Source organism: Pseudomonas sp. Irchel 3A18, assembly GCF_900187465.1.
GTDB lineage: Bacteria > Pseudomonadota > Gammaproteobacteria > Pseudomonadales > Pseudomonadaceae > Aquipseudomonas > Aquipseudomonas cichorii.
Genome location: NZ_FYDI01000005.1, coordinates 288,045 through 518,730, shown reverse-complemented (window position 1 = coordinate 518,730; position 230,686 = coordinate 288,045). Strand labels below are relative to the sequence as shown.

The 230,686-nt window shown below is 58.8% G+C and carries 194 protein-coding genes, 1 tRNA gene, 1 pseudogene and 1 riboswitch (2 of these 197 only partly in view); of the genes and pseudogenes, 84 read left to right on the top strand and 112 right to left on the bottom strand.

Translation table 11 applies throughout. The features are described from left to right. Window positions 1–3,563 carry the 5' portion of an AvrE-family type 3 secretion system effector gene (locus CKW23_RS13160; RefSeq protein ID WP_159918423.1) on the bottom strand. It extends 1,924 nt beyond the left edge of the window, so only the first 3,563 of its 5,487 coding nucleotides appear in the window; the start codon lies at window positions 3,561–3,563; its stop codon lies off the left edge, out of view. 407 nt (window positions 3,564–3,970) lie between these two features. Between CKW23_RS13160 and CKW23_RS13155 the strand changes: the two genes are divergently transcribed. The 8 genes from CKW23_RS13155 to CKW23_RS13120 all read left to right on the top strand — a co-directional run bounded on the left by CKW23_RS13155 (window position 3,971) and on the right by CKW23_RS13120 (window position 14,130). After that, window positions 3,971–4,717, top strand: coding sequence for a YkgJ family cysteine cluster protein (locus CKW23_RS13155; RefSeq protein WP_095067699.1), 747 nt, complete (start codon window positions 3,971–3,973; stop codon window positions 4,715–4,717). A 127-nt stretch (window positions 4,718–4,844) separates the two neighbouring features. After that, entirely contained in the window at window positions 4,845–5,747 is a 903-nt protein-coding gene (locus CKW23_RS13150) for a pirin family protein (protein WP_095067698.1), read from the top strand. Window positions 5,748–5,801: 54 nt separating this feature from the next. Then, on the top strand, window positions 5,802–6,413 hold the full coding sequence (locus CKW23_RS13145) for an FMN-dependent NADH-azoreductase (RefSeq protein WP_025259543.1): 612 nt from the start codon (window positions 5,802–5,804) through the stop codon (window positions 6,411–6,413). Window positions 6,414–6,669: 256 nt separating this feature from the next. Continuing rightward, on the top strand, window positions 6,670–7,872 hold the full coding sequence (locus tag CKW23_RS13140) for an efflux RND transporter periplasmic adaptor subunit (RefSeq protein WP_025259544.1): 1,203 nt from the start codon (window positions 6,670–6,672) through the stop codon (window positions 7,870–7,872). Next, the gene (locus tag CKW23_RS13135; protein WP_095067697.1) at window positions 7,869–10,952 is read left to right on the top strand and encodes an efflux RND transporter permease subunit; all 3,084 of its coding nucleotides are present in this window, start codon (window positions 7,869–7,871) and stop codon (window positions 10,950–10,952) included. Before CKW23_RS13140 ends, CKW23_RS13135 begins: the two co-directional genes overlap by 4 nt. Before the next feature lie 198 nt (window positions 10,953–11,150). Continuing rightward, on the top strand, window positions 11,151–11,936 hold the full coding sequence (locus tag CKW23_RS13130) for a MipA/OmpV family protein (RefSeq protein WP_038399790.1): 786 nt from the start codon (window positions 11,151–11,153) through the stop codon (window positions 11,934–11,936). A 98-nt stretch (window positions 11,937–12,034) separates the two neighbouring features. Then, window positions 12,035–12,748, top strand: a complete 714-nt coding sequence (locus CKW23_RS13125) for a response regulator transcription factor (RefSeq protein ID WP_038399792.1) — start codon at window positions 12,035–12,037, stop codon at window positions 12,746–12,748. Then, window positions 12,745–14,130: a HAMP domain-containing sensor histidine kinase gene (locus tag CKW23_RS13120; protein ID WP_025259548.1), complete on the top strand. Its 1,386-nt coding sequence runs from the start codon at window positions 12,745–12,747 to the stop codon at window positions 14,128–14,130. Before CKW23_RS13125 ends, CKW23_RS13120 begins: the two co-directional genes overlap by 4 nt. An 11-nt stretch (window positions 14,131–14,141) precedes the next feature. Here CKW23_RS13120 and CKW23_RS13115 read toward each other — a convergent pair whose 3' ends face one another. The 23 genes from CKW23_RS13115 to sctW all read right to left on the bottom strand — a co-directional run bounded on the left by CKW23_RS13115 (window position 14,142) and on the right by sctW (window position 36,352). Beyond that, the gene (locus CKW23_RS13115) at window positions 14,142–14,798 is read right to left on the bottom strand and encodes an HAD family phosphatase (protein ID WP_025259549.1); all 657 of its coding nucleotides are present in this window, start codon (window positions 14,796–14,798) and stop codon (window positions 14,142–14,144) included. Window positions 14,799–14,804: 6 nt separating this feature from the next. Continuing rightward, window positions 14,805–15,992: a sugar MFS transporter gene (locus tag CKW23_RS13110; RefSeq protein ID WP_236249377.1), complete on the bottom strand. Its 1,188-nt coding sequence runs from the start codon at window positions 15,990–15,992 to the stop codon at window positions 14,805–14,807. Next, window positions 15,989–16,903 (bottom strand): ABC transporter substrate-binding protein, encoded by a 915-nt coding sequence (locus CKW23_RS13105; protein WP_095067695.1) that lies wholly within the window; start codon window positions 16,901–16,903, stop codon window positions 15,989–15,991. The genes CKW23_RS13110 and CKW23_RS13105 overlap by 4 nt, the downstream gene beginning before the upstream one ends. 8 nt (window positions 16,904–16,911) lie before the next feature. Then, window positions 16,912–17,508, bottom strand: a complete 597-nt coding sequence (gene nudK, locus CKW23_RS13100; RefSeq protein WP_025259552.1) for a GDP-mannose pyrophosphatase NudK — start codon at window positions 17,506–17,508, stop codon at window positions 16,912–16,914. Further along, the gene (gene mtnP, locus CKW23_RS13095) at window positions 17,505–18,413 is read right to left on the bottom strand and encodes an S-methyl-5'-thioadenosine phosphorylase (RefSeq protein WP_025259553.1); all 909 of its coding nucleotides are present in this window, start codon (window positions 18,411–18,413) and stop codon (window positions 17,505–17,507) included. The genes nudK and mtnP overlap by 4 nt, the downstream gene beginning before the upstream one ends. Then, the gene (locus CKW23_RS13090; RefSeq protein ID WP_025259554.1) at window positions 18,410–19,522 is read right to left on the bottom strand and encodes a fatty acid desaturase; all 1,113 of its coding nucleotides are present in this window, start codon (window positions 19,520–19,522) and stop codon (window positions 18,410–18,412) included. The genes mtnP and CKW23_RS13090 overlap by 4 nt, the downstream gene beginning before the upstream one ends. Before the next feature lie 2 nt (window positions 19,523–19,524). Beyond that, the gene (locus CKW23_RS13085; RefSeq protein WP_025259555.1) at window positions 19,525–20,223 is read right to left on the bottom strand and encodes an HAD family hydrolase; all 699 of its coding nucleotides are present in this window, start codon (window positions 20,221–20,223) and stop codon (window positions 19,525–19,527) included. Then, entirely contained in the window at window positions 20,220–21,590 is a 1,371-nt protein-coding gene (locus CKW23_RS13080; RefSeq protein ID WP_025259556.1) for an NAD(P)/FAD-dependent oxidoreductase, read from the bottom strand. Before CKW23_RS13080 ends, CKW23_RS13085 begins: the two co-directional genes overlap by 4 nt. After that, window positions 21,571–22,659, bottom strand: a complete 1,089-nt coding sequence (locus CKW23_RS13075) for a DegT/DnrJ/EryC1/StrS family aminotransferase (protein WP_095067694.1) — start codon at window positions 22,657–22,659, stop codon at window positions 21,571–21,573. The genes CKW23_RS13080 and CKW23_RS13075 overlap by 20 nt, the downstream gene beginning before the upstream one ends. Beyond that, window positions 22,656–23,168 carry an NUDIX hydrolase gene (locus tag CKW23_RS13070; RefSeq protein WP_025259558.1) on the bottom strand — a complete coding sequence of 171 codons (513 nt, stop codon included), beginning with the start codon at window positions 23,166–23,168 and terminating at the stop codon, window positions 22,656–22,658. Before CKW23_RS13070 ends, CKW23_RS13075 begins: the two co-directional genes overlap by 4 nt. Next, window positions 23,169–24,290, bottom strand: coding sequence for a DegT/DnrJ/EryC1/StrS aminotransferase family protein (locus CKW23_RS13065; RefSeq protein WP_095067693.1), 1,122 nt, complete (start codon window positions 24,288–24,290; stop codon window positions 23,169–23,171). It abuts the gene before it with no gap. Window positions 24,291–24,323: 33 nt separating this feature from the next. Next, window positions 24,324–25,334, bottom strand: coding sequence for a Gfo/Idh/MocA family protein (locus CKW23_RS13060; RefSeq protein ID WP_025259560.1), 1,011 nt, complete (start codon window positions 25,332–25,334; stop codon window positions 24,324–24,326). 663 nt (window positions 25,335–25,997) lie between these two features. Further along, window positions 25,998–27,083 (bottom strand): type III secretion system export apparatus subunit SctU, encoded by a 1,086-nt coding sequence (gene sctU, locus CKW23_RS13055; RefSeq protein WP_095067692.1) that lies wholly within the window; start codon window positions 27,081–27,083, stop codon window positions 25,998–26,000. Between the two features lie 24 nt (window positions 27,084–27,107). After that, window positions 27,108–27,905 carry a type III secretion system export apparatus subunit SctT gene (gene sctT, locus CKW23_RS13050; protein ID WP_025259562.1) on the bottom strand — a complete coding sequence of 266 codons (798 nt, stop codon included), beginning with the start codon at window positions 27,903–27,905 and terminating at the stop codon, window positions 27,108–27,110. 1 nt (window position 27,906) lies between these two features. Further along, the gene (gene sctS, locus CKW23_RS13045; protein ID WP_025259563.1) at window positions 27,907–28,167 is read right to left on the bottom strand and encodes a type III secretion system export apparatus subunit SctS; all 261 of its coding nucleotides are present in this window, start codon (window positions 28,165–28,167) and stop codon (window positions 27,907–27,909) included. A gap of 14 nt (window positions 28,168–28,181) precedes the next feature. After that, window positions 28,182–28,835: a type III secretion system export apparatus subunit SctR gene (gene sctR / locus CKW23_RS13040; RefSeq protein ID WP_025259564.1), complete on the bottom strand. Its 654-nt coding sequence runs from the start codon at window positions 28,833–28,835 to the stop codon at window positions 28,182–28,184. Further along, window positions 28,832–29,896 (bottom strand): type III secretion system cytoplasmic ring protein SctQ, encoded by a 1,065-nt coding sequence (gene sctQ, locus CKW23_RS13035; protein ID WP_095067691.1) that lies wholly within the window; start codon window positions 29,894–29,896, stop codon window positions 28,832–28,834. The genes sctR and sctQ overlap by 4 nt, the downstream gene beginning before the upstream one ends. 1 nt (window position 29,897) lies before the next feature. Then, window positions 29,898–30,461 (bottom strand): type III secretion system HrpP C-terminal domain-containing protein, encoded by a 564-nt coding sequence (locus tag CKW23_RS13030; RefSeq protein WP_025259566.1) that lies wholly within the window; start codon window positions 30,459–30,461, stop codon window positions 29,898–29,900. Then, window positions 30,458–30,922 (bottom strand): hypothetical protein, encoded by a 465-nt coding sequence (locus CKW23_RS13025; RefSeq protein ID WP_025259567.1) that lies wholly within the window; start codon window positions 30,920–30,922, stop codon window positions 30,458–30,460. The genes CKW23_RS13030 and CKW23_RS13025 overlap by 4 nt, the downstream gene beginning before the upstream one ends. Next, window positions 30,909–32,252 carry a FliI/YscN family ATPase gene (locus CKW23_RS13020; RefSeq protein WP_200985986.1) on the bottom strand — a complete coding sequence of 448 codons (1,344 nt, stop codon included), beginning with the start codon at window positions 32,250–32,252 and terminating at the stop codon, window positions 30,909–30,911. The genes CKW23_RS13025 and CKW23_RS13020 overlap by 14 nt, the downstream gene beginning before the upstream one ends. An 11-nt stretch (window positions 32,253–32,263) precedes the next feature. Next, the gene (locus tag CKW23_RS13015) at window positions 32,264–33,250 is read right to left on the bottom strand and encodes an FHA domain-containing protein (RefSeq protein ID WP_025259569.1); all 987 of its coding nucleotides are present in this window, start codon (window positions 33,248–33,250) and stop codon (window positions 32,264–32,266) included. 10 nt (window positions 33,251–33,260) lie between these two features. Continuing rightward, a complete protein-coding gene (gene sctV / locus CKW23_RS13010) occupies window positions 33,261–35,366 on the bottom strand; it encodes a type III secretion system export apparatus subunit SctV (RefSeq protein WP_025259570.1) in 2,106 nt (701 codons plus the stop codon). Then, a complete protein-coding gene (gene sctW, locus CKW23_RS13005; RefSeq protein ID WP_236249376.1) occupies window positions 35,363–36,352 on the bottom strand; it encodes a type III secretion system gatekeeper subunit SctW in 990 nt (329 codons plus the stop codon). The genes sctV and sctW overlap by 4 nt, the downstream gene beginning before the upstream one ends. A gap of 390 nt (window positions 36,353–36,742) precedes the next feature. On the opposite strand from sctW, the gene CKW23_RS13000 reads away from it, so the two are divergent. Both CKW23_RS13000 and CKW23_RS12995 read left to right on the top strand, forming a co-directional pair. After that, on the top strand, window positions 36,743–37,297 hold the full coding sequence (locus CKW23_RS13000; RefSeq protein WP_025259572.1) for an RNA polymerase sigma factor: 555 nt from the start codon (window positions 36,743–36,745) through the stop codon (window positions 37,295–37,297). Then, window positions 37,297–37,878 (top strand): GNAT family N-acetyltransferase, encoded by a 582-nt coding sequence (locus CKW23_RS12995; protein ID WP_025259573.1) that lies wholly within the window; start codon window positions 37,297–37,299, stop codon window positions 37,876–37,878. Before CKW23_RS13000 ends, CKW23_RS12995 begins: the two co-directional genes overlap by 1 nt. Before the next feature lie 205 nt (window positions 37,879–38,083). Here the strand turns inward: CKW23_RS12995 and CKW23_RS12990 are convergent, their stop codons facing one another. Both CKW23_RS12990 and CKW23_RS12985 read right to left on the bottom strand, forming a co-directional pair. Continuing rightward, complete coding sequence (locus CKW23_RS12990; protein WP_025259574.1) at window positions 38,084–39,667, bottom strand: aldehyde dehydrogenase (NADP(+)); 1,584 nt, start codon at window positions 39,665–39,667, stop codon at window positions 38,084–38,086. A gap of 159 nt (window positions 39,668–39,826) precedes the next feature. After that, the gene (locus CKW23_RS12985) at window positions 39,827–40,705 is read right to left on the bottom strand and encodes a LysR family transcriptional regulator (RefSeq protein ID WP_095067689.1); all 879 of its coding nucleotides are present in this window, start codon (window positions 40,703–40,705) and stop codon (window positions 39,827–39,829) included. Window positions 40,706–40,811: 106 nt separating this feature from the next. Here CKW23_RS12985 and CKW23_RS12980 point away from each other — a divergent pair, with 106 nt between their 5' ends. The 6 genes from CKW23_RS12980 to CKW23_RS12955 all read left to right on the top strand — a co-directional run bounded on the left by CKW23_RS12980 (window position 40,812) and on the right by CKW23_RS12955 (window position 46,249). Next, window positions 40,812–41,351, top strand: a complete 540-nt coding sequence (locus CKW23_RS12980; RefSeq protein WP_095067688.1) for a GNAT family N-acetyltransferase — start codon at window positions 40,812–40,814, stop codon at window positions 41,349–41,351. 6 nt (window positions 41,352–41,357) lie between these two features. Continuing rightward, the gene (locus tag CKW23_RS12975) at window positions 41,358–42,524 is read left to right on the top strand and encodes an MFS transporter (protein WP_095067687.1); all 1,167 of its coding nucleotides are present in this window, start codon (window positions 41,358–41,360) and stop codon (window positions 42,522–42,524) included. Between the two features lie 153 nt (window positions 42,525–42,677). Continuing rightward, window positions 42,678–43,751: an ABC transporter substrate-binding protein gene (locus tag CKW23_RS12970; RefSeq protein ID WP_095067686.1), complete on the top strand. Its 1,074-nt coding sequence runs from the start codon at window positions 42,678–42,680 to the stop codon at window positions 43,749–43,751. Then, entirely contained in the window at window positions 43,738–44,736 is a 999-nt protein-coding gene (locus tag CKW23_RS12965) for an ABC transporter permease (protein WP_095067685.1), read from the top strand. Before CKW23_RS12970 ends, CKW23_RS12965 begins: the two co-directional genes overlap by 14 nt. After that, entirely contained in the window at window positions 44,730–45,524 is a 795-nt protein-coding gene (locus CKW23_RS12960; protein ID WP_095067684.1) for an ABC transporter ATP-binding protein, read from the top strand. The genes CKW23_RS12965 and CKW23_RS12960 overlap by 7 nt, the downstream gene beginning before the upstream one ends. An 80-nt stretch (window positions 45,525–45,604) precedes the next feature. Then, window positions 45,605–46,249 carry a TetR/AcrR family transcriptional regulator gene (locus CKW23_RS12955; protein WP_025259581.1) on the top strand — a complete coding sequence of 215 codons (645 nt, stop codon included), beginning with the start codon at window positions 45,605–45,607 and terminating at the stop codon, window positions 46,247–46,249. 122 nt (window positions 46,250–46,371) lie between these two features. On the opposite strand, the gene CKW23_RS12950 is transcribed toward CKW23_RS12955, so the two are convergent. Next, entirely contained in the window at window positions 46,372–49,113 is a 2,742-nt protein-coding gene (locus CKW23_RS12950) for a glycoside hydrolase family 3 protein (protein WP_025259582.1), read from the bottom strand. A gap of 492 nt (window positions 49,114–49,605) precedes the next feature. Here CKW23_RS12950 and CKW23_RS12945 point away from each other — a divergent pair, with 492 nt between their 5' ends. From CKW23_RS12945 to CKW23_RS12885, 13 genes are all read left to right on the top strand, one after another. Then, window positions 49,606–49,824, top strand: a complete 219-nt coding sequence (locus tag CKW23_RS12945; RefSeq protein ID WP_025259583.1) for a hypothetical protein — start codon at window positions 49,606–49,608, stop codon at window positions 49,822–49,824. A gap of 86 nt (window positions 49,825–49,910) precedes the next feature. Next, window positions 49,911–51,635: a type II secretion system ATPase GspE gene (gspE, locus tag CKW23_RS12940; RefSeq protein ID WP_177434639.1), complete on the top strand. Its 1,725-nt coding sequence runs from the start codon at window positions 49,911–49,913 to the stop codon at window positions 51,633–51,635. Next, window positions 51,632–52,834, top strand: coding sequence for a type II secretion system inner membrane protein GspF (gspF, locus tag CKW23_RS12935; protein WP_025259585.1), 1,203 nt, complete (start codon window positions 51,632–51,634; stop codon window positions 52,832–52,834). Before gspE ends, gspF begins: the two co-directional genes overlap by 4 nt. A gap of 24 nt (window positions 52,835–52,858) precedes the next feature. Further along, window positions 52,859–53,290 (top strand): type II secretion system major pseudopilin GspG, encoded by a 432-nt coding sequence (gspG, locus tag CKW23_RS12930; RefSeq protein WP_025259586.1) that lies wholly within the window; start codon window positions 52,859–52,861, stop codon window positions 53,288–53,290. 9 nt (window positions 53,291–53,299) lie between these two features. Beyond that, window positions 53,300–53,737 carry a GspH/FimT family pseudopilin gene (locus CKW23_RS12925; protein WP_025259587.1) on the top strand — a complete coding sequence of 146 codons (438 nt, stop codon included), beginning with the start codon at window positions 53,300–53,302 and terminating at the stop codon, window positions 53,735–53,737. Continuing rightward, window positions 53,734–54,105, top strand: a complete 372-nt coding sequence (locus CKW23_RS12920; RefSeq protein ID WP_025259588.1) for a type II secretion system protein — start codon at window positions 53,734–53,736, stop codon at window positions 54,103–54,105. The genes CKW23_RS12925 and CKW23_RS12920 overlap by 4 nt, the downstream gene beginning before the upstream one ends. Then, window positions 54,102–54,734, top strand: a complete 633-nt coding sequence (locus tag CKW23_RS12915) for a prepilin-type N-terminal cleavage/methylation domain-containing protein (RefSeq protein ID WP_095067682.1) — start codon at window positions 54,102–54,104, stop codon at window positions 54,732–54,734. Before CKW23_RS12920 ends, CKW23_RS12915 begins: the two co-directional genes overlap by 4 nt. Further along, complete coding sequence (locus CKW23_RS12910) at window positions 54,731–55,465, top strand: hypothetical protein (RefSeq protein WP_025259590.1); 735 nt, start codon at window positions 54,731–54,733, stop codon at window positions 55,463–55,465. Before CKW23_RS12915 ends, CKW23_RS12910 begins: the two co-directional genes overlap by 4 nt. Next, window positions 55,462–56,517 carry a type II secretion system protein GspL gene (locus tag CKW23_RS12905; RefSeq protein ID WP_025259591.1) on the top strand — a complete coding sequence of 352 codons (1,056 nt, stop codon included), beginning with the start codon at window positions 55,462–55,464 and terminating at the stop codon, window positions 56,515–56,517. Before CKW23_RS12910 ends, CKW23_RS12905 begins: the two co-directional genes overlap by 4 nt. Further along, complete coding sequence (gene gspM, locus CKW23_RS12900; RefSeq protein WP_025259592.1) at window positions 56,492–57,103, top strand: type II secretion system protein GspM; 612 nt, start codon at window positions 56,492–56,494, stop codon at window positions 57,101–57,103. The genes CKW23_RS12905 and gspM overlap by 26 nt, the downstream gene beginning before the upstream one ends. Next, a complete protein-coding gene (locus CKW23_RS12895) occupies window positions 57,100–57,630 on the top strand; it encodes a general secretion pathway protein GspN (protein WP_095067681.1) in 531 nt (176 codons plus the stop codon). Before gspM ends, CKW23_RS12895 begins: the two co-directional genes overlap by 4 nt. After that, entirely contained in the window at window positions 57,630–59,930 is a 2,301-nt protein-coding gene (gene gspD / locus CKW23_RS12890; protein ID WP_095067680.1) for a type II secretion system secretin GspD, read from the top strand. Before CKW23_RS12895 ends, gspD begins: the two co-directional genes overlap by 1 nt. Window positions 59,931–60,004: 74 nt before the next feature. Beyond that, complete coding sequence (locus tag CKW23_RS12885) at window positions 60,005–60,721, top strand: alpha/beta hydrolase (protein WP_095067679.1); 717 nt, start codon at window positions 60,005–60,007, stop codon at window positions 60,719–60,721. Window positions 60,722–60,795: 74 nt separating this feature from the next. Here CKW23_RS12885 and CKW23_RS12880 read toward each other — a convergent pair whose 3' ends face one another. Beyond that, a complete protein-coding gene (locus CKW23_RS12880) occupies window positions 60,796–61,944 on the bottom strand; it encodes an MFS transporter (RefSeq protein ID WP_177434641.1) in 1,149 nt (382 codons plus the stop codon). A gap of 458 nt (window positions 61,945–62,402) precedes the next feature. Here CKW23_RS12880 and CKW23_RS12875 point away from each other — a divergent pair, with 458 nt between their 5' ends. The 8 genes from CKW23_RS12875 to CKW23_RS12840 all read left to right on the top strand — a co-directional run bounded on the left by CKW23_RS12875 (window position 62,403) and on the right by CKW23_RS12840 (window position 71,372). Then, the gene (locus CKW23_RS12875; RefSeq protein WP_081741924.1) at window positions 62,403–62,771 is read left to right on the top strand and encodes a 2Fe-2S iron-sulfur cluster-binding protein; all 369 of its coding nucleotides are present in this window, start codon (window positions 62,403–62,405) and stop codon (window positions 62,769–62,771) included. Beyond that, window positions 62,768–63,451 carry a hypothetical protein gene (locus CKW23_RS12870; protein WP_074568840.1) on the top strand — a complete coding sequence of 228 codons (684 nt, stop codon included), beginning with the start codon at window positions 62,768–62,770 and terminating at the stop codon, window positions 63,449–63,451. Before CKW23_RS12875 ends, CKW23_RS12870 begins: the two co-directional genes overlap by 4 nt. A gap of 2 nt (window positions 63,452–63,453) precedes the next feature. Beyond that, complete coding sequence (locus tag CKW23_RS12865) at window positions 63,454–64,752, top strand: DUF6531 domain-containing protein (RefSeq protein ID WP_025259598.1); 1,299 nt, start codon at window positions 63,454–63,456, stop codon at window positions 64,750–64,752. Window positions 64,753–64,851: 99 nt separating this feature from the next. Next, window positions 64,852–67,518, top strand: coding sequence for an RHS repeat-associated core domain-containing protein (locus CKW23_RS12860; RefSeq protein WP_081741925.1), 2,667 nt, complete (start codon window positions 64,852–64,854; stop codon window positions 67,516–67,518). Window positions 67,519–67,530: 12 nt separating this feature from the next. Continuing rightward, window positions 67,531–67,938, top strand: a complete 408-nt coding sequence (locus CKW23_RS12855) for a hypothetical protein (protein ID WP_025259600.1) — start codon at window positions 67,531–67,533, stop codon at window positions 67,936–67,938. 467 nt (window positions 67,939–68,405) lie between these two features. Continuing rightward, window positions 68,406–69,137: a GntR family transcriptional regulator gene (locus CKW23_RS12850; RefSeq protein ID WP_177434638.1), complete on the top strand. Its 732-nt coding sequence runs from the start codon at window positions 68,406–68,408 to the stop codon at window positions 69,135–69,137. Between the two features lie 37 nt (window positions 69,138–69,174). Beyond that, window positions 69,175–70,470 (top strand): MFS transporter, encoded by a 1,296-nt coding sequence (locus tag CKW23_RS12845; RefSeq protein WP_256590450.1) that lies wholly within the window; start codon window positions 69,175–69,177, stop codon window positions 70,468–70,470. 56 nt (window positions 70,471–70,526) lie between these two features. After that, window positions 70,527–71,372: an amidohydrolase gene (locus tag CKW23_RS12840; protein ID WP_025259603.1), complete on the top strand. Its 846-nt coding sequence runs from the start codon at window positions 70,527–70,529 to the stop codon at window positions 71,370–71,372. 8 nt (window positions 71,373–71,380) lie between these two features. Here CKW23_RS12840 and CKW23_RS12835 read toward each other — a convergent pair whose 3' ends face one another. The 8 genes from CKW23_RS12835 to pncA all read right to left on the bottom strand — a co-directional run bounded on the left by CKW23_RS12835 (window position 71,381) and on the right by pncA (window position 81,972). After that, on the bottom strand, window positions 71,381–74,422 hold the full coding sequence (locus tag CKW23_RS12835) for an efflux RND transporter permease subunit (RefSeq protein WP_025259604.1): 3,042 nt from the start codon (window positions 74,420–74,422) through the stop codon (window positions 71,381–71,383). Then, window positions 74,419–75,510: an efflux RND transporter periplasmic adaptor subunit gene (locus CKW23_RS12830; protein WP_025259605.1), complete on the bottom strand. Its 1,092-nt coding sequence runs from the start codon at window positions 75,508–75,510 to the stop codon at window positions 74,419–74,421. The genes CKW23_RS12835 and CKW23_RS12830 overlap by 4 nt, the downstream gene beginning before the upstream one ends. Next, window positions 75,507–76,706, bottom strand: a complete 1,200-nt coding sequence (locus CKW23_RS12825) for an efflux RND transporter periplasmic adaptor subunit (RefSeq protein WP_095067717.1) — start codon at window positions 76,704–76,706, stop codon at window positions 75,507–75,509. Before CKW23_RS12825 ends, CKW23_RS12830 begins: the two co-directional genes overlap by 4 nt. A 65-nt stretch (window positions 76,707–76,771) precedes the next feature. Further along, on the bottom strand, window positions 76,772–77,641 hold the full coding sequence (locus tag CKW23_RS12820) for an alpha/beta fold hydrolase (RefSeq protein WP_095067675.1): 870 nt from the start codon (window positions 77,639–77,641) through the stop codon (window positions 76,772–76,774). Window positions 77,642–78,135: 494 nt separating this feature from the next. Next, window positions 78,136–79,533 (bottom strand): HAMP domain-containing sensor histidine kinase, encoded by a 1,398-nt coding sequence (locus tag CKW23_RS12815; protein WP_095067674.1) that lies wholly within the window; start codon window positions 79,531–79,533, stop codon window positions 78,136–78,138. Further along, complete coding sequence (locus tag CKW23_RS12810; RefSeq protein WP_095067673.1) at window positions 79,511–80,194, bottom strand: response regulator transcription factor; 684 nt, start codon at window positions 80,192–80,194, stop codon at window positions 79,511–79,513. The genes CKW23_RS12815 and CKW23_RS12810 overlap by 23 nt, the downstream gene beginning before the upstream one ends. Window positions 80,195–80,304: 110 nt before the next feature. After that, complete coding sequence (locus CKW23_RS12805) at window positions 80,305–81,219, bottom strand: formate/nitrite transporter family protein (RefSeq protein ID WP_025259609.1); 915 nt, start codon at window positions 81,217–81,219, stop codon at window positions 80,305–80,307. An 87-nt stretch (window positions 81,220–81,306) separates the two neighbouring features. After that, on the bottom strand, window positions 81,307–81,972 hold the full coding sequence (gene pncA, locus CKW23_RS12800; RefSeq protein WP_025259610.1) for a bifunctional nicotinamidase/pyrazinamidase: 666 nt from the start codon (window positions 81,970–81,972) through the stop codon (window positions 81,307–81,309). A 195-nt stretch (window positions 81,973–82,167) separates the two neighbouring features. Between pncA and CKW23_RS12795 the strand changes: the two genes are divergently transcribed. Continuing rightward, complete coding sequence (locus tag CKW23_RS12795; protein WP_095067672.1) at window positions 82,168–84,294, top strand: TonB-dependent siderophore receptor; 2,127 nt, start codon at window positions 82,168–82,170, stop codon at window positions 84,292–84,294. A gap of 45 nt (window positions 84,295–84,339) precedes the next feature. On the opposite strand, the gene CKW23_RS12790 is transcribed toward CKW23_RS12795, so the two are convergent. From CKW23_RS12790 to CKW23_RS12775, 4 genes are all read right to left on the bottom strand, one after another. Continuing rightward, a complete protein-coding gene (locus tag CKW23_RS12790) occupies window positions 84,340–85,296 on the bottom strand; it encodes a D-2-hydroxyacid dehydrogenase family protein (RefSeq protein ID WP_025259612.1) in 957 nt (318 codons plus the stop codon). Between the two features lie 31 nt (window positions 85,297–85,327). Beyond that, window positions 85,328–85,981: a DUF1345 domain-containing protein gene (locus CKW23_RS12785; RefSeq protein WP_025259613.1), complete on the bottom strand. Its 654-nt coding sequence runs from the start codon at window positions 85,979–85,981 to the stop codon at window positions 85,328–85,330. Window positions 85,982–86,107: 126 nt separating this feature from the next. Further along, complete coding sequence (gene gudD, locus CKW23_RS12780) at window positions 86,108–87,445, bottom strand: glucarate dehydratase (RefSeq protein ID WP_025259614.1); 1,338 nt, start codon at window positions 87,443–87,445, stop codon at window positions 86,108–86,110. Window positions 87,446–87,479: 34 nt separating this feature from the next. After that, complete coding sequence (locus tag CKW23_RS12775) at window positions 87,480–88,805, bottom strand: MFS transporter (RefSeq protein ID WP_025259615.1); 1,326 nt, start codon at window positions 88,803–88,805, stop codon at window positions 87,480–87,482. Window positions 88,806–89,307: 502 nt separating this feature from the next. On the opposite strand from CKW23_RS12775, the gene CKW23_RS12770 reads away from it, so the two are divergent. The 3 genes from CKW23_RS12770 (at window position 89,308) to CKW23_RS12760 (ending at window position 92,545) form a co-directional block, all read left to right on the top strand. After that, complete coding sequence (locus tag CKW23_RS12770) at window positions 89,308–90,018, top strand: FadR/GntR family transcriptional regulator (RefSeq protein ID WP_025259616.1); 711 nt, start codon at window positions 89,308–89,310, stop codon at window positions 90,016–90,018. Between the two features lie 187 nt (window positions 90,019–90,205). Beyond that, window positions 90,206–91,297 carry a sugar diacid recognition domain-containing protein gene (locus CKW23_RS12765; protein ID WP_025259617.1) on the top strand — a complete coding sequence of 364 codons (1,092 nt, stop codon included), beginning with the start codon at window positions 90,206–90,208 and terminating at the stop codon, window positions 91,295–91,297. 111 nt (window positions 91,298–91,408) lie between these two features. After that, window positions 91,409–92,545, top strand: coding sequence for a glycerate kinase (locus tag CKW23_RS12760; RefSeq protein WP_025259618.1), 1,137 nt, complete (start codon window positions 91,409–91,411; stop codon window positions 92,543–92,545). On the opposite strand, the gene CKW23_RS12755 is transcribed toward CKW23_RS12760, so the two are convergent. After that, the gene (locus CKW23_RS12755) at window positions 92,546–93,556 is read right to left on the bottom strand and encodes a LacI family DNA-binding transcriptional regulator (RefSeq protein WP_025259619.1); all 1,011 of its coding nucleotides are present in this window, start codon (window positions 93,554–93,556) and stop codon (window positions 92,546–92,548) included. Between the two features lie 188 nt (window positions 93,557–93,744). Between CKW23_RS12755 and CKW23_RS12750 the strand changes: the two genes are divergently transcribed. The 6 genes from CKW23_RS12750 (at window position 93,745) to CKW23_RS12725 (ending at window position 101,352) form a co-directional block, all read left to right on the top strand. After that, window positions 93,745–94,923 carry a Gfo/Idh/MocA family protein gene (locus CKW23_RS12750; RefSeq protein ID WP_095067671.1) on the top strand — a complete coding sequence of 393 codons (1,179 nt, stop codon included), beginning with the start codon at window positions 93,745–93,747 and terminating at the stop codon, window positions 94,921–94,923. Next, a complete protein-coding gene (locus CKW23_RS12745) occupies window positions 94,920–95,993 on the top strand; it encodes a sugar phosphate isomerase/epimerase (RefSeq protein ID WP_038399795.1) in 1,074 nt (357 codons plus the stop codon). The genes CKW23_RS12750 and CKW23_RS12745 overlap by 4 nt, the downstream gene beginning before the upstream one ends. Window positions 95,994–96,049: 56 nt before the next feature. Then, a complete protein-coding gene (locus CKW23_RS12740) occupies window positions 96,050–97,285 on the top strand; it encodes an MFS transporter (protein WP_025259622.1) in 1,236 nt (411 codons plus the stop codon). Window positions 97,286–97,312: 27 nt separating this feature from the next. Then, window positions 97,313–98,182: a sugar phosphate isomerase/epimerase gene (locus tag CKW23_RS12735; protein ID WP_025259623.1), complete on the top strand. Its 870-nt coding sequence runs from the start codon at window positions 97,313–97,315 to the stop codon at window positions 98,180–98,182. Between the two features lie 189 nt (window positions 98,183–98,371). Then, complete coding sequence (locus CKW23_RS12730) at window positions 98,372–99,997, top strand: methyl-accepting chemotaxis protein (RefSeq protein ID WP_025259624.1); 1,626 nt, start codon at window positions 98,372–98,374, stop codon at window positions 99,995–99,997. Window positions 99,998–100,107: 110 nt separating this feature from the next. After that, window positions 100,108–101,352 carry an AGE family epimerase/isomerase gene (locus CKW23_RS12725; RefSeq protein WP_095067670.1) on the top strand — a complete coding sequence of 415 codons (1,245 nt, stop codon included), beginning with the start codon at window positions 100,108–100,110 and terminating at the stop codon, window positions 101,350–101,352. 6 nt (window positions 101,353–101,358) lie between these two features. Here CKW23_RS12725 and CKW23_RS12720 read toward each other — a convergent pair whose 3' ends face one another. Next, window positions 101,359–102,447: an AbrB family transcriptional regulator gene (locus tag CKW23_RS12720; protein ID WP_025259626.1), complete on the bottom strand. Its 1,089-nt coding sequence runs from the start codon at window positions 102,445–102,447 to the stop codon at window positions 101,359–101,361. A 120-nt stretch (window positions 102,448–102,567) separates the two neighbouring features. Between CKW23_RS12720 and CKW23_RS12715 the strand changes: the two genes are divergently transcribed. Both CKW23_RS12715 and CKW23_RS12710 read left to right on the top strand, forming a co-directional pair. Next, window positions 102,568–103,470 carry a LysR family transcriptional regulator gene (locus CKW23_RS12715; RefSeq protein ID WP_095067715.1) on the top strand — a complete coding sequence of 301 codons (903 nt, stop codon included), beginning with the start codon at window positions 102,568–102,570 and terminating at the stop codon, window positions 103,468–103,470. 95 nt (window positions 103,471–103,565) lie between these two features. Next, a complete protein-coding gene (locus CKW23_RS12710) occupies window positions 103,566–103,784 on the top strand; it encodes a hypothetical protein (protein WP_025259628.1) in 219 nt (72 codons plus the stop codon). 116 nt (window positions 103,785–103,900) lie between these two features. On the opposite strand, the gene CKW23_RS12705 is transcribed toward CKW23_RS12710, so the two are convergent. Then, window positions 103,901–104,398, bottom strand: a complete 498-nt coding sequence (locus CKW23_RS12705) for a nucleoside 2-deoxyribosyltransferase (RefSeq protein ID WP_025259629.1) — start codon at window positions 104,396–104,398, stop codon at window positions 103,901–103,903. Window positions 104,399–104,557: 159 nt separating this feature from the next. On the opposite strand from CKW23_RS12705, the gene CKW23_RS12700 reads away from it, so the two are divergent. Beyond that, entirely contained in the window at window positions 104,558–106,210 is a 1,653-nt protein-coding gene (locus tag CKW23_RS12700) for a VRR-NUC domain-containing protein (RefSeq protein ID WP_051427768.1), read from the top strand. Window positions 106,211–106,212: 2 nt separating this feature from the next. Here the strand turns inward: CKW23_RS12700 and CKW23_RS12695 are convergent, their stop codons facing one another. Continuing rightward, window positions 106,213–106,506: a hypothetical protein gene (locus CKW23_RS12695; protein WP_025259630.1), complete on the bottom strand. Its 294-nt coding sequence runs from the start codon at window positions 106,504–106,506 to the stop codon at window positions 106,213–106,215. A gap of 415 nt (window positions 106,507–106,921) precedes the next feature. Between CKW23_RS12695 and pstS the strand changes: the two genes are divergently transcribed. The 4 genes from pstS (at window position 106,922) to pstB (ending at window position 110,681) form a co-directional block, all read left to right on the top strand. Next, window positions 106,922–107,941 (top strand): phosphate ABC transporter substrate-binding protein PstS, encoded by a 1,020-nt coding sequence (pstS, locus tag CKW23_RS12690; protein ID WP_025259631.1) that lies wholly within the window; start codon window positions 106,922–106,924, stop codon window positions 107,939–107,941. Window positions 107,942–108,025: 84 nt separating this feature from the next. Then, window positions 108,026–109,021 carry a phosphate ABC transporter permease subunit PstC gene (gene pstC / locus CKW23_RS12685; RefSeq protein WP_025259632.1) on the top strand — a complete coding sequence of 332 codons (996 nt, stop codon included), beginning with the start codon at window positions 108,026–108,028 and terminating at the stop codon, window positions 109,019–109,021. After that, window positions 109,018–109,902, top strand: a complete 885-nt coding sequence (gene pstA, locus CKW23_RS12680; protein WP_025259633.1) for a phosphate ABC transporter permease PstA — start codon at window positions 109,018–109,020, stop codon at window positions 109,900–109,902. Before pstC ends, pstA begins: the two co-directional genes overlap by 4 nt. Beyond that, the gene (gene pstB, locus CKW23_RS12675) at window positions 109,902–110,681 is read left to right on the top strand and encodes a phosphate ABC transporter ATP-binding protein PstB (RefSeq protein WP_025259634.1); all 780 of its coding nucleotides are present in this window, start codon (window positions 109,902–109,904) and stop codon (window positions 110,679–110,681) included. Before pstA ends, pstB begins: the two co-directional genes overlap by 1 nt. On the opposite strand, the gene CKW23_RS12670 is transcribed toward pstB, so the two are convergent. Then, the gene (locus CKW23_RS12670) at window positions 110,662–111,609 is read right to left on the bottom strand and encodes a LysR family transcriptional regulator (protein WP_025259635.1); all 948 of its coding nucleotides are present in this window, start codon (window positions 111,607–111,609) and stop codon (window positions 110,662–110,664) included. The genes pstB and CKW23_RS12670 overlap by 20 nt on opposite strands. A 167-nt stretch (window positions 111,610–111,776) precedes the next feature. On the opposite strand from CKW23_RS12670, the gene CKW23_RS12665 reads away from it, so the two are divergent. Next, on the top strand, window positions 111,777–112,781 hold the full coding sequence (locus CKW23_RS12665) for an alpha/beta fold hydrolase (protein WP_025259636.1): 1,005 nt from the start codon (window positions 111,777–111,779) through the stop codon (window positions 112,779–112,781). Window positions 112,782–112,834: 53 nt separating this feature from the next. Here CKW23_RS12665 and CKW23_RS12660 read toward each other — a convergent pair whose 3' ends face one another. Next, complete coding sequence (locus tag CKW23_RS12660) at window positions 112,835–113,668, bottom strand: HDOD domain-containing protein (RefSeq protein WP_095067669.1); 834 nt, start codon at window positions 113,666–113,668, stop codon at window positions 112,835–112,837. A 524-nt stretch (window positions 113,669–114,192) separates the two neighbouring features. Here CKW23_RS12660 and CKW23_RS27255 point away from each other — a divergent pair. The 8 genes and pseudogenes from CKW23_RS27255 to CKW23_RS12620 all read left to right on the top strand — a co-directional run. Beyond that, window positions 114,193–115,227: pseudogene (locus tag CKW23_RS27255) on the top strand (cache domain-containing protein); the annotation flags it as partial. A 93-nt stretch (window positions 115,228–115,320) separates the two neighbouring features. Continuing rightward, window positions 115,321–116,085, top strand: coding sequence for a methyl-accepting chemotaxis protein (locus CKW23_RS27250; protein WP_371856567.1), 765 nt, complete (start codon window positions 115,321–115,323; stop codon window positions 116,083–116,085). A gap of 122 nt (window positions 116,086–116,207) precedes the next feature. Beyond that, the gene (gene phnN, locus CKW23_RS12650) at window positions 116,208–116,774 is read left to right on the top strand and encodes a phosphonate metabolism protein/1,5-bisphosphokinase (PRPP-forming) PhnN (protein ID WP_095067668.1); all 567 of its coding nucleotides are present in this window, start codon (window positions 116,208–116,210) and stop codon (window positions 116,772–116,774) included. A gap of 157 nt (window positions 116,775–116,931) precedes the next feature. Next, window positions 116,932–117,753: an alpha/beta fold hydrolase gene (locus CKW23_RS12645; RefSeq protein WP_025259640.1), complete on the top strand. Its 822-nt coding sequence runs from the start codon at window positions 116,932–116,934 to the stop codon at window positions 117,751–117,753. 614 nt (window positions 117,754–118,367) lie between these two features. Beyond that, window positions 118,368–119,663 (top strand): nitrate regulatory protein, encoded by a 1,296-nt coding sequence (locus CKW23_RS12635; RefSeq protein ID WP_025259641.1) that lies wholly within the window; start codon window positions 118,368–118,370, stop codon window positions 119,661–119,663. Between the two features lie 286 nt (window positions 119,664–119,949). Next, the gene (locus tag CKW23_RS12630; RefSeq protein WP_025259642.1) at window positions 119,950–121,284 is read left to right on the top strand and encodes a CmpA/NrtA family ABC transporter substrate-binding protein; all 1,335 of its coding nucleotides are present in this window, start codon (window positions 119,950–119,952) and stop codon (window positions 121,282–121,284) included. A gap of 27 nt (window positions 121,285–121,311) precedes the next feature. After that, window positions 121,312–122,187 (top strand): nitrate ABC transporter permease, encoded by an 876-nt coding sequence (ntrB, locus tag CKW23_RS12625; RefSeq protein ID WP_025259643.1) that lies wholly within the window; start codon window positions 121,312–121,314, stop codon window positions 122,185–122,187. 11 nt (window positions 122,188–122,198) lie between these two features. Further along, entirely contained in the window at window positions 122,199–123,008 is an 810-nt protein-coding gene (locus tag CKW23_RS12620; RefSeq protein WP_025259644.1) for an ABC transporter ATP-binding protein, read from the top strand. A 53-nt stretch (window positions 123,009–123,061) separates the two neighbouring features. On the opposite strand, the gene CKW23_RS12615 is transcribed toward CKW23_RS12620, so the two are convergent. The 9 genes from CKW23_RS12615 to CKW23_RS12575 all read right to left on the bottom strand — a co-directional run bounded on the left by CKW23_RS12615 (window position 123,062) and on the right by CKW23_RS12575 (window position 133,623). Then, a complete protein-coding gene (locus CKW23_RS12615) occupies window positions 123,062–123,961 on the bottom strand; it encodes an AEC family transporter (RefSeq protein WP_025259645.1) in 900 nt (299 codons plus the stop codon). A 60-nt stretch (window positions 123,962–124,021) separates the two neighbouring features. Continuing rightward, a complete protein-coding gene (locus CKW23_RS12610; RefSeq protein WP_025259646.1) occupies window positions 124,022–125,542 on the bottom strand; it encodes an amidase in 1,521 nt (506 codons plus the stop codon). Window positions 125,543–125,593: 51 nt separating this feature from the next. Next, window positions 125,594–126,766: a M20 family metallopeptidase gene (locus tag CKW23_RS12605; RefSeq protein ID WP_025259647.1), complete on the bottom strand. Its 1,173-nt coding sequence runs from the start codon at window positions 126,764–126,766 to the stop codon at window positions 125,594–125,596. Further along, window positions 126,763–128,190: a M20 family metallopeptidase gene (locus tag CKW23_RS12600; protein ID WP_025259648.1), complete on the bottom strand. Its 1,428-nt coding sequence runs from the start codon at window positions 128,188–128,190 to the stop codon at window positions 126,763–126,765. The genes CKW23_RS12605 and CKW23_RS12600 overlap by 4 nt, the downstream gene beginning before the upstream one ends. Next, entirely contained in the window at window positions 128,187–129,173 is a 987-nt protein-coding gene (locus CKW23_RS12595; protein WP_025259649.1) for an ABC transporter ATP-binding protein, read from the bottom strand. The genes CKW23_RS12600 and CKW23_RS12595 overlap by 4 nt, the downstream gene beginning before the upstream one ends. Beyond that, entirely contained in the window at window positions 129,170–130,171 is a 1,002-nt protein-coding gene (locus CKW23_RS12590; protein WP_025259650.1) for an ABC transporter ATP-binding protein, read from the bottom strand. The genes CKW23_RS12595 and CKW23_RS12590 overlap by 4 nt, the downstream gene beginning before the upstream one ends. Before the next feature lie 16 nt (window positions 130,172–130,187). After that, a complete protein-coding gene (locus CKW23_RS12585) occupies window positions 130,188–131,096 on the bottom strand; it encodes an ABC transporter permease (protein WP_025259651.1) in 909 nt (302 codons plus the stop codon). Window positions 131,097–131,104: 8 nt separating this feature from the next. After that, complete coding sequence (locus CKW23_RS12580; RefSeq protein WP_025259652.1) at window positions 131,105–132,022, bottom strand: ABC transporter permease; 918 nt, start codon at window positions 132,020–132,022, stop codon at window positions 131,105–131,107. 80 nt (window positions 132,023–132,102) lie between these two features. After that, on the bottom strand, window positions 132,103–133,623 hold the full coding sequence (locus CKW23_RS12575; RefSeq protein ID WP_025259653.1) for an ABC transporter substrate-binding protein: 1,521 nt from the start codon (window positions 133,621–133,623) through the stop codon (window positions 132,103–132,105). 187 nt (window positions 133,624–133,810) lie between these two features. Here CKW23_RS12575 and CKW23_RS12570 point away from each other — a divergent pair, with 187 nt between their 5' ends. From CKW23_RS12570 to CKW23_RS12555, 4 genes are all read left to right on the top strand, one after another. Continuing rightward, window positions 133,811–134,719 (top strand): LysR substrate-binding domain-containing protein, encoded by a 909-nt coding sequence (locus tag CKW23_RS12570; protein ID WP_025259654.1) that lies wholly within the window; start codon window positions 133,811–133,813, stop codon window positions 134,717–134,719. Window positions 134,720–134,865: 146 nt separating this feature from the next. After that, the gene (gene folE2 / locus CKW23_RS12565) at window positions 134,866–135,771 is read left to right on the top strand and encodes a GTP cyclohydrolase FolE2 (RefSeq protein ID WP_095067667.1); all 906 of its coding nucleotides are present in this window, start codon (window positions 134,866–134,868) and stop codon (window positions 135,769–135,771) included. Between the two features lie 11 nt (window positions 135,772–135,782). Further along, on the top strand, window positions 135,783–136,343 hold the full coding sequence (locus CKW23_RS12560; RefSeq protein WP_025259656.1) for a carbonate dehydratase: 561 nt from the start codon (window positions 135,783–135,785) through the stop codon (window positions 136,341–136,343). 127 nt (window positions 136,344–136,470) lie between these two features. Continuing rightward, on the top strand, window positions 136,471–137,637 hold the full coding sequence (locus CKW23_RS12555; RefSeq protein ID WP_095067666.1) for a DUF1624 domain-containing protein: 1,167 nt from the start codon (window positions 136,471–136,473) through the stop codon (window positions 137,635–137,637). Between the two features lie 233 nt (window positions 137,638–137,870). Here CKW23_RS12555 and CKW23_RS12550 read toward each other — a convergent pair whose 3' ends face one another. Together CKW23_RS12550 and CKW23_RS12545 are read right to left on the bottom strand one after the other, a co-directional pair. Next, window positions 137,871–138,599: a DUF4198 domain-containing protein gene (locus tag CKW23_RS12550; RefSeq protein WP_095067665.1), complete on the bottom strand. Its 729-nt coding sequence runs from the start codon at window positions 138,597–138,599 to the stop codon at window positions 137,871–137,873. A 20-nt stretch (window positions 138,600–138,619) separates the two neighbouring features. Then, a complete protein-coding gene (locus CKW23_RS12545) occupies window positions 138,620–140,731 on the bottom strand; it encodes a TonB-dependent siderophore receptor (RefSeq protein WP_095067664.1) in 2,112 nt (703 codons plus the stop codon). Between the two features lie 321 nt (window positions 140,732–141,052). Between CKW23_RS12545 and CKW23_RS12540 the strand changes: the two genes are divergently transcribed. Continuing rightward, entirely contained in the window at window positions 141,053–141,706 is a 654-nt protein-coding gene (locus CKW23_RS12540) for a hypothetical protein (RefSeq protein ID WP_143008681.1), read from the top strand. 79 nt (window positions 141,707–141,785) lie between these two features. On the opposite strand, the gene CKW23_RS12535 is transcribed toward CKW23_RS12540, so the two are convergent. Further along, a complete protein-coding gene (locus tag CKW23_RS12535) occupies window positions 141,786–143,282 on the bottom strand; it encodes an aspartate/glutamate racemase family protein (protein WP_025259661.1) in 1,497 nt (498 codons plus the stop codon). 11 nt (window positions 143,283–143,293) lie between these two features. Next, window positions 143,294–144,589, bottom strand: a complete 1,296-nt coding sequence (locus tag CKW23_RS12530; RefSeq protein WP_025259662.1) for a dicarboxylate/amino acid:cation symporter — start codon at window positions 144,587–144,589, stop codon at window positions 143,294–143,296. Between the two features lie 226 nt (window positions 144,590–144,815). Between CKW23_RS12530 and CKW23_RS12525 the strand changes: the two genes are divergently transcribed. Next, window positions 144,816–145,730 carry a LysR substrate-binding domain-containing protein gene (locus tag CKW23_RS12525; protein ID WP_025259663.1) on the top strand — a complete coding sequence of 305 codons (915 nt, stop codon included), beginning with the start codon at window positions 144,816–144,818 and terminating at the stop codon, window positions 145,728–145,730. A gap of 16 nt (window positions 145,731–145,746) precedes the next feature. Then, entirely contained in the window at window positions 145,747–146,061 is a 315-nt protein-coding gene (locus CKW23_RS26215; protein WP_143008680.1) for a hypothetical protein, read from the top strand. A 76-nt stretch (window positions 146,062–146,137) separates the two neighbouring features. Here CKW23_RS26215 and CKW23_RS12520 read toward each other — a convergent pair whose 3' ends face one another. From CKW23_RS12520 to nirB, 24 genes are all read right to left on the bottom strand, one after another. Beyond that, entirely contained in the window at window positions 146,138–146,728 is a 591-nt protein-coding gene (locus CKW23_RS12520; protein ID WP_025259664.1) for a biliverdin-producing heme oxygenase, read from the bottom strand. A gap of 85 nt (window positions 146,729–146,813) precedes the next feature. After that, window positions 146,814–148,937 carry an HlyD family efflux transporter periplasmic adaptor subunit gene (locus CKW23_RS12515; RefSeq protein WP_095067662.1) on the bottom strand — a complete coding sequence of 708 codons (2,124 nt, stop codon included), beginning with the start codon at window positions 148,935–148,937 and terminating at the stop codon, window positions 146,814–146,816. 3 nt (window positions 148,938–148,940) lie between these two features. Further along, a complete protein-coding gene (locus tag CKW23_RS12510) occupies window positions 148,941–150,275 on the bottom strand; it encodes an efflux RND transporter periplasmic adaptor subunit (protein WP_095067661.1) in 1,335 nt (444 codons plus the stop codon). Further along, on the bottom strand, window positions 150,272–151,036 hold the full coding sequence (locus CKW23_RS12505) for an efflux RND transporter periplasmic adaptor subunit (RefSeq protein ID WP_051427722.1): 765 nt from the start codon (window positions 151,034–151,036) through the stop codon (window positions 150,272–150,274). The genes CKW23_RS12510 and CKW23_RS12505 overlap by 4 nt, the downstream gene beginning before the upstream one ends. Continuing rightward, entirely contained in the window at window positions 151,026–152,723 is a 1,698-nt protein-coding gene (locus CKW23_RS12500; protein ID WP_200985976.1) for a TolC family protein, read from the bottom strand. Before CKW23_RS12500 ends, CKW23_RS12505 begins: the two co-directional genes overlap by 11 nt. Before the next feature lie 23 nt (window positions 152,724–152,746). Continuing rightward, window positions 152,747–158,365, bottom strand: a complete 5,619-nt coding sequence (locus CKW23_RS12495) for a beta-propeller fold lactonase family protein (protein WP_095067660.1) — start codon at window positions 158,363–158,365, stop codon at window positions 152,747–152,749. Between the two features lie 42 nt (window positions 158,366–158,407). Further along, the gene (locus tag CKW23_RS12490; protein WP_095067659.1) at window positions 158,408–159,934 is read right to left on the bottom strand and encodes a TadE/TadG family type IV pilus assembly protein; all 1,527 of its coding nucleotides are present in this window, start codon (window positions 159,932–159,934) and stop codon (window positions 158,408–158,410) included. Window positions 159,935–160,050: 116 nt separating this feature from the next. Beyond that, window positions 160,051–160,629: a TadE/TadG family type IV pilus assembly protein gene (locus CKW23_RS12485; protein WP_025259671.1), complete on the bottom strand. Its 579-nt coding sequence runs from the start codon at window positions 160,627–160,629 to the stop codon at window positions 160,051–160,053. Then, window positions 160,626–161,135, bottom strand: a complete 510-nt coding sequence (locus CKW23_RS12480; RefSeq protein WP_095067658.1) for a TadE/TadG family type IV pilus assembly protein — start codon at window positions 161,133–161,135, stop codon at window positions 160,626–160,628. The genes CKW23_RS12485 and CKW23_RS12480 overlap by 4 nt, the downstream gene beginning before the upstream one ends. Next, window positions 161,132–162,013, bottom strand: a complete 882-nt coding sequence (locus tag CKW23_RS12475) for a tetratricopeptide repeat protein (protein WP_159918422.1) — start codon at window positions 162,011–162,013, stop codon at window positions 161,132–161,134. The genes CKW23_RS12480 and CKW23_RS12475 overlap by 4 nt, the downstream gene beginning before the upstream one ends. A 26-nt stretch (window positions 162,014–162,039) precedes the next feature. Then, window positions 162,040–162,993, bottom strand: a complete 954-nt coding sequence (locus CKW23_RS12470) for a type II secretion system F family protein (RefSeq protein WP_025259674.1) — start codon at window positions 162,991–162,993, stop codon at window positions 162,040–162,042. Between the two features lie 28 nt (window positions 162,994–163,021). Next, window positions 163,022–164,002 carry a type II secretion system F family protein gene (locus tag CKW23_RS12465; protein ID WP_025259675.1) on the bottom strand — a complete coding sequence of 327 codons (981 nt, stop codon included), beginning with the start codon at window positions 164,000–164,002 and terminating at the stop codon, window positions 163,022–163,024. 11 nt (window positions 164,003–164,013) lie between these two features. After that, window positions 164,014–165,381 (bottom strand): CpaF family protein, encoded by a 1,368-nt coding sequence (locus CKW23_RS12460; protein ID WP_095067657.1) that lies wholly within the window; start codon window positions 165,379–165,381, stop codon window positions 164,014–164,016. A 16-nt stretch (window positions 165,382–165,397) separates the two neighbouring features. Further along, on the bottom strand, window positions 165,398–166,630 hold the full coding sequence (locus tag CKW23_RS12455; RefSeq protein ID WP_025259677.1) for a hypothetical protein: 1,233 nt from the start codon (window positions 166,628–166,630) through the stop codon (window positions 165,398–165,400). A gap of 10 nt (window positions 166,631–166,640) precedes the next feature. Further along, the gene (locus tag CKW23_RS12450; RefSeq protein WP_025259678.1) at window positions 166,641–167,306 is read right to left on the bottom strand and encodes a CpaD family pilus assembly lipoprotein; all 666 of its coding nucleotides are present in this window, start codon (window positions 167,304–167,306) and stop codon (window positions 166,641–166,643) included. A gap of 14 nt (window positions 167,307–167,320) precedes the next feature. Continuing rightward, a complete protein-coding gene (locus CKW23_RS12445) occupies window positions 167,321–168,838 on the bottom strand; it encodes a type II and III secretion system protein family protein (RefSeq protein ID WP_025259679.1) in 1,518 nt (505 codons plus the stop codon). 57 nt (window positions 168,839–168,895) lie between these two features. Continuing rightward, window positions 168,896–169,822 carry a Flp pilus assembly protein CpaB gene (gene cpaB / locus CKW23_RS12440; protein ID WP_095067656.1) on the bottom strand — a complete coding sequence of 309 codons (927 nt, stop codon included), beginning with the start codon at window positions 169,820–169,822 and terminating at the stop codon, window positions 168,896–168,898. A gap of 20 nt (window positions 169,823–169,842) precedes the next feature. Next, the gene (locus CKW23_RS12435) at window positions 169,843–170,400 is read right to left on the bottom strand and encodes a prepilin peptidase (RefSeq protein ID WP_025259681.1); all 558 of its coding nucleotides are present in this window, start codon (window positions 170,398–170,400) and stop codon (window positions 169,843–169,845) included. A gap of 24 nt (window positions 170,401–170,424) precedes the next feature. Further along, window positions 170,425–170,625 (bottom strand): Flp family type IVb pilin, encoded by a 201-nt coding sequence (locus CKW23_RS12430; protein ID WP_025259682.1) that lies wholly within the window; start codon window positions 170,623–170,625, stop codon window positions 170,425–170,427. A 133-nt stretch (window positions 170,626–170,758) separates the two neighbouring features. Then, window positions 170,759–172,150: a HAMP domain-containing sensor histidine kinase gene (locus CKW23_RS12425; protein ID WP_143008679.1), complete on the bottom strand. Its 1,392-nt coding sequence runs from the start codon at window positions 172,148–172,150 to the stop codon at window positions 170,759–170,761. Continuing rightward, the gene (locus CKW23_RS12420; protein WP_025259684.1) at window positions 172,125–172,790 is read right to left on the bottom strand and encodes a response regulator transcription factor; all 666 of its coding nucleotides are present in this window, start codon (window positions 172,788–172,790) and stop codon (window positions 172,125–172,127) included. Before CKW23_RS12420 ends, CKW23_RS12425 begins: the two co-directional genes overlap by 26 nt. Before the next feature lie 205 nt (window positions 172,791–172,995). Then, the gene (locus CKW23_RS12415; RefSeq protein ID WP_025259685.1) at window positions 172,996–174,954 is read right to left on the bottom strand and encodes a DNA topoisomerase III; all 1,959 of its coding nucleotides are present in this window, start codon (window positions 174,952–174,954) and stop codon (window positions 172,996–172,998) included. A gap of 119 nt (window positions 174,955–175,073) precedes the next feature. Further along, entirely contained in the window at window positions 175,074–175,460 is a 387-nt protein-coding gene (gene nirD, locus CKW23_RS12410) for a nitrite reductase small subunit NirD (protein ID WP_025259686.1), read from the bottom strand. After that, window positions 175,460–178,018: a nitrite reductase large subunit NirB gene (gene nirB / locus CKW23_RS12405; protein WP_025259687.1), complete on the bottom strand. Its 2,559-nt coding sequence runs from the start codon at window positions 178,016–178,018 to the stop codon at window positions 175,460–175,462. The genes nirD and nirB overlap by 1 nt, the downstream gene beginning before the upstream one ends. A 376-nt stretch (window positions 178,019–178,394) precedes the next feature. On the opposite strand from nirB, the gene CKW23_RS12400 reads away from it, so the two are divergent. Further along, window positions 178,395–178,889 (top strand): GNAT family N-acetyltransferase, encoded by a 495-nt coding sequence (locus tag CKW23_RS12400; RefSeq protein ID WP_025259688.1) that lies wholly within the window; start codon window positions 178,395–178,397, stop codon window positions 178,887–178,889. Window positions 178,890–178,896: 7 nt separating this feature from the next. Here the strand turns inward: CKW23_RS12400 and CKW23_RS12395 are convergent, their stop codons facing one another. Next, the gene (locus tag CKW23_RS12395) at window positions 178,897–179,964 is read right to left on the bottom strand and encodes an alkene reductase (RefSeq protein ID WP_025259689.1); all 1,068 of its coding nucleotides are present in this window, start codon (window positions 179,962–179,964) and stop codon (window positions 178,897–178,899) included. A 136-nt stretch (window positions 179,965–180,100) separates the two neighbouring features. Between CKW23_RS12395 and CKW23_RS12390 the strand changes: the two genes are divergently transcribed. Further along, complete coding sequence (locus tag CKW23_RS12390) at window positions 180,101–181,012, top strand: LysR family transcriptional regulator (RefSeq protein WP_095067655.1); 912 nt, start codon at window positions 180,101–180,103, stop codon at window positions 181,010–181,012. Here CKW23_RS12390 and CKW23_RS12385 read toward each other — a convergent pair. Then, window positions 180,969–181,910, bottom strand: a complete 942-nt coding sequence (locus tag CKW23_RS12385; protein WP_095067654.1) for a LysR family transcriptional regulator — start codon at window positions 181,908–181,910, stop codon at window positions 180,969–180,971. The genes CKW23_RS12390 and CKW23_RS12385 overlap by 44 nt on opposite strands. 98 nt (window positions 181,911–182,008) lie before the next feature. Between CKW23_RS12385 and CKW23_RS12380 the strand changes: the two genes are divergently transcribed. Further along, window positions 182,009–182,872, top strand: a complete 864-nt coding sequence (locus CKW23_RS12380) for an aldo/keto reductase family oxidoreductase (protein ID WP_095067653.1) — start codon at window positions 182,009–182,011, stop codon at window positions 182,870–182,872. A 77-nt stretch (window positions 182,873–182,949) separates the two neighbouring features. Here the strand turns inward: CKW23_RS12380 and CKW23_RS12375 are convergent, their stop codons facing one another. From CKW23_RS12375 to CKW23_RS12360, 4 genes are all read right to left on the bottom strand, one after another. After that, complete coding sequence (locus CKW23_RS12375) at window positions 182,950–184,203, bottom strand: OprD family porin (RefSeq protein ID WP_095067652.1); 1,254 nt, start codon at window positions 184,201–184,203, stop codon at window positions 182,950–182,952. 89 nt (window positions 184,204–184,292) lie between these two features. Next, window positions 184,293–185,597 (bottom strand): CitMHS family transporter, encoded by a 1,305-nt coding sequence (locus CKW23_RS12370; RefSeq protein ID WP_025259694.1) that lies wholly within the window; start codon window positions 185,595–185,597, stop codon window positions 184,293–184,295. A 117-nt stretch (window positions 185,598–185,714) separates the two neighbouring features. After that, complete coding sequence (locus CKW23_RS12365; protein WP_095067651.1) at window positions 185,715–187,025, bottom strand: dicarboxylate/amino acid:cation symporter; 1,311 nt, start codon at window positions 187,023–187,025, stop codon at window positions 185,715–185,717. 77 nt (window positions 187,026–187,102) lie between these two features. Beyond that, entirely contained in the window at window positions 187,103–188,185 is a 1,083-nt protein-coding gene (locus CKW23_RS12360; RefSeq protein ID WP_025259695.1) for a 4-oxalomesaconate tautomerase, read from the bottom strand. A gap of 168 nt (window positions 188,186–188,353) precedes the next feature. On the opposite strand from CKW23_RS12360, the gene CKW23_RS12355 reads away from it, so the two are divergent. Further along, on the top strand, window positions 188,354–189,244 hold the full coding sequence (locus CKW23_RS12355) for a LysR family transcriptional regulator (RefSeq protein ID WP_025259696.1): 891 nt from the start codon (window positions 188,354–188,356) through the stop codon (window positions 189,242–189,244). Here CKW23_RS12355 and CKW23_RS12350 read toward each other — a convergent pair. From CKW23_RS12350 to CKW23_RS12335, 4 genes are all read right to left on the bottom strand, one after another. Continuing rightward, window positions 189,238–190,029: an ABC transporter ATP-binding protein gene (locus tag CKW23_RS12350; protein WP_025259697.1), complete on the bottom strand. Its 792-nt coding sequence runs from the start codon at window positions 190,027–190,029 to the stop codon at window positions 189,238–189,240. The two genes, CKW23_RS12355 and CKW23_RS12350, sit on opposite strands and share 7 nt — an antisense overlap. Continuing rightward, the gene (locus CKW23_RS12345; protein WP_025259698.1) at window positions 190,026–191,048 is read right to left on the bottom strand and encodes an iron ABC transporter permease; all 1,023 of its coding nucleotides are present in this window, start codon (window positions 191,046–191,048) and stop codon (window positions 190,026–190,028) included. The genes CKW23_RS12350 and CKW23_RS12345 overlap by 4 nt, the downstream gene beginning before the upstream one ends. Beyond that, window positions 191,045–192,058 carry an ABC transporter substrate-binding protein gene (locus tag CKW23_RS12340; protein ID WP_095067650.1) on the bottom strand — a complete coding sequence of 338 codons (1,014 nt, stop codon included), beginning with the start codon at window positions 192,056–192,058 and terminating at the stop codon, window positions 191,045–191,047. Before CKW23_RS12340 ends, CKW23_RS12345 begins: the two co-directional genes overlap by 4 nt. Before the next feature lie 132 nt (window positions 192,059–192,190). Continuing rightward, a riboswitch (cobalamin riboswitch) is annotated at window positions 192,191–192,394 on the bottom strand. A gap of 19 nt (window positions 192,395–192,413) precedes the next feature. After that, window positions 192,414–193,130 (bottom strand): FadR/GntR family transcriptional regulator, encoded by a 717-nt coding sequence (locus CKW23_RS12335; protein WP_025259700.1) that lies wholly within the window; start codon window positions 193,128–193,130, stop codon window positions 192,414–192,416. 110 nt (window positions 193,131–193,240) lie between these two features. Here CKW23_RS12335 and CKW23_RS12330 point away from each other — a divergent pair, with 110 nt between their 5' ends. Next, complete coding sequence (locus tag CKW23_RS12330) at window positions 193,241–193,966, top strand: FadR/GntR family transcriptional regulator (protein WP_025259701.1); 726 nt, start codon at window positions 193,241–193,243, stop codon at window positions 193,964–193,966. Window positions 193,967–194,032: 66 nt separating this feature from the next. Here CKW23_RS12330 and CKW23_RS12325 read toward each other — a convergent pair whose 3' ends face one another. The 12 genes from CKW23_RS12325 to CKW23_RS12270 form a co-directional block, all read right to left on the bottom strand. Next, a complete protein-coding gene (locus CKW23_RS12325; RefSeq protein ID WP_025259702.1) occupies window positions 194,033–194,755 on the bottom strand; it encodes an oligogalacturonate-specific porin KdgM family protein in 723 nt (240 codons plus the stop codon). A 133-nt stretch (window positions 194,756–194,888) separates the two neighbouring features. Then, entirely contained in the window at window positions 194,889–195,653 is a 765-nt protein-coding gene (locus CKW23_RS12320; protein WP_095067649.1) for an ABC transporter ATP-binding protein, read from the bottom strand. A 10-nt stretch (window positions 195,654–195,663) separates the two neighbouring features. Beyond that, window positions 195,664–196,503 (bottom strand): ABC transporter ATP-binding protein, encoded by an 840-nt coding sequence (locus CKW23_RS12315; RefSeq protein WP_025259704.1) that lies wholly within the window; start codon window positions 196,501–196,503, stop codon window positions 195,664–195,666. A 19-nt stretch (window positions 196,504–196,522) separates the two neighbouring features. Next, window positions 196,523–197,428: an ABC transporter permease gene (locus CKW23_RS12310; protein WP_025259705.1), complete on the bottom strand. Its 906-nt coding sequence runs from the start codon at window positions 197,426–197,428 to the stop codon at window positions 196,523–196,525. Further along, entirely contained in the window at window positions 197,428–198,465 is a 1,038-nt protein-coding gene (locus CKW23_RS12305; RefSeq protein WP_025259706.1) for an ABC transporter permease, read from the bottom strand. Before CKW23_RS12305 ends, CKW23_RS12310 begins: the two co-directional genes overlap by 1 nt. Window positions 198,466–198,496: 31 nt before the next feature. Further along, window positions 198,497–200,119 (bottom strand): ABC transporter substrate-binding protein, encoded by a 1,623-nt coding sequence (locus tag CKW23_RS12300; RefSeq protein ID WP_095067648.1) that lies wholly within the window; start codon window positions 200,117–200,119, stop codon window positions 198,497–198,499. Window positions 200,120–200,195: 76 nt separating this feature from the next. Further along, window positions 200,196–201,350 (bottom strand): mandelate racemase family protein, encoded by a 1,155-nt coding sequence (locus tag CKW23_RS12295; protein ID WP_025259708.1) that lies wholly within the window; start codon window positions 201,348–201,350, stop codon window positions 200,196–200,198. Between the two features lie 365 nt (window positions 201,351–201,715). After that, window positions 201,716–203,401, bottom strand: a complete 1,686-nt coding sequence (locus CKW23_RS12290; RefSeq protein ID WP_095067647.1) for an ABC transporter ATP-binding protein/permease — start codon at window positions 203,399–203,401, stop codon at window positions 201,716–201,718. Continuing rightward, window positions 203,398–206,220, bottom strand: a complete 2,823-nt coding sequence (locus CKW23_RS12285; protein WP_095067646.1) for a pitrilysin family protein — start codon at window positions 206,218–206,220, stop codon at window positions 203,398–203,400. The genes CKW23_RS12290 and CKW23_RS12285 overlap by 4 nt, the downstream gene beginning before the upstream one ends. 46 nt (window positions 206,221–206,266) lie before the next feature. Next, window positions 206,267–209,101 carry a TonB-dependent receptor gene (locus CKW23_RS12280; RefSeq protein ID WP_095067645.1) on the bottom strand — a complete coding sequence of 945 codons (2,835 nt, stop codon included), beginning with the start codon at window positions 209,099–209,101 and terminating at the stop codon, window positions 206,267–206,269. 155 nt (window positions 209,102–209,256) lie between these two features. Next, window positions 209,257–210,294: an AraC family transcriptional regulator gene (locus CKW23_RS12275; RefSeq protein WP_025259712.1), complete on the bottom strand. Its 1,038-nt coding sequence runs from the start codon at window positions 210,292–210,294 to the stop codon at window positions 209,257–209,259. Between the two features lie 8 nt (window positions 210,295–210,302). After that, window positions 210,303–211,217: a GGDEF domain-containing protein gene (locus CKW23_RS12270; protein WP_095067644.1), complete on the bottom strand. Its 915-nt coding sequence runs from the start codon at window positions 211,215–211,217 to the stop codon at window positions 210,303–210,305. Window positions 211,218–211,551: 334 nt separating this feature from the next. Between CKW23_RS12270 and CKW23_RS12265 the strand changes: the two genes are divergently transcribed. The 5 genes from CKW23_RS12265 to CKW23_RS12245 all read left to right on the top strand — a co-directional run bounded on the left by CKW23_RS12265 (window position 211,552) and on the right by CKW23_RS12245 (window position 218,112). Then, window positions 211,552–214,068: a TonB-dependent receptor gene (locus CKW23_RS12265; RefSeq protein WP_095067643.1), complete on the top strand. Its 2,517-nt coding sequence runs from the start codon at window positions 211,552–211,554 to the stop codon at window positions 214,066–214,068. 61 nt (window positions 214,069–214,129) lie between these two features. Then, window positions 214,130–216,058: a phytase gene (locus tag CKW23_RS12260; protein ID WP_095067642.1), complete on the top strand. Its 1,929-nt coding sequence runs from the start codon at window positions 214,130–214,132 to the stop codon at window positions 216,056–216,058. Window positions 216,059–216,144: 86 nt separating this feature from the next. Then, window positions 216,145–216,855: a protein TolQ gene (gene tolQ, locus CKW23_RS12255; protein WP_025259715.1), complete on the top strand. Its 711-nt coding sequence runs from the start codon at window positions 216,145–216,147 to the stop codon at window positions 216,853–216,855. Window positions 216,856–216,865: 10 nt separating this feature from the next. After that, window positions 216,866–217,312, top strand: coding sequence for a protein TolR (gene tolR, locus CKW23_RS12250; protein WP_025259716.1), 447 nt, complete (start codon window positions 216,866–216,868; stop codon window positions 217,310–217,312). Further along, entirely contained in the window at window positions 217,309–218,112 is an 804-nt protein-coding gene (locus tag CKW23_RS12245) for an energy transducer TonB (protein WP_095067641.1), read from the top strand. The genes tolR and CKW23_RS12245 overlap by 4 nt, the downstream gene beginning before the upstream one ends. A 20-nt stretch (window positions 218,113–218,132) precedes the next feature. Here CKW23_RS12245 and CKW23_RS12240 read toward each other — a convergent pair whose 3' ends face one another. The 3 genes from CKW23_RS12240 to CKW23_RS12230 form a co-directional block, all read right to left on the bottom strand. Further along, window positions 218,133–219,170: a FecR family protein gene (locus CKW23_RS12240; protein ID WP_236249375.1), complete on the bottom strand. Its 1,038-nt coding sequence runs from the start codon at window positions 219,168–219,170 to the stop codon at window positions 218,133–218,135. 76 nt (window positions 219,171–219,246) lie between these two features. After that, on the bottom strand, window positions 219,247–219,726 hold the full coding sequence (locus CKW23_RS12235) for a sigma-70 family RNA polymerase sigma factor (RefSeq protein WP_177434636.1): 480 nt from the start codon (window positions 219,724–219,726) through the stop codon (window positions 219,247–219,249). A gap of 191 nt (window positions 219,727–219,917) precedes the next feature. Further along, the gene (locus tag CKW23_RS12230) at window positions 219,918–221,543 is read right to left on the bottom strand and encodes an NADP-dependent glyceraldehyde-3-phosphate dehydrogenase (protein ID WP_095067639.1); all 1,626 of its coding nucleotides are present in this window, start codon (window positions 221,541–221,543) and stop codon (window positions 219,918–219,920) included. 159 nt (window positions 221,544–221,702) lie between these two features. On the opposite strand from CKW23_RS12230, the gene CKW23_RS12225 reads away from it, so the two are divergent. Together CKW23_RS12225 and CKW23_RS12220 are read left to right on the top strand one after the other, a co-directional pair. Beyond that, a tRNA-Asn gene (locus tag CKW23_RS12225) sits at window positions 221,703–221,778 on the top strand. A gap of 582 nt (window positions 221,779–222,360) precedes the next feature. Then, a complete protein-coding gene (locus CKW23_RS12220; RefSeq protein WP_025259721.1) occupies window positions 222,361–223,662 on the top strand; it encodes an Nramp family divalent metal transporter in 1,302 nt (433 codons plus the stop codon). A gap of 137 nt (window positions 223,663–223,799) precedes the next feature. On the opposite strand, the gene CKW23_RS12215 is transcribed toward CKW23_RS12220, so the two are convergent. Beyond that, window positions 223,800–225,422: a methyl-accepting chemotaxis protein gene (locus CKW23_RS12215; RefSeq protein ID WP_025259722.1), complete on the bottom strand. Its 1,623-nt coding sequence runs from the start codon at window positions 225,420–225,422 to the stop codon at window positions 223,800–223,802. 704 nt (window positions 225,423–226,126) lie between these two features. On the opposite strand from CKW23_RS12215, the gene CKW23_RS12210 reads away from it, so the two are divergent. Further along, window positions 226,127–226,369 (top strand): hypothetical protein, encoded by a 243-nt coding sequence (locus CKW23_RS12210; protein WP_025259723.1) that lies wholly within the window; start codon window positions 226,127–226,129, stop codon window positions 226,367–226,369. A 79-nt stretch (window positions 226,370–226,448) separates the two neighbouring features. Here CKW23_RS12210 and CKW23_RS12205 read toward each other — a convergent pair whose 3' ends face one another. Next, a complete protein-coding gene (locus CKW23_RS12205; protein WP_025259724.1) occupies window positions 226,449–227,321 on the bottom strand; it encodes a LysR substrate-binding domain-containing protein in 873 nt (290 codons plus the stop codon). Between the two features lie 137 nt (window positions 227,322–227,458). Between CKW23_RS12205 and CKW23_RS12200 the strand changes: the two genes are divergently transcribed. Next, window positions 227,459–227,884, top strand: a complete 426-nt coding sequence (locus CKW23_RS12200) for a VOC family protein (RefSeq protein ID WP_025259725.1) — start codon at window positions 227,459–227,461, stop codon at window positions 227,882–227,884. Between the two features lie 92 nt (window positions 227,885–227,976). On the opposite strand, the gene mqo is transcribed toward CKW23_RS12200, so the two are convergent. Both mqo and CKW23_RS12190 read right to left on the bottom strand, forming a co-directional pair. Then, complete coding sequence (mqo, locus tag CKW23_RS12195; RefSeq protein WP_025259726.1) at window positions 227,977–229,614, bottom strand: malate dehydrogenase (quinone); 1,638 nt, start codon at window positions 229,612–229,614, stop codon at window positions 227,977–227,979. Window positions 229,615–230,408: 794 nt separating this feature from the next. After that, window positions 230,409–230,686 carry the 3' portion of an Lrp/AsnC family transcriptional regulator gene (locus tag CKW23_RS12190; RefSeq protein WP_025259727.1) on the bottom strand. The gene runs 217 nt beyond the window's last position, so 278 of the gene's 495 nt are visible here — the last part of the coding sequence; its start codon lies beyond the right edge, outside the window; it ends in the stop codon at window positions 230,409–230,411.

Here is a 230,686-nt window from a genome sequence, read left to right as displayed (position 1 = left end):
TTGTCGCGCAGATGGGTCAATTCGTGCTTGATGGCCTTTATCTGGGCATTCTTGTCGGGGCCATCAGGGAGTTTTTCAGCTTTGTCCAGCAGCTGTCCGACCTCATTGAGGGTCTTGATATCCAGAGCCAGGCGTGCCTTGGTCAGGGCATGTTCATCGTGGCCATGGCGACGCTTGCCCGCGGGGGTATCGGCATCCAGATGCTTCATTTTCAGGCCCATGCCCTGCAGGGACTTGAGCAATGCGCCGGTCGGGTTATCCGAGGACGGAGAGACTTTGTCCAGAGCACCCTGAGTCAGTGCCATCAGGTCATTCTTGGGTTCATTACGTTTTGGAGGCGCAGACTCCAGTTTACTCGCGGCTTTTTTCCCTTTTTCCGTGGGCTCTCCATGAAGGTTGAGCAGGCCTGCTTTTTCGCCCAGGGTCATGACCGCCTTGCGGCTGTGGTTTTCCAGCTCTTCGCGGAAAGACTCCAGGCTTTTGGTCAACTCCTTGCCTTCTTCACCGATATCCAGTTTGGCGATGCGAGTTTTCAGGTCGTGGCCGGCTTCCGGGGCCTTGCCTGGTGCCTGGCGGATTTCCTTCAAGTCATGAAACAAGGGGGACTGGGCATTGTAGACGTCTGCCAGACCGACCCGGCCATTGATCTTGTGGTCGAAATAGTTCACTACGTTCTTGGCCGGTCGTATTTCCAGATCGGGCTTGAAAACGTAAGCCTTGGTGAACTCTACCGTGCTGGATTTATTGCTTTGCTCTATACCGCTGCGGCCCAGCAGGTTGGAGGTATAGTTTAATGTGCCGACTCCGGGAATGCTCACCCTTGCCATGCTTTTGTCGAGTCGATTGAATATCGTGTTCAGTTCGTTCTGATCGGCAGGACGATGGTCAATGGTTTGCCATTTCTTGTCCTTGAGCTGATAGGCGCCGTTACCATTGGGGTCGTTTTTCAGCGAAACGCTGAGCGTGTTATCCACTTCTGTACGAATACTGGCTATCTCACTCCCGAAGCTGAGAGGGATTTTTTGCCATTTGGGCTCGCTGTCTGTTTTGGACTCCGATGCCTTGGGGCTTGAAGGTTTGTCCGCTGTTGCAGTGGAGGTTGAAGGTTTGTCCGCTGCTGCGGCGGATGTTGAAGGTTTGTCCGCTGCTGCGGCGGATGTTGAAGGTTTGTCCTCAGCCGCTGTGGAGGTCGAAGGCTGGGACTGCAATGGCGTATCCGTCGGTTTTTTCTGCCAGTCCTCGTTGAGCATGAAGAACAGATCGCCATTGCTGGTTGCAGCATGCACGCCATTGGCGTCCAGGGTCAGGTAGGCAACAGTGCCTTCCAGGCCATGGCGGGTCATTTCAGTTGGATCGCCTTCCTTGTGGTGGGCGGTCATGCGGCCTTTGTCATCAAGGGCCACGAACTGTTTGTCGTTGTACATGGCAAAGTCTTTGATCACGCGGTCCTCCAGGCCCGCGATGGCATCGCCCAGTTCGACCTTGGTAGAGCGTGGCGTATCTTTCAGGTTGTGGGTGTCGTTGAAGGTGCTCTTGCCGTAGTCGGGAGTCACTTTCAGCTCGTGAACCTTGCCGTCCTTGAGCACATAGGCATTGCCGTCGATGCCGCGTTTCAGCGCATCGATATCTTTGACGCCGGTGTCTTTCCAGGCCTGAGTGGTCGTATCCCATGCCTGGATACTGCCATCCACCAGGCCTACGCGACCGTTCCTGTGCAGGTCGTAGATGTTTTCCGAAGTCGGCTCGCTCTTTACAGGCAGGCCCTGGGTATTTTCCAGAACCTTCACGTCCGAGAGGTTCCAGCCGCTCTGGAGGCTGGAGGTCTTTTCATCCAGGGTATGGGAGTGGACCTGGCCGGCACCGTCCTTGACCAAGGCATGCATCTGCCCGTCATCACCACTCATGAAACCGGTGACCTGATGACGCGCTCCCAGCTTGCCATCTTCTGGCTGGTAGTTTTTCTCCGGCATGAGTTTCAGGACGCCATCATCGCTTTTAAGCTCGTTGCGCGAGGCGCTGTACAGCTTGCCTTCGGTATCGGCGACGAACAGGCGATCCTTGGTCAGGCCGATGCTGCTGGCTTCGGACTTGCCATCGTTGAGGTTGAGGGTGATATGCAGCTCTGGCACTTCCCCCATCTTGCCCAACTGCAGGGTCTGGGTGTCCTTGCCCGCCAGCATGGCCACGGTTCCGTCGGAGGCAACCGAATGTGCCGCCAGATCCTTGAGTTGGATTTCGGGTTTTTTATCGCTGGACAGATTGATCAGCGAGTCGCCGCTACGGGCATAGAGCTTGCCGTCACCTTCCGTTGAAAGGCTGCTGAATTTTTTGTCGCCTGTATCGGGAAGGGGGGACCACTTGGAAGTGTCCGACTTGAACTGATAAAGCTTTTCATCATGAAGGCGCAGCGTCTGGCCGCTGCTGTCCTGATGGGCTCCGCTCAAGTGGGCAATGTGCGCTTTGTCCGGCAGGGCTTGTGTGACCGTCGATTTCAGGCCTTCGAGGTTCATCGAGTTGCCCTGGCGTTGGAGCGTGACGCTGCCAGGTTTGCTACCTGACGGTACATCCAGCGATTTACTGCTGCGCAACAGGGTGAAGCCTGTTTCACTCTGCTGCATCTTGAGCAGGTGGCCCTTGGGTTCCAGCAGGACCTGATCGTTGCCTTTCCCCGTGTAATGATGGGCCAGGTAGGTTTTATCCTTTTTGCCAACGGTATCTTGAAGCAAGGTGTTCAGCGCCGGTGGGCTGAAGTTCTCGAAACTGGCCTTGCCTTTCTTGTCCAGAGTGACCGCGTTGCTATCGGGTCTGGGGAGGGACTCGCGGCCTTCGTTGAGGGCCCGGCCCAGGCCATCGCTGCCACTGAGTCTGGTATTCGATCTGCTTCTGGCCTGAGCTGCGTTCTGAAGCGCCTGCTCATCACGGGAAAGCTTCGGTGATCCGGTTTCGGTAATCTCCTGCTTAGATGATGTACCGGCCTCTTTCTGGATTGGCGTTTCTTTGGCTGACTCGCCTGCGCTGCTCTTGCCTTCGGCTTTATTCGATTTCGAGGATTCGGCTTTAGGTTTGCCCATCAAGGAGTTTTTCAGTGCGCTGTTGCGCAGTGGCCAACCCATCTCCTCTGTTTTCAGCACAACCGGGTCATTTTGTGCCAGAGGCATGGCTTCTGACTTGACGCTGCTTTCTGCGTTGCTTTCGGATTTCTTCGATTTCGAGGATTCTGCCCGGCTTTCTCCGCCCCCAGAGCGCCCCAATTTATCCGAACCGCGCAGGCTTGAGCCCGCCCCGCGCATACGCTGTGCTGTGGCTTGAGCGGCCTGATCGCTGGCGTCCTGATTCTGTATCTCGGACTGTCCGCTGCTCTGCACGCCGATCTTTGGCGTGGCCTGCAGGTCCTGAGTCACCGGGCCGGTTTTTGTGGTTGAGTGCTGACCCAGTTTGTCCAGTGAAGTGGCTGTGCGCTGTGTCGGTGGCTGGTTTTGCTGGTTGAGGCCTTGCGGGTTGTGGCCCGAGGACGTCGCGCCATGTATCTGGCTCGTGCCGGGTGTGTTGTTAAGCGGAATCATGAGCATTCTCCGTGTCATGGACTGACCGGAACAACCTCGCGATGGCTGTCCGGCCGTAAAGGAAGGTTTCCTTTGCCCTGAGTGGAAATGCCCTGTGACTTGGTTCCAGCATGGCGATGCCGTTTGCGGCTTTGCCTGGCTTATGGGACGAGAATGCTTCTCTTTGAAATACCCGGCTACAACTGTGTCGATATTGATACGTTCGGAAACTGTTATTTTCCCGCCATGACTGCACCAGCGCCATCCTATTGATGCTTGTGTATCGCAACTCAATACATTTGTTTACCCCTCACCCTGGCTGATCAGCAGCAGGTGAATGTCCGTGACCCTGTTTTTCAATCATTCGACCAGATTATGGGCGCCGAACCCGTTCGCCCCTGAAAAGACCTGTAGCTCCAGGATGGAATATGCAAAACACTGTAATTCGCTATAACTGCGTGGGCTGCGGGATCTGCTGCAAAGGCCGGCTCATACCCCTGACGCTGATCGAAGCCGAGCAATGGCTGGCCCGAGGTCATGATGTAGCGGTGGTGCTGGAAGCTTTCAACGAGCTGACCTGGCCAGCCGACTCAAGACAATATGCCCACGGCGCAGGCCGGTCGGTCGCGGTCAATAGTGATGACAGCAGCATCCGCGTTATCGCGGTGTTCGTTGCCAATGCACTCGACCAGTGCCCGAATCTGCGTGCGGATAACCTGTGCGGCATCTATGAAGAGCGCCCGCTGGTCTGTCGGATCTACCCTATGGAAATCAATCCGTTCATTGAGATGAGCAGTGACAACAAGATCTGTCCGCCTGAATCATGGGGCAGTGGTGACATCCTGTGTACAGACGGTGTCGCCAACCCCGAGCTTCAGGCGCTGGTCAATCAGTCCAGACAAGCCGATATCGTTGACGCGGCAACCAAGATAGCCGTGTGCGCGCAACTGGGCATCAAGGTCGCGAGCTGGAAGGAGAATGCATTCGCCGTCTATTTCCCGGAGCGTCTTAAGCTGATCGATGCGATACGCGACAGCAAGGAAGCCGCCGTGGATGACTGGACCGAGGGCTGGAAGGTACGGGTGGATGATTCAGAGCTGCGTGAGCGCCTGACTGCGCACCGGGTTCCGCTGGCCAGCAGTGACGCTGCCGATTATATCTTTCACAGGCTTTAACGCTTATTGCGTCAATAAATGGATGAATTCAATCCTATAAGTCCATCTTATCAATTAAATGAGTCGGCCATATCCTAGTGACAACAGGGCACATGCCCCAACCTCACACACAGGGCGTCGCTGACTCATGACTATTTCATCTTCCCTTAACCGCACTCATCACAGTATTCACGATCACCAGCACAGCTATTTACTGGCGGGTAATGACGAGCAGGCGCGTGCCATCGTCCATCGCACCCATGGCCGAGTGCATGGGCCTGTCACTCGCCTCGTGAGCCCGAGCGACCTTGGCCAGATCCTGAAGCCTTTCGTGTTTCTCGACATCTTCAGCACTCTGCCAAACGCCAGACCGCAAGGCTTCGGCATGCATCCTCATTCCGGCATTGCAACGCTGACCTTCATGGAGGCCGGTGAAGTGATCTACGAAGACACGACTGGCAAGAAGGGCGTTCTGCCCGCTGGCGGTGTCGAGTGGATGAGTGCCGGCAATGGCATCTGGCATTCGGGTACGCCGTTCAGTGAAAAGGCGATGCGTGGCTTCCAGTTGTGGGTCGCGTTGCCCGCCGCAGAAGAAAATGCGCCCCCTGAAAGTCATTACCTTGCCCCCGCGCAGATTCCCCGGGAAGGCCCGGCGCGAGTTCTGCTCGGTCGCTATGGCAATGCAGAAAGTACCATCCCGGCTCCTTCGGACATGACTTATCTCGCCGTGACGCTTAAAGACGGTGAGCGGTGGCGCTTCACTCCGCCATCGGGTCATACCGTGGCGTGGCTGGCGGTCAGTGAAGGGCGACTTGAGGCCGGTAGCGCTTTGGATACCGGCGAGCTGGTGGTGTTTGAAGAGTCAAACCAGGCCATCGATCTGGTCGCGCAGGGCACAACCTCTTTTGTACTGGGCTCGGCTGTGAAGCATCCCCACGAACTGGTGATGGGTCATTACTCGGTTCACACCAGCAGGGAAGCCCTTGCACAAGGTGAAGCCGAGATACAGCGCATCGGTGCTGCTCTGCGGCGCGACGGGCGACTGGGCTAACACCCTTCAGCATCATTTCAGAACGAATATTTCAGCCAAAGTAAGGAGTTACCCATGAACATTCTTCACCTCGATTCGAGCATCCTGGGCGCCCATTCGGTCAGCCGCGCACTGTCTACACAGATTGTCGCAAAACTGCAGAGTGAAACGCCGAATGCCGTCGTGACCTATCGGGACCTGGCAGCAACGCCGGTACCGCATCTGTCCGCCGCTTATCTCACGGCTCTACAAGCCACAGGCGTTGATCACTCGCCGGAGATACAACGCGACCTTGAGATTGGTGCGGCCACCTTGCAGGAGTTTCAGGCTGCCGACACCATCGTGATAGGTGTCGCGTTCTACAACTTCACCGTGCCTACACAACTCAAGGCCTGGATCGACCGGGTTCTTGTGGCAGGCCAGACCTTCCGCTACACGGAGCAAGGGCCTGAAGGACTGGCGGGTGGAAAACGTGTCATCCTGGCGGTCGCACGTGGCGGTAACTATGGACCAGACTCGCCGATTGCCAGTATGGAACATGGCGAAACCTACCTGCGCACCGCGCTCAACTTCATCGGCATCACCAACCCCGAGGTCATCCTGGCCGAGGGTGTTGCCTTCGGCCCCGATCAGCGTGCTGCTGCGATTAGCGCCGCCGAGCAGCGGATTGCCGAGCTTTCTGTCTGATTCCGTAATACCGTCCCTGTCGGGCCGACCAGACCAAATCCATCTCGCTTACTTCTCCTCCGTAGCCAATCCAGGCTGGCCGCAATGGCTACCTGGACTCGGCGCATACGCCCAGCTTGACGACATTGCTGCGACACGCCAGCGATACGATCTGACTCCTCAAAAAACGCAGGTAGCCCAGGGATGATTTCAGCCTTGGGCACCACCAGCGGTACTTCTTCTTCCCGATACTCCCCCCAACTTAGAACACACCCCTATGACAGTAAAAAACTGTGCGCCCAATACCAAATCAACAGACGAACACCAACGTAACCTGGCAATTGCGGCGCTGAGCCTGTTTGTCTTGCTGGTTGTCGGGGCTATTTTCTGGCAGGTGTTGTATCTGCGGGACGTTCCACCCTCAGAGCCGACCACTGATGCCCTGATAGCAATGACGGTTACCGATGCGCCCGTGCGGTTGGCTGAATGGCCGGTCCATTTGAATGCCTCCGGTGCAATTGAGCCATGGCAGGAGGCGGTTATCGGCGCACAGGTCAGTGGGGTTCGACTCACTGAGTTGCTTGTTGGCCCGGGGGATGTGGTGCGTCGAGGCCAAGTGTTGGCGCGATTTGAAACCGAGGCCTTGCGCGCCGATGTTGCGCAATTGCATGCGGCACTCAGGCAGTCGAAAGCTCTGGCTGTACAAGCGGTTGCCAATCGTGAGCGCGCACTCAAACTCAAGGAAGTGGGGGCCATGAGCGAGCAGGACATATCGAACTCGGTGACCGAGGCTGAAACAGCCTTGGCACAGGTTGAGTCCAGCCAGGCTCAAGTGACGTATCGGGAGTTACAGCTCAGGTATGCAACGGTTGTATCGCCCGATGATGGTGTGATCAGTACCCGCACTGCAACGATTGGCACAGTAGGCGCGGTCGGCGATGAGCTGTTTCGGCTCATACGCCAGAGTCGACTCGAATGGCGAGGTGAGCTTACCGCTGCGCAGGCAGGGCAGGTGGCTGCTGGCCAGATTGTGACGTTGGCGCTGCCAGATGGCCGGGGCGCGCAAGCAACGGTCAGGCAAATGGCACCCGCGTTGAACGCTCAAACGCGCCTCGCAATGGTGTATGCAGACATCATTTCGGGCAGCACAGCGCGAGCTGGCATGTACGTACAAGGGCGCATTTCAGTGACGCAGCAGAATGCGTTGGTGGTGCCCGCTGGCAGTGTCTTTATCCGCGATGGGCATAGCCATGTATTCAGGCTCGATACGCAACAAGGTGCTGCGAAGGTATCTCTTCAGGTCGTGAAGACTGGCCGCCGTCAGGCTCAGGATGTAGAGATTGTGCAGGGTTTGAGTGAGGGCGATCGTGTTGTGGTACAGGGCGCCGGTTTTGTGAATGATGGCGACAGCGTAAGGATTGTTCAGGCACCTGCGGTTGCGATTTCTGCTACGACAGTTGCAAACGGAGCAGAGAAATGAACCTGGCTACCTGGTCCATACGCAATCCGATCCCCTCTATTCTGCTGTTTGCACTGCTTATCCTGGCGGGCACATGGGGGCTGTGGACGTTACCGATTCAGGATATGCCCGATGTCGATATGCCGGTTGTTCGCATAGCGCTTTCGCAACCCGGTGCTGCACCTGCTCAGCTTGAAACCGAAGTGGCGCGTAAAATCGAAGACTCTCTGGCCACACTGGATAGAATCAAGCACATAAGAACCTTGATCACCGAGAGTTCCGTGAATATTTCGGTGGAATTCGAGCTGGGCAAGCCTCTTTCCGATGCATTGATGGAATCCAGGGATGCCGTTGATCGTGTTCGCTCCGACTTGCCTGACGATCTAATGGAGCCGCAGGTAAGCGCTGTGCGTGCGAGTAGTGAAGCTATTCAGACTTATGCCATCGCCATGCCAGCCATGAACGAAGAGGCTTTGTCATGGTTTGTGGATGACACGGTAGCCAAGGTGATATTGGGGGTAAAAGGTGTCGGTCGTTTCGAGCGTATCGGTGGTGTGATGCGGGAAGTACGGGTGACTCTGGACCCCGCTTTACTCATCGCCCACGCTGCGACTGTCGGCGAAGTCTCGCTTGCATTGAGCAACGCTCAGCAGCAAAGCTCAGGAGGGCGCGCCAGACTTGGTGGTGGCGAACAGGCGGTGCGGACTATTTCACTGGCCGGCCAGGCTTCCGAGTTGTCGGCATTGCCGATTGCGTTGTCGGACGGACGATCACTGCGACTGGATCAGTTGGCAACGGTCACTGATACGGTTGCCGAACGCAGTCAGATAGCACTGTTGGACGGGAAGCCTGTTGTCGGTTTCCGGATCTACCCATCCATGGGGCAGGACGTTACTCGAATCGCAGCCGGTGTAAAGACGGCGCTGGCCGGGTTGCAGCAAAAGCGTCCGGGCATGCAGAGCACTCTGGTCACTAACAGCGTTGATTACACGCAAGAGCAATTCGATGGCTCGCTGTTCATGCTCTACGAAGGGGCGTTATTGGCTGTGCTGGTGGTCTGGTTCTTCCTGCGGGACTGGCGAGCCATGTTGATAGCCGCTTCGGCACTGCCTTTGTCGATTCTTCCGACATTCGCTGCCATGGCGTGGTTTGGTTTTTCGCTTAACACGGTAAGCCTGTTGGCGCTGGCAGTCATAGTCGGCATCCTGGTGGACGATGCGATTGTGGAAGTCGAGAACATTGAACGCCATGCACGCATGGGCAAGCCTATGGAGCAAGCAACGGCTGATGCTGTTACCGAGATAGCGCTGGCGGTGATTGCTACCACAATGGCGCTTGTCGTCGTGTTTCTCCCCACCGCGATGATGGGCGGGGTGCCCGGCCTGTTCTTTCGAGAGTTTGGTTGGACCGCAGTGGTTGCGGTGCTGGCTTCGTTATTGGTAGCCCGGCTGATTACTCCGATGATGGCAGTCCGGTTTCTGAAACCGTATCCCCCTCGTGCGGATGAATCCGAAGGGGTGGATGGCCGCGTGATGCGCACCTATCTGCGTCTGGCCCATTGGTGCCTTATGCATCGCAAATCCACGCTGGCCCTGACATTTGCATTCATGGTCGGTTCGTTGGCTCTCGTACCTTACTTGCCAACGGGTTTAATGCCGGCTTCTGACCGTGGATACACCACAATCAGCATCGAATTACCTCCTGGCAGTGCACTACAGGATACCCTGACAACCGCCGAAGCGGCTCGTGCCCGACTGGCCACGCTGCCTGGCGTCCAGAGGGTGTTATCGACTGTGGGGGCGGCGCAGGCGGACAGTGATAATTTACAGGGTGGAGACGTGCGTCGCGGAGCTTTGGATGTGACGTTGATGCCTCGCGCCGAACGTGGCGATCAAACGTCGATTGAAAACACCCTGCGTGCAGCACTGCAGAGTGTACCGGGAGCACGTTTTACCGTAGGCAGCGGTAATATCGGCGAACAAATGTCGATCATTCTGACCAGTGATGACGCTGTCGCACTGAAAGTCAGTGCTCAGGCTATCGAGTCTGAGCTTCGAGGAGTACGCGGCTTGTACAACGTCAGTTCTACGGCAAGCCTGGAGCGCCCGGAAATTACCGTCCGGCCCGATCTGGTAAGGGCTTCCGAGTCTGGCGTCAGTACAGCCGCAATTGGCGAGACGGTACGTATCGCAACGGCCGGAGATACGGACTCACGACTTGCGCGGCTCAATCTCGACAATCGACAGGTGTATATACGCACACAACTGCCTGAGGCTGTTCAGCAGGATGTCGAGTCCTTGAGCAATCTTCGAGTGCGGGGCCGCGAGGGGCTTGTGCCGCTTGGGAATGTGGCACACATCAGCATCGGCAGTGGTCCGGCACAGATTGAGCGCTATGATCGGCGCCGCTACGTGACCATCAGTGCCGAACTGGGTGGGACGCCCCTTGGCCAGGCGCTTGCTGACACCCTGGCTTTACCTGCGGTGCAAGCCATGCCGTCGAGTGTGCAGATTGTTCAGGCAGATGATGCCGAACTCATGGAAGAGTTGGGGCTTGGCTTCGGGTTGGCCAGCCTTATTGGTGTGGTGTGTGTTTACTGTGTTCTGGTGTTGCTCTTCAAGGATTTCCTGCATCCGGTCACCATTCTTTCGGCTATTCCTCTGTCAATGGGCGGGGCTTTTGTCGGTCTGCTCGTTGCGGATAGCGAGTTGAGTATCCCGTCAATGATCGGGCTTATCATGCTGATGGGTATTGTGACCAAAAACTCGATTCTGCTTGTCGAATACACGATTGTAACGATACGTGAGCAGGGCGTGGCGTTGAATACGGCGCTGCTTGACGCTTGTCACAAACGTGCGCGCCCCATCGTGATGACCACTATTGCAATGATCGCCGGCATGTTGCCGATCGGGTTGGGGTTGGGGGCCGATGCGAGTTTTCGCCAACCGATGGCGGTGGCAGTGATCGGCGGACTAATCACATCCACTGCTCTCAGCCTGCTCGTCGTCCCAGTGGTCTTTTCCTGTATGGAGAGTGCGCAGCGCCGGATTCGCCACTGGCTTTCTCCACGTTCTACGACAGGGCTCCTGCGTACTGTGTGACGATGGCAAGCCTCCCTGATGCTCGCACCTGTGCTATACCCGGACAGCCAGGTGCCAACGTCCTTTACGACATTGTTACGACACGCCAGACGTACGATTCGATTGCTTGAAAACCTTGGGGTGTAAACCCGGCCTGGCACGCTGTCTTGCCAGGTTGTGCGCCCCCGATCCTGAAACCAATCGGAACTCCTGGCACTTATGAATAAATCCTGCTCAGTCCTGGCCTGCTTGCTCACCCTGCCAACCCTCGCTACCGCGCAGACGGCCTCACAGGCTGACTCCCCACGCTGGGGCTTGGGGTTGGGCGTTGGGATATCGGAAAGTCCTTACGCGGGTGAAGGTACAAAAATCACACCGTTGCCACTGATTCATTATGAAGGGGAGCGGTTTTTCGTACGTGGCCTGACCGGTGGCGCGCATCTGATTCGCAATGAAGGCTTCGAGCTGAATGCCATTGCCTCGCTACGGATGGACGGGATAGATGCCAAGGATTTTGGTCGTAAGGAACTGGCCCGTAACGGTATCGACAGAAACCTGCTCGAAGATCGTGACAATGGTCTGGACATGGGTCTCTCTGCCTCATGGCGGGGGGCAGCAGGCAAGTTTGAATTGGTCGCCAAGACCGACGTAAGTGGTGCCAGTGAGGGGTTTGAACTGTCGGCCAAGTACGGTTATGAGTTTGAAGTCGGTCGCGGCAGCCTTGAACCGACCATCAGTGTCAGCCACCTCTCCAAGGATACGGCGAACTACTACTACGGCACCCTGAAAGACGAAGTGGCGCGAGGCGTCGTTGACTACAAGCCTGGCGCATCGACTATCCCTGAGCTAGGCCTGACTTACATCCACCCGATCGGCCAGAACTGGCAGTTCATGAGTTCTGCGCACTACAAGTTCCTGCCCAATGACATTCGCGACAGCCCGCTGCTTGAGGATGACACCCATGGCGAAGGATCGGTTATGTTTGGCATCTCGCGGCGCTTCTGAGGCAAGGCACCGTTGCCTGCTTTACCCTACCTCTCGTTCGTGGAAAGAAACTGCAATTCGCAACCCTCTTACATTTCCGTTGTGAAAAGGTCTGTCAAATGAACCCTGGCCTGGCTCATCCGATATCGTTACAAGTCCTTATCATCGAGGATAACCGCTTGCTTGCAGCCAACATGTTTGACTATCTGGAAGCCTGCGGACATATCCCGGATGCAGCACCCGATGGCCAGTCAGGGTTGAGCCTTGCGATCCAGAACCGCTACGACGCGATCATTCTGGACTGGATGTTGCCACGAATGGACGGCATGAGCGTCCTGCGCAAACTACGAGAGGAGCATAGGTGTATAACGCCCATTATCATGCTCACCGCCAAAGACCAGCTCGAAGGCAAATTGTTGAGTTTTGAACAGGGCGCAGACGACTACCTTGTCAAACCTGTTGCTTTGCCGGAGCTCGAAATCCGCTTGCGCGTCATGGTCAGTCGCGCCAAGGCCAGTGCGGCGGCAGGGCGCATATTGCGAATACGCGATTTGACATACAACCTGGACAGCCAGGAGGTTACAAGAGGCTTGCGCACGATAACGCTCTCCGGGACGCTGCGTAATGTCTTGGAGTTGTTGATGCGCGAGTCGCCAAGAACGGTACGTCGTGATCGTCTCGAGGGGTTGATCTGGGGCGAAAGTGTCCCGGATGGAGATCTGCTGCGCTCGCATATGCACCTGTTGCGTCGCGCCATCGATCAGCATGGCGAAGACAAGCTTCTCCATACGATTACCGGCACTGGCTATCGTCTGGGTGAGAGCGGCGAATGAAGTTTCCATGGCGATTGCAAAGCGTGCAGTGGCTGGTCAATGTGAGCTTTGCAATGTTTGGTGCGATGCTCACGCTAGGCCTCGTAGTCCAGGGCAAACTGAGTCAAGGCTTGGTTGAGCATCCGATCTGGCTGCAAGTACTGGAGTCGAGTACGCAGAATGTTCTGCAGTCTTCCCGAGCAGACTTTCGTGACTCGTTGCCCACCGAGGGTGCGGTGAAGGGGTGGCTGTTAACCCGTGATGGAACGTTACCCGCCGACATGCCAGCGTTTCTGGCTACGCTTGCACCTGGGTACTACAGGGAAGGCGAACTTGATAGCATCGCGGACTCTTCGTCGTTTTCCGGTGTGCTGTCTATTGTGACACCGAGGTGGGGGCCTTTTGCTGACGCTCCCGGTGACACCACTCGTGCCCGCGCTTACACCGCCTTGGTGACTTCTGTGCCGCAGGGGCGATTAGTCATGGCAATCGATATGACCGGTCTGGAAGACGAGCAGAACGCAAGCGTACAACTCAGCCTGGTGTTTCTGCTGTTCAATTTCATCCTGATCTGCCTGGTGATCCGATGGTTCCACCTGAGCCTGACCAGACCCATTGCGGACCTGGCATGGCGGATGCGCAAGCTCGATCCGTTGAAACCTTCGCAACGGATTCCGGCGACCTATCGTAAAAGCGAACTTAATACCATCGCCCAGGAAGCCAACGCGCACCTTGAGCGGGTCGAACTTGCGGTTGAGCGTGAGCGCAGCCTGCTGGACCAGGCCAGCCACGAATTTCGTACGCCTCTGGCCATTATTTCCGGGGCTGCGGATGTGCTTCATAAACAACAATTGCCCGAACGGGCGCAGCGGCCGTTGCGTCGGATTGACGAAGCAGTGGATACACTCACGCAGATCATGGAAGCGCTGTTGTACCTGTCACGCGAGCCAAGCCCTCAAGAGCGAAAACAAGTCACGGTGCTGCACGGGCTGCTTCCTGAACTGGTGAATGACCACACCTACCTGCTTTCTGGAAAACCAGTGCGTTATGTGTTGGGAGATATCGAACCTTTAACCTTGCAGGCCCCTGAATCCATGGTGCGAATCGCGGCAGGCAATTTGCTCAGAAACGCTGCGGAGCATACCCACGAAGGCGAAATCCATGTGTCGCTTGTGGATGGGAAATTGTGTATCCGTGACTCCGGCTCCGGCTTCGATGCAACCCAGGCGGCCTATCGCTTCACTGAATCGCTCAAGCAATCGGGGCAACGGGCAGGCGGTGCAGGGCTGGGTCTGTTTCTGACCCAGCGCATCTGCGAGCGGTTCGGCTGGCAACTGACCCTTGAGTCGTCCTTGTCTGTTGGAACTTCAGCGATTATTGATTTCATGCCGGATCACGCGTGATTTACATCGCATCAGGACGACGATTTCAACAGATTCCACAGAACCTCATCATTGAAGTCACGGATCACGCTTTTGGCGCCCGCTTCTCGCAGTTGGTGTTCATCAAGCCCCGACAGGACGCCGAAGGTATGGATGCCAGCGGCGTTCGCTGACTGTACACCCGCCAGCGAGTCCTCGAAGGCCAGCGCGTTGTCGGCGCTCACGCCCAGCAGTTCCAGAGCGGTCAGGTAGGGCATGGGGTGGGGTTTGCCGCGCTCCAGTTCTCCGCCGATGACGATGGTCTCGAAACGATCGACGATCCCCAGGCCGGTCAACATGGCCATTGCGTTCTCTCGTGGCGCGTTGGTCACAACGGCAGTGCGCAGGCCGGTGTCCTGTGCATGATCGAGAATGCGCAAGACGCCAGGCACGGGGATGGTTTCTCCCAGTTGAGCGCGGAACATGGCTTCTTTCTGAGCGGCCAGATCAGCGTATTGTGAGGCGGGAATGTCGGGGAACAGGCCACCGAAAATCATGTCATCCGGGAAGCCCATGACATGGGCCTTGTAGTAGCCGATGTCCATCGAGCGATCCCAGCGTGCCAGCAACTGGTTGTAGGCGTTCAGGTGCAGTTCATCGGTATCGATGAGGGTTCCGTCCAGATCGAACAACAGCGCAGAAAGGGCCATTGGTTCTTACTCCTTTAAGTGTTCAGTAGTGTTGCCCAGCGACCAGACACCCCGCAGGGCCGGTACCAGCGGCAACATGAGCAGGGGATAGACGATCAGCAGGCTGAATGCGGCTTCGACCCCTATGCGTTCTGACAGCACACCCAGCAGAAACGGTGCCAGCAACAACGCGACGCCCACGGCCTGTGAAGCCTGGGTACTGAGTGCCGAGCTTGCCTGAGGCGCGATGCGCATGGCAGAGCCCAGAATCAGAGGGAAGAAATTGCCCAGACAGGCGCCCAGTACAAAGATGAATATCGCTGTACCGACCAGCCCCTCTGTAAACGACAGCACCAGCAGTGTAGCAATGGCACTCAGAATCACCGAACTCAGCAATGTCAGCGGTGATATACGACGCAAGGCATAGCTGCTGGCCAGACGTCCGCAGACGGTGCCGGCAAAGTAAAGACTCATCAGGGTTGCGGCCACCGATGCGCTGGTCTGCACATGGGTCTTGATATATTCCGCACCCCAGAAGCCCACACCCCATTCTGCGGAGATCCCCAGTATCACCAGCGCCCACAGACTGAGCCGGGTCAGGCGCTGCGCATCCGTGGTGTCCGTGGCTGTTTCCGGTGAGGCAGTCTGGTCAGGCTCTGGTCGATGGATCGTCTGCGGTGCGCAGAACATCACCAAGGCCCACGCGCTGATGATCAGCGGAGCCGTGCGCCAGGACAGGCCCATGGCCGTCGCGGCCCCGACCAGCAGCGCACCGCCCAGCACACAGAGCCCGGCCACAATATGCGCTTCCACCAGTTTCGCGGCAGCCTGCTGGCGATAGCGTTTGCCGAGCATGGCCTGGCCGACGGCCATGACCAGCCCCCCGGACAAGCCCATGAGTACGCTGCCCGGCAGGGTCATCGGCAAGCCGCCCGCGATGGCGAACAGTCCGCTCGCCAGCACGATCGACCCTATTGCGATACGCCCGGTGCCGATTGGCAAGGCCCTTCGCTCAAGCCAGCGATAGGGTATTCCGATCATCACCAGCCCCAATGCATAGGCCGCAAAATGCAGACCGGTCCAGCGCAGGTCCAGACCGAATTCGGCACGCAGAAAGGGCATCAGGGGGCCGAGCATGCCTTGTTGAGCGCCGAACAGGCCGAACATCAGGTAAATCGCCCAGGGGCGTCGCTCCGTGTGAGCTGTGTCTGTCATAGGCCAGCCTTTGTGTCGAACAGTGAGTGCCAGCGTGCGCAACGAGCAACCTTGGTGTGGCTGGCCTCGATGGCATCCAGCGCTTTCAGCTCGACCGCTGCCAGTGTGTCGCTGGACACACCGCCGACCACGACCTTGCCGTAGCTTCTGCTGATTGCCGCAGCGTGCGGCGAGAGCATCCAGTTGAGCGCCTTTATCGCCTCGGTTGCCCGTGACGAACCGGCGCGGCAGCCGAATACTTCAAACTCGTAGCGCCGGGCATCAGCGGGGACACACCAGCGCAAGGACAAATGCTGCGCCGCTGCGCGAGTGGCCGCCGTGGACACTGTCACCCCGACCAATGCACGGCCTTCAAGTACGGCTTCTATCGGCGCCGTCGAAGATCCGCTGATCGAAGGTCTTAGCTGCGCAACGTCGGCCAGCATCTCCCAGGCCCCATCGCCGTAATGCTCCAGCAGTGCGCTCAAGTGCAGATAACCGGCCCCCGAGCGTCCCGGATCTGGCAGGGCAATGCGTTGCGACCATGCCGGTGCGCAGAGCGCTTCCCAGGAGAGTGGCGTCTTCAGGCCGTTTGCGGCGAGTACCTGCGGGTCGTAGCAAAAGGCGGGCACGAAGCCTGACGGGCTGAACCAGCGTCTGTCGACTGCAATCGCCTCGGGAGGCAATGTCGAGTCATCCAGGCCGTCAAGAACCCGCAACTGTGAAGCCAGTGCGGGATCGAGGAGGGCGGTGGCAGCAGTTCCCAGCAGCAGGTCCCAGTCACCCGCCGTGCCGTTGATCACCCGCTCGATCAACTCCGAAGTGGACCAGCGCGACAGGCGCACAGGCACGCCTACATGCTCGCTGATACCTGCCATGAACTCGGCAAGCTCTGCGTGTTCCATCGAACTGATAGCGATAAGTTCATCCATGCCCGGCCTCACTCCAGCAGTCGATGCAGTTTGGCATATTGCAGTAGCATGATGGTCTTGCCGTCGCAGATCGCGCCGGTCTCGATCATCGACAGCGCTTCGTCCAGAGGCAGTTCGAGGACTTCGATGTCTTCGCCTTCGTCCTCAAGACCGCCCCCGGCGCTCAGCTTGTCTTCGTCGAAATACTCCCCGACAAAAAAGTACAAGCGTTCGGTGACCGATCCCGGGCTCATGAAGGCTTCAAACACCTTGCGTACTTCCTGGATGCGATAACCGGTTTCTTCCTCGGTTTCCTTGCGGATGCAGGTTTGAGGATCGTCCCGGTCCAGCAGCCCGGCGCAGGTTTCGACCAGCATGCCGTCGTGTTCGTTGACGAAGGCGGGAAAGCGGAACTGCCGGGTCAGGACGACAGTCTGTTTCAGCTTGCTGTAGAGCAGGATGGTTGCGCCGTTGCCCCGGTCATAGGTTTCACGGGTCAGGGTGCTCCAGGTGCCGTTATTGCTCTGAAAGTCGTACGTGGTCTTGCGCAGGACGTACCAGTTGTCCGACAGCACTTCGACCTTCTTGATCTGCACCCGGTCCTTGGTAGGAATGGCCTTGCTCATGGCTTGGCTCCCAGGTGAGTGGCGTTGGGCGCAACGGTCAGCAGGCGTGCGACCATCTCCGGATCGCGATGCTCCGGTGCCGTCATCACGGCCGTATCCAGCGCGTGGTCGCACCCGGCCGAGCAGGCGCCCTGGTGTTCACCCAGCCGGGTGACGGCTTCGGTGACCAGGCGGCGGGTCAGGGTAAAGGTGTCGGCCATGCGCTCGGCAACCAGGGTGGCGTTCACGTCTTCGTGGGACTCGTGCCAGCAATCGAAGTCGGTGGGGATGGCAATCATCGCGTAGCAAAGCTCTGCTTCGCGAGCCAGCTTGGCTTCGGGCATGGCGGTCATGCCGATCACGGTGCCGCCCCACTGGCGATAGAGGTGGGATTCGGCGCGGGTCGAAAACTGCGGTCCTTCCATGACCACGTAAGTGCCGCCATTGAGGGCTTGCACGTCAGCGGTTTCTGCGGCGGTTGCCAGTACCGAGCGCATGCGTCCGCACACCGGGTCGCCAAACGGTACATGGCCCACCAGACCGGGTCCGAAGAAAGTCTTGTCACGCTTGATCGTGCGGTCGATGTATTGATCGATCAGCACGAAGCTGCCTGGTGGCGCATCGTGGGTCAGGCTGCCCACGGCACTGACCGATAACACCTGCGTACAGCCGACACTGCGCAGCGCAGCGATGTTGGCCCGCACATTGATGAAGGCTGGCGGGATGGTGTGTCCGACGCCGTGGCGCTGCACGAAGGCCACCGGCACATTGTTGAGCGTGCCCAGGGTGATGGCTGACGAAGGTTTGCCGAACGCGGTCTCGCATTCGACCAGCTCGATATCCTTCAGGCCGGGCAGTTGTTGAAGACCGCTGCCGCCAATGATGCCGATACGTTGAACCTGCTGCTGTGTCGATGAGTTATTCACACGCTGCCTCTCGTCTTCAGGGTGTTTTCTGGGTGTCCGGTGGTCACCAGACGTTCATACAGTTCGGAAAGCGCAGTAGGTGCGCTGCCGCGCCTGAGCAGCAGGCCTTCACTGGCGTTGTTGCTGTAGCGGGGTTCATGAATCTTCAGGTGTCGGTCGATGGCTGGCAGGTAGTTCCAGCGAACGCCGGGGTACAGCGAGTGGGCCAGATGGTAGGCATCGGACGTCGGTGCGATGAACACGCGGATCAGCCATCCGCTGATGCCGAAATAATCGGTGGGGCGGCCTGCCAGGTATTCGAGGTCGCGTCGGTCTCGGGATGTTCCTTCGACAAACCAGCGGTGTTCGGTGAGCAGCGATACCCAGGCAAAGACCGGGTATGAGGTCATCAGCGGCACCAGCCAGCCAAACAGCACGCCTTTCCAGCCTCCAGCCCAGTAGAGCAGGGCGGCGACGGCTATCAGACACAGCACCCGGAGCACCGTCGTCAGCCGCGAATGGTTCAACAGGCTGTTGCGTGCCATGGTTGTCAGGTTGACCCAGGCGCCACCAGGCGTCAGCGGGTAAAGCAGCAGCGTATGGAAACTGCTGGATGAAATGCCTGCCACATAGCCACCGGCCTGGACCCTGGCCCGGTTCGGATCACGGTCGGGGTGATTGGGGTTGCGATGGTGTTCCATCGTGTGGGTCTGATGGCGACTGCGCATGTCGCGTTTGAACGCTGGAAACTGATAGAAAACGTTACTCAGCCACCACTGCCATTCATGGTTGGGGCACAACGCGAAATGCACGGCGTTGTGTCCGAATTCCTGCAGTGCGCGCAGGCGTCCGCCGCTCCAGAGCACCACCACCAGCCACATCAGCGGCGTCGAGTAGATCGATGCCAGCAGCACGGCGGCCACGATATCCAGCCAGGTCCAGATGAAGGGCAGTGGCGCGAGCCATCCATCCCATGGCCGGTAGTAGTGTTCCTTGCGGCCGGCAATCCGTGGCTCCAGCTTCAGCAGCCGCAGAATGCGCTGATGGTCGCGGTAGTAAAAGGCGACCAGCGCGCGCAATGCCAATGCAGTCGCGATCAGGCCGATCAGCACCATGTGCGAGGTGGTCATGGTCAGGCCTCCCCGGTTTCGGCGCAGAGTGCCTGAGCAGGTGCAAAGCGTTGCAGCAGTTCGTCCAGGCTGTTGAGCAGCGGCGCACCGCTGACGCGCAGTCGTTCGCTGTTCTGATGGCCTGTCGAGACCAGCACCGGCGACCAGCCCACCGCATTCGCTACCTCGAAATCGTGCAGCGTGTCGCCGACGAACAGGGTTCGTGAGGCGGGTGTCCCCAGCGTCTCTTGCAGCACAATGGCCTCGGCCGTCTTGCTGGTCGCCTGGTTATGGCTCAGCCCCACGACATGTTCGAAATAGTCATACAGGCCTTTGGCCCTAAGGGTCTGCACCAGCACATCGCAATGCGACGCCGAGAGTATCGAGACGCCGATACCGGCACGTTTTGCGGCGTCGAGAAACTCGATCACGCCCGGGTGCAGCGGGCAGTGAGCGACATTCGCGTCGAAGTGCTCCAGATAACGCTGGACGATGGTGGAGAAGGGCACGCGATCCAGATCGAAACCGAGCGCCGCGTAGAAACCGGCAATGGGAAAGTCGAACTGAGCCCTGTACCGCTCAGCGGTAATGGGCGGGACATCGAAGTGCTCGCCGCAGCGATTTACGGCGAAGACAGCAAGATCGATATCGTCGATCAAGGTACCGTTCCAGTCGAACACCACATGTTCGATGCCGGAAAAATGCAGGGGGTCGTCGATCATTGTCGGCTGTTCCAGGGAAGTAGGGCATTGAGTGCGATGCGCGACGCAATCGCCGGCGCGTAGAGCCGGCTGGGGTCCACCACCAGATTGGTCACACCGATTTGTGTTTCCAGCGCCCGGCGATTGTTTGCCGAGAGCTTGCCAAGCCCGGCGCCGTACCAATGGTCGAAGCGGGTGCGCCAGGTGCGTTCGCCGGAGGTTTCCGGGAAGCGGAAATCTTCGGTCGTGGCCATGTTCCATGCGCCGTCGACCACACCACACAGCAAGCCTTGCAACTGATGGCAACTGAGTGAACGCTCTAGCAGCGCGTCCAGGCGGTTGTCGATGCAGTCGGCTTCGAGTGCGCCGATGGTCATGCCCTGGCTGTACAGCGGGTTCATGCTGCTCAAGGCATCACCCACGACCAGCAAACCTTCCGGCCAGTGTTCGAGGCGGTCGTAATGGGTGCGGCGGCTGCCGGGCATCTTGAACGTGAAGACCTCCGACAGCGGCTCGGCCTCTCGGATGACTTCGTGGATATCAGGCACCGGCAGGTTGGCCAGTGCCTGCAGAAAATCGTCCGGGTCCTTGCCGGGAAAGTGGCCGAACCAGCCACCGGTGGTCACCATCCAGCGGTCACCCTCGATGGGACTGATGACCCCCATGGAGCGTTGTTCCGGAGCCGCTGGCAACACCAGCAGCACTTGCCATTGCTCGGCGAAAGCGGGGAGCCGCTTGTAGATGCGCGATGCATAACCCAGCTCGGTCTTGACCACGCTGTTCTGCACCGTGCCGAAGCCGGCCTCTTTCAGCCAGGAGGGCATGTGCGTGCCCCGGCCACTGGAGTCCACCAGCAGGTCGCAAGGCAGGTGGTGCGCACCCGAGCCGTTGTCGATGTTCACGCCTTTGACATGGCGCTGTCTGTCGGCACCGGCAAATTCGATCCCTGTCACTCGCGTGCTGGACAGAATCTCGACCTGGGGTACTGTCGTCAGGCAGCGGCGCAACTGGTTGTCGATGAGTCTGCGGCTGCAATAGTGGGCATGGATGCCGCTGCGGTAACGGTTTTTCCAGCGGCCGCGCTGATACCACTTCACATCGTGTCCCAGATCCGCTACCTGGGCACCGTCCTGTTCCAGCGCACTCAGCAGGCCAGGGAAAATGCCTTCCATGATCTGCTTGCCGCGCAATAGCAGAAGATGCACGTGGTGTTCCTGTGGAAGGCTTTGGCGCGGACCGGTTTCGTCGTAGAAATCACTTTTCTCGATCACGGTGACACGCTCGAAGCGCCGCGCCAGCACGGCAGCGGTCAGGCAGCCGGTCACGCTGCCGCCGATCACCACCGCATGGCCCGAGCGTGTGCCCGATTCAGTTGGGAGAGTAGTCATTGAGCACCTTGGCGATGTAATGCAGGTCGTCGTCCTTCAGATCCGGGTGCAATGGCACCGTCGTCAATGAACGCAGCAACCTGGCGGCGTTGGGGCAATCGCGGTGATACCGGGTCAGTAACGGCAGTTGGTACAGCGGCTGGTTGTCGTACTTGCCGATATCGGACTCGATACCGTGCCGCTGCTGGTAATGCACCAGTTGGCGACCGTCATGCCCCACCGATTGCAGCAACAACGAATAGCCGTTCACCACACCACCGGGGACCACTGGCATTTCACGAAACGCCGGGTTGTCCAGCAGGCCCAGAAGCCGTTCTCGATTGCTCAGGCGTTGCTCCAGATGTGCATTGAGCTGACGTGACCGGGCCAGGCCCAGGGCAGCCTGCAGCCCGCCCAGTTTCAGGTTGATGCCCAGGGACTCGCCAGTCAGATTGCCGAAGCGGGTGTAGGCGCGAATCCGCCGTGCCCGCTCATCGTCATCGGTCATCACGAAGCCGCCTTCGCCGGTGGAGATGAACTTGCAGTCATGGGTGCTGAAGCAACTGATGTCGCCATGACGTGCCAGCCATGTTCCGTCCAGACGGGTCATGTGGGCGTGAGCCAGATCCTGGATCAGCGGGATTCCGGCTTCCTTCACAAAAGCCCAGGTCGCGTTCGAGTTGACCGGATAACCCCACATCGGTACTTCGATCACTGCACAGGTCCGCGGCCTGATACAGCGCCGCAGATCCAGCGGGTCCAGACCGAAACTGTCCGGCGCGACATCGCAGAACACCGGTGCAAGCCCCATCGCGAGAATGGGCAGTACCGTACAGATCGGTCCTGTCGGGGCGACGATGACTTCATCGCCCGGCCGGAAGTCGACGCCGGCCAGCGCGGCCGTCACCGAAGCCGCACCGGACGAAACGCTGATCACATGCTTGATGCCGTACAGCGCAGCAATCGCGGCTTCGTATTCCTCGACAATCGGCGAGGTACCCGTCAGGCCCGAGTGCAGGGCCCTTTCCAGCTCGCGAAGGTCGTCAGCCGAGTGCAGGGTGCCTTTCTGGGTAACGGTTCTCAGGTTCATGGCGACACCTTTTTTCCCACCAGATCCCACAGCGCATCGTCTGCGAAGACTCGGTCTACCATTCGCCGGAAGTTGGGAAACATCTGCAGCGCTGCTGTTTCCTGATGGCTGAAGAATCGCGCATTTTCCACCTCTCTGTCGTCCGGGCAGGCGAGCAGAGGGGTTGCCGTGACATAGATCAGGTCCAGGTGATAGTGCGGCCCGCGCTTGTCATCGATGTATTCGCACAACACCCGGTAGGGTTGATGCAATACGGTGACGTCGGTTTCGATATCGGCAAGTTCCTCATCGCGCTCGCCAAGCAGTTCGGCGCGGATGCCCGTTTCCTCGAAAATCTCCCTCAGTACGGCTACGTCGGGTGTTTCTCCCTGTTCGATGTGACCGCCCGGATACAGCCAGACACCGAGCTTGCGGTGATGCAACAGCAGCATCTTCCTGTCCGGGTTCAAGACGAACCCGGACGCGGTGAAATGCCGATCCAGTTGTGAGCGATCGAGAGGGGCCGTCATTCAGGCGGCACCGTACTGGTTGATGCGTTCTGCCATGTAGTCCAGTTCCGTCTGGGTAATATCCGGATGAACCGGAATTGTCGTCATGCCTGCCAGCAAGGCTTCTGCATTTGGACACTCGTTGCGGTATTGGGCAAGTGCCGGGAACTCATAGAGCGCCTTGCAGCCATAGCGCTTGATGTCGGAAGGGATGCCCGCATCATCGAGGTAGTCGATGAAAGCACGGTTGTCGGCAAAATGTAGCTCAAGGTTGAGGAAGTAATAGTTCGGCTGGCCGCCATCGATGATTTTTTTCTCCCGGACCTTGCTGTGATCCAGCTTGCTGAGGAAGTAGGCCGCGTTTTCCCGGCGTTTCTCGATTTGCCCGGCCAGGGACGCCAGACGGCTGCCGCCCAGGGCTGCCGGCAGTGCCGCGAGCTTGTAATTGAGACCGAAATCCTTGCCATTGAGGTTGCCGAAGCGGCTGTAGTCGCGGCAGCGCTTTGCCAGTGCATCGTCGTCGGTGAGGATGAAACCGCCTTCTCCGGTCGCCAGTGGCTTGCGCTCGTGGGTGCTGAAGCAGGACAGGTCACCGAACTGCGACAGTGGACGGCCCTGCAGGGTCGTGCCATGGGAGTGAGCCAGGTCCAGAATCAGCTTGATGCCCAGTTCATGGGTCAGCAGGCGCAACTCGTCGACTTCGCTCGGGTAGCCCCACATCGGGATGTCGATGATGGCCTTGGTGTTCGGCGTGATGCGAGCCTTGATCGAGGCCGGGTCTGCACCGAAACCATGGGCGCGGGTATCGACGAAGATGGGGTTGGCGCCGGCGGCAATGATCGGGTAGATGGTACACAGCGGGCAGCTAGGCGTCAGTAGGACGTCATCGCCCGGACCCACGCCCGATGCGTAAATAGCCACGCTGAGGGCTGCGCCGCCTGACGACACGGCAATGGCATGCTGCGCCTCGAACCACTCGGCAAGTTTGCTTTCGTATTCGCCCACCACATCGCTGGTGCCCGACAACGGACGTTCCAGGGTCAGTTTCATGGTGAGCAGGTCGTCCGCGTATACCGGGCGATATTTATCGGAAACGGAAACGGGAGCGTGTGCATTTGCGGTGCTGGAAAGATTGGCTGACATTTTCATGGATTCCGTAACAGGCTTTGGTTGGGCTCAAGCGCTAAGGGCAAGATTTTGTTCGGCTGCGTCGCAGATGCTCTCGATCACCTTGTAAGTCGCACGCAAGCTTTCAAAGCTCGCTTCAAAGGCGGTGTTGGTGCGCACGGCATGGAAGAACTTTTCCAGCTCGCCGAAATAACCGCTGCGCTCATAGCCGGAATCCAGTGGCCCTGGCTGCCACGCCCCACGCCAGCGTTTGGCGGTACCTGTGGCACTGGTGCCGTGCTCCGGCTCGTGCATGGTGATGTTCCAGAGGTTGTTGAGCTCCACCATCATCGAGTTCGAGCTGACAATCTTCATGTCGAATTCAAAGTAGGGGAACAGGGTGCCGCTGAGCAGGCTGACACTGGCACCTGTGGTGAATTGCAGTTCGAGGCTGACCAGCAACGAGTCGCCATGACGCTGCACCCGGGACTCGATATCACGCAGTTCGCCGCCACCGAAGGTCACGCCCAGGTCGATGGTGTGAATGGCCTGGGCCAGCAGGAAGGAGCGCAGTGTCGAGTCCAGGCCCCAGAGCGGCGACGTGGGTTTGCTTGCATAGTGGTTGAGCTGAACATGCACGGTCTGGCCGAACTGTTCTGTGCTGGTCATCTTGCGCAACTGCTGCATGGGCTTGGCGAACTTGAAGTTCATGCCGACGCCGGTAACCACTTTGGCATCGTTGCTGGCAGCGATCAGTGCTTCCAGTTCGTCGAGTGTGAAGCAAGGTGGTTTCTCGACGAATACGTGTACACCCTTGGCCATGGCCTTGAACGAAAGGTCGCGGTGCGCCTGGGGCGGGCAGGCCATGACCACTGCATCGAGCCTGGCGGATGCCAGCATTTCGTCGAAGCTGTCGGTGATCATCACGTTGGATACGAAACGATTGATTTGTTCGGCACGGGTACGGTCACTGTCGCAGACCGCCACGATACGAATATCCGGCATTTGCAGAAGTGTGGGCAGCAGATTTTCCTGCATCTGTGCGCCGAGACCAACGATACCAACTCTGAGTCCAGTCATAGTTATCTCCATCTTGGAAAGATTCATATTTCATTGGAAGTACGGACGAGCGCGTACACGAATTCCGTAACGGATTGTCGGGCGGACAAACCGAATAAGTTCAGCGTTCGTTTTTAAACAGTTAGAGCAAGAGGTGTGTATTGAACCGGCTAATGAAAACGCTCTTCGCTGTTTTCAGCCAGTCTTGTGAGGGGTGTCATCAAGTCAGGAATATTATGGGGCTGCAGTGTGTCGCAAGCGTCGCGCATCAGGCCTTGAGAGCGGGGTGTGAGGATGTTTACGAACCGGGAACGCAATGAGATTGCAGGGTCCGGGTTTGCTTCGGAAAGTGCGAACATTCTTGCGAATTGTTCATGTGTTGCCTTGAACGAGGAGCGGCAGTTGCTTTTCTGATCAGTATTCATAATACAAATCTTCCGTGATTGCCTGATTCAAACTTCAACATAGTCCGTGTTGAAGCCACTGCGTCAGTGTGTCTTGCTGACTGAGTACGAGGCTGAATCTATAGGCGGGCTTTGTGCGTGGCAACCCGGCCTATAGAACGGAAAATTATAAAAGGCAGTGCGTTATTTATTCGTTGGATATTAGGTGTTTTTGTTACGCGGGTAAGTATATTGATTTATAAGGAAAAAATTCGGCGTATTTTTCTTTGTTTATGAGGCCTCAATAGTGAGGCATCTCGATCGTGTCCCCTTTTGCCTGTTCATCGATTTCGCGTAACAAACGATAAACCTGCGCCACAGCCTGCAGGGTGGCCCGTGGAATGAACTGCCCGACGTTTTCGCGATACAGCGTCCGTGCCAGCCAGACGAAGCGCACCACGGGCACGCCAGCCTTGCGGGCGCGCTCGATGAGTTCCCGGGCATCGGCGTCGCGACCCTTGCAAATGATACGCGGCAGCGGAGTCTGTTCAGGGCGATAGAAGAGCGCCACGGCGAAGTGGGTCGGGTTGACCAGCAGCATGTCGGCGTCTTCGACCGGTGCCTGGGCCGGGGCCGCGGAGCCGGGTTTCTCGGAGATTTCCCGGGCCAGGGACTTGCGGTGGGACTTCATGTGCGGGTCGCCTTCGGACTCCTTGTACTCCTTGCGGATATCTTCATGGCTCATGCGCTGACCCTTGATGAAGAAGTACTTCTGCAGGGCGAAGTCAAGGATTGCCAGCACCAGCAGCAAACCCAGACAGATACGTGACAGGCGTCTGAACAGGTCGACCAGCGCTTTCCAGTAACTGTCCAGATCCGTCTGGGCAAGGCCGATCAGGTCGCCCAGTGACGGCGGCAGGAGCCAATACAGCACGAGGGTGATCATCACCGCCTTGCACAGGCTGTTGAACAGGTTGAACAACTGGCGCGAAGAGAACATCTGCTGGAACTGATTGATGGGGTTCAGGCGCTCGAAGTCTAGCTTCAGGGCCTCGGTGGCGAACAGCGGCCCGAACTGGACCCAGCCGCCCACCAGACGCATGACGGCGGCAACCCCCAGGACCGGGAGCATGAACAGCAGCAGCTCCAGGCCAGCCTTGGTCATCACTTCGCCAAGGGCGGCGCCGAAAGGCCGATCCAGCTCCATCATGGGCAGAATCATCAGCTCTTTGAGGCGCTCCATGCCGGAGTCCACCATGGCCAGGATCATCTCGATCAAGGCCGCGAAAATGAACAGTTTGGGAATATCCTGACTTTGCCCGACCTGACCTTTCTTGCGTGCGTCGTCGAGCTTTTTCTGCGTGGGTTCTTCGGTTTTTTCGCTCATGGTCCGGCTTCCGGCAGAGGGCGGTCAGGGGATCTGCAACATCAGCGGCAGCAAGTGCTTCAAGTCTTTCAGTTCATCCAGGCGCCCTTCGCCAAGCCAGGTGAGCATGGGCATGTACAGCACCAGAAAGCCCAGGCCTACAAGGCTCTTGGCAGGCATCGCCAGGGTCGAGACCTGCAGTTGCGGGCTGTACAGGCTGAGAATCGCCATGCCGAATTCGATCAGCAGCAACAGGCCTACCAGCGGCGCGGCGTACAACACCATGAAGCGGAACGTGCTGGCGACCAGCTTGAGATAGACCTCGAACCCCTCGGGGCCGGTGACGGGCACCCATTGGGTGGCGGGCCAGATCAGATAACTGTCCCACATGATCTGGGTCAGGCTGGCATAACCGCCGCCCAGGATCATCAGCAGGATCATGACCTGCTTGAGCATGTGGCCCAGTTCCGAGGTGTTGTCGCCCAGTGCCGGGTTGATCTGGCCTCCCACCAGCGCGCCACGCTGGTTGTCGAACAGGCAGCCGATGGACTCGAACAGCCAGAAGGGCATGGCCAGCAACAGGCCCAGCAGCAGACCGATGATGCTTTCCTTGAGCAACAGCGCCGTCAGGTCCAGCCAGTCGAGGGTCTGACCGGTAAGGGACGCGCGAATGCTGGGCATCGGGAACAGGGCCAGGGCCAGCACGATGGTGTGCCGCAGCATGCCCTTGAGTTCGGTGAACGCGAACGCCGGAATCAGGAACAGGCACGGGTACAGCCTTGCCATGCCGATGGTCAGGGCAATAATCGATTCGCTGACTTCCTTGAACGGGAGTTCAAACATCTCAAGGCCTCGTCTGACCGATCATGTTGAAAGACAGGTAGGCCAGTTGCATGAGTTCGATACCTATCCAGCGTCCGGTCAGCGCCAGTGCCACGCCTACGGCAACCAGTTTGATGGCGAATGGCAGAGTCTGATCCTGCAACTGCATCACCGCCTGCAGCAGCGAAGTGATGACACCGACAATCACCGCCACGATCAGCGCCGGAGCGGACAGCACCACCACCAGCAACATGGCCTGCTTGAAAAGCGTCAGGGTTTCCATAAAGCCTCGGCGGATCACATGTAGCTGTAGAAGAGCCCGTCGAGCAGGCGGGTCCAGCCATCCACCAGCACGAACAGGAGGATTTTCAGCGGTAGCGAGATGGTCATCGGCGCAACCATCTGCATGCCCAGGGCCAGCAGAATGTTCGAGACAATCAGGTCGATGACGATGAACGGGATATAGATCAGAAAGCCGATCTGAAAACCGGCCTGCAACTCGGACAGCACGAAGGCCGGCACCACCAGCAGCAGGTCATCGCGGCTGGCCTGGGACGACATTTCCTTGGGCCACATGCGCTGGGTGTTTTCCAGCAGGTGGGTCTGGATGTCCGGGTCGATGTTGCGGGTCATGAACAGGCGCAGCGGCTCGATTACATGTTTGCCGGCGCTTTCCATGGCGGCAAAGTTGTCCAGCCGATCGGGGAGTTTCTTGACCCGTTGCCCCATTTCGTTGAACACCGGCGCCATGATGAACAGGGTGGCGGCCAGGGCAATGCCATACAGCGCCATGTTCGGCGGCGCCTGCTGGACACCGATGGCGTTGCGGGTGATCAGCAACACCATGGCGATCTTCAGGAAGGCCGTGCAGATGATCATCAGCAATGGCACCAGTGACAGGGCCCCAAGAAACAGGGCCAGCGTCAGTGGGTTGGCATCCTGAAGGTTCACCGCAAAGCTTCCATGCGGGTGATCTGCAGGCCCAGACGTCCTTCGACATCCACCAGCTCGCCATGTGCCAGGGCACGTTCGCCATGAAACAGCATGGCATTGCCCGGCGTGCAGCCGTTGAAGGTCAGTACGGAGCCGACAGACAGTGAGCGCAACTGACCCAGACTCAGAGAAAGATTGCCCGCCCGCAACGTCAGGGCCAGGGCCAGGTCGTTGAAGCGTTCCAGATCGTCGCTTCCGTCAGCCGCGTTTTCGGCGAAGTCTTCATGTTCCTGCAGATGGATATCGTCGAGCAGGATCGGGTTATCGCTGTCGGACGCCGCAAAGTGGTCGATAGTGGCATTCATGGTGTCTTGCTCCAGTTCGGTAAGGGTGAAGCACAATGCGTTGGCGGATTCCTGGACCAGGCTCAGGCGGCAGGAGCCCAGTTGCAGTATTCCGTGGCCATCGGGGGTAAACAGTGGGTGATCAGGCAGCAGCACATCGCCCGGGCGCAGGCCTTTCAATTGCTTGTAGGTCAGTGCCAGATGGCCCAGCAGCAACGGGGTGTTTATGGGCCACGGCCAGGTCTTGCCGACGGACCTGTGCTGCCATTGGCCGCGGTCCAGCAGGTCGAGCAGGGTGGCGGGCGGCGCCGAGAGCCGCGAGCAGACCCGCAAACCGTTGATGCGTGCTTCCAGCAGGCAGTCCAGCCCTTGTTCATTGGGCTGATCAAGCGGTTGCAGGGAGCCGAACAGGTGTTGCAGTTCCGGGCTCAGGTAATGGTTGTAAAGCTGCCAGTACCATTGATGGTCTTCACTGTTGTCCGATTGCTGCAACAGAGCCGGGCAACTGGACAACAGACCCAGCAGAGCTTCGGTGTTGGTCAGTCGCAAAGGTCCGGATGCACATTCCAGATAACCTTCGTCAACGCTCTGGCCGGGCATGGGCGCCAGGCGCAGGGCCAGTTGGCCTTTTTGCCGGTTGAGCTGGAAAGGCAGGCTCAGACCGGTGCCTATCCGCTGCCTGATCGAAGCCTCGGTGGTGCTGACGGGTCTGAGGGCAAGTGCCTGTGCATTCATTTCAATGACCTGCCTGATCGAGAGTGAGCCTGACGCGACGTCCCAACCGCTGGCTGAGCCATTCACGACTGGCTTCGCGGTTTTCCTGACAGCGTTGCAATGCGGTATCACGGGCAAAGCGCAGGGCAATATCCAGGCCGTCGCTGCGCGGGATGACCTGCACGGTTATCTTGCCCAGTTCCGGTAGCTCGAAGATGGCCTCCATGGGTTCCATTTCGTTGCTGGCCAGGTGTTCCTCGATCGGGTTGAGCAGGGAATCCCACAAGGCCTCGACCGGTGCCGGTGGTAACGAGGCATTGCCGCCATGCTTTTCCCCGTCGCGCCAGCCATCGCTCAGCCCTTGTGGCTGGTCGTTGCCCAGCCAGAAGACGTTGTCGTTGGACGCGGTCATCATCTGCTCGAAGAGTTCGCCTTCTTCCAGGGTTTCATGAGGCACATGCTCGCCGCGTTCGTGTTTGATTGGCGTGGCCGTGTTCTCGCTGCTGCTGTTATTGCTGCTGCGAGGCTTGGGCGGCTCCTGCGGGCGAGGAGGCGTAGGTTTGTGGGGGACAGGCTTGGTGTTCATGAGGCCTCCCGAGCGAGATCCATCAGGTAATCGAGTTTTTCAACATCACGCTGGCGTTTGCGCAGTTCCGTGTGGCTGTCGTCAGTCCACATTTTCTGCTGGCGATGTTCATGCTGCAGATTGCTCAGGTGCTTTTCGTTGCGCTCGATATGCCGGATGGTCTGACGTTCCTGTGCCAGCCAGTCATTCATTTCGCTCAGGGGCAGCGGGCGGTTTGAATGGCGCTCGCGCTGCTCGATGCGTGACTGCCGATAGGCCTGGTGCAACGACTCAAGGTCCTGGGTCATCTGATGCAGACGGGTCTGCAGCTCGTTGAGCACCTGGTTCTGGCGACGCCAGGCCTGTTCGGCCAGGGTCAGGCGATGCCGACGGATCGGCGCCAGGATATCCAGGGTCTCGCCAAGGCTGTTCATTTGCGGATCATTGGCCGAATCCAGCAGGTCAAGGTCATCGTGGGACATCAGCAGTTACCTGTATGAGGTGGTCCAGGGTATCTTCCAGCGACACCGGATCTCGTAGCGATTGCTGCAGAAAATCCATGATCTGATCGCGCGATTGCACAGCGAAGTCGGTCAATGGATCGTTCCCCTGTTGGTACTCACCCAGCTTGATCAACATTTCAACTTGCTGATAAGCAGCCAACAGTCTGCGTATCTGTGTGGCACCCTTGACCTGTTCGGTTCCCACCACATTGCTCATCGTTCGACTCAGGCTGGTGAGAATGTCCACGGCCGGGTAATGGCCGCGCTCTGCCAGGCGCCGAGAGAGCACGATATGGCCGTCCAGCAGGGAGCGAACTTCGTCGGCTACCGGGTCGTTCATCGAGTCCTGTTCGATCAGAACCGAATACAGGGCCGTGATGGCGCCGGTCCGGGTTCGCCCGGCGCGCTCCACCAGACGCGGCAGCAGGCTGTAGACCGACGGTGGAAGCCCGCCGCGACCGGCCGGCTCGCCACTGGCCAGGCCGATTTCCCGCTGGGCCCGTGCGAAACGGGTGAGAGAGTCGATGATCAGCAGGGTCGATTTGCCTTGCTGTCGGAAGCCTTCGGCGATGGTGGTGGCGGTGAAGGCGGCCCGGGCACGCTCCATGCTGCTGCGGTCCGAAGTGGAGCAGACCAGTACGGTTCGCGAGCGCAGTTCTTCGTCCAGCTCGTGGTCGAGAAACTCGCGCAATTCACGTCCGCGTTCACCGATCAGACCGAACACAATCGCCTCGCAGGGCGTATTGCGCGCCATCTCTGCCAGCAGCGTGGTCTTGCCGCAACCCGCCCCGGCGAACAGCCCGACCCGTTGGCCTTCGCCAAGGGTCAGAAGCCCGTCGATGGCGCGCAGGCCGGTGGACAGCGGCGCTTCGATCCTGGGACGCTCGGTGGCGGGCGGCGCATCGCGAATCACCGGCTGGGCACCCGCTGCGCCGGACAGGGCAAAGGCCGAAGGCCCATCACCGCTGAGCGATCGGCCGAAACCATCCAGCACCGAGCCCAGCAGGTATTCACCCACCACCAGGCTGTGGGGCTGGAACAGTGGCCTGACCGGCGCGCCGATGGCGATACCGTCCAGCGCCCCGAGGGCCGCGAGCAAAGTGTGTTGGCGATCGAAGCCCACGATTTCGGCCATGACTTCACTGCCGTCGGCCCGACGAATTTCGCACAGATCCCCGATACGGGCCTGAGGCATGTGGCTGTGCAAGAGGATGCCTTTGACACCGGCGATACGGCCCATGACCTCGACCGGTGCGCAGCGTTGCAGTCGCTCGCTGTGTTCCTGGCGCCAGCTGTCCAGAGGTGTCATGGTCGACTCCATCACCAGCTCACCTCCACACGCCGCTCACCCTCGAACACCACTTTGTGTTCGTTGATGTCCACGAAGCGCACGCCATCGACTTCATCGCCCAGGAACAGGCGTCGGCCATCGCTGGTCAGGACACTGGCCAGGCGTGTGTTGCTGATCTGAATAATGGTGAAGGGCAATTCGGCAGTGGCGGCGGGCAGGGCGTTGAGCACTTGCAGCGGGCTTTTGTACTGGCGATCGAAGTGCAACAGCATGCGCGAGGTGGATTGCAGCAGGTCGTCTTCGTCGAAAGGGCCGTGCAGGAATATCTTTCCTTCTTCTTCGGCCAGGGTGATGCGTTTTTGCAGCTCGCGTTCTTCAAGCATCTTGGTGAGGACTTTCTTGACCTCGGTGGCATCCTTGAGCTCGATTTTGGAGGGCTTGATCGGCGCGGGCGGTGCAGGCTCCTGTTGATTGACCAGCCAGAACAGCGCGCCCAGAAAGACCACCAGTGAACCGGCCAGCAGTAAAGGCCCGAGCAGTGAACGCGGTGCCCGTTTGAGCGCCGGTGCTTCACGCTCGGCCACAAGCTCCTCGGGTTCCGGTTCGGGTTCAGGGCCGTATGCCTGTTCGAGCTCCGGGTCGTTGAGGGCCTGTGCAAAGTCCCGTGCAGAAGTCTCAGGTTGTTCTTCGTCCTCTTCGGTCGGCCATTCGGTGTTGGCGCTGAGCACCGATAACCACACGCCATTGAGGGCAAAGGGCGTACCCGGCTCAAGCTGGGTGATGCCCTCGATCTTGTGGCCCTCGCTGTCGGTGACTGCACCTTCGCTGCTGGCCAGCGACCAGGTGCTGTCCACCAGCCGCAGCATGCAGTGGCTGTCCTTGATGCCGGGATCGTACAGCGCAAGGTCTGCGCCGCTGGATGAGCCGATGCTCCATTGATCGCCGTTCAAGGGCAGTGCCGCGCCCCGATGCAGGCCGGTCAGTACCCGTAGTTCGTAGTGTTTCTTGGTTTCCATAGGGACTCCGTCAGGCTAGCAGGGCTTGTGCTTCATCCAGGTCGATGCGACCCAGGACCTTGACTTGCACCGTGGACAACAACTCGGCGAAAGACAGCACGGGTACGTGGTTGAACTCATCTGCCAGCAGGCTGTGCAAGGGGCTGCGCAAATCCTGGGCAACCAGCAGGATGGCCTTGGGGCTTGATGGCGGGTTCGATTGCAGGGCGAAGGCTTCGCGCAACTGTTCGAGCAGCGCACTGCCCAGCTCGGGCTCAAGGGCAAAGTAGGATTCGTTCTGGGTCTGGCGCAGGGCATCGCGCAGCAATACTTCCGTTTCCGGCGTCACCAGCCAGGTGTGGAGGGTGTTTTCTTCACTGTGTTGATGACAGATCTGCGCCTTGAGGGCGATGCGCACATAGTCGGTCAGGGCATTGAGGTCGCGCTCATGCTGGCCTTGTTCGATCAGGGTTTCGGCAATCGGCCTGACCGAGCGCAACGAAACCAGTTCGGCAGAAAGACGTTGCAACACGGCAGCAAAGCGCGCCAAAGGCAAGGTGCGTTGCAGCTCCTGGGCCAGTTCCGGTTGTTCGGACTCCAGCCAGCTGAGGATCGCCTTGCTTTCCTGAAGACCGATGAATTGCGGGCCGGTGGCCTGGAAGGCGCGGCTCATGCGCTCCAGGATCAGCTCATGAGGCCGTATGCCGACGATGTCCTCGTCCTCGAACAGCGGATCGTTTGCATCCACCCACATCCACTGGGCTTCGTCGCGATCGACCCGTCCGGGTTCGCCGGGCTGGTCTTCCTCCACATCACGGATATCGACGGCCACGTGGGTCAGGGAAATGGTGGCGCGTACAAAAGGCACTTCATAAACGCAGAAGCGGAATTCGTCGATTTCGCAACTTTCCACGAACTCGATATCGAAGGAGGGCAGCGTCAGGCCGAAGTTGTGAACCAGTGTGTTGCGGCGCTGGCGAATGCCTTGAATCAGCATGTCGAGCTCCATCAAACCCTGATGGCTTGGGTGAAACTGCAGCAGGTAGGCCCGTGACGGGTTGAAGCGGCGGATATCCTCGCGACCATTGAGTTCGGGCGCGGCATTGCGGGCGGAGCCGACCTGATCCTGATAAAGCTCTTTCTGACGAATCCGCCACAACTGGATCAGACCGCTGAACAGGCACAGCGAGCTGATGCACGCAAACACAAGGGTCGGCATCCCCGGAATCAGGCCGAACCCCATCATCCCGATGGAGGCGAATACCCAGGCCTTTGGCTGGCTGGTGAGCTGTTCGGCGATTTCGTGACCGATGTTGGCGTCGGCGGTCTGACTGTCAGGGGCTACACGGGTGATGATCATGCCTGCGGTCAGGGAGATCAGCAGCGCAGGGATCTGAGCGATCAGGCCGTCACCGATGGTCAGTACCGAATACAGGTGCATGGCATCACCGGCTTCCATGCCGTGTTGCAGCACGCCGATGGAAAAACCACCGATCAGGTTGATGAACACGATCACCAGGCCGGCGATGGCATCACCCTTCACGAACTTCATCGCACCGTCCATCGCACCGAACAGCTGGCTTTCCTTGGACAACTGCTCACGGCGATGCCGGGCTTCGCGCACGTTGATCAGGTTGGCCCGCAGGTCGCTGTCGATGGACATCTGCTTGCCGGGCATTGCGTCCAGGGTGAAGCGTGCCGCCACTTCCGCAACCCGCTCCGAGCCCTTGGTGATCACCAGAAAGTTGACGATGGTCAGGATCAGGAAGATCACCAGACCCACTGCCAGGTTGCCGCCGACCACGAAACTGCCGAATGCTTCGACGATATGGCCGGCATCCTGTTGCAGCAGAATCAGGCGGGTGGTGGCAATCGACAAGGCCAGACGAAACATGGTGGTCAGCAGCAACACCGCCGGGAAGGTCGAGAACGCCAGCGGGCGCGGCAGGTACATCGCCAACACGATAAGCAATGACGAAATACAGATGTTCAGGGCGATCAGCACGTCCACCAGCGCGGTGGGCAAGGGCAGGATCATCATGAACACGATGGCCATGACCATGATCGCGCCAACGATTTCCGTGCGCCTCATCACCGCCAGCGCGAGGTTGTTGAGTGCATGGATGATGCGAATCATTGGATGGTTCTCCCGGCATCTTCAATGCCCATGGCCTTGCGTTCCTGGCGAGACAATTCATCCATGAGGCCCTGTAACAGGCGCAGGCCGTTCTGGCGGGTTTTCAGGTCCTTCCACAACGGCAGAGGCAGGTTTTGCAGCAACGGGTACAGGCCGTTGAAGAACAGCGGTTGCAGGTTGGGCGTGCGACCAATGGTTTCTTCGGCCAGCAATGTCAGGTCGCGGGCGAAGAAGCCGTTGCCGCAGAAACGCAGCACTCGTTTGCTCATGCCCAGTGCGGTCATGGCGCTGTCGGGAGATTTCTTTGCCAGGCGTTCAAGCAGCGCCAGGCAGGTTTTCAGCAGGTTGTTCAACTGGCCGCTGGCGCCCAGGCCTCGCAGCATCGAGCGCAGTACGCCGCCCGGCAGTGAAGGGGCGAGGGCGGCAATGTCGTCTGCCAGCGCTCGCTGCAGGGTGCGCAGGCCGCGGGCGAACTGATCTTCATTGAAGCGTTCGAGCAAGGCTTCCAGCAGGGTTGCCAGCGGCTGCTGACCTACGATTGCCTTGTAATAGAGCTGACGCATCAGGCTGCGTTGCTGAGGGTCGCTGCTGAACAGGGCGATGGCGCTGGCGGTATTCAAACCGGCGCGAATCTTGTCGCCATGGGTCAGGCGCAGCTCTTCAAGCATGGTCTGAGCCTGGTCGTGACTGGTTTCGCTGCCTTCGGCAACGGACAGGCGCACCACCTGCTGCAACAGAATGTCGGCCCGCGCCGGGTCGTTGTCCGCCATCTTCAGCAGGTCAGGCATCGAACTGCCTTGCTGCATCATCTGGATCTGCATGCGCCTGGCCTGCTGCTCCAGGGTTGGCTGCTCGCTGTTATCGAGCAGGCGGTACATCTCGGCCAGTTTCTCGATGCGTTCGATACGTTGCGAACTGCCGGACTCGCGAACATGTCGCTCGTCCAGTCCCTTGCTGTGGCGCTCCACGCTTTCACTGAACTTCATCGCCACTTCTTCCATGGAATCGAGCAATGGATTCTTGGGAGCGAACGATCGTGTTTCCGCAACAGGCGGGCGAGGGAGCGGCTCCAGGTCAGCAGGCCGCATATCTGGGAAGGAGTTGATTTTCATGGGCTGCGCTATCGCCTCGGAACATGTGTTTGCTGAGTGGCGTTTAAGCGCAACCGGTTCCTGCAATACGGTGTTTTGAATGCTGTGCCAGTTCTTGCACAGCCTTTATGTCGAGAATGCAACAAATGGCACAAAACACCCTTTTTATTGCCTTTAAATCCTTATAAAACAATGACTTGAAAATATTAAATAGTTGGTACGTTCGCTGCTCTCCCTATCTGGCCACTACTGGCAAAAGTTACTTATGGATATGGAGATACAACCGTGGAAGTCAAAGGCATGCAGCGCGAAGGGAAAGTCATTGGTGTTATCGCACTGGACTTGGGTGGCCTTGCTAAAAGCAGCGAGAAAAAGCTGCGAGGTTTCATCGCTAAACGTGTGTTCAATCAGGCGGATGTCGATGACCTGATGCAGATGACGTATCTGGAAGCCTGGCGCAATCAACACAAGTATCTGGGCACCTCCCGCCCTGAAACCTGGTTGTTCGGGATTGCAGCCAATCTGGTGAGGAACCATTTCAAAACGTTTTACAACCAGCCTCAGTGCATGGAGCTGACCGACTCCGAACTGGAAAATCTGGAACATGGCCATGACCCGAGCCTGGTCAGCGATTTTCAGCGCACCCTGGGCCGGACCCTCGAAGCCATCGAAGAGCTTTCGGTGGACATGCGCACTGTCATTCAACTGGTGGTCGATTCAGACATCAGCTACCAGGATGCTGCGCGCCATCTGGATATCCCGATTGGCACCATCCGCTCACGATTGGCCCGTGCCCGTGGGCAGCTCAAATCCAGCGTTTATTCCAAGGAGATTCACTGATGAACAGTTTTGTCCCTAAACCCGAGCTGCCACGTCTGCCACGCGGTATTCGCGAGTTCACTGAAAACGACCTCGAAGCCATGATGAACATCTTCAATGAAACGGCGGGCAGTGGCGCCAACTCGCCGGTTACCCGGCCGATGACCTACGAAGAAGTGAAGTTCTACGTCAACCTCTACAAGCGCGATGGTTTGCCGGTCTACGTTTACGAGCGTCGCGGCGAAGTTCTGGGTTGGCTGTCGATCAACCGCTTCAGTTGGGGAACCCAGGCCTGCTACAGAACCGGGGAAACGGCTATCTACGTGCGCGGCGACCATTTCGGCAGCGGTATTGGCGTGTTGCTCTGTAAAGCGACGGTGATCCTGGGTAAACAGGCGGGGCTTGAGAATCTGGTGGCCTGGATCATGGCGGCCAACACTCCGAGTCAGAAGATCGTCACGGCGGTGGGTGCGCACCTGTGGGCTCGCTTGCCCAATATCGCCCGCTTCGGTGAGCAACGTTCCGACGTTCTGCTGTTTGGTCTGCCATTAGGGCAGTCGTTGAACGTGCCGGTGCGGATCAATGTTTCGGAGGCTGTCTGATTCGCCAGCGTTGAAAAAAGGGTATGCACTGGCTGAAGGTGCATACCGTGTTATCTACCGCACGACCGGATTGACGGTCGATGCGGTGCTGATTCCGGCCAGGACCGGCACAAGGTCCTGGCAATCCGGCACAAGGTCACAGTTGTGGATGCAAAAAAACGGCGCAGCCTTTTCAGGCCGCGCCGCTGTTTTTTGTGGCTACCGATCAGACGATAGGCTGGTCGCTCCACTCGCCATTGACCAGTCGTTTCAGACCCAGCGGGTTGGCGTTCTGCAGGGCAGGTGGCAACAGGCTGTCAGCCTGGTTCTGATAGCAGATCGGACGCAGGAAACGATCGATGGCCAGGCTGCCTACCGAGGTGCCGCGGGCATCGGAAGTCGCCGGGTAAGGACCGCCATGGACCATGGCATCGCAGACTTCGACGCCAGTCGGGTAGCCATTGATCAGAATGCGACCGACTTTCTCTTCCAGCAGCGGCAGCAGCCAGTTGTATTTGGCCAGGTCTGTCTGCTCGCCGATCAGGGTCGCGGTGAGCTGACCACGCAAGGCCAGCAGCGCTTTCTTCAGTTCGGCATCGTCAGCGACTTCGATCACCAGCGTGGTCGGGCCGAAAACTTCTTCCTGCAACAGTTCGTCACCGTTGAGCAGCAGGCTGACATCAGCCTTGAACAGTTGTGCCTGAGCCTGCTTGCCTTCCTGCGGCTTGCCTGCCAGATGCGTTATGCCCGGATGTGACAGCAAGTGCTCGACACCTTTGCTGTAGCTGCGCAGACCGCCAGCGTTGAGCATGGTTTGCGGGGCCTGACCGCCCATGTGCTCGGTCAGTTGCTCAAGGAAGGCCGAGAAGGTTGCAGAGCGCAGACCGATCACCACGCCAGGGTTGGTGCAGAACTGGCCAGCACCCATGACAACCGAAGCCGCCAGATCCTTGGCCACGGTTTCGCCGCGTGCTGCCAACGCTTCCGGCAGCAGCACCACCGGGTTGATGCTCGACATTTCCGCGAAGACCGGAATCGGTTGCGGACGTTCGGCGGCCATCTTGCTCAGGGCGTTACCGCCGCCCAGAGAACCTGTGAAACCGACAGCCTGAATGGCCGGGTGCTTGACCAGTCCTTCACCGACGCCATTGCCGAAGATCATGTTGAACACACCTTTTGGCATCTGGGTGCGTTCGGCTGCGCGAATAATTGCACTGCCCACCAGATCGGCGGTGGCCATGTGGCCGCTGTGAGCCTTGAAGACCACCGGGCAACCGGCTGCCAGCGCAGCAGCGGTATCACCACCGGCGGTGGAGAAGGCCAGCGGGAAGTTGCTGGCGCCGAACACGGCGACCGGGCCTACACCGATGCGGTATTGGCGCAGGTCCACACGTGGCAGAGGCTTTCGGTCCGGCAGCGGCAGGTCGATGCGGGCACCGAGGTAATCGCCACGGCGCAGAACCTTGGCGAACAGACGCATCTGACCGCTGGTACGACCACGTTCACCCTGGATACGCGCTTGAGGCAGAGCGGTTTCCTGGCAGACGATGGCGACGAAGTCATCGCCCAACTGGTCGATCTCGTCAGCGATGGCTTCAAGGAACTCGGCGCGACGGGCCGGGCTCAGTTGACGGAATTCCGGGAAGGCTTCTTTGGCAGCCAGGGCAGCGGCATCGATTTCGCCATCGGTGGCCTGGGAGAAGCTGTACGGCAGTTCTTCACCGGTCGTGGCGTCGAGGCTTTTCTGCTGGATCTGACCCAGGGCGCTGCGGCCACCAGCGATGAAGTTGTGGCCGAGAATGTTAGGCATCGGTATCTCCTGTTGTTTTGACGTGGGAGACAGGTCCGGATAAAAGCGGGACCTGCGCTCCTTTATGGGTTGCCGAATCTGTGAGGTCAGCAGTCATCGTACAACTTGGTCGACAGCATATGCAACTGCCAAAGCAGGATAGCGGCAGGAACGAATCGCTTACCCGCGAAGCGCATCCAGCACCTTGCGCAATGCCTTGCTCACCGGTTTGTCCTGACGCAACACGATGCCCAGTGTACGGTTCAGTCCCGGTGTCAGCGAGTGGACTTGCAGCCCGCGCCGATGATGGGTCGCGGCTACCGACATACGGGGCACGATGCTGTAACCCAGACCTGCGGCGACCATCTCCTTGATGGCTTCGATGCTGCCCAGTTCCATCACCGGTTTGATGCGGATGCCCGCCTGCAAGTACCACTCGTTGATGAGCAGGCGTGTGCTGCTGCCGGCTTCGAACACCACCAGCGGGTAATCGCTGAGTGTCTTGGGTGTGAAGGCCTCGGGCAGCGGGTCTTGCTGGCTGGCGAAAATCGCCACGAATTCATCTTCCAGCAGCGGTGTGACTTCCAGGCTACGGCCTGAAGCGGGCAGGGTAACCAGAGCCAGGTCCAGACGGTTTTCTTCAACGGCCTTGAGGATACCGTCAGTGTTGCCAGTGCTCACCCGCACGTCCAGATCGGGGAAGCGTCGCCGCAGGTCTTGCAGTATCGGCGGCAGCAGGTGAATGCAGGCGGTGGCTCCGGTGCCGATGGCAATCTGTCCGGCTATGCCATGGGCATGGCTGGCAAGCTCCAGCATGGCGTCTTCAACCACCGCGTCGATTCGCGAGACATGTTCCAGCAAGGTGCTGCCTGCCGAGGTGGGTTTGATGCGCTTGCCCACTCGCTCGATCAATCGCAGGTTCAGGTGCTCTTCCAGTTGCCGCACTTGCAGGCTTACCGCTGGTTGGGTCAGGTTCAGGCGTTCGGCTGCCGCCGAGAAGCTGCCGTGGACGATGACCAGCGAGAAGGTGTGCAGATGGTTGAGGTTCAGTCGGCGCATGGCAAAGTTTTACTTATGCTGAGGATGAATGATCATAGCTTTGTTTATGAATTGCCGCGCTGCATCATTGTTCCCATTCAATAGCACCCGCCAAAGAGTCTTCAAGATGAACGATGTCCTGACCCTGCGTGACGCCCGCGACGATGATATGCCCATGGTCCATGCGATCTATGCCGAACATGTGCTGGAGGGGATTTCCAGCTTTGAGCTGGAGCCGCCGAGTCTGGCGGAAATGCGGCGTCGGCGCGCCGAAGTGCTCGCCAAGGGGTTGCCTTATCGGGTTGCCGAGCGCCTGGGTGAAGTAGTGGGCTATGGCTATGTCACGCCTTATCGGCCGCGTCCGGGCTACCGGTTTACTGTGGAAGACTCGGTTTATGTGCGCAGTGGTATGGGGGGCCTGGGCATCGGCCAGGCGCTGCTCGGAGAACTGGTCGAGCACTGCGTCGAAGGCGGCTGGCGGCAGATGATCGCCATTATCGGTAACAGTGAGAATACCGCGTCGATCCGCCTGCACGAACGCCTGGGTTTTCATCGGGTAGGCGTCTTCGAGTCGGTGGGCTTCAAGCACGGACGCTGGGTCGATACCGTGCTGATGCAGCGTGCCTTGGGCGACGGTTCGCTCAGCCTGCCTGAACCTGTTGTGTGATACCGGGTGAACGGCTCGGGCTTGCCCCGGCATGCAGTGTTGCGACTGGGCGTTGCGCAGTTGATCAATTGGGGCGTGACCTTTTACCTGCCGGGCGCTTTTGGCAACGCCATCGCCGATGACCTGGGCTGGAGCGGGCAACGGGTTTTTGCCGGATTATCGGTGGCGATGCTGGTCATGGGGCTGGTTTCTCCACTGGTTGCCCGTCTGATCCAGCATCTGGGCGCACGGCAGGTGATGCAGACGGGAGCCTTGTTCAATACGGTCGGATGCTGTGCTCTGGCGCTGTGTCATGGCCCGACGCTGTACTTCATGGCGTGGTGCATCCTTGGCGTCGGGATGCGTTTGTCCCTTTACGATGCGCTGTTTGCAGTGCTGGCCGGATTACTGGCTGCCAGAGCCCGTCCTCTGATGATGCAGATCACTTTGCTGGGTGGCCTGGCTTCAGCGGTGTTCTGGCCCTTGGGGCATTACTTGCAGGACGTTTTTGGCTGGCGCAGTGCGCTTGGGGTGTATGCCGCTCTGGCGCTGTTCAGCGGGCTGTTAGCGAGCGGGCTGCCGGACGCCCGTACAGGTTTTGCACAAGAGCGTGTCGAATCCGGCGAGCCGCCCATTGCCACGCCTTATCTGCCGCAGATTGGTTATGCCTTGAGCATGATGTTGATCGGCTTCATGTCTGCCGGTCTGTCGGCGCACTTGCCAGCGATGCTGGCGGGGTTCGGTGTTCCGCTGGGGCTGGTGGCCTTGTGGGGCATCGGGCAGACCAGCGCTCGCCTGTTGCAGGTGTTGCTGGGGCAATCCATGTCGGCGTTGCGCTTGAATGTCTGGGTGGGTGCCGGTCTTGCGCTGTGTTTTGCCATGGCGCTCATGAGCCAGGGACGAGTCTGGCTGGCCTGTCTGTTCATCTTTGGCTATGGGGCCATGAACGGCCTGTGTACCTTGCTGCGTGCCAGCCTGCCGTTCGAGCTTTTTGCCCATGCCCGCTACACCCAGTTGCAGGGCAGGCTGCTGGCGCCGGGTTTTCTGTGTGCGGCGGGCGCACCCTGGTTCTACGCTCTGGTGCGTGAAACGTCGGGGGATCGCGGGCTGGTAGTGCTCTCGTTGGCCATCAGTCTGCTGGTGTGGGGCCTGGCGATGGTTCTGCGGCGCTACGCTCAGGTGTCTGTCGTTTGATAGACTATTTGCATATTTATATAGAAATTAAATGAATTTATAGAATGTTTTGTCCGGTGATATGGTTTTAACCAATTGCCGAAACCTTGAGAAAAGTTATTAAAAATTCTCGGTGAAGGCCTTCACCGTTTTCATTCTCAAGGAACGACTCGCATGGCCGCTTTTGATTCTTTAACCCGTCGTCGCTTGCTGGGATGGGCCAGTGCCGTTCTGGCCAGCCCTTTGCTGCTGTCGTTGCCGCGTTCCGGCTGGGCAGTGGATGAGCATGCCGGGCATCTGAGTCATCCGGATATCGAGCCTGCCGGTACCGGTGATTTCATTCGTCTGGCTGAACCGCGAGCACTCAAGCTGGCGGTCAACCTCAACGCGGTCTGCCTGGCGCCAGTGGTCATCGCCCATGGCCAGGGCTTCTTCAAGAAGCACAACCTGGACGTGGAACTGGTCAACTTCGGCAACTCCACCGAGGTGCTGCTGGAAGCCATTGCCACCGGCAAGGCTGATGCCGGTGTCGGCATGGCGCTACGCTGGCTCAAGGCGCTGGAACAGGGCTTCGACGTCAAGCTGACGGCGGGCACTCATGGCGGCTGCCTGCGCCTGCTCAGTGCCGTCAACAGCCCGGTCAACAAGCTCGAAGACCTTAAGGGCAAGGCCATCGGCGTAACCGACATGGCCAGCCCTGACCGCAATTTTTTCTCGGTACTGCTCAAAAAGCATGGCGTTGACCCGGTGCGGGATGTGGACTGGCGTCTTTACCCCGCAGACTTGCTGGGTACCGCGCTGGAGCGGGGTGAGGTGCAGGCTGTCAGCGGCAGCGACCCGTTCATGTATCGCCTGATCAACGCCGGCAAGGCGCGTGAGCTGTCCACCAATCTGGTGGAGGAGTACGCCAACCTGAGCTGCTGTGTGGTGGGTGTAACCGGCAAGCTGGTGCGCGAAGAAAAGCGTGTGGCGGCGGCCCTGACTCAGGCGATTCTGGAGGCGCATGATTACGCCGTGAAAAATCCCGAAGTGGTCGCCAAGGGCTTCCAGGCCCATGCCTTGAACACCTCGGTGGAAGAGGTTCAGGCGATCCTTCACGACCATACACACGGCCATCATGCCGTCGGCGCGGCATTGACCCAGGAAATCCAGACCTACGTCACGGACCTGAAAACCGTCGAAGTCATTCGTCAGAGCACCGATGCCGTTGAATTCTCCAGGGAGATTACCGCCGATGTCTTCAGTTGAGGCCTCCACCCTGGCGACTGACGAATCCCGCCAGGCTTTCGGGTTCTGGAAGCTGGGCGCGGTGGCGGTTTTTGCCTGGATCGTTGTCGCCGCATTGACCCTGTACCTGCCCAACGCCACCCGCAAATGGCCGATGACCGAAGGTCTGGCGAATCTGTGTCTGGTGATTGCACTGTTGATCCTGCTGGTCGGTATTGCCGGGCGCTGGTCTGACGGATTGGCTCGCCGGGCTCAGACGGCCGGACCATGGCTGATTGCATTGCCGATCCTGCTGGGTATCTGGGAAGTGCTCACGGCCAAGCTGGGTCTGCTGCCTGTGCCATTTTTTGCACCACCACAGGCCTTGCTGGATGTGTACGTCGAAGACTGGCCGCGTTTGCTGGAAAGTCTGCTGCATTCGGCTCTGTTGCTGGGCACCGGTGTGGCGCTGGGAGCCGTGACCGGTTTTATCGCCGGGGTCGCCATCGGCTGGTCGAGCAGCATTGGCTACTGGTTGCATCCGGTCCTGCGAATTCTGGGTCCGGTGCCTTCCACAGCCCTGTTGCCGTTGTGCTTCTTTCTATTCCCCACGAGCTGGAGCGCCAGCGTGTTCCTGATTGCGCTGGCCACCTGGTTTCCGGTGACGGTGCTGACCTGGTCGGGGGTTGCCAGTGTCGACAAGGCTTATTACGACGTGGCGCGTACGCTGGGTGCCAAGCCCGGCTTCCTGATTTTCAACGTGGCGATTCCTGCTGCCTTGCCCCATGTGTTCGTCGGGCTGTTCATGGGCCTGGGCGCATCTTTTTCGACGCTGGTGGTGGCCGAGATGATGGGCGTCAAATCCGGGATCGGCTGGTACCTGCAATGGGCGCAAGGCTGGGCGGCTTACGCGAATATGTATGCTGCGCTGCTGATCATGGCGCTGGCGTGTTCCGGTCTGATCACGGCGCTGTTTCTGGTTCGTGATCGCCTGCTGGATTGGCAACAAGGAACCATGAAATGGTAGCGGCAACTCAGGCTTCAAATCCTTCACCGCAAGCCGGGCTTGCATTGCGTATCGATAACCTCAGCCATGGTTTTGCCCTGGATGGCCAGCGTTTGCCGGTGCTGGACAAGGTTTCGCTGGATGTCGCCCCTGGCGAATTCGTTGCACTGCTCGGGCCTTCCGGGTGCGGCAAGTCCACCTTGCTGCGATTGGTGGCCGGGCTTGAACCTGCCGATTCCGGTGCCTTGCTGGCCGATGGCGTCCCCATCGGCGGCCCGGATCCTTCCCGGGTCGTGGTCTTTCAGGACCCGACCCTTTATCCCTGGCGTCGGGTGTGGGACAACGTGGCGCTGGGTCTGCAAGCCCAGGGTTTGCTGAAAACCCATTCGGCCAAGGTCGATGCCGCGCTGGCCAAGGTCGGGCTCAGTCAGTTCGATCGTGCTTATCCACGGCAATTGTCTGGCGGCATGGCGCAGCGGGTGGCGCTGGCACGTGCCTTGGTCAACGAGCCGCGCTTGCTGATTCTCGACGAGCCGCTGGGCAAGCTTGATTCCCTGACCCGGATTGCCATGCAGCAGGAGCTGATCGACCTGTGGCAGCGCCAGGGCTACACCGCGCTGCTGGTGACCCACGATGTCGAAGAGGCGTTGCTGCTGGCCAATCGGGTGATCGTTTTCAGTGACCGGCCTGCCAGTATCAAGGCGCAACTGACCATCGAGCGTCCTTATCCACGTCATCGTGACGATCCTTATCTTGTGGACCTGCGCCGCCAGATCCTTGGTCTGCTTGGGCTGGGTGAGCGGTGGTAGACGATAGTCGGTCGCGCCACGGGATTGCGACCTGCGGCCTGAGTGAGTAGGGTACGCGCCTGAACAAGAAGGAGCCTGCCATGACCCGGCACAACCCACAGGACACGGGGTCGCCAGCCATCCGGCAACGACGTGCGCCCAAAGGCGAAAAGCGCCGCGAAGAACTGCTCGATGCGGCCTTGCAGGTATTCTCCCTGGAAGGCTATACCGGCGCGTCCATGGCCCAGGTGGCGGGGATTGTCGGCATATCCGTTGCAGGCCTGCTGCATCACTTTCCCAACAAGGTTTCCCTGTTGATGGGCGTGCTGGACCGGCGCGATGAAGTCAGCCGCAAGATCGCCGATGAAGTCCGCGCAGAAAATAACCTCACCGGCCTGCTGGGCAGCCTGCGGGCGATCAACCGCTCCAATGCCACGGCGCCGGGCGTGATTCGTGCGTTCTCGATTCTCAATGCAGAAAGCCTGCTGGAAAACCATCCCGCCTGGGACTGGTTCCAGACACGTTACCAACGGATCTACCAGCGCTTGCTGGCCCAGTTCACGGCGTTGGTGGACAGCGGGGAAGTGCGCGGAGATGTGGATTTGCCAGCGCTGATCCAGCAGATTCTGGCGATGATGGACGGGCTGCAGATCCAGTGGCTGCGCTTCCCGGAGCAGGTTGATCTGGTGAACAGTTTCGATGCCTACATTGCGCAGGTCGATCAGGCGATAAGGGCGCGTCCCTGAGCCACTATCGAGGTAGCGAATTTATCGTTTGGAAATACTATTGCGGGCAAGGCCCCTCCCACACAGTCCATGTGGTAGGGGCCTTGCCCGCGACGGTTACCTGCCGATGTGAACCCTGACGGTTATTCGGTTTCCTGATCAAACACCCCACCGGTCTTCACCGCTGGCTTGCTGACATTCACCGAGTTCAGTGCCGAACGTGGCAGCGGGTTGCTGGTGGTGGTCGAGAGTTCCTGGCGGAACGGGTTGACCAGCTTGGCGTTCAGGCGGATGTCCTGAGACGAACTGCCCAGCGACAGGTTGAAGGTGTCGGCATCTACCACCCACTTCTTGGCGTTGACGTCGTAGTAAGCCAGCGAGCGATCGTTGAGCTCGATGGTCACGCGCTTGCTTTCACCCGGCTTGAGGAACACCTTCTTGTAGCCCTTGAGCTCCTTGAGGGCGCGCTCGACTTTCGGGTTCTGCTGGCCAACATACAACTGCGCGACTTCCGAACCACCGACCTTGCCGGTGTTGGTCAGGTCGAACGAGACCTTGATCGGCGTATTGCCCACCGCTACGCCCGGCGTAACGCTGATATTGCTGTAGCCGAAGGTGGTGTAGGACAGGCCATAGCCGAACGGGTAGAGCGGCTTGATGCCTTTCTTCTCGTAACCGCGATAACCCAGCAGCAGGTCATCCTTGTAGTCCATTTCCTTGAGCGTATTCTCGTTGTCGAATTTCGGGAAAGACGCGTAGGCCGGGTTGTCTTCGATATTGCGTTCGATACTGATCGGCAGCTTGCCCGACGGGTTGACCTTGCCGAACAGGATTTCGGCCAGCGCCTGACCACCGTTCTGGCCCGGGTAGAACGCATGCAGTGCCACCGGAACCTGATCGATCCAGTCGCTCATTTTCAGGGCAGTCCCGCCGTACATGGTCACCACGGTATTGGGATTGACCTTGGCGATGCTCTGGATCAGTTCGTTCTGATACTCAGGCAGATCGAAGCTGTGGTCGAAACCTTCACCTTCGTATTCGGCGCTATTACCGACAGCAACCACTACCGCATCGTAACCGGACAGATCCTGAGGTGCGTTCAATGCCGCCCAGCTCATCTGTACGCCTACCAGGCCGCCCATGGTCGACAGGTAACCGGCACGACGCGAGTATTCGAGCTTCACGTCGTAGCTCTTGCCAGCTTCCAGGTTGATCTTGGCGTATTCAGGAATGGTTGGCGGAATGCTGTTGCCCGGCAGTGGCTTGCCGTCGCCGTTGTCGATGATCTTCTTGCCGTTGACATACAGGCGCACGGCACCGTCGGCGCGAAGCTTGAACACCTGCTCGCCGCTCTGGGTCGGGGTGATCTTGCCGGTGTAGCGAATCGACGTGGAAGAGGTATCGCCATTGAGCGAGCCGGAAGTAGAGCCTTTGCTGGTGTAAGGGTCGGAAGTCGAGGTGTTGCTGTCGAACGGCAGGTCGGTGTCGTTGGCCCAGTCCAGATCGACATGGTTTTCAGTGCGGGTTACCGCAGCATCGCCAGACCAGTTGGCGTTGCTGAAGTACTCGACCTTCATGCCTTTCACGTCGTCGCCAGCGATGTTGGTGCTGGTCCATTGTGCGGCTTTCGGGTCCAGTGACAGGCCGTCGATGAACTCGACCTTGGCGTTCGGTGCGATCTGCTGCAGGCCGCTCAACTCGCTGACGTAACGGGTTGCCTGCACGTTGGCGCTGCCGAAACCGGTAGGCGGTGCATATTTGGCCAGATTGCCGACCACGGCGATTTTCTTGACCTTCTGCTTGTCCAGCGGCAGCAGATCGTTCTGGTTCTTGAGCAGCACGATGCCTTCACGGGCGGCGTTCAGGGCGACCTTGTTGCTGGTAGCGCTGTTCATGTTGTGGGTGGTCAGAGGCGTCTTGGTATCGAACTTGTACAGGTAGATCTGCTTCAGGATGCGGCGGACCTTGTCGTCGATGGTCGCAGCGCTCAGCTCACCACTGTCCAGATAAGGCTTGAGGTTGGTGCTGTTCATCTGGAAGCCCATCATGTCCAGATCGGTGCCTGCCTGGGCAGCGTTCAGGCCATGGACGACAGCGTTGTAGTCGCTCTGTACGAAGCCCTTGAAGCCCCATTCCTTCTTGAGAATCTGCTTGATCAGGAGATCGTTTTCACAGGCGAACTCGCCGTTCACTTTCTGGAAGGCGCACATCATCATGGCGACGTTGCCGTTCTTGGCCGCCGATTCGAACGCAGGCAGCGACATCTCGCGCAGTACGCGCTCATCCATGAGCTGGTTCAGGTTGAAACGGTTGCTTTCCTGGTCGTTGGCCGCGTAGTGCTTGGCGTTGGCCCACACACCACGTGCCTGGATGCCGTTGATGACGCCGGGTGCCAGGCTGGCGCCCAGGAACGGATCTTCACCGGAGAGGTATTCAAACGCACGGCCGCCATAGGGCATGCGATACAGGTTCATGCCCGGGCCGGTGATGAACTGATAGCCGCCAGTGGCGGTGTCATAACCCAGGGCACGGCCCAGGTCGATGGCGCGGCGCGGGTTCCAGGTAGCGGCCAGGTTCGGACCGGACGGATAGACCACGCCCTGATCGTTGCCTTCGCTGGTGTAGCGCACACCGACGCCGCCATCGGCACCGTGAATCTGCGGGATACCGTAGCGGGACAGTGGCTTCACGTCCCAGCCGCCGGTACCACCGATGTAGGCCAGTTTTTCTTCCTGGGTCATCTTGTCCAGGGTCTTTTGCGCGGCCTTTTCGGCACGTGCCTCACGAGCTTCCTGCTGAGCGGCGTCGGTAGCGTGCACCTGAGATACAGCCAATGCCAGCAGGGCCAGGGCCGACTGGGCGCCGATCATTTTCCGTTTGTTCATGCGTCTCTCCAACAACTTGTTCAATAAGGGGTCATGCAGTGAGAAGGGCGACGGGGGTCGCTGACTTCATGACCTTTCGTTGGGCAACAGTTTCCCGTCACCGCGATTCAAAGTGTTTTAACTTCAAGCGGGTGTTGCAGTTTTATGATGTTTTTACCATGTAACTATTGTTTGATTTTTTTTGCTTGATTGATTTCAGAGTGCCACTAGTTGATGGCGCTTTGAAATAACAAAACGAAACAATTAAGACGAAAAGTCCAATTAAAAGTCAAATAAAAGTGTGTTTTTGTTGTTTTTTGTTCGTTTTTGACTTTTTTCTTTACAATTTTTGAACTCTTGTTAAACCTACTGGTCGATTGGTTTAAGAATTTTCGAGCCCTGTCTCTGGGGTCGAAAGCTGCTTGATGGCCAGAGGCTTAGTTGTCAGGCCTGATTCGGTTTCTTGGCCTTGCTTGATGTAACCCTTGAATTTAGTTGGTTGGAGTATTTGCTATGAAGTTCTCGATTTTTGGTGCGGGTGTTGTTCTGGGTGTGGCGCTTAGTGGCGCGGTAGTTGCGGCTGAAGCAACGGATGCAGATGCGACTTCCGGTGCAAGCGACTCCACGGTGATGACCCAGACCCAGGACACCAAGGCTACTCGCAAGCAGAACACCGAAACGACCAAAGGCGGTCGTCCTCAGAGTTCGACTACTCAGAAACAGTCCGATTGATGTAAGACGTTTCTGAGCATGGCCTCCCTCGCTATGGGGGAGTGCTGTAGTCTATGCCCCTCCGATGTGTACAGATTTCCTCCAAAATGCAGTCAGAACCCGTCGATGCTACTCAGCTCCTGATTCCCGATGCCACTCAGGTATGTGCCTGGCTGATGGGCAATGCCGGTCTGAAAACCCAGGATCTTGAGCGAGCACAGCGTTTGCAGCAGGAGTCCGAAGGCACAGACCTGCTGGCTCTGTTGACCCGGTTGGGTCTGGTTTCCGAATTCGAGCTGGCCCGTGCCTGGGCCGCTTTATTGAATGCCCCGCTATTAATAGCCGAAGCTGCGCCGCCCTTGCTTGACCCTTTGCCAGCGTTGACCGAGCGCTTCATGCGCCATTATCAAGTGGTGCCGGTGGGGTGGAGTGACAACGGTTTGCAGGTGCTGGCCGCGAACCCCGCCGTGTTGTATCCGTTCCAGGCCATTGCCTATGCCTGCGAAGTGCCGGTCAGTCTGTCTGTGGGGCCGCGCAATGAAGTCGAAACCCTGATCGAGCGCTATTACGGCCAGGGACGTTCGGCCATGGGCACACTGATTGAAAACCTCGATGAAGACGGCGGTTCGCTGGAAGACATCGAGCATCTCAAGGATCTGGCTTCCGAAGCGCCGGTGATTCGTCTGGTCAACCTGATCCTGCAGCGTGCAGTCGAACAGCGTGCCTCTGACATTCATATCGAACCCTTCGAGAGCCAGCTCAAGGTGCGTTATCGCATCGACGGCGTATTGCATGAAGCCGAAGCGCCGCCTTCCAGTTCATCGGCAGCCGTGATTTCCCGGGTCAAGATCATGGCCCGCCTGGACATCGCTGAACGCCGTTTGCCCCAGGACGGACGCATCATGTTGCGCATCCAGGGCAAGGAACTGGATTTGCGGGTTTCTACCGTGCCCACCAGTTTTGGCGAGTCGGTGGTCATGCGTCTGCTGGATCGCCAGACCATCGATTTCGATTTCCCGAGCCTGGGTTTCGATGGCGAGCGTCTGCAGCATTTCCTTGACGTGCTGGAGCGTCCCCACGGAATTCTGCTGGTGACCGGCCCGACCGGCTCCGGCAAGACCACCACGCTTTATACCGCCTTGTCGCGGCTCAACACTGCCGAGCGCAAGATCATCACCGTTGAAGACCCGGTGGAGTATCAGCTCGAAGGCATCAACCAGATTCAGGTCAAGCCCGCCATCGGCCTGGATTTTGCCGGAGCGCTGCGCTCGATTGTGCGTCAGGACCCGGACGTCATCATGATTGGTGAGATGCGCGACCTGGAAACCTGCCGTATCGCCATCCAGTCCTCGCTGACCGGTCACCTGGTGCTTTCGACCCTGCACACCAACAGCGCGGCAGCGAGTATCACCCGCTTGCTGGACATGGGTGTGGAAAGCTACCTGATCGCTTCCACGGTCAACGGTATTCTGGCCCAGCGACTTGTGCGTCGTCTGGACCCTGCTACCCGTGAAGCCTTCGATGCGCCGCCTGAGCTGATCGCCGAGCACGGGCTTGAGCGCTTCACCGACGAGCGTCCGATTCGCCTTTATCGACCCCGTGCCGACGCGCCGGGCGGCGGTTATCGCGGGCGCAGTGCAATTACCGAATTGCTGGTCATGAATGAAGAGTTGCGAAGCCTGCTGATGCGTCATGCCGATGCCGCGACCCTGGAGGAAGCTGCCAGACGGGGTGGTTTGCGTACCCTCCATGAAGAAGGTCTGCGTCAGGCCGTTGCGGGTGTGACCTCGCTGGAGGAGGTACTGCGTGTCACCCGTGGTGACGGCTCATGAGCCTGTTCAAGTTTCGTGCTCTGGATGCTTCGGGTGCCGTGCAGAACGGTGCACTGGAAGCCAGGGATCAGGAAGCAGCCGTGGCAGCCCTGCAAAAGCGTGGCCTGATGGTGTTGCATATAGAAAGCGCCGGCCTGGGCGGTTTGAGCCGCGCCTTTGGGCGTGGGCTGTTGAGTGGCGCGGCCCTGGTGAGTTTTACCCAGCAACTGGCGACGCTACTGGGTGCTGGCCAGCCTCTGGAACGATCTCTGGGAATTCTGCTCAAACAGCCCGGCCAGCCGCAGACCCGAGCCTTGATCGAGCGGATTCGCGAACAGGTCAAGGCCGGTAAACCGCTGTCTGTTGCTCTGGAAGAAGAGGGCAGCCAGTTCTCGCCGCTGTACATCAGCATGGTGCGCGCCGGTGAGGCTGGCGGTGCGCTGGAAAGCACCCTGCGTCAGTTGAGCGATTATCTGGAACGCAGCCAGTTGCTGCGCGGCGAAGTCATCAATGCGCTGATCTATCCGGCGTTTCTGGTGGTCGGCGTGCTGGGCTCCCTGGCTTTGCTGCTGGCTTATGTGGTGCCGCAATTCGTGCCTATCTTCAAGGACCTGGGCGTGCCGATCCCGCTGATTACCGAGGTCATTCTCGGTCTTGGCCAGTTTCTGGGGGATTACGGTCTGGCGCTGTTTGCCGGGCTGATTGTGTTGGCCTGGACCATGGCCGTGCGCCTGCGCGACCCCCAGCGCCGCGAACGCCGTGACCGTCGCTTGCTGGGTATCCGGGTTATCGGCCCGCTGTTGCAGCGAGTCGAAGCTGCACGCCTGACTCGCACCTTGGGTACCTTGCTCAGTAATGGCGTGGCGTTATTGCAGGCGCTGGTCATCGCCCGACAGGTCTGCACCAACCGGGCCTTGCAGGTGCAGGTGGAACAGGCTGCAGAGTCGGTCAAGGGCGGCGGCACACTGGCCAGTGCCTTTGGTGCCCAACCGCTATTGCCCGATCTGGCATTGCAGATGATCGAGGTCGGCGAACAGGCTGGCGAACTGGACAGCATGTTGCTCAAGGTCGCCGATGTCTTCGACGTGGAAGCCAAGCGCGGTATCGACCGCATGCTCGCGGCGCTGGTGCCTGCGCTGACGGTAGTCATGGCAGGCATGGTCGCGGTGATCATGCTGGCAATCATGCTGCCGCTGATGAGCCTGACCAGCAATATCTGAATTCATGAATGAGGAATGACCCCGATGAATCTTAATCGTACGCGCTTCAAACCCGGACGCCGACAGGGCGGTTTTACCCTGCTGGAAATGCTTGCCGTGATTGTTCTGCTGGGTATCGTGGCGACCATTGTCGTGCGTCAGGTGGGCGGTAACGTCGACAAGGGCAAATACGGTGCAGGCAAGGCGCAACTGGCCAGCCTGGGCATGAAGATTGAAAGCTATGCACTGGATGTCGGCTCGCCGCCCAAGACCTTGCAGCAACTGGTGGAAAAGCCAGGCAACTCTTCGGGCTGGAACGGTCCTTACGCCAAGCCTTCGGATCTCAAGGATCCGTTCGGCCATGCGTTCGGCTACCGCTTTCCGGGTCAGCATGGCAGCTTCGATCTGATTTTCTATGGTCAGGACGGTCAGCCGGGTGGTGAAGGCTACAGCGCCGATCTGGGCAACTGGGAGTAAGGAGGCGTCATGAATTCTCCTGTCGCGAACCGCGGTTTCACCCTGATGGAAATGCTGGTGGTGCTGGTGTTGATGAGCATCGCCGTAGGTCTGGTGGGTTTCGGTTTGCAACAGGGTCTGAGTGCTGCCAGCGAGCGTCGTGCCGTGGGCGACATGGTCGAAGCGCTTCGGGCGACTCGGGTTCGGGCGATTGTCACCGGACAGCCGGCCCGCACCGTGTTCGACCTGCGCAAGATGACATTCAAGGCCCCGGGCAAGCGTGTGCAGCACTGGCCGGAAAACTTGCAGGTGAACATGCAGACGGCCGCCGATCTGGGATCTGCGGTGGAGTTTTACCCTGATGGCGGTTCCAGTGGCGGCAACCTCACGCTGGTCAATGGTGACCGTCGCTGGCGGATCGATATCGGCTGGCTGACCGGCAGCGTTCAGGTCCGAACACTCCGATGAACACCTCGCAGTCAGGTTTTACGCTGCTGGAAATGCTGGCGGCCCTGACCGTCATGGCGTTGTGCAGCAGTGTGCTGCTGGTGGCGTTCGGGCAGAGTGCCCGCTCATTGCAGCAGGTGTCCCACAGTGACAGGCTCAGTCATGCTGCGCGCACGATTATGGATCAGGAAAGCGCCGGCCCGCTGGCAAACGGCACGCGACAGGGCGCATTGGCCGGTATCGACTGGACCCTGAGTATTCGCCAGATGCCGGGCCGTGGTACCCAGTCACGTCTGTTTCGTCTTGACCTGACGCTTCAGGAAGATCAGCGTCGAGCGCAGTTCAGTACCTTGAAGCTGCGCGGTGTGTCAGCCGGAGCGGGATTTTGAAAACGTCTCAGCGTGGTTTCACGCTGCTGGAAATCATGCTGGTGCTCAGTCTTCTGGGCATCTTGCTGGTGTTGATTGCAGGTGCGTTGCTGGGTGCCAATCGCGCGGTATTGAAGGCCGAGCGCTATACGCAAAGCCTTGATGAAGTGCGGGCGACGCAGGCATTCCTGCGCAGTTCGATTGGCCAGGCATTGCCGCTGGACACATCCGAGGACGATAGTGTCAGCAACGGGTTTTTCGAGGGTTCGGCCCAGCAATTGCAATTCGTTGCGACCCTGCCTGGTGAACTGGGTGGGGGTATTCAGCGTCATACCCTGCAATTGAGCGGGCCAGAAGGGCAGCGCGACCTGCAAGTGGCGTTCGAGCAGATCAGGTCGGGTCCTGGAGGCACGATTGTGCAGCCATGGGGCGAGCCTCAGGTCCTGCTGAATAATGTGCAGACGCTGACGTTCAGTTATCGCGGTTTCTCGCCCAAGGGCAAGCCGACCGGATGGCTGGCCGACTGGCCATGGCCAAGCCGCCTGCCCAGTGCCGTACGCGTCGATATGAAGTTGAACGGGCCGGTGCCCTGGGTCAGTGAAGTGGTTGCCTTGCGTCTGGACCTGTCCGGTGGAGCAGGGGGCCAATGAAGCGTTTTTACCCGCATCAGCAGGGCGTTGCACTATTGGTGGTGCTCTGGGTGCTGGCCCTGCTGAGCCTCTTGCTCGGCGGGCTGGCCGGCTGGGTGCAACTGGAAAGTCGCCAGGCGCTTTGGCTGCGGCAGAACACCCAGGCGATTCTGGCGGCCGAAGCGGGCATGAACATGGCGATACAAGGTCTGCTCGATCCGGCGCAGCGCAAGGTCTGGATAGCGGATGGACGTCCGGTTGCCTTGAAGTTCGATGACACTCAATTGCTCGTCAGTGTGCGCAGCGAGTTGGGCAAGCTGGACCTCAACAGTGCGCCGGTTGCAGATATTTCCAGGCTCTTGCAGGCCTGTGGTGCTGCGAAAAACCAGGCAAGTGGCATCGCGCAGTTTCTTGAGGCGCAACGCAGCGGTGGGCAGCCGCCGTTGCGGGTGATCGAAGAGATCCGCCAACTGCCGGGCATGAATCAGGCGCTGTATGTCTGCCTGGTGCCGGAAGTCACGCTTTGGAGTGGTCTGGAGCGGCCTGATCCAGCATTTGCAACAGCTTTGATACGCCGCAGTCTGAACCTGCCGAACCAGAGCGCCGTGGGGGCCGATCCCGGCGAAGTTCTGTTCATCGACAGCCAGGCACAACGACCGGGTGGTACGTCCGCCCATTTACAAATCACGGTTTTATTGAGTCCAGCGGGGGAAAACGCACAACCTTACAAGGTGCTGCGTTGGCAAGAATGAATTCATTATCAGCACGTCTGGCGCCTGTCTTCGCGTTGCGCGACCGGGTTGCCCAGCAGTGGCGTGGAAGTCTGGCACAGCGGGGCTGGCAGTTATGGCTGGCGGAGCTACAGGCTTGCCTGCCGGTTCGTGTGCGCCAATGGCTGGTCCAGGAAACCGTCGAGCAGGTCTACTCATGGCCGCTGCCATCGCACATGCCCAAAGCATCTGCCGATGCGCGCCGGATCCTGCTGCTTTCGCCAGCCGATGTGTTGGTGCAGACCCTGCAATTGCCCTCTGCAGCGGCCCGTAATCTATCCACGGTGGTGGGTTACGAGCTGGACCGCTTTACCCCGTTCGATGCCGGACAACTGTACTTTGTCGCACGACAGGAAAGCCGCAGTGCCAGTTTCATTCAGGTCACGCTGGTGGCCATTCTGCGTGAGCGTCTGGATCATATTCTTGCCGAGTGCGCTGCCCAGGGGCTGCAACCCGATGCCGTGGATGTGGGGTCTGTCACACAGCGCATGGGCATTGATCTGCTGCCGACTCCGTTGCGCTCTAATCAGGTTCGCTCCGGTCATCGTGTGCAGCGCTGGCTGCTGTGGACCTGTGGTGCCTTGTTGCTTGGCCTGATGTTGCTCTGGCTCAACGACCGACAGCGTTTGCTGGACGAGATGCAGGCCAGCGTACAGGTGCAAAAGGCTCAGGTTGCCGAAGTCCAGAAGCTGCGCCAGCAATTGACCAATACCCGGGGTGCGGCCAATTACCTGATACGTCGCAAGGCGGCTCAAACGCCGTTGTCGGCATTGCTCAGCGAGTTGACCGCCTGCCTGCCTTCGGACACCTGGATCGAAAGTCTGGAAATCAGCGACAGCGCCGAAATCTCCTTTTCTGGCCAGAGCGCCAAGGCCAGCGCCCTCATTGCCCGGGCCAAGAATTGCCACAGCCTGGATAACGCGCAGTTTCAGGGCGTGATCCAGCCCGATAGCCGGACCGGCAAGGATCAGTATTCCCTGCGTGCCCATCTGCATCAGGAGAACGCCGATGCGCCGTCCACTGACAAGCCGTGAGCGTCGGGGCGCGGCCCTGATCGTTCTGGCGCTGGTGCTTTATCTGGCCTACTGGTTGTTGATCGACAGCTGGTTTGCCGGCCCGTTGCGTGAGATCAGCGAACAGACCGAGCAACTGCGCGAACAGCAACAGCGTTATGCCGGCTTGCTGCAACAGGGCGACTCCCTGCGCCAGCAACTGGAACAGGCCCGTAACGATCCGGCCAGCAGCACCAGTCTGTTGCCGGGTCAGGACCCCAGTGCCGTGGCCGCCGACCTGATGCAGCGCATTGCCGACCTGATCAACAGTCACGCCACAACCGGCGGTGGCTGCGCCTTGACCCAGCGCATGCCGATCACTCCCGAGCAGGACAGTGCCGAGCCTTATCGGCAGGTCAAGGTCAGCCTGACGTTGAACTGCGCCATTGAGCCGCTTACGGCCATCCTGCATGCGCTGGAATATCAGCGACCGTTTCTGTTCGTCGATGAAATGAGCATGCGCCGCGATGCCAATGCTCCGGCAACGGGTGGTGCGGGCAAGCTGGTGGTGCATCTGCTGGTGCGTGGCTACCTGCAACCTGCATTGGCTGGGGAGGGCGAGCAATGAAGACTCTATTGCGTCCTCTGGAGTGGGCATTGCTGGGGCTGGCAACACTGCTGGCAGTGCTTGTTGCTCTGGTGCTCAGTGGCGCGGCCCACTCACCGGACTGGCTGCCCGAAGAGGCGCCGCGCAACCCGGTCAACCATTCGGCACAAGCCCAGCGTGCCCCCGAAGCGAGTCTGGACAGCCTGTCCAATACCTGGAAAACCCCGCTGTTCAGCCCTGATCGCAGCCCTGATCGTGCGGTGGAGCAAGCCAATGTGCAGGCCACCAGCCTGTCGGGCATGACCCTGAGTGGCGTCATCATCGACGGTTCCCTGAAGGTTGCACTGCTCAAGCAAAACGATGGTCCGCCCTTGAAAATCAAACAAGGCCAGCGCCTGGCCAATGGCTGGACGCTGGACAGTGTCGAGCCGATGCAAGCCACATTCAGTTTCGATGGCCGCACGCAAGCCTTGCGCTTGCCCGCACCGCGTCTGCCGCCGCCCTCGAACACGCCACCAATTACCTTAACCAACGATTCAGCCCCGTGATGGGTACCTTTTCAGGAGTTCCTGCCATCGCTACCTTGCGCACACCCTTGCTTTGTCTGGCCACTGCCGTCGCTCTTGGCGGCTGCGCGACTGCGCCCGACACTCTTGACCCCGACAACGGCATGCTGCAGGAAGCGCTGCAAGGCACGGGTTCACAACGTCCGCCGGTAGATCCTCGTACCGAGCAGGCGCCTGTCGACACCCAGCCACAACCCTCGGCCATTTCGCCGCAACGGCAGATCATCAAAGGCAATCAGCGCTTTGTCCGCACCCCTGCGGCTTCGCCTGCCGCTCAGGCCGAGACCGGCGATATCGTCTTCAACTTCACCAATCAGCCTATCCAGGCAGTGATCAACAGCATCATGGGTGACCTGCTGCATGAGAACTACAGCATTGCCCAGGGCGTGAAGGGCGATGTGAGCTTCTCCACCTCCAAACCGGTGAACAAGCAGCAAGCATTGTCGATTCTGGAAACGCTGCTGTCCTGGACGGACAACGCGATGATTCGCCAGGGCGACCGTTACGTGATCCTGCCGTCCAGTCAGGCGGTGGCGGGCAAGCTGGTGCCGGAAATGCCGGTGGCGCAACCCGCAGCGGGCATGTCGGCTCGGTTGTTCCCGCTGCGCTACATCTCGGCCACGGAAATGCAGAAGCTGCTCAAGCCCTTTGCCCGTGAAAACGCCTTCCTGCTGGTCGATCCGGCCCGCAATGTCCTGAGCATGGCGGGTACGCCCGATGAACTGGCCAACTATCAGGACACCATCGACACTTTCGATGTGGATTGGCTCAAGGGTATGTCGGTCGGTGTTTTCGGCTTGCAGCGTGCCTCGGTCAGCGAACTGATGCCCGAGTTGCAAAAGATATTCGGCCCCAAAAGCGGCATGCCACTGGCTGGCATGGTGCGCTTTTTGCCCATCGAGCGGACCAATTCGGTGGTGGCGATTTCCTCCCAGCCCGAATACCTGAGCGAAGTCGGCCAGTGGATTCATACCATCGACGAAGGTGGCGGCAACGAGCCGCAGATGTACGTCTATGACGTGCGCAACATGAAGGCCACCGACCTGGCCAAATACCTGCGCCAGATCTACGGCACTGCTGCCATCAAGGATGACTCCCCGGCCAGGGTCGCGCCGGGGTTGCGCACGGCCACGCTGTCGTCGCCCAACTCCAGTGGTGGCTTCGGTTCCAGTTCCGGCTTCAACGGCAGTTCCGGCGGTCTGGGCAACAGTGGCGGGTTCGGCAATAACCGTGGCATGAACAACAACGGTGGCATGAATAACCAGAATGCCGACGACAGCGAGGCGCAGGAAGAAGATCAGGGCAGCGATTCTGCTGACAGCGCCCAGGGTTCGAACGCCAGCAAGAGTCTGGATTCCAGCACCCGGATCACTGCGCAAAAGAGCAGCAACCAGTTGCTGGTCCGTACACGCCCGGCGCAATGGAAGGAAATCGAATCGGCTATCAAGCGCCTCGACAATCCGCCACTTCAAGTGCAGATCGAAACCCGGATTCTGGAAGTCAAACTCACCGGCGAACTGGACATGGGCGTGCAGTGGTATCTGGGCCGGCTGGCGGGCAACTCCACAAGCACCACGGTAGCCGACACCGCCGGCAGTCAGGGCGCACTGGGTTCCGGCGGCGCAGGGCTGGGCGCGACGGATTCGTTGTTCTACTCCTTTGTCAGCAGCAACCTGCAGGTCGCGTTGCGCGCACTGGAAACCAATGGCCGCACCCAGGTGCTGTCGGCTCCGTCGCTGGTGGTCATGAACAACCAGCAAGCGCAGATTCAAGTGGGCGACAACATCCCCATCAGCCAGACCACGGTCAATACCAACACCTCCGACACGACATTGAGCAGTGTCGAATACGTGCAGACCGGTGTGATTCTGGATGTGGTGCCACGCATCAATCCGGGTGGCCTGGTGTACATGGACATCCAGCAACAGGTCAGCGATGCCGACACCTCCGGCGTTACCGATGACAACGGCAACCCGCGTATTTCCACTCGCTCGGTGGCCACTCAAGTGGCGGCGCAAAGCGGCCAGACCGTGTTGCTGGGTGGTTTGATCAAGCAGGACAATGCCGAAACCGTGAGTTCTGTGCCGTATCTGGGGCGCATTCCGGGCTTGCGCTGGTTGTTCGGCGCGACCAGCAAATCCAAGGACCGTACCGAGCTGATCGTGCTGATTACGCCACGGGTCATCACCAGCGGCAGTCAGGCGCGTCAGGTCACCGATGACTATCGCCAACAGATGCAATTGCTCAAACCAGAAGTCTCACGCACCAGCATGCAGAACTAAGCAGCTATCATGAGGCTCGACGCCCACTCACGGCACTGCCGCTGGCAGGCAGTGCCACTGGAGGATATGGACACATGCTGAAGTTTTTTGCCGTCTTGCTGTTTGCCTTCTCGAGTCTTGTGCAGGCAGAAAATACGTTGCACGCCGATCTGCCTCTGAAATACCTGGCTCAGGCCAGCGCCGATGTGCCGAACAGGCCGCTGGTGATCTTCATTCACGGTTCCGGCAGTAATGAGGCGGACCTGTTCAGCCTCAAGGATCTCTTGTCCCCGGACTACAACTACCTGTCCGTGCGGGCACCCATCGAGGTAAGGCCGGGTGGCTACAAGTGGTTCAATCGCCGGATCGAAGAGGGCAACTACGATGGCGTGACCGAGGACCTGAAAAACAGCGGTGACTTGCTGAAGGCCTTCATCAAACAGGCCACCCAGAAATACCGGACTCAGCCAGGCAAAGTGGTGCTGGTGGGCTTCAGTCAGGGCTCCGTCATGAGCTATGAGGTGGCGCTACGCGACCCGGATATGGTCGGCGGCATTGCGGCCTTGAGTGGTCCGGTCCTGTCTGTACTGAAAGCCAGCCTCAAGCCCGAGGAACGCTTCAAGACATTCAACGTGTTCGCAGCCCATGGCACCGCAGACCCGGTGTTGCCTTTCAGTGGCGCAACCCGCACCGAAGAAACCTTGAAGGGGCTAGGCATCAAGCCGGAGTTTCATGTCTATGAAGGGATGGGGCATACCATCAATCAAGAAGAAGTTGCCGACTTGAAACGGTGGCTGGAGCATACGTTCTAGCTTCGCGAATAAAGTCGCTCCTGCCCGATACGGTAGGAGCGACTCGTGCGGCGCTCCGCTCAGTCGCGAAAAACCTACCGCCGCGAATCCCTCAAAAAAACCAGCAGCGCAATCAAGGGCAGGGCAGTGCCCACCACGCTGATCCACACCCAGCCTCCATGATCGAACAGCACGCTGGCAACCGACGATCCAATCGCTCCGCCGATAAAAATGCTGGCCATATACAACGCATTGAGCCGGCTGCGGCTGGCGGGATCCAGTGCATAGACAGCCCGTTGTCCCACCACCATATTCATCTGCACGCAGAAATCCAGCACGACACCGGTCACGGCAAGGCCGATCAGGTTGTAGGGCGCAGGAATCAGACCCGGCAGGAAACTCAAGGCCCCAAACAGCAAGGCACCCAGCGTGGCGACACGGCTGTGGCCCGCATCCGCAAGGCGTCCGCTGATGGGCGCAGCAATGGCACCAATGGCACCGATCAGTGCGAACAAGGCAATCTGGCTTTGGGATAAACCATGGTTACGCGCCAAATCCAGCGGTACGGCCGTCCAGAACAGGCTGAAAGTGGCAAACATGCAGGCCTGATAAAACGCCCGCTGCCTCAAGACCGGCTGCTGGCGCAGCAGAATCCAAAGGGAAAACAACAGCTGGCCATATGACGCCCGATGATCCGGAACACGCCTCGGCATGGTGGTTGCCAGCACCACACTGATTCCCGCCATCAACACTGCCGCCGAACCAAACACCGCACGCCAGCCAAAATGATCCGCCACCACACTTGAAACTGGCCGGGCCAGCAGAATTCCCAATAGCAACCCGCCCATGATCGAACCGACGACCCGCCCGCGCGTTTCCTCAGGCGCCAGATGCGCAGCCAGCGGAATCAGCATCTGCACCGAAACCGAACTGAACCCCACCAGCAGAGACACCACCAGAAACAGATTGGGCTGCTCGGCAAACGCCGCGCCCAACAGGCTGAGAATCGCAACCCCGGTGGTCAAGAGCATCAAGCGCCGGTTCTCCAGCAGATCCCCCAACGGCACCAGAAAGAACAGCCCCAGCGCATAACCCACCTGCGTCAAGGACACGATCAGGCTGGCCATGGTGCTCGACAGGCCAATGTCCGGCGCAATCAGCTCAATGATCGGCTGGGCGTAATAGATGTTGGCAACGATAGCGCCGCAGCAGAACGCAAACAGCATCACCAGACCCCTGGTCATGGTGACAGCGCCGTGCCGGGCGTGGATCGAAGTACTCATGAGTATTCTCGCTTGTGCAAAAGACCGGAAAGCCGCGTAAAGCAAGCCTGCCAGAGCGGTCGGGAGTGGATGCTGAGCAGGCTAACGGCTTTGGCGGAGATTAAGTAGGTGCGGCTGATTGATACAAGATATTTCTGAAAACAATAGTCAGTCGGAAGGCATCGGTTCGCTCGGGTCGGCCAAGGAAAAATGCTCTGCGTGTGACGAGCCTCTTGAAATCGGCGCCTTTAAACGTCTGTTTAAATCTATTGAGTTGTTTTTACTTATTTTTTGAAAAAAGGGTCTGTTCGCACGTCTTCCCTTGGGTGTGTCGGTTTTGTATCGATGTTGGTACGGGTTGCGACCGCTCTGTATGCCGTTGCTCAAGTAGAGCGATGTGTGTAAGCGCTTATTCAGTGTTTTTACTTAAGGATAGAAAGATGGCAGGCGGCACTATAACGCTACCCAGTATTCCAGTAACAGCTCCCGCGCCAGGTACTCCAGGAGGCAGCGGCGGGGGAACAGGGCAGGTATACAATGTCACGATCGACGGTTGTACTTTCCGCTGTTCTGATGACGCTTATATTCTGGACCAGGCCGAAGAGTATCGGCTTGACCTGCCGTATTCCTGTCGTGCGGGTTCTTGTTCGTCGTGTGTTGGAAAAATCATGGGTGGAACAGTCAATCAGTCAGATGGTTCATTCCTGGATGATGATCAGTTAGCCGAAGGATTTGTATTGCTGTGTTGTGCTTACCCGACCAGTGATGTCTATATCCAGGCTCATGCCGAAGAGGAGCTGACATCATGATGGAGGATAAGTATTCGGTGTATTCCAGGCGTCATGTATTAAAAGGAGTTATGTTGGTCGGCACGTGCCTGCCTTTGAATATCCGGGCAAGCGATGGAAAACGTTTGCCTGATCTATACAGGTTGAATAAAGGCGGGGATGTTCTGTCCGGACGGATCATGCATTTCTTTGAACGCTGGGTTCCACAGGGTGTGGTAACGGGAGAGTATGGATTGCCCAAGGTTAATCTCAAGATTAACGTTGTTGACTCGGCATTTGCTCCCGTGGAAGGCGGCGATCTTCTCGTACTTCAGGCTGACTCTTATTTGAGAGAGAAGTCTCGACCACTGGTGTCTACCCGGGTCAAGACACGTCCTGATGGTTCTGCGGATATACATGTATCCTTTCCTATTCTTTCGGACCGCATTATAGCGTCTACAGCCTCTCGGTTTTCGTCTGGCTTTGATGTGTTCGTACTGCGTGATGGCCATGTATTTGGCACTCGGTTGCTGGCCAGTAATGAATGTTGTGGTATTGCACACACTGCAATGAACAGTGCTGTTCCCCGATTGCGGGCAGTGACAGTGATCGATAAATACTTCTCCAGTTTTCAGCACGGCGACCTGGCGGTGAGGCCTGTGAATCTTGAATGGGTCAATGGGTCTGCTAACGCATCTTTTACAGTCGTATTGCAAGGTTGAACATGGACGATATTCTAAAAAAACAGGCCCGTGGTTTAAGAAGCTTTTGGGGGTGTGTGTTAACGGCCTTTCTATTGGCGGGCTCTCCGGTGACCGTGTGGGGGATGGCGTGTGATATCGTTTTTCCCTTGGACGATGAGATAGGAGACGGCGACGATAATAATAAGGTCTTGAATGATGATGTGCCTCAGCCTTGTGGCATGGTGGGGAATCCTGTCAATCTTATTTCGGGCAACAAGTTTCAGGAAGAGATGGATTACACCGGTAAAGGCGTATCGGCCATAAATCTGACGCGGGTTTATAACAGTTATGACGGTATATGGCGTCATAATTATTCAGATAATCTGTCCATCGGCCAGTTTGTAATTACCTATGTTCGGGCTGACGGGACCCGGCATGTGTTTATGAAAAAGGGGTTTACCCCTTTGTACGGCGCAGCTGGCAAAATGTCGTCCAGCGGGAGCGGGTATGTGTACACGGCCATGGACGGCAGTCAGTTGACCTTCGATTCGCTTGGAAAGCTGATTTCAATCAAGGATACCGAAGGGCTTACGCAGACACTGACCTATTCGGCTAATAATACGGTCACTGTCAAAAATGTGTTTGGACAGACCCTTGTCATGACGCTGGGCATGCTTTCGCAGCTTACGAGCGCCAAGGTAGGGGGGCTCAGCATTACGTATCATTACGCGGCCGATGCGACGCGATTGTTGTCCTTGAGCAAGATCGTGGATGGCAAGACACTGACGCGCCACTACCATTATGAAGTGTCCAATGCCACATGGTTGTTGACCGGTATAACGGATGAGCGGGGAATTCGTTTTGCAACATGGAAATATGACGACTCATTCCGTGCCATCTCCAGCGAACATGCTGAGGGCGTGGAATCCAGCAGGCTGAACTATAAAGATCACCTGACCACGGTGGTGACGAATGAACGGGGTAAGCAGACGACCTATAAATTCAAAGAGATTTACCACAGCCGTCGAATAGTGGAAATCATTGGTGAGCCCACGCCGTCCTGCCCTTACTCGAACTCGAAGTTTGAATATGACACTAAAGGGCGTATGTCGGCAAAGGTCGATAATATGGGTGTCCGGTCTGAATATTATTACAATGATCGGGATCTGTTGGTACGCACTGTTGTTGCGGTGGGGACGAACGTGTCCAAGGAAACATTGGTTGAGTGGCATGCCACTTTTCAAAAGCCTGTCAAGGTCACGACGCCTACCCGTATAACGACTTACAGTTATGACGCTCAGGGGCGGCGGGTCAATACTTCAGTGGTCAGTCGGGTATGAATTCATGGAACTGAATGTTTCTGTTGTGGAGTTTGATGTGTGAGCATTCTCAGCTATTTTAATAGGTCATCGTTGTGGGTGGCTTTGGCGGTCGTCAATATGTCGAGTATGGCATTGGCCGCCTCGACGCAATACAGTTATACATCGCTGGGTCAACTGGAAACGGTCAACGGTCCTCGTACCGATTTGAACGATATAACCCGTTTTGCCTATGATGCTCAGGGTAATCTGGCCTCGGTGACCAATGCACTTGGGCATGTGACAAGGCTGGCCAACTATGATGTACAGGGTAACCCTCAGAAAATAACCGACCCCAATGGTGCGGTGACAACACTGTCATATACAACGAATGGTCTATTGGCGAGTACGACGCTTGGCAGCAGTACCACGCGGTTCGATTACAATGCCGTAGGCGATGTCATTAAAGTGACCGGTGGCAACGGTAATTGGGTTGAATACACTTACGATAATGCCCGGCGCTTGAAGACCATTCTTAATATTCTCGGCGAGAGTATTACTTATACACTGGATACACAGGGCAATCGTACCGCTGAAGTCATCAAGAACAGCAGTGGGGCTGTAGTTCGCCAGCAACGGCGTGCATTCGATGAGTTGGGGCGTCTGGTTCAGGTTGTGGGGGCTGCCAACCAGACTCGACGTTACAGCTATGACCTGAATGACAACCTGTCCAGTGACACCTCGGCACGAAGCCACAAGACCCAGCAATCTTTCGATGCACTGAACCGGGTCATCAAGATTGTCGATCCGCTGCAAGGCTCTACTTCATTGGCTTACAACGCCGATGACCGGGTCACTCAGGTTGTCGATCCCCGGGGCGTAAAGACCCAGTATGCCTATGACGGCCAAGGCAACCTGCTCAAGACCGTCAGCCCGGATACCGGGACCAGCACTTTTGTCTACGACGAGGCCAATAACCTGATTCGCAGCACGGATGCTCGTGGTGTCGTGACCGAGTACACCTACGATGCGCTCAATCGGCTGATCACTAAAAACTACCCGTCCACGCCTGCACTGAACATCAAGTTTCTCTACGATCAGACCACGGGCGGCAATTACGGCATCGGTCGCCGTACAGGGATCCAGGACAGCGCCGGACTGCTGAGTTACTCCTACGATGTTCAAGGCAACCTGGCCGGGCAGCAGCGTACGGTAGGTGTCAACAGCGGTACTTATAGCGAAACCCTGACTTATGGTTACGACGCCGCCGGCAACCTCATAAAGATGGGGTATCCGTCCAGTATTGGTGTGACGTACGCCCGAAATACCGCCGGGCAGGTAGCAGGTATACAACTGGCAGTGGCTGGTAAAACCGTCACCCTGGCCAGCAACATTGCCTATCAACCCTTTGGCCCTGTCAGAACCTTGACCTGGGGTAACGGCATCCTGTTGTCGAAAACCTACGATCAGGACTATCAACTGACACAGCAACACGTCGGCAACTGGCAAACGACTTATCGCTATGACGCTGACAGTAATATCAGTTCGACGACCCATAGCCTCTGGGGGGCGGTGCAGTATGAGTACGATGCCTTGGGTCGTCTGACTCAGGAGCAGAACAGTACAATCAAAAAAGCCTATACCCTCGATGCGACCGGCAACCGTACACGACGCACCACCAGTAATCTGGCCGGTAACAGCACCACTGAAACCCAGACGCTAGCCTATGCCAGCGACAGCAATCGACTGACCGGCATAAATGGCGCTACGGCACCAGTAGATGCCGCTGGCAACCACACACCGGTCAACGGATTGCGCCTTACCTATGACAGTCAAGGGCGTCTGAGTCAGGTCCATCAAGCCAGCATCTATCAGATCGCTGAATACAAATACAACGCTTTGGGGCAGCGGGTCAGCAAGCGTGTTTACGATATGGGCAGCCAGGCGCTTATCGGTACAACGACGTACCTGTATGGCCCGAACGGAAAGCTCATTGGCCAGACCTTTTACGATGCAAATGGTTTGAAAACCAGCGGCCAATACTGGTTCTGGCTGGATGACATGCCTCTTGCCCAGTTGACGGCCAATTTCTCTTCGTTGGGAGAAGTGAGCAGCAGCAAGCTGGTTTACCTGCATTCAGATCACCTGAATACTCCACGACTGGCAACTGACAGCACACAGGCTTTGCAATGGCGCTGGAGCAGTGATGCCTACGGGGTGGGTAAGCCTGATGAAGATGTTGACGGCGATGGTGCGGCGACCAGCGTAGCACTGCGCTTTCCGGGGCAGATCTACGACGCGCAGACGCAACTGAATTACAACTACTACAGGGATTACAACCCGGAAACCGGGCGGTATGTACAGAGTGATCCGATCGGGTTGGCAGGAGGGCTGAATACGTTTGGGTATGCCTATCAGAACCCGGTCAATTACTTTGACCCTGATGGGCGGTTAGTCTGGTTCTTTGGGCTTGGGGCCTTGGGAGGAACAGGAGCGGCTACCAGTGGGGCCGGCTTTTGGGGGATGGGTGCTGTATTGGGAGGCGCAGCTGCTGTAGCCACGATCCCTGGCTCAACACCTATGTACGCAAAACCCAAGCCTGGCTCAAAGCCTAAAAACTGTCCGTCAGGAACAATACCTATCGATCAAGTGCCAGGTCTGGACAAGGATGACCTCCATGGCGTCAAAGATGGTGTGGGGGCCGGACCGCGTGACTGGACTGGGGTCGCACCCAATGGAGATGTCATAACGGGCGACTCAAACGGTGAAGCGGTCAATAATGGGCCTATCAGTACCTACTTACCTTGAGGCTGTGGACATATGCATTCCTTCAAGTTTTCAGTTTCTTTGCGATTTTTTGGTCTGAACGTTGACCCGGATATCATTTGCCAGCAACTCGAGCGTTCCCCCAAGTGGAAGAATAAAATGGGTGATCCTAGAAAAGGCCCCGGCGGACAAGCGCTGGGTGGGGTGTACGACAGGCATTATTGCTCTTTCAAGTTAGCGGATAAGCAGGACGGGGAGCTGCATGAGTTTCTGGAAAAGACGCTGACGGATCTTATGAGGCACGCCTCTACTTTTGAGTTGATCAATAAGAGTGGAGACCGAGCCGAGCTTTTCATCGGGTGGTACTCGCCGGGTAATACGGGCGCCATTCTTGACAGCTCTTTGCTGAGGAAAATGGGGGAGTTGAATATTGATTTGGCACTTGATGTTTATGGCTCTTGATAATGGGTAACGTAAAGTTTTAAGGCCGTAGGGTTGCCTGAGGTGGCTATGTGTTTCTGGCCGCTTCAGGTCGACCATTCTTCCCGTCGTCAACAGTGATGCCTACGGGGTCGGTCAGCCTGATGAAGATGTTGACGGCGCTGGTGCGGCGACCAGCGCAGCCCTCCCATTCTGGGTATGTCTGAATCTTGATGTTGTGCTCCTGGCTTTTTCTGCCTGGAGCCAATTTTCAACGCCCGAAAAATAAATGACACAGACCAGGGAGAGGGGCCTTTCTTCCTCGGAATCCAGGGTTATGGTTTTTTGTAGCCTCTGCGCACTTTTTCATTCGCTGATCGTTCTCTTCTCAAGGTCACAACTCATCTACGCTTGGCGAATGATGGCAATATGCTAATCAAATCCTTGACGTTCATTTGTAACAGATGAATACTGTGCATATTCATATATATGACTGGATGAATCAGGGAATGAATAAGCTCTCAAGTGATGAACGTCTGCCGCTCTACCAACGTCTGCGTGATTGCCTGGCCGAGCAGATCGCCAATAATCGCTGGCGTCCGGGGGAGGCGATTCCTACCGAGGCGGCGCTTTCCGCCGAGTATTGCCTGTCTACCGGCACGGTGCGCAAAGCCATCGACATCCTGGTCAATGACAACATCCTCGAACGTCAGCAGGGGCGTGGCACCTTCATTCGACGTGCGCAGTTCCAGTCTTCGCTGTTCCGCTTCTTCCGTTTCCAGACCGAGTCCGGCGTCCGGCAGGTTCCGGAAAGCCGGATTCTGTCTATCGAGCCCGTTGCTGCGCCGTCGGCGGTCAGTCATGCCCTGGGGCTGCTTCCGGATGCGCCGGTGATTCGCATGATCCGTCTGCGACTGCTGGATGCGCAGCCGGTTCTGACCGAAGAGATCTGGCTGCCTCGGGTTCAGTTCCAGGCCTTGCTGGACGTGGACCTGAATGCTCAGGGGCCTTTGCTCTATCCGATCTATGAACAGCTGTGCGGTCAGGTTGTGGCCTATGCCGAGGAAACCCTGACAGCCGAGTCCGTTACTGACGTCTATGCCCGCATGTTGCAGGTTCAGACCGGCAGCCCGGTCGTGGTGATCGAGCGGCTGGCGCGCAATTACGCCGGTGAGCCGCTGGAATGGCGTCGCTCCCGTGGGCATGCCAGCCATTTCCGTTACAGCGTAGAAATTCGCTGAGTCTTCAATCCCGTCATTTACTGCACGCTTCATAAGGATATTGCGCATGTTCAGTTGGTATCGCGAAGTCACTCCACGGGAACGCAAAACGTTTTGGGCCTGCTTCGGCGGATGGTCGCTGGATGCGCTGGAAGTACAGATGTTCGGTCTGGCGATTCCTGCGCTGATCGCCGCTTTTGCCTTGAGCAAGGGCGACGCCGGCATGATCAGTGCCGTCACCCTGGTCACTTCGGCACTGGGCGGTTGGGTGGGCGGTACATTGTCCGACCGTTATGGCCGGGTCCGTACCCTGCAATTGATGATTCTGTGGTTCTCCTTCTTCACCTTCCTGTCTGCGTTCGTGACCGGCTTCAACCAGTTGCTGATCGTCAAGGCCATGCAAGGCTTTGGTATCGGTGGTGAGTGGGCGGCGGGCGCGGTGTTGATGGCCGAGACCATTCAGTCCAAATACCGCGGCAAGGTGATGGGCACCGTACAAAGTGCCTGGGCCGTGGGTTGGGGCATGGCGGTTCTGCTGTTTACCCTGATCTATTCGTTCGTGCCGCAGGATATTGCCTGGCGGGTGATGTTCGGCGTCGGTCTGCTGCCTGCCTTGCTGATCATCTGGGTGCGCCGCAACGTTGAAGAGCCGGACAGCTATCAGCGCATGCACAAGGAAAAGACCTCGTCGGGCAACTTTTTCAAATCCATGGCGGGCATTTTCCGTCCCGAGCTGCTGCGCGTGACGCTGCTGGGCGGTCTGTTGGGGCTGGGTGCGCACGGTGGCTACCACGCGGTCATGACCTGGTTGCCGACCTTTCTCAAGACCGAACGCAATCTTTCGGTGCTGAGTTCCGGTGGTTATCTGGCAGTGATCATCTTCGCCTTCTGGTGTGGCTGTATCACCAGCGGCATGCTGATCGACCGCATTGGTCGTCGCAAGAACATCGTACTGTTCGCGCTGTGCTGCATCGTTACCGTGCAGTGTTATCTGATGTTGCCGCTGAGCAACACACAGATGCTGTTCCTCGGTTTCCCGCTGGGTTTCTTCGCGGCAGGCATTCCCGCCAGTCTCGGCTCGTTCTTCAACGAGCTGTACCCGGCAGATGTGCGCGGGGCAGGGGTTGGCTTCTGCTACAACTTCGGCCGTGTGCTGTCGGCGGTGTTCCCGTTCCTGGTCGGACACATGAGCGAATCCATGTCGTTGGGTACGGCGATCGGTATCGATGCCGGGATCGCCTACGGCGTGGCAATGGTTGCTGCGCTCTGCTTGCCTGAAACCCGAGGACGCACTCTGCAAGGCGCGCCTGACAACGCGGATGCCACCGAAAAGGGCACACCACAGCAGGCCTGATCGGCCCCCTCTCTGCGCGGTGTCACGGCACCGCGCTCATTTAGTAGATGAGTTCCATGACTGACCCCTGTAGTTCGCCGATTCTCGGTATCGATGCTCATGCCCATGTCTTCGGTAATGGTGTGAGCCTGATTCCAGGTCTACGTTATACCCCTGATTACGAAGCCACTTTGCAGTCCTATCTGGCGAATTTGCGCGAGCATGGCCTGAGCCATGGTGTGCTGGTGCAGCCCAGTTTTCTGGGCACGGACAATCAATACCTGCTCGATGCCCTGGCTCACGCGCCTGGCCAACTGCGCGGTGTAGCGGTGGTGGATAACACCATCAGCCGTTCGGCGTTGCAGCGCCTGGCCGATCAGGGTGTTGTCGGCATCAGGTTGAATCTGATGGGCAGGCCTTTGCCGGATTTCAGCGAGCCGGGCTGGCGGGACCTGTTCAAGAATGTCTGGGCGTTGGGCTGGCACATTGAGTTGCATCGCCATGTGGCTGATCTCCCGGGGCTGATTCGCGACCTGCTGCCGTTTGGCTGCAAGATCGTGGTCGATCATTTTGGTCGGCCCGACGCGAGCGTCGGCGTCGACGATCCGGCTTTTCAGGCCTTGCTGGAGCTGGGCCTGAGCGGGCAGATCTGGATGAAGGTTTCTGCCATCTACCGCCTGGGCGGCAGCGATGAGCAGAACATGGCTTTCGCCAATGCTGCACTGCCTTTGCTGGTCCAGGCTTTCGGCGCGCGTCGCATGGTCTGGGGCAGTGACTGGCCGCATACCCAGCATGAGCATCACGTCAGCTACGCCACGGTAGTCGAGCAGTTTCGCAACCTCGATTGCCCGGCCCCGATCAAGCAGAGCATGCTGATCGAGGCGGCGCAGTCGTTGTTCGATTTTTCTGTTGTCGAGCTCTGATCCAGCGATCAGCCTTTGGGTGCCTGGATCCGGTAACAGACCAGGTACAAGGCGGGCAGGAAGAACAGCGTCAACACGGTGGCTATCGCAATACCACCGATCATGGCGTAGGCCATGGGTCCCCAGAAAACTTCACGGGCAATGGGGATCATCCCCAGGCTGGCGGCCGCTGCCGTCAACAGAATCGGCCTGCAGCGGTGCTCGGTGGCCTTGACCACCGCCGTCCAGGCATCTTCGCCTGCCGCCATGAACTCATCGATCTGTGTCACCAGAATCACCGAGTTGCGGATGATGATGCCGATCAGCGCCAGTACGCCAAGAATCGCCACAAAGCCCAGCGGATAACCTGTCAGCAGCAGGGCGGCGACTACGCCAATCAGGCCCAGCGGCACGACACTGACCACCAGCAGCAGCTTTTTCACGCTGTGCAACTGGATCATCAGGAAGCTCGCCACCAACAGCAGCATCAAGGGCACCACTTTCAGGATCGGCCCCTGTGAGCGGGCGCTGGCTTCTACCGCGCCGCCTGTGGCCACCGAGTAGCGCACCGGCAATTGATCGGTGAAAGCCTTGACCTGCGGTTGCAACTGTTTGACCAGTGCTGCCGGTTGCAGGTGACCGATCACGTTGGCCTTCAGCGTGATAGTCGGCAGGCGATCACGACGCCAGACCAGTGGCTGCTCCTGTTCGTAGCTCAGGGTGGCGAATGCCATCAGCGGTACTGTGGCGCCGTTGGGTGTCGGGATCTGCAGGCTGCTCAGGGTTTGCAGGGAACTGCGCTCCTGATCTTCGGCACGGCCTATCAAGTCGATCAGGTAAGTGTCATCGCGCACCTGAGTGATGCTGGTGCCGGTGACCAGGCTGTTGAGGATCTGCGCGACGTCTTCGGACGACAAGCCGAACTGGCGCACCTTGTCCTGAGCGATATGAATCTTGAGCACCTTGCCCGGCTCGTTCCAGTCATAAATGACCTGACCGATATTGGGGTTGGCATCCAGGATGGCGGCTAGGGCCATGGCATTGCTGCGAACCTGTTCGATGTCCGGGCCGCTGACCCGATACTGCACCGGCCAGCCCACGGGCGGCCCCATGTTCAGGAGTTGCACGTAGCCGCCCACACCGACAAAGTCATCGCGAAAGCGTTGGCGCAGACGTTCGATCAGGCGGTCACGGCCTTCGCCACCCCGGCTGACAATCACCAGTTGCCCATAGAACGGGTTGTTCAACTGTTGGTCCAGCGGCAGATAGAAACGCACGGCGCCTTTGCCCACATAGGAACTCCAGCGAAGAATGTCCGGATCGTCCTTGAGCGTGGCCTCGAAGCGGTCCATGGTCTGGCGGGTGCCTTCGATCGAGCCGTTCTGCGGCATGTAGATATCCACCAGGATTTCCGGGCGATCGGAGTCGGGGAAGAACTGGTTTTGCAGCAGCTTGCCGGCAAACAGCGAGCCGACAAAGACCAGGGCCGTGACGCCGATCACCCACCAGCGATGCTTGAGAGCCTGCAACAGCACGCGCTGGAAGGCGCGCATCCAGGCGCTGTTGTGTGCCTGATGGCCCTCGGGTTTTTTCAGGATATAGATGCCGATCAGTGGCGCGAACAGCACTGCCACCAGCCAGGACAGCAGCAGGGCGACGGCAATGACCGCAAACATGGTGAACACGTATTCACCCGCCGAACTGGAGTTCAGGCCAATGGGCACGAAACCGGCGACGGTCACCAGCGTGCCGGTGAGCATTGGAAAGGCGGTCGAGGTGTAGGCAAACGTCGCGGCCTGTTGCAGGGAGTCTCCGCCTTCAAGCCGGGTGACCATCATCTCCACGGTGATCATCGCGTCATCCACCAGCAGCCCCAGGGCAATGATCAGGGCCCCGAGTGAAATGCGCTGCATGGTGATGCCGCTGTATTCCATGAAGACAAACACCAGCGCCAGTACCAGCGGAATCGAGCAGGCCACCACCAGACCTGCGCGGATACCCAGGCTGATGAAGCTCACCACCAGCACGATCAGGATCGCCTCGAACAGGGCGCGGGTGAAACCACCGATGGCCTTGTCGACCACATCGGCCTGGCTGGACACCAGATGCACATCGATGCCCAGCGGCAGTTCGCCGGTGAGTTCATCGATACGCTGTTGCAGACGGTTGCCGAACTCCTGAATATTGCCGCCTTGCTTCATCGCCACTGCCAGGCCAATGGCGGGCTGACCGTTGAAGCGAAACAGCGAGGAGGGTGGGTCTGCATAGCGACGTTCGACCGTTGCCAGATCGCTCAGGCGAAAGAAGCGGTCGCCAAAGCGCAGGTTTACCGCCAGCAGGTCCTGTTCATTGGTGAACTGGCCGCTGGTACGCACGGCGATACGTTCCGGGCCGGCTTCCATGACCCCGGCCGGTGTGACCGAGTTCTGCGCCTGCAGGCTTTGCAGCACCTGACGCTGATCGATGCCCAGCGCCGCCAGTTTGCGGATGGAGAAGTTCAGGTAGATGACTTCGCGCTGGGCGCCCAGCAGTTCGATCTTGCCCAGGTTCGGTACGCTGCGGATATCCGCCCGGACCTGCTCGACATAATCGCGCAACTGGCGGAATGACAGGCCGTCGGCGGTGAAGGCGTAGATGCTGCCGAACACATCGCCGAACTCGTCGTTGAAGGCTGGGCCCTGAATGCCGCTGGGCAATTCGCCGCGAACGTCCATGATCTTCTTGCGCACCTGATACCAGGCGGCGGGAATATCGGCGCTGCGGGTTTCACTCTTGAGGAACACGAAGATCGTCGATTCGCCTGCCAGCGTGTAGCTCTTCACGTAATCCAGCGCGTCGATTTCTTCGAGCTTCTTTTCCAGGCGGTCGGTTACCTGCTGCAAGGTGTCGGGCAATGTCGCGCCCGGCCAGCGTGCCTGGATGACCATGGTCTTGATGGCGAAAGACGGGTCTTCTTCACGGCCCAGATTGAGGAACGACCAGCTTCCCATCAGCAGTGAAACGAACATCATGTACCAGACCAGCGTGCGGTGTTTGAGGCCCCAGGCAGACAGATTGAAGCGCTCTCTCACAAACTGACCTCGCGTTCGACACGGATTTTCTGGCCGGGTCGCAGGCTGTTCACGCCAGCGATCACGACCTTGTCGCCATCATTCAATTCACCGCTGACCCGCACCGCCGAACCATGGCGCGTCAGCACCTGCACCGTGCGCGGGTTCAGGGTGGCGGTCTGCGGGTCGATGACCCAGACCTGCGCCAGGCCGTCGCGCTCCTGCAGGGCGGTGTCGGGCAGTTCGCGGAAGGTGGGCACGTTGCTGCTGATTTCGACACTGACGGTCGAGCCCAGGCGGAAGCTGTCCGGAATCTGCTGCAGGGTCAGGCGCACTCGCTGGGTGCGGGTCGCGGCATCGATCTGCGGTGACAACTGGCGAACCTGAGCGCTGACGAACACTTGCTCGTTCAACTGGGAAACCACTTTGATCTGCATGCCTTTATCCAGATTCGTAGCCAACTCCACCGGCAGGTCCACCACGGCTTCGCGGCTTTCTGGACGTGCCAGGCTGACCACCGAATGACCGGTGACCATCACCTGGCCGACCTCGGCATGCCAGCCGGTGACCACACCGTCGAACTCGGCCTGCAGGCGCGTGTAGGAGAGATGGTCGCTGGCCTGTTCAGCGGCAATTTTCGCCTGATGCAGAGCGGCTTCCTGACTGCGCAGGTCGCTGCTCAACCGGTCAAGACGTGCCTGCGAGCCCACGCCCCGTTCGAACAATTGCTGGTAGCGCAACTGTTCATCCCGGGTCTGTTGCCACGACGCCTGAGCCTTGCTCAGTTCTGCCTGTTGAGCCCGCAACCGGTTCTGCTGGTCGCTGGGTTCAAGAGTGGCCAGCAAGTCACCTTTGCGCACCAGTTGGCCCGTCTCGGCATGCCGGGTGGCGATGCGCCCGGCGACCCGAAACCCCAGGGCCACTTCGTATTGCGGCTGGATGCTGCCTGCGAAACGCCCGTGCAGGTCATTGCGCTGGTCGACGATCTCGGTGAACAGCACCGGCCGCTCGATGAACTCGCGAACCGGTTTGTCACGACAACCCGAGAGAAACATGAGCACCACGCAAAACAGCCACAGTTGTATGCAGGTCTTTACGGTCAGACTCATAGCGTGTTTTCCGATGACACGGCGGAGGTTGAGGCGCTGCTGGTTGTGTGTTCAGCGACATCGACTTTTTGCCCGGGATAGAGGAACTGAGCGCCTTTGGAAACCACCTTGTCGCCATCCGACAAACCGGAGGCAATGACAACCTGTCCCTGTTCGTAACGCATCACCTGCACCTTGGCCAGCCTGACCTGGGACTTGTCGTCCAGCAGCCAGACGGCAGGCTGCCCGTGGGTACGGCTCAAGGCCGACCAGGGGAGGGTGAAGGCCCGTTGCGAACGGGTCAGAAGTTGTGCACTGACGACGGTTCCCAGCGCCAGCGTTGCAGAGGTGTCCGGCAGTGAAACCCGTACCCGCAACGTGCCGCTGGACGCGGACACGATGGGCGTGATTTCACGGATCTTGCCGGGCACTTCGATATCGGGCAGGCCTAGGGTCCTGATCAGTACGGCACCGCCGGGCTGATCTGAACTCAGTAAAGACTCATAAGCGGCGAATACGGCTTCACGTTCGCCATCATGAGCAAGGCTGAAAATCGGTGTAGCGGCCTGTACCACCTGGCCTTCTTCGGCGTGGCGAGCGGTGATGACACCGTCGGCCACCGCAATCAGTTCGGTATAACCGACCTGGTCACGGGCATTGGCCTGACGGGCCTTCAACGAGGCCAGGTCCCCGCGGGCACTTTCCAGAGTGGAGAGTGCCTGCTGGTATTCACTGAGATTGGTATAACCTTTGGGCAGTAATGTCTGCTGACGCTTATAGTTGTTTTGTGCAAGGCGCAACCGTGATTCCCGGGCTGCCAGTTCGGCATTTGCCGACTCGAGGTCGGTCTTTTGTTCACGCGGGTCCAGTCTGGCTAATACCTGATTGGCCCGCACCCGATCCCCTACATCCACGAACCGCTGCACCAGCTTGCCTGACACGCGAAAGGCCTGATCGGTCACTTTGCGCGCCTGGATGTCGCCTGTGAGTACGACACTGGTCGTGACATCGCTGGATGTCACTTGCTGGACCGCTACGCGAACCAGTGCTTTTTCCGCAGGTTTCCCGGCAGAACAAGCGCTGATCGAGAGCGCCAGAACGCAGTGAAGTCCCAGGGCCAGCAAGGGCCGGCCCGGGGACGGTCGAGGGTGCGAAGGTCGGATTTTTCCGGTAATACGGCAAAACGAACGTAAAAGAGTTTCAGGGTTAATAGTCATCAACAACACAGCCACTGCCTTGTGGAATAAGCCAACACCGGTGAATCACCGTTTCACGGGTGCTGTCAGGCAATCGCGGTTGCGTCAGGCCATACTTGCTCGCTGCTCACTTCTTCGGTGCCAAAGAACTCCAGCACGTTCTTCTGCGATGCCAGCCAGGCTGCCTTGCTTTCCAGGTCCAGGAAGTGCCCGGTATCGGGGACTGCCTTGAAGCTGCTCTGGGCAATGTAATCGGCAAAACTGCGGGCATCTTCGACCGTGGTGTATTCGTCTTTTTCACCATTGATGAACAGCACCGGGATCTTGATCGAGGAAAAACGCTCGACATAGTTGCTGGCGCTCAGCTTGCGGATCTGACTGATATGGAAGTCGATCTGCTTGTATTCGTGCTCGGCAAGACTGATCAGGTGCTTGTAGTTGTAGAGCTTGAACAGGCGCGGCAGGTACTTGCCAACGGTGTCGTTGAGCAGGGAGCCGATTTTGCGTTTTTCACGGGCTGCCAGGTAGATCTGCGCCTTGTCGATGTAGTCGAGCATTGGCTCGTTCAGCACCGGAGAGAAGGAGGAAATGAGCGCCTTTTCTACCGTTGGTGGCGATTCGGCCAGTGCCAGCAGCGCCGATACGCCGCCCCAGGAAACCGAAAGCAGGTAGTTGACCTGGAAACGTTCGATGATTTGCAGAAGGATCTTGACCTCATCTTCCTTGGTCACGATCAGGTCGTCGCGATTGTGGGCGCGGGACTGTCCTGCAAACGGCAGGTCGAACAACACGAGGTTGTAGTGGGGTTGTAAATACTTGACCGTCTGGCCAAAGGAACCGGTAGTGGAAAGTGCTCCGTTAATCAACAAAACGGTCTTTGCAGCACTGCTTTTCCAATAGGTTTCGGTGTAGAGCTTGAACTCTCCAACGCTTATGATCTTTGATTGCGCGCCCATAAATAGAAGCCTCCCAGGCTAAGTCGATCCTACTGATTAATACGGTTTTCTCTGCTCTAGCGGCCATGCCAAAGCCTCGCCTGGTTAGTGGCGAAATCCATTGAGTCTTTATTGTTATGGTTGGTGTGTTGCGGGAAGAACATGAATCACGGTGGCTATTGATAACGCAGCGGCCTCGGACCGACAAGTGGCTGGCGTCATAAAAATGCCGACGAGCGGTGTCCCGTCTTTCCGGGGGGAAATCGAAGAGGTGATATCAAAGAGATATTATTCGGTGAAAAGCAACGTATCGAGCGTGAAAAACTCGTCAATGGTGCGGAACTTGTGTTTGCTGAATCGGTCCAACAAAGTCACTTTTTGAAATGATTTGTTACAAATAAGTGCTTGCCAGCCTGCGCCAGATTTATAGCGAAGTGCCGTTTGCCGCGGGCTAGAGCCTTTATCTTCGTCAAAATGCAGGCACGGTATGTTTTTTCAAGAAGGAAGGCCCTGCTTTATATCAGGGTATTAACGTTTTGGCACTCCATTACGATGCTGGCTCCTCCGTACTGGCTGGTACCGATCTGCACACTGAAGCCATGCAGATTGACGATGGCCGCAACCACCGACAGGCCAAGGCCGAAGCCGCTTTGCTGGTTGCCGTCTTCACAACGATAGAAACGCTGGAAGACTGCCTCGCGTTCAGAGGCCGGGATGCCGGGGCCGGAGTCCTGAACTTCGATACAAGGGCTGCTGCCATCGCCTTTGCTATAGGCACTGATCAGGACTGTGCCACCCGCAGGTGTGAATTTGATTGCATTGCTCAGCAAGTTGGCCAGTGCTTCAAACAACAAGGCGCGATCACCGACCAGCGTCGGTAACGGCTCATTGAGTTGCAGTATCAGCAGCACTTCGTCTTCTTCGGCAAGTGGCAGGTAAAAGTCGTGAAGTTCCTGCAAGAGCGGACGCAGATCCAGCTCCACGAAGGCCGAGCGCCTCTGGTGGTCCTCTATTTCCGAAATACGCAAAAGTCCTCGAAAACGGGCCATTAACGTGTCGGCATCGGCGATCACCTGCGCCATCTGTGTTGCCTGAGGTGAATCGTCCGCCGATTGCTGCTGGATGCGGTAGAGCTGAGCGCGCAGGCGGGTCAGCGGGGTACGCAAATCATGGGCGATGTTGTCGCAGACACCCTTGACCTCGTTCATCAGTTTTTCGATGCGATCAAGCATGACATTGACGATCACCGCCAGCATGTCCAGCTCGTCGCGTTTGTTGGACACCGGCAGGCGCCCCGACATGTCGCCGGCAATGATCGATTCCGCGCTGGCCTGTATGGCGCGGATGCGGCGCAAGGGACGGCGGCGCAGCAGATGCCAGCCGGCTACGCCGGGGATGATGGTCAGGGAAATGCCCCACAGCAGGGCCTTGAGGATCAGGGTCGAGACGGCGAACAGCGAGCCGTTGTCGCGTACCAGCACCAGCCAGCGGCCATCGGGGGTTTCTGTGGCAATCGCATCGCAACTGTCACTCGGCAGTTCCGGGTCGCTGGATTCGATGCAGTTTTTCAGTTGATGGATGCTGCCATCGAGGGGCAGGCTTGGGGGGATCTGGCGGATCGGCCCGGCCAGCGGTTGCAGATTGGCATCGAACAGGCCGTAGGCATCCACGGAGCGCATATCGAACGTCATGCTGGTGGCCAGCGCATCGACCAGTTCATGACCTTCAAAGCGGGAAAACAGTTGCTGGCGCTGCATCAGCGAATGGCGGGCGAGGTTGCCCAGGTAGGAGGTGACTTCCCAATACAGCACGCCCAGCAGAATGCCGCTCCAGGCCACGAACAGAAAACTGTACAGCGCCAGCAGGCGACTGCTTGAAGAACGCCAGCCTTTAGACGGGTTCGGCAATAACATAGCCGGAGCCCCGAACAGTCTGGATCAGCGGCGGGGTGCCGGGCGGGTCGATCTTCTTGCGCAGACGGCCGATATGTACATCGATCAGGTTAGTGCCCGGATCGAAGTGATAACCCCAGACTTCCTGGAAAATCATCATCCGGGTAATGATCTGCCCGCTGTTGCGCATGAGAAATTCCAGCAGCTTGTATTCGGTAGGCAGCAGAGTGAGTGGCTTGCCGCCCCGGCAGGCTTCACGGCTGATCAGATTCAACTCCAGGTCGGCGACCTGCAGGACGGTCTTGGCAGCCGTCACGGGATTGCTGCGGCGCAGCAGCACTTCGACCCGTGCCGCCATTTCATCGGAGGCGAAAGGCTTTGGCAGGTAATCATCGCCCCCGGCACGCAGGCCACGCACACGCTCGTCCACATCCGACAGTGCGCTGATCATCAGGATCGGGGTGGCAATCCCCTGGGCGCGCAGGTTGGTCACGATACTCAATCCGTCCATTTCCGGCAGCATTCGATCCAGTGTGATGAGGTCATACTCACCGCTTGATGCCCGGGCGAAACCATCACGACCGTTATCCACCCAGTCCACTTCAAGGCCATGGCTGCTGAGCTCCGCAACGATTTCCCTTGCGGTGACAGCATCGTCTTCGATTGCCAGGATTCTGGTCATGATCTTTGCCTGAATAAATACGGGAAAACCGTAGTTTGCCTTTTAATGCCCGGGTGTTTGCTTAATAAAAGTTTAAGAAACTTTGATTGTCGTGGTCTGGGGCTGCCGGGTTATGCACTTTCAGTACGCTTTTGTTCTTTTCGGGCCAGGGCTTCGGCCTGGCGTTTCTTGCGATCACGTTCCCATTTGGCAGTCATGTCCTTTTCGCTGCGGATCTGCGCATGGCTGAGCAGCCCGAAAATGAAACTGCCGCCGATGATATTGCCGGCCAGGGTCGGGCCTGCGAAGACCAGCCAGAAATCTTTCCAGGCAATTTCGCCTGCAAATACCAGATAGGAGACTTCTGCGGAGCCGACGACGATATGGGTGAAATCACCCAGGGCCATCAGGTAAGTGATCATCACAATAATGGCTATCTTAGCGTTCTCCATGGAGGCGATCATCCAGACCATGGTCGCAATCATCCAGCCGGAGACGATGCCTTTGGAAAACATGTGGTTGACGTCGTTTTCCATGACCTTGCGGCCGATCTCCAGAAACGCCTGGTCGGTCTTGCTATCGAAAATAGGCAGGTTCAGCATCACGTAGGCCACCAGCAGGGTACCCGCCAGATTGCCTGCCAGGACGATAGTCCATAACCGCAGCAGTCTGGCGACGTTACCCAGGGTCAATTTACTCATGACCGGCAATACGGCGGTGAGGGTGTTTTCCGTGAAGAGCTGCTGGCGAGCGAGGATCACGGCCAGAAAACCTGCCGAATAACCGAGGCTGGCGATGACATGACTGGCTTCTACATCCGCCAGTCGCGACTTGAAAAGCCCCATGGCCATCAGCGAAAGTCCCATGGTCAGGCCTGCGGCCAGCGCCGACCACCACAGGGCCGCAGCACTGCGCTCCAGTTCATGGTCGCCCTGGATACGAATGGTTTCATGCAGAACAGCCGCACGGGGCGGCTGGTTTTCATCGATTTCGCGTTGTTCTTCGGCTGACAAGCCTGGGGTCTTGCCGTCTGGGGACTGGTCCATGGAACTCAACTTCCTGCGCATGAGGGGCTGTTGGTTCAGACACGGACCGACTGTCGTTCGTTCGCCTGTTTCCGAGTAGGAGCGAATTCATTCGCGAAGGCCGCTTGCGCGCTCCAAGAACACATGGCTCTGCACCCGCTTTACGCCACTCGCCAGCATCGCCTGCCAGGCATTTTCCAGCGACCCGTTCATATCGATGGCGCGGCAGGCGTCCTCGATCACATAGGTGGTGAAGCCTGTCTTGCGGGCGTCCTGGGCTGACCACGAAACGCAGAAATCCAGCGCCAGGCCGACCACGAACAGCGTGTCGATACCGCGTTCCTTCAGGTAACCGGCCAGTCCGGTCGTGGTCGTGCGATCCGCTTCCATGAATGCGGAGTAACTGTCGATGTGCGCATTGAAGCCCTTGCGCACGATCAACTGCGCATGCGGCAGGTTCAGGTCGGCATGCAGTTGCGCGCCATGGCTGCCTTGCACGCAATGATCCGGCCATAACGTTTGAGGGCCGTAGGGCAGGGTGATGCTCTCGAAGGGCGTGCAGCCCGGATGGCTGGAAGCAAAGGAAATATGACCTGCCGGGTGCCAGTCCTGAGTGAGGATCACCCGTGTGAAGCGTTCGCCCAGGCGGTTGATCAAGGGCAGGACTGCATTTCCATCGGGTACTGCCAGTCGGCCACCGGGCATGAAGTCATATTGCATGTCGATGACCAGCAGGGCGCAGTTGGGAGCAGTGGGCAGGTGGGAGAGTGGCATTTGGGGTGGCTCCTGATCGGGCGTGTGCAGGCCGCCAGTTTGCCTCTTTCTCGATGCCTTTGCGAAAGGGGCGCGGCTGTCCATTTTTATTTATTAGCAATTTGTATCAAGTACTAATGAGAATCTGTACTATTCGCGCAAAAAAACCTGCCGGGTCCTATGACGGCCTGGTTTTCATCGGGGATATACACGTTGATGCGTCGTACTTTAGTTTCTCTCTGCGTTATTCAAGCCATCAGCCAGGCTGCCTGGGCTGATCCGGTTACTGCCGATAAAGCGTCGATAGAGTTGCAGAATATCGACATTCAGGGCGCTGCCGACACCGAGCAAGCGACAGGCCCGGTCCAGGGCTATCGTGCGACCCGTTCCGCCAGTGCCACTCGCACTGACACCTCTTTGCACGAAACCCCGCAGTCGGTCAGCGTTGTCACCCGCGAAGCGGTGGAAGACATCGGCGCGATACGCCTGCAGGATGCACTCGACTACGCCGGTGGCGTGGGTCGTGCCAACAATTTCGGCGCTCAGGGCCTGACGACCTTCACCGTGCGTGGTTTTACCACCGGCGAGTTCTATCGCAACGGTTTCCCGATCAACCGGGGTTACCCGAGCATGCCCGATGCCAACACCATCGAGCGTCTTGAGGTCCTGCGCGGCCCGGCGACCACGCTGTATGGCCGTGGCGATCCCGGCGGTACGTTCAATGTGGTTTCCAAGCAGCCGCTGGCAGAAAGAGCCGTTACCCTGGGCAGCCAGATCAACGATCAGGGCATGAAGCGTGGCACGCTGGATGCCACCGGCCCGCTGGATGACGAAGGCCGTTTTGCCTATCGCCTGAATGTGGTGGGCGAGGGCGGCGATACCTTCCGCGATCACGTTGAAACCGAGCGTTACGGCATTACTCCGGTCTTGAGCTGGCAGGTCAACGACGCGACCCGACTCATCTTCGAGGGTGATTTCATGCGCAACAATGCGCCCCTCGACCGTGGCCTGACACGCTATACCAACCAGACGCGCACAGCTTCCCGTGACTCGTTCTTCGGTGAAAAGGACGCGGGCAAGCTGCACACCGACACCAGCATGGCGCAGGTGCGTTTCGAGCATGACCTCAATGACAACTGGAAGCTGGGCGGCGGTTTTCAGTTGCTCGACGGGACCATGCAGGGCGATGCAGTCGAGGCCAATGGCATGAACCCCGATGGCCGTACGCTGGCGCGTAACTACAACTATCGCAAGCTGGAGTGGACCGACCGCGACGTGCAGTTCAACGTGACGGGCAACTTCACTGCCGGTGGCTTCGACCACACACTGTTGGCTGGCGTGGAATATGAGGATTACGACTACAAGTCGATCATCCAGCGCTCCGCGGCAGGTTTGAGCGCCTACACCATCGATATCCACGATCCGGTCTACGGCCAGGCGCGTCCGGCGCTGACCCGCACCACGACCCACGATAAAGAAAACCTCAAGACCTACGCCGCGTTCCTGCAGGATCAGGTGGCGCTGACCGAGCGCTTGAAGTTGCTGGCCGGTGCCCGTTTCGAGCGTTTCGAGCACGACTATGACTCTTATGTCTCCGATGCCGAAGACTTCACCAAGGCTGACAACGCGGTCACTCCGCGCCTGGGTCTGGTCTACGACCTGACCGACACGGTCGCGGTCTATGCCAACACGGCGCGCTCCTTCAAGCCAAACACCGGCGCGAGTCGCCAGGGCGGTGGTTTCAAGGCCGAAGAGGGCAAGTCCTATGAAGTCGGTGTGAAGTGGCAGGCGCTTGATCGTCAGTTGAACGTTGATGCCGCTGTCTATCAGATCGACAAGAAAAACGTCCTGACCAGCGATCCGGTCGACCCTGAATTCAGTGTGGCGGCAGGTGAGGTGCGTAGCCGCGGCTTCGACCTGAACGTGGTCGGCAACCTGACTCCCGAGTGGCGCCTGATGGGTAACTACGCCTATGTGGATGCCGAAGTCACCAAGGACAACTCGCTCAGAAAAGGCACTCGCCTGGCGAATATTCCGGAGCAGAGCTTCAGCCTGTTGAACGTCTATGAGTTCCAGGACGGCGCCTTCAGAGGCCTGGGCGTCGGCGCGGGTGGCCGTTATGTGGCGCAGCGTGAGGGGCGGACGGTCAACGAGTCGTTTGATATGGACAGCTACACGGTTTTCGATCTGCTCACCTACTACAAGGTCAACGATCGCGTGAAGCTCAATCTTGATGTGAAAAACCTCTTCAACAAAGAGTTTGAAGAAGGGGCGTGGGGCAATGCCTTCGCTTACCCAGGCGCGCCGCGCACTGTGCAGGCCGGTATTTCCTACAGCTTGTAAGGCATGAAGTCTTCGCGGGCTGTCTCGCGAAGACTTCCCTTTACATCAGGCAAACACTCGAATTGGCGCACCCGCATGCCAGGCCTGGATATCTTCAATCATCTGGCTGAAGAAGGTCCGGTAGTTGTTTTCGGTGACATAACCGATATGCGGGGTCGCCAATACGTTGTCCAGCGTGCGGAACGGATGTTCGGCCGGCAATGGCTCGATATCGAAGACATCCAGCGCCGCACCGGCAATCCTGCGTTGTTGCAGAGTGGTAATCAGCGCCGCTTCATCGATGATGGGGCCACGCGACGAGTTGACGATATAGGCACTCGGCTTCATCCAGGCCAAGGCTTCAGCATCCACCAGACCACGACTGCGGTCGCTGAGCACCAGATGCACCGACAGTACGTCGGCCTGCTCGAACAATTCCTGCTTGCTCACATAAGTGACACCCGACTCGGCGGCTGCCTCGGCTGTCAGGTTCTGGCTCCAGGCGATGACGTTCATGCCGAACGCCTGCCCGTAACGAGCAATCCATTTACCGATGCTGCCCAGCCCCAGAATGCCCAATGTCTTGCCATGCAGATCGCTGCCCAGGCCGACTTGCCATTTGCCGTCGCGCAATGAATTGGCTTCCGCGACCAGATTGCGGGTGATGCCCATGATCAGCGCCCAGGTCAGCTCCGGTGCGGCATGCTTGTAGCTTTCGGTACCACAGACTTCGATTCCCAGCCGTTTCGCAGCCTTGATATCAATGGCTGCGTTGCGCATGCCGCCGGTCACCAGCAGTTTGAGGCGTGGCAACTGGCTGAGCAGGGCTTCATCAAACAAGGTGCGTTCGCGCATCATGCAAATGATCTCGAAACCTTGCAGGCGCTGCACCATGGTTGCAGTGTCGGCCGGGAAGTCATGAAGAAAACTGACTTCGCCGATGGGCGACAGCACGGACCAGTCCACTACATCGCTGGCAATGTCTTGCCAGTCATCGATCACTGCAATGCTTGTTTTTGTCATTCGAGGGCTCCAGAGGCCTGGTTTCGGTCTGTCAGCCAAACAGGCTGGCAGCGATGTTGATGGAAAACCCCAGGATCGCGGTATTGAACACAAAGCCGATCAGGCTCTGGGCCAGGACGATCCGGCGCATGTTCCGGCTGGCTACGCCTACATCCGAGGTTTGCACGGCGACGCTCAGGGTGAAGGAGAAATACAGGAAGTCCCAGTAATCGGGCCGGGTTTCGCCATCGGCAAAACGCAAGGCCGGCTCTTTGCCTTTCCATGTGTAGAACAGGCGGGCGTAATGCAGGCTGAAGACCACTCCGATCATCAGCCAGGAACCCACGATGGTCATGCCGGTAAAGGCGTAATGCAACAGGCGCTGGTTGCTGGTCATGTCCTTGCTGCCTGCCAGTTCGAGGAAAATGGCCGCCAGGCTGGCCAGGGCCGCAATGCTCACGGTCATCAGGATCACGCCGGCATTTTCATCCTCGATCATGGCGATTCTTTTGACGTCTTCGGCGTTGCTGCGCAGGGTGTGAGTGAGGATCAGGATCAGGTAAAGCCACACGCCAATGTTCCAGCCGGTCAGACAATTGCTGGTGAACGAGGCGTCTTTATAAAAGAAGGCGGAAGCGATACCGCCCGCCAGGCCCAGTAACGTGGCCAGACTCAGGCGTGGGTGAGTGCGAGCGATATGCAGCATGACGGGCAGTCGCGACAAAATGTTGCACACACCATAGCACGTCATGATCGGAGCAAAAAAAACGGCGCGTAAGGGGGTTACGCGCCGGTTGCCAGGGGAGAGCAAGTTATTGAAAAGCGGGTGGAGTCAACGCACCAGACAAGGCTGCTTGTTGTTGAACTCCCAGTTCGGAATCAGGAACTGCATGGCGACCGCATCGTTGCGGGCGCCCAGGCCCATGCCTTTGTACAGTTCATGGGCCTTGTTGAGCTGGTCCACATCCAGTTCGATACCCAGCCCCGGTTTTTTCGGGACCTGCACATGACCACCGATGATCCGCAGAGGCTCTTTGGTCAGGCGCTGGCCGTCCTGCCAGATCCAGTGGGTGTCGATGGCGGTGATATCCCCCGGTGCAGCGGCGGCCACATGGGTGAACATCGCCAGGGAAATATCGAAATGGTTATTGGAATGCGAACCCCAGGTCAGGCCCCACTCGTTGCACATCTGGGCCACGCGCACCGAACCCTGCATGGTCCAGAAGTGCGGGTCGGCCAGCGGAATGTCGACGGACTGCAACTGAATCGCATGGCCCATTTCACGCCAGTCAGTGGCAATCATGTTGGTGGCGGTCTTCAGGCCCGTGGCGCGGCGGAACTCGGCCATGACTTCGCGACCGGAGAAACCGTTTTCAGCACCGCATGGGTCTTCGGCATAGGCCAGCACATGATGCTGGTCGCGGCACAGACGAATCGCTTCTTTCAATGACCAGGCCCCGTTCGGGTCCAGGGTGATGCGGGCATCGGGGAAGCGCTCGGCCAGCGCGGTCACGGCTTCGATTTCCTCATCGCCACGCAATACGCCGCCCTTGAGCTTGAAGTCCTGGAAGCCATAACGGCTGTGAGCGGCTTCTGCCAGGCGAACCACGGCTTCGGGCGTCAGTGCCTTTTCATGGCGGACCCGGAACCAGTCGTTGTCGGCATCCGCTTCGCTGCGGTAGGGCAGGTTGGTCTGGTGCTGGTCGCCGACATAAAACAGATAGCCGAGCATTTCCACCGAATCGCGTTGCTGGCCTTCGCCCAGCAGGGCGGCCACCGGTACTTCCAGATGCTGGCCGAGCAGGTCCAGCAAGGCAGCTTCCAGTGCGGTGACCGCGTGAATGGTGATGCGCAGATCGAACGTCTGCTGGCCACGGCCTCCTGCGTCGCGTTCGGCGAATGCCTGGCGCACGTCATTGAGGATCTTCTGATACGTGCCGATGCTGCTGCCGACGACCAGTGAGCGGGCATCTTCCAGCGTCTGGCGAATGCGCTCGCCGCCAGGGACTTCACCCACGCCGGTATTACCGGCGTTGTCCTTGAGAATCACGATATTGCGGGTGAAGTAAGGGCCATGCGCGCCGCTGAGGTTGAGCAGCATGTCATCGTGGCCCGCCACCGGCACGACCTGCAGACTGGTGATGACAGGGGTCTTGTTTGGAGTGTTCATGGTCTGATCCTTTTAAAGGCGAGTCCGTGAGTGATCAATGACTGGCCGATGTCTGTACGGCGGCAACCGGTGTGGCGCCAGGCTTTGGCTTGTTGCGGGCGGCAAAGACGATGACTGCGGCAATCAGCGACGTTGCGGTCAGGCCATAGAGCCCGCCCTGAATCGAGCCGGTGTTCTGTTCGAGAAGGCCGAAGGTGGTAGGGGCCACGAAACCGCCCAGGTTGCCTACCGAGTTGATCAGGGCGATGACTGCCGCAGCGATCCGCGCATCCAGATAGGCTTGCGGGATGGGCCAGAACAGTGACGATGCCGATTTGAAACCAAGGGCCGCGAAGCAGATGGCGACAAAGGCAAAGACCGGGCTGCCAGTGGTGGACAGGAACATCCCGGCGGCTGCGATCAGCAGGGCAGTGGCGACCCAGGCCTGCTGGTGTTTCCATTTGGCCGACAGCGAAGCGAAGGCGTACATGCCGATGATCGACAGTAACCAGGGGATCGAGTTGAAGAAGCCCACCTGAATGTCGCTCAGGTCACCCATTTTCTTGATGATGCTGGGCAGCCAGAAGGTCGCTGCATAAATGGTCAACTGGATGAAGAAGTAGATCAGGCAGAACAGAATGATCTGACTGTCCTTGAGCAGCTTGCCCAGTGACGGCTTGATGGGGGTTGCGGCTTCACGGGCCAGTTGCTCGTCGTCGATGGCTTTGACGAGAGCGTCCTGTTCTTCGCGGCTCAGCCACTTGGCATCGTGAGGTTTGGAGTCCAGCCAGAACCAGACAAAGAAGCACAGACCCACCGAGAACATGCCCTCGATGAAGTACATCCACTGCCAGCCTTTCATGCCCAGGCCATTGATCTGCAACAGCAGGCCTGACAACGGGCCGGCAATCAGCGAAGCAATGGCCGAGCCGCTGAGGAAGATGGCAATAGCCTTGCCGCGTTCGGCGCCAGGCAACCAGCGGGTGAAGTAGTAAATCACGCCCGGGAAGAAACCGGCTTCGGCCACGCCCAGCAGGAAACGCAGGATATAGAAGTGGGTTTCGTTCTGGATGAAGGCCATGCAGGAGGCAACGATGCCCCAGGTGAACATGATGCGTGTCAGCCAGATTCGGGCGCCGACTTTTTGCAGCAGCAGGTTGGAAGGAACTTCAAACAGCGCGTAACCGATGAAGAACAGGCCGGCACCCAGGCCATAGGCCGCAGCACCGATGCCCAGATCATGCTCCATGTGCGAACGCACAAAGCCGATGTTCACCCGGTCGATGTAGTTCACGATGAACATGATGACGAAAAGCGGCAGAACGTGGCGTTTTACTTTGGATATGGCCGAACTCAGGACCGGGTCCTTGTGGTCAGCTATCCCGGGATTGGACGTGCTCAAGGTTGAATCTCCCACTCGTTGTTTTTATGCGGGTATGTGCAAGATGTGTCCCTTGCATTGTCGGTCATCATACAAGTAAAAGTTTGCCGCGCAAGTCCCCCCAGGCGTTTGGTATCAGGCATTTTTTGTATTTATTGAAAATGAACAGGCTTGGAGTGGGTGTGGTTTTTTCAGGATTTTTATTGTTTTAATCCCATTATTCATTGGGTTTTAAGGTTTTTTAAGGATTTATGAAGCTTGGAGCTGAGGGCGTTTTCGAGAAAGGGAGAGCAGAAGATTCTTGAAAAGACAGCCGGTGCTGAAAAAGCTGTTGTTTTGATTTTATGATCGCTTGTCTGACAAGTTAGACAAGTACAGAGCCCTTGGCGAATGGGCATCCCGCAGGCTATCCGGTGTTATGATCCAGCCCATCGTCGACCTTGCACTCGTTGTTTCAGACAAGTGAGAGGCTTAGAAACCGGTGTTTCAGGACATGATCGCCATGCAAGAACCCAGCATCGCTTCCTCAAAGCGTCGTCAACACAGCCTGGCCACCGATCTGGTCACCGAACTCAGCCAGCGGATACTGCTGGGCAAGATCGCTCCCGGTCAGAAGCTGCCGTCCGAAAACGAGATCGTTCGTGAGCACGGCGTCAGCCGCACCGTGGTGCGCGAAGCGATTTCCAAATTGCAGGCATCGGGGCTGGTCGTGACCCACCATGGCGTTGGCACCTTCGTGCTGGAGCGCAGCGACCAGACCGGGTTGCGTCTCAAGGTTGAAACGGTTTCCCGGGTGCGGGACATCATCGAGCTGCGCATCGGCCTGGAAACCCAGGCTGTGGCCCTGGCCGCATTGCGTCGTACCGATGAACAACTGGCGGCGATGCGTCAGGCGCTGGATGACTATCAGGATCTGTTGGCCAACGAAGACAGTTGTGTGGAAGCCGACAAGCGCTTTCACATGCTGATCGCCGAAGCGACAGGCAACCCGTACTTCATTGAAATCATGCAGCACCTGGGCAGCGCGATCATTCCCCGCACGCGCATCGCATCGAGCGAGCGCGCCGGTGCCAGCATGGCTCCCCACGGCTATCTGGCCAACCTCGAACATGAGGCACTGCTCAGTGCCATCCGTCGCAAAGACCCCGATGCTGCGAGGGCTGCAATGTGGACCCACCTGAGCAACAGCCGCGAACGGTTGGTGCCGCTGTAGGAGCAATCGGGCGGCGCTCCGCTCATTCGCGAAGACGGGGCATTTCGCGAATGAATTCACTCCTGCGCCGTCTGCCTCGGGCTACAGACAAGCACCAAACTTGCAGGCACACTCCAGACCTCAATAAATCCAAAAATGTGTCCCATGCCTATCCATTCCAAGCCTTTCCTGCCGCAGGGTTTTTTCCATGTTCGCCCTTGACCGAGTCCTGGCTCAGGACATTGTCGACCGGGCCATGGCGATTCTTCCTTACAACGTCAATGTCATGGACTATCTGGGCATCATCATCGGCAGTGGCGATCCCGAGCGTTTGTGCACCCGGCATGAAGGGGCGCAACTGGTACTGGCCAACAGCCGCGTAGTGGAGATCGATTCCCAGGCGGCACTGCATCTGGGCGGTGTGAAACCTGGCGTGAATCTGCCGCTGATGCTCGATCACAAGCTGGTGGGCGTGCTGGGCATTACCGGTGAACCAGACGAGGTTCGGGTCTACGGCGAACTGGTGCGCATGACCGCCGAAATGCTGATGGAGCATCGTCGTCAGCAGGCTGATCGACAGTGGCGCTTGCAGCGCAGCGAAGACCTGCTGGCTCGCCTGCTGTTGCAGGACTGTCCGGAAAGCCTGGTGGATGAAGCGCGACAGTTGGGCCTGCAACCTCACTTGCCGCGTCAGGCGGTGTTGATCCGTCTGGCCGAGCAGACTTCCACAGCGAGCCAACTGGTTGCCTGGCTCAATGGCCGCTACGCCGACAGTTGGTGTGTGATGCGCGAGCCGACTCTGTTGTACTGGTGTCGGGCGCAGGGCAAGGACCGGGACGATGCCTTGCTGCTCAAGCAGTTCGATGAGCATGGCTGGCCGGTGTTACGCATGGCCACCGCAGAGCCATCGGCCGATCTGCCTGCCTTGCGCCATGCCTGCAGCGCTGCGCAGGACCTGCTGGATTACGCCCGTCAGTCCCGGCCCGACCAGCGTCTGCTGCGTCTGTCGGCTTATCGCCTGCCGGTGCTGTTCTGGCGTCATCGTCACGACTGGCTCGCCCAGGAGATTGCCGAGCCGATTGGCCGCTTGCACAATCATGGCCAATTGCTGGAAACCCTGTGCAGCTGGTTTGAATACAGCGGGGAAAGCCAGGCCTGCGCCGAAGCCTTGGGTATCCATCGCAACAGCCTGCGTTACAGGCTGGAAAAGATTGCCGAGCTGACGGGATGTGATCCTTACAAGACCGATGACGTGCTGCGTTTGTATCTGGGCGTGCAGATGACACCTCGCTCTGGCTGAAGGCGAATTTTGTTCAAATGACCGATAACCTTTGACATTCATTGTGCGAAGGTCAGGCGGAAAATCCATGACGGGGTGAGAACATCCCTGCATCGGATATGGAGAACAACAATGAAAATCGTCATCGCACCCGACTCTTTCAAGGACAGCCTCAGCGCCCAGGCTGTCGCGACTGCCATTGCCAGTGGCCTTGCCGACGTCTGGCCGACTGCCGAACTGATCGAATGCCCGATGGCCGACGGTGGCGAAGGTACTATCGAAGCCGTATTGGCTGCCTGTAACGGGCAATTGATGAGCGCTGAAGTCCGCGGCCCACTGGAAAGCCCGGTTCAGGCCCATTGGGGCTGGCTGCCGCACAGCCGCACCGCGATTATCGAAATGGCCATGGCCAGCGGCCTGCAATTGCTGACCCTCGAACAACGCAATGCCTGCATCACCACGACTTACGGCACTGGTCAGCTGATTGCTCAGGCACTGGACGCCGGAGCTCAACGGGTGATCCTGGCCATTGGCGGCAGCGCGACCAACGATGCTGGCACCGGCATGCTGTCGGCGCTCGGCGCACGGTTTCTCGACGGCAATGACCAGCCTTTGGTGCCGGGTGGCCTGGCATTGGCACAACTGGCTCGCGTCGATCTGAGCGGCTTTGATCCGCGGCTGTCCGATGTACGCTTTGAAATCGCTGCCGATGTGGACAATCCCTTGTGCGGCCCGAACGGTGCATCGCACATTTTCGGTCCGCAGAAAGGCGCATCCCCTGAACAGGTTCTGGCGCTTGATGCTGCGCTCGGGCATTTCGCCGACCTGTCCGTGCAGGCGGTCGGCCAGGATCTGCGCGACAGCCCCGGCAGCGGTGCTGCTGGCGGCATGGGCTTTGCTGCCAAGGCCTATCTCAAGGCCTCATTCCGGGCGGGCGTGGAAGTGGTGGCCGATCTCACCGGTCTTGAACAGGCGCTTGTGGGCGCGGACCTGGTGATTACCGGGGAAGGGCGCTTCGATGCCCAGACCTTGCGCGGCAAGACGCCCTTTGGCGTCGCCAGAGTTGCCGCCCGCCATCAAGTGCCCGTTATTGTGTTGGCGGGCACGCTGGGCGAGGGCTATGAGCGATTGTACGAGCACGGTATCAGCGCCGCCTTCGCCCTGGCCAGCGGGCCGATGACCCTGGATGAAGCCTGCCGCAATGCAGCGAGCCTGCTGCATGACCGGGCGCGGGATCTGGCGCGGGTCTGGCGTGTGGCGGGGCGGTAATCACCGCCCTCTGAAACCCGGCGCAGCTGTGCTGTTGCGCAACGTCAATTCAAACGGCAGCACGATATGGCGTTGTTCTATGGGTTTCTTTTCGATCAGGGCGATCAGCATCTGGACGGCTGTCTGGCCAAAGGCTTCGGCAGGCTGGGAAATGGTGGTCAGTGGCGGGTCGCAGTAGGCCGCCAGTGGAATGTCGTCGAAGCCCACCAGGGAAAGGTCTTCGGGCACGCGCAGGCCGTGTTCCTTGATGCGTTTCAGTGCGCCGATGGCCATTTCATCGTTTTCGCAGAAAAGTGCGGTGGGCCGTTCGGGTAGTTCCAGGATGGCGCCTGCGCCGTCATAACCGGCTTGCAGACTGAAGTTGCCATGGCACACAAGCGCAGGATCGAATTCGATACCTGCCTGTTCCAGGGCATCAAGGTATCCGGCCACGCGGTCGCGGGTCAGCGGGCTGCTTCTGGGGCCTTTGATCAGGCCGATTCGGCGATGTCCCAGTTCGATCAGGTGCTGGGTCATGGCTTTGGCGGCGGCATGGTTATCCAGGCTGATAGTCGGATGGCGGCCATTGCTGATCACTTCGCAGGCGTTGACGATGGGGGGCAAGTCGGCACTGGAGCAGGTTGTATCGTAAGGGTCGTAGGCGCGCAGTTGAATCACGCCATCTGCCTGATGGGCATATACCAGCTCGGCAAATGTACGTTCGATTTCCTCGCGTCCCTGGGTGTCGCACAGCAGCAGTCGATAACCGGCGGCCTGGGCGGCCTGCTGAGCGCCGCTGATCACCCGGGCAAAGAAAGTGTTGGCGATGGTCGGCACCAGAATGACCAGATTGGCGGTCTTGCGGGAGCGAAACTGCACCGCCATGAGGTTGGGGCGATAACCGGCCTGTTCCACGGCGGCATTGACCTTGTCACGGGTCTCAGGCAGCACGCGCTCGGGGGACTTGAGGGTTCGCGACACGGTAGCGACCGAAACCCCTGCCAGTCGGGCCACTTCACGGATATTGGACAAAACCACCTCGTTTCAAGCTGTGCGGCCTGCGAGCTTACCGCAGGTTGAGCGTGTGCAGAAATCTTCGAAAACCCGGATCCGGAGTTTGACACCCGGCATGGGAGGGGATAAGTTCTCGCCACGATGTAACCGGTTACATCTCAGTAAAACCTGAGCCTGACCTTGCTTCAAACAGAGAAGATTTCGTGATGAATGCAGCAATTCCAAAAATAAGAATGGGTTTTGTCGGCGGAGGTGAGGGCGCGTTCATTGCCAAGGCTCACCGCCAGGCCGTCGGGCTTGATGGATGTTATGAGCTGGTCTGCGGCGCTTTCAGCCGGGATACCCGAAACAACCGCAACACTGGCCTGGCGCTGGGTTTGCCAGAGTCACGCTGCTATGACGACTGGCAGCACATGCTCGAAGCCGAGCGTGCGCTACCGGCAGACCAGCGCATGGAGTTGCTGGTGATCGTTACCCCCAATCATCTGCATGCACCCATTGCCAGCCAGGCGCTGAGCGCGGGCTTTCATGTGTTCAGCGAAAAGCCTGCCGCATTGAACCTGGCCGAGTTGCTGGATTTGAAGGAAGTCGTCGGTCGCAGCAACCGCCTTTATGGCCTGGCCCACACGTACCTGGGTTATCCGATGGTCTGGCAGGCTCGGGAGATGGTACGCAGTGGCGTGATCGGCGAGCTGCGCAAGGTGATTGTCGAGTATCCCCAGGGCTGGCTCAGCCAGGATGTCGCAGGGCAGGGCAACAAGCAGGCTGACTGGCGAGGTCGACCCGAGCAGTCTGGAGTGGGCGGTTGCATTGGCGACATAGGCACCCATGCGTTTTCCCTGGCGGAGTTCGTCGCCGGTCAGTCGATTGTGCAACTGTGCGCGATGCTGGCTGTACACATCGAAGGCCGGCAACTGGACGATGATGCTTCGATGCTGTTCAAGATGGCTGAAGGTGCCAGCGGTGTGCTGATTGCCAGCCAGGTTTGTGCCGGTGAGGAGAACCCACTCAAGATTCGCCTCTATGGCAGTAAAGGTGGTCTGGAGTGGCGCCAGGAAGATCCCTCCAGCCTTATCCATCGTTCTCTTGACCAGCCTTTGCGCATCTTGCGTTCCGGTGTCGGCCAGCCCTGGTTGTGTGACGCCGCCAGTCAGCGCATGCGTTTGCCCGCCGGGCATCCTGAAGGCTATCTCGAAGCGATGGCCAACCTCTATGGTGATTTCGCCAGCGCCATTCGTGCCGACATCGACGGCAGCGATGCCGAGGGTGTGCCCGGCATCGATGTCGGATTACGCGGCATGGCCTTTATCGAAACCGTGATCGCCAGCCATCGTGGCGACGCCAAGTGGACCGAGCTGGTCTGCACTCAGGGAGGACTGTCATGAGTCAGGCATCCACAGGTTTGCGCGGGCCGGGCATTTTTCTCGCCCAGTTCATGTCGGCTGAAGCACCGTTCGACACACTCGCCAACATTGCCCGCTGGGCTGCGTCCCAGGGTTACAAGGCCATTCAGTTGCCGACGCTGGGCACGCAGTTCATCGATCTGGCACGGGCCGCCGAAAGTCAGAGCTATTGCGATGAGCTGAAAGCTGTCTGCGCTGAAGCCGGTGTCGAGATCAGTGAGCTGTCGACGCACCTGCAAGGCCAGTTGGTGGCGGTGCATCCGGCGTTCGACACGCTGTTCGACGACTTCGCGCCAGCTCATCTGCGCGGTCAGCCGCAGGCGCGGACCGAATGGGCAATCGATCAGTTGAAGCTGGCTGCGCGGGCCAGTCAGCGCCTGGGTCTGACGGCGCATGCGACTTTTTCCGGCGCGTTGCTGTGGCCTTATGTCTATCCATGGCCACAAAGACCCGCAGGTCTGGTGGAGCAGGGCTTTGCCGAACTGGCGAAACGCTGGTTGCCGATCCTCGATTGCTTCGATGAGGCTGGTGTCGACCTCTGTTACGAGATTCACCCCGGCGAAGACCTGCACGATGGCGCCAGCTTCGAGCGTTTTCTCCAGGCTGTTGATCATCATCCACGGGCAGCGATTCTTTATGACCCGAGTCATCTGCTGCTCCAGCAAATGGATTACCTGGGTTTTATCGACCGTTATCACGAGCGCATTCGCATGTTTCACGTCAAGGATGCGGAATTTCGTCCCGATGCCCGATCCGGTGTTTACGGCGGGTATCAGGGCTGGGTCGAACGCCCCGGTCGCTTTCGTTCCCTGGGCGATGGCCAGATCGATTTCAAATCCATCTTCAGCAAGCTGACGCAATACGACTTTGCCGGTTGGGCGGTGCTGGAGTGGGAATGCTGCCTGAAGGACTCCGGACAGGGCGCGGCTGAAGGCGCGTCATTCATCCGGCAACACATGATTACCAAGACCCGAAAGGCATTCGACGACTTCGCCAGTGTGGCGGCCGATGAGCGATCCAACCGCCGACTGCTGGGGCTGTCCGACCCCTGATTCCGGCACCTGAACCCGATGCTGTTTACCGCTATAAAAATAAAACGGTGACTGTTATGACCCCTATGACTGCGCGTCTGAGCGCCATGATGTTCCTGCAATTCTTTATCTGGGGAGGCTGGTTCGTCACCCTGGGGACTTTTCTCTCCACCAGCCTGGGTGCCAGTGGCGGTCAGGTCGGGATGGCATTTTCCACACAATCCTGGGGCGCGATCATTGCGCCCTTTGTCATCGGCCTGATCGCCGACCGCTATTTCAACGCCGAACGTATTCTCGCCGTGCTGCACCTGTTGGGCGCGGTACTTTTGTACCAGCTGTATCGTGCGCCTGACTTCAGTCAGTTCTATCCCTATCTGCTGGCCTACATGATCATCTATATGCCGACCCTGGCACTGGTGAACTCGGTGGCCTTCCGGCAGATGAAAGACCCGGCTCTGGAGTTCGCCCGTATCCGTGTCTGGGGCACCATCGGCTGGATCGTGGCCGGGGTGGTGATCAGTTTTGTCTTCACCTGGGACTCCCAGGATGCAATCTCGTCCGGCGCTCTTCGCAGCACTTTCCTGATGTCATCCCTCGCTTCACTGGCGCTGGGGCTGTACAGCTTTACCCTGCCCGGTACGCCATCGCAGAAATCCACAGCGGGTCGTGAAGGTTTCAGGCAGTTGCTCGGGCTGGATGCTTTGGGCCTGTTGAAGGACCGCAGTTATCTGGTGTTCTTTGTCGCCTCGATCCTGATCTGCATTCCGCTGGCTTTCTATTACCAGAACGCCAACTCGTTTCTGGCAGAAATCGGTGTAGCCAACCCCACGGCGAAAATGGCGGTGGGCCAGGTTTCCGAAGTGGTGTTCATGCTGCTGTTGCCGCTTTTCATTCATCGCTTCGGTATCAAGGTTGCCTTGTTGGTCGGGATGCTGGCCTGGGCCTTGCGTTATCTCCTGTTCGCCTACGGCAATAATGGCGACCTGGCTTTCATGCTGTTCGCGGGCATTGCCTTGCATGGCATCTGTTATGACTTCTTCTTTGTATCGGGCCAGATCTATACCGACGCCAAGGCATCGGAGCGCTTCAGAAGTTCGGCACAGGGACTTATTACCCTGGCCACTTATGGCGTGGGCATGCTGATCGGTTTCTGGGTCGCGGGTCATGTCTCCGATTATTACGCAGGGCCCGAAGGCCACCTCTGGCGCAGCATCTGGTTATTCCCGGCGACCTTTTCACTGGGTGTCGTGCTGGTCTTTCTTCTGGCTTTTCGCGATGCGCGGCCGGCCGGTATCACGTTTTCCAAGTCCTGAATAAATCAATAGCCAAAGGAAGTTGCCATGGGTTTCATGAAGTCTGCCGTACTGTCCGCACTCTTTGTCTGGGTTGTCACGGGAGGAAGTGCCGCAATGGCTGCGCCGCCTTCGAGTGCAACCAGTCCGATTGCCCTGCAAATGTATACGTTGCGCAATGCCGGCACGCTTGAGCAACAACTGGCCATGGCAAAAAGTGCAGGTTTTCGCTCCCTTGAAGTCGTCGGCAACCAGGGCGTTACTGCCAATGAACTCAAGTTCCTGCTGGAGAAGTATCAGTTGAACGTCGTCTCTTCCCACGAACAACTGGCAACCCTGCGCAACAACCTCCCAGCCACCATTGCCTTTAACCAGACCATCGGCAACAAGGTTCTGGTACTGCCCTGGCTCGATCCGGCCGATCGTCCGACCGATGCCGCAGGCTGGCGCAAACTGGGTGGGGAACTGGATCGTCTGGGCGCCAGGTTGCGGGAGTACGGCATGAAGCTGGCTTACCATAACCATGACTTCGAAATGAAAAAGTATCAGGGCAAGACCGCTTTCGAGTGGCTGGTCAGTGCTACAAAGCCCGAGAACCTGTTGCTTGAAGTCGATGTGGCCTGGATTTACCGCGGCGGACATGACCCGGCCCGTTTCATCAGACAGTATGCCGGTCGACTGTTTGCCATTCATGCCAAGGACAACTCCGGCATCGGAGTACGTGACGATGAAATGAACTTCGCGCCTTTGGGAGAAGGCTTGTTGAGCTGGAAGGAAATCATTCCGGCTTATGAGCGAACTGACAGGCCTCTTTATATCGTCGAACACGACCTGCCCAAGGATCCGGTCGCCATCATCACCACCGCAAGACGTAATCTTCTGGCCGAACTAGCGGCCGAACGTGTTGCGGGCAAGTGAATGTATAAAGTTTGAAACAGTTGTTTGAGCGGGGCCTGTTGATTACAGGCCCTGTCGCAAAAGTACGTTGCTCTTCTCGAAAAAATGATTCCATTTAGCTCTCAAGAAGCCTTGCGAGCCGTCGATATGATAGGAGGTTGTCTGACAACCAGTTACAAAACTGCCTTCTAAATATAAGAGCCTCTCGCCATGAACTTACGCACATTAACTATCGCTCGCCGTGCGGGCCTGGGTTTTACCCTGATTTCCCTGCTGGTTGCGTTGTTGGGTTGGTTCTCGCTGGTGCAGATGTCTGCGATTCGCCAAAGCGAAATCGCGGTTGAAACCAATTGGCTGCCGAGCATGCGAGTGGTCAACGATATTCGCGAAATCATGCTGCGCATTCGCACGATTTCCCTGCGTATGGCTCTGGACACAGATACCAAGAATATTCCTACCTACCGCAGCCAGATGGACGTGCGTAATCAGGATCTGGCCAAGAAGCTCGACATACTCGACAAGTTTGTCGATACCCCGGAAGAGAAGACCCTGGCCGATCAATTCCGCGTCAGCCTGGGTGAATATCAGAAAGCTCTGGAGCGTTCATTCGTGCTGGCTGGCCAGGGCGACAGTGCCGGTTTGAACAAGCTGTTGCTGGTGGACATGAAAACCATCGTCGATGGCTCGGGCAAGCAACTGAGTGACATGGGCGAGTTCTACAATCAAAAGGTCGATGCCGAAGGCAAGGCCGCCGAAATCCAGTATGACCAGTCACGCAATATCGTGATTGCGTTTGTGCTCCTTGCAGCGCTGGGCACAATTGGCCTGGCTCTGTTGCTGACCCGCAGTATCGTCAGGCCTCTGGAAAGCGCTGTATCGGCTGCCGAGCATGTGGCCAAGGGTGATCTGACCCATGACATCGTGGTGGATGGCAGTGATGAGGTCACTCGCCTGTTGCGTGCGCTTGAGCAGATGAAAGACAACCTGCGCACCGCCATGCGCAATATCAGCAGCTCAGCCACCCAATTGGCATCTGCTGCGACTGAACTCAACTCGGTCACTGAAGACAGTTATCGCGGCCTGAACCAACAGAATGCCGAGATCGATCAGGCGGCCACAGCTGTCAATGAAATGACTTCGGCTGTTGAAGAAGTGGCGCGCAACGCGGTGTCCACCTCCGATGCTTCCAACCATTCCAGCGCCTCGGCCAAGGCCGGTCAGGCGCGTGTGAACGAGACCGTGCAGTCGATCCAGACCCTGACCACTAACGTACAGTCTACTTCGTCGCTGGTGCAGAACCTGGCTGATCAGTCTCAGGACATCGGCAAGGTGCTGGATGTCATTCGCTCGATTGCCGAGCAGACCAACCTGCTGGCGCTCAACGCCGCCATCGAGGCTGCGCGTGCCGGTGAGTCGGGCCGTGGTTTTGCGGTGGTGGCCGACGAGGTGCGGGCACTGGCCCATCGTACTCAGCAGTCGACTCTGGAAATCGACACCATGGTCAGCGCCATGCGCAATGGCTCCGCCCAGGCGCTTGAGTCGATGATGACCAGTCGTGACCGTGCCAATTCAACCTTGTCGCTTGCCCTGGGTGCGGGTGAGTCCCTGAGCGAAATCACTTCGTCCATCAACCAGATTTCCGAGCGTAACCTGGTCATCGCCAGCGCCGCCGAGGAACAGGCACAAGTGGCTCGTGAAGTGGACCGTAATATCGTCAATATCCGCGACCTGTCCATGCAATCCACCCAGGGTGCAAACCAGATCAGCGCCTCCAGCCATGAGCTGTCACGCCTGGCTGCCGACCTGAATCAGGTCGTGTCCAACTTCAAGGTCTGAAGCAGAACCTTTACAGGTCCGCTTGCCGCTGACCGGCCGTGGCGCGCATGATTGCCCACGGTCGGAAAGACCACCGGTAAATTTCTTATCGTTGGAGGCGGCATCGCGTCATGGACAATAACAACTACAACTTCAGCAGTTGGCTGCTTTCGCAACGTCATCATCAATGGCTGGCGCAGGAAGGTACTCGCCTGCTGACCTTCGCCAAGGCCTCGAAGCTGGAAAACGGCTTCGGCAGCCTCGACGGCTATGGCCGTCTCATGGTCGGTGCCACGGCTCAGACCATGAACACCGCCCGCATGACCCACAGTTTTGCCATGGCCCACGCTCAGGGCATTCCCGGCTGCGCCGCGCTGGTGGATCACGGGATTGCAGCCCTCAGCGGCCCGTTGCGTGACGCCGAGCACGGTGGCTGGTTCAGTGCAGCGCTGGAGGAGGGTGGCAAGACCGACAAGCAGGCCTATCTGCATGCCTTTGTCGCCCTGGCTGCCAGCTCGGCGGTGGTGGCCGGACGAGAGGGTGCCCAGGCGCTGCTGTCCGATTCGATACAGATCATCAAGACCCGTTTCTGGAGCGAGGAAGAGGGCGCCATGCGCGAGTCCTTCGCTCGAGACTGGCAGGGCGAAGAAGCTTATCGCGGTGCCAACAGCAATATGCACAGCACCGAGGCTTTCCTGGCCCTGGCGGATGTTACCGGCGACGCGCAATGGCTTGACCGGGCGCTGAGTATCGTCGAACGGATCATCCATGGGCATGCCGCGGCCAATGACTTCCAGGTTGTCGAGCATTTCAGCCAGTCCTGGCAGCCTTTACCCGACTACAACCGCGAAAACCCCGCAGACGGTTTCCGGCCTTTCGGCACCACGCCGGGGCATGCTTTCGAGTGGGCGCGTCTGGTTCTGCATCTGGAGGCCGCCCTCAAGCGCGCAGGCCGTCCGACGCCTGAGTGGTTGCTGAACGATGCCCGTCAGTTGTTTGCCAATGCCTGCCGCCATGGCTGGAATGTCGATGGCGCGCCAGGCATTGTCTACACCCTCGACTGGGAGAATCGCCCGGTGGTGCGCCATCGTCTGCACTGGACCCATTGCGAAGCGGCGGCCGCAGCGGCTGCATTGCTGCAACGCACGGGCGAAAAACAGTATGAGGACTGGTATCGCTGCTTCTGGGAGTTCAACGAAACCCTGTTTATCGACCATGAACACGGTAGCTGGCGTCACGAACTCAACGAGCAGAATGTACCCAGCGCGGATATCTGGCCGGGCAAGCCGGACCTGTATCACGCCTATCAGGCCACTCTGCTGCCGGTATTGCCGCTGGCGCCAAGCCTGGCCAGTGCCTTGGCGGGCATGGCCTGACGGGAGTCAATGTGCCGGTATCCGCTTGTCGGTCAGGCGGATGATCTGCCGGGCCAGGAAGCTGCCGGTCAGGATCACGCCGAACAGACGCAGGGTCTGCATCGCCAGCACGAAACCGACGTCGGCATGGGTGTCGATGGCAATGATCGCCATCGCATCCAGGCCGCCGGGGCTGGTGGCCAGGTAGACCGAGAGGTAATCCTTGTCCAGCATCACGGCAATCAGCCAGGCTGAAAGGGCGCACAACACGATCAGCAGCATCGAGGCGAAGATCATCATCGGCAGGCGTCGCCAGACGTAGCTGATGGTTTCACGGTCAAAGCGCAGGCCGATGTAGCAGCCTATGGCGCCATACCCCATGGCCAGCATCCAGGTGGGGATGGTGATTTGCAGCAGGCCACTCAATTGCAGAGCACCGCCGATTACCAGCGGCACCAGCAAGGCACCGGCAGGCATTCGCGCGCCCAGCAGCACACCGAATACGATGACCCCCAGGCTCAGGCCGAAGTCCAGCAGGTTCATGCCTTGCAGCGCCACTTCACTGCTGTGCAGGTCTGCGCCGCTGTCGGGAGCGCCCATGAAGCGGCTGACCAGCGAGCCGACCACCACCACACACACGACACGCACATATTGCATGGTGGCGACCACTCGGGAGTCGGCGCCGTAGTCTTCGGACATGGCCACCATCGCTGATGCCGCGCCCGGCGAGGTGCCCCAGGCTGCCGTGTTGCTGGGGATGCCGGCAAAGCGCACCAGCACCAGCCCGACCAGCGCACTGAGCAGCACAGTCAGGATCGTGGCGAACAACATGACATGCCAGGACTGGATGGCGGTCATCAGCACACCGATGGTCATGGCGTGGGCGATCAGCACGCCTACCGTGCCCTGGCCCAGCTGGAAAAGCTTTTTATTCATGCGGATGGTCGCACCCGATACACCGAAACCGATGGCGACCAGCATCGGGCCAAGGAACAGCGCCGCAGGAACGTTCAGGTACTTGAGAAATTGCCCGAAGGTGCCTGCAACCAGCAGCAGGCTTGCCCATTGGGCCAGAGGAGGCAGCGTGGATAGCGACAGACTTGAAGCACGTGGCAAGGAGGTTCTCCCAGACTTTGGCTGCCGATCAGGACCTGACCGGTCGTATAAAGTATCGACACTTCAATCGATCAAGTCTATTTTCTAATAATCATGAATTGATAACTTTGGTTGATGGATATGGACCTGCGGGACCTCACTTATTTCGAAACCATCGCTGAACTGGGTCATCTGGGACGCGCAGCCGAAAAGCTCAATCGCAGCCAGCCGGCACTGACCAAAAGCATTCAGCGTCTGGAAGAGTCTTTTGGTACACGTCTGTTCCAGCGTGACGGGCGACGCATCAAGCTGACCCCGGTGGGCGAACTGCTTCAGGCCCGGGGCAGGGAGTTGCAGCAGAGCATTGCCCAGACCCAGCGGGAGGTCCGGGATTTCGCCAGTGGCATGGTGGGCAATATCCGCGTGGGTTGCGCGGCCACGATGGCGGAATACCTGATGCCCAAGCTGACTTCGGCCTTGTTGCAACGCGCGCCGGACGTGACCTTGAAGCTGGTGGTCGGACAGGACGACTTGCTTGGCGAATCACTGCGTTCCGGGCAACTGGACATGATTATCTGCTCGCTGATTCCTGACGATGACCAGGTTGTCAGCTACCCCATTCTCAAGGACGAAGCGGTGGTCATAGCCAGCAAGCAGCATCCGATTTTCAAGGCGCCGCTGCAGATGAGCGACTTGAATGCCTATCGCTGGGTGTTACCGCCCACAGGTGTGTCTTCACGTAAATGGCTGGATGCGACCTTTGCCGCCCATGGTTTGCCGCTGCCCGTGGTGCAGATCGAGGCGAACTCCATTTCCCTGCTGCCGGGGCTGATTGCCCAGAGCAACCTGCTGAGCTTTATCGCCAGGGAGTCACTGGAGTTTGGCAAGAACATGCAGCATCTTCGCGAAGTGCCTCTGGAGCAGACCACGATGAAACGCACCATTGGCGTGACACTGCGCAGCAGTGGTTACCTGTCACCGGCCGCCCAGAAAATGCTGCAGATGTTGCGTGACAACGGTGGCGAATTTGTAGGCTGGACCTGAGGTTTTGCGCTTTTATCCGCGGCTGCGATAGCCTGTGGTCATGCAGATGCGTAGGACGTATCTGATTTCATGAGAAAAACAGGAGCTAGGCATCCATGCAGACATCTTCATTCGCAACAGACTTTTCTCGATTTGCCACTCCGGTACAGCATTTTGGCGGTGACCAGTCGCCTTTGAACGATGCCGATGCCGATGAAGACAATGATCCGGAAGGCTATCTGGACCTGGATATCCTTGGTCTGGATGATTTTGTCGATGCCGACAAGCTTGACCCGACCATTACCGGTGATATCGGGTCATCGACATTGGGGTGAGCCCCAACTCCAGCCCGCGTAGGAGCTAATTTATTCGCGAGAGGCCGCGACATCCGGTACATATTCATCATCTGGAATGCCTCTTCGCGAATAAGCGGATCGCTGCCCGGTTGCTCCTACTTTGAGGTCAGATACCGGGCCAATGCTTCGATCCCCGACTCGGCACTCGGGCTGCTTCCCGCCCAGGTGCAGGCCAGCATCAGGTTGCGGGGCAGGTTGAAGTCTTCCACGATGAAACCCTGGCTGTCGAAACCGTTTTCATCATGAGGCACCAGTTCGCGTAACGAGGCGACGGGCTCGAAATATCCCCACACCGGTTTGTTCAGCGCCACCGCCATGCCAACCTCGAACGCGGTGCCTGAGTCGGGTTCCAGGCCGCGAAAGACATTGAGGTTGGCCAGCACCGCCGTGCAACGCTGGATCATTGCGATGTTCATCGTGCAGATCAATTGCGCTGTGTCGTGAGCAGACAACCCGGACGGCACTTCATTGTCGAACGGGTACAACCCTTCCAGACCCTGGGCTGCACACAGGTTCTTGAGGTATTGACCATATTCGACGGCGTCCTGGCGGAACACATCAAAACCTGCGAGGTAAACCAGCGGCGCTTGCATATCCGCTCCTTGCCAAAAAGGGCGATCTTACGGCCCGCAGGCCCTTTTGCGAAATGCACCATTTATCGGGCGACCTGAAAACCGATGGATTCATGGCTGGAATCTGTACGGATAACCAGTATCCTTGGCCGCCTGTCTCTGCCGTATGTGACCGTATCCTTGAGCACTCCACCTCTCGACAATCCGTTTTATTACCTGGAAAACTTCCGTCAGGTCCTGGCCTGGATCGTTCAGCGTTACGACGATCTGCTGGATGAGCACGAGCGCCGGTTTATCAGTGATTTTTCCGGGTTGCCGACGCCTGCCCAAGGGTTGCTGGTGCGTATGGTCATGCGCAAGGGCACGCTGTTCCGGGCCAGCAAGCTCGATTACGACGAAATTGGCGATACCCGCGAAGCGGCGCTGCCATTGCTGGCGCATGGCTTGATCGACGCACGTCCGCGGCTTGATCTGGAAGCGTTGTTTCAATTGCTGCGCAAGGACGAACTGAGCCAGTGTTTCAAGGCCCATGCGGTAAAAGGGCCGGAGCGCAAGCCGCAGTGGCTTGAGCGGCTGCAATCGGTCTATGAAGTCGCCCAGCCTCTGGATCAGTGGCACCCCGACCTGGACGATCAGGTATTCGAGCTGAAGGTGATGCCGCTGTGTGATCGCCTGCGCCTTCTGTATTTCGGCAATCTGTATCAGGAGTGGTCGGAGTTCGTGCTGGCGGATCTGGGCATCTTTCGCTATGAGAAAGTCGAATTTTCCCCGGATTCACGGGCCATCAGCGAACGGGTGGACATAGACGTCTGCCTGCAATTGCATGCCTGCCGGGAAGCCATGGAGCAGGGCATCGAGCTGGCGTTGCTGGCCGAACAGGCGATGGCCATCGAAACACGCAATCCGTGGCTGCAAAGGCGCTGTGCCAAACTGCTGTTCCATATCGGGCAGCAGGCCGAGCGCTTGAAGGAATGGCCGCTGGCACTGGAGGTCTATCGCCAGTGCAATTATCCCGGTGCGCGTTCGCGGCAGATCCGGGTTCTGGAACTCAGTGCCGAATATGCCCAGGCCATGGCGCTGCTGGAGCAGGTCAGGGCCGTGCCACAGAACGATGCCGAGCTTCAGCATCTGCAACGCATTCTGCCGCGTTTACAGCGCAAGCTGGGTCTGGCGGTCGAGAAGCGTGCGGCCGCTCGCAGCGTGTCACGCCTGGATCTGAGCGTTGTGCCGGTGCCGGGTCTGAGTGTCGAGTTCCTCACCCGCGAGCATCTGGCAGAAGAGGGCAGCGAGGTGCATTACGTCGAGAATGCGCTGATCAACTCACTGTTCGGCCTGCTGTGCTGGAAGGCTATTTTCGCACCGCTGCCGGGAGCGTTTTTCCATCCCTTCCATAGCGCCCCCAGCGATCTTCTCAGCCCGGATTTCTACCAACGCCGTGCCGCATTGTTCGATGAATGCCTGGCCCAGTTGGAAAGTGGTACCTATCAGGCGACGATTCGTGAGCACTTCCAGAGCAAGTCCGGCCTGCAGTCGCCCTTCGTGTTCTGGAGCGTCCTGACCCCCGAGTTGCTTGAGCAGGCTCTGCATTGTTTGCCTGCCGAGCACCTTGGCCACTGGTTTCGCCGCTTGCTGCAAGACATCAAGGCCAATCGCACCGGCATGCCTGACCTGATTCAGTTTTTCCCCGAACAGCGTCGTTATCGCATGATCGAGGTCAAGGGACCTGGCGACCGGCTACAGGACAACCAACTGCGCTGGCTGGATTTCTGTGCCGAGCATGGCATGCCTGTAGAAGTCTGTTACGTGCAGTGGGCACCCGATCAACTGGACTGATCTCAGTGATCCGAGGGTTTTTTATCATTGGCGGTACTGCTGTCGTTATCGCCGTTCGAGCCCTGAGTGCTGTCGCTGCCCATCCCGTTGGTTTGCTCCGGGTCCGGGACCCTGCCGTCCGCTTCGGGGCTGCTGCCGTCGGTGTTGTCTTCCTGATCGCTTTTCAGCTCCATGGCCGGGCTGTCCGGGTCATTGCCTTCTGGATGGGTAGGGCCGGTCGATCCTGCCCATGTACCTGCGCTCATACCTGCCAGTAAGGCCGCAAGGCCCCAAGCCGCTATTCGGTTGCCGATCATGATGTGAGTCTCCAATGTTGGGTCGTTACCTGTCATTGGTCTGGACTGGGAAAAGATAGGTGCGATGCTTCCGACCGGCGGAGTCTTCAAGACCTTGTTGCTATAAAAAGTCATCTCCAGCCTGACATTGGTTCTAAAAAGACGCGCTTTCTTACAATTTAAAAACAGAGATGGCTCTGCGCCATCTTGATGGGGTGGCAGATTGATATTTTTCGGGATTCAGGAGGAAACCCCTGTAAATACGGGGCTTTACCGGTTTTTTATGGTGGGCGGGCGTAGGAGATCGACTACAAAAAACGCTCATTTCTGACACGAGTCGACGGACTGTCATTAAACAGCAACATTTCAGGTTTTAAATCCGCCTCGGGCCTCCTTAAGTGGACCACCACACTTTCTCCTGGACTGAGGTATTACCGTGATACTGCTGACTAAAAAACGCTTGTCGCTTCTGATCGCTTCGCTGTGCCTGAGCGGTGCTGCCCACGCGACTGATGTTACTGGCGCTGGTTCGAGTTTCGTTTTCCCGGTTATTTCAAAGTGGTCCCAGGACTACAGCAAGAATTCTCCAAACCGCATCAACTATCAGTCGATCGGTTCGGGCGGCGGTATTGCCCAGATCAAGGCAGCAACCGTTGACTTCGGCGCATCCGATGCCCCGATGTCGGCAGAAGACCTGCAGGCCGCTGGCCTGGGTCAATTCCCTAGCGTGATCGGTGGCATCGTGCCAATCGTCAACGTTGAAGGCATCGAAAGCGGCAAGCTGAAGCTGGATGGCGAGACACTGGCCAAGATCTTCATGGGCACCGTGAAGACCTGGGACGACGAGGCCATCAAGGCCCTCAACCCTGGCGTGACTCTGCCTAAAACCAACATCACTGTTGTTCACCGTTCCGACGGTTCGGGCACTTCCTACAACTTCACCAACTACCTGAGCAAAGTCAGCCCGGAGTGGAATGAGAAGTTGCAGTTCGGTTCCACCGTCAAATGGCCAGTGGGTGTGGGTGGCAAGGGTAACGAAGGTGTTTCTGCCTACGTCAAGCAGATCAAGGGTTCCATCGGCTACGTAGAGTACTCCTACGCGGCAACCAACAAACTGTCTTACACCCAGCTGAAAAACGCGGCTGGCAAGTTTGTAACCCCGACTTCCAAGACCTTCGCCGCTGCGGCTGACACTGCCGACTGGGCAAGCGCCAAGGATTTCGGTCTGATCATGACCAACGCTCCGGGCGACGAAGCATGGCCGATCACCGCCACCACCTGGATCATCATGTACAAGAAGGCCAAGAACGAAGAGCGAAGTGCAGCCACTTTCGACTTCTTCAAGTGGTCTCTGGAAAATGGCCAGAAGCAGGCCGAAGAACTGGATTACGTCGCTCTGCCGAAATCGCTGGTTGAGCGTGTAGAAGGCTACTGGAAAACCGAATTCACCAAGTAAGTGATTCAAGCCTGTAGCTCACCCCTGTCATCAACCGCGATATCGGTTCGGTGACGGGGGCTTTTTCTTGCGAGTGGACTCAACATGACTGAAAACACCCAATACCTGTCCGCGAACGTCTCAGACATCGACTCCGAAGGCGAAAAGCGCGCCAAGCGGGATCATCGACATGACGCCTGGTTCAGGCGTTCGCTGCAAGGCGCCGCCATGCTGGTGCTGGCATTGCTGGGATGTATTGCCCTGTCGACCCTGTGGGGCGGAAGTCTGGCATTCGAGACCTTTGGTTTTGGTTTTCTGACCAGTTCCGAATGGGACGTGAACAACGGCAAGTTTGGTGCCCTGGTTCCGATCTACGGTACGCTGGTGACATCTTTTCTGGCTTTGCTGATCGCCGTTCCGGTGAGTTTCGGCATCGCCATCTTCCTGACGGAAGTCGCGCCGCCCTGGTTGAGGATGCCCATTGCCTCGGCCATCGAGCTGCTGGCCGGCATTCCTTCGATCATCTACGGCATGTGGGGGCTGTTCGTATTCGGCCCGTTCATGGCTGAACACCTGTCGCCGTGGATCAATGAAAACCTGGGTGGCCTGCCCATTATCGGCAGCCTGTTCCAGGGCCCGCCGCTAGGTATCGGCATGCTGACCGCAGGTATCGTCCTGGCGATCATGATCACGCCGTTCATTACTTCGGTGATGCAGGAAGTTTTCCGTACCGTTCCTACGACCCTTAAAGAGTCTGCCTACGCCTTGGGCGGCACGACCTGGGAAGTGGTCTGGGACATCGTTCTGCCTTACACCCGCTCGGCGGTGGTTGGCGGTGTGTTCCTGGGGCTGGGTCGTGCTTTGGGTGAAACCATGGCAGTGACCTTCGTTCTGGGTAACGCCCACCAGTTCTCCGCATCCCTGATGATGCCGAGCAGCTCCATTGCATCGGTCATCGCCAACGAGTTCAACGAGGCCTACACCGACCTGCACCGTTCGGCGCTGATCGCACTGGGCTTCCTGCTGTTTGTGGTTACTTTCATCGTGCTTGCCCTTGCACGTCTGATGTTGTCGCGTCTTTCGCGTAAGGAGGGGTTATGAGTAAGGACGTAACCGGTAGCGAGCGCCTGTACCGGGTTCGTGATATCAAGAACAAGATCGCAATGGTGCTCAGCTGCGGCGCCACTGCATTCGGTCTGTTGTGGCTGGTATGGATTCTGCTGACCACCATCATCAAGGGCATTGATGCCCTGAACCTGCAACTGTTCTCCGGCATGACCCCGCCGCCGGGTGTCGAAGGCGGTCTGGCCAACGCGTTCTACGGCAGCCTCCTGATGTCCGGTATCGGTCTGTTGATCGGTACGCCAATCGGCCTGATGGCCGGTATCTGGCTGGCCGAGTTCGCCCGCTACTCCAAGCTGGGCAACGCAGTGCGTTTCATCAACGACATTCTGCTGTCGGCGCCGTCGATTGTGCTGGGTCTGTTCGTGTACACCGTGGTCGTGCTGCCGCTCAACCAGCTCACAGGCCAACAGGTCGGTTTCTCGGCGATTGCCGGTGCCCTGGCCCTGGCATTGCTGGTGATCCCGGTGGTGGTGCGTACTACCGATGAAATGATGCAACTGCAACCTTCGACCATGCGCGAAGCCGCATTGGCCCTGGGTGTGCCGCAATGGAAGCTGACCCTGCAAATCGTCCTGCGTGCCGCCAAGGCGGGCGTGGTGACAGGTGTTCTGCTGGCGCTGGCACGTATCACCGGCGAAACCGCGCCGCTGCTGTTCACCGCTTTCGGCAACCAGTTCTGGAGCAGCGACCTGCTCAAGCCAATCGCCAGCGTTCCGGTGGTTGTCTTCCAGTACGCCATGAGCCCGTTTGAAGACTGGCACTCCCTGGCATGGGCCGGTGCATTGGTCATGACGCTCTTCGTACTGATACTGAGTCTGCTTTCTCGCTTAATTCTTCTGCGCAATAGGGCGTCCTGATGAACAACCTTTCCCTTGCCAACGAAAAAACCAAGATTCAAGTGCGCGGTCTGGAGTTTTTCTACAACGACCAGAAGTCACTGAAATCCATCGACATGATGATCCCTGAAAAGCGCATCACGTCGATCATCGGCCCGTCCGGCTGCGGCAAGTCCACCCTGCTGCGCGTGTTCAACCGTATCTACTCGATGTACCCGAAACAGGAAGCGCGCGGCGAAGTGCTGCTCAATGGCGAAAACATCCTGGCGCCGGGTTACTCGATGAACCGTCTGCGCAGTCAGGTGGGCATGGTGTTCCAGAAGCCGGTGCCGTTCCCGATGTCGATCTTCGAGAACATTGCCTACGCTATCCGTCACCACGAAAAGCTGTCGCGTCGTGAAATGGAAGACCGCGTCGAGCAGGCCCTGCGTGGCGCCGCTTTGTGGGATGAAGTGAAGGACAAGCTCAAGAACAGCGCCACCAGCCTGTCCGGTGGTCAGCAACAGCGTCTGTGTATCGCGCGTACCATCGCACTGCGTCCTCAGGTCCTGCTGCTCGATGAGCCGACTTCGGCACTGGACCCGATCTCCACTGGCCGTATCGAGCAGTTGATCACCGAACTGAAAGAGCAGTTCACCGTGATCATCGTGACCCACAACATGCAACAGGCGGCCCGTTGCTCGGACTACACGGCGTTCATGTTCATGGGTGAACTGATCGAACACGGCGATACCGACACCATCTTCACCAAGCCTTCCAAGACCCAGACCGAAGACTACATCACCGGTCGCTTTGGCTGATGCCCTCCAGGGCGGGCACCGCCTGGTGCTCGCCCATGAATTCCTCGATCCGGCTGCGCAGCCAGCGTTCTGCCGGATCGCTGTCCATAACGCTCAACCATGTCATCGACAGATCCAGCCCCGGCGTACTGAACGGCAAGGGCTCATCGTGCAATAACCCTAACGCACTCATTGCACTGGCCGTGAAGTCTGACAGACCGGCGATCAGGTCGGTCCCGGCCATCAGCGCGGGCAGGGTGGTGAAGCGCGGCACGGACAGCACCACCTTTCGCTTGCGTCCCAGCGCCGTCAGCCACTCATCGGCAAAGCTGCTGACGTTCGCTGCATGGGACACCACCACATGAGGCCGTGAACAGTATTCATCCAGCGTCATGGGTGTCGACGACTTGTCGGCCCTTACAACCCGCGGCTGTACATTGCGCAATGGCTTGCGCTTGGCATTGGCTGGCAGGTCGCGGGTCAGGCAGACGCCTACGGTAATCTCGCCGGACATCAGCACTTCCGAGATATTCAGGTAATCGACGTGCTTGACCACCAGCACCACGCCCGGTGCTTCCTTGCGTACCGCCTTGAGCAAGGCGGGGAGCAAGCCGAATTCCACATCGTCCGACATGCCAATGCGAAAGGTCATGGTGCTGACCGACGGATCGAAGTCGCTGGCCAGGCTGAGCGCCATGGACATGGCATCCAGTGCCGGGGTCAGGTGCCTGAGAATTTCATGGGCGCGGGCGGTGGGTTCCATGCGATGACCGACCCGGATGAACAGCGGGTCGTTGAGCAGGCTGCGTAACCGATTGAGTGCAGCACTGATGGTCGGCTGGCCGAGAAACAGTTTTTCGGCAGTGCGCGTCACATTGCGCTCCAGCATCAATGTCTCGAAAACCACCATCAGGTTGATGTCTGCCTTGCGCAGTTCATTGCGATTCATCGTTATTCCTTTGCTCCATGCCAGGCCGTACTTCGAAAGGATGGCGACAGTCTATCTGACTCGGCGTTAACACTATGAAATGTCTGCTTGCGTGACAGGAGCAAGTCTGTAGGCCAGCATGATGAATTCCCGCATGTTCATGCTCCATTTCCTACAGGAGGTTCTTTATGCGTGCTGCAAAGATCGCAGGTTTTCTCATGACACTTGCGCTGCCGGGTGCAGTGTTTGCCGAAACGCCCAGCTATGGCCAGCAACTCGAAGGGTTCGCCTATCCCCATGCCCTGAAGAAATTCAGCTTCCAGTCCCAGGGCCAGAAACTGGAAATGGGCTACATGGATGTCGCGCCCACCGGCAAGGCCAATGGCCGCACGGCCGTATTGATGCATGGCAAGAATTTCTGTGCCGCTACCTGGGAAGACAGCATCAAGGCACTGAGCGAGGCGGGTTATCGCGTCGTGGCGCCGGATCAGATCGGTTTCTGCACCTCCACCAAGCCTGGCTACTACCAATACAGCTTTCAGCAGTTGGCAACCAATACCCATGAGTTGCTGACCAGCCTGAAGGTTGACAAGGTTTCGGTGATCGGTCATTCCACTGGCGGCATGCTGGCTACACGTTTTGCGCTGATGTATCCGCAACAGACTGAAAAGCTGGTAATGGTCAACCCGATCGGCCTTGAAGACTGGAAAGCCCTGGGCGTGCCTTATCGCAGCATCGATCAATGGTATGAGCGTGAACTGAAGGTAACCGCCGAAGGGATTCGCCAATACGAGCAGAAGACGTATTACGACGGCCGCTGGAAGCCTGAGTACGACAAGTGGGTCGATATGCTGGCCGGTCTGAACAAGGGGCCGGGCCAGAAAGCGGTCGCCTGGAACTCGGCGCTGATCTACGACATGATTTTCACCCAACCGGTCTTCTACGAATTCCCGAAACTCAAAGTCCCGACCTTGCTGATGATCGGTGATGCCGACACCACAGCCATTGGCAGCGATATCGCGCCACCGGAGGTCAAGGCCCGGATCGGTAATTACAAGGTGTTGGGCAAGCAGGTTACCGAAATGATTCCGGGCGCCACCCTGGTCGAGTTCAAAGGCATGGGGCATGCCCCTCAGATGGAAGATCCGGAAGGCTTCAACAAGGCCCTGGTTTCAGGTTTGCTCCTGAAATAGATGCCAGGAGCGAATTCATTCGCGAATGAATTCGCTCCTGCGCGCGGAGGGGTTCAGGACAGCAGTTGTGAGAACGCCTTGTCTGCCTCCAATACCGCAGGCAGGCCTTTGAACAGGGCATCCAGGTCGATGCCCTCCATCAACGGGCCGCTTGCTGCCTTCTGTGCTTCAGGTGTGGCGCCGCCACCGGTTTCCAGTGCGTCGGAAATCACGATGGCCTGAGCCACGATGCGTGGCAGCGGGGCGTTGTCCGGTGCCTGGACCGGGTTGGCCTGATAGGCAATCGCCTGTTTGATGACATGCGGCAGATGCCAGCGGTTGGCAAGCTCTGCACCCACTTCCGGATAACCGAAGCCCAACTGCAGTGTTTCATTGGCTGCACGTCCTGCTGTCCCGGCCCTGGCGGCGTTGTTCAACCGTTCGGCCACTTGTGGCGCACCGGTCTGGATCAGCAGTTCACCAATGTTGTGCATGACCCCGCACGTAAAGGCGATTTCAGGATCTGCGCCGGTCTGCTTGGCCAGCATCCGGCAGATCCCCGCGACCTGGAAGCTTTTGAGCCAGAACGCCTTGAGATCGAAACTTGGCCCGGCCTTGAAAGCACCCGTCACTGCCGAGGCCATCACCAACGTGCGCAGGGTATTGAAGCCCAGACGCATGGCTGCGTCTTCGATACTGGATGATTCCCGGGAGCCGCGAAACCGTGCAGAGTTGGCCAGACGAAGTACCTTTGCGGCAATCACCGGGTCCTTCTCGATATTGCGGGCGATGCTTTCCAGGTTGGAGGAGGGGTTATCGAACTGCAGCATCAGGTCCTGGGCCACTTTGGGAATGCTGGGCAGGCTGTGCAAATCTTCAAACAGTTTTTCAAGAGTCATCGATGGCATCCTCGTACGTCGGATGATTCAACGATAGTCAGTTTTTTCCTCTGTGCACGTTTGCCGATGCATTGTGAGAGGTGCATCTCAGCTCTGGCACCCTGAGCACATCATCCAGGGTATTTACGATGCGATGAGCGGCGTTGAAAAAACTGGATAAAAAGTTTATGGCATGTTTATGGTCAAGTAAGGCATGTCCTTTTGAAAAGTATGTGCACTCGCCAGAATGATCATTCAAGTCGGATTGTTCGGCACTTTATTGACGTCATTAATGAAAAAATTAAACAGGAGACGTTTTCAGACAAGGCATTTTAAATAAATGCTCAAATTGTCATGGAAAATGCATGTGTGTATGATATCAATTCGCTCCGTTTCCGGAGCAAGCTGTTGCTGAAAGCTTTCTGGATTGCAGGCACCTACTGACATATCAGCGGTTTTTGCCAATCTCCCTGGTTCGTAGAAACGACACAGTTGTCAGGCTTTTCGGGTGATTGCTATTTCGCCGTTCCGGTTTCTGCAATGGAAGTATTCTCATGATTAAAAGTTTAGGTTTCAGCAAGAAAATTCTGCTGGCGGCTGCGTTGATTGTGGTGGTCGCGTTTAGTGCGTTTATTGTCATCAACGACTATCGACAACGCCAAACTTTGAAATCCAATGTCCTGTCCGAATTGCAACAGCTGGGCACTCTGACGACTCAGAATATTCAGACCTGGCTGGAAAGCCGTTCGCAACTGCTGCAGTCCATGGCCCAACAGATTGCTGTCGATGGCAAGGCCCTGCCTCAATTGCAACGGGCAATCGGCTTGCAGGCTTACAGCGAGAACTTCCAGCTCAGTTACTTCGGCAGCACCGAAGGCGTGATGTTTTCCATTCCGGCTGGCAATCGCGCCGCCGATTACGATCCGCGTGCCCGTGGCTGGTACAAGGCAGCGCAGAACGCGCCCGGCATCATCGTCACCGAACCTTACATAGCCGCTTCCTCGGGCAAACTGGTGGTCACCCTGGCGACACCGGTCAAGATCCAGAATCAGTTTGCCGGTGTCGCGGGTGCGGACATTTCCCTGGACAGTATCAGCAAGACCATCAACTCCCTGAATTTCGGCGGCCATGGTTATGCGTACATTGTCAGTGCAGAGGGCAAGATCCTGATTCACCCGGACAGCAAGCTGGTCCTCAAGAACATCAGCGAAGCCTATCCGAACAACACGCCCAAGATCGTGGCCGGTGTCAGTGAAATCACCTCCGGTGGCAAGACGGAGTTCGTCTCCTTCACGCCGGTCCAGGGCATTTCAACAGCGAACTGGTATGTCGCTCTGGTACTGGATCAGGAAGCGGCCTACTCGATGCTCAGCGAGTTCCGCACGTCGGCGATCACCGCCATGGGCGTGGTCGTACTGGTGATCATCCTGTTGCTGGGCCTGCTGATTCGTGTGCTGATGCAGCCATTGCACCAGATGGGGCGCGCCATGCGTGACATTGCGGACGGTGAGGGCGATCTGACCAAGCGGCTGGCCATTACCTCCCAGGATGAGTTCGGTGAACTGGCGCAATCCTTCAACCACTTTGTCGAGCGTATCCATACCTCTATCCGGGAAGTGGCTTCCACTGCCGGGCAACTGGGTGAAGTCGCAACGCGAGTGGTCAAGGCGTCCAATTCGTCCATGACCAACTCCGATCAGCAATCCAATCGTACCGAAAGTGTTGCCGCAGCCATCAATCAACTGGGCGCTGCAGCCCAGGAAATCGCCCAGAATGCTGCTCGCACTTCGCAACAGTCCAGCGATGCCAGCGACCTGGCCGGTGAAGGGCAGAGCGTCGTGCAGCAGACCATTGCTGCGATGAACGAGCTTTCGGGCAAGATCAGCGAGTCGTGCGTCAACATCGAGAGCCTCAATGGCAAGACCGCCAATATCGGGCAGATTCTCGAGGTCATCACCAGCATTTCCCAGCAGACCAACCTGCTGGCCCTCAACGCTGCCATCGAGGCGGCTCGCGCAGGTGAAGCGGGCCGTGGTTTTGCCGTGGTGGCCGATGAGGTCCGCAACCTGGCGCACCGGACTCAGGATTCTGCCCAGCAAGTGCAGACCATGATCGAAGAGTTGCAGGTCGGCGCCCGGGAAGCGGTCGTGAACATGACCGAAAGCCAGCGTCAGAGCGAGGACAGCGTGAGCATCGCCAACCGCGCCGGTGAGCGTCTGGGCAGCGTCACCCGACGTATCGATGAAATCAACGGCATGAACCAGTCGGTTGCTACTGCAACTGAAGAGCAGACCGCCGTTGTGGAGTCGATCAACGTCGACATCACGCATATCAACACCCTCAACCAGCAGGGTGTCGATAACCTGCGCTTGACGCTGGATGCCTGTAACCTGCTGGAAGAACAGGCCGCCCGTTTGCAACAATTGGTGGGAAGTTTCCGCATCTGACGTGTGAAACAGGGCTACTGAATATCCCCTTGAACGATTATCATCCGGCCAGTCTTTTACTGGCCGTGGTGTGAGCGCCCCACGGTCTGTCGTTACCCGCAACGTCTGGCGAGGGTGTTTTGATGGTGGGCAGGTTGATCTATCTCATCGGGCCGTCCGGCTCAGGCAAGGACAGCCTGCTGGATGCCGCACGGGAAACATTGGCCTTCAATGATTGCCGTATCGTGCGGCGGGTCATTACCCGTTCTGCCGAGGCCGTGGGCGAAGCAGCCCAGGCCGTCAGCGTCGAACAGTTCGAGACCATGCGCGAGCAGGGCGCCTTTGCCTTGAGCTGGCAGGCTAATGGTCTGCGCTACGGAATTCCCATCGAAATAGACCAGTGGCTGCTTGAAGGCCATAACGTGCTCATCAACGGTTCAAGGGCTCACTTGCAGCAGGCGCAAGTGCGTTATCCGACGCTGCTGGCGGTGCTGCTGACGGTCGATCAGCAGATCTTGCGTCAGCGTCTGTTGGCACGAGGACGTGAATCGGTCGCGGAAATCGAAGCAAGGCTGGAGCGCAACGCTTCCTTTGCCGTGAATGTAATGGCCAGCAATCCCTCGGTTTTCCTGCTGGATAACTCCGGCGAACTGCAACAGACCGTCAACACCCTCATTCGCTACATCAACAGCCAGCGCGAACCCGCCTGACCGAACCATCGGTCCACCAGGGCACATCCACACAAGGCTATGCCCTTATTACGGTCTAGTCTCAATTCCCACACCTTCGATGCGTCGATTGCGTATGACGTCGCGCGAATGTCGTCCTTGTTCCTGTCACTGCTGCATAACATGAGGATTGATGTTTATGGGCCTGTTGAAAGTCAAAGATGGCACCGAGATCTACTACAAGGATTGGGGTTCCGGGCAACCGGTAGTGTTCTCCCACGGCTGGCCGCTGGATGCCGATGCCTGGGATGCCCAGATGAACTTCCTGGGTCGGCTCGGCTACCGAGTCATTGCCCACGACCGGCGCGGACATGGCCGCTCAGGCCAGCCGTGGGATGGCAATGAAATGGACACTTACGCCGACGATCTGGCCGAGCTGTTCGAGGCGCTGGACCTGAAGGATGCGGTTCTGGTCGGTCACTCCACAGGCGGCGGCGAAGTCGCCCGCTATATTGGTCGTCATGGCACTGCACGGGTCGCCAAGGCGGTGCTGATTGGCGCAGTACCGCCGATCATGCTCAAGACTGAGGCCAATCCCGACGGGCTGCCTATCGAATTCTTCGATGGCATTCGCGAGAGCGTCACGGCCAATCGTTCGCAGTTCTTCAAGGAACTGGCGATACCTTTCTATGGTTTCAACCGCGAGGGCGTCGAGGCTTCTCAGGGCACCATCGATGCGTTCTGGGCCATCGGCATGCTGGGTTCTATCAAGGGCGAGCTGGATTGCATCAAGGCATTTTCCGAAACCGATTTCACCGAAGACCTGAAGAAGTTCGATATTCCCACCTTGATCCTGCATGGCGATGACGACCAGATCGTGCCCATAGCCGCTTCGGCTATTAAAAGTGCAGAGCTGGTGCGTGGTTCGGAGCTGAAAATCATCCCCGGTGCCTCTCATGGCATGTGTACGACATTGATTGATGAGATCAACGGCTATCTGCTGGACTTCATCAAGCAATGAGCCGTTCGCGAATGAATGCGCTCTCATCAAACAAGACGCAAGACCATGAATTAGAAAGTATTTTATGTAGGGTAAAAATGTTATCCGGCGTACATATCCATTATTGATATGTGCTGCTCCTACTGGTTCCGCCTTTACGGCGGCCCCCTTTTGTTTCGGCAAAAGGGGGAAAACCATCCGCTCCGGTTCGGCCCCGCCTTGGGGCGGGGTTCCCTCGCTCCGGCATTGCTCCGTGGGTACGCGCCGACGGGCCTTCCATGGCCCTGCGGCGGCTTGCTCGGCGTCCTGCCTCGCACCCCACTACGCAATACCTCCACTCGGCCGTCACCCACGTCGCAATCGGTGGTGTCTGGAGGATTTTTGCTCATCCCGGTAGGAGCGAATGAAGCTCCTACACAACAATCGTGAGAGCGCCGCAGAACGCGCCGTAAAGGCGCAAGGCGGCCTCAAGCCGAACCATGAACCTGGAAACACCTGCTCCTGTTTGCTGCGCGACAGCGCGGTGCCGAGGCGGCGGGTGATCTCCTGCAACCTCAAGCAACATACCTCTTTCGGATTGAGGCATGGACCCGCTTTTGCATGGAGACCCCGAACTCCACCCGTGAAGCTATTCCATGACTGATAAAAACATGCCCGCAGCATTGCGTTTCATGTTGGCTGCGCGCCGCAGCGAACTGGAAGGCCTGGAAGGATTGGCCTCCACTTGCCAGATGGTGACGCAGGTCGGCCAGCTGGTGCATGCCCTGCAACGTGAGCGTGGTTATTCCAATATGTATCTGGGCAGCGGCAAGGCCCATCACCTGACCCAGCTTGATGTACTGACAGCCGAGGCCAAGGCCATCGAAGCCCGGGTCCTGGACTGTTTCGAGCGTATTGATCTGGACGCTGCCAGTGCATCCGACCGCGCCCGGCTGTTCAACCGTATCGCCTATGTCATGCATGGCCTGGATGAACTGCCTGGCTTGCGGCGACGCATTCGCGAGCAGCGGCTTAAGCCTCAGGACGCCACCATGGTGTTGAGCCGTCTGATCGGTGGCTTGCTGGCGGTTGTATTCGAGGCCGCTGACACCGCCATCGACCCGGTGGTTACCCGCGTTCTGGTGGCGATGTTCAATTTCATGCAGGGCAAGGAACTGGCAGGGCAGGAGCGTGCCTGTGGCGTGGGCGGCTTTCTGGCGGGCTATTTCGATGCTGCAGCTCATGACCGGCTTCAACATCTGGTGCAGAGCCAGGAGCGTTGTTTCCAGACCTTCATCCAGTTCGCCGACGACGATGCCCGACGCCTGTGGCGCAATCAGGAAAGCAGCGATTGTGTGGCGCAGCTTGGGCGTTTGCGTGGCGTGGCGTTGAAAACCTCGGAGGCCGAGAAAGTCGATTCGATGCTGTCGGAGGTCTGGTTCGACCTTAATAGCCTGCGCATTGATGCCATGCGCGATATCGAGATCTACCTGGCCGATGGGCTGCTGGCCCGTTGTCAGGAGAGCATCAAGCAGGCTCGTGCCGATCTGGACAACCACCGCCAATTGCTCGCCCGTCTGGTGAGCCTGGAAGCTGAAGGCAGTGTCGATCAGGCGCGCCTGTTCAGTGTCCAGGCCATCGATCTGGACAGCACGCCAACCGATGGCCTGGGGCCGAACCTGGGGCGTTCGGTTCTGGATCTGTTGCAGTCTCAGACCCAGCGCCTGCTGAGCGCCAACGATGAGCTCGAAGAGGCACGACAGGCCCTCAACGAACGCAAGTTGATCGAGCGGGCCAAGCGCCTGTTGATGGATGAACATCAGTTGAGCGAAGGCCAGGCCTACGAGCGCCTGCGCCAGTCAGCCATGGAGCGCGGCCAGCGTATGGTCGACGTCTCCCAGACCCTGCTGGCCTTCGCCGCCGCTCGTCCTGCACCGCGCAAGCGTCACTGACCCTTGTGCACTTGCGCCGGGCAAGCGGTGCAGGTCGCGCCCCAGTAATGTGCGAAACGATCCCGAGGCGCACAGCGAGCCAGACACATCTTCGCTACAAGCCACGCGATTCGTGGTTGTTGCAGAGCTGGCATGCAAACTGCTTTACAGGTTGTGCAAGCCGGGTGCTTCAAGACGAAGACTGCGGCACATAAGCGAATTCCGGACAACGGCGTCCACACGTTCATCGGCAAAGGCCTGGAGCGTGTGTACGCCGTTTTTTTATGCGTGTTTTTGGGGGAGTGATATGGACGAGAAGCCAGATAGCCACGAGCAAGACAGCCCGGAAAATGCGCCTCGGCGGTCTTTCCTCAAACAGTCGCTGGGCTTGCTGGGCGGCGGTGCGGCATTGAGCATTCTGCCGCCAGGCTTGCAGTCCGTGGTCTGGGCTGCTGGCACCGATGGCCTGGAAACCACCAGTGCCAAGCTGGGGTTCATTGCCCTGACCGACGCTGCGCCGCTGTTCGTGGCTGACGAGAAAGGTCTGTTCGCCAAATACGGCATGACCGGTGTCGAAGTGCTGAAACAGTCTTCCTGGGGCACCACACGCGACAACCTGGTGCTGGGCTCGGCCAGTAATGGCATCGATGGTGCACACATCCTGACGCCCATGCCTTATCTGATCGCCGCAGGCAAGATCACCCCCAATAACAGGCCGGTGCCGATGTACATCCTGGCGCGCCTGAATGTGGGTGGTCAGTGTATTTCCGTTGGCAACGAATACGCTGACCTTAAGCTGGGCCTCGACTCGGCACCTTTCAAGGCTGCACTGGATGCCAAGAAAGCAGCAGGCAAGAGCATCAACGCCGCAATGACTTTCCCTGGCGGCACCCATGACCTGTGGATGCGCTACTGGCTGGCGGCCGGTGGCATCGACCCGAACAAAGACCTGTCGACCATCGTCGTGCCGCCACCGCAAATGGTCGCGAACATGAAGGTCGGCAGCATGGACAGCTTCTGTGTGGGCGAGCCGTGGAACGGGCAACTGGTCAATCAGAAGATCGGCTACACCGCCAACACCACCAGCGAAATCTGGAACAACCACCCGGAAAAAGCTCTGGCGTTGCGTGCCGATTATGTAGATGCCAACCCCAATGCGGCCAAAGCCTTGCTCAAGGCAGTGATGGAAGCACAGATGTTCTGCGATCAGCCTGAAAACAAGGAAGAGGTCGCCAAGATCTGCGCCAAGCGCCGCTGGATCAACGCACCTTACGAAGACATTGTGCAGCGCATGAAAGGCAACTTCGATTACGGCACCGGTAAGGTCGTGGAAAACAGCCAGTTCATGATGCGCTACTGGAACGAGTTCGCGTCCTACCCGTTCAAGAGCCATGACCTGTGGTTCCTCACCGAGAACAAACGCTGGGGCTACCTGCCGCAGGGCTTCGACAGCCAGGCGCTGGTGGACAAGGTCAACCGCGAAGACATCTGGCGCAAGGCTGCAGCTGAACTGAATGTACCGGCGGCACAGATTCCGGCCTCCACCTCGCGTGGTATCGAGAGGTTCTTCGATGGCAAGACCTTTGATCCGCAAAACCCGCAGGCCTATCTGGACAGCCAGACCATCAAGGCTTTGTCCTGATAGTGGCCACTCGCTTGGGAGAAATCGATGAACGCTGAAAGTAAAAGCTTCAAGGCCGCGGGAACGCCCGTGAGCGTTACCGGCAAGCCCGCCAGTCGCTGGCCTGCACGAATCAAGAACCTGCGTCAGTTCCTTGTGCAGGGTGTATTGCCACCGCTGGTGGTGGGCGCGCTGTTTCTATTGCTGTGGCAAATGCTCTGCAGCGGCAAGGGCGCGGCCTTGCCGCCGCCGACCCAGGTCATTCATGAAACCTGGGAACTGATCATCCATCCGTTCTATGACAACGGCGGCAATGACAAGGGCATGGCCTGGCAACTGCTCGCCAGCCTGCAACGTGTCGCTTACGGCTATACGCTGGCAGTGGTCGCCGGGATCAGCCTCGGGGTGCTGATCGGTCAGTCGGCCTGGGCCATGCGTGCACTTGACCCGCTGTTCCAGATCCTGCGCACCGTACCGCCACTGGCCTGGTTGCCGCTGTCGCTGGCAGGCTTCAAGGACAGTCACCCTTCGGCGATCTTCGTGATTTTCATCACTGCGATCTGGCCGATCATCATCAATACCTCGGTGGGCGTGCGCAACATTCCCGATGACTACCGCAACGTGGCCAAGGTCCTGCGTCTCAATGGCGTGGAGTACTTCTGCAAGATCATGTTGCCTGCTGCTGCGCCGTACATCTTCTCCGGCCTGCGCATAGGTGTCGGTCTTTCCTGGCTGGCGATCATTGCCGCCGAAATGCTGATCGGTGGCGTGGGTATCGGTTTCTTTATCTGGGATGCGTGGAACGCCTCGCGCATCAGCGACATCATCCTGGCGCTGATCTACGTCGGTGTCGTCGGGTTTCTACTCGACCGGTTGGTGGCCCTGATCGGTCATCTGGTCACTCGCGGCACATCGGCCGGTTAAGGAGCAAGCACATGAATGCGCACGACAAGTATCTGAGCATCGAAAACGTCAGCAAGACCTTCGAGCGTGATGGCGTCTCCAGCCAGGTCCTGACCGGCGTCAACCTGGAAGTGGCGCGGGGCGAGTACATCTCGATCATCGGCCACTCGGGTTGTGGCAAGTCCACGGTATTGAACATCGTGGCCGGGCTGACCGAATCCACCAGCGGTGCGGTAATCCTGGATGGCAAAGAGGTTCGCACACCGGGCCCGGATCGCAGCCTGGTGTTCCAGAACCATTCGCTGCTGCCCTGGCTGACGGTCTACGAGAATGTGGCGCTGGCGGTCGATAAAGTCTTCAAACGCAGCAAGAGCAAGGCCGAACGTCATGAATGGGTGCTGTATAACCTGGACATGGTCAGCATGAGCCACGCCCTGCACAAGCGCCCGAGCGAAGTGTCTGGTGGCATGAAACAGCGGGTCGGCATCGCCCGTGCGTTGGCCATGCAGCCCAAGGTCCTGCTGCTGGACGAACCCTTTGGCGCGCTGGATGCGTTGACTCGCGCCCACTTGCAGGACGAGGTGATGCGAATCCAGAGCGAATTGCAGAACACGGTGCTGATGATCACCCACGATGTGGACGAAGCGGTGTTGCTTTCCGACCGCATCGTGATGATGACCAACGGCCCGTCGGCGACCATCGGTGAAATTCTCAAGATCGACTTGCCGCGCCCGCGCAACCGCATCGCTATGGCCGATGACCCGCTGTACAACCAATATCGCCATGCGGTATTGAGCTTCCTGTACGAGAAGCATCGCAAGGTGGAGGCGGTGGCTGTTTAGCACCACTGCCGTGTAAGCGAATTCATTCGTGAATGAATTCGCTTGGCAGATGTTTAAAGCAGCGTCCCGATCCACATCCATAACGGCAATGTCCCCACCGACAGAAGGGTGGTCAGGCAAATCGCCGAGCTGGTTTTCTGGACGTCCGGCACGGTCCGGGCAAAGCCCAGCACATTGACCCCGGACGGCCCGGCTGCCATCAGCACCAGCACGGCCCGCGGCATGCCTTCGATGCCCAGCACGACACAGGCCAGCAACACCAGCAGCGGCATCAGCGCGAGTTTGGCGAAGGTGATACCCAAGGCCTCGGCGCTGGGTGTCAGCCGGTAGCTGGAAAGGTTGGCACCCAGCACGATCAAGGCGCAGGGCAGGGCAGCCTGGGCCAGCCAGGTGGTGAGGTGATCGGCCCAGTCGGGTAATGCCAGGCCGGACAGATTCAGCGCCACGCCCAGCAACAGACCAATGATCATCGGGTTCGCGAGGCTCGCAATCAATGAGCGCGAATTGAACGGCTCGTTGCCCGCAAAACTGTCGTACAGGCTCTGGAAGCTGAACAGCAACAGGCTGTGAACGGCAATCACGGTAAACAGCAGAACCAGCCCCGGATTGCCGAACAGACCGGCAATCATCGGAATGCCGATCAGCACGTTATTGGAAAAACTCGCCGTCAGGCCGAATGGCGTCGGGTGTCCGGCAAAGCGGTGGTTTACCAGATTGACCAGCGCAAACACCATCAGCGCAGGAATGAAGTAGGCCGCCAGTATCCGGATATCCAGACCATCGTGCAGGGGTGCCTTGGCCATGCCGGTAAACAGCACCATGGGCATGAACAGCTTGAAGGCCAGATTGCTCAGGGCCTTGGTGCTATCGGGAGTGAGTGTCTTGCGGCGTCCCAGCACGTACCCCAGGACGATCAACAGAAATATCGGCAGGATGGCTTGGGAAACGGCCACAGATTCAAGCTCCTTGGGGGATGGCCGGGCATTATTGCGCTGTTCGCCCGGCCATGCCTATCACATCGCCCCGATATCCGGCTTGAGCGTGCTCGATCCGCCATAGATGGGTGGGTGAGTGACGATATGGGTCAGGTCCACCGCCGAGTTCATCAGTTTTTGCAGGTCCGGTCGCGGGCGGGACAGGCGCGGGTCGCCTGCGGTGGCCTGTTCGAGCGCCTGGGCGCAGGCCATCAAGGCTGCATCGCCCCGGAAGCCGCCAATCATTTGCAGGCCGAACGGCATGCCTTTGTGGTCCAGACCACAGGGGATCGAGACGGCAGGGTTGGTGGTCAGGGTGATGGTGTAGCACAGCGCCAGCCAGCGATAGTAATTGTCCAGCGGCACGCCATTGACTTCACGCAAATACAACTCGGTCCACGGGAAAGGCGAAACCGGTGTGGTGGGGGCGAGGATCAGGTCGTAGCGCTCGAACTGCTGCTGGAAACTGCGGAAGATGCGGCTCTGTTCGCCATGGGCCTTGACGCAATCCTGCAACGACATGGCCGCGCCCATTTCATAGTTGGCACGGGTGTTGGGGCCGAGTGCGTCCGGGTCACGCTCATGGGCATCCTGAAGGCCGGCGACAAAGGCTTCGGCGCGCAAGACATCGAAGGTGCGATGGGCGCTTTCCAGATTCAGGTCGATGGCCTCGCAGGATTTGAACAGGTGCTTGAGGGCGTCGATTTTTGCCCGGAACACGGCGCGGATTTCGTTATCCACGGCGCAACTGCCAAAGTCTTCGCTGTAACCGACGCGCAACTGGCTCAGGTCGATGGAGCGGGGCGCAAACTCGTCGTTGCTGATGGCATAGCTCAACGGGTCGGACTGGCCCAGACCCGCCGATGCCCGCAATTGCAGCAAGGTATCGGCCACAGTTCGGCCCATGGGGCCGACCACTGAAATGGGAGTCCAGCCCAGTTTCTTGCGCTCGCTGGGCACCAGACCTGGTGAAGGCCGCAGGCCAACGATGCCGCACAGGGCGGCGGGAATGCGCAATGAGCCCCCGGTGTCGGAGCCGCTGCACAGCGGCACCATATCCACCGCCAGCGCAGCAGCCGAACCGCCCGATGAACCACCGGCATTCAGGTTTGGATCAAAAGGATTGCCGGTGGCTCCCCAGACCACATTGCGGGTGTTGGCTCCTGCGCCCATTTCCGGGACGTTGGTCTTGCCGACCATGATCGCTCCGGCGCTGCGCAGACGGTCTACAAAGACATTGTCACGGCTGGGCACATTGTCGCGAAACAGTTGTGAGCCGTAAGTGGTCAGTACGTCGGCGGTTTCTTCCAGGTCCTTGATGCCGATGGGCAGGCCATGAAGCAACCCCAGAGGCTTGCCTTGCATCACCGCCTGCTCGGCTTCTGCCGCTTCCTTGCGGGCGCGCTCGAAACAGGTGGCGGAAAAGGCATTGATCTTTGGGTTGAGGGTTTCGATTCGCTGGATGCAAGCGTCCAGCAGTTCGACGGGGGAAAGTTGTTTGTTGCCGATCAGGGTGCGCAGTTCGGTGGCGGGTTTGCTGAGCAGGTCGGAGTGAGGCATGGGGGCAGTCCTTGGAATAAGCGGTGGGCTTTTTCGCGAATAAATTCGCTCCTACGGCGTTGGTGTAGGGGCGGATGATTCATTCAGCGCCAGAATGGTCGCGACCAGTGCCTGGCCTCTTGGGACCAGGGTCGCCAGTTCCAGGTATTCGCGATCGGTATGCACCTTGCCGCCGACCGGCCCCAGACCACACAGGGTCGGGATGCCCAGGCTGGCGGTAAATCCGGAGTCGGCGCAGCCACCGGTGAATTCGCCTTCCACGATGAAACCCAATTCAGTTGCCTGTTGCTGATAGAGACGCAAGAGCTCGGTACTGTGTCTGGCTTCCATGGGCAGGAAGGTGGTGGCTTCCAGCAGACGGGCCGTTGTGCCGGGCAGTTCCTCTTCGGCGACGATGGCCTTAATGGCCTTGAGAATTTCATCCCATTGCCTGAGTTCCACAAAGCGCACATCGAGCTTTGCCGTGGCGCTTGGGGCGACGGTATTGCTGGAGGTGCCGCCGGACATCAGACCCACATTGGTGGTGATGCCTGCCGCATAGTCAGTCAAGGCATGCAGCTTGATGATCTTGTGCGCCAGTGCCTGAATGGCGCTGGCACCGTCGGCATGGTTGACCCCCGAATGCGCGGCGCGGCCGCTGACTTCGATGATCAGCGTGGCGCCACCTTTGCGGGCGCTGACGACATTGCCGCTGGCGCGTCCCGGTTCCGGGTTGAGCACGGCCTGGGCTGCACGGGCATGACGTTCAATATGAACACGGGCGCTGCCCGAACCGATTTCTTCATCGCCGGTATAGAGAATCTGTACCGGAAACGGCAACGGCGGCAGGCGTTTCAGGGCCTTGAGGGCGAAGCAGTTGAGCACCAGCCCGCCTTTCATGTCTGCCACGCCCGGGCCGTAGGCCAGTTTGTCATCGCGGGAATAGCCGCGAGTGGCGGTGGTGCCTTTGGGGAAAACCGTGTCGCGATGCCCCAGCAGCAGGACCGGCCTGCCCGGACCGCCCGGCAGTTCGGCCAGCAGTACATCGCCGAAATTCTCGACGGCGATGCGTTCGACGCCGATGCCATCGGCCTGTAGCTCGGCGGCGAGCAGTTCACCGACCGCATCGACGCCAGCCTTGTCGTAGCTGTTGGAGTCGGTGTCCACCAGCCGTTGCAATAGCGACTCCATGGCATCGTGCTGTCCGGCGAGCCATTGGGTGGCCAGCTTTTTAGCTTCATTCATAAGGCGTTCTCCAGTGCCTGATGTTCGCGGGTCAGGCGTTCAGCATCATTGCCCAGGTCCCAGAACAGACCGGTCATGATTTGCAGGCTTTCCTTGACCACCGGTGCCAGCAGGTGTTCGTTGGGAGCATGCTGCGAACACGCCGGGTACGAATGTGGCACCCAGACGGTGGGCAGGCCAAGTACTTCTGCAAACACATCATTGGGCAACGAGCCGCCAAGGTTGGGCAGCAACGCGGGTTTCTTGCCAGTGGTGGTGGTCAGCGAAGCAAGTGCCCATTCCACCCAGGGGCTGTCAGGCGACAGGCGAGTGGCGTTCATGACGTCGATCCGGCCTTGCTTGACCTCGACATTGCTGAAGCCATGGGCATCCAGATGAGCACGTACGGCTGGTATGAAGGTGGTGTAGTCGCTGTCCACCACAAAGCGCATATGGCAATGGGCAAAGGCCTTGCCGGGGATGGCGTGAACCGGAGCGTCCGGGTTGCCGGTCTTGAAAGCCAGCACGTCCAGGGTATTCCAGCCGAACACCTTTTCGCTCAGGGACAGGCCTGGCTCGCCCCAGTCCGGATCGATATCGGGGTCACCAGGACCGCCACCCACTTCGATATCCGCCAGCGCTTCACGCACTTTTTCAGGGATGGCCTTGGGCATCAGCCCGGCGACTTTCACCCGGCCCTTTGCATCGACCATGCTGGCGATGGCGTTGGCCAGGATGATGCCCGGGTTGGCCAGCAGTCCGCCCCAGTTGCCGGAGTGATGCGCGCCTTCGCGCAAGTCCACGTTCAGCTCGAAATTGAAGACGCCCCGCGAGCCGAGAAACAGCGTCGGTCGTGACGCCGCCAGACGAGGGCCGTCGGACGCAATGAAGATATCGGCCGCCAGCGCTTCGCTGTATTTTTCGCAAAATTCGCGCAAGCCGGGGGAGCCGTCTTCTTCGCCCATTTCCAGCAGCAGCTTCACATTAAAACCCAGCTTGCCGTTGCGAGCCTTCAGGGTCTGCTCCAGTGCGGTCAGATTGATCAGGTGCTGGCCCTTGTTATCCGCTGTGCCGCGACCGTACCAGCGATCCCCGCGTTCGACCACTTGCCAGGGCGACAGACCTTCGTACCATTGCGCGTCGTAACCGCGCACCACATCGCCGTGGCCATAGCTGAGCAGGGTTGGCAGGTGCGGGTCTTCAATGCGGGTGGCGATCATCAGCGGACCGCGTCCGGCCACCGGGTTTTCATGGATCTGCACGCTGAAGCCCAAGCGCTCCACATGCGGCGTGATGAACTCCTTCAGGTAGCGATAAAGCTCCGGCAAGCTGGCGGCTTCCTGGCTTTGGGTCGGGTAGGCGACGCTGCTTTGCAACAGGGCGAAGAAAGCGCCGTTGTCGAATTGTTCGCAGACGTTATCGATAGCGTTCGAGCGACTACTCATGAGGCTACTAGCTCCAGGGGTTGAGGGGTGTCGCGAAGATGGCAGCGCACGGTTCCGCCCTTGACGGAAACATTGGCCGGATAGTGCTGCTTGCAGGTGTCGCCGCTGCTTGGGCAGCGCGGATGGAAGGCGCAGCCGGTCGGGGGCGACATCGGGTTGGGGAAGTTGCCATGCAGGCCAAGGTCGGGAATGCCCAGATGCGGGTCGGGGGTCAGCACCGAGTCCAGCAGTGCCTGGGTATAAGGATGGCCAGGCTCGGAGAACAGCGATTCGCGGCTGCGCTCTTCGACGATGCGGCCCAGATACATCACTGCGACTCGGTCTGCCAGGTGTTCGATCACCGCCAGGTTGTGGCTGATCAGCAGGTAGGTCAGGCCGAACTCGCGCTTGAGGTCCTGCAACAGGTTGAGGATCTGCGCCTGTACCGAAACGTCCAGCGCCGAAGTGGGTTCGTCGCAGATCAACACATCCGGGCGCATGATCAGCGCACGGGCGATGGCCACACGCTGCCGCTGGCCACCGGAAAGCTGGCTGGGATAGCTGTCGATGACCCGTTTGGGCAAGCCGACCACATCAAGCATTTCTTCTGTGCGCTTGCGGCGTTCGGCCGTGTTGCCGATGTCATGCACGATCATCGGCAGGGTCACGATTTCGCGCAGGGTCTTGCGCGGGTTCAAAGAAGAGTAGGGATCCTGGAAGATCGGCTGGATGCGTCGCGCCATTTCCTTGCGGTCGGTGGCGGCCAGATGCTTGCCGTTGACCAGTACATCACCGCTGCTGGGCGGCAGCAGACCCAGCAGCATTTTCGCCAGGGTGCTCTTGCCGCAACCGGACTCGCCCACCAGCCCCAGTGTTTCGCCGCGCATCAGGCGCAGGGACACGCCATCCACGGCTTTCAGGGTGGCGGTCGGTTTGAAGAAACCGCGATTGATCTTGAATTCCCGACGGATATCACAGAGTTCCAGAGCGATATCTTTTTTCATGACAGTGCTCCTTCCCGGTGGAAGACGGTGGGCGTTGCGGGAGTGGCAAACAGGCAGCGGGCCATGTGGTCGTCGTTTTCCACGGGGGGGACGTGACTGGCGCAGGCTTCAATCGCTTGTGAGCAACGGTTGCGGAACGCGCAGCCTTGTTGTTCGCCTACCAGGCTCGGCACCAGACCGGGAATCGACCCCAGCGGCTGACCCGGTTGCGTGCGCCCCGGAATCGGGATACTGGCCAGCAGGCCACGGGTATAAGGATGCTGCGGGTTCTCGAACAACTGCACGGCGGGTGCCGTTTCGACGATTTGCCCGGCGTACATCACCGCAACCCGGTCGGCGATGCGGGCGACCAGCCCGAGGTCGTGGGTAATGAAGATCACGGCCATGCCGAATTCTTTCTGGATATCGCGAATCAGCCGCAGAATCTGCGCCTGAATGGTCACGTCCAGCGCCGTGGTGGGCTCGTCGGCGATGATCACATCGGGTTCGCACATCAACGCCATGGCGATGATGACCCGCTGGCGCAGGCCGCCCGACAATTGATGCGGGTATTGACGCAGGCGTTCGCCCGCATTGCTGATGCCGACCTTTTCCAGCATCTGCCCTGCACGCAACATGGCATCCTTGCGCGACACCTTGCGGTGGCGCAGCAGCACTTCGCACAGCTGATCGCCAATGCTGTAGGCCGGGTTCAGCGAGGTCATGGGTTCCTGGAAGATCATCGCCAGGCGGTTGCCCCGCAGGTCGCACATCTGGCGTTCGCTCTGGGTCAGCATATCGATGCCGTCCAGGCTGAGTTGCGTTGCGGTACGTTTTGCCTTGCGCGGCAGCAGGTCCATGAGCGCCAGGGACGTCAGGGATTTTCCGCATCCCGACTCGCCGACGATGCACAGCATTTCGCCGCGCTCGACATGGAAATCCAGGCCGCGAACGGCGTGCAGGGTTTCCTGGCCAAGGGGGATATCGACGCGCAGGTTTTCAACATGCAAGAGAGCCATGTCCGGATATCCTCTGTCAGTTGCGCCCATCGGGCAGGATCAAGTCACGCAGGCCGTCACCGACCAGGTTGATGCCCAGCACCAGCACCATCAGTGCGACACCGGGGATGGCGATGACCCAGGGGGAAAAGAACATGTAGGGTTTGCCTTCGGCGATCATCAGGCCCCAGGACGGAATCGGCGGTTGTACACCCACGCCCAGGAACGACAGCGCCGACTCCAGCAGGATGGCGTGGGCCATTTCCAGGGTGGCAACCACGATCAGTGCGCCGACCAGGTTGGGCAGGATTTCACTGGCCAGGATGCGAAAGGTCGAGCAGCCCAGTGCCTGGGCCGAGGCGACATATTCGGCATCGCGAATCTGTTGCACCGCCGCACGGACCACCACTGCGAAACGGTCCCACAGCAGGCAACCAAGCAGAATGATCACCACTTTCAGCGAACCGCCCATCAGCGAGGCCGAGGCCAGCGCGACCATGACCACGGGCATGGCCAGGCGGGTGGTGATCAGGTAGCTGATCACGGCATCGACCTTGCCGCCGAAGTAGCCGGCCAACAGGCCCATGACCGTGCCAATCAGGCCGGAGATCAGTGCTGCCGAGAAACCGATGAACAGTGAGATACGCGCGCCATAGAGAAGGCGCGACAGGTAATCGCGGCCCAGCTTGTCGGTGCCCAGAATGTAATCCCAGGTGCCGTTGGCCATCCATACCGGCGGCTTCATGCGCAGCATGACGTCCTGAGCGTAAGGGTCGTAAGGCGCAAGCCACGGAGCAAACAACGCGCCGAACAGAATGATTGCCAGCAGCAACATGCCAATCGCAAAGCCGCGATGACGCAGGCTGTTACGCAGGCTTCGCAGGATGCTTTTCGCCGGTGGCTGGTAGTCGTTGATGACCAGAGCGGATGAGGTTGTCGTGCTCATGGGGCCTCCTATTTCACGCGAATGCGCGGGTCGAGCAGTGCGTTGAGCACGTCGGCCAGCAGGGTGAGAACGATGTAGATCACGGCAATCAGCAACACCACGGCCTGAACCACCGGGAAGTCGTCACGGGCGATGGCATCCCAGGCCAGTTGACCGATGCCTTGAAGGGAGAACACCGTTTCGATGACCACCGAGCCGCCGAGCATGAAGCCGAATTCCACGGCCGCCAGTGCGACCACTGGGATCAGGGCATTGCGCAGCGCGTGCTTGAACAGCACGGTCGAAGGGCGCAGCCCTTTGGCGCGAGCAGTGCGGATGTAATCGGAGTTGAGCACATCGAGCATCCCGGCGCGGGTCAGGCGCATGATGGCCGGTGTGGCGTAGTAACCCAGGGCAATGGCGGGCATCACAAAATGCGCCCAGGTGGCATTGCCGGAAACCGGCAGCCATTTCAGCGTGACCGAGAACACCACGATCAGCATCAGGGCAAACCAGAAGCTGGGCATCGCCTGACCCAGAACCGCGATGCTCAAGGCCAGACGATCAATCCAGGTATCGCGCTTGACCGCTGCCAGTACGCCCAGCGGAATGGCGATCAAGAGGGCGATGCCCAGAGCCATGGCTCCCAGGCCGAGGGTGATCGACAGGCGCGAGGCGATCAGGTTGTAGACCGACTCCTGAAAGAAGAACGAATCACCCAGGTCCAGGCGCAGCAGGTCGCCCAGCCAGTTGAAGTATTGAGTGACCAGCGGCTTGTCGAGGCCGTACTGCACACGGATCTGCTCGATCTGTTCGCTGGTGGCTTCCGGTCCGCCAATGGCGGTGGCCAGGTCACCGGAAAGGTGCAGGAGAGAGAAACTGATGATCGACACGGTAATCGCCACGCACAGGGCGATACCAAGGCGACGCAAAAGGAATCCATACATGGCAAGTGACCTTGTATCCATGGGATGACATTGATGAGTGCGCAGTGGTGCCGCACTCACCGATTTACTTCAGGTGGCGCTTACTTCCAGCTCGACAGAACGAAGCGCGGCAGCTCGTCCGGGTAAGGCTTGAAGTTCAGGTCCGAGACATACGCATAGTTCATCGAGTAGTTGAACAGCGGTGCCCAGTAGGCCTGTTCGCTGATGCGCTGCAAGGCCAGGCGGTAGTTGTCCTTGCGCACTTGTGGGTCCAGCGCGTTGTCTGCGGTTTGCAGCCAGCCCTGGACTTGCGGGTCCTTGATGTTGTCGTCCGGGTTGCCTTTGAACCATGTGCCGGCCGAGGCCGAGGTGTCGAGGATCGAGAACGAGCCCCAGGCCTGGAACGACATCGGCACCTTGCCGCCGCGCTGCTGGTCACGCAGTGCCGCGTATTTCAGGTAGCGAAGCTTGGCGTTGATCCCTACGGCGCGCAGGTTGCCGATAATCGCCTCTACATAGTCTCGGTCACGGTAGGCGAAGATTTCAGTCTCGAAACCATTGGGATAGCCCGCTTCTGCAAGCAGCGCCTTGGCCTTGGTCGGGTCGTAGTTGTAGACCGTTGCCGCCGTGGTGTCGCAACCGAACTGACCAGGGTAGCAGGCCACTTGCAGCGGCTTGCTTTCGCCGCCCACCAGTTGTGAAGCCAGGCCTTCACGGTTGATCGCGTGGTTGATTGCCTGACGCACCTTGAGGTGCTTCATGGGCGAATCGGCGCTGGAGGTGCCACGGGCATCGAGGATCAGAAATCCGATACGCATGGTCCCGCCGCTGGTCACCACCAGGCTTTGCATGCCCTTGAGGCTTTGCGCCTGATCCGGTGCCACGCGCCAGACCCAGTCAACGCCACCGGTCATCAGCTCGGCGAGGCGGGTTTCGGAGTCCGCAATCACCTTGAACTGGATATGACCGATTTTCGGCTGGCCTTGCGGGCTGCCCTGGAAGTAGTCCGGGTTCTTGTCCATGTTCACGCCGACACCGCTGGTGATGGACGCAACCTTGTAAGGGCCGGTACCCACCGGTTTGCGGCTGAACTCAGCCAGGCCGACTTTCTCGAAATAGTTTTTCGGGAACATCGGTACGGCATTGGACAGGTATTCGAGTGCGGCCGGGAAGGGCTTTTTCAGGTGCAGGCGGACGCTGTAATCCCCCAGCTTTTCTGCGCTCTTGATCCAGTCGACGTTTTGTATGGTGACGACCTTGGAGTCCGGCGACACCACGTAGTTGAGGGTGAACACCACATCGTCGGCCGTGAAGGCATCGCCGTTGTGGAATTTCACGCCCTGGCGCAATTCGAAATCGATGGTGCTGTCGTCGACCTGTTTCCAGCTGGTGGCCAGCATGGGTTCCAGTTGGCCGCTGTCGGGGTTGCGATAGACCAGGTTATCCCAGATGAGTCGACCCAGAATGACGCCTTCGCGCAAGTCGTTGTGATAAGGACTGATGTTTTCAGGTTCACTGTCGGATGCGTAAACCAGCGTGTCATCGGCTTTGCCTGCGAAGGCGGAAAAGCTGCTGAACAAGCCCAGCAGCGCAATGCTGCGAGCGAAACCCTTGATGCCCATGCCGTCATCTCCATAAGGCGAAGTGGTTGTATCAAAGGGCAGTGGATCGCAAATGCGAAAGGAGAAAGGAGTACAAGCAGGCAATGGTTTTATTAGGCCTCGACACGACTCTAGGCAAAGCGTATCAATGCCACAAGCACAATCTTTCGATACTTGCTTTGCCGAAAAGGCAACGCTGGAGGCGTTCATGCAGCTCTACGGTGTGCAATCCACGGCCTTGCGCTACTTTCTGGAAGTGTCGCGCTGCGGGTCGATCAGTGAGGCATCATTGCGACTGAATGTCGCGGCATCGGCGGTCAGCCGCCAGATCGCCAAGCTGGAGCGGGATCTGGATGCGGTGCTGTTCGAGCGGCGTGCCCGAGGCATGGTGTTGAGCGAGGCGGGGATACGCCTGGCGGCCTATGCGCGCAAATCCCAGCTCGAAGCCGAGCAGGTGGTACTGGAAATCACCGAATTGCACGGCTTGCAGCGCGGTCATGTCCGCATTGCCTGTTCCGAAGGTTTCGCCCTGGAATTTCTGCCCAAGGCCATCGCGCTGTTTCGCCGGACCTATCAAGGCATCCATTTTTCACTGGAAGTCTGCGCACCGGCCCAGGCCACGGAAAAGGTACGCTCCGGCGATGCTGACCTTGGCCTGACGTTCAGCCTGACGCCGCAAAAGGAGATCAAGGTCGAATACATCCATACCGGAGCCATCTGCGCGGTGGTGAGCAACCACCATCCTCTGGCAGAACGCCCGGAAGTCTCGCTGGCAGAGCTTCAGCCTTATGCCATCGCCTTGACCAATACCGATACGACACTGCGCCAGTTGTTCGATATCTGCTGCGGCGTACAGGGCCTGCTGTTCGATCCGGTGCTGACCAGCAATTACATAGGCGCGCTGTTGCGCTTTGTCCGGGAGGAGGGCGGCATCAGTCTGTCCAGTGAAATGACGCTGGACAGGCGTCTGCTTGGCAAGGAGTTGCGCTCTCTGCCGATCAGCGACGAAGGCATGAAAGCCCGACGCATCGAGTTGCAGAGCATGGCCGGGCGCAACCTGCCTGCGGCGGTCAGTGCGTTTCGGGACTTCCTGATCGAGGAGCTGGCGAAAACCTGATGCGCAATACCCGAGGAGGCATGTCTGGTTCTCTGGTTGCTAATGTTATAGTGTATCAATATTGGCTGGCGTAGAACGTTGCCCATATCGCTTACATCATGCTTCGCCCGTGGTGGCGAAGCAGGCCAACGAGATGAACTACAGAAATGAATAACCCCCTCCCTGACGTTGCCCTGACGGAAGTTTCCAAAGTCCTGATTCCCCTTGACTGGGTAGGCATGCAAGGTGTCGAAGTCCCGATTCATTTGGGCGAACCCGGTGTGGCGCATCCGATACATGCCTATGTGGATCTGCAGGTCGACCTGGCGGATCCCGGCGTCAAGGGCATTCATATGTCGCGCCTTTATACCTTGCTCGACAGCTTTGCCGAACATCAGCCATTCATTCCTGGCACCCTGGCGGCGTTGCTTGAAGCCATGGTCACCAGCCATGCCGATTGCCATTCCAGCCGCGCCCGGCTCAAGGTGAGTTTCAATCTGTTGTGTCGCCGACCGGCATTGAAAACCCCAGGCCTGAGTGGCTGGAAATCCTATCCAGTGACATTGAGTGCGGTCTGGGCAGGAGGGCGCTTATCCCTCGATGCCTCGGTGGATGTCACGTATTCCTCGACCTGCCCCTGTTCGGCAGCCTTGTCGCGCCAGTTGGTGGAAGAGGCGTTTCTGGCGCGCTTTGCCGGTCAGGAAGCATTGAGCCCTGCTCATGCGGCGGCCTGGCTGCGTGAAAATGCTTCCTTCGCAACACCTCATAGCCAGCGCAGTGTGGCAACGGTTCAGGTACGCATCTCGGAGCAGGCCACCGCGCTTGGCCTGATGGCATTGATCGATGCCACCGAAAGCGCCCTGGGCACTCCGGTGCAAACTGCCGTCAAACGCGCCGACGAGCAGGCCTTTGCCCGGCTCAATGGCCAGAATCTGATGTACGTCGAAGACGCTGCACGCAAGATCCAGCAGGCACTGGAAGGGCTGTTTGCCGCATCCAGTGTCAGCGTGCGTCACCTGGAAAGCCTGCACCCCCACGATGCCGTGGCCTATACCTCCAACTATACGTCCTGAGGACTACCACCGTGATCCGCAAGAACCCTTCCGGCCATCTGCCGGTCATTGCCGAGTCAGCCTATATCGATAAAACCGCGATCATCTGCGGCAAGGTCATCATCAAGGACAACGTCTTTGTCGGTCCCTATGCCGTGATCCGGGCCGACGAGGTCAACGCCAATGGCGATATGGACCCGATCATCATCGGTGCCAATTCCAATATTCAGGATGGCGTGGTGATCCACTCCAAGTCCGGTGCGGCAGTGACCATCGGCGAATATACGTCCATTGCTCACCGCTCCATCGTCCACGGCCCCTGCACGGTGGGCGACCGGGTTTTCGTCGGCTTCAACAGCGTGCTGTTCAACTGTCAGGTGGGGAATGGCAGTGTCGTGCGCCATAACTCGGTGGTGGATGGTCGCGATCTGCCGGAAAGTTTCTACGTGCCGTCCACCACCCGCATCGGCCCGAACACCGATCTTTCGCAGTTCCCGCCGGTGAGTATTTCGGCCTCGGAGTTCTCGGAAGATGTGGCACACACCAATATCGATCTGGTTCGCGGCTACAAGGCCTTGCAGAACGAGTTCTGAAATATGGCACTGTCATGGGCAAGCCTGACTGCGGCACAATGCGCCCGGCGTTTTGTGTGAGCGAGGCTTGCCCGCACGTTTGAAGCATCATGCACCTGTTACAGCCCTCAACGGACAAGAACCTTCCATGACAACAGCTGTTCCCTCGACTCCTGCGCCGTCCTCACGGTTGCGATCGATCGACGCCCTGCGCGGGTTGATCATTCTTTTCATGTTGCTGGACCATGTGCGGGAAACCTTCTTCCTGCACCGTCAGGTCAGTGATCCGATGGATGTCGCCACGACTGCGCCGGAACTGTTCTTCAGCCGCTTGCTGGCCCACGTGTGTGCGCCCTTGTTCGTGCTGTTGACCGGGCTTTCGGCCTATCTGTATGGCGAAAAGTACAGTGGCAGAACTGACGTTTCGGCCTTTCTGCTCAAGCGCGGCCTGTTCCTGATTGCCCTGGAGTTCACGCTGGTCAGCTTCGCCTGGACCTTCAAATTCCCGCCCACCATTATTTACCTTCAAGTCATCTGGGCTATCGGTCTGAGCATGGTTGCCTTGTCGGTGATGGTGTTTCTGCCGCGCTGGGCGCTGGTGGTGATCGGGCTGGTAATCGTTGCCGGGCATAACCTGCTGGACTCGCTGCATTTCGGTGTCGAGTCGGCCATGCATATTCCGTGGGCGATTCTGCATGATCGCGGCTGGATCGAAGTCAGTGACACCCTGCGTTTGCGCACCTCTTATCCGTTGCTGCCCTGGATCGGTGTCATCGCTCTGGGCTATGCCGCCGGCCCCTGGTTTTCGTCGGCTATGGATGCTGTTGCGCGTCGCAGTCGTTTGCTGGTCTGGGGGCTGGGGGCGCTGATCGGTTTCATGGTCTTGCGCCTGATCAACGGCTATGGCGAAAAGCCCTGGAGTGTTGGCGAAACCGGCGTGCAGACGCTGATGAGCTTTTTCAATATCACCAAATACCCGCCGTCATTGCTGTTCCTCAGCCTGACACTGGGCATCGGTCTGCTGGTGCTGATCTGGTTCGAGCGGATTCAGGAGAGGGGCTGGCTGAAACCGCTGGTGATCCTGGGCTCGGCACCGATGTTCTTCTATTTGCTGCATCTGTATGTGCTGAAGTTCCTGTACCTGATTGCTGTAGCGATCTGGGGCAAGAATCAGGGCGATTACTTCGGTTTCGATGCGATGTGGGGCGTATGGCTGAGTTCAGTGCTGCTGGCGGTGGCGTTGTTCCCGGCAGTGCGCTGGTTTGCGGGGCTGAAAGCGCGGCGGCGTGATATTACCTGGCTGAAATACTTGTAATACCGAGGTACTTGTTTAGGCTTTGTATGAAAAGTGGCTGCGCTCGGTGATGCTGCGTTAAAAAAGGCTCGGAATGCTCATTTACAATACGTAAACTCCGCTTCCTCGCCTGTTTTTGCCTTGCCTGACCTTCGCTCGCCGACTTTTCGTACAAAGCCTAGAAGTAATACCGATCAGTCAAGGTCATAAATCACTTTGTGCCTTACCTGATCGGCATTACAGATTTTGTTGCATCAATCGTGATGCGCTTCCCCCACGAAGGTCAGCGAGGTAAACAGGCCCCGCGCTTCGATATCGGCATCGTTCTTGACCGGCAGCGTGACCTCCGCCGCGATCACATTTAAACCTTCGTTACGCACGACTACATTGGCGCGACCTTCAGCATCGGTTTCGGCACTCACCACGTCCGGAGCGCTGCGGTAATCCCCGAACAGCTTGATACCCGCCGCAGGCTTGCCATCCACCAGCACACGCACCGGCAACGGTTTGCCCGGTCCGACTGTCAGCGGGTCGACCTGAGGCACGATCACGAACTTCAGTTTGTCGAATGAGGGCAGGCGAGCGCCTTCCTCATAAATCGCCAGGCTGTACTTGAAGGTATGGATCGACTCGGTGCCGCCCGGTACTTTGCTGCGGCCTTCGTTGATCCACTTCTTGTCCTTGTTTCTGGTCCACATGCCGTTGTCCAGCGCGACAGACATCACCGCCACCGGCTTCAGGGGTTGCAGGCGTGCATGGTCGTCCAGACGCTGCACCGTGACCGGAACCCTCCGGCCAGCAAGATCATAGGCCCAGGCTCCGCTGACCTTTTGCGCCTTGAAGGCGTTGTCTTCTGCGCCATGGCCGTAGACCACTTCGATATTGCCGCGACGCTGTTCGGTCCACAGACCATGAGCGCTCGCATGGCCCGCGAAAAGGGCGCCCAGCAGGCTCAAGGCCAGAACTGATGGTTTGAAAATCATGATGCGTCCTTGTTTTCCGGTCAGAGGTTGAGGGTCAGGCTGACAGTGAAGTTACGTGGCTCGCCCGGTGCGACCCAGTAATTGCTGTAGGAGCGCTCGAAGTATTTCTCGTCAAACAGGTTGTTGAGGTTCAGGCCAACGGTCACGTTCTCAGTGGCCTTGTAATGGGCGAGCAGGTCTACGGTATGGTAAGCCGGCAGCTCGAAACGGGTCCCGGCTTCGCCGGAGCGATCCCCGACATAGGTGAACGCGGCGCCCACATCAGAGCCTCGCAATACGCCTTCCTGGAATTCATAAACGCCCAGCAGGCTGCCACTGCGCTTGGCGACACCGAGAATCCGGCTGCCGGTCGGAATGGTCCGGTCACCCTTGGTCACTTCGGCATCGATATAGGCAAAGGCCCCGATCACACGGATGGCATCGGTGACTTGACCCGTCAGTTGCAGATCCACGCCCTGGCTGCGGGCTTCGCCGATGGCGCGATTGCTGTCGGTGGAAGGGTCGAGGGCCAGCACGTTTTCCTTCTCGATATGGAAAGCGGCGAGGGTGGTGCTCAAGCGATCGTCGAACAGCTCGCTCTTGATCCCGATCTCGTAACCGACACCTTCTTCCGGATCAAAGCTCTTGCCTGAGGCATCCAGGCCGTTATTGGGTTTGAACGAGGTCGAGGCGTTGGCGAACAGGCCGACTTGTGGCGTCAACTGATACAGCAGGCCGGCGCGCTGGGTGAAGGCGTCGTGAGCCTGTGTGGACCTGACGTTGGTGGTGTAATCGTCAATCTGCTGATCGAAATGCTCGTAGCGGGCACCGATCATGCCGCGCAACTTGTCGGTGAACACGATCTGATCCTGCAGGTTCAAGGCGCGGCTTTCGACGTGCTCGAAGAAGTCCGTACCGGTGCGGACACCATTGGGTTTGGCCTGACCATAGACCGGGTTGTAGATATTGATGGCATAGTTGCTGCCGCCAATATTGGTGACCCGTTCGTTCTTGCGGTAGTTCTCGTATTCGGTGCCGATCAGCACCTCATGCTCCAGCCCCACGGCATCGAAACGCCCGCGCAGCTCCAGTTGGGTGATGCTGTCATGCCAGTTCATGTCGCGTTCGCGATAGCGGCGGTTGACGGTTTGCGAGTTGGCGCTCAGCGCCCGGGACTCACTGGCGTAGCCCGACAGTTCACCTTCCTTGTAATGACTGGCCAGACGCAGCGACCAGGCATCATTGAGGTGATGATCCAGCGCGACCTGGATCATGTTGTTGTCGTTATCGATATCGTCGTCCGGCTCGCCCAGAAAGGTGGAACGGGACATGCCGCTCCACTTGTTGTTCGGCGCGACGATGCCACGGTCGAAAGTGGACTTGTGGCGTACGAACTCGGTTTCCACCAACAGGCTGGTGTCGGGATTCAACTGCCAACTGAAAGACGGGGCCACGAACACGCGATTGCTCTCGACGTGATCGCGGAAACTGTTGTTGTCCTCGACCGCCAGATTGACCCGCGACAGGACATTGCCTTCTTCATCCAGAGGCGTGTTTACGTCCAGCGCCGTGCGATAACGATCCCAACTGCCAGCACTGGTTTGCAGCGTGGTGAACGCCTCGCGTTGCGGCTTCTTGGTCACGATATTGACCGTACCGCCGGGATCGCCACGGCCATACAGGCTGGCCGCCGGGCCTTTCAACACCTCGATACGCTCTATATTGGCGGTGTCCGGCGTCGTCGGGTAACCACGGTTGGCGCTGAAGCCATCCTTGTAGAACTCGGAAGTGGTAAAGCCGCGAATGCTGTACTCGTAAAGGGTCAGACCGCCGAAGTTATTCTGCTTCGACACACCACCGGCATAGTCCAGGGCGCGTTCGACACTGTTGCTGCCCAGGTCCTTGAGTACCGAGGCCGGAACCACGCTGATGGATTGCGGAATGTCCTTGATGGCGGTGTCGGTCTTGGTCGCCGTTGCCGAGCGCGTGGCCCGATAACCCTGAACCGGGCTGGTGGCCGTCTCATAGTGGTAATCGGAGGAAATGTTGACGCTGTCCAGTTCGAGGGTTTGCGGCAGTTCTTCAGCGAAACTGACATTGCCCAGCACTCCGATTGCCAGGCTGGTCAGAGACGCGATTTTACGAGACGACATGGAGGACTTCCTGATAGTTATCGATACAATATAACATCTCCATTGAGAATTATTACTGAGTGTGAATGTAACTGGATGTAAATTTTTTGCTCTGCCGATGCCCGTCGCCATGGCTTGCCGGCAGCGAGGACCGATCACGCAGGTCCCACCGATGTCTGCGATGAGGAAATCCTGATCTGCGCTGGAGGTGGGGAGTGCATCGTCAGTGGTAAGGATGTTCAGTTGATCCACTTGTATTTATATTGGCCAAGCTGTTTTGAGAGCATAAGAGGGCTGACTCCTGGCCGTGTGTACCTGCAGAAACTCTATTGGGGTGATTTTATGAGTACGTTGTATTCGCTGCGCTCGTTTGTGAAAACAGAGGGGTCTGACGCCGAGCCCGTTGTCAGAGAGCACTTGGAGCTTCTGGTGCAACTCAGTGAAGCAAAGGCCGATTATTTCAAGATCAAAACGGCTTCTGACTTGCGTGTGTCGGGAACCACGGACAATGCTCAAGTCCCCATTGAAAGCATTCTGGAAACAGACTCCAGGGTATTTGCAGTGACAAGGATCGAAGGCGATACGATAAAAAATACCGTCGAGCCACTGATGGAAAAAATATCTCCGGGCGTGGGGAGCGGGGGTAAGAAAGCTATCAATGCCATGGTGACAAACATCGTGTCCGGCTTTCTGGGGAATTCGCCAGCCTTTGGAAATACCGAAGAATATTACATTGTCTACGCTGAGCATAATGCGCTCATAAGGCTTGATATCCACCTGTGGAATCAGAAGGTGAATTTTTCAGGGGAGGTGAAGAAAGAGTTAAATGGCCTGTTGGTAATGACCTACTCGAAATCGGCCATCGACGTGCAAAAACTTAAACTGAATACATTCATTGCTCTGTATCAGCGCCAGCTTTCTTCGATAAACCTCAAGATTGACATTGATGAGATATCCCGGATCAAAAGCATTTATAGCTTGCTTCATGACGCCTGATTCCCAAAAAAAGGTCGGTTGAAGTCAGCACTCAATTCATCCAGAGGGCGCTTGTGAGGCGCCCTTTACGTTTCACTTTTCAAGCCGCATCGATCTTTACCCTGACCGGCTGTTCACCCGCCAACTCAATGCATTTCAACGCAAGAATCGTTGTGGGATCGACCAGCGCGACGGTGTGATCCTTTATCTGAAACACCTCGCTGTGGGCGAGTACCAATGGCAATTCCGTGCAGCCGAGAATCAACACTTCAGCGCCCAGTTCACACAGGTGCTCCGCCGCCAGCAGCAATTGCTCCTTGCAGAGACCCTCCGTGAATCCGGCCTTGATGCCGCGCTCGCCGTAGATGGCTTCCATGACCATGTGCTGGTAATCGAGCCCCGGCGTGATGATCTGTAGCCCTGCGCGGTTTGCCGCTTCGTGGTAGACCTGACTTTGAACCGTACCGGACGTGGCCAGGAGGCCGACGTTCTTGCCTGAGCCGTATTGCTGCACGATCCACTCCACCGTTTCGGTCAGCATGTTGACGATGGGTACCCGCAAATGAGGCTGGATGCGTCCGACAAAAGCGTGAGCGGTGTTGCAGGGGATTGCGATGGCGTTTGCACCAGCGCTTTCCAGGCGTTTGCAGGTTGCGTACATCGCCATGGTCGGGTCGGTTTCGTCATGCAGCAAGCTGGCGGTGCGATCAGGGATCTGCGGATTCTGCTCGACCACCATCTTGATGTGTTCCTGATCCTTTCCCGCTGGAGTATGGGCAACCACTTTGCCCATGAAGTCCACGGTGGCGGCAGGCCCTACGCCGCCTACGATGCCAAGTTTGAAAGGCGGGCGTGCAGACTGGCCTTTTTCCAGCGTCGCAAAGCTGGCGTAGATTTCGTTGATATCCAGAACCGATACCCCGCGGCGCTGAAGCTCTGGGCAAACCAGTGATAGCTCCGTCATACCGGGGAGCACCACCGCAGCCCCTTGCGCCTGCAAGGAGAGACACGCCTCATGGACCGTTTTCAGAGGCGCGCCTTCAAGGTGGCCGTCCTTGATGCCGTTAACGCCGTACATCGCGTCCATCAGCGCAGACTGCGCTTCTGGATCGGGGTAAACGATCCTGAAATCCTGGCCCAGATACCGCTCGAACAGCCCTGAATGAGCGACGAAATCCGAAGCAATCACGCCCAGCGTCGTTCCGGGTTTGATCCTGAGACGAATGTGCCGTACCAGCGCCTGCATCATGTCCAGCACCGGAATGCCCAGTTCCTCCTGAATTTCGGCGCGGAACGTATGGCTGGCAAAGCAGGGAAGCATCACCGCATCGACACCGCTTTCCTCGAACGACTTGCACACCTGGAACACATAGAACTTGCGCGACGTCATGTTGGCTTCCTTGTCCAGCGGCAGCCGCACGTCCTTGAACGGGTGCTGCTCGAACAGGAAGTGGTAGCGGCCCTGATCCTCAAGCACCGCCCTGGATTTGACCAGCTTGTAGAAGAGGTCACCACCGGCCAGCGAGCCCAGCCCTCCAACAATACCCAGCTTGCGAACAAAGGCACCCTTGCTGGCCGACCTGGATTTTCTCTTCATGACCCTGCTCCTCAGGCGACCGAAACCGGGTGTCCGGGTTGGGCGTGTACATCTGCGTTATCCGCTGTTTCATCGGGCTCTTCGTGTGGCTCGGATTTCGCGACCACGGCTGTGGCGATGCTGTTGCCCACGACGTTGGTGGCGGTACGCGCCATGTCCAGAAACTGGTCGATGCCGATGATCAACAGCAGCCCGGCTTCCGGCAGGTTGAACATCGGCAGGGTTGCGGCGACCACGACCACCGAAGCACGTGCCACGCCTGCCATGCCTTTGCTGGTGATCATCAGCGTCAACAGGATCAACAGTTGCTGGGTGAAGCTCAGGTCAATGTTGTAGGCCTGGGCGATGAACATGATGGCGAAGGCCTGGTACATCATCGAACCATCGAGGTTGAACGAATACCCCAGCGGCAATACGAAACTGGACACCCGCTTGGGCGCACCGAATTTCTCCAGGGCTTCCATGGTTTTCGGGTAGGCGGATTCGCTGCTGGCTGTCGAAAACGCCAGCAGAATGGGTTCGCGAATCAGCTTGCCCAGCGTGAAAACGGAACGCCCGAGGAACAGATAGCCAGCACCGAACAGCACGCCCCAAAGGACCGCAATCCCCAGATAGAACTCGGCGATCAGCTTGCCGTAATCGACCAGCAGACCCAGCCCCTGAGTCGTGATCGCCGAAGCGATGGCCGCAAACACACCGATTGGTGCCAGGGCCATGACGTAATCGGTGATCTTGAACATCACCTTGGCCAGCTCATCGATGGTGTCGGTGATCCGTGTGTAACCGGCGCGCTTGACGCCAGCCAGCGCAAAGCCGAAGAACAGTGAGAACACCACGATCTGCAGAATCTCGTTATTGGCCATGGCCTCGGCAATGCTGCGGGGAAACACGTGGCTGATGAACACCTTGAGGCTGAAGTCGCCGGTATTGACCGGCACCGCCGCCGTCGCATGCTGGGTGACGTCCATATTGAGCCCGGCTCCGGGCTGAAACAGGTTGACCAGCCCCATGCCGATTGTCAGCGAGATCACCGAAGCGGTCACGAACCAGGCCATGGCGCGCATGCCGATGCGCCCGACCGATCGTGAGTTCCCCAGGCTGGCAATGCCGCCGACCAGCGTGGCGAATACCAGCGGTGCGATGATCATCTTGATCATGCGCAGGAAAATATCGGTGATCATCGAAAAGTACGAAGCAATCTGCCTGGCATTCTGCTCGTTCCCTGCGAAATGGTGACACGCCCAACCCACCAGCACGCCCAGTGCAATACCAATGGCGATTTGCCGTGGAAGTCTGTTTTTCTTCACGAAGCTGTCCTCAAGTGGTTTTTGATTTTTTATCCGGCAGGAGACCAATCAGATTCGCCCAATGGCTCTTGTGGCCCTGGTGCTAGCGGCGATTCTAGGGAAGCGCTTGTCAGCGATGATGAGTAATCATGCTAAACCCATGCGTTTTTGGAATAGTTGCTGAAATGGCAGCGATAGGGCTGCGAAGTCGACGTAAAATGCACCTCTCACAGCGGGAGATGCGGGTATGCAAATCAAATGGCTGGACGATCTTCTGGCTATCGCCGAATGGAAAAACTTTTCCCGTGCGGCCGAAGTTCGTTGCGTGACCCAATCGGCCCTGTCGCGACGGATTCGCTCACTTGAAGAGTGGGTGGGCGTCGAGCTGGTTGACCGTGGCACCTATCCCGTGCGACTTACCGCTGCCGGAAGCGCCTTCTGTGAAGAGAGCCGTGAAGTGTTGGCAGGCTTGCTGAGGCTGCGCTCAACCTTGCGCGAAGTGGAACGCATGCCTGGGCGTTCCATTCAGGTCACGGCCGGGCACAGCCTGTCGATGACGTTTCTGCCCAAGTGGCTTTCGCAGTTTCAGCAACAGAACGAGCAATTCAACGCACGGGTTGTCGCCGCCAACATCCATGATGCCGTGATTGCTCTGGAGGAGGGCAGTTGCGACCTGATGATCGTCTACCACCATCCCCTTGCGCCCATCATGCTGAATGCCGAACGCTTCGGCAGCCTGGCCTTGGGGCATGACGCTTTCATCCCCTTGTGCGCCCCGGACAAGAAAGGCCAGCCGTTGTACCGCTTGCCGGGCAGCGCCGCAAAACCCGTCCCGCACCTTGCCTACACCGCAACGACGTTTCTGGGGCGTGTCGCTGATATCGTCACCAAGAATGGCCCGACTCCCCTCAATCTGGAGCGCTGCTACGAAGCGGACATGGCCATGCTCCTGATGCGCATGGCCATCGAAGGCTACGGCGTGGCCTGGTTGCCACAAAGCGCGGTTGTTGACGAGCTTGAACGAGGGTTACTGGTAAGAGCCGGTGGCGAAGAGTGGAGCACCCGACTGGAAATCCGCTCTTACTGCGCGATAGCCAATCAGAACCCGACCATGCGCAAACTCTGGAAAACGCTGGAAGGGGCTTCGCGGCTGAATCAGTAAATGCTGTGAGCAAATGATGGCTAAGCGTATCGCTAATGGAAACTCCCCAATTTCTGCCCAATGTTGCTCACGGATTGCAGAAGGTGATCAACTGGTTTCGGACTTGCGTGTCCGGCTTGCAGGCATGGAAGCAGTAGAAGAAAAAAGACGGCAATTCGATATGAATATCCGGAAGAAAATCGAGCAGGCGGCTGACGATGCGATAGAAAACTATGCCCGCTCGCAAAAGTACGAACGGGTAGTGGGTAGCGACTCCAGCATCGTGTACAACGAGAAAAAGGTCGTGCTGGATATCACCGAGGCGGTTATCGAGTCGATCAAAAATCGATAGTGAAATGCAGTCTTTCATGAGTGCGCTTTGCGAATGAATTCGCTCACTCAAGGAGCGAATTCATTCGCGAAGACGATCAAACCACGCCATACACCTGCTGCAACCGGTCACGATAGAAATCAAACGCCGCCCGTGCCCCGGCAATCACTTCCTTGTCCTGTTCTTCAGTCAGTTCCAGTGCATCCAGTTGCTGGACGAAGGCGCGCCAGTGCAGGGCGCGGCCGTCTTCGTGGGCGGCAAGGTGGCGGGCGCCGTGGGTTTCGTTCAGGTCGAGCTGGCGAGTGTGTTTGAACAGGATGGCAGCGCCCAGGTTCGAGCCTTCGCTGCAATACAGCCAGCCCAGTGCATGATAGACCGAGCCGATGGCGGCCGGTGCCGGGGTGTGCGGCGTGGGGATCTGCAGATCGTTCAGGTCCGCTTCGACGGCCGGGAAGCGGTCGAGCTGGCTCAGGCCTGGCAGCAATTCGTTCAGGTTTTCATTGAGGTAGACCGGTTGCAGCGCACCATGAAAACCATGTTGCAGGCGCAGGAAGTTGCCGTAGTTTTCAATGCTCTGAAAGGGCGCGTTGCGCATGACCAGATCGTTGATGTTGTCGTGTTCGGTATGAGTCCCGGCTTTCAGTCGTTTGGCGCGTGATAGCGGTTCTGCAAGGGTGGCGGTGGACATGTCGGACTCCAGCGTGAAAGTAGAAATGCACGATAGAGTCCGCGTCAGTTGCCAACAATCGCGGGTCCATTAAGAGTTGTTAAGGTCAGAATGCGGCTTCGCGAATCAATACGGCGACCACATTCTGCCAGGCGTAAAGCAGCGGGCTGCGCGTCTCGGCGTCGATGCTGACGCTGCCTCTGAGGGCCTGTTCGATGTTCTGCGATGCTCCGCTCGGTTGCAGCAGAACCCGATACACCGCCTGTTCCGGGACGGGTTCGTGTTCCTTGTTCAGACGGGTGGCGATGCCGCCTTGATAATCCGAAGCCAGTTCGGGAGCCGAAGCCAGTTTGCGCACGGCGGTTTGCTCGACTCGGGTTACCAGCAGCTCGATGCGCGGACGAGACAAGTCCTCGGGGTAGAACCAGGCGCGATTGTCTGCGGCGATGCGGTGCATGTCCTGTTCACTGACGAAAGCCTCGATCAATGCGCTGCCCGGCGCGGCGAGGGTCGCCAGCCATTCTCCGGGCGGCAGCCATTGGCCGACAGCCAGGGGCTCGGCCATATCGACAAGGGTGCCGTCGAAGGGTGCACGAATCTGCAATTGATCGATCTGGCTGCGCAAGGCGTTGTAGCGCTCCTGAGCGGTGTCGAGTTCACGCTGCACCACCGGCAAGCGGGTGGCGGCGTCCTTGTCCATGCGCTGGAAGCTCAGTTGCCAGCTCAGGGTCTTGATCTGGAGTTCAAGGTTGCTCAGTTCATGAGTCAGCGTCGGTGCTTCAAGGCGAAACATCGGTTGATCGCGCTCGATAATCTGACCGGGCCGCACATTGATGCTTTGCAGCCGGGCACCGTTGGGCACCAGCAAGGTTGCCTGCTGGCTGGCGCGCAATAGCGCCGGAGCCTGGACGCTGCTGCGCCATGGCAGGCAGACGCCCAGTAGCAGAGCGGCGAGCACAGCGGTGGTGATCAGGGTATTGCGGTTCATGCGGTAGTCCTTGCGGCGTCCGGCCCAGTGTTGCAACTCGCGAAAGATCGGCATCAGGATAAAAACGCCGATCTCGACGGCGAACAGCAGCAGCCCCAGCAACTTGAATGCGAAGTGATAGACCAGCAGGGCAATGCCCAAAAACAGGAAAAAGCGGTAGGCCCAGGTGCCGAAGGCGTAGAGCAGCAGCGTACGTTCCAGCCACGGCTCGAACACTTCCGGGCGCGGGTCGTCCAGGCCGAACAGCCACTCGCGCAGACGCCAGCGGGCCAGCGCAAAACCACGGCTTTGCAGATTGGGAACGTCCAGCGCATCGGACAGCAGAAAGTAGCCATCGAAACGCATCAAGGGACTTAGGTTGATGGCCAGGGTCAGAATCCAGGTGGTGGTCGCCAGCATGAAGGCCGCACTGCGCAACGGGCCGTCAGGCAAGAAACTCCAGAGCAGGGTCGCCCAGGCGGCCAGTGACAGCTCCACCAGCATGCCTGCCGCGCCAATCGCCAGGCGCTGGCGGCGTGCAGTCAGGCGCCAGGCCCCGGTGGTGTCGGTGTACAGCACCGGCCACATCACCAGCAAGGCCACGCCCATACTTGCTACCCTGCAACCGAAACGCTTGCAGGTGTAAGCATGTCCCAGTTCGTGAAGCACCTTGGTACAACCTAGAGTCATGGCTGCCAGCAGCGCGCCTTCAAGGCTGAAGAAGTGCAGGAAGGTATGCACGAAGACGTCCCACTGACGGGCAACCAGGATCAGTCCGGTCAGGGCTGCCATCAATGTCAGAAGGGCAAAGCCGCGACTCATCAACGGTCGCACCCACGGCAATGTACGCTCCAGAAACGCATCGGGATTGACCAGCGGAATACGCACGAACAGGTAGTTGTGCATTAGCCAGCCGGCCCAGCCATGTTTGTTCTGCTGGCTGATCTTGAGCAGCCTGTCGTTGCCTTCCGGCCCTTGGACCTGGACCAGTTGCAGGTTGCCGAGAAACGCCGCAAAGCCTTTGATGTCCTGAATATCCAGGGTCAGGGATGTCTGGGTGTTGACCGCATCCAGCACCTTTTGGCTGTTGCCGGTTTCCCAGCGGGCCAGCATTTCCACTTCGGCCCAGCCAAGCCGGAAGAACTGCCCGCGAGCAGGGTCTTCAAGGGTCCAGCTGGGCGAGCCGTCGCGCAGTCTTGGGCCGCGATGCAGTTTCAGTTCCTGGCGCAGTTGTGGCAGGTCCATGCTTGAAGGGCTGTGCATCACTTACAGCCCCACATGGATACGCAAGGCTGCCAGAGGTCGGCGCAACAGGTAGTAGAACAACACCGTGGGTTCGGCATACAGCTTGGCACTGCCCTTGAGGCCGATGCGGATACGTGGGTCCTGGGTATCGAAGGTGCCTTTCAGTCGATAGGCCATCACGCCATCGGGGTTGACGCTGGCGCGGTAGCCGATGCGTTGCAAGGTCGCATCCAGTGGCGCCGTGGGGTCGGTGTTCAGGAACAGCTTCACCGGTGTCTGCGCTTGCAGGGCAATGGCATCAGCGACGGGGAGCTGGATTTCCAGATCGGCATCCTGAGGTTCGGCGATCAGCATGATGCGTTCTCCCAGATTGACGGGACGACCGATCCAGTCACTGGGATCATCGAAAATCGCGATGCCGTCACGGGGAGCTTCAATGCGCAGGCGATTGAGGTTGGCGGTGTAGAACTCGACATCGTTTCTGGCCTGCTCGCGTCGTCCTTGCAGGGTGGCCAGTGTGGCTTTACTGCGTTCGTCGAACAGCGCCTGTTGCTGAGCCTGACGCAGTTCGGCATCGGCCACGGCGTAGGCCTGTCGAGCCGACTCCAGATGATTGCTTTGCTCGCGGGTATCGAGTTGTACCAGCGGTTGGCCTGCGGTGACTCGCTGGTTCGGCTGAACCAGAATGCGGTCCACTACCGCAGCCAGCGGCGCACGCAGCACGGCCGGGTCCCGGGCGACAATTTCTGCCGGTGCCAATACCGACTGGCGTACCGGCAGCATCAATAATGCCGCTGCGGCCAATCCGGCGATCCACAGCAGGCGCTTGCGTCTGCGCAGTGGCTGGCGTTGTGGGCGATGCCCCAGCAGGCTGCTCCAGGCGTGGCCGTAGCAATCCAGCAACAGTGGAGCCAACAGCCGCTCGGTGTCGCGCAGCGGGGCATCGCGACTCAAGAGCAACGCTCCCAGAAGCGGGCCGCCTGCCTTTTGCAACGGCATCCAGATCAGGCGCTGTGCGCAATACTCGCTCCATTGCGGCTGGTCTTCAGCTGGTACTGTCGAAGCGGTCAGTTCATGGATATGCCGGGCATTGTCGGTCTGTTCCCAGCGGCGGCACTGGCGGTTAAGCCAGGTCACCATGGGGGCCTGCTGCTCCACGACGGCCAGCCCCGAGAAACCTTGTATGGTCTGGGTGTCGCAGCGCCAGAGGATGGCTTGCCGGTATTCGAGCAGCGAGTGGCTGTCGTTGAGCAGAATGAAGCCCAACGCTTGCAGGCTCTCGGCAGCGCGGACTTGCTGCTCCAGTTGGACCAGCAAGGTCAGGTGTTCCATGGAGCGGCTTTGCGCCTGAATCATGACTCACCCGGAGCCGTCAGTTTCGCCACGCCGCTCATGCCCGGCAGCAGGCTTTCATCGCTCTGGGTGATGCGCCCGAATACTTTCACCGACTGGCTGACCGGGTCGATGATCGCGCCGATCCGGCTGATCTGCGCCGGATAGTCCTTGCCGCTTTCGTCCAGATGCACGCTGAAGTTCTGGCCCGGTTTGAGCCAGCGCAACCAGTTGGACGGCACGATCAGTTCCAGCTCATAGGCGCTGTCATCGTAGATGCTCAGCAGCTCCTTGCCTTCCGCGACGTACTCCCAGCGTTGCGCCTTGCGTGCCGCGACTCGCCCCGAGAAGGGCGCAGTGATTGCGCAGCGTCCCAGAATCGCCTGGTTGATACCGCTTTCGGCCCTGGCAACTGCCATGGCCGCCTGGGCCTGGGTCACATCGGCGACGCTGATGGAGTTGAGCTTGTCGAGGCGGTTGGCGACTTCAAGCTTCTTGCGTGCGCCTTCCTGCACGGCGGCGGTACGATTCAACTGCGCCTGATAGACACTGCAATCGAACGCCACCAGCCGGTCGCCTTTCTTGAATCGCTCACCTTCCTTGATGGACAGTTCGGTGATCTTCCCGGCGACTTCGCTGGACAGCGTGGTCTGGGCAATGGCGCTCAGTTGCACGCGCAACACTGGCTGGGTATCAGCAGCATGCGCCATGTTGGCGGCAACGCTGATCAGAATCGCCAGCCAGACTCGCGAATGCTGTCTGATGGAGGCTGGTTCAGCGTGCATTTGTCGTGCTTCCCTGTTCCTTGAGCTCAACGCCTTGCAGCGAACCCAGACTGTCGAACATATCGACCCTGGCAATCGGCGCGATGGCGACCGGGCTGACAGGGGCCGGGCGGCTTTGGGCTGCGGTATTCAGCGGTGTTTCAAAACGCGGGATATGCACCTGACCGCTTGCCAGGTCAACTGCATTGCGGGCGATGGCCTGAGTCAGTTCGGCAATGCTTTCGCCTGCCAGACGCTGGGGCAGGGGATCGAGCCCGGCAGCCTGCTGAATGGCGCCGTAGGTGGCTTGTAGCTCTGCGAAGCTGCGATCACGGGTGCGTTTCGCCAACACGGTTTCGGTTTCGATCCGTACCTTCTCCAGCAGGCTCTGAGCCTGGCTGCTATAGGCACTTTCACTTTGCGCCAGAATGCCGTCCTGCAAGCGTTGCAGCTCGTTGGAACGCTCGAACAACTGGTGGGCGCGCTGGTATTGCTGCCAGGCCACGTTGACCTGGGTCAGCACCGCCATGCGCACCGCCTGACGACGCAGTTCGGCCACGGCTTCGCGGTTTTCGCCAGTCTTCTTGATCGACGAATAGGACAGCACGCTCATCAGGTTCCAGCTGATCTGCATGCCGGCGTCGGCCCATTGTTCATTGACCAGATAGCTGTTGCTGTCACGGTTCAGGCCTGCGAACAGATTGACGCCGGGCAACAGCTTGAGCATTGCCATGCGGGTTTCCAGCACCGCATTGCGGGCCTGATAGGTTTCTTCGCGGATTTCCGGGCGTTGGGTCATGGCCAGGGTTTCCAGATCGTCCAGGCTGTAGGCCACGGCGGGCGCAGTCATGCTGGCATCGTCCGGGACGGCCAAGGTGTACTGGCTGGCAGGCGGAATGTTCATCAAGCCTGCAAGACGTGCCTTGGCCAGCGCCAGTTCCCCATCCAGCACTTCCAGCTGACGAATCATTTCCACCAGGCTTTTCTGGTAGCGCAGCGAGTCGATAGGCGTGAGCAGACGCTCGCGTTCGGTGACACGAGCCTGATCCAGCGCGGCGCGGGCCTGAACCAGTGTGGATTGCACCTGCGGCTTGAGGCGTTGCGCCGTGGCAGCATCCCAGTAAGCGGTACGTACTTGCTGGATGATGTCGGCAATCACCCGGCGACGACGTTCTTCAGCCGCCAGACTCTTGTTGGCCTGGACCTTGGCGCCGAAGTAGCTGATACCGAAATCCAGCACGTTCCACGACAACTGCAAGTCAGCCGTATGGCCGGAACGATCAGAACTGGTGGAAGGCTCAAGGGATTGTGTCCGGGTGCGGACCGATTCACTGGAGGACCCGGCGACATTGTCCCGGCCACGCCAGCCTGCGCGAGCGGCCAGTTGCGGCAGCATCGACAGGTTCTGGGTATCGAGCAGACCTTCTTCCATGGCCTGTTCCATCAGGCCGAGGCGTTGTTGCAGGTTGTATTTCACCGCTCGCGCCATGGCTTCGTTGAGGCTGACCGGTCGGCTCAGGGGCTCTTGCCGGTCGAACATCTTGCTGCGGTCGGCACTGGCCTGGGCCAGTTGCTGGTCCAGGCTGACAGGTTCGGGTTTGACCGCACAGGCGCTCAGGCCGGCAACGATGCAGCCGATGGTCAGGCACAGGACGGTCTTGCGCAGCACAAGGCCTGGCAGTCGCTGTTCTTGGGTGATTCTGGACATTGTTGCGTTTCCCCTGAAAAAGATCATGCGACGCGCTGGTCGTCTTGGGTCGCTGCGTTGGCGACGGTTTCGTTGGATTCGTTGTCCACGATCGAGAGCAGGCTTTCCAACAGGCTCTGGGCCTGATGAGCCAGGTTCAGGCTCGGCGCGCTGTCTTGCAGTCGGGCGCGCAAGGCCTGTTCCGGTATGGGCGCTTGTGGAGTGTTTGCAGGTGTTGGCCGGGTGGCTGCATCCTGAGGCCGTTCACCGGCCTCGATCTGGACGGGTGTGCGTTGTTCCTGACCGGAGCGGTCGCGGGTGATCAGCACCAGGTTCAGGCGTTGCGCGGCAGTCAACTGGCGGTTATCGACAATCAGTTTGCCGCTGCGCGGGTCGAATCGAACCCAGCTTGGCAAGGGCAAACCATTACTCATGCGCAGTTGCGGGCTGCTCTGGTTGTTGGCGAGCAACGACAGCGGCAGTTGCACTTCGCTGTTCCCGCTGCTGGCAGCATTGACCTGCATCTGCCAGGTTTCGCCCGGACGTGCCGACTGGCTGGAGGCCAGGGTGTCGCTGAGGATGCTGCTACTGCCGAGCAGTTGCTCGGTGACGCTGCGCTGACTCGATTCCAACCCCGTGGCGTCGGGCAGGACAGTGTTCAGCGTGCTGTTTATCTCTGCTGGCAAGCCGAGCGGGCTGATGCCCGGTGGCAAGGACGTTTCTGTTTGCCGGACTTCATTGAACCCGCTTGGGCGCAGCCCCATCAGCGGCGCGGATTGCGTTGCAACGATAACCGGCTCGGTGACGTTGGTTGTCGGGGTGCTGCTGCCGGTATCCACGTCGGTTGGCGGCGGTGTAATGACGGTACCGCCGTCTGTATCTGGCGGCGTTACTACAGGAGGTGCTACGACTGGCGGTGTCACTACAGGCAGTTCCACGACAGGAGGCGTCACCACTGGCGGCGTTATGACGGGCGTGCTGGTTGCCGTGATTGCGATGGTAAAACTCGCGCTGTTCGAGTCCAGCAGCCCATCGTTGATACTGGCCGCCAGTTGCACCTGCGCAGGCGGTGTGTCGGCGCTGTTGAGGTAGGTCAGGTGTTGCAGCACCGACTGCGCCTGTGCCTGGCTGATATCGCCGGTAAAGGTGATGGTCAGGCGGCCAGCGCTCTGGCTGAACGTGGCGATGGCGGTGTCGTTGAGCAGGATCTGGCTGCCATCGCTGGACAGGGTAAGCGTTGCAGAATCTTGCAGGCCAAAGCGGTCTTCGGCGCTGGCACCGTCCTGGCGCGCCACGGTGAGGGTGGCCCCTTTGTAATTGCCTGTGCCCTCGTTCAATGCATCCAGCTCGGCATCGCTGACAAGCCCGTTAGGCGCGAGCAGTACGGCATCGCCACCCTGAGTGAAGTGCGGGGCGCTGGTCGGGCTGCTCAAGATCACCACATCCGAACCTGACCACTCGCTGCCCAAGGCATACAGGCTGCCATCTGTGGCGCTGACGAGGTTGTTGAAGCCTGTCGATGACGAATAGGCACGAACAAAGGTCAAGGCACCGCTGGTGGCGTCTCGGCTGTACACCAGCAGGCTCGGATCACTGCCTTCGTGGGCAAGATAAAAAGCGCTGCCATCGGCACTGAGGGTTATATCCGCCAGTGAATAGACACTTCTCAGCCCGTACCTGAGGGTGCTGGTCAGCGTCAGGGTGCCATCGGCGTTGCGGCTGAAAACCCGGATCGAGTTGCTGTTCTTGTCCGAGACATAAAGAAAGTCGCCCGCGCTGGACAGGGCAAGCCCGCCGATCGAACTGAGGTTTTGACCGTTGCCCAGTGCTGTCAGTGAACCCACAAAGCTGAGTGCGCCGGTGGTTGTGTCGCGGCTGAATATAGCGATGCCACTGTCCCAGCTATTGCTGACATAGACCGAGCGGCCGTCGCTGGAAATCACCACGTCCGAGCTTTGGCCAATACCGTCCGACAGATGCCCGGATTGAGTCAGGCCTCCCTGAGCATTGATGGTGAAGGTCGTGATGCCGCTGTTTGAGCTGTCGGCGCTGACGGCATACAACGACCTTCCATCGGCGGACACCACCATTTGCCCAAAATAGTTACTGCTTGTGGCGTTGCTGGCGGCAATGCCCATATAACTGAGCGCCCCGGTGGTGACGTCGCGCTGATACAGGGTGATGGTCGAAAGCGCACCTGTCTCGGAAGTAGCCTCGAAACCGGCCACATACAGAAACCTTCCATCCACCGACAGCGTGACCGAGGATACCCGGTCCATACCTTCCAGGAAGACGTCCCGGTCGCTGAAATACTGGTCGTCGCTGAAGCTGCCTTGCTCGACCAGGCCGTCTGCTGTTCTGGCGTAGATCGTCAGGGTCTTGCCGGCCACGATATAGACGAACTTGCCATCACTGGAAGTGGCCATGGCTGAAGGTGCCGAGTCCACGCTGCCCGGTGTCAGTTGGGTGGGTTGGGTCGGGTCGGTGATGGCGGGTGAGGTCAGCACCGTTCCCGGATTCGGGTTGCTGATGCCGGGTGCGGTATTGGCAGTGACATTCACTGTGGAGGCAATGTTCAGGTCGCTGACGTCAGTTCCGCCATCCAGCGTGCCGCCGCTGTCCTGAATGCTCACCAGCGTTACGGTACGGCTGCCCAGGGTCGGTGCCAGGCTGGCATTGCTGTAACGGATGCCGTCTATCAGGGTTTGCGCCGCTTCAGTGCTGATGCCGCTGACCGGGGTGATAGTCAGCGTGGCCGTGTCTGTCGACAGGCTGACGGTGTAGGTGTAATCGCCGACCGTTTGCGTGCCGTTCACCAGTTCCACAAGGGTGCCATTGATGTTCAGGCGTTCCTGGCTGCCATCGCTCAGGCCGGTTATTTCCAGACGCAACACTATGATGGATTGACCCTGTTCCACCGTGGAAATCTGCGTGTCGCTGAACAGCGCCGTGTTATTGCCAAAACTCAGGGTCGGGTCGAGGGCACTGGCGGTCAACTCTGGCGCGTCGTTGATTTCGGTCACGGTGATGGCAATGGTATGTACGGTCGATGTCAGACCGTCGCCATCGTTGATCGACAGGTTCAGGCTGACCTGGCTGCCTGGATCGCTGTTTTCATTGGCATAGGTAATCTGCTTGAGAACCTGATTGGCATCGGCGGCGCTGACCGGCTGGCTGGCCGTGAAGGTCAGCACCAGTGCGCCGTCTGTCAGGTTGAAGCTGGCAATGACGTTGCCGTCCTTGAGCACTTGCTGGCCATCGGCGGACAGCGTAAAGCCGTTGCCTTCCTGAAAACCGAAGATATCGGCTGCGTTGGCACCTTCGCTGCGCACGATACGGATGCTGGCGTCGCGGTAATCGCCATCGCTGTCCAGTTCGACATCGCTGAAGCCTGTGTCTGCGAGCAGTGAAATCGCTGCCGCTTTTTCGGTGTAGGCCAGGTTTGTCGGTACGTCACTGAGCAGCGGTGCGCTGTTATCGCGCATGGTCACGGTGGAGGTCAGGTTCAGCGCTGTGCTGTCGATGCCGCCATTGGCTGTTGTGCCGTTGTCGCGAATCAGTGTCAGGCCGACCACCCGATCAACGCCGGTGATGGTGGTGCTGTCGTTGTAATAGCCGATGCCGTTTACCAGCGCCTGCGCATTGGCCACGCTGAGGTTGCCGCCACTCAAACCGATACTGGCGGTTGTGCCGCTGACGCTGACCACATAACTCAGGCCACTGCGGGTGGTGCCGGTATTGCCTTGGGTCAGGGTAATGCGTGTGCCGTCAACGACCAGCACTTCGTTGGCACCGTCCTGTATGCCGGTGACGCTCAGGTCCAGGCCGCTGACCGACTGGGCTCTTTCGCCGGTATCGATGACAGTGTCCTGAAACACAGCGACCGGGTTGCCTTGGGCGGAGTATCTGGGATCGGTGGCGGTGGTGGTCAGAGTGGGGGCGTTGTTGATGTCCACCAGACGCACTTCCACGTTCAGTGAGGTGCTGGCGCCCTGGCCGTTGTCGAACGCCATTATCATGACCGCCAGGCTTCCGGCATCCGAACTGGTGTTGCTGTAGCCGACCTGCTGGAGTACCTGATTGGCCAGCGCGGTGCTGACCTGGCCGGTAAAGGTGATGCTCAGGCTGGAGCCATTGACTGTCAGGTTGGCGATGGCCGTGCCGCCGTTCAGGATTTGCGAACCGTCACTGCTCAAGGTCAGGCTGCCGGTGGGGATAAAGCTCAAGGTGTCTTCGGCGTTGTCACCGCGTTGCGGTGTGACGCTGAAGCTTGCGCCGTTATAGTCACCATTACCGTTGTCGAGGGCGTCCAGGGTTGAGTCGCTGACCAGCGCATCGCTCAGCTTTTGTGCGGTCGTGCCTTCCAGGTAGCGGGTGCTGGCTTCTTGCAGAACGCTGATGCCCGAGCCCGTGACAATCACGCCGCCATCGGCGCTGACCTGAATCGCGCTGGCGTCGCTCTGGCCACCGGCTGTGCTATTGAGCAGCACCAGACCAGACGTCGTGGCGCTGTAGCGATTGATGGTGCCATCGCTGAGGGTGGCATAGAGCGTACTGCCGTTACTGCTCAGGGCCGTTGAAGTGATATTGGCCTGGCTTATCGAGTTCTGGACGACAAAGGACTGGCCTTCGACCCGGAACGTGACAATGCCTTCAGAGGTGGTTACGTAGAGGTTCTGGCCATCGGGCGAGACATTGATCTGGCTCGGCGCCTTGAGCGAAACCGTCGTGCCGGCGCTGTCCTGCTGACCATCGCGAATGTAGAACGGCGAGCCCAGGTTGCCATCGGCATCTCGTTGATAGGCGATCAGGGTATGGGGTGGGGAGAAGGTCTGGGTTGTTACGAATACGTAATCTCCTCGGCTCTCCATGGCCGATATGGCGAACATGTAAGGTGGGCTCCATGACGTGTTTTCGACCAGATTCAGTCGCGTCAGACTGCCGCTGGCGGTATCACGGCTGAAGACATAGATCCCTTCGTTGCCGCTATCGACGGCATATACCGACTTACCGTCGTCCGAGATTTCCAGTGTTTCTATCGTGAGGATGTAATGGCTTTCAAGGAAGACAAGGCTTCCTGTGGCTGGATCGCGGTTGAATACGGCAAGCGTGTCCGAATAGGACCTGCCGTTTGCACCGCTCATAAGGAGCGTTTCGCCATCCGGGCTGATCTTCAGATCAATGATTAAAGTCAGCTGAGTGTCGCTGGCCGTCAGGGTGTTGCTTAGCGTCAACGCGCCAGTCTCGGTGTCACGGCTGAAGATCGCCAGCTCACCTGTACTGCTGGCTGCGTACAGGGTCTTGCCATCACTGGACAGTTCGGTTTGCGCAATATTGCTCAGGCCGCTGATCGTGTTCAGGGTTTCCAGGCTTGTCAGAGCGTCCAGACTCAGGTGGGCACCGTTATCGGTCGCCAGCGCTGTGGTGCGCTGGCTTGTGGTGGCGTTTTCCTGATCATTGCCTGAAGTGCTGCTGTTCTCATGAGCAATGCTGGTCGTGGAGTTGTCTGCCGTTTTATCTGCTGCCGGACTGGCGCTCTGGGTTTCGCTTGCAGCAGCGACTTCCGTAGCTGTGGCTACCGCCGCTGCATCGAACATCATCCGGGGTTCAAGCGCCAGATACAGTCGCTGGAGGCGGGGACGGGCAGGGGAACGCTCAGTCATTGGGACAGTCCTTTGGGGCGTAGACGGAAATAGGGAGGCGCATCATTCAACCAGCAGCACGCGATTGGCCTGGCTCTTGAGTTCATTGGCGATGCTGTCGAAAGCGGCCTTCAGATCACCGGGGGTGTCCGATGAGTTGCCTTCGATGACATGCAGGCGTTGGCCGCCGCCGGTGCAGGGATTCAGCCAGTCGGCAGGTGTCACGTAGTGGCCGCCGGGGCTGTTGATGTCTGTGGTATTGCGAACCACGGCGTAGAAAACGATTCCGTTGTCGCTGAAGGATTGGCAGGTGTCGAGGTAGTTGCGCAGGGTTTCCTTTTCCTCACGCCACGCAGAACCTGCATTCCAGTTCATCAACAAGACAATGGCCTTGCGATTGGGACCGCTGCCATCGGCGTTGAAGTCCAGCGGGTATGTGCTGTCGCCCCAGCCGTTGCCGCCACGCCAGTTGGGTGACAGGGTACTGCCTGCCCATACCAGCCCGGGCAGGGGATGGATCTGCCAGTCCCCTCTGATCTCGCGCACGCGCGTTTCGATCTTGCTTCTGCTGGCTTCCAGAGGCAGCAAGGGGGCATTGGGGATGGTGTGGTCGGTCATGATCGTCTGATCGGCACCGTCTGCATCCACTGTGCTGAGTGAGAACATGCGGCGCTCGGAAACGACGGGACGATTGTCTTCCGGGTTCAGGTACATCATGTTCGCGTTCAGACGCATCCTTGACTCGGCAGGCGAGGCAATCCAGTCATAGGTCTTGTCCCGGTAGTTGTCTCCCCTGTAGAAACTCTGGCGCCTGGCTCTGCGGTCCGGAAACATGATATTGCTCAAGTCGCCGTACTGCCGGTAGAAGCCCCGGGTGCGCAGGCTCGGGATCGGATCTTCAGTGGTCAGTGCATCCGGAGTCGTCCACTCCTTGAGCCGTGGTTGACTGTTTCGGCTGTGATCGGGGTCGTACAGATTGACATCGTTGCTGAAGGGAATAATGGCTACCCGCAGGTTTTCTTTCTCCTCGCGGGTATTGCCATTGCTGTCCTGGCCGAACAGTTCGCCCAGAAAGTGTTCCGTTGCGTCCATGTGCAACTGTGCGTCCGGGCTGATACCGGAGAATATCGAGGCAAAGTTGACAGACGAATCAATCGCCAACGCCACCTCCAGCGGCTTGCTGATCAACTCCGCCGTGGAATGCACCGTCAGGTCCTGACTGGCATTACCGCTGACTTGTGGGTCGTGACGGGACGTCGCGGTTACCCGGTAGGTGGGATTGCTATCGGCGCTGCGTCCTTCTTCGACGGTGACTTCGCCCAGGTTGTCCAGAAGCTGCGCATCCATGCCCAGGTTCTGGCGCACATAGGCGGTGGCAAAACCGGTGGGGTCCTTGCTGACGTTTTCATCGCCGTCGGCATTGGCCCGGCCGACGGCCAGGGCGGCGGCGTCGGTCGCGCGCTTGAGTTGCGAGGCGTTGCCGGTCATGCGCGTCACGTCTATCGCGTAGGCACTGGCCAGTAAAAGGCCGCCAGTGGCAAGGATCATGAAGGGCGCGACGTTACCGCGCTGAAGCCTGCGATTGAGCATGAAGCGGTCATTCCTGAGGGGATCAACAGGTCGCTATGACAGCAGCCTTGAGGTTTATACAAGAATAAGAATCTTTCCCAACTAGCGGCAAGGCTGGCTCCATTAAGAAGGCTTAATCAACTCTGGTCCGTGTCCAGACCGGCCTCCTGCGCCAGATCTTCAGCCAGTTGCAGGTCGCTGTTCTGCATGCGGTCCAGAGCGACGCTTTGCAGGATTCTGCCGCCAAACAGGTCGCTGCTCATGGCCAGTTCGGTACTGGCCTGGCAGGTCTGCACGATCAGCATCGAGACCGTGTCTTGCTGTGGCTCTTCGGAGGAAGATGGTGTGGGGCTGCTTTCGGGCAGCTCGCCGCTGTACTGGCTGCTGGCGAAAGGGTCATCGCACAGCCCGGTGGCATTGCCCCGTTGCAGATGCCAGACCACTTCACCGCTGCGTCGGACCTGAGCGATGAAAATCTGATAGTTGTCCTTACGCGGGCCACGTATGTTCTCGATCAGCTGTTCGAGGCCGCCACGGGTCAGCCGATCCTGAATCGACAGGATCGAGGACAGCGTCGAGGTGCTGCGCTCCATGTCGGTTTTGGCACGGCTGAGGTTGTAAAGGTCGGCGCAGATAAAACCCGTGCCCAGGATGATCGGCAGGGCCAGTGCAGTTTCCAGCAGGGCGCTGCCGCGTTGCTGCGTACGCTTGATCATTGCTCGTTACCAATCAGGGCGGTGTTATAGAGGTTGCCCAGCACCTGCCGGTACTCATAGGTAAAACGGTCGGGCAGGGCGAGCAGTTTGGGCAGGGCGGTGATGTAGGCTTGTTGCAGGGCCACCTTGACGACAATCACCGGCTGGCTGCCGTCGGGCAATTCAGTGGCGGACTCATCGGCGTTGGCATCGTCCCCGCCCATGACTTGCAAGGCGCTGTAGGACGTTGCATCGACCTGGATTTCGTTGGCCTTGAGGTAGCCGTAGGACGCCAGCAGAATCCGCTCGGTGATCAAAGGCTGAAGCTGTTCGGTGGCCATCAGGTCGATTTTCTCCCTGCGCAGGCCGCCCAGCGCCGAGTCCAGCGCCAGATTGCCTATGATCACCACCAGCGCGATGCGCGCCAGCTCGAAGAACATCATCAGGCCGATCAGGATCACCGGCATGATCAGCGCGGTCTCCACCGCCGTCACGCCGCGTTGGCTGTAGGGGCTTGCCCGCTTCACTGCGGTGTGCCCAGTGCCAGCGGACGCTGGCTGGCAGCGAGCAGTTCGGTTGCGGCAGGGGAGCCGGCATGGATGCGGGCGACACTGGCCTGCAAGGCTTGCAGCAGATCTTCGGTATTGGCATCGGGCAGGTTGCGGCTCAGGGTCTGACGCGCCTGATCGTTATCGCCCTTGAGCAGATGCGCCAAGGCCAGGTTCAGCACCAGGCTGGGTGTGGCATTGAGGCTGGCGCCTTGCAGAAGAGTGATGGCCTGCTGAGGCTGGTTGCTGCTCAGGTAGGTCATGGCCAGATTGTTCAGCGCGGGCTGGTTGGACGGGTCGATCTCCAGTACGTGTTGAAACAGCTTCTGAGCCTGCTCGGTCTGGCCAAGGCTGTTGCTGGCCACGCCCAGACCATTGAGGCCTTCGGTGCTGTCCGGCTGGGCCTTGAGCGCGCAATTGAAATCCTTCACCGAAGCCTGAAGCTGATTCAGTGCCAGACGCGCACGGCCCATGCCCAGGCAGGTAATCAGGCTTTCGGACGGGCTGAGATTGTCGGCACCGCCAAGGGCGTGTCGGGCACGGCCGTAGAGTTCCAGTGATTGCTGCGGCTTGCGCACCAACGCCGCAACACTGGCGTATTCCAGCAGTTCCCGGGGGCTGAGTTGCTGGCGCTGGTCCATCTTGGCGTAGACCTCGGTGGCCGCTTCGATACGCCCGTTATCGCGCAGCACGCGGGCCAGCCTCAGTGCTTCGGCGCTTTCCTTTTTGCTCAGGGGGGCGTTGGTCTGTGGCTGGGCATTGTCACGGTCGATGCCGGGCAGGCTGGAGCAGCCGCTTGCGCCGATGATCAGCAGCGAAAGCAGGGCGAGGCGTGAAAGGGACAGAGGTGAGGACACGGTATTCTCCAGAGACAAGGCAGGCATCAGTTTTGCGCCAGAGCGCGGACCAGGCGGATCATCGCCGGGGCGCCCATGACCGCGATGATCGGTGGCAGGATCAGGACCATCAGTGGCACGCTCATTTGCGCGGGCAGCTTTCCGGCTTTTTCTTCAAGGCCCAGCACCAGGGTCTTGCGACTTTCATCGGCGATGGTGCGCAGTGCCTGGGACAGGGGAGTGCCGTAGCGCTCGGCCTGGATCAGGGTTCCCACCATGCTTTCGATTTCCCGGACGCCCGTGCGCTCGGCGAGGTTGAGCAATGCCCGTGAGCGGTCACTGACGATTTGCAGTTCGGCGAAGGTGTAGCGCAATTCATCCGCCAGTTCGGGAGCCGACAGCGCCAGTTCCCTGGCCACCACTTGCATGATGCGGCCCAGCGGCAGGCCGGCTTCGGCGCAGATCACCATCAGGTCCAGGCCATCGGGAACCGAACGGGCCATGCGCCCGCCGCGCCGCGCCGCCCGCCATTTCAGCCAGGCTTCGGGCAGGGTGGTGCCGACAAACAGGGCGATCAGGCCCATGGCCAGACCCTTGAGGCCGAAGCGGCTCTGGGCATCCAGAACACCAAACAGAACGATGCCCAGAAACAGCAGGCCGTTGGCATATTTGGCGACCATCAACAGACCCAGGCTGGCCTGGGCACGAAAGCCCGCCATGCTCAGCAGGCGGTTGAGGTGTTGGCGATCCTGTGCCGTGCCCGCCAGATGCTCGCCGGCCGAAGCCAGTGGCAGCAGTAGACGTTTGGCATTGGCGGACAGAGCCAGTTGGTCGGTGCGCAGGATGTTGGCCTGGACCTGTTGCTGGCGATTGTCCTCGCTGCGGCCCAGGCGCAGGTCCAGGCTTTTCTCCGAAAGACCCAGGTACCAGCCGAGCAGGCCCAGGCCGGTGCCGGTCAACATCACCCCCAGGGCGAGCAGAATGAGCGTTTCGTGGGTCATGGCTGTTGTTCTCCGCAAAAGCGAGCGTTCATCCGACTCGGCTCACCATCAGGTGGTTGATGACCAGCCCCAGCGTGACGCTGGCAAGGGCGTAGAACAGCACCATGTTGCCGGTGGGGTCGTTGAGCAGAAAGCGGAAGTCCTGAGGGGCATTGATGTACATGTAGCCCAGCATGGCGGGCACCAGCGATGACACGATCTTGGAAGAGGCCCGTGCTTCGGAGGTCTTGGACAGAATCTTCAATTGCAGCTCGTGACGGTCGCGCAGGGTGGTCGAGAGCCGGTCCAGGGTTTCGCCCAGACGGCCACCGGCTTCCTGGTTGATGATCAGGATCACCGCGAAAAACCGGTACTCGGCCAGTGGCACGCGCAGGGTCGAATCCTGCATGACCCGCCGCAGCGGCACACCCAGGCGCAGCCAGTGATCGATAATCGCGAATTCCACGCTCAACGGCCCGCTCAGATGATCGGCGACCAGCGCGAAGGCATTGCTGATCGGTACGCCTGCACGGCAGGTGCGGGTGATGGAGTCGATGGCTTCGGGCAGTGACTGGCGCAGTTGCTTGTGGTACTTGGCCAGAGCCTGGCGATAGAACAGCGTGAACAGGGCGATGGCGGCGAATACCGCAATCAGGCTGCCGAACAGCAAGGGGATGGGCGTGTCGCGACCAATCAGCACCCCGGCGAAAAAGCCGCCGATGCCGAAGGCAATGACCCGTCCCTTGAGGGTCTTGCGCCAGCCCAGCAGGTTCAGGTTGATCCACAGGTGAGTGATGTGGGTGCCGAGCACGGGAATGTGGCCCAGGGGGGCGCTCTGCATTTCCCGCATGATGCTTTCAACTTCGGTTTTAGGTGCATTCACCGTCACCTTGTCGCGCAGCAATTGTTCCAGACGCGCCGCGCTTTCGGCGGCTCGCTGGCGGCGTTTGCTCAGGCTCAGCAGCCCATAGAAGGCGAACATCACGCAGGCGAAGACCAGCAGTGTGAGTAAATCGAGGACAGCTTGCATGGGGTGTCCTCTTAAAGATCGCCAAACAGATGGGCATGCTGGTTGTAGAACTCGGGCCGTTGGCCGCTACTCACGTAGTCGCCCACAATCTTGCCTTGGCTGTCGGTGGAGCGGACCTTGAAGCCGAACAGCTCCTGAGTCTGGATGACGTCGTTTTCCATGCCGCAGACTTCAGTGATCGAGACAACACGTCGTCCGCCGTCACGCTGGCGTTCGACCTGAACCACCAGGTTCACGGCACTGGCGATCTGGCGTCGAATGGCTTCCATCGGCAGTTGCATGCTTGCCATCATCACCATGTTTTCCAGGCGCATGATGGCGTCGCGAGGGGTGTTGGCGTGGACGGTACAGAGCGAGCCGTCATGCCCGGTATTCATGGCCTGCAACATGTCGAAGGCTTCACCGCCGCGCACTTCACCGAGGATGATCCGGTCAGGTCGCATACGCAGGGCGTTGCGCACCAGATCACGCTGGTCGACCTTGCCCGTCCCTTCAGCGCTGACCGGCCGTGTTTCAAGGCGCACCACATGGATCTGTTGCAGTTGCAGCTCTGCGGCATCTTCGATGGTCAGGATGCGATCGTCTTCGCTGATCTTTTGCGACAACGCATTGAGCAACGTGGTCTTGCCCGCACCCGTACCGCCGGACACCACGATATTGAGCTTGGCAATCATGGCGCGGTTGAGCACCTGGACCATTTCCATCGACATGGCATGGCGTGCCGCGAGGGATTCCAGCGTCAGGTTGCGGCGCATGAACTTACGGATGGAAATGGTGGTGCCGTCAATGGCCAGCGGGTAGGTAATGACGTTGACCCGGCTGCCGTCGGCCAGTCGCGCATCGACCATGGGGTTGGCTTCGTCGATGCGTCGCCCGACACCGGCGGCGATACGCTGGGCAGTGTTGAACACATGCTCTTCGTCCAGAAACGTGATGGTCGACAGCTCCAGCTTGCCGAAGCGCTCGACGAACACCTGACCCGCGCCATTGACCAGAATATCGTTGACCGTGTCGTCGGCCAGCAGCGGCTGGATCGGCCCGATACCCAGCATCTCGTCCAGCATTTCGCTGGCGATCTGCTCTTCTTCGGGGCGAGACAGTTGCAGGCGGTTTTCATCGCAGATGCGTCGTATCTGGCTTTCAATCTGCTGACGCAGCTTGTCACGCCCCATGGCCGCAGCCTTGAGCGGGTCGATCTGGTCATAGAGGAAACCGCGGATCAGGCGTCGGTTCAGGTTGGCGCCGCTGTCGGCATGCTTGCTGGCAGGGTTTGCCTTGGTCGTGTTGACCTTCTGCATCTCGATGACCGACTCGCCGCTTTCCTGCACGGGCAATGTTGCCGGAGCGGGGGCAGGGGTTCTGGGCTTGCGTATCAGCATGATCCGGCTCCTTGTGTCAGGCCGCGTTACGACGGGTCAGGGCGCCTTTGAGGCGGGCCAGCACCGACGGCGCTACGAGGGCATTGCCCGGTTTGCGGCCACAGGCCAGGTCTGCCAGATTCAGCAGGGCCTGACGAAAGGCCGGTGCAGCTTCCAGACGCAGAGGCCCGCTCAACAGGCTGTCGCTCAGGGCATGCCCGGCGTAAGGCAGCACCAAGTCCACGCGCCTGCCGACAAAGGCCTCGAACTGTTCGCGGGCGACTGTCTGGTGAGTGCCGTGGTTCTGGTTGACGACCAGCAGCAGTTGCTGGCCCTCGCTTTCGTCACCGATCTCTTCAAGCAGGCGCTGGGTATTGCGGGCGCCTTGAATGGTGAATTCGCTGAGCAGGATGCGGGTTTCGACGTGGCGCAACACCTCCAGCGCACCTTGAGGGTGGCCGGATGGCAAGTCCCATACGACCTGATTGAACAAGCGGCACAGGTTGGCGCCCAGTTCAAGCAGGTGATCGGTATCGATAGGCGCGAAATGGTCGGCCGAAGGTTCCTGGGCCAGCAGATGCAGGCGGTCATCCAGACGAGTCATGGCCCGTTGCAGAAAACGGGCATCGATCTCGCTGCTGCTCAAGGCTGCGGCCAGTCCGCAATCGCCCTGAGCCCCCAGCAGCAGGGACAGGTCTGCGTTGTGCCGATCGTAATCCACGGCGGCCACTGGCATATGCCGTTCGTGTGACAGCAACAGGCTCAGCCCGGCGCTGACCGTGCTGGTGCCCAGCCCGCCGGAGCAAGCCGTCACGGCAATGCTGCGGCCGGTACGCACCTGGCGGGTCTGGGGTTGCTGATGGATATTGCGCGCACGCTCCAGGCTGCTGGCCAGCAAGTCCAGTGGTACGGGTTTGCACAGGTAATCCACCACGCCGCTGTGGGTCAGGGCGCGATACAGGTCCACATTCTGCTGGCTGCCGATGGCCAGAATCGCACAACCCGGATCGCACAGGCTCGACAGTTCAGAAATGGCCTGCAAGGGCAATTGCTCGCCATCCAGGTCCACCAGCAGCAGGCTGGCCCGCTGTTCGGCACACCAAGCCTTGGCCGCTTCGATTCCGCCGCTCAGGACCAGCGCCTCGGGCTGGCCCAGGCGCTGCAACTGTTCGGCGAAGCTGCGCTGGTCAGCCGTACTGGCGGCAAACAGGACCGGTGCCAGAAAGGTTTTGTCGCCGCTGGGCAGTACAGTGTTGGTCTTGTCGTTCATGGCGGCGTCCTCAGTCGTCCTGGGAGAAGTCGATGTTCATCAGTTCGGTGGTCTTGCTTTCCTGATAACGCTGCACGGCATTGTTGGCCTGATTGCCATCGGCGCTGTCCAGAGTGCGTGGGCGGACCAGGTCGCGAGGGTCGCTGACCATCCGCGCAATGTTGGCCCGGTTGGCACAACCAAGGGTGCCGACTGCCTGATAAGGGGTCATGGTCCAGGCATCGGCGTTGGCGATCCGGCAGTCGGGGATTTGCGCGACCATGGCCTCGGAAATCACCTGCAGGTCCCACCCGCCGGACTGTTCGGCAGCCTTGAGCTGGACCGGCGCCAGGATGATGCGGTCGGCATCCGCGCCGCGTTCGCTCAGCACCCGTACCAGGCGTTTGGCCATCTGCTCACCCGCAGGAGTGAAGGGTTGCAGGGTCAGGCTCTGATTTTTCAGACGGCCCTGATTGCTCAGCATCGTGTTGAGGTTTTCCAGGGATTCGGCGGTCAGCCCCTTACCCTGATTGACCGTATTGAGGGAAACGCTCAGGGCGCTGGGGTTCACCTGCGTGACCGGCATCGGCGTGTTGGCAAAGCGCTTGGCGCGCAGTTCGTTGTACTGCGCGGTACAGCCCGCCATGAACAAGGGCAGGCAGACCAGCAGTGCGAGGCGGAAAGTGGCAGGCTTCATTTTCAAGGTCTCCATCAGTACAGGTACCCTGCGCTGGCCTGGCGCGGCATCTGCGCATCCATGCCTGGCAGGCCGCGGCCCGGGGTTTGCAATTCACCTTCGGTGACGGGGTCTACGACATAAGCGGTCGCCAGAATCACCAGTTCGGTGTCCTCTTGTGTGCTGGTTTCACCCTCGAACAGGCGGCCGAGCAACGGCACGCCCTTGAGACCCGGCAGGCCGCTGACTTGCTGGGCAACGTTGCTGCGCAGCATGCCCGCGAGGGCGAAGCTCTGGCCGCTGGCCAGTTCCACCGTGGTGTCGGCGCGACGAACCTTGAAGGCCGGAATGGTCGAGCCGCCATCGGGCAGGGTCACTGCGCCGTCATCGGACAGATCACTGACTTCCGGTGCGATATGCAGGCTGATGCGGTTGGGCGAGAGCAGGGTGGGCGTCATGCGCAGGATCACGCCGTAGGATTTGTAGGTGATGCTGACGTTGTTGTTGGTGATCACCACAATCGGCACTTCACCACCGGCGGCGAAGCCTGCGGTTTCGCCGGACATGGCCGTCAGGTTGGGCTCGGCCAGGACCGAGGCCATGCCTTCCACCGACAGGGCGTTGATCAGCCCGGTCAGGTTGCCGTCGGTGAATCCAATGGTGTTGGCCGTGCGGATCAACTGACCGGCCTGGGTCGCGCCAGCGATGGTGCCTGCCGATGAGGCCGCGTTGGCGGCGTTGAACAGGCTGGTCGAAGAACCGGTCGCCAGACGGAACTTGCCGCTGTTCATGACCGAGTCCCAGTTCAGGCCCAGCGTGTGGCTGAGGTTGCGGGACACTTCGACGACCCGAACCCGGATGTTGACCTGTGCCGACAACTCGACCTTGAGCTGATTGATGACCCGCGGTGCAGCCGGGCCTCCACCACCGGGCGCACCGGCTGGAGCGCCGCCACCCGGTCCGCCTGCCGCGCTGTCATTGGCGCCGACGGCGGCCTTGACGCTGGCCATGACCTGACGGGCTTCGAGGGGGGTACGAACATGTCCACGAACGATCAGGCCATCGCCTGCCGCGGGTACGAAACTGACTTGTGAACCCGCCACTTCATTTTCGATCTGCTGGCGCAGGCCTTCCAGGTCGAAGCCTGCGACCAGTCGCATGGCTGCGATCACATTGTCGTTGGCGTCCAGTGCATAAAGGGTCGTGGCGCCTGACCGCTGGGCGAATACGAAGACACTGCTTGGCGACGGCATCTGGAAACTGGCCACTTCCGGGTCGGCCAACAGCACTTTTGCCGCGGCGCGAGGCAGTTGCAGCAGACGGCCCTGGCGCACGGTCAGGTTGACCGTCTGGGTTTCACTGATCTGTTGCAACTGGGCACGTGTGATGACTGGCGTGACCGGGGTTTTCGCCGGCATGTCGTAGTTGTCCACGGTCGCCTGTTCGGCCATGACAACTGACGGGCTGACCAGAGTGGCGCTCAAGCCGAGGCCGGCGAGCAGCAAGGAGAGTCCGTTCCGGCCCGAAGCCAGAGGTTGCGCTGTGCGTTTCATGCTGTTTTTTCCGTAAGGGCGTCTGCCAGCGCTACACAGGCCGGCAGACGCAACTGATCAGTGTTTCGCCAGGTCCAGAACTTCGGTGGCCTTGCCCCTGAAGAGCTGCACAGTGGTGGCCGGCCCGGATTTGCCCGCGCTTTTCTGCGAGGGATAAATGCTGGTGGTCTTGTTCAGGGTGGTGACTTCACTGCTGGTCAGCAGCTCGCCTTCGGTCTGCTCGACCGATGAGCGGATGGCCAGTTGCAGGTTGCCAATCTCCTTGGCGACTGCCAGTTGTTCGGCCGCCGACGGCGCGACTTCCAGCGTCACGGTTTCAAAGCTCTGACGGCTGCTGGTGTTCTTGGCGTTGGGCGTGGCTTCCAGATCCCGGCGTACATTCAGGTCGCTGCGGGTGCTGTTATTCATCGCCAGCACGCGGATATCGTGAAGGATGGTCTGGGCCGCCAGAAACGGCGCGGCATTGGCGGTGGCGTCCGGCGCCTGGGTTTCCTGTTCGCGCTTGAGGCTCAGGATCACATCCACGCGATCACCGGCGGCCACCAGGCCGAAGTTGCTTTCCACTGCGCTGGTCGGCACGGATACGGCGCGCATGCCGGGCTTGATGACCGAGGCCAGAAAGCCTGGTTCGCCGGGGCGCACGACCACGCTGCTGGTCAGTGGCTGACCGGCTTCGACCGGTTGACGCACAGTGGCGCCCAGCAAGGAGTCCTGTTTGTCCTGGCCTTCGATGAAATACAGGGAGCGCGTCATTTGTGCGGTTGCCGGTTGCCAGTCCAGGCTGCCTGCATCGATGAAGTCGCCCGGTTGCAGGTTGCGCGAAGCGACCAGCACCTGGCGAGTGGCTTCCTTGGGTGCGGCAGGTTGAACCTGTGCCTTGACTTCAGGTGGCTTTGGCGGTGCCAGCAAAGCCCGTGCGAGCAGGGCGGAACCACTGGCGAGGACAATGGCCCCAGTCAGCAGAATGAGCGAATTCTTTTTCATCGAGTACGGCTACTGTGGGTTCAGGTGTGGATGGGAAACAACAAGGTGAACAGCGCACCTGCTGCGATGGCCAGACCGTAGGGGATACCTGCGGGGCGTTGGGCGTCATAGATGATCGGTACGGCGATGGTGTCTTGCGGCATGCGTCTGATCAGCCACATCACGCCCCTTGCAAGCGCCGCTTCAAGCATTTCCAGGGTAGGTAGCACCAGCGCCAGGATGCCGCCAGCCAGCGAGGTGATGATCAGGAACGTGATCAGGTCTTCGCTGCCGATCCACAGGCTCAGCACGGTCATCAGCTTGACGTCGCCGCCGCCGACCCGTTCGATCATGTAGAGGCCGTAACCGACCAGCAGGACCAGTGCCGCGCCTGCTGTGGACCAGCCCATGGCGGAAATGACCTGCCAGGTCCCCAAACCTGCAAAAGGGCCGACATTCAGGGGCGCCAGCAGCGGCAATGCAAGCCATCCCGCCAGCAAGGCCAGCACCAGTCGGTTATGGATCTTGCGATACAACAGGTCCGTGACCACGACCCAGCACAAGGCGGGCAACAGCAGAACGACGACAAGGCTGGTCATGGACGGGAATCCTGCGGGGTAACGTCAGTTGCTGCCGGTGCTGTTGTTGGTGGACCTGATCTGGTCGGCGATACCGCCGAAACGCTCTTTGAGCGCGCCGATGAACTGGCCGTCCGAGCCGAAGATGTAGCCGATGGCTGCCGCCATGGAGGCAGCCAGAATGCCGTATTCGATGGCGGTCACGCCGCTTTCGTCGTTAAGGAATTTCTTGAAGGAGTTGAGCATGGCGCAGCCTGTATGAAATGTCGGAAAAGGGAGCCCCGACCGCAGTGAACAGCGGTTTGGGACGGTTCAACAAGGTGAAACGATACTAAGATTTATTCTCATTAAGCGGCAAGGCGGAGATCATTAAGAAGCCTTAAGGAATCGCCCGGCTCAACTGCAATTCGACACGCAGGCCGGGCTGGTTGTCGCTCAGCCGCAGGGAGCCGCCATGCAGTTCACTGATGGCCTTGACGAGTGTCAGGCCGAGCCCGTTGCCGGGAATGTCGCCGGAGGTATGCAGGCGATGGAAACGTTCCACCACCTGTTCCGTTGCAGAAGCCGGAATGCCTTCGCCGTGATCCGCCACGCCAAGGGTGGCGAAGAGAGGGCGATGCCGGGCAAAGAGCGTGATGGTGGAATTGCGCGGCGCATATTTCAGTGCGTTGTCCACCAGATTGGCCATGGCCTGGAACAGCAGGGCACGGTCGCCCCAGATCTTGCAGCCAGGGTCTATGCTCAGCACCAGCGGCGAGTTGCGCTCATCGGCCAGGGGCAAGTAATACTCGCGCAGATCGTTGAGCAGATCCTGGGCTGGAAACTCCTCGAAAAGATGGGCGCAACGCCCGGTTTCCACTTCCCCGACCCGCATGACCGCCCGAAACAGGCTCTGGATGCGTTCGCTTTCGTCGGCGGCCATCCACAGTGCTTCGCGCACATCACCCGTGGCGATTTCGGCTGCGCTGACCAGACGATTCTGCAATCGCGTCAGCGGCGTGCGCAGTTCGTGGGCGATATGGCTGGTCACGCCCTTGACCTCGGCCATCAGCTTGTTGATCCGCTCCAGGTTGCGATAGATCTCGGTGGCCAGCCGGTCAAGCTCGTCGCCGCTGCGGTCATGGGGCGGAAAGGCTTGATGATCGCCACTGGCAAAGCGTTTCAGTGCGTCATGAATACGTTCTATGCGGTACAGCTTGCGCAGGCTGTAACGCAGGCTGAAGATCAGGCTGCCCAATAGCACCAGAAACAGACCCGCGCCGGCCATCAGCGGAATGATCTGGGTGCGTTCCAGCATCGGTTGCAGGTCGTAGGCGCTGAAATAGCGACCGCCGTCGCGCAGCTCGATCACCAGCCCCATGATCTGCCGCTCTTTGTTACGAATGTTTCGCCAGTTATCCGGGCATCTGGACGCGATGCAGTCCATGACTTCGTGCATCGTCGCATCGCCGGTCAGGACCTTGCCCTGTGGGTCCAGCAACAGAGAATGACGCTCGCTGCGCCGGTCATAGAGGTCCCGCTGCCTGAGCAGTTCGGCGACCTGATGGCTGCTGCGGCTCTGGGTCAGTTCATGCATGGTGCGTACGTCGGCGAGGATCATTTCCCGCACGTGGCTGCGCATGACGCTTTCGAGCACGCAACCACTGCCGATGACCGACAGCAAGGCCACCAGCAGACAGGCAAATGCCATGGTGGCGGCTTGTTGGAAGTTGCTGGTTTCAAGGATGTGACGCAGCTCGAAGCGACTAGCCGAGTTCATAGCCGATTGCACGAATGGTCCTCAGCAGGCTGCGCTCAAACCCTTTGTCGATCTTGGTCCGCAGCTTGGAGATATGGACGTCGATCAGGTTGGTCTGCGGGTCGAAGTGATAGCCCCAGACCTTTTCCAGCAGCATGGTACGGGTGACCGTCTGGCCCGGATGTTCGGCGAGCACTTGCAGCAGGCGGAACTCCTTGTCGGTCAGGTCAATATTGCGCCCGGCCCGACATGCACTGCGCTGGCCCAGGTCGATGCGTAAATCTTCTATGTAGATCACTTCTTCCATAGCGGTTTGATTGTGCCGGCGAGCCAGCACCTCCAGGCGCAACAGCAGTTCGGTGAAGTCGAAAGGCTTGCCCAGATAGTCGTCCGCACCGGCACGCAAACCTTCGACACGGTCACTGGTCTGGTCGTTTGCCGACAGGATCAGCACGGGAGGGCGGGAGCGGCCATGGAGCCGGTTGAGCAGTTCGATGCCATCCATCCTGGGCAACATGCGGTCTAGCACTACGACGTCGAACGCTTCCTGCGTAAGAATCTCCAGCGCGCCTTCACCGTCATGGGTCAACTTGCAGTTATGGCCGAACGCATGGAGTTTGCTGCCAAGCCAGTGGCTGACCGATATGTCGTCTTCTACCACTAATACACGCATGGTGGTGCCGCTCCCTTCTTCTGGTGGCAGTCATCTTCAAACGGAAAGCCAGATTGTAACAATTAAGATTCATTAATGTTAGTAAATGCTAATCATTATCATTATTGTGCTATCAATACGGCATTGATGTATAGGGGGGAGTGAAAAGCAGGGGTAAGCCGCAAGCGATAAGCTGCAAGCTGTAAGCGGCGAGATACAAATGGGGTCAGGCTTTCTTTGTTGCTCTTGTCGGGCGTTTGCCCTTGCTTGCAGTGGCTCCGGCCGCCTTGCGCGTACCGGTCTTGCGTTTTTTCTTCCAGGGCGCTGCGCCACCGGCCGGGCTGGCGGGGCCGCTGATGGTCATCCGCAGGCCGACGCAACGGCTGACCTGCTTGCTCATCCAGGCGGCCTGTTTGGCGACGAATTCCTCCAGGCTCATTTCACCGTTTTGCACCATGTCCAGCGCCTGTTCCCAAATGGCGGTGGTGCCGGGGTCGGCGATGGCGCGAGGGACGGCATCGATCAGGCTGAATGCTGCGGCAGTGGCAGACAAGGCCTTGCCTTGCTTGATCAGATAACCCCGGTCGATCAGGCCCTGAATGATGCCGGCGCGGGTGGCTTCGGTACCGATCCCGGTGGTGTCCTTGAGCTTCTGCTTGAGCAGCGGGTCTTCCACCAGCTTGGCGACATTCTTCATGGCCTTGATCAGGTCGCCTTCGGTGAAAGGCTTGGGCGGCTGAGTCCACAGGTCCTTGAGGATGACATCGCTCACCGGGCAGTCGCAGCCCTGAAACAGCGCGGGCAGGTTTTGCGGGGGAGGGGCTTCGCGCCCTTTGGCTGGCGCCAGCGCTTCGGGCATGGCACGTTTCCAGCCTGGCTCGATGATCTGTTTGCCGACAGCCCGTAAGGCCTGCCCGGCGCAGTCGAAGTCGGCCTGGGTCCGGTCGTATTCGTGATTGGGCAGGAACTGCGCCAGATAGCGCGCCCTGATCAGGGTGTAGACCGCTCGCGGCTTGCCGGTCAGACGCTCGATGCCTCGGGCGGCAGCGGTGGGGATGATGCCGTGGTGGGCGCTGACCTTGGCGTCGTTCCAGGCCCGTGAGCGACGTTGCGGGTCCAGATGCCTGAGCAGTTCGCTCAGTGCAGGGTCTGATTGGCCCAGCGCGGCAATGATGCCCGCAGCCTCGCCATGCTGGCTCATGGGCAGATAACCGCAATCGCTGCGCGGGTAGGTGATGACCTTGTGGGTTTCATACAGGGCCTGGGCGATATCCAGGGTTTCCTGAGCGCCAAGGCCGAGCTTTTTCGAGCAGATTTCCTGCAAGGTGCCCAGGTCGAAAGGCAAGGGCGCAGCTTCGCGAATCCGTTCGGTGCGCAGTTTTACGACCTTGGCGCTGGCGGCATTGCGAATCGCCTCTGCGGCCTGTTGCGCCAGTGGCTGGTTCAGGCAGCGGTCCTGATCGTCACAGGCATCTGAGGGGGCTCGCCACTGGGCAATGAAGGCCTGACCGTCATGCAGCAGTTTGACGTCGATGGCCCAGTAAGGCACGGGGACGAAGTCGGCGATGCTGCGGTCGCGATCCACCACCAGCCGCAGGGTTGGCGTTTGCACACGGCCCACCGGCAGCACGCCCTGATACCCGGACTGGCGACCGAGCAGGGTGAACAGGCGGCTCATGTTCATGCCGATCAGCCAGTCGGCGCGGGAGCGGCCCAGTGCCGAATGATAGAGGCTGAAGGTATCGGCACCGGGCTTGAGGGACGCCAGCGCCTTGCGGATCGAAGCGTCATCCAGGGCCGAGAGCCACAAGCGCTGTATCGGACCACGATAGCGACAATGTTCAACCAGTTCGCGAGCAATCATCTCGCCTTCGCGGTCGGCGTCGGTGGCGATGATCAGTTCCCGAGCTTCGCCCAGCAGGCGTTTTACGGCCTTGAACTGGCTGGCGGTGCGGGGTTTGACCAGCATCTTCCATTTGTCCGGGACAATCGGCAGGTCTTCCAGCACCCAGCGTTTGTAACGGGCATCGTAGGCATCCGGTGGCGCGGTTTCCAGCAGGTGGCCGATGCACCAGGTCACGGTGGCGTTGGGGCCTGTCCAGCAGCCGTCCCCACGCCGGGTCGCGCCGAGGACGGCGGCGATATCTTTGGCCTGTGAGGGTTTTTCGCAGAGAAACAGCCGCATAACCACCGCTTGCATTGATGGGGTTTGAATGCGGTAAGGATGAACACTGAAAGCGTTGTGAGCAAGGTTTATCTGTATGGATATACAGATAAACCTTGTAGGACTTGCCCAACGGCAGGCTAAACCGCGATTTCCACCTGCTCGCCATTCAGGCGCACCGGCCAGACTTCGAGTTGTTGCTCCGGGTATTCCACGCAGGTGCCGTCGTGCAGGCGGAAGTGCTGCTTGTACAGCGGCGACGCGATGACCAGTTCCCCGCCAAGCTGCCCTATGAGGCCGCGGCCGATGACATTTGCACCGGATTTGGGATCGCGGTTTTCGATGGCAAAGAGCTTTTCGCCTTCCTCGGTTTCAGGCAGATAGAACAGCGCGACCTGCGCGCCATCGAGCCAGGCCACCACGCCTGAGTTGGCAACCAGATCCTTGCGCGAGCACAGCGTCTGCCATTGTGTGCTCATGGCAGGCGCGAGTGTTTTTTCGGCATAGGCCATGTTGGACTGGCTCATCAGACCACCTCCTTGAACGGGATAAGGGCGATTTCTTCAGGTTTTGCAGGGCGGCGTTGCTCACGTTCCTTGACGAAGTGGACATCCGGGTCGCTGCGCTTGTCGTTGACGAAGGTGCGGAAGCGCTTGAGCTTTTCCGGGTCCTTGAGGGCATTGGCCCATTCGCATTCATAGCGATCGACCACCAGTTGCATCTGCGCTTCCAGCTCGTCGGCCAGCCCCAGGCTGTCGTCGATGATCACGGCCTTGAGGTAATCCAGGCCGCCTTCCAGCGACTCGCGCCAGACCGAGGTGCGTTGCAGCTTGTCGGCGGTGCGGATGTAGAGCATCAGGAAACGGTCGATGTAACGGATCAGGGTTTCGTCATCCAGGTCAGTGGCGAACAGTTCCGCATGGCGTGGGCGCATGCCGCCGTTGCCGCTTACATAGAGGTTCCAGCCGTTTTCGGTGGCGATGACACCCACATCCTTGCTTTGTGCTTCCGCGCATTCGCGGGTACAGCCAGAAACGGCGAACTTGAGTTTGTGTGGCGAGCGCAGGCCCTTGTAGCGGTCTTCGATACGCAAGGCCATGGCCACGCTGTCCTGTACGCCATAGCGGCACCAGGTACTGCCCACGCAGGATTTCACGGTCCGCGTCGATTTGCCGTAGGCATGGCCAGTCTCGAAACCGGCTTCGATCAATTCGCTCCAGATATCCGGCAGTTCGTGGAGTTGTGCGCCGAACAGGTCGATACGCTGACCGCCGGTGATCTTGGTGTACAGGTCGTATTTCTTGGCCACGGCACCGATGGCAATCAGGCCGTCCGGTGTGATCTCGCCACCGGGAATGCGCGGCACCACCGAGTAAGTGCCGTTTTTCTGCATGTTGGCCATGAAGGTGTCGTTGGTGTCTTGCAGTGGCACCAGCGAAGGCTCGGTAATCTGCCGGTTCCAGCAGGACGCGAGAATCGAGCCGACGGCAGGTTTGCAGATGTCGCAGCCATGGGCGCCCTTGCCGTGGCGGGTCAGCAGTTCCTCGAAGGTTTCGATGCCTTCGACGCGGACCATCGAATACAGCTCCTGACGGGTGTAGGCGAAGTGTTCGCACAGGCTCTTGTCGACGCTGACGCCACGGGCGATCAGTTCATGCTCGAAAACCTGCTTGAGCAAGGCTGCGCAGCCACCACAGCCGGTGCAGGCCTTGGTCTGGGTCTTGATGCCGGCCAGATCGGTACAGCCTGCATCGATGGCCGAGCAGATCGAGCCTTTGCTGACGTTATGGCAGGAGCAGATGGTCGCCGTGGCGGGCAGGGCATCGGCCCCCAGGGTCGGCGCGCCTTCGCCACGGGGCAGGATCAGGCTGGAAGGATCGGCGGGCAGGGGAATGCCGTTCTGGGCGTATTGCAGCAGGGTGTCGTAATAACTGTTGTCGCCCACCAGCACCGCGCCCAGCACTTGCTTGCCATCGGCCGACACCACCAGACGGCGATAGCTGGAAGTGGCTTCATCGATAAAGCGATAGCTGACCGCACCCGCCAGTGCGCCATGGGCATCGCCAATGGAACCTACATCCACGCCCAGCAGTTTGAGCTTGGTGGACATGTCGGCACCAAAGAAGGCATCGGCGTCCTGACCGCAAAGCTGGGCGGCCACGCTACGGGCCATCTGATAGCCCGGCGCAACCAGGCCGAAGACACTGCCGTTCCAGGCCGCGCATTCGCCAATGGCATAGATATCCGCATCGCTGGTGCGGCAGTGTTCATCGATTGCGATACCGCCCCGAGGGCCGAGTTCCAGTTCGCATTGGCGAGCCAGTGCATCCTGAGGACGAATACCGGCAGAGAACACGATCAGATCGGTTTCCAGAAACTCGTCGTTGGCGAAGTTCATGCGATAGCGGTACTGCTTGCCGTCGCTGATCGACTGTGTGGCACGGGACAGGTGCACACCAACGCCAAGCGCTTCGATGCGGGCCTTGAGGGCCGCGCCGCCAAGATCGTCCAGTTGCACCGGCATCAGTCGTGGCGCGAACTCCACCACATGGGCTTCTAGCCCCAGGGATTTCAGGGCGTTGGCCGCTTCCAGTCCCAGCAGGCCGCCACCTACGACTACACCGCGACGAGCCTTGCTGGCGGCGTAACGAATGGTGTCCAGGTCTTCGAGGGTGCGGTAGACCAGACGTGAGTCGCCTTGGGCACCTTCGATTGGCGGTACGAACGGGAACGAGCCCGTGGCCATGATCAGCTTGTCATAAGTGAAGCAGCCTTCAGCGGTGATGATCTCGCGACGATCCCGGTCGATCTCCAGCACTGGAACACCCAGGTGCAGGGTCAGCCCGGCTTGCTGATAGAGGGCCGCATCACTCATGGCCAGGGATTCGGCATCGCGGCCAGTGAAGTACTCTGAAAGATGCACGCGGTCGTAGGCACGCTGGCGTTCTTCGCCGAAGACATGAATGCGATAGCGATCAAGGGCGCCGCCTGCGATCAACTGCTCGACGCAATGATGACCGACCATGCCATTGCCGACGACGATAAGGGTCTGTACATCGCTGAAGGGTAAGACTGTGGTGTTCATAGCAAGTCCCGGCCTAGGCCAATCAGGTTTTTCAAAGCCAAAAAAAAGACGCCCGGAACCTTTCGGTTCCAGGCGCCTTTGCCTGTTATTCATAAAGTTTTGTGGGTGACATCGGACGACGTTGCCGGATGCACCGCCCGACCACATTCATGGTGGGGTTATCACAGACTATGCAGGGGGTGTGCCAGCTTGCTTAAAAGGCTGTTTTCAGCAGGTTATGACGTGAGGGCGTGTTCCAACCCGCTTTGCATTGGTGCGTCATGGGGCGGCGATGCTGTAAATCTGTGCATGAACCTTCGGTACAAGCGCATTCATTCGTGACTAAATTCGCCCCGAAATTGTATTACCCTGCGCTACCCCACCCAGGTCAGTTGCCATGAACATCACCATCACTGAAGTCCAGCCTGCCGACATTCCCCGCACCATCGACTTTGTCATGGCGGCCCGTGCCGAAATATTTCCCATGCTCGATGCCAGCGTCGTTCCGGCTGATCTGGCCGACTTTGAACAGGTCTATCTGGACGCGGAGGACGGCAGGTTCCTGATCGCCTGCTGCGAAGGCGAGATCATCGCTGCCATCGGTTATCTGCCTTACGACCATCGCTTTGCCCAACTGAACTACGCAGGCCGCAGAGCGGTGGAAATTGTGCGCCTGTTCGTCAGCCACGAATTCAGAGGTGCCGGGCTGGCAGGGCAGTTGTACGAAGCGCTCAAGGTGCAGGCCGATGCCAGTGGCGTGGAGGTGTTGTACCTGCACACCCACCCGTTTCTGCCGGGTGCGATCCGCTTCTGGGAAAAGCAGGGTTTTGTAACGGTCGATGTGGAGGACGATCCCGTCTGGCAGACAACGCATATGCATTGTCTGCGCTGAGGGACAGTCAGGCGTTCAGGGCGGGGTAATCGGTATAGCCGCGTTCTTCACCCTGGTAGAACGTCGCCTGATCTGGAGTATTGAGCGTGGCCCCCTGTCGGATTCGTTCAACCAGATCCGGGTTGGCCAGAAAAGGTGTGCCGAACGACACCAGTTCAGCGTCGCCAGCCTGAATGGTCGCCTCTGCCCGATCGGCATCAAAGCCGCCATTGGCTATATAGGTTCCGCCAAATTGCTGTTTCAGTTTCACGAAGTCAAAGTGGCCTTCGCCAAACTGCACAACATGCAGGTAGGCCAGGCCGTAACCGCTCAGGGTTTTTACGGCGTGCTCAAAGGTCGACTGTGGCGTGCTGTCGCTGACCGAGAAAATATTGAGGTTGGGTGAGAGGCGTACACCGGTGCGATCTGCACCAAAAACCGGGATCACCGCTTCTACCACTTCCTTGAGGAAGCGAACGCGATTTTCGGCAGAGCCGCCATATTCATCGGTGCGCAGATTGGCGCCATCGCGCAGGAACTGATCGATCAGGTAACCATTGGCGCCATGGATTTCCACACCGTCAAAGCCTGCAAGCTTTGCATGCTCGGCCCCTTGGCGAAACTGCGCGACAACCCCTGGGATTTCATCCAGCGCAAGGGCCCTGGGTGTTTCATAGGGCTTGAGCCCTTGCGGGGTATACAGCTCACCTTCGGGCTTGATGGCTGAGGGCGCTACAGGTAACTCCCCGTTGGCTTGAACCAGTGGGTGGGAGAGTCGCCCGACATGCCACAGTTGCAGGAATATACGTCCTCCTGCCGAGTGTACTGCGTCGGTCACCTGCTTCCAGCCCGCAATTTGTGCTTGCGTGAAAATGCCAGCCGTTCGCGGATAGCCTTTCGCCTGGGCCGAAACCTGTGAACCTTCAGTGATGATCAGGCCGGCACTTGCCCGCTGACGGTAATATTCAGCGACGAGAGGCGTAGCAGCATCTCCTTCGCCCGCACGGCTGCGGGTCATCGGTGCCACCACCAGACGATTCTTCAAGGGCAGGGGGCCGAGTTGGAAAGGCGATAGCAAGGCCTCGTGATTGCTCATGGATATTTCTCTGACAGGTAGGGCCTGGGGTCGGCCTGAAAGTGATTTCGGTGCGAAGAAGATAAAAGGCCCCCTGTCTGTTTACTAGATGGATGGATTGTATTTAACTCGTCCATATTTCAATGGAATGGGCCAGATGCTTGATCTCAATGATGTCGCGCTCTTCGTTCAGGTCGTGCGTTACGGCAGCTTTGCCGAGGCCGCGAGGCGCATGGGGATTCCGTCCAATACGGTGAGCCGTCGCGTCCAGCAGCTTGAGGCGCAATTGGGTTCCAGGCTGTTGCAGCGCTCGACGCGCAAGCTCACCCTGACCGATGCCGGGAGGACCTTTCACGAACGCTGTGCCGGTGCCGTGGATGATCTGGCCGATGCCGGTCAGGCATTGATGATGGGCAGTCAGGAGTCCAGCGGGCTGATGCGTGTGGCAGTGCCTGCCGATTTCTTCGATGTCTTTCAGATGGAGTGGGTCGCCGAATTCATGGCGTTGTACCCGAAGATGCGGCTCGAATTCGTGCTCAGTGATGACAAGGCTGACCTGATCGCCGATCAGATCGATGTTGCGTTTCGGGGTGGGCCGCTTAACGATCTGGCTTATGTCAGTCGGCAGATTCTAGGCACCAGCAACAGTGTACTTGTGGCCAGCCCTGGCTATATCGCCCGACATGGCCAACCCGAAACCTTGCAGGAGGTGGCGGGGCTGGACTGTATAGGTTTTGCCCATCCCAGCGGTTTTGCCACATGGCGTCTCGACGGGCCTGACGGTGTCGAGGAAGAGGTTCAGGTGACGTGCCGGTTCATCGGCAATACCGCGCAATCACTGCGCAAGGCCTCAGTGGCCGGGCTTGGCATAACCTTGCTTCCCACCACGCTTACCCACTTGGATCTGCAGGCCGGCCGACTTGTAGAGGTGCTCCCGCAATACCAGCGCGTGGGGCCTGGCCTGAATGCACTTTACCCGAGCCGCAAACATCTTCCTGCTGCGGTGTCTGCGTTCATGGATCTGGTCAAGGAGAAGGTATGCCAGACTTTCTGCTGTCAGGCCGGGTGACGTTCTGCTCTTTGACAAAGTCCACAAATGCCCTGAGTGGTGAAGGCAGGTAGCGGCGACCGGGATAGTAGAGATAAGGCCCGGAAAACTCCTGCCACCAGGTTTCCATCACCGGTTCCAGTGCTCCGCTTTGCAGATGCGGTTGAATCCACTCCTCGAACAGATAAACGATGCCCAGGCCATCGATTGCCGCCTGGACCGCCAGGTCGGAAGCCCCTCCAGCCCTGACCAGCAAAGGGCCGGTGGGGTCTACGCAAACGGTTTCGCCATCACGTTCGTACTCCCAGAGCGGCATGGCGCCACTGGCGAATTTACCTCGTATGCATGAGTGTTGCAGAAGGTCTTGCGGATGCTCTGGGCGACCATGGGCCTTGAGATAGGCGGGTGACGCTGCCGTCGCCATGCGCTGAAGTCTCGGGCCGATGGGGATGGCAATCATGTCTTTTTCAAGACGTTCATCGTAACGAATCCCGGCGTCACAACCTTCCTTGAGCATGTCGACAAAGCTTTCTTCGATGACCACTTCCAGACGGATGTCGGGGCAGGCTTGCAGAAAGGGCGTGATGATTGCGGGCAGTACCAGTCTGGCCGCGCTGGCAGGTACGTTCAGCTTCAGTGTGCCGGAAGGGCCGTCGCGGAAGTCATTCACCACATCCAGGGATGTCTCGACCTCGGCAAGGGCTGGAACGATCCGCTCCATCAAGCGCGCACCCGCCTCGGTGGGCATTACGCTGCGCGTAGTGCGATTGAGCAGACGCACGCCGAGCCTTGCTTCGATGCGCCGCACGGCATCGCTGAGGCTGGAGGCGGATTTGCCGCTGGCCCTGGCGCCCTCACGAAAGCCTCCGGCTTTTACGACAATCACATAGGACAGCAAGTCCTGGATATCTGCGGGCACTGTTCTCTCCGGCGTACAACCTGTGCGGATTGCACTGCATTATCAGTGGAGTCGTCAATGCCTATAGTGGCCTGAACACATTTCCCGAGGTGGACGACATGAGCAATGCACGCAAGGCAGGTTCTTTCTTGTTGGGCGACCGTACGGTCAATCGCATGGGCTATGGCGCGATGCAATTGGCCGGTCCCAATGTCTTCGGCCCACCCAAAGACCCGAAAGCGGCAGTTGCTGTTTTGCAGGAAGCACTGGCATCGGGTGTCAACCATATCGATACCGCGGACTTCTACGGCCCGCATGTGACCAACCAGTTGATCCGCGAAGCCTTGCAGCCATACCCGGACAATCTGGTGATCGTGACCAAGGTCGGTGCTCTGCGCGGTGCAGATGGTTCATGGAACCCGGCACCGAGCCCTGCCGAGCTGACCCGCGCGGTGCATGACAACTTGCGCCACCTGGGGCGCGATGTGCTGGATGTTGTGAACCTGCGGGCCTGGGGCAGCCAGCAGGCTCCCGAAGAGGGGCCGATCGAGGAGGCGTTCACGACCCTGGCCGAATTGCAGCAACAAGGGTTGATTCGTCATCTGGGCCTGAGCAATGTCACGGCGTCGCAGATCAAACAGGCTCAAGGAATCGCCAGGGTTGTCTGCGTGCAGAACCATTACAACCTGTCTCACCGGGCAGATGAACAGCTTATCCAAGAGCTGAGCCAGCAAGGCATTGCCTACGTGCCGTTCTTTCCCCTCGGTGGCTTCAGCCCGTTGCAATCGACAACCCTGTCTCGCGTCGCGACTCGCCTGGGTGCCTCGCCTCTGAACGTGGCGCTGGCCTGGCTGCTGCAACGCTCGCCCAATATCCTGCTGATTCCGGGGACCTCTTCGGTTGCGCACCTGCGCGAAAACCTCTCTGCCAGTGAGCTGGTGATCGAGCCGGGTCTGCTGGCCGAGCTTGAAGAGTTGGCATGAGCCCTTTACGAGACTTTATATAAAGAGCAGGCGAGTGATGGTCAGCTACAAAACCTCACTCGCCGACCGGTATCCGGTCACCAGAGGGCAATCTCGTAGGTGATGTAGATCCGGTTGCTGTCACGCCCCCGTGCGTAATCCGAGCGGTAGACATAGTTGCGCAGCTTCATGCCCAGCCCTTTAAACGTTCCGCCTTGCAGCACGTACGCCAGTTCTGCGTCGCGCTCCCACTCATGCAGCCTTGCCGAGCCGGACTTGCCATTGTCGCCACTCAGATATTTGGTCGTAAACGACAGGCCCGGTATGCCAACCCGTGAAAAGTCATAGCCATAACCGAGCATCCAGGTCTTTTCATCTTCTTCGATGAACTTGCCGATCCCGACATTGGTGAATGAGTACACGGTTGCGCCGCTTATATAAGGCAGGCCTGCATCCCCGCTCAGTGTCTGGTAACCGCCGCTGAAGCTGTGCCCGGCCAGAGCGTAGGTCAGTTGCCCGCTGAGCATGTCGTTATCGATCTTGCCATCGCGAGCCGCGCCGGCATCCACGCTATGGAAATAACGCAGATCGCTGGTCAGCACGCCTTTGCCAATCGGCAGGTCGTGCTGGATCGAGGCGAAGTTCTGGCGGTAGAAATCCTCAAGCTCGCCATGGAAATAGCTGAGGCGAATGTTCTTGCCGAGCTTGTAGTCCCCGCCGATATAAGAGAAGTCCGAGCCTTTGCCGGTAAAGCCATCGGGAACAATCGAGCGGCTGTCCGAAGAGTCGCGCAACTTGAATTGAGCCAGATGGCCGCCGGTGAGGGTCAGGTTGTCGATGTCGTTGCTGGTGAACTGCGTGCCCTGATAAGTCTGTGGCAGCAGGCGAGCATCGTTGTAAATCAGCACCGGGGTTTTGGGCAGCAACGAGCCGTATTTGACGGTGGTCTTGGCCAGACGCATTTTTGCGGCTGCGCCCAGGCTGGCAAACTCATCCGCCGCACGCCCGTCGCCATGCACCGGTAGCAGTCCAGTGCCGCTACGGCCCTTGCCGGAGTCGAGCTTTACGCCCATCAGCCCGAGTGTATCGATGCCAAAACCCAGAGTCCCCTGAGTAAAGCCGGACTGATAGTCGAGCAGGAAGCCTTGTGCCCACTCGGTGCGCTCGCTTTTGGCTGTACTCGCCGCACGGGCGCTCAGGCCGTTCTCGTCCCGGAAGTTTTCATTGAAGTAGACGTTGCGCAGTTGCAGCTTCAGCTTGCTGTCTTCAACGAAGCCCGCAGCGCCGACACTGGCGCAGGGCAGGGCGCCCAACACGGAAAAAAGGGCTCCACGCTTGAAAAACATACTCATGCTCAATACTCGTTGTTGTTATTGGAGGTGCAGTGATCCGCAGGTCCTTTTCAGGACCCGTGAGTAGTCGTGTTACGGGGTGGGTGACGTCAGACGAACAGCGTCAGGGCGCCGGTCAGCAGAGCCAGGGCCGTGACCACAAGGGAGGTCAGCACCGCCCATTTCAAGGTGGCTTTCTGGAACTCACCGATGTCGCGGTCGATCATGCCGACCAGCAAGAGGGTCGAGGCCACCAACGGGCTCATCAGATGCACCGGCTGGCCCAGAATCGAAGCCCTGGCAATTTCCAGCGGGCTGATGCCATAGGCGGCCGCGGCATTGGCAAGGATCGGTACCACGCCGAAGTAATAAGCGTCGTTGGACAGCACAAAAGTCAGCGGCATGCTGGTCAGGGCGACGACCAGCGGGAACAGATGCCCCCATTGCGGTGGAATCCAGTCCACCAGGGTTTGCGCCAGGGCGTCGACCATCTTGGTGCCAGAGAAGATCCCGGCGAAAACCCCGGCGGCGAAGACCAGCAGAACCACGGTCATGGCATTGCCGGAGTGGGCGAGGATGCGTTCCTTCTGAATATCCAGTTGCGGGTAGTTGATCATCAGCGCGACGACGAAACCGATCAGGAACAGCACGGCCGAGTGCATCAGGCCCGTTACCAGCGCAATCATCACGGCAATGACCAGCGCCAGATTGACGTAGGCCAGTTTGGGGCGTTTGTGCGGCGTATTGCCCAGTATTTCGTCGATATAGCAGTCACCGCCGCCGCTCTGCAACTGCACGTTGCCGATGCGTTTGCGCTCGGAACGGCCCAACAGAAAGGCAGTGAACACCACCCAGGCGGCGCCGCCGATCATGGTGGGCAGCAACGGAATGAAATACTCGCCTGCATCCAGGCCCAGCGCGGCAATGGCTCGGGTTGCAGGGCCGCCCCATGGCGTCATGCCGCTCATGATGCTCAGGGAAAGCATCGATATGATGCCGAGGATCATCGGATTCATGCCAATGCGTTTGTACAGCGGCAGCATGGCTGCGCAGGTAATCATGTAAGTGGTCGTGCCATCACCGTCGAGGGCGACAGTCAGTGACAAGAGCGCCGTGCCCACCGCGATTTTCATCGGGTCGCCATTGACCCGCTTGAGGATCTTGCGGATCAGCGGGTCGAACAGGCCGGAGTCGATCATCAGGCCAAAGAACAGGATGGCGAACAGCAGGAGGGCCGCGGAGGGCGCGACCATTTTCAGGCCGTCGAGCATCATTTTGCCGGTGGTGCCGCCAAAGCCGCCAATGATTGCGAAAACGATGGGGACCAGGGTCAGCGCGACAATCGGAGACAAGCGTTTGGACATGATCAGGTAGGTGAACACCACGACCATGGCCAGGCCAAGAAAGGCAAGCATATGGATATTCTCTTGTTGTTATTCATGGGCAAGCGAATGCCGCCGGGCCTGCAGGGCATCGCATGAACGATGCCTTGCCTGCTCGAATGGATATCGATTGATGTGTGTAGGTGTGTGTCAGGTGCGCTCGGCAGCCTGGGGTGTGCTTTCCCATTGCGGGGTGTCAGGCGTGGCGGCGATGGCTTTCCCGTCGAGGCGTTGCATGAGGACCTGGCGGTCACATGCGTTTTCCGACAGGGAGATCACCACCGTCGCGACGGCGTTACTGGCCAGGCTGGTCAGCGCCCGGGCTTCGGACATGAAACGGTCGATACCGATCAGCAATGCCAGGCCTGCCAGCGGAATATCGTGGATGACCGTAAGGGTCGATGCCAGGGCGACGAAGCCGCTGCCGGTCACGCCCGCCGCGCCCTTGGATGACAGCAACATGATTGCCAGCATGGTCAGGGTCTGCGTCATGCTCAGTTCGATATTGCACGCCTGGGCAATGAAAATGGCGGCCAGGGAAAGATAGATTGCTGTGCCGTCCAGATTGAAGGAGTACCCCGTTGGCAGTACCAGGCCGACAACGCCTTTCTTGCAACCCAGGGCTTGAAGTTTCTCCAGCATGCGCGGCATGACAGGCTCGGTTGACGAAGTGCCGAGCACCACCAGGAACTCTTCGCGAAAGTAGCGCAGCAGTTTCCAGAGGCTGAAGCCGTGAGCGCGGCAGATTCCGCCCAGCACTACGAACACGAAGAAGCCGCAGGCGATGTACAAGGTCATGATGAGCTTGGCCAGCGAGCCGAGGGAAGTGATGCCGTACTGGCCCACGGTAAATGCCAGGGCACCAAAGGCACCGATCGGAGCGAAGCGCATCAGGTACGAGAAGATCTTGAAGACCATGTGCGAGGCCGATTCCAGCACATTGAGCACCGGTTTGCCGCGCTCGCCCAAGGATGACAGTGCGAACCCGGACAATACCGCGATAAACAGCACCGGCAAGACTTCACCCTTGTTGAACGCGCCAATGAAGGTGTCCGGGATGATGTGCATGAAAAAGTCCACGACACCCAGTTTCGCAGCGGAGTCCGTGTACTGGCTCAAACCGGCAGTGCTCAGTTTCGCCGGATCGATGTTCATACCGACGCCCGGCTGGATCACATAGACCGCGATCAGGCCGATGAACAGGCTGACCACCGTCAGGGCGAGGAACAGCAGCATGGTCTTGCTCATCAGGCGCCCGAGAGAGCGCTTGTCGCTCATACCGGCAATGCCGGTGACGATGGTGCAGAACACCACCGGTGCGATCATCATTTTGATCAGCTTGATAAACGCATCGCCCAAAGGCTTGAGGGCGATGGCTTGCTGGGCCCAGAAGTGACCGACCAGGACCCCGAGGACCACGGCGCAGATAATCTGAAAGTAGAGCGATTTAGCGATTTTCATGTTGCATCACCCATTATTGGAGTTGTTCTGATGCGGTACTCAGTATCAGGCAGAGCAGTGTGCAGTGATAAACAATGTCAGCCCGCCAGCCGTTGCGCGACAGGGGCGTAGACCTCCCCGGAGAAGAGTCGACGTGCCGTGCGCACCACCGAAGCCCGGATGGTCTGTCCGTTTTCCCCTACGTAGGCCAGGGCGACCTGGATCGAACCGCTCGGATGTTCGATCCGGACTTCTTGCAGGCGCGGAGTCTGGGCATTACCCAGCAGTTGGGCAACCACGGTGTCTTCACTGACACAGGCTGTAGCCAGGCCGATGGAGCCGGTGATCGCCAGGGCCTTATGACAGTTATGCGGCATGAAATAGCGAACCTTGAGGGTGCCGCCTGCATCGGGCCGCGAAACCAGTACGGGTTTGGGAATCACTTTGTCGCTCACATCGCCCAGCCCCATGGCCATTCCCGCGCGCAAGCGTAAAGCTTCGAGCTTGCGCAGAAAATCCTTGTCGGCGTCCAGTTCGGCAGGCGTCTCATCGCCACGTTTGCCCAGCAGGGACGCTTCGATGATGACCATGGGCATCGCCATGTCGATGCAGGTCACAGGTACGCCGTCAAAGATGTCAGTCTGTTGGCCGGTGGGGAACAGCTTGCCGGTCTTGCTGCCTGCTGCGTCCAGGAAAGTCAGTTGCACTGGAGCTGCCGTGCCCGGTACTCCGTCGATGCTGGTTTGGCCTTCGTAGCTGACGTGGCCGCCAGGGGTGCGGACATCGGCGCAGACGAAGGTGCCGGTGTTGAGGTTGCGAATCCGCACTTGAGTGACGTCGCCACTGGCCTCGACCAGACCTTGTTCCACTGCAAACGGGCCGACGGCGCAGAGCATGTTGCCGCAGTTGGGCGCGGTATCGACGCGGCGCTGGGAAACCATGACCTGTACGAACAGGTAATCCACATCGGCATCTTCATGAGTCGATGGGCTGACGATTGCCACTTTGCTGGTCTGCGGGCTGCCACCACCGATTCCGTCGATTTCCAGCTCATGACCAGAGCCCATGAGGGCCAGCAGCAGTTCATCGCGCTCAGCGGTCGAAGAGGGTAAATCACTGGCGAGAAAAACCGGCCCTTTGGAAGTGCCGCCGCGCATCAGGACGCAGGGAATCGGTTGCATAATTTTTGGACTCTTGTTGATCAATTGAGGTAATTGATGTGTTGGAAGCAAGAGTCCCATGGATTTTTAAGCGTATCCAATGCAAAGATCGTAGATATTATTCCACTTCAGGCAATAATTCTCCGCTGGTCTTGAAGGCCCATCGCAATCCACCAAAAGGAAAATAATGTGGAATATGAGCTGCAAGATATTCGATCGTTCGTGAAAATCGCTGAACTTGGAAGCTTCCATGAAGCCGCCGAAGTGCTGCATATTTCCCAGCCTGCCCTCACTCGGCGAATCAAGAAGCTTGAGCAGGGCCTAGGCACCTCATTGCTGGATCGCACCACTCGCCGGGTCAGCCTGACCAGCGTCGGCCGCGATTTTTTTCCCAAGGCGCGACGGCTTCTGGATGATTTCGAGGACTCGATTCTCAATATCCGGGAATTGGCAGAACGCCAGATTGGCCAGGTGACCCTTGCCTGTATTCCCACGGCCGCGTTCTACTTTTTGCCTTCCGTGATCCGCCTGTACAACGAGCGATACCCCAAGATCCGCATCCGGCTGCTGGACCTCAGTGCCAATGAGGGGCTGGAAGCCGTGTTGCGAGGGGAGGCCGATTTCGGCATCAACATGATGAGCGGGCAACACCCGGATATCGAGTTCGTGCCCCTTGTCAAAGAGCCTTTCGTGCTCGCCTGCCGACGCGACCATGAGCTGGCAAAGCGGGAGTCGGTTGCCTGGATCGAACTCAGTGAATATCGCCTGATCGGCGTTGGCCGCCTGAGCGGCAACCGGATGATTCTCGACCATGCGCTGGCCGGCCTGAGCTGGCGACCCAAGTGGTTCTATGAAGTGCAGCACCTGTCGACATCGCTGGGTATGGTCGAAGCCGGGCTGGGCATATCCGCCATGCCCAGCCTGGCCATGCCGGCCGAAGGGCATCCGACGCTGGTCAGCGTTCCGCTGGTAGATCCGGTGGTGGATCGAACCCTGGGGCTGGTTTCCCGGCGCGGCGCGTCACTGTCGCCTGCTGCCGAAAAGTTCGTAGCGATGTTGCTGGAGCAATGGCCTCAGTAAGACCGCAGACGCAGTATCCGTGCACCATCGAACGGATCGGTCAGCCAGTGGGCCCTGACGCCGAAAGTGCTATGCAGGCGCTCAGGTGTCAGCACATCCACAGGTTTGCCGAGTGCGACCATCTGGCCGTTTTCCATCACCGCCACACGGTCACATTCCAGCGCCTGATTGAGGTCGTGCAGAGCAATGACGGTGGTGACAGGCAACGACTTGATCAGCCCCAGAATCGACAGTTGATGCTGGATATCCAGATGGTTGGTCGGCTCGTCCAGTAACAGGATCTGCGGCCGTTGCGCCAGTGCCCGGGCAATATGGGTACGCTGGCGTTCGCCGCCGGACAGGGTATGCCAGGCGCGCTTGATCAGGTGCAGCATCCCGACATCCTGCAAGGCCTGGCGGACTATGGCGTCGTCGCGGTCGCTCCAGGGTTCCAGGGCAGACAGCCAGGGGGTACGGCCCAGTTCGACGGCGTCCAGTACGGTGATTGCGTCGCTGGTTTCGGCCTGTTGTTCGACCACCGCCAACAGTTGGGCGATATCGCGGCGCTTCATGCTGGCCAGTGCCTGCCCATTGAGCTGCACCTGACCGCTGGACGGCGATTGAAGGCCTGACAGCAGCTTGAGCAGTGTCGACTTCCCCGAACCGTTGGGACCGACAATGCCAAGGGTTTCACCCGGCGCAATGCTCAGATTCACGTCCTTGAGCAGGGTCTTGTCCTTGAGCGAATAACCAAGACCCAAGCAACTGAGTGCCGGGGTGTCGACGATGGGCGAAAAGGCGTTCATCGTGTGGTTTTCCCTCGAATGAGAATCAGCGCAAAGACCGGTGCGCCGATCAGTGCGGTGATGACGCCAATCGGCAAGACCTGGCCCTTGATCAGGGTGCGGGACAGGATGTCGGCGGCAATCAGGAACAGCGCGCCGCACAAGGCGCTGAGCGGCACCAGCCGGGCATGGCGGACTCCGGCGACCATGCGCACGGCATGGGGAATCACCAGCCCGACAAAGCCGATGGAGCCGACAATGGATACCATCACTGCCGTGACCAGCGCTGCAGAAGCGATCAGCACGATTTGCACGCGTCGTACCGGGATGCCGAGGGATGCCGCCGAATCACTGCCGAAGGTGAAGGCATCCAGGGCGCGCCGATGCCACAGGCAGACCAGCAAACCCACCACGACCACTGGCACTGCCAGCCATACCGAATGCCAGCGCACGCCACTGAGATTGCCCAGCAGCCAGAACATGATGCCCCGTGCCTGCTCGGCGCTGGCGGATTTGGTGATGAGAAACGAGGTCAGGGCATTGAACAGCTGCGACCCGGCGATCCCGGCCAGAATGATATGCCCGGCTGCTGTCGGGCCGTGGGAAGAGCGTGCGAGCAGGGCGACCAGCGAGAAGGCCGCCACCGCTCCGGCGAAGGCTCCCGCCGACATGGAAATGGCTCCGGCGCCCAGGCCCAGAATCGCCACCAGCACAGCGCCCGTCGAGGCGCCGGCGGAGATGCCCAGCAGGTATGGATCGGCCAGCGGATTACGCAGCAACGATTGCAGCACCACACCGGAAATCGCCAGCCCCGCGCCACAGGCCGCTGCCACGATGGAGCGGGTCAGGCGATAGTTCCAGACAATCCCCTCATCGATGGGGTCGAGCACGTACCCGGCCGCCCACAGTTTGTTCGCCAGCACCTGGAAGACCACCGGCAGGCTGATGCTGGTTTCACCGATGGCAGCGCCCGCCACGATGGCCAGCAGCAGAACTGCTGTCACCCATAGTATGTGGCCGAGCGCAGTGGCCAGCTTCATTGAGCGGCGTTGTAGCGATTGGCGGCTTCGGCCAGTTCTTCGATGCCAGTAAACAGCCGGATGCTGGCCTGCATGGCATCGGCATCGATGATCACGATACGGTCATGCTTGACCGCGTCCATATTGCGGGTCACCGGGTCGGACTTGAGGAATTCGAGTTTCCTGCGGTAGTCGTCGGCCGGAAAACGACGGCGATCCATACGTGCGATCACCAGAATGTCGGGATTGGCCTTGGCGATGGTTTCCCAGCCCACGGTCGGCCACTCTTCATCGGACTCGACGATATTGCGCATGCCCAGGTTATTGAGCATGAAGTCCGGAATGCCTTTGCGGCCTGCCACATAAGGGTCGATATCGATGTCTGCGCTGGAGAACCAGAACACTGCGGACACATCCCGCTCCTTGTTCTGTTTGACGTTGGCGACTGCATGGGCCAGACGACTGCGCAGCTCTGCAACCAGTTGCTGGCCGCGATCCTGTACGTCGAATATCTGGGCGAGCTGTTCGATGCTCTTGTAGATGGTGTCGATGCGGAAGGGCTCCAGGCGTGTGCCATCAGCGCCTACCAGGTTGTCCTTGCCTTCGCAGTCGGACGGCATGATGTAGGTCGGGATCTTCAAGTCATGAAACTGCTGGCGGGTACCGACCACGCCCTGGGCTCCGACCATCCATTCAAGCTGGACGGCCACCAGTTCCGGGCGCTTGCCGATGACGGCCTCGAAACTCGGGTCGTTGTCCGCCAGACGTTCGACCTTGTCGTTCTGCGCCTTGAAGCGCGGCAGCACATCGTTGAACCACAGCGAAGTGCCTACCAGCGTGTCGCCCAGCCCCAGTTCGTAAAGCATTTCGGTCCCGGACTGGCCGATGGTCACTGCCTTGCGCGGCGCATGCTCGAACGTCAGCTTCATGCCACAGTTTTCGACAGTGAGCGGGTATTGAGTGGGAGCGGCAAGGCTCAGGGTGGACAGGCTCAGACCGGCGATGAGGGCGGCAAGGCGGGGCAGTGACATGTAATGCGATCTCCGTTTCGTACGTGCAGGGCGCAATGTACAGACAGGAAACACATCCCCGGCACTGCGCCGAAGGCAGGGCAAGGCAGCCATGAACCGGCGCGCGGATGTCCTTCCCGGACACCCCGCCGGTCAGTGAAGTTGCAGGTCGGCAGGTCTCCTGACTGGCATTTCATCACCTGACTCCAGCCTTCCCGGGAATGAACTACCCAGTGGCCATGATGGAGTTGGCTCGATGCCTACAGTTGCGGGGGCAGTTTCGTTTGAGCTGCGCAGGTGCGAGGCCCTCGAATTCCCTGTTAGTTCCTCTCGGAAACCGACGGGGCGCGATGGTAAACGATAAGCCTTTTAGTGGCTAATCCTTTGCGCGAAGGCGTTGCAGGCAGTTGATCAGGTGCAGGCGCATCGCCGCCCTGGCCGCATCGCGATCCTGATGGGCGATAGCCGAGTAGATCTGCTCCTGTTCGCGCTGCTGGATGTGCGGGTCATCCATGAGCCGAGTCGTCGGCACATTGCCGAAACCGATCCGTGCCCTGGGCAGAATGCTGTTGCCCAGTTGCGTCATGACATCGGTAAAGAAGCTGTTGGCGGTGCATTGCACGATACTGCGGTGAAACTCGAAATCGGCCTGGGTCGTATCGGTTTCGTTCCGGTCGCAGCGATGCAACTCGTCTAGCGCCTTGCGTATGGCTTCCAGTTGCTCCGGCGTGCGCCGTTGTGCGGCGAGAGCGGCGGATTCCGGTTCAAGGCTCAGGCGCAGTTCGATGATGGCCGCTGCATCGGGAGGGCTGCCGGACAGGGTTTCCGGGATCTGGAAATCCCGTGGACGCGAAGCATCGACCACAAAGGTCCCGATGCCATGGCGGGTTTCCACCAGCCCTTCGGCCTGCAGGCGCGACATCGCCTCGCGAACCACCGTACGGCTGACACCCGTTTCCCGGATGATGACCTGCTCGGTCGGCAGCTTTTCACCACTTTTGATCTCGCCCTCGCGGATCTTGCGCGAGAACTCGGCGACCAGTTGCTGGGTCAGGCTGGAGCGGCGTCCTGTAGGGGATGACGGGTGTTCCATAGGCGGGCTGATCGGGTCCGTGTCGGGTTGCTGAGTATAACCGCAGTCATGGTGTGTTTTGTGTCGGTATCGCAGCCTATACTGTGGCATTCGATCGAATTGAGGCTGCAATGTCGGACAACGTCCTTTCTTCGCAGAAAAACCATCGTCGTCTTGCCGAAACACTGGTCGACCGCTTTGCCCAGCGGATGCGCGATGGTGTGCTCCAGCGTGGCGAGAAGCTGCCTTCTGAAATCCATATCATGGAGGCCGAGGGCGTCAGCCGCACAGTGGTTCGCGATGCACTCTCGCGGATGCAGGCCGCCGGGCTTGTGGAGACGCGCCATGGGGTCGGCACCTTTGTGCTGGATATGCCGCCACCTGAAGGTTTTTCGGTTGGGCCGGCGACCATTGCGACCTTGTCCGATGTGCTGAATCTGCTGGAGTTTCGCATCAGCCTGGAGGTCGAAGCGGCGGGGCTGGCTGCGCAACGTCGCAGCCCTGAAACCTTGCTGGAACTCAAGCGGGCCTTTGATGCGCTGCTCGAAGGGCCGGAAAAATCCGGGACCACGATCAATGCCGACTTCCAGTTCCACCTCAAGATCGCCAAGGCTTCGGGCAATGCGTACCTGATCGACATCATGAAACACCTGGGCACCAAGCTGATTCCGCGTACCCGCATGAATTCCGCCTACACCGGGCAAAGTGATCGCAGTGCTTATCTGGCCGGGATCAATGCCGAACATCGACAGATCTACAACGCGATTGCCGAAGGTAATGTGGATGCGGCCCGTTCGGCCATGTACCTGCACCTCAACGGCAGCCGCATCCGGTTGCGGCGTACTCATAGCGAGTAGGGCTTGTTCGCGACTGAAGTCGCTCCTGCGAGGAGCGACTTCAGTCGCGAAAGGATGATGAAGCAATCACATAAAGTTGTATTGAATCCCGACCCGTAATCTCAACTGGCGTTTGTCATCCTCGGAATCGACCTTGATATCGCCGATCTCGAAGAACGGCACCCATTGTTTGCTCCAGCGATATTTGAATGCCGCATTCTGTTCGTAATCGCTGGTGCCGTTGTCGTAGCGGATATAGTCCGCATCGAAATAGGTGAGCTGGTACTCGTAAGTCCATGGCCCCTTGGTCGAGTAGTTGATCCAGATGTCATAGCGGTTGATCGACTGGTTATCCATCGCGTTGTCGGGCATGGATTCGTTGATCTTGTCACGGTCGAGCTTGATCGAGTCATAGCGGTAACGGCCTGAAATGCTCAGCGCATCGTTCACCTTGTAACCGACCTTGATGCCCGTCTTGTAAGACGTGGACTTCTCGATGCTTTCCAGTGCCAGGGAAGGCGTTACAGTCCATCTGTCGTTGAGTTTGTGCTGATAGCTGATCGTCAGCTCATGGCCGTTGCCGACGGTATTGTCGAAGGCCACATCCTGACGGTCACCCGCGGTCTTGTACTTCAGCTCACCTTCAAAGCCCCAGCCGCTGTCCAGGCGTGTGCCGAACTTGACCCGGTCGGAGTGCATGCGGGTGCTTTCCGCGTATTGATGTCGATAGTTGATATAGCCGCTGTCGGCATAGCTCCAGGCAGATGGCAACAGGGCGGACAGGGAGAGCAGAGCAATTGATTTTTTCATTTTTTTATTCTTGTTTGATTGAAGTTCTGGGTGTGTTGGAGCAAATCGCAGGCAGCCGAATCCCGTAGCCGTTATGGCCTGGGGTCACGCTGTCAGCGGGGTTCGGTTTTTCAGGTCGTCAGGCGACAACCGCTCAGCCGGTGAGTCGTACGTCCATGTCGCGGCTGGCCTGGATCAATAATCGGGAATACTCGTGCTGCGCCTGGTTGTTGACCAACTGGCTGCTGTCGAGGGTTTCCAGCACCTGGCCTTGCTGCATCACGGCAACCCGGTCGCACAGGTGCGCCACGACGCCCAGGTCGTGCGTCACCATCAGGTAGGTGAGGCCTTGTTGCTGTCGCAGGTCGGCCAGCAGATTGAGGATTTCGGCCTGCACGGAAACGTCCAGCGCCGAGGTGGGTTCATCCAGCAGCAGGACGCGGGGTTCCAGAATCAATGCCCGGGCGATAGCGACACGCTGGCGCTGACCACCGGACAGTTGGTGGGGATAACGAAAACGGAAGCTCTCGTTGAGGCCTACCCGTGACAGCACTTCGCAGACCCGTCGGTCGCGCTCGCCGATACGATGGATGCTCAGGGGCTCCTTGAGCGCTGCATCGATGGTGTGGCGTGGGTGCAGCGAAGCATAGGGGTCCTGAAAGACCATCTGCACGGTCCGGTAATGACTGGCGTCCAGATGACGGCTTACCGCCCGCCCGGCCACGCTCAGGCTGCCGGTCCAGTGCTGGTATTGCCCGGCCAGGCAGCGCAGGACCGTGGTCTTGCCCGAACCCGACTCGCCAACCAGCCCGAACGACTGGCCCTCTGCGACATGCAGGTTAACGTCACGCAGCACCTGATTCAGTCCTGGACCAGTACCAAAACTCAGGTTCAGTGAATCGACTCTGATCATTGCCATGGGATCATTCTCAGTGGGTGAGCCAAAGGGGATCGCGTTGCAGGACCGGCAGGCTGGCGCGCGGACGATCCAGGCTGGGCAGGGCGGCGAGCAGGCCCTGGGTGTACGGGTGGCGGGCGTGGTCCAGTTCGCTGGCGTCCAGGGATTCCACCACCCGTCCGGCGTACATCACCAGCACCCGGTCGCAGAAGTGCCGCACCAGATTCAGGTCATGGCTGATGAAAATCAGCCCCAGGTCACGTTCGCTGACCAGTTCTTCCAGCACGTTGAGCACCTGGCGGCGGACCGAGACATCCAGTGCCGAGGTGGGTTCGTCGGCGATGATTACCTGCGGATCGGTGATCACCATCATGGCAATCATGATCCGCTGCCCCATGCCGCCGGAAACCTCGTGGGGGTAGAGATCGTAAACCCGTGCCGGGTCGCGGATATGCACCTTGGCCAGCATGTCCAGCGTGCGCTCGCGGGCCTCCTGTGCTGAAACCTTGTGATGGGCCAGATAGGCCTCGGCAATCTGTTCGCCGACCTTGATCACCGGGTTCAGCGAGTATTTAGGGTCTTGCATGATCATCGACATGCGCCGGCCACGAATGCCCTGGATCTGTTTCTCGCTGCAACTGAGCAGGTCGATATCACCGAAGCGCAGGGTCTTGGCGGTGATGCGGGCGCTCGACGGGTGCAGACGCAACAGGCTGCGCCCCACCGTGGATTTTCCGGAGCCGGACTCGCCGACGATGGCCAGTTTTTCCCGACCCAGATTGAACGAAACATCGCGTACCGCCGCCGTTGTCTTGCCAGCATTGGTGAATTCGACGCGCAAGTCTTCTACCGCAAGCTTTATCTGTGACATGGCTTTTACCTTGTTTTTGTTATTCGCTGCGTGGGTCCAGAACATCGCGCAGGCCATCACCCAGCAGGTTGAATGCCAGGCTGACCAGCATGATCGTTGCGCCGGGTGCTGCCACCAGCCACCAGCTTTCCAGCATGTAACGTCGGCCGCTGGAGATCATCGCGCCCCATTCCGGCAGTGGCGCCTGTGCGCCCAGACCGAGGAAGCCCAGTGCCGCGGCGGTGAGGATGATGCTGGCCATGTTCATGGTCAGGCGGATGATCACCGAGGACAGGCACATGGGGATGATGTGGCGACCAATGATGCGCAGCGCCGATGCGCCCTGCAGCTTGACCGCCACCACGAAGTCGGCGTTGCGCAGCGACAGGGTTTCGGCCCGCGCCAGGCGTGCAATGGGCGGCCATGCGGTCAGGGCAATGGCAATCACCGCATGTTCCAGGCCAGGGCCGAGAGCGGCGATGAACGCCAGTGCCAGAACCAGGCTGGGAAACGAGATGAAGATGTCGGTGATACGCATGAACAGGCTGTCGACCCAGCCGCCAAAGTAGCCTGACACGGTGCCGATCAGCAGCCCGATCGGGCCGACGATCACGGTCACCAGCATCACGATGTACAGGGTGATGCGTGAGCCATACACCAGGCGGCTGAACACGTCCCGGCCATATTCATCGGTACCGAACCAGTTCTGTGCGCCTGGCGTGCGCAGGGCGGCTGACAGGTCCTGGGCGAGTGGGTCGTGAGTGGCAATCCAGGGCGCGAAGAGGGCGACCACCATCAACGTGCTGATCACGATCAGGCCCGCCAGCGTCATCGGGTTGCGCAGCAGAAAGCGCAACAGGCGTGAGCAACTGCCGGTGAAGGCCGCGAAGCTTGAAGTGGGTGCCTGGATCATGGGTTTGGCGCTGCTTGCAATGGACGTATTCATCAGCGGGTTCTCGGATCGAAGACTTTATAGAGGGCATCGCTGATCTGGTTCAGGATCACAAAGATCAGACCGATCAGCAGCACGCAGGCCATCACCGCATTCATGTCGCCCAGCAACAGGCTGCTGGTCAGGTACTGGCCGAAGCCCGGCCAGGCAAAGACCGTTTCGATCAGCACCGCCCCTTCAAGCAGGCCGCCGTAGGCCAGGGCGACGATGGTCAGCAACTGCACGCGAATGTTGCGGAAGGCATGGCCCCAGACGATTCGCCGTTGCGACAGACCCTTGACCCGCGCCGTGATGATGTACTCCTGCGACAGTTGTTCGAGCATGAAGCTGCGGGTCATGCGGCTGATGTAAGCCACCGAGTTGAAACTCAGGATCACCGCTGGCAGCAGGATGTGGCGCAGCGCGCTGCGAAAGGCCTCCCAGTCGCCGGACAGGGCCGTATCGATCAGCAGCAGCCCGGAGCGGGTTTCGATCAGGCCGTCATAGGCCAGGCCGATACGCCCGACACCGCCGGCCCAGCCCAGCCAGGCGTAAAACACTAGGAACGCCATCATGCCCAGCCAGAAGATCGGCGTGGAGTAACCGAACAGCGTGATGACACGGGCAATGTGGTCGCCGGTACGGCCTTGATGAGTCGCGGCATACACGCCCAGCGGCAGGCCGATCAGCACGCCGAACAGAATCGCCAGGGTCGCCAGTTCCAGGGTGGCCGGGAATACCCGGGCGATGTCTTCGATGACCGGATGGCCAGTGAGCAACGCCTTGCCCAGATCCCCATGCAGCAGGTCCTTGAGGTACAGGCCGAACTGGGTCCAGAGCGGCTTGTCCAGACCCAGTTCCTGATAGGCCTGAGCGTAGGCGGCTGCATCGGCGTCAGGTCCGACGATGGCCAGCACCGGGTCCAGCGGCATGACCCGACCGATGAAGAAAGTGAGCAAAAGCAGTCCGAACAGGGTCGCCGCCACTGATCCGCCGCGCCGGGTGCCGTTGGCGACCCGACTGCTCAAAAGTGAAAATGATGCACTCGACATAATGATTCCTGCCTTCGTTGAACCCATGAGGTCAGCGTTGCTTGTAGACGTCCCGCAGGCGCGTGGTGGCAGCGCTGTGGCCCAGGTATTGGCGGACATCGGCGTGGATCACCACTTCATCGGTCATTTGCGAGACCGGCATGATGGGGCCTGCCTTCTGGTCGTAGAGGGTCTGGATGCGCTGGTACAGGCTGAGCTGTCTGGCGGCATCGCGTTCCTGCTCGGCCTGCTCGATCAACTGGTTGATCTCGGCGTTGTAGAACGAGGTGCGCCAGCCTTGAAAATTGCTCAGTTTGGCCTGCTCGCGGTTGTCCGGGTTGTAGATCAGCGCCCGCAGGCTGGAATGGGGATGGCGTTCGGCGCCACCGCCACCGCGCCCGACCAGAATGTCGAAGCGTCGATCCCGCATGGCGCCATAGATCTGGTTGCCGGTGCCGGTGATGATCGTGGCCTGGATGCCTGCCTGGGCAAGGGTGGATTGCAGGCTGGTGGCGATGTTGATGAACGGGGAATCGGTGAGTGAGCGAATGGTGATCTTGAAGCCATCGGGATGCCCGGCCTCGGCCAGCAAGCGTTTGGCTTGTGTGACGTTGAGCTTGTAGCCCGGATCGTCCAGTCGCGCCGCCAGCCCTAGTTGCAGCGGGCGCTGATTGATCAGGCCGTAGTGAGGCATCACCACGTTATTGATGCCCTGATAGTCGATCAGCGAACGAATGGCCTGGCGAACCCGTATGTCCTGAAACAACGGCTGCTCCATGCTCAGGGCCACGTAATAGAGCGTGCCGCGAGGGATGGTCTGTACGCTGACTTCTTCAGAGCGGGTCAGGGCCTTGATATCGGTGGCGGCCATGCCGCGTGCCACATCCAGATCGCCGCGTTCGACCATCAGGCGCAAGGCCTGGGACTCGGTCATGTTGCGCATGATCACCCGGCGCATCTTGGCCGGCCCGCGCCAGTACTGGTCGAAGCGGGTCATGAGGATCACGTCGTTGGCGCGCCAGATATCCAGCTTGAAGGCACCGGAACCGGCGGTGTGCGTCGTGAGCCAGGCTGCGCCCTGATCGTCACCCTGGGCATTTTGCAGGGCTGTGACGCGATCGATGACAAAGGCGCTAGGTGAGGTCGCCAGGGTATTGAGCACCAGCAGCGGGTCGGTGGCTTTTGGCAAGTCGAGAACGAAAGTTGACGGTCCTTCGGCGCGCATCAGTTGAGTGACGTTCTGCGCTGTATAGCCATAGGCTTTCCAGGTGGAGGCGAGGGCTTTATTGAGGGTGACCACACGCTGCAGAGACCAGGCGACATCCTGGGCGGTCAGCGGGTTGCCGGAGTGAAAGACCACGCCAGGGCGCAGGTGAAAGGTGAGGCGCATGCGGTCCGGGCTGATTTCCCAGCGTTCGGCCAGTGACGGAATCAACTGGTCCGGGCGTGCGGCGTCCTGTTCCAGCAGCATGTCGTAGACATTGGAGTTGACCTCCGACACCTCAAGGCCGGTTGCGCCTGCGGGGTCCAGGGACAGGAGGTTGATCATGCTCATGCCGATCACCAGTTGATCGACAGGTGTTTCTCCGCGTGCGGTGGCAGGCGGGGTGTGCAGAAATGTCGCCGTGAGGGCGAGGCATAGCAGCCAGGGCAGGCGCTTGGGCCAGAGTTTCATGGGGGCGGTCCTTTTTTATATTTATAAAGACACTTTGACGAGGGGCGCTCTGATCGCCCCTCGTGGTACAGCCGGTTCAGTAACGTTGCAGGGTATGAGTCTCGATATAACTGAAGTTGATGTCTTCGCCCAGTCCCGGCTTCTGGGAAAGATGCACGTAACCGTCGCTGTCCATGGGGTCGACCAGGGTATTGAGGTAGGCCGGTACTTCATCGTATTCAAGGAAAGGGTGCAGCAGGCCGCGCTCGTACCAGCGACAGTTGCTGATTGCGCCGACCACACTCAGGTTGGCTGCGCCGTTGCCGTGGACTTCGCAGTCCATGCCGAACGACTCGGCCAGGTGCGCGACTTTCAGGCATGGCCCGATACCGCCAACACCTGCCACACCGGCGCGCAGGATGTCACAGGCCTTGTTGCTGACCCAACTGGCGCGGCTGTGGTACTTGCCGGCAATGCTTTCAGGGCCGAGTACCGGAATGTCCAGATTCGCAGCGAGCCAGGCATAGGATTCGCTGGAGTCTTCCATCATCGGTTCTTCAAACCAGGCAAAGTCGAGCTTCTGTAGTTCGCGGCCTATGTAAAGGGCGTCGGTGCGGCTGTACCAGTGATAGCCGTCGAGCATCAGGGCGATATCCGGGCCTACGGCTTCGCGCACGGCGGCGCAGGCCTGGACATCCATCTGCGGGTTGGGGGCGAAGGAAATCGGCGGCATCCAGGTGTGCAGCTTGATGCCTTTATAGCCGCGCTGAACCAGCTTCTCGGCGAACTGGGCGTATTCATCCGGCGTGGACAGGCCGCCCGGCAGGTCATCGCCGCACATGGTCGAACCGTAGGCCAGCACCTTGTCGCGATAGCCGCCCAGCAATTTGTACACGGGCAGTTTCAGGGCGCGTCCGGCCAGATCCCACAGGGCTTGTTCCACCAGCGCCAGGGCACGATCAGTGAACTGGCTGGCACTGCCGCGTTGCCAGTGAGCCAGCTCCTGCCAGATTTTTTCCCGGTTCATGGGGTTTTGGCCGATCAGCACCTTCTTCACGAATGACTCGATGATATGCGGGCGGATCAACTCGGGCGCGCCAAAGGAAAAGCCTTCGCTGCCATCGTCGCAGGCGATGCGCAGCATGCCCATTTTGACCGGTTTCTCTTCGCCGGGATGGGCGTGGCCGGCGCTGTCTACAGCGCGCCGCGAAGGGTAGGAAAAGACATCGACACTGACAGAGATGATTTTCATGGTGGCCTTCATTGGTCTTGTATTTATAAGGAGGTTATTCGTATGTCGTCATACAACGTTAGGGCGATTATTTACAGATATCGGGAGGTTGGTCAATAGTGGTGTGATGACTATTTTGATTATTCGTGATTTTTATGGGGTATTATGGAGGTCGTCATACAGATAAAGAGATGGCTTCCTTCTTGTTGTCATACTTCTGTGGCGGGGTAGGCGCGGGTTCATCCGCGAAACGTCACTGAAGAAGGCGATGCATTTTTTTGGGATGTGCCGGCCCTTCGCGAATGAGTTCACTTCTACAAAATTATTGCCTTGCGTTTTTTTCAGGCGACGCCGGGAGCAGAGGCTCCCGGTTTTTTGAGGCAGGGTCAGGCGAGGGAGGGTTTGGCGTGCAGCGGACTGCCGGCCTGCAGATTCAAGCTGCGCTGGAAGAGGCTTGCAACGCTGGGCTGATGACTGATGCCGATCACCAGCGTGTCAGGCAGTTCCTGTCGCAGGACGTTGAGCAGATGGCAGGCGCTCTGGTCATCCAGTTGATTGGTCGCTTCGTCCAGATACAGCGTCTGCGGTGCATACAGCAGGGCACGGGCCAGGCCCAGGCGTTGCTGCTCGCCACCGGACAGTTCGCGAGTCCATTCGGTTTGCTGTTCCAGGCGATGTTCCAGCTTCGACAGGCCGACCTGATGCAGCACCTGAACAAGACGTGCATCGGACGGGCATTCTGTGGCCGGGTAGACCAGCAACTGACGCAACGGCATTTGCGGCAGGTAAGGCTGCTGCGGAATCAGCAGGCTCGATCCGCCCGGCAGTTCCCAGTTCCCCCGGTAGTAGGGCCACAGGCCTTGCAGGGTGCGCAGCAGAGTGGACTTGCCCAGACCGCTGCGGCCTTCGATGCGCAGCCATTCGCCTGTCGTGGCGCTGGCATTGATGTTATCCAGCAGGACGCTGCCATCGGGGCGATGGATTTGCAGGTCATCGATACGCAACGCCACGGTGCGCTCGATTTCGCGAACCTGACCACGGGTTGCCTCAATCGCCTGCTGAAACTGGCCAAGCCGTTCCACCGTGGCGCTCCAGGCGGCGAGGCGTGGATAGACGTCGATAAACCAGCTGAGCGAGCCTTGCACCGCCGTAAAGGCACTGCGGATCTGCATCAGACCACCAAGAGTGATGGTCTTGGCCAGAAAGGCGGGCAGGGCCGCGAAGACCGGGATGATGCGGCTGACCCGGTCATAACTCACGGTGAAGAACTGCAGCTTGCGCATCCGCTCCATGAGCTGCCACCAGTTGCCGGCGATGTGTTCGAAACGTTCGCCCAGTTGGCGTTTCTCGACGGCTTCACCGCCATACAGCGCGATCTGCTCGGCATGGTCACGCTTGCGCAGCAGGCTGGCGCGAAAGTCGGCTTCGTAACGCTGCTGCTGAAAGTTGAGCGGCTGCAACGGGCTCCCGAGAAAGTGAGTGAACGCGGTGCCCAGCACGGTGTAAAGCACGGCTGCCCACAGCAGATAACCATGGATCGTGATGTCATGGCCCAGCACCTGAAAGTTCAGGACCCCCGAGAGGTTCCATAGCACGCCTGCGAAGGCCAGCACCTGAGCCAGGTTGATGATGAACGACGCCAGCAGCTCGACGCTGCGATCCACCAGCAGGTCCACGTCCTCGGCAATCCGCTGGTCCGGGTTATCCGGCTCGCCGGTCAGCCCCAGCCGATAGTAGGCCTGGCCCTGCATCCAGGCGTCGATGGTGGTTTTTGTCATCGCCCGGCGCCAGCGCAGCACCAATGCCTTGCGCAGCCATTCCAGGTAGACAACGATCACCACGTAGCCCGCGATGTACAGGCAGTACTGGCCCATCAGCGAGTACAGCGCTTCGGTCTTGAACTCGCCCAGAGTGTCGTAGAACGTCTTGCTCCAGGCGTTGATCCAGACGTTGATCTGCACCACCAGCAAGCCCATGCCGATCACACTGAGCAGCAACACCCACGACAGCCATTGTCTGCGGTCCAGCCAGTAGGGGCTGGCCAGGGCATAGAAGGTTTTCAGGGTTTTCATTGACCGGCTACCGCCTCTTTCGGTGCAGGCAGCAGGCGGAACTGGACCAGGTTCTGCTGATCGAACAGCTCACCGGCCAGACGCTTGAGCGCCGGAACTGTCAGGGCGTCGAGCAATTGCTGTTGCTGGCTCAGGTAGCGCGGATCACCCCAGTAACGATCACTGAGAATCAGGCGGCGCATCTGGGTCTGCGGATCGTCGCGGCGCAGTTTTTCCTGATGGATCAGGTTCTTGCGGGCGGCAGCGATGTCTTTTTCGCTGATGGTTTTCGACAGCCCGGCAAGCGTGGCCTTGGCCATTTGCCAAAGCTCTTCGACACGGGCCGGATCGGTACTGAAATTCAGGCTGCTTTCAATGCGTTGGGTCTGTTGATTGAGCGTGCTGTCAAAGTTCAGTCGATAGACCCCCGAGGCTTCGCCCCGAAGCTGCTGTTTGAGGGCGGCGAGGGCTATGTCCCGCAAGGTCGCGACTCGTGCAGCGTCCACCGGTGTCCAGGTGCGCGGGTGATAGCTGAAGGCTTGCAGCACGGCACGAGGTTCGATGCCGATGGCCAGTTCCTGAGCGTGGTAGCCGCTGCGCTGCTGTTGCTGGCTGGTCTTCAGGGCCTTGCCGCGAGGAATGCCAGCCAGTTCCTGTTCCACCAGAGGCTGGAGAACGCTGACGTCCACATCGGCCATCAGGTAGTAAGTCACCGGTGCCTGGCTCAGGCGTTTCCAGTCCTTATCCAGCTCTTCAGGCTGTACGTTCTGCAATTGGGCGATGGTTGGCGTCTGCCAGTTGTCCTGGCCGTATTGCAGCTTGCGCAGGGCCTTGTCCTGTAGCTCTCGGACATTGTCGGTATTGCGCGACAGACGCCCGATCAGCTCGTCTCGCGCCTCCTCGAAAGCTTCGCTGTCGATGCCTGCTGGCGACTGGCTCAGGCGATAGGCTTGCAGCATGGCCAGAAGGCGATGTTGTGCGGGAATGTCCTTTTTGGCGTCTATTGTCGAGAGATCCATTTGCAGACGGTCGGCTTCCTGATCGAGGGATAGATTCACCCCTTGCTCGCTGCGCCAGCGGCGGATCTGCTCTTCGTTCCAGCCTTGTGGAGCGCTTTGGCCAGTCAATTGCGCCGCCATCTGGCTGCGCCAGGCTGGAATCTCGGCGGTCATGAACCCGGCGCTGGAGTCTGCTTTCATCAGCAGTCGGTCATTGTCGCCATTGCGTTTGAGCCAGACCAGACGGTCGCCGTTGCTCAACTGCCAGTATTCGACTTTCTGCTCGGCGAATGCCTTGCGTTTCACGACCTGTCCTTTGGCCGTGGCCGCAGGCAAGGCGGGCAGGGCGTCGGGTTCTGTCGAGACGGTGGCAGCTTCGGCTTGCGGGGCGTCCAGCGGGCTGCTCTGGACCTGTGCCATCAGGCTGTTTACAGCCTCGGCCGTGGGCAAGGTCAGCGGTTTCAGGCCGGGAGCCGAGAGTTGCAGAACCCGGTCCGGGCTGTCGGTCCAGCTTTTCAGGCGTTGATTGAGATCCTTGAGGTCGATGCTGTCCAGTGCTTCCAGGTACTGCGAAGCAATGTCGTGTCGGGTGAGTACGACGCGACTCTGATTCGCGGCATCATTGAGATCGGTCACCCATTTCTCGAAGTTGCGTGGCTCGTTGTTTGCCAGCATCTTTTGCGCGATGGCCCGCAGTTCCTTTCTTTCACGGTTCAGGTCGGTATCGCGCAGGCCAAAGCGCCGGACACGCTCGATTTCCGTCAGCAGTTGCTTAAGAGCAACTTGATGAGCGTCACTTTCCACACCGGCAGCAATGCCCAGCACGCTGGAGTAGTCGCCGATCAGGCTTTTCTGCACGGTCAGGCTGCGCACGCCGGTTTCCTTGGGCTGGATGCGCAACTGTTCAAGCAGGGCTGACAGGGTGATGCGATCGATCAGGCGTTCGCGCAGGCCGTCCTGGGTCGGAGCGCGACTGGCAGGCTCATGCAGGCGGAACAGCAGAGACACTTGATTGGTGCCACTCTGGCTGTCCTGCAAACGGACGACTTTCAGCCGGTTGTCGAGAGGCAACTCCCGATAGCTTTTCTCGGGGAGTTCTCCTGCTTTGGCCTTGCCGAACCAGTGCTCGATACGGTTGGGCAGGGTCGCGGGGTCGATATCGCCGACAATGGTCAGCACCATATTGTTGGGCACATACCAGCGTTGTCCGAAGCGCTTGAGTTCAGTCAGCGTGGCCGAGCGAATCGCGGCTTCGTTGCCGATGGTGCGATGCCCAGGGTAGCGTGAACCGATACGTTGCGAGGCGGTGCGCTGATCGTTCATGCGCTGGGCGACCCCCAGGCCGCCGCGCCATTCTTCGATGACGACCGGACGCTCCTGCTCCAGATTGTCAGCGGTGTAGTCATGGGCCAGGGTCAGGGTCGAAAGCGCCTGCAAGGCCTGTTCGGTCTGGGCCGCACCGCCGGTAGGGCTGAGCATGTACAGGGTGCGGTCGTAGTTGGTCATTGCGTTGTAGTTACGCCCCTGAGCCCAGCCCCACTGATTCATGAGCGTGCGGATGTTCGCGTCCTGACCGGCACGGTTATAGAAGTTCAGGTGCTCGACCATATGGGCGACACCCACTTGATCATCCTCTTCGTCTACGGAGCCGGCCTTGACCGTCAGGCGCGCATCGATGCGGCCGCGCTGGCTGGCTTCACGCACCAGACGGTATTCCAGGCCATTGCTCAACTGGCCGCGTATGACCTGTGGGTCCCAGGTCTGGGGTTGCGAGCTGTCTGGAAACTGTGCGCAGGCGCTTAGCATCAGCAAACCCGACAGGCTCATGATCATTTTTTTCATCAGGAATCTCGGTTAAAGCGTTTGGGGCGTATTGGTTATTGCAGGCTCAGAAGCGGTAGCCGACTTCGAGCCAGTACTGGCGACCGGTTTCATAGGTGGTGCGGGCACTGTTGCTGACTATCGGATTGACTTTGTCGGCAACGTTGGTCACGTCCACGGCAACGAATGCGGCCTGATCCTTGCCGGTGGGCAGTTCCCAATCCAGGCGCATGTCCCAGGTAGGGGCTGCCTTGACGGTGGCTGTTTCGTACACGGAGTAGTCTTTGCCATCAATGGTCACGTCATCGCCTGTACTGATGATCTGGTCGTAGCCACCGCGGTAGCGAAAGAAGTTGCTCCAGGTCAGGTTCAGTTGCGGTATCTCGGTGATGGTGGTCATGCGAGCTGTCCAGGGCCGATTGAAGTCGCTGGCGGGCAACTCGTTGTATTTCATCTGTTTGCCGTCATAGATCACGTCTTCGTTGTTATACAACTCGGAGTTGATGGCATCGTCATAGTTGCCATAGGCATCACGAGTACGGGACCAGTCAAAGGCCATCTGCACGCTGGTCCGGGTGCCCTGGAACTTGAGTTCATGCAAGGGGGTGATGCTCAGTGTGATGTTGTCGCTTTCGCTCATCCCTTCGTTGGTGTAGGTGAAGTATTCGGTCGCATAGCCGTTCTCGGCCGCCAATCCCTGGACACGGGCCGTTGAGCGATTGATTTTGTCCCTGCCCTTGCGGTTGACATATTTCAGACGAAAGTCGGTATCCAGCCAGCGCTGATCGATGCCCAGGGTCAGTTCGTCGTCATAAGGAACATCAAGGGAGGTGAACTTGCTGGTGCTGGCCTGCCGGGTTCCTACCCAGGCGCCGGTCTGGGTTTCGCGGGCATAGCTGGTATTGAGCGTGCCGCGTCCGTCTGCCAGCCGATACTTGAACAGGTTGCGGCCGTAGTAACGGTTGGCACCAAAGACCAGAACGGTGCTGCGGTCGCCGAACAGGTCGTAGTCGCCGGAAAAGCGCGGAGCAATGGTCTTCTTCTCCATATAGTCGTCGCCCTCAAAGCGCACGCCTGGACGCAGGGTCAGTTTGCCGATTTCAATCTTGTCCTGAACGAAGAACGCATATTTGTTTTCCGTCAGTTCAATTTTTCCTGCTTCATAGGTGGTCATCCGGGTGGCGTATTGGCGGATGTTGCCGTTGAGCTGCCTGCCTATCGAGCACAGTGAATCGTTGCCCGCGCAGGTGGCGACATTGTCCCTGCGGAACGTGGTTGCGGAGGTCACGTCATCAAGCCGTTCCCAGGTAGCGATCTGATGCGACAGTTCCATGCCCGTCGTGAAGCTGTGAGTGGTGCCTGCAATCTGGATCGGGAACCAGTCGGCCTTGGTGTTATAGGTGATGCCGCGCTGGGTCTGTTCGAGCGACCCGGACGAGCCCTCGGCGCTGCGGGCTGTGTTGCTGTTGGGGTTGCCCCAGTTCTTTACCGTCGAGTAATACCAGTTGATGTATTCGTCCGATTCCGCATCCCGTGAGCTGTTCAGGTTGGTAAGCGCCAGCTTGTTGGTCCAGACGGCATTGTCGCCTTGCCATTTGGTGGTGATCGCACCCTGAAAACCACCGCCTTCGGTGGTGAAGCCGGAGTTGATTCGGTTGGCCCGGAAGTAATAGTTTTCCTGTGGCGCATAGGTCAGGGAGGTATCGACTGTCAGTCGTTCACTGGCGTTCCAGTAGGTCTTGAGCAGATAGTTGTCGATGCGGCGTGTCTGGTCTTTGCTGTTCGGACTGGTATCACTTCTATAGCCATTGTCGTAGACATTCAGCGGGATGGTGGCACGCTTCTGGGAGAAGTTGAGGATGGCTCCGAAGTCTTCTGTCAGATGGCCTTCCAGTGTTCCTCGCACCGTGGTTTTTTCGAACTGCGGCTGGTATTGCTCGTCGGTGGAGGTCTGGAAACCTTCCTGATCCTCGCCACTGATGTGGTACTTGGTCCATTCGGAACGTGACATCGAAGCCGAGATCTTGCCGTGCATCTCTTTGGTGGGTTTGCGGGTAATGGCATCCACCACGCCACCGTTGAAACCACCGTATTCGGCAGGCACGTTGCTGTCGTAGACCCGGACTTCTTCCAGCAGGTCCGCATCCAGCGCAATACCGTGAGAGCGGCTGGGTGCCGAGTCGAACTGACGAATCGAGTTGTAATCGTGCTCGCCCGGATCCAGGTCGTTATTGATCGAGATGCCATCGATCATGAAGTTGTTCTGGTAGAACTTGGCACCGTTGATGCTGACATCCGCCGGGTCGATTTCACCGGGGGCGTTGGAGCTCTGCTGGGCATTGTTGAACTGCACGTTGGGGTGCATGCGCAGCAGGGTCGTGATGTCACCGTTGGCACCGGGGAAGGCTTCGATGGCCTTGCGACCGATGACGGTCTGCCCCTGAAAACTGTTCTCTTGCGGCTCACCCAGTACCACCGTACTCTGCAACTCCATCGCTGCATCGAAACCACCGGTCCGGGTCTTGTGAAACACCAGGCTGCCTTGTTCATAGCCCCAGCCAATGCCGGTGCCATGCAGCAGTTTTGCCAGCGCCTGTTCACTGCTCATCTGGCCCTGGACGGCTTGTGAGTAAAGGCCGCCCAGCAAGGACGGGTCGACGCTCACTTGCAGGTTGCTCTGCTGGCCGAAGCTGATCAGTGCGGCCGAGAGTTCTTGTACCGAGATATCAAAACTATGGCGGGTTTGCAGGATTTGCTCACGCTCGCTCAGCGGTTCGCTGGCCATGACGTTCTGGCTGCTGATCATCCAGCACAGGCTCAAGGCGCTGAGTTGTGTGGCGTGATTCAGGTGTTTGCGAATCGCTGTGCCCAGGCTTCGCGATGGCTGAGTGTTCGGTGTCATCCCACGTCCCCGTACGGGCTTAAAACCCGCATTTTTGAATGAGAATTGATCTCAATGTTATGTGCGAGTCAAAGGACGGGGCAGCGCGGGAAATTTTCAGAAAATAATTAAAAAAACTTCATGAAGGGCAGGCGTGGGCCATTTTCAGGTCGTTTTCAGTCGAAATTGAACAGTCGCTGGATCAGTTTCGGTGTGCTGCCGGTCCAGCGTTTGAAGGAGCGGCGGAAGTTGGCGGGGTCGTTGAAATTCAGGTATTCGGCGACTGCTTCATTGCTCAGGCCCTTGATCTGGTACAGATGCAGAGCCACATGTTTGCGGGCCAGATCGTGCTGGGCCTGGAAACTGGTGCCGTGTTTCTGCAGTTTGCGCTTGAGGGTCGCCGGGCTCATGGCGAACGCCTGGGCGACCTGATCCAGGTTCGGTGCTTCACGCACGTTATCGCGCAGATAACGGTAGATCCGGTCCAGCAGGCTGGCGTACATGCCCAGCGTTTCCAGTTGTGCGCTGGCTTCCTGCTGAGCGACTTGCCCGGCAATCGGAGACGCGCCCGGCCATGGACGGGTCAGGCATTCTCTGGGAAGGCGCATCATGTCCAGTGGTCGCCCGAACGAGGTGTTTTCCCCCAGATGAACCCAGTACTGCTCGACGTAGCGTGGCTCGTCATGACAGAAACTGCATTCCCAGGGCAGACGCTCACCGCCCAGCAGATGACTCATCGCGATCAGTGCGGTCATGCCGGCTTCCAGCACAAACCGCTGTTGCTCGCCTGCGCCGCAACTGTCCAGCCAGTAGAGATAGGCATAGTGCTCGTCCAGTTCCAGGCGCGGCGTCAGCAGCGGGCTGAGCAGTGCCTGCTGCTGGATCAGGATTTCCAGGGCTTGATGCAGATTCCGGGCATGGCGCAAGGCATGACTGGCAGCGCCGTAATGGCCTGGAAACAGGCGCTGGCCAAACAGGAAACTGGTGTCATCGGCAGCCATCTGCCGCTGGGCATTGCCGATCAGGGCGAAGAATTGCTGCGGGCTCAGGCGCGTCTTGCCCGCAATGATGTCCTCGTAGAACAGGCCGGTGCCTTTGAGCAGGCGGTGGCTGTCGATAGAGCGTGACAACGCCAGGTCGATCAGGGCTGCCGGCTGGTAGTGGCCGGGAATGAATCGGCTGTCGGTTTCGTACCAGTCGCTCTTGATGGTCACGGCAGGCCTCAGGCTATTCGCGGCAGAGGCTGCCGGGCGCGAGCAAGCGAAAGATTGAGACGCTTGAGCAGGTTTTCGGGCGTCTCGTCCATGGCCATTACCGCAGCAGTGCTGGCTGACAGGTGAAGCCGCTCGCCCTGTTGCCGGGTCTTGTGGGCCAGTCCGGCAACGGCTTGCTGCAACTCCAGAGCAAACAGTTTTGCCTGACTTTCGCCGGTATTGGGCAGCAGCACGACAAACCGGTCACCCGCCAGACGACAGAGCAGATCCTGTCGACGCAGGTTCAGCACCAGCAGATGACTGAGGGCCGACAGCACTTCATCGCCTTCGGCATGACCGAACGCCTGATTGATGGCGCTGAAATTGTCGATATCCACCGCCACCAGCGACAGAGGTTGCTGCTGACGCTGACTCTGTTCCAGGCTGAGCGCCAACTGGCGCTTGAGGTAATCGGCGCTCCCCAGCGGGGTGAGTTTGTCGAACAGCCGATGCTCGCGAAAACCGCGCTCACGCTTTTCCATCTGGGCGCTGATTGCCAGTTGTTCCCGGTGCCAGTGATAGATGCCGATGGTCAACAGAATCAAACCCACCGGCATCGGACCGGACTCCAGCCAATGGTCCCAGTTGATGTCTTTGGGCAGGCGGATGAATTCGTCCAGCGCATCGATCCACCAGGAAAAAAACACACAGCTCAGGCCCACGGACAGGTAATTGGTGACCCGACCGGCCGGGCGGCTCTTGAACACCAGAAACAGCCAGATCAGTGCCAGAACCGCGGAGCCGCCTTCACCGATGATATCCAGCCATTTCCACTCGCTGACGTATTTGATATCCCCGAAAGCCAGGAATGCGAGCAGCCCCATATTGGCCGCGACCATCAGCAGGGCGAGTTTCCCGCGGTGGGGTTTGAGGATGCTGAACATGGCCTGACGGGCTCCCGGAGCACTGAATGTCGGCCAGCAGAACAGATGACTGTGACAGTTGGGTGACGGCGCAAAGGGTCGAATCAGCTCATGGGAGGTACATGTTTTTCGCGAATGAATTCGCCCTACAGCCCCGGTAGGGACGAATTCATTCGCGAAGCTCCAAAGACTCCCCACAACCCAAAGTCAAATCAGCTCATTTCACCTCTGAAACCCTCAATTTCAGGGGGGTTCGGCGTTATCTGTCACAGAATCGTCACGCCTCGACTCTAGCTTGCGCCTCCAGTTGCCGGGTCATTTGCCTGGTCCATCGTGAAGCCTGGAGAGGACAGACATGTACAAGCGCCGCAGCAGGGCACAACTGGTCGGCTACGCACTCAGCGCACTGGCCCTGGCGATTGCCAACGAGCGGCTTCAGGCTGCCGAAGTCAATGCCACCGAGCATGTCGAGGTGGTGGGGCAGGCGGCAAGTATCGATCAGGCCCTCAAGGAACAGCGCTCCTCGGACAGTATCAAGAGCGTGGTGCATGCCGATGGCGTGGCCCAATTGCCGGACCAGAACGTTGCCGAAGCGGTGCAGCGCCTGCCGGGCATCAGCGTTGAGCGTGATCAGGGCGAAGGCCGTTTCGTGACGGTGCGAGGCCTGGCCCCGGACCTGAACAGCGTGACCATCAATGGCACACTTGTGCCGGCACCGGAAAGTGATCGTCGCGCAGTGGCGCTGGATGTCTTGCCCTCGGAGCTGGTGCAGTCACTGTCTGTCATCAAGACCCTGACGCCGGACATGGATGCCAACTCCCTGGGCGGCACGGTGGATGTCGAGAGCCTTTCGGCGTTCGATCACAAGGGGGTGTTCTATACCGGCAGCAGCGAAGCCAGTTATGACAAGAACAGCGGCCAGACCAGCCCGAAGTTTTCCGGCGCGGCCAGCAATCGCTTTAGTCTGGGTGATGGCATCGACAACTTCGGCGTCGCGGCGGCGCTCAGTTGGCAGAAGCGCGACTTCGGTTCTGACAACGTCGAAACGGGCGGTGCCTGGCAGGGCCGGAGCCTGCAAGAGTTCGAGCAGCGCAACTACGACATCAGCCGCGAGCGTGCTGGTGGTGGCCTGAACTTCGATTACAAGCCGGACGATGTCAGCAGTTTCTATCTGCGGACGCTGTACAGCCGCTTCAAGGACGATGAAGTCCGTACCACCAATGGCTTCGAGTTCGATAATGCGCAGGCCGCCGGTACGCTGGGCGATGCCGAAGGCACCCGCAAGCTCAAGGCCCGTACCGAAACCCAGGAAATCAAATCCTTTGTGTTCGGCGGCGAGCGCATGTACGACCTGTGGACTGTCAGTGGTCAGGCGGGTTATAGCGAGTCCAGCGAAGACAGCCCCGGCCATATCGCAGGTGCCACTTTCGTGGGCAACAATGACTTCGCCAACACCGGTTTCTACGACAGTGAAACGCCGCGCCCGATTGTCGGCTCCGCTTTTTACGATGCCTCGAACTTCACCCTCGACAAAGTGGACTGGGAAAAGCAGAACACCAGGGACAAGGAAAATAACCTTCGCCTGGACCTGGCCCGGGATTACGACTTAAAAGGGTATGCTTCGCAATTCAAGTTCGGTGGCAAGGTCAGCCGGCGTGACAAGACCAACGACCTGGAGGTCTGGAAATACGAGGATTTCGATACGCTGGGTTTCACTTCCAGTGATTTGAATCTGACGCAATTCCAGAAGGGCACAATCGATTACCGGCTGGGTAATTTCGGTAACGGCATCAGTCCCGGCGCCATCAAAGGGTTGCTGGGCGGCCTGAATGCCGCGGACTTCTACGATGAGTCGGAGTCGCGGGCCAATGACTTCACGATCAGTGAAGACATCAACGCCGGTTACTTCATGAACACCATCGATATCGATAAATGGCGCTTCATTGCCGGCCTTCGCTACGAAGGCACCGAGATGGATGCCAAAGGCACCGGCGTACGCGACGGGGTGTTCGAGTCGAGCCAGACCCGACGCGATTACCACCACTGGCTGCCGGGCCTGCATGCACGCTATCAGATCGACAAGAACACCCAGTTGCGCGCCGCCTGGACCAAAAGCGTTGTGCGTCCGACCTTTGGGCAACTGGCTCCGGGTTTTGTGATCGATGATGACGAAGCGACATTCGGCAACCCGGACCTCAAGCCACTGGAGTCCAGCAACCTGGACCTGGGCATTGAGCACTTCATGGGGCGTGCCGGCACGGTGTCGGCCTTCGTGTTCTACAAGGACATCCAGAACTTCGTTTACAACACCGATCTGGCGGGTACGGGGCAGTGGGCGAGTTTTTCCGAGGCCAACACCTACGCCAATGGCGACAAGGCCAAGCTGTATGGCCTTGAACTGGCGTACTCGCAGAAGCTCGACTGGTTGCCTGCACCCTGGAATGGCCTGCTGTTGGGCGCCAACGCTACTTTCAGTCGCTCGGACGCCAGCATCAAGGGTTTCGACCAGAGCACGGGAACCAACCGCAAGCGCGATATCGATCTGCCGAGCCAGTCCGATACGGTCGGCAACCTGATGCTGGGCTGGGAAAACGACACGCTCAGCCTGCGCCTGTCGGCCAACTACAAGTCGGCCTATCTGTATGAGCTGGCTGCCATTGGCGACAAGGACCATGACCTGTACGTCGACGGCCAGACCTTCATCGATTTCAGCGCTCGCTACTCGCTGACCAAGAACCTGAAAGTCAGTTTCGAGGCGCAAAACCTCACCGATCAGCCGTACTTCGTCTATGCCGGCCATCGCTCCCTCAACAGCCAATACGAAGAGTACGGCCCGACCTACAAGATCGGCCTGACGTTCACCCATTTCTGATCGATACCGGCAGCCCTTCACCCGTGCTGCCGGATAACCTTGTGCAAGGATTCAAGTGTTCATGAAGATTTCGTTGCCACGTAAAGCGGGTTGCCTGTCGCTGTTGATCGGCCTGATGGCCGGGGCCGTACAGGCCGCGCCCACTCCCGAGATGAGCCTTGGGCGCTGGGCCGAAAGCGAGCCGTTCAAGGCCCAGTCCGTGGGTTTTCTGCCTGGCAGTGACGGGGCGAAACGCCTGGCCGCCAGTGTCAAATCCGGCCTGTTGCTGCTCGATGACAAAGGGCGCCAACTGGCCCGGCTGCCGGGTTCCTATCAGGCGCTGGATAGTCGCCAGAGCGGTGAAACGGTATGGGTTGCGACACTGGACAATCTGCGTCAGCAACCGATGCTGAGCCACATCGATCCGGCAAAGAACCAATGGTCAAAGCCTGTTTACCTGCCAGCACGGGATTACTCGGTCACCGGCCTGTGCCTGTATCGCGATGAGGCCAGCAACCTGTTCCTGTTTCTGGTCGGCGACGAGGGCAAGGGTGAGCAATGGCTGGTCGGCAGCGGGGAGCATCTCAGCGAACAGCCGCGCCTGGTGCGCAACCTGCCGCTGCCGCCCAATGCGGAGTTCTGTCAGGTTGACGACGCGGCACATCGCTTGTTCGTCAATGAGGAGAACATCGGGTGGTGGGCTTACCCGGCGCATCCCGAAGCGGATGTAGCCCGAACCCCCGTTGCCTTGCGTGAGCCGTTTGGTGCAATCAGGCAGGCGGCGGGTGCCATGGCGGTCGTCCCCGGTGGTTTGCTGGCGCTCGATCCCAAGGGCAAGGCTTTGCATCTCTATCAACAGCAAAGCGACAGCGAGAGTTGGTCATCGGTGGCCGAACTGTCGTTGATGAACCTGAAAAAACCTGAAGGCCTGTCGATTCATGAAGGCTCGAGTGGCCTGCAATTGCTGCTCAACGATAACGACGGTGACCGCCTGTTTGAGGGAGAACTGAGCTGGAAGCCGAAACTGGTCGCTCTGGCTGCGCCGCTGCCCGGCGTGGCGGCTGTCGCTCAGAGTCAGCCGGTAGCACGCCAGGGCGATGCTGCGGACGATCCCGCGATCTGGATTCATCCGAAAAATCCGGCCCAAAGTCGCGTGCTGGGCACCAACAAGAAGCAGGGGCTGCTGGTTTATGACCTGAAGGGCAAGCAGCTTCAGGAACTGGCCGTCGGACGTCTGAACAACGTCGATGTACGGCCCGGCTTCATGCTGGGCAAGCAGAAGGTCGATCTGGCGGTGGCCAGCAATCGTGATCGCAACAGCCTGAGCCTGTTCAGCATCGACCGTAACAGTGGCGCGCTTCGCGAGGCGGGCGAAATCCCCACGTCGCTGGCGCAGATCTACGGCATCTGCCTGTTCCAGCCTGCCAGTGGCGAGCTCTATGCCTTTGCCAACGGCAAGGATGGCAGCTTCCTCCAATACCGGATCAGCGCGCCTGACGGCAAGGCCAGGGGAGAACTGGTGCGTAGCTTCAAGGTGGACAGCCAGCCGGAAGGCTGCGTGGCCGACGATCAGCGCCAGCGGCTGTTTCTTGGCGAGGAGGACGTGGGTGTCTGGGCGGTGGATGCCCGTGCCGATCAGCCCGCAACACTGTCCAGCGTGATCAAAGTCGGCGATGTGGTGCATGCCGATGTCGAGGGGCTGGCGCTGTATCAGAGCGAGCAGCATGACTATCTGGTGATCTCCAGCCAGGGCAATGACAGCTATGTGGTGGTGGATGCCGAACCGCCTTATGCGCTGCGCGGCGCATTTCGTGTGGGCCTCAATGCCCGGCTCGGGATCGATGGGACTTCTGAAACCGATGGCCTGGAAGTGACCTCGGCCAACCTCGGCGGCCCATGGAGCAAAGGCATGCTGGTGGTGCAGGACGGCCGCAAGCGCATGCCCGAACAGGCGCAGAACTTCAAATTCATCCCTTGGGCCGACGTGGTTAAAACCCTGGCTTTGCCGTAAGTCGTTTGTCATCAAGCGGTGATAAACAATCGATTCATACAGGCACTGACCTTGACCGGAAGGTGCCATACATCAGGAACTCAACGATGCACGCCACGCTAGAACACATGACCCTCTGGGGGCTGATCAGCAATGCCAGCGTACTGGTCCAGGCTGTGATGCTGACCTTGTTGATGGCTTCGCTGACCAGTTGGTATCTGATCATTCAACGCAGCCTTGCCTTGCGTCACGACGAACATTCCATGGACGCTTTCCAGCAGCGCTTTCGTCGCGAACCGGAACTGTCGCCGCTGTACGGCGAGGCCACTGAAGCCCGTGATCGAGCCAACGGCATCCAGCAGATTTTCCAGGCAGGTTATGCCGAGTATCAGCAGCTCAGGCATCGTCCTGATATTGAGCCCGATGCCGTGTTGTCCGGCGTCGAGCGCTCGCTTCAGGTGGCGATCAGCGAGCAGGAACTGCAACTGGAAAAGGGGCTGCAGTTTCTTGCCACGGTGGGTTCGGTCAGCCCGTATATCGGCCTGTTCGGTACGGTCTGGGGCATCATGAATGCTTTTATTGGCCTGTCTCAGGTGCAGCAAGCCACGCTGTCCACGGTCGCGCCCGGTATTGCCGAAGCCTTGATTGCGACCGCCATCGGCCTGTTCGCCGCCATTCCTGCCGTGATTGCCTACAACCGCTTTGCCGCACGCGGCCAGACCCTTGCGGCTCGCTACTACAGCTTCGGCAACGAATTGCAGGTGCGTCTGAACCGGACCCTGCAAGGCCTGACTCGCAACATGGCCGCTGCGGCCTGAGGGACTTTCCATGCTGGTCAAACCTCAACGCAAACATGGTCCGAAAGCCGAAATGAACGTCGTGCCCTATATCGACGTCATGCTGGTGCTGCTGGTGATTTTCATGGTGACCGCGCCGATGCTGACCCAGGGCGTGAAGATCGAACTGCCGAAAGTTGCCAGTGAGGCGCTGCTCACCGACACCAAGCAGCGCATCGTGACCTTGTCGGTCAAGGCTGAAGGCGGTTACTACTGGAACCTCGGGGAAAACGTCGACACCCATTCGCAGACCGATACCGCTGCCAGTCTGGAAGACATGCAAGACCGCATTGCCCGACTGGTGGCCGAACGTGCAGATACCCAGGTGTTCATCCGCGCAGATGACAAGGCCGATTACGGGCGGGTGGTTGCCGCCATGGCCGCTTTGCAGCACAGCGGCGTGACTCATCTGGGACTGGTGACCGAGGCCCCGCAATGACCACCATGACACTGGAACTCGAGTCTCGTGGCTCCAGGGCCATGGACTGGAGAAAGCTATGCCAGAACGGACTGGCGGCCGCCATTGCTTTTGGCCTGCATGGCGCGGTACTGGGCGCATTGCTGTTCGGCTGGAGCCTTCAGGAAAAACCAGCCGAACCCGTCAGAACGATGGCTACTCAGCTGTTCATCCTGCCACCCGAACCGGCACCTGCACCTGCACCTGCGATGATTGCGCCTGCGCCCGTCATTGAGCCTGTGGTCGAGCCAGCGCCTGTCGTCGCCAAACCCATCGAGGCGCCCAGGCCACAGGTCGATACTCAACGCCAGGCCCGCCAGCTCGAGCAGGCCGCACTGGCGCGCAAGCGCGTCGAAGAGCAAAAGCGCGAGCAGCGGCAACACGCTCAGGAAGTCGAGCAGCAGCGTGTGGCGCAGCAGCAGGCCGAGCACCAACGCCAGGCCGAGCAGGCCAGGCAAACCGCCGAACGTGCCCGTCAGGTCCAACAACAAACGGCGGCTGCCGCCGACAGCAGCCAATACCAACCTCTGAGCAAGGAAGCTCCCGACTATCCCCAGCGTGCACTGGACAAAGGTATCGAAGGCGACTGCACCGTCATCTACGACGTTTCACCTCAGGGGCGCGTGGTCAATCCACAGGTCCAGGGCACCTGTCATCCACTGTTTATCAGGCCATCAATGACTGCGGCTGAAACCTTCCGGTATCAGCCGCGAATTGTGGAGGGAAGGGCGGTGACTGTTTCGGGGGTGAAGAACACGTTTCATTACCGGATCAGTCAGTAAAGCGGTGTTCCGTTTCAAGCCTACCGCGTAATCACCAGCACCCAAGGCCCCCAGCCTTCGACCTTCGCCCCATGGGGTTGCGCCATTGCGCGCAATGCGGCTTCGGGGTTGCTGGTGTCATAAACGCCGGTAATACGTTTATCGGCCAGTTGCAGGTCTTTGATCCAGAGGGTTCCGGGCAGGTAGCGGCGCAGTTCGTCCACCACGTCGGCCATGCGGGCGTTGTCTGCGATGAGCTGGCCGTTGCGCCAGGTGGCGATGCGGTTGGCAGGCAGGGTTATCAGTTTGATCTGGCCGTTGCTGCGGTTGAAGTCCAGTTGCTGACCTGCGGTCAGGCCTGGATTGAGGATCCGGTTCGAGCCATGTTCGGTGACTTTTACCGATCCGTGCTGCACGCCCACTTCGATGTTCTTCTTTTCCAGGTCGACATTGAAGGCTGTACCGGTCACGGTCACATCAAGGTCTTGTGCGCGTACATTGAAGGGCTTGCTGCGATCAGGCTTGACCTCGAAAAAGGCTTGTCCGCACAGCAGGCGAATATCGCGGCGGGTGGCCGTGAACTCAAAGGCAATGGCGCTGTTGCTGTCGAGCACGGCACGGCTGCCATCCGGGAGCTGGATTTCGCGGCGTTCGCTGGCGGTCTGGAAGTCCGCCTGCAAGGCTGTGTTTAAACTGGGAGCCACGGCAGCCACCAGGCAGGCGGCCAGAGCCCCGCCAACAGCCCAGCTCAAGGTACGTCGGCGTCTTGGGCGGGCGGCGAGATGAGCTTGTGGTGCAGGAGCTGTCGCTACAGGTGGAACCGGAGGCCATTTATGGGCTGTTGCCGGAGCAAGCTGGCCGGTCAGGCCCCAGACGCGCTCGGCCTTTAGCAAGGCTTCGGCATTTTCCGGTGCGGCCTGTAGCCAGTCCTGAAGTTCAGTCTGCAAGCCGGCATCGTCGGGCGCCTCTCGGACACGCATCAGCCAATCCAGGGCAATATCCAGACGAGCTTGGCGAGGTTCGGCTTGCGGCATGTCCGGCAAGACTCCAGCGGTAGAAAAGGCGTGGGAGGGTCGCACACTATGGCTCCCTTCTGCAAAAGACGTTTGGCCCGCATTTTTTTTCAGATTTTCCTGAAAATTCTTTGAATGGGGCTCAGCCATTGCCTCGCTCCAGCCAGGCTGCGCAATGGCTCAAGGCATCATGTACCAGTTGATGCGTCAGCCCGACCGAGATCCCCAGCGCTGTTGCGATCTGTTGCAGGGTGTAGCCGCCGAGGCGATGCATCTCGAAAGCCATGCGGGTTCGTTCCGGCAATTGCGCCAGCGCATCTGAGACTTGTTGCAGTGCGTCATGGCTGACCGCTTCCTGTTCGGGAGAGGCGGTAGTGGCCGGCAGTTCCGCCAGCAGGGTGTCGCCGTCGGGCTGGCGCTTTTCGGTGGCGATGCTGCGCGTCAGATCCAGAGCCAGATTGCGTACGATGCGGTACAGATAGCCGACCGGGTGGTCGATGGCGGTGTCCTGATTGGGCCGGCCATTGAAACGCAGCCACGCCTCCTGAACCACATCTTCGGCGCGAGCACGGCAACCTACGATGGGCGCGGCATAGTCCACCAGGGCTGAGCGATGCGCCATATAGAGGTCAAGTTTGCTGGCGGACGAATCCACTGGGGTTGGTGCTCATATCCCGTGGGAAGGTGCGACATGTCCTACCCGGAAGCGAGCATGCTACCTGTTTTCGATAATCATTATCAAATGCGATTTATGTCTTTCTGCCACTTATTGTCAAGGGCGCAGCCTTGTTGCTGCGCCCCTGATTCCGGACTTCAGAAGATATAGTCGGTGGTCAGGAAGCTGGATTCCCGGTTACGGATGATGTCGCTGATCAGCGTCTTGTTGCTGTCCTGGAATTTGGTCGCTACCAGCGTACGGATCGAGAACACGCGCAAGGCGTCGTGAACCGAGAGCGTACCTTCGGCGGAATTCTTGCGGCCATTGAACGGGTACTGATCCGGGCCACGCTGGCATTGGGCGTTGATATTGATCCGGCCCACCTGGTTGGCGAAGGCATCCACCAGTCTCCCGACCTGAGTCGAATCATTGCCGAAGATGCTCAGTTGCTGGCCGAAATCGGAATCGAGCACGTAGTCGATCACGGTTTGCAAGTCCTTATAGATGACCACCGGCACGACCGGCCCGAACTGTTCTTCGTGGTAGACGCGCATGTCCGGTGTCACGGGGTACAACAGGGCTGGGTAGAAGAAGGTTTCGCTGACTTCTGCGCCGCCTTCATTGATAACACGGGCACCCTTGGCAGTCGCGTCGGCGACCAGACCTTGCAAGTAGTCAGTCTTGCCTGGCTCCGGCAGTGGCGTAAGGGACACGCCAGGCTCCCAAGGCATACCGGGCTTCAACTGTGCCAGCTTCTGCTGGAATTTCTCCAGAAAACCCTCCACCACATCTTCATGGACGAAGAGGATTTTCAGGGCTGTGCAACGTTGGCCATTGAAAGACAGCGAACCGGTCACCGCTTCGTTGACGGCGTTATCCAGATCCACATCGGGCAGCACGATGCCGGGATTTTTCGCATCCAGCCCCAGTGCGGCACGAAGGCGGTGAGGGCGGGGATGCAGTTTTTTCAGGTCGCTGGCAGCCTTGTTGGTGCCGATAAAGGCAAAGATGTCGATCTTGCCGGTGGCCATCAAGGCACTGACTGTTTCCCTGCCGCGCCCGTAGATCACATTGATGACCCCGGCCGGAAAGCTGTCCCGGAAGGCTTCAAGCAGCGGACGAATCAGCAGCACGCCGAACTTGGCGGGCTTGAAGACCACGGTATTGCCCATGATCAGGGCCGGAATGAGGGTGGTGAAGGTTTCGTTGAGCGGGTAGTTGTAAGGCCCCATGCACAGCGCCACGCCAAGCGGTACACGACGGATCTGGCCAAGGGTGTCCTGTTCCAGCTCGAAGCGGCTGGAGCGGCGGTCCAGTTCTTTCAGGGCATTGATGGTGTCGACAATGTAATCGCAGGTACGGTCGAACTCTTTTTCCGAATCCTTGAGGTTCTTGCCGATCTCCCACATCAGCAGGTTGACCACGGCCTGGCGTTGTTCACGCATGCGTTTGAGGAATGACTCGACATGCTGAATGCGCTCCACCACACGCATCGTCGGCCAGCGACCCTGACCACGGTCATAAGCCTGGACAGCAGCATCGAGTGCCGTCATGGCCGTTTCTGCATCCAGCAAAGGCGTACTGCCCAGAATCACCGACTCAAGCCCCGTTTCACTTCTCAGACAAACCGGACTGCGCACTGGGGCCAGTGGCCCTTGCCATGATTGCAGGACGCCATTGACCAGATATTCCCGTTGCTCGATTGCCGGGCCTGTACGGTACTGTTCCGGGATGTCGTCAGCGGTAGGGAACAGCGTTTCAAGACGGTTGGCCTGGGTCATCTCGTTCTCCTTTCTGTGATAAGCGTGCGGGGCAAGCGAACACACTACGCCACAGCAAACCCGCGACGAAACCCTGCGCCTGCAAATGACTGTTTATGCTCAATATTTTTTCAAGGGGATGCTTGACTTACCTATTTTAATCAGTAAGATAGCCCTCATTCCGCGATAGCTCAGTTGGTAGAGCAAGTGACTGTTAATCACTGGGTCCCTGGTTCGAGTCCAGGTCGTGGAGCCAGAATTTCAGGATGTAAATCAAGGTCTTGCGTCGTTTCTGCTGAAAGCGCATACCAATGACGGCTGATACGTCATTGGGCTTTCAGAAGTGAAAACGTCCAAGACCTTGTTTTTTTACATCCGGAAACAAAGTCGCACTCCCTATTTTGACGATCCGGCGCCGTCTCTAATCAATCGATTTAGAGGCTTGCATCATGAGAATCGTATCCATCTTCAGGTGCTTTACGCTATCGGCCCCCCTCGCAAAGGCAAGTCCTGCAGGGGATTGGCGTTTGCTTTCTGATTCGCTTTTCAGCCATCGCTTCAAATGATGCTTCGGCCTTTTCTGTATTTTTTGGGGTGTGGTCACCGTTCCGGCCGAGGATCCCCCAGTTGCGTGTTGTTGCAGCTCTTCCGGTAATGCATGCACACGGCCCGCATGGTTTCACGTGCCATAAGCACTGAGAAACCTTCATCAACTCTAACTGACACCCTGGGGCTGAAATATCTAAAAACACATTTTCTTGAGAAGTGTTGTACGACGTCTAATAAGTTGTGTTCGACTGCTGTCGATCCAACAAAAACAATAATGGAGACATCCTCTATGGCAAGCATTCCTTCCGTCGAAGGTCAGGCATCCGGGCGCGCGCAAAATCGTTTTACACGAATGCTGAAACTACTGGGCCCCGGCATCATTGCCGTACTGTCCTGGCTAGGTGCAGGTGACCTGATTACGTCGTCTGTCGCAGGAGCGAATTACGGTTACGCGATGATGTGGGTGTTGGCGGTTTCTCTGCTGCTCAGATATCTGATCGTAAACATCATTGCTCGCTTCCAGTTGTGCAACAACCAAGGCATGACAATCCTTCAGGGCTATGCGCAACTGAATCCCTTTTTTGCCTGGTTCATGCTTGTTTATGCCTTGCTGATGGGGCATTTGATGAATGCCTACATGATCAAAGGGGCAGGTGAGTCGCTGGCGATGCTGTTCAAGATCGACCACCCATTGCTCTGTTCGGTTGCGGTGGTGCTGGCTGTCTGGATGCTGGTCGGTCGTAACATCTATTCAATGATCGAAGGCGTGATGAAGCTGTTGCTGGCGGTCATGACCCTGGCCTTTATCGCCCTGGCTGTCATGTCCGGCCCGGATGTTGTGGGTATCGTCAAAGGCACCATCGGTTTCAGTATCCCGCCGGATGAAGGTGTGCATGGTGCGCTGTTGGTTGCGGTGTCGGTGATCGGCGCGGTTGCAGGTTCCATTGCAAACTTCGTGCATCCCTATGTCATGCGCCAGAAGGGCTGGGTAGGGCCGCAGCACAAGCGTGTTCAACGTAACGATTTATTGTTTGCCGTGTGCGTCGGGATCGTCATTAACCTGGCCATCTGGATTGTCGGAGCGGAAATTCTGCGACCAAACGGTATCGAGGTGAAGACTCTGGGGGACTTGGGCAAGGCGCTGGAAATGTTCTTTGGCCCCGCTGGTTGGTATGTGTTCTTTATCGGCGTATTCGCGACCCTGTTCGCCAGTATTTCAGGAAAAACCACTGCATTCCCGATGTTGATTACCGATGCGCTCCAGCATGTTCTTCCTGCACGTCGCGAGAAGTACGGTAAAGAGTTTCACCATGACCCCATGCACAAGTGGTTCATGCTGTTCATTCTGGTGACGCCATTGATCTGGTCGCTGCCAGGCATGCCGGATTTCGTGACCTTGACCATCGGGGTCAGTGCGCTGAATATCATTGGTTTGCCGGTCATTTCGCTGGGCCTGCTGATCATGTCCAACCAGAAGTCGCTGCTGGATAAGAAATATCGCAATAACCTGTTTGAAAATATCGCATTGCTCTTCGCAACATGCCTGGCGCTCTGGGTCGCTTTCCAGTTGGGTGTCGATCTGTTTGCCTGATACCGAGTTGCCGAGGAGGCTGATTGCCTCTTCGGTTCTCGGCTTCTCGTTCTTGGAGTTTCGTCAGGGGCTGAGCTTGCAATGTGCGGATACTGGCCCAGGCTTCTGACTGGTGCAGAAGCCTGGGTCTTCAGGGCTCAGACCTGAAACTTGGCCACTTCCCGTTGCAGGCCCGTCGCGAGGTTGTCCAGGTTGCTGCTGGTCTTGAGCAGTTCCTGAATCGATTGGTTGTTCTGTTCGGCCATTTGCGCCGAGCGTTCTACGCTTCGGGCCACGTCCTGGCTGGCGGCAGTCTGTTCGCGAAGGGCGAAGGAAATCTGATCGACTACATGCAGTACTTTGCTGGAGCTGTCGCGGATTTCGATGATGGCCTGGCCGGCAGTTCCGGCCATGGTCACGCCCTGGTTCACTTCCTCTACGCCATTGCGCATGGTTTCTACCGTTTCGCGAACCCCAGCCTGAATCTTCTCGATCATGCCTGCGATTTCCTTGGTCGACTTGCCGGTGTTCTGTGCCAGCAGGCGCACCTCATCGGCAACCACTGCGAAACCGCGACCTTGTTCTCCGGCACGGGCTGCTTCGATGGCGGCATTGAGTGCCAGGAGGTTGGTCTGGTCTGCGATGCCTTGAATCACGCCGATAATCGACGAAATGTGTTCCGAATGCTGACCAAGATCGGCGACCTGGGCAGATGAATGCTGTACCGTCTTGGCTATGCCGCTCATGCTGGAAAGCGTGTTTTCGATGACGTGTGCACCTTCCCTGGATTGCTGTCCCGAATGGCTGGCGATCTGGTGGGCTTCATCGGCGTTTTCGGAAACATGATGGATGCTTACGGTCAGCTCTTCGATGGTGGCGGCCATCATCGAGGCTGATGTCGATTGTTCCTGAATGGCTCCGGACAATTGTGTGGAGGCACCTGAAATCTGTTGCACGGCAACGACCAGTTGATTCGCCGCCTGGTTTATCTGCTGGATCGTTTCGCGCAAGCGATTCTGCATGCGATCGAAGGCTTTCGGCAGTTCGTCATGACTGCTGGTGTCGATGGCTGTATCCAGTTTGCCATTGGCAATTGCGGTGGCAGCATCGATGGCCATTTGCAGGCGCGCCGTGGTGCTGCGCCCTAGGGTGGCAGCCAGAAAAAGAGAGAGTGCGACGGCGGCAAGGCCTCCCCAGATCAGGATCATGAGGGCAAGCTCCTTCGAGCTCTTCATGTGCTGGCTTCTTTTTTCCAGCAGTTGGTTCTCTGCTCCTTTGATCTCGGCCAGGGTGGCGCGCATGCTGTCCATCTTGGCTTTGTCGGCACCTGACGTAATGCGCTTGTCCAGTTCATCGTCGGGCATGTCGCGTGCTGTCAGGTCCTTGCGCAGCGCAATGATTGGATTGATATCTTCGTTTATCCAGCGTTTTTGGGTTTCCTCCAGCAGGGCGAGGCGCCGTTGCTGATCCGGATTGTCAGCTGTCAGCTGTTTGAGTGACTGAAGCTTTTCAGAGAAGCTTTTTTCTCCCACGATCAACGGTTCCAGAAACGAATCCTTTGAAGAGATGACGAAGCCTCGCATGCCGGTTTCGATGTTGACCAGTTGTTCAAGGGCCAGTTGCGTATCGCTGAGGACCTGATAGGTGTGAATATTGCTGTTCGTGGCATCCTGGACTTGCTCAAAACCCCGATAGGCACCCACCACCAATATGGAAATAATGACGCTGACAGTAGCGAAACTTAAGTAAAGTTTCTGAGAAATGCTGAGTTTTTTAAACATGGGCTACTCCTGAGTTAGCCATTGTTGGTGGGGGTGCTTGGTTTTTTCATTAATTTGATGGTGGGGGGGCGGGCAACGACTTATTATCGTCTGTCTGGCTGTTAACTTTAGAGCAGGAATGGAGGGATTTTGTATTGTCCCAGGAGTTGGGGGCATAAGGATTAAAACAAGAATTTTAGTTTTTATTCAATAAGTCATTGATTTATGGTGGTTGTGGAGTGGGTGTCGCTTGCTGAAGAGAAAGTTTGCGGCATTCATTTGGCTTGATATCAGGGCATGGTCTTTTTAATTTTCCTTCAATTAGATCGAGCAATACCTTGTCGACTTGCTCGTACTTCCTTGTCTCGTGCACTAACCGGTTTCTCCGTAAGTTATATATGCTCGGTTCTGGTGCGCCAACTTAGTTGTCAGTTATCGGCTGTCTGCGGTGCTGAAGATGGGTTGGCTTGAGTGGTAGCTGGTTTGATGATTTTTTCCGGTCAGGATTTTGTGCTGTTTTTATGTTTTTATGTTTTTATGTTTTTATTTTTGTCAAGTAAAATATTATTCATGTGTCTCTGTATATAAATATTCATGATTCCGAGGATACATTCTCCCACGGCAGCCAGCTCTGCCAGCAAGAAAACAAAAAGCCTTACTCGCATCAACTCAATATCAAGCTATCGAGAGGAAGCATCATGAATCGAGTAACAGGTAAGTCCGTATTGAAAAAGCTCATGGTCACTACCGCAGCCGTGATCGGTTTGCAAGGAATGGCGTTTGCTGCTGTCAGTCAGCAACCTGTTTCTGTCCAGGAAGGTAAATATGCCCAGGTCCAGGCTCGGGATGCGGCCAAGGCCGGAGTCAGGAGCTCCACGGCGATGCCGCTGCAGGTCGCCAGTCGCCTGAGCAGCAGTGGTTTGCGCATCAACAAGGCGTGCGATGATACCGGGCTGCCTTGCCGCTGAAATGTCGTAATGGAAGCTGCAGTCGCGCGCTGAATGTGTGCGGCTGCAGCAAGATCTGTCATTTGCGTGATGGTCTGCGTCACGTGCCTTGCACCCGTCCCTCAACCAGCTCAATCAACAACCTCACCGGCTCGCTCAAGCTCTCTCTGGTCCGATGCACCAACCCCACATCGCGATGAAACGTATGCGCGCCTAAATCCAGCGCCCGCACTTCGGCAGGCCATTGCCTGTGATCGGCTGTTTGCGGAACCAGTGCCACGCCTAGGCCATTGGCGACCAGTTTGATGATGGCTTCCAGTTCGTCCAGCTCGCAGGCTTCGCGCAGGGTGAAGTGCATCTGGCGCAGGAAGCGGTCGACCTGTCGGCCGCCGAACGAGGTGCGGTCGTAGCGGATCAGGGGCTGGGTGGACAGCAGTTCGGCCCAGTCATCGCCGGGTAGGTGGCTCGGGGCGATCAGGCGATAGGGTTCGCTGGCCAGGGCGGTCCAGCGCAGGTCGCTTTGCAGTGCGAACGGTGGACGGATGATGGCGGTCATGTCGATCTCGCCAGCATCCACCAGGTTAAGCAGTTGCATGGAGACGCCGGGTATCACGCGGGTGCGGCACTGTGGCCATTGGCGGTGAAAGGCTGCCAGTGCGTCGGGGAGCAGTGAGCGCTGGACCGAGGCAATTGCGCCGATGTTGACCAGTACGCTCTCGGGTTGTCCGCTGGCTGTCGAGCCAAGGTTGTTGTAGAGGCGGATCAGTTCCTGGGCTTGCAGGAGGGTCTGATGTCCCATTCGATTGAGCTGTGCCGAGCGGCCCTTGCGGTCGAATAGCTGATAGCCAAGTTCGGTTTCGAGACGTTGCATCTGTGCGCTGACGGCGGCCTGAGTCAGGCCTATGCGGTTTCCGGCGGCGGCGAAGGTGCCTTCCTGTGCGACTGCGACAAGGGTCTTCAGCTCACGAATCATTGATAAATCTCTTTTGTATATCTGAGAAATATATATTGATTTTATTGTTGGGTCGCTACTTCTATGATTTCTCCAGTACATAAACAACGGGAAGCAAAACCTTCCGGTTGATAAAAACCAAGAGCCTGGAGTTTCTGATGAGTCTTTCTCCCTTTCACCTTGCGATCCCCGTTTACGATCTTGCGGCTGCGCGTTCCTTCTATGGTCAGGTTTTTGGTCTGGAAGAAGGGCGCTCCAGCGATCATTGGGTCGATTTCAATTTCTATGGCCACCAACTGGTGATTCACGAAGCGCCGAAGAACGCGGTGCAGGAAAGTGCGCATAGCAATCCGGTGGACGGACATGACGTGCCTGTTCCGCACTTTGGCATCGTATTGCAGTGGGAGCAGTGGGAAGCGCTTGCCGAGCGTTTGAGGTCGTTCGAGACTCGTTTCGTGATCGAGCCTTACATCCGGTTCAAGGGGCAGGTGGGTGAGCAGGCGACGATGTTTCTGCTGGACCCTTGTGGCAACGCACTGGAGTTCAAGGCGTTCAAGGATATGGGGCAGTTGTTCGCGAAGTAGGAGTCAGGAGGGAAGGTAGGGGAGGCGGTAAAGCGGTATTTCCCGGCTGCAGAAAAAAGCCCCATCAAACCAGGTTTGATGGGGCTTTGGCATTACAGCGCCATATCAGTCGCTGCGTTGCTTTCGCGTGGCTTGGCAGGTGTTGCTGCCGGAGCCGGTGCTGCAGCGCCAACAGCTGGAGGTGCTGGAAGTTGCAGGATTTCGCTGGTGTAAGCCCATTCCTTGGCAACCTGATCAGGATGATCGTTCAGCTTGGTGCCGTAGCTTGGGATGATCTGGTGCAGCTTTTCCTGCCAGGCAGGGGTTGCAACCTTGTCTTTGAAGACCTTCTCGAGAACGCCCAGCATGATCGGAGCTGCGGTCGATGCACCTGGCGATGCACCCAGCAGGCCGGCAAGGCTGTTGTCCTTGGCGCTGACAATCTCGGTACCCAGTTTCAGGACGCCGCCTTTCTCTTCATCACGCTTGATGATCTGAACGCGCTGACCTGCCTGCCACAGACGCCAGTCTTCTTTCTTGGCGTTAGGGAAGTATTCTTTCAGGGCTGCGAAGCGATCGTCATCGGACTGCATCAACTGGCCGGCAAGGTACTCAACCAGTGGGTATTCCTTGATGCCGACTCGGGTCATTGGCCAGACGTTGTGCAGGGTGGTGCTGGTCAGCAGGTCCAGGTAAGAGCCTTCTTTCAGGAACTTCGTGGAGAAGGTCGCGAATGGGCCAAACAGGATAACGCGCTTGCCATCCAGTACGCGGGTGTCCAGGTGAGGAACCGACATCGGAGGTGCGCCAACCGAAGCCTGACCATAGGCCTTGGCCATGTGCAGGTCAGCGATCTGTGGGTTTTCGGTCACGAGGAATGAACCGCCGACAGGGAAGGCACCGTATTCCTTGGCTTCAGGAATACCGGACTTTTGCAGCAGGTGCAGTGCACCGCCGCCCGCGCCGATGAATACGAACTTGGCGTCGGTTTCGGTTTCTTTACCGTCTTTCAGGTTCTTGTAGGACACGCGCCACGAGCCATCAGCATTACGCTTGATGTCTTCGACTTCGCTCGACAGTTGCAGATTGAAGTTAGGCTGGTTTTTCAGATGGCCCACGAACTGGCGAGTGATTTCGCCGAAGTTCACGTCGGTACCGATCGGAGTCCAGGTCGCCGCGATTTTCTGGTTCGGGTCACGCCCTTCCATCATCAGCGGAACCCACTTCTTGATCTGCTCCTGATCTTCGGAGTACTGCATGGCGCTGAAGAGAGGGTTGACCTTCAGGGCGTCATAGCGGCGTTTCAGGAACGAGATGTTCTTTTCGCCCCACAGGAAGCTCATGTGCGGGGTGTAGTTGATGAACGAACGCGGGTTTTTCAACACACCGTTCTTGACCTGCCACGCCCAGAACTGGCGGGAGATCTGGAAGGATTCGTTGATTTCGATGGCCTTGGAGACGTCGATCTTGCCGTCTTTTTCTGGCGTGTAGTTCAGCTCGGCCAGGGCAGAGTGACCCGTACCGGCGTTGTTCCAGCCGTTCGAGCTTTCCTGGGCTACACCATCAAGACGTTCAACCATTTCGATCGACCAGCCTGGCTCCAGCTCATTGAGCCAGATACCCAGGGTCGAACTCATTATTCCTCCCCCGATGAGCAAAACGTCTACTTTTTTTGCTTCAGCCGCATGCAAGGGCATGAGACCCATCGACATAGCCAGCCCCAGCAGAGCCGTGTTCATTTTCTTCAACATACTGTGATCCATATGATAAACGCCATCCGCCCTCAGGTTCTGTAGCAGGAGCTTTGGCGTGTCGCATGCTATGCCGCATGCGACAAACTCTCGCACCCACAAGGACTAGAGGTGGACATACAAGGCCAATACAATAACGCTTTAGACCTCACTTTCTATGTCCTCCTGCGCTGACTTCTTATCATCATTGGCTTCAGCGGCTTGAGTGACACATAGTTCTGTTGGTATGGCTCCATGCGCAGCGAAGACATCCTCCCTGCACGCGCAAGCCATGCCCATCAGCTTCCTCACGGAGTTCCGACACGGAGTCGGTATTCATAGACACGTCTGTGGTGTCTTGTCCGTCATCAAGGCTGCTGCGACATGCTACGGTGACCTGCGTGTCATAAGCTCATCATCGTCAGACTCGGCGAGGGCGCGCATGCTGCCATGTTCTGGCTGGCGCTCCAAGTCGGCGATGACGCTGCATTTTCGCATAATGTGAACCTCTGGCGCGAGGTGCCATCACGTTCTAGAGCCTTATCCTGCCTACTCTGTCGTGCCTGATGTCATCCAGAAACTGCTTTTTGCGCGCCGTTCACGTAACGATCAGTACGTTTTCCTGCTATCGATAGCACGCTAAATATTACTGAATGTATCCAGTATTGCGGTCTGATCGGCGATTGGCCGGGCACACAAAGGCGTTTTTTTGCCCTTTGCGGCGTCTGAAAGCGCCTGTCTTTCTTGTTTCGGCCTGTCTGGTCCGAAGTTTAGGGCTGTTTTCTTCGCCGTGACGCGCTGACTGATGACGCAGGTTATCTGGGGTCGGTCAGGGTCAGCCCGTTGGGTGGCAGTGGCAACGCCGTTTTGTAAAGCACCTGCTTGAGAGCGAAGCTGGAACGGATATTCGCGACCCCCGGAATCTTCGACAGGTGATCCAGGATGAAACGTTCCAGGTCCTGAATATTGGCCACCAGAATGCGCAGCAGATAATCGGCATCTCCGGTCATCAGATAGCATTCCATCACTTCCGGGCGGTCGGCCACAGCCTGCTCGAACAAGCGCAAGGCATTTTCGACCTGTTTTTCCAGGC

What these genes read in the sequence shown, in the direction of transcription:
- CKW23_RS13155 (WP_095067699.1), top strand. Translation starts at nt 3,971, where the DNA reads ATGCAAAACACTGTAATTCGCTATAACTGCGTGGGCTGCGGGATCTGC.
- CKW23_RS13150 (WP_095067698.1), top strand. Translation starts at nt 4,845, where the DNA reads ATGACTATTTCATCTTCCCTTAACCGCACTCATCACAGTATTCACGAT.
- CKW23_RS13145 (WP_025259543.1), top strand. Translation starts at nt 5,802, where the DNA reads ATGAACATTCTTCACCTCGATTCGAGCATCCTGGGCGCCCATTCGGTC.
- CKW23_RS13140 (WP_025259544.1), top strand. Translation starts at nt 6,670, where the DNA reads ATGACAGTAAAAAACTGTGCGCCCAATACCAAATCAACAGACGAACAC.
- CKW23_RS13135 (WP_095067697.1), top strand. Translation starts at nt 7,869, where the DNA reads ATGAACCTGGCTACCTGGTCCATACGCAATCCGATCCCCTCTATTCTG.
- CKW23_RS13130 (WP_038399790.1), top strand. Translation starts at nt 11,151, where the DNA reads ATGAATAAATCCTGCTCAGTCCTGGCCTGCTTGCTCACCCTGCCAACC.
- CKW23_RS13125 (WP_038399792.1), top strand. Translation starts at nt 12,035, where the DNA reads ATGAACCCTGGCCTGGCTCATCCGATATCGTTACAAGTCCTTATCATC.
- CKW23_RS13120 (WP_025259548.1), top strand. Translation starts at nt 12,745, where the DNA reads ATGAAGTTTCCATGGCGATTGCAAAGCGTGCAGTGGCTGGTCAATGTG.
- CKW23_RS13115 (WP_025259549.1), bottom strand. Translation starts at nt 14,798, where the DNA reads ATGGCCCTTTCTGCGCTGTTGTTCGATCTGGACGGAACCCTCATCGAT.
- CKW23_RS13110 (WP_236249377.1), bottom strand. Translation starts at nt 15,992, where the DNA reads ATGACAGACACAGCTCACACGGAGCGACGCCCCTGGGCGATTTACCTG.
- CKW23_RS13105 (WP_095067695.1), bottom strand. Translation starts at nt 16,903, where the DNA reads ATGGATGAACTTATCGCTATCAGTTCGATGGAACACGCAGAGCTTGCC.
- nudK (WP_025259552.1), bottom strand. Translation starts at nt 17,508, where the DNA reads ATGAGCAAGGCCATTCCTACCAAGGACCGGGTGCAGATCAAGAAGGTC.
- CKW23_RS13090 (WP_025259554.1), bottom strand. Translation starts at nt 19,522, where the DNA reads ATGACCACCTCGCACATGGTGCTGATCGGCCTGATCGCGACTGCATTG.
- CKW23_RS13085 (WP_025259555.1), bottom strand. Translation starts at nt 20,223, where the DNA reads ATGATCGACGACCCCCTGCATTTTTCCGGCATCGAACATGTGGTGTTC.
- CKW23_RS13080 (WP_025259556.1), bottom strand. Translation starts at nt 21,590, where the DNA reads ATGACTACTCTCCCAACTGAATCGGGCACACGCTCGGGCCATGCGGTG.
- CKW23_RS13075 (WP_095067694.1), bottom strand. Translation starts at nt 22,659, where the DNA reads ATGAACCTGAGAACCGTTACCCAGAAAGGCACCCTGCACTCGGCTGAC.
- CKW23_RS13070 (WP_025259558.1), bottom strand. Translation starts at nt 23,168, where the DNA reads ATGACGGCCCCTCTCGATCGCTCACAACTGGATCGGCATTTCACCGCG.
- CKW23_RS13065 (WP_095067693.1), bottom strand. Translation starts at nt 24,290, where the DNA reads ATGTCAGCCAATCTTTCCAGCACCGCAAATGCACACGCTCCCGTTTCC.
- CKW23_RS13060 (WP_025259560.1), bottom strand. Translation starts at nt 25,334, where the DNA reads ATGACTGGACTCAGAGTTGGTATCGTTGGTCTCGGCGCACAGATGCAG.
- sctU (WP_095067692.1), bottom strand. Translation starts at nt 27,083, where the DNA reads ATGAGCGAAAAAACCGAAGAACCCACGCAGAAAAAGCTCGACGACGCA.
- sctT (WP_025259562.1), bottom strand. Translation starts at nt 27,905, where the DNA reads ATGTTTGAACTCCCGTTCAAGGAAGTCAGCGAATCGATTATTGCCCTG.
- sctS (WP_025259563.1), bottom strand. Translation starts at nt 28,167, where the DNA reads ATGGAAACCCTGACGCTTTTCAAGCAGGCCATGTTGCTGGTGGTGGTG.
- sctQ (WP_095067691.1), bottom strand. Translation starts at nt 29,896, where the DNA reads ATGAATGCACAGGCACTTGCCCTCAGACCCGTCAGCACCACCGAGGCT.
- CKW23_RS13030 (WP_025259566.1), bottom strand. Translation starts at nt 30,461, where the DNA reads ATGAACACCAAGCCTGTCCCCCACAAACCTACGCCTCCTCGCCCGCAG.
- CKW23_RS13025 (WP_025259567.1), bottom strand. Translation starts at nt 30,922, where the DNA reads ATGTCCCACGATGACCTTGACCTGCTGGATTCGGCCAATGATCCGCAA.
- CKW23_RS13020 (WP_200985986.1), bottom strand. Translation starts at nt 32,252, where the DNA reads ATGACACCTCTGGACAGCTGGCGCCAGGAACACAGCGAGCGACTGCAA.
- CKW23_RS13015 (WP_025259569.1), bottom strand. Translation starts at nt 33,250, where the DNA reads ATGGAAACCAAGAAACACTACGAACTACGGGTACTGACCGGCCTGCAT.
- sctV (WP_025259570.1), bottom strand. Translation starts at nt 35,366, where the DNA reads ATGATTCGCATCATCCATGCACTCAACAACCTCGCGCTGGCGGTGATG.
- sctW (WP_236249376.1), bottom strand. Translation starts at nt 36,352, where the DNA reads ATGAAGTTCAGTGAAAGCGTGGAGCGCCACAGCAAGGGACTGGACGAG.
- CKW23_RS12995 (WP_025259573.1), top strand. Translation starts at nt 37,297, where the DNA reads ATGAACAGTTTTGTCCCTAAACCCGAGCTGCCACGTCTGCCACGCGGT.
- CKW23_RS12990 (WP_025259574.1), bottom strand. Translation starts at nt 39,667, where the DNA reads ATGCCTAACATTCTCGGCCACAACTTCATCGCTGGTGGCCGCAGCGCC.
- CKW23_RS12985 (WP_095067689.1), bottom strand. Translation starts at nt 40,705, where the DNA reads ATGCGCCGACTGAACCTCAACCATCTGCACACCTTCTCGCTGGTCATC.
- CKW23_RS12980 (WP_095067688.1), top strand. Translation starts at nt 40,812, where the DNA reads ATGAACGATGTCCTGACCCTGCGTGACGCCCGCGACGATGATATGCCC.
- CKW23_RS12970 (WP_095067686.1), top strand. Translation starts at nt 42,678, where the DNA reads ATGGCCGCTTTTGATTCTTTAACCCGTCGTCGCTTGCTGGGATGGGCC.
- CKW23_RS12965 (WP_095067685.1), top strand. Translation starts at nt 43,738, where the DNA reads ATGTCTTCAGTTGAGGCCTCCACCCTGGCGACTGACGAATCCCGCCAG.
- CKW23_RS12960 (WP_095067684.1), top strand. Translation starts at nt 44,730, where the DNA reads ATGGTAGCGGCAACTCAGGCTTCAAATCCTTCACCGCAAGCCGGGCTT.
- CKW23_RS12955 (WP_025259581.1), top strand. Translation starts at nt 45,605, where the DNA reads ATGACCCGGCACAACCCACAGGACACGGGGTCGCCAGCCATCCGGCAA.
- CKW23_RS12950 (WP_025259582.1), bottom strand. Translation starts at nt 49,113, where the DNA reads ATGAACAAACGGAAAATGATCGGCGCCCAGTCGGCCCTGGCCCTGCTG.
- CKW23_RS12945 (WP_025259583.1), top strand. Translation starts at nt 49,606, where the DNA reads ATGAAGTTCTCGATTTTTGGTGCGGGTGTTGTTCTGGGTGTGGCGCTT.
- gspE (WP_177434639.1), top strand. Translation starts at nt 49,911, where the DNA reads ATGCAGTCAGAACCCGTCGATGCTACTCAGCTCCTGATTCCCGATGCC.
- gspF (WP_025259585.1), top strand. Translation starts at nt 51,632, where the DNA reads ATGAGCCTGTTCAAGTTTCGTGCTCTGGATGCTTCGGGTGCCGTGCAG.
- gspG (WP_025259586.1), top strand. Translation starts at nt 52,859, where the DNA reads ATGAATCTTAATCGTACGCGCTTCAAACCCGGACGCCGACAGGGCGGT.
- CKW23_RS12925 (WP_025259587.1), top strand. Translation starts at nt 53,300, where the DNA reads ATGAATTCTCCTGTCGCGAACCGCGGTTTCACCCTGATGGAAATGCTG.
- CKW23_RS12920 (WP_025259588.1), top strand. Translation starts at nt 53,734, where the DNA reads ATGAACACCTCGCAGTCAGGTTTTACGCTGCTGGAAATGCTGGCGGCC.
- CKW23_RS12910 (WP_025259590.1), top strand. Translation starts at nt 54,731, where the DNA reads ATGAAGCGTTTTTACCCGCATCAGCAGGGCGTTGCACTATTGGTGGTG.
- CKW23_RS12905 (WP_025259591.1), top strand. Translation starts at nt 55,462, where the DNA reads ATGAATTCATTATCAGCACGTCTGGCGCCTGTCTTCGCGTTGCGCGAC.
- gspM (WP_025259592.1), top strand. Translation starts at nt 56,492, where the DNA reads ATGCGCCGTCCACTGACAAGCCGTGAGCGTCGGGGCGCGGCCCTGATC.
- CKW23_RS12895 (WP_095067681.1), top strand. Translation starts at nt 57,100, where the DNA reads ATGAAGACTCTATTGCGTCCTCTGGAGTGGGCATTGCTGGGGCTGGCA.
- gspD (WP_095067680.1), top strand. Translation starts at nt 57,630, where the DNA reads ATGGGTACCTTTTCAGGAGTTCCTGCCATCGCTACCTTGCGCACACCC.
- CKW23_RS12885 (WP_095067679.1), top strand. Translation starts at nt 60,005, where the DNA reads ATGCTGAAGTTTTTTGCCGTCTTGCTGTTTGCCTTCTCGAGTCTTGTG.
- CKW23_RS12880 (WP_177434641.1), bottom strand. Translation starts at nt 61,944, where the DNA reads ATGACCAGGGGTCTGGTGATGCTGTTTGCGTTCTGCTGCGGCGCTATC.
- CKW23_RS12875 (WP_081741924.1), top strand. Translation starts at nt 62,403, where the DNA reads ATGGCAGGCGGCACTATAACGCTACCCAGTATTCCAGTAACAGCTCCC.
- CKW23_RS12870 (WP_074568840.1), top strand. Translation starts at nt 62,768, where the DNA reads ATGATGGAGGATAAGTATTCGGTGTATTCCAGGCGTCATGTATTAAAA.
- CKW23_RS12865 (WP_025259598.1), top strand. Translation starts at nt 63,454, where the DNA reads ATGGACGATATTCTAAAAAAACAGGCCCGTGGTTTAAGAAGCTTTTGG.
- CKW23_RS12860 (WP_081741925.1), top strand. Translation starts at nt 64,852, where the DNA reads ATGTCGAGTATGGCATTGGCCGCCTCGACGCAATACAGTTATACATCG.
- CKW23_RS12855 (WP_025259600.1), top strand. Translation starts at nt 67,531, where the DNA reads ATGCATTCCTTCAAGTTTTCAGTTTCTTTGCGATTTTTTGGTCTGAAC.
- CKW23_RS12850 (WP_177434638.1), top strand. Translation starts at nt 68,406, where the DNA reads ATGAATAAGCTCTCAAGTGATGAACGTCTGCCGCTCTACCAACGTCTG.
- CKW23_RS12840 (WP_025259603.1), top strand. Translation starts at nt 70,527, where the DNA reads ATGACTGACCCCTGTAGTTCGCCGATTCTCGGTATCGATGCTCATGCC.
- CKW23_RS12830 (WP_025259605.1), bottom strand. Translation starts at nt 75,510, where the DNA reads ATGAGTCTGACCGTAAAGACCTGCATACAACTGTGGCTGTTTTGCGTG.
- CKW23_RS12825 (WP_095067717.1), bottom strand. Translation starts at nt 76,706, where the DNA reads ATGACTATTAACCCTGAAACTCTTTTACGTTCGTTTTGCCGTATTACC.
- CKW23_RS12820 (WP_095067675.1), bottom strand. Translation starts at nt 77,641, where the DNA reads ATGGGCGCGCAATCAAAGATCATAAGCGTTGGAGAGTTCAAGCTCTAC.
- CKW23_RS12815 (WP_095067674.1), bottom strand. Translation starts at nt 79,533, where the DNA reads ATGTTATTGCCGAACCCGTCTAAAGGCTGGCGTTCTTCAAGCAGTCGC.
- CKW23_RS12810 (WP_095067673.1), bottom strand. Translation starts at nt 80,194, where the DNA reads ATGACCAGAATCCTGGCAATCGAAGACGATGCTGTCACCGCAAGGGAA.
- CKW23_RS12805 (WP_025259609.1), bottom strand. Translation starts at nt 81,219, where the DNA reads ATGGACCAGTCCCCAGACGGCAAGACCCCAGGCTTGTCAGCCGAAGAA.
- pncA (WP_025259610.1), bottom strand. Translation starts at nt 81,972, where the DNA reads ATGCCACTCTCCCACCTGCCCACTGCTCCCAACTGCGCCCTGCTGGTC.
- CKW23_RS12795 (WP_095067672.1), top strand. Translation starts at nt 82,168, where the DNA reads ATGCGTCGTACTTTAGTTTCTCTCTGCGTTATTCAAGCCATCAGCCAG.
- CKW23_RS12790 (WP_025259612.1), bottom strand. Translation starts at nt 85,296, where the DNA reads ATGACAAAAACAAGCATTGCAGTGATCGATGACTGGCAAGACATTGCC.
- CKW23_RS12785 (WP_025259613.1), bottom strand. Translation starts at nt 85,981, where the DNA reads ATGCTGCATATCGCTCGCACTCACCCACGCCTGAGTCTGGCCACGTTA.
- gudD (WP_025259614.1), bottom strand. Translation starts at nt 87,445, where the DNA reads ATGAACACTCCAAACAAGACCCCTGTCATCACCAGTCTGCAGGTCGTG.
- CKW23_RS12770 (WP_025259616.1), top strand. Translation starts at nt 89,308, where the DNA reads ATGCAAGAACCCAGCATCGCTTCCTCAAAGCGTCGTCAACACAGCCTG.
- CKW23_RS12765 (WP_025259617.1), top strand. Translation starts at nt 90,206, where the DNA reads ATGTTCGCCCTTGACCGAGTCCTGGCTCAGGACATTGTCGACCGGGCC.
- CKW23_RS12760 (WP_025259618.1), top strand. Translation starts at nt 91,409, where the DNA reads ATGAAAATCGTCATCGCACCCGACTCTTTCAAGGACAGCCTCAGCGCC.
- CKW23_RS12750 (WP_095067671.1), top strand. Translation starts at nt 93,745, where the DNA reads ATGAATGCAGCAATTCCAAAAATAAGAATGGGTTTTGTCGGCGGAGGT.
- CKW23_RS12745 (WP_038399795.1), top strand. Translation starts at nt 94,920, where the DNA reads ATGAGTCAGGCATCCACAGGTTTGCGCGGGCCGGGCATTTTTCTCGCC.
- CKW23_RS12740 (WP_025259622.1), top strand. Translation starts at nt 96,050, where the DNA reads ATGACCCCTATGACTGCGCGTCTGAGCGCCATGATGTTCCTGCAATTC.
- CKW23_RS12735 (WP_025259623.1), top strand. Translation starts at nt 97,313, where the DNA reads ATGGGTTTCATGAAGTCTGCCGTACTGTCCGCACTCTTTGTCTGGGTT.
- CKW23_RS12730 (WP_025259624.1), top strand. Translation starts at nt 98,372, where the DNA reads ATGAACTTACGCACATTAACTATCGCTCGCCGTGCGGGCCTGGGTTTT.
- CKW23_RS12725 (WP_095067670.1), top strand. Translation starts at nt 100,108, where the DNA reads ATGGACAATAACAACTACAACTTCAGCAGTTGGCTGCTTTCGCAACGT.
- CKW23_RS12715 (WP_095067715.1), top strand. Translation starts at nt 102,568, where the DNA reads ATGGACCTGCGGGACCTCACTTATTTCGAAACCATCGCTGAACTGGGT.
- CKW23_RS12710 (WP_025259628.1), top strand. Translation starts at nt 103,566, where the DNA reads ATGCAGACATCTTCATTCGCAACAGACTTTTCTCGATTTGCCACTCCG.
- CKW23_RS12705 (WP_025259629.1), bottom strand. Translation starts at nt 104,398, where the DNA reads ATGCAAGCGCCGCTGGTTTACCTCGCAGGTTTTGATGTGTTCCGCCAG.
- CKW23_RS12695 (WP_025259630.1), bottom strand. Translation starts at nt 106,506, where the DNA reads ATGATCGGCAACCGAATAGCGGCTTGGGGCCTTGCGGCCTTACTGGCA.
- pstC (WP_025259632.1), top strand. Translation starts at nt 108,026, where the DNA reads ATGACTGAAAACACCCAATACCTGTCCGCGAACGTCTCAGACATCGAC.
- pstA (WP_025259633.1), top strand. Translation starts at nt 109,018, where the DNA reads ATGAGTAAGGACGTAACCGGTAGCGAGCGCCTGTACCGGGTTCGTGAT.
- pstB (WP_025259634.1), top strand. Translation starts at nt 109,902, where the DNA reads ATGAACAACCTTTCCCTTGCCAACGAAAAAACCAAGATTCAAGTGCGC.
- CKW23_RS12670 (WP_025259635.1), bottom strand. Translation starts at nt 111,609, where the DNA reads ATGAATCGCAATGAACTGCGCAAGGCAGACATCAACCTGATGGTGGTT.
- CKW23_RS12665 (WP_025259636.1), top strand. Translation starts at nt 111,777, where the DNA reads ATGCGTGCTGCAAAGATCGCAGGTTTTCTCATGACACTTGCGCTGCCG.
- CKW23_RS12660 (WP_095067669.1), bottom strand. Translation starts at nt 113,668, where the DNA reads ATGCCATCGATGACTCTTGAAAAACTGTTTGAAGATTTGCACAGCCTG.
- CKW23_RS27250 (WP_371856567.1), top strand. Translation starts at nt 115,321, where the DNA reads ATGACCAACTCCGATCAGCAATCCAATCGTACCGAAAGTGTTGCCGCA.
- phnN (WP_095067668.1), top strand. Translation starts at nt 116,208, where the DNA reads ATGGTGGGCAGGTTGATCTATCTCATCGGGCCGTCCGGCTCAGGCAAG.
- CKW23_RS12645 (WP_025259640.1), top strand. Translation starts at nt 116,932, where the DNA reads ATGGGCCTGTTGAAAGTCAAAGATGGCACCGAGATCTACTACAAGGAT.
- CKW23_RS12635 (WP_025259641.1), top strand. Translation starts at nt 118,368, where the DNA reads ATGACTGATAAAAACATGCCCGCAGCATTGCGTTTCATGTTGGCTGCG.
- CKW23_RS12630 (WP_025259642.1), top strand. Translation starts at nt 119,950, where the DNA reads ATGGACGAGAAGCCAGATAGCCACGAGCAAGACAGCCCGGAAAATGCG.
- ntrB (WP_025259643.1), top strand. Translation starts at nt 121,312, where the DNA reads ATGAACGCTGAAAGTAAAAGCTTCAAGGCCGCGGGAACGCCCGTGAGC.
- CKW23_RS12620 (WP_025259644.1), top strand. Translation starts at nt 122,199, where the DNA reads ATGAATGCGCACGACAAGTATCTGAGCATCGAAAACGTCAGCAAGACC.
- CKW23_RS12610 (WP_025259646.1), bottom strand. Translation starts at nt 125,542, where the DNA reads ATGCCTCACTCCGACCTGCTCAGCAAACCCGCCACCGAACTGCGCACC.
- CKW23_RS12605 (WP_025259647.1), bottom strand. Translation starts at nt 126,766, where the DNA reads ATGAATGAAGCTAAAAAGCTGGCCACCCAATGGCTCGCCGGACAGCAC.
- CKW23_RS12600 (WP_025259648.1), bottom strand. Translation starts at nt 128,190, where the DNA reads ATGAGTAGTCGCTCGAACGCTATCGATAACGTCTGCGAACAATTCGAC.
- CKW23_RS12595 (WP_025259649.1), bottom strand. Translation starts at nt 129,173, where the DNA reads ATGAAAAAAGATATCGCTCTGGAACTCTGTGATATCCGTCGGGAATTC.
- CKW23_RS12590 (WP_025259650.1), bottom strand. Translation starts at nt 130,171, where the DNA reads ATGGCTCTCTTGCATGTTGAAAACCTGCGCGTCGATATCCCCCTTGGC.
- CKW23_RS12585 (WP_025259651.1), bottom strand. Translation starts at nt 131,096, where the DNA reads ATGAGCACGACAACCTCATCCGCTCTGGTCATCAACGACTACCAGCCA.
- CKW23_RS12580 (WP_025259652.1), bottom strand. Translation starts at nt 132,022, where the DNA reads ATGTATGGATTCCTTTTGCGTCGCCTTGGTATCGCCCTGTGCGTGGCG.
- CKW23_RS12575 (WP_025259653.1), bottom strand. Translation starts at nt 133,623, where the DNA reads ATGGGCATCAAGGGTTTCGCTCGCAGCATTGCGCTGCTGGGCTTGTTC.
- CKW23_RS12570 (WP_025259654.1), top strand. Translation starts at nt 133,811, where the DNA reads ATGCAGCTCTACGGTGTGCAATCCACGGCCTTGCGCTACTTTCTGGAA.
- folE2 (WP_095067667.1), top strand. Translation starts at nt 134,866, where the DNA reads ATGAATAACCCCCTCCCTGACGTTGCCCTGACGGAAGTTTCCAAAGTC.
- CKW23_RS12555 (WP_095067666.1), top strand. Translation starts at nt 136,471, where the DNA reads ATGACAACAGCTGTTCCCTCGACTCCTGCGCCGTCCTCACGGTTGCGA.
- CKW23_RS12550 (WP_095067665.1), bottom strand. Translation starts at nt 138,599, where the DNA reads ATGATTTTCAAACCATCAGTTCTGGCCTTGAGCCTGCTGGGCGCCCTT.
- CKW23_RS12545 (WP_095067664.1), bottom strand. Translation starts at nt 140,731, where the DNA reads ATGTCGTCTCGTAAAATCGCGTCTCTGACCAGCCTGGCAATCGGAGTG.
- CKW23_RS12540 (WP_143008681.1), top strand. Translation starts at nt 141,053, where the DNA reads ATGAGTACGTTGTATTCGCTGCGCTCGTTTGTGAAAACAGAGGGGTCT.
- CKW23_RS12535 (WP_025259661.1), bottom strand. Translation starts at nt 143,282, where the DNA reads ATGAAGAGAAAATCCAGGTCGGCCAGCAAGGGTGCCTTTGTTCGCAAG.
- CKW23_RS12525 (WP_025259663.1), top strand. Translation starts at nt 144,816, where the DNA reads ATGCAAATCAAATGGCTGGACGATCTTCTGGCTATCGCCGAATGGAAA.
- CKW23_RS26215 (WP_143008680.1), top strand. Translation starts at nt 145,747, where the DNA reads ATGGCTAAGCGTATCGCTAATGGAAACTCCCCAATTTCTGCCCAATGT.
- CKW23_RS12520 (WP_025259664.1), bottom strand. Translation starts at nt 146,728, where the DNA reads ATGTCCACCGCCACCCTTGCAGAACCGCTATCACGCGCCAAACGACTG.
- CKW23_RS12515 (WP_095067662.1), bottom strand. Translation starts at nt 148,937, where the DNA reads ATGCACAGCCCTTCAAGCATGGACCTGCCACAACTGCGCCAGGAACTG.
- CKW23_RS12510 (WP_095067661.1), bottom strand. Translation starts at nt 150,275, where the DNA reads ATGATTCAGGCGCAAAGCCGCTCCATGGAACACCTGACCTTGCTGGTC.
- CKW23_RS12505 (WP_051427722.1), bottom strand. Translation starts at nt 151,036, where the DNA reads ATGCACGCTGAACCAGCCTCCATCAGACAGCATTCGCGAGTCTGGCTG.
- CKW23_RS12500 (WP_200985976.1), bottom strand. Translation starts at nt 152,723, where the DNA reads ATGTCCAGAATCACCCAAGAACAGCGACTGCCAGGCCTTGTGCTGCGC.
- CKW23_RS12495 (WP_095067660.1), bottom strand. Translation starts at nt 158,365, where the DNA reads ATGACTGAGCGTTCCCCTGCCCGTCCCCGCCTCCAGCGACTGTATCTG.
- CKW23_RS12490 (WP_095067659.1), bottom strand. Translation starts at nt 159,934, where the DNA reads ATGCTCAATCGCAGGCTTCAGCGCGGTAACGTCGCGCCCTTCATGATC.
- CKW23_RS12485 (WP_025259671.1), bottom strand. Translation starts at nt 160,629, where the DNA reads ATGATCAAGCGTACGCAGCAACGCGGCAGCGCCCTGCTGGAAACTGCA.
- CKW23_RS12470 (WP_025259674.1), bottom strand. Translation starts at nt 162,993, where the DNA reads ATGACCCACGAAACGCTCATTCTGCTCGCCCTGGGGGTGATGTTGACC.
- CKW23_RS12465 (WP_025259675.1), bottom strand. Translation starts at nt 164,002, where the DNA reads ATGCAAGCTGTCCTCGATTTACTCACACTGCTGGTCTTCGCCTGCGTG.
- CKW23_RS12460 (WP_095067657.1), bottom strand. Translation starts at nt 165,381, where the DNA reads ATGCTGATACGCAAGCCCAGAACCCCTGCCCCCGCTCCGGCAACATTG.
- CKW23_RS12455 (WP_025259677.1), bottom strand. Translation starts at nt 166,630, where the DNA reads ATGAACGACAAGACCAACACTGTACTGCCCAGCGGCGACAAAACCTTT.
- CKW23_RS12450 (WP_025259678.1), bottom strand. Translation starts at nt 167,306, where the DNA reads ATGAAGCCTGCCACTTTCCGCCTCGCACTGCTGGTCTGCCTGCCCTTG.
- CKW23_RS12445 (WP_025259679.1), bottom strand. Translation starts at nt 168,838, where the DNA reads ATGAAACGCACAGCGCAACCTCTGGCTTCGGGCCGGAACGGACTCTCC.
- cpaB (WP_095067656.1), bottom strand. Translation starts at nt 169,822, where the DNA reads ATGAAAAAGAATTCGCTCATTCTGCTGACTGGGGCCATTGTCCTCGCC.
- CKW23_RS12435 (WP_025259681.1), bottom strand. Translation starts at nt 170,400, where the DNA reads ATGACCAGCCTTGTCGTCGTTCTGCTGTTGCCCGCCTTGTGCTGGGTC.
- CKW23_RS12430 (WP_025259682.1), bottom strand. Translation starts at nt 170,625, where the DNA reads ATGCTCAACTCCTTCAAGAAATTCCTTAACGACGAAAGCGGCGTGACC.
- CKW23_RS12420 (WP_025259684.1), bottom strand. Translation starts at nt 172,790, where the DNA reads ATGCGTGTATTAGTGGTAGAAGACGACATATCGGTCAGCCACTGGCTT.
- CKW23_RS12415 (WP_025259685.1), bottom strand. Translation starts at nt 174,954, where the DNA reads ATGCGGCTGTTTCTCTGCGAAAAACCCTCACAGGCCAAAGATATCGCC.
- nirD (WP_025259686.1), bottom strand. Translation starts at nt 175,460, where the DNA reads ATGAGCCAGTCCAACATGGCCTATGCCGAAAAAACACTCGCGCCTGCC.
- nirB (WP_025259687.1), bottom strand. Translation starts at nt 178,018, where the DNA reads ATGAACACCACAGTCTTACCCTTCAGCGATGTACAGACCCTTATCGTC.
- CKW23_RS12400 (WP_025259688.1), top strand. Translation starts at nt 178,395, where the DNA reads ATGAACATCACCATCACTGAAGTCCAGCCTGCCGACATTCCCCGCACC.
- CKW23_RS12395 (WP_025259689.1), bottom strand. Translation starts at nt 179,964, where the DNA reads ATGAGCAATCACGAGGCCTTGCTATCGCCTTTCCAACTCGGCCCCCTG.
- CKW23_RS12390 (WP_095067655.1), top strand. Translation starts at nt 180,101, where the DNA reads ATGCTTGATCTCAATGATGTCGCGCTCTTCGTTCAGGTCGTGCGTTAC.
- CKW23_RS12380 (WP_095067653.1), top strand. Translation starts at nt 182,009, where the DNA reads ATGAGCAATGCACGCAAGGCAGGTTCTTTCTTGTTGGGCGACCGTACG.
- CKW23_RS12375 (WP_095067652.1), bottom strand. Translation starts at nt 184,203, where the DNA reads ATGAGTATGTTTTTCAAGCGTGGAGCCCTTTTTTCCGTGTTGGGCGCC.
- CKW23_RS12370 (WP_025259694.1), bottom strand. Translation starts at nt 185,597, where the DNA reads ATGCTTGCCTTTCTTGGCCTGGCCATGGTCGTGGTGTTCACCTACCTG.
- CKW23_RS12365 (WP_095067651.1), bottom strand. Translation starts at nt 187,025, where the DNA reads ATGAAAATCGCTAAATCGCTCTACTTTCAGATTATCTGCGCCGTGGTC.
- CKW23_RS12360 (WP_025259695.1), bottom strand. Translation starts at nt 188,185, where the DNA reads ATGCAACCGATTCCCTGCGTCCTGATGCGCGGCGGCACTTCCAAAGGG.
- CKW23_RS12350 (WP_025259697.1), bottom strand. Translation starts at nt 190,029, where the DNA reads ATGAACGCCTTTTCGCCCATCGTCGACACCCCGGCACTCAGTTGCTTG.
- CKW23_RS12345 (WP_025259698.1), bottom strand. Translation starts at nt 191,048, where the DNA reads ATGAAGCTGGCCACTGCGCTCGGCCACATACTATGGGTGACAGCAGTT.
- CKW23_RS12340 (WP_095067650.1), bottom strand. Translation starts at nt 192,058, where the DNA reads ATGTCACTGCCCCGCCTTGCCGCCCTCATCGCCGGTCTGAGCCTGTCC.
- CKW23_RS12335 (WP_025259700.1), bottom strand. Translation starts at nt 193,130, where the DNA reads ATGGAACACCCGTCATCCCCTACAGGACGCCGCTCCAGCCTGACCCAG.
- CKW23_RS12330 (WP_025259701.1), top strand. Translation starts at nt 193,241, where the DNA reads ATGTCGGACAACGTCCTTTCTTCGCAGAAAAACCATCGTCGTCTTGCC.
- CKW23_RS12325 (WP_025259702.1), bottom strand. Translation starts at nt 194,755, where the DNA reads ATGAAAAAATCAATTGCTCTGCTCTCCCTGTCCGCCCTGTTGCCATCT.
- CKW23_RS12320 (WP_095067649.1), bottom strand. Translation starts at nt 195,653, where the DNA reads ATGGCAATGATCAGAGTCGATTCACTGAACCTGAGTTTTGGTACTGGT.
- CKW23_RS12315 (WP_025259704.1), bottom strand. Translation starts at nt 196,503, where the DNA reads ATGTCACAGATAAAGCTTGCGGTAGAAGACTTGCGCGTCGAATTCACC.
- CKW23_RS12310 (WP_025259705.1), bottom strand. Translation starts at nt 197,428, where the DNA reads ATGAATACGTCCATTGCAAGCAGCGCCAAACCCATGATCCAGGCACCC.
- CKW23_RS12305 (WP_025259706.1), bottom strand. Translation starts at nt 198,465, where the DNA reads ATGTCGAGTGCATCATTTTCACTTTTGAGCAGTCGGGTCGCCAACGGC.
- CKW23_RS12300 (WP_095067648.1), bottom strand. Translation starts at nt 200,119, where the DNA reads ATGAAACTCTGGCCCAAGCGCCTGCCCTGGCTGCTATGCCTCGCCCTC.
- CKW23_RS12295 (WP_025259708.1), bottom strand. Translation starts at nt 201,350, where the DNA reads ATGAAAATCATCTCTGTCAGTGTCGATGTCTTTTCCTACCCTTCGCGG.
- CKW23_RS12290 (WP_095067647.1), bottom strand. Translation starts at nt 203,401, where the DNA reads ATGAAAACCCTGAAAACCTTCTATGCCCTGGCCAGCCCCTACTGGCTG.
- CKW23_RS12285 (WP_095067646.1), bottom strand. Translation starts at nt 206,220, where the DNA reads ATGAAAAAAATGATCATGAGCCTGTCGGGTTTGCTGATGCTAAGCGCC.
- CKW23_RS12280 (WP_095067645.1), bottom strand. Translation starts at nt 209,101, where the DNA reads ATGACACCGAACACTCAGCCATCGCGAAGCCTGGGCACAGCGATTCGC.
- CKW23_RS12270 (WP_095067644.1), bottom strand. Translation starts at nt 211,217, where the DNA reads ATGTTCAGCATCCTCAAACCCCACCGCGGGAAACTCGCCCTGCTGATG.
- CKW23_RS12265 (WP_095067643.1), top strand. Translation starts at nt 211,552, where the DNA reads ATGTACAAGCGCCGCAGCAGGGCACAACTGGTCGGCTACGCACTCAGC.
- CKW23_RS12260 (WP_095067642.1), top strand. Translation starts at nt 214,130, where the DNA reads ATGAAGATTTCGTTGCCACGTAAAGCGGGTTGCCTGTCGCTGTTGATC.
- tolQ (WP_025259715.1), top strand. Translation starts at nt 216,145, where the DNA reads ATGCACGCCACGCTAGAACACATGACCCTCTGGGGGCTGATCAGCAAT.
- tolR (WP_025259716.1), top strand. Translation starts at nt 216,866, where the DNA reads ATGCTGGTCAAACCTCAACGCAAACATGGTCCGAAAGCCGAAATGAAC.
- CKW23_RS12245 (WP_095067641.1), top strand. Translation starts at nt 217,309, where the DNA reads ATGACCACCATGACACTGGAACTCGAGTCTCGTGGCTCCAGGGCCATG.
- CKW23_RS12235 (WP_177434636.1), bottom strand. Translation starts at nt 219,726, where the DNA reads ATGGCGCATCGCTCAGCCCTGGTGGACTATGCCGCGCCCATCGTAGGT.
- CKW23_RS12230 (WP_095067639.1), bottom strand. Translation starts at nt 221,543, where the DNA reads ATGACCCAGGCCAACCGTCTTGAAACGCTGTTCCCTACCGCTGACGAC.
- CKW23_RS12220 (WP_025259721.1), top strand. Translation starts at nt 222,361, where the DNA reads ATGGCAAGCATTCCTTCCGTCGAAGGTCAGGCATCCGGGCGCGCGCAA.
- CKW23_RS12215 (WP_025259722.1), bottom strand. Translation starts at nt 225,422, where the DNA reads ATGTTTAAAAAACTCAGCATTTCTCAGAAACTTTACTTAAGTTTCGCT.
- CKW23_RS12205 (WP_025259724.1), bottom strand. Translation starts at nt 227,321, where the DNA reads ATGATTCGTGAGCTGAAGACCCTTGTCGCAGTCGCACAGGAAGGCACC.
- CKW23_RS12200 (WP_025259725.1), top strand. Translation starts at nt 227,459, where the DNA reads ATGAGTCTTTCTCCCTTTCACCTTGCGATCCCCGTTTACGATCTTGCG.
- mqo (WP_025259726.1), bottom strand. Translation starts at nt 229,614, where the DNA reads ATGTTGAAGAAAATGAACACGGCTCTGCTGGGGCTGGCTATGTCGATG.